Here is a 229,394-nt window from a genome sequence, read left to right as displayed (position 1 = left end):
TCTTGTTTTCCAGCGTTACGTCGGCAACGGGAATGCCGATGAAGACGACATGGCCGCCGGGACCGGCGAGCTTCGCGGCGAGATTGATCGAGGAGGGGTGGCCGGCAGCCTCGACGATGAGGTCGCAGGTGAGGCCCGCCGGAACCTCGTCCGTCACGAGCATCGTGTAGGTCGCTCCCGCCTCGCGGGCCTGGTCGAGCTTCTGCTGCGATACGTCGACGGCCACCACCTCGGTGCAGCCCATCAGCTTCATCCACTGGATGGCGAACAGGCCGATCGGCCCGCAGCCGATCACGCCGCCGCGCTGGCCCATGGTCGGCGGCGCCTTCCAGACGGCGTGCAACGCGATGGAGGCCGGATCCGTCATCGCGATGGCGCGTGGGTCGGCGCCCTGGGGCGCCTTGAGCAGATTGCCGACGGGCACCGCGACGAACTCGGTGTAGGCACCGTCGCGGCGGCTGCCGAAATAGTCATAGTTGCGGCAGCGCGAGAAGTTGCCGGTCGCGCACTGGTCGCACACGCGGCAGGGAATGAGGGGAGCGACGCCGACGAGTTCGCCCTCCTGATAGCCCGTCACACCTTCGCCGATCTCGGCGATATGCCCGGAGAACTCATGCCCGCAGATGATCGGCATGCGGTGCGCACCCTTGGTGAGCATGCGGGGCAGATCCGAACCGCAGACGCCGACGGCGGCCACGCGCAGCAGCACCTCTCCGCTCGACGCGGTGGGCTTGGGAACATCCTCGAGCCGGATGTCCCCGGGCGAATACATGACGGCAGCGCGCATGATCAAAGTCCTTGAAATGAAGGGGAATGAGATGTGGTTGACAGCCGGCGCACCGAGCCTCCCCTGGTTTCGGGGAAAGCGGGTCGATGCAGCCGGCTCGGAAGGGGCAGAGCGGCCGGGAGGAGGAAGGCGTGAGCAGCATCGCGCAACTCGCACCCTTCCGAGGTCGTGTGCTCCCCTCCCCGCAACCGGGGAAGGATCAGGCGGCGCCTCCCACGATCTGATGCCATGGCCGATGCCTCAGTGCGCCCTGAACAGCGCGCTCGTGAACGCATCCAGCGCTATGATGGCATCGCGGACGATCTCCACCGACAGCGGCACCGCCACGCGCCAGGTGATCGAGCCTTCCTTGAGCGCGGCTTTGGCGACGCGCTCGATATCGTCCGCGCTCACCTTCGTGAGCTTGAGATCGGATAGGGTGCAGGGCAGGCCCAGCGACTTGCAGAAGCGGGCGGTTTCCTCGATCTCGGCGAGCGGACGGCCCTCCAGCATCAGGAGGCAGAGCACGCCGAAGGCGACCTTTTCCCCATGGAAGAAGCCATGTGTCTCCGGCAGCGCCGTCAGGCCGTCATGGATGCCATGGGCGGCGGAGACGGCGCAGTTCTCGAAGCCGAGGCCGCTCAGCAGCGTATTGGCCTCTATGATGTTCTCCACGGCCGGCGTCAGGGCGCCCTTCTCGACGGCGATCTTGGCGGCGAGGGCGTCGCGCATCAGGGTCTCGTGGCAGGCCTTGGCAATGGCGACGCCGGCGATGGGGGCGGGATAACCGCCCGCGATGAAGTTGTTTGAGCGCGACTCGAGATTGGAGCGGGCCTCGAACCAGGTGGAGAGCGCGTCTCCGATGCCGGCAACGAGGAAGCGCGCGGGGGCTTTGGCGATGAGGGCGCTGTCGACCACCACCACGTCGGGGTTGCGCGGCAGCATGAAGCTCTCATTGAACACGCCCTGGGGCGTGTAGGTCACCGCGATCGCGCTCGTGGGCGCATCGGTCGAGGCGATTGTCGGCACGATGGCGATGCGGGCCTCGTTGGCGATGGCCGCAAGCTTGGCGGTATCGGCCGTCTTGCCGCCGCCGATGCCGACCACGACGTCCGCCTTCGCGTCGCCCACCAGGGCGGTGACGCGGTCGATCTCCTCGCGGCAGCACTCGCCGTTGAACTTCTCCATGACGAGCGACAGGCCGCTGCCTTCCAGGGAGGCCAGGATGGACTTGCCGAGCTTCTCGAACACGAAGCCGTCGACCAGCAGGAAAGCCTTCTTGCCGAGGGGCTTGAGATGATCACCCAGGCGATCGATCTCGCCGGCGCGCTGGATATACTTCAGCGGGCTGCCGAAAGCGCGGCCCTGCGCGGCATGCCATCCTTGCGTTGCAGTCATCTTGGAGGTCTCCCCATTTGCCGCGCCAGCCCGGCTGCGGCCGATCTCTAATTCACATTTGTGAACTAAGATCATTTATGTGAAAATCTAGGCAAAAGAAGACGCGCTGTCAAAGTCTTTCGACAGCGCGTCCGCGAATATCAGCGCTTGAGCGTTCCGGTGGCGTATTGCAACAGCATCGCGACGACGATGATGAGGCCGGTATAGAGCTGCTGGCTGTAGCCGGGCACGCCGGCGAGGTTCATGATGTTGGCGATGATGCCCATAACCAGGGTGCCGAGCAGCGTGTTGATGACATCGCCGCGGCCGCCCATCAGGCTGGCGCCGCCGATCACCACGGCGGCGATGACGTTGAGTTCCATGCCGACGCCGACCTGCGCCGAGCCGATGGTCGTGCGGCTGGCTGAAATCACGCCGGCCAGACCGGCAAGCGCCCCGGAGATCACATAGACGGCCAACACGTAACGGGGCACCGCGATGCCGGAAAGGCGCACGGCCTCCTCATTCGATCCGATGGCCGTGATGATGCGGCCGAAGCGGGTGAAGGAGAGGACGATGCCGCCGACGATGAAGACCGCGAACATCAGGATAACCGGTTGGGGAACGCCCAACCAGTAGCCTGAGCCGAAGTCCGCGAGGGCCTGGCCGCCGTCGCCGATCGAGATCGGGCGCCCCTCCGAGATCATGAAGGAGAGCGAGCGCGCGATCGCCATCATGGCCAGCGACATCACGAAGGAGGGCAGGCGCATATAGGCGACGAAGAAGCCCACGGCGAGACCGCATGCGGCCCCGCAGAGGATGACGAGGAGGATCGACAGGCCGACGCCGTAGCCGAGATTGGCGATGAAATAGGCCGTGAGCACGCAGCCCAGCGCCAGCACGGAACCTACCGACAGGTCGATGCCGCGCGTCAGGATCACGAACAGCATGCCGACAGACATGATGCCGGCGCCGGAAGCCACCTGGCGCAGCACGTTGAGAATGTTGGTCTTTGTTAGGAAGCTGTCGGTCCAGAGGGTCGCGACGATGACCAGCACCAGAAAGATGCCGAGCGTGGCAAAACGCTGAACGATCGTCCCGAGGTCGTAGCCGCGCTTGCCGTCCCCACGGTTTTCGCTGAGAGCCGTCATGTCATTGCACCGCTTGAGTTGCGTGAGAGGAGGGGTTGCCGCCTTCGCTCATCGCCAGGGAAAGGAGGTTTTCTTCCGAATAGGCGTCGGGCTTGAGTTCGCCGCGAATTTCGCCCTCGCGCATCACCAGCACGCGGTCGCACAAACCGAAGAGTTCCTGGTGCTCGGAGGAGATCACGAGCACGGCCTTGCCGGACTCCGCGAGCTTGTTGACGAGCGCGTAGATCTCGGTCTTCGCCCCGACGTCGACGCCGCGCGTCGGTTCGTCCAGGATGATGATGTCGCCGTCGGCATGGAACCACTTGGCCAGCACCACTTTCTGCTGGTTGCCGCCCGACAGGCTCGACACCGGCGCATCCACGCTGGCCGCCTTGAGGCGCAGGCTCTTGCCGAGATCGGTGACCGTACGTTTTTCCAGGCCTTGGCGAAGGAAGCCCAGCATGGTGGTGACCGACGACATGCGGGCCATGGTGGCGTTCACCCGGATCTGCTTGTCCAGGATCACGCCCTGATGCTTGCGATCCTCGGGCACCAGCCCGATGCCTGCCGCCACCGCGTCGCGGGGCGAGCGGAACTTCACGGGCCGGCCCCTGAGTTTGATCGAGCCTGAATCGGGCTTGTCGGCCCCGAATATGAGACGCGCCACCTCGGTACGTCCCGAACCGACGAGGCCGCCGAGCCCGACGATTTCGCCGGCGCGCACCGACAGGCTTACATTGCGTACCTTGCGGCCCGCGTGGAGGGCGCTGACCGAAACCACTTCCTCGCCGATCCTGCGTTCGCCCCGTTCGGGGAACAGCGCCGCCAGCGGCCTGCCCACCATCATGCGGATGATATCCTCGATGGTGACGTCGCCGGCCGCAACCGTTCCGACGAGCTGGCCATCCTTCATGACGGTCATGCGGTCGGAAATGCGCATCACCTCCTCGAGGCGGTGGGAAATGTAGACGACGCCGACATTGTTGGCGCGCAGATCCGCGATCACCCGGTGCAGCCGTTCCGCATCCTGGGCGGAGAGCACGGCGGTCGGCTCGTCGAAGATGATGATCTTGACCTCGCGGGACAGCGCCTTGGCGATTTCGACCACCTGCTGGTGAGCGACCGCGAGATTGCCGACCCGTTCGCCCGGGTCGATGTCGAAGCCGAGGCGACGGATCAGCTCCCCGGCCTTCTTCTTGAGGCCAGGGCCGGCGAATATGCCCGGAAGTTCTCCCAGGAAAATATTCTCGGCCACCGAGAGGTCCGGAGCCAGCGCGAGCTCCTGGTGAATGACGGCGATGCCCAGCGCCCGGGCGCGGCGAGGATCCCGAAAGTCGACATGCTGGCCACCGATCTTCACTTCGCCGGTGGAGGGGTGCATCTCGCCGCCGAGCACGCGCATCAGGGTTGATTTGCCGGCGCCGTTTTCGCCGAGAAGGGCATGGACCTCACCGCTCTGCAGGTCGAAATCGACGCCCTTCAGGGCGTGGACGCCGCCGAAGGATTTGGTGATGGCCGTAAGCCGTGCGAGTTCAGGCATGGTGCGCTCGCTGGAATGAAAGGTCGTCCCGTGCGCATCGCGGCATGCGATGCCGCGGTGCAGACACGGGACTGGAAGAAGACAGGAACGTTGGTCGGCAGACGCCCGGGGAACGGCGCTGCACCGTTGCGCGATGCAGCGCCCACCCACCACCATCCGCGTTTGGCGAATGGCGGCCGGGGAGGACGTTCCTCAGAACACGGCGTCCTTCTTGTAGTACTTGTCGACATTGTCCTGCGTGATCACGGCAGGGGTCGTCAGGTTCAGCTTGGGGAAGTCCGCGGGCAGTTCGCCCTTCAGCGCCTTGAGGCCGACATCGACGGCCGTGCGGGCGACGAGGTCCGGATCGTTGAGGCCGGTCGCGCCGTACTTGCCTTCCTTGATGAGGGCGAGCGCTTCCTTCTGGCCGTCGGCGGCGGCGAGCACGAGCACGTCGGTCTTGCCGGCAGCCTGCAGGGCCTTCATGCCGCCCAGTGCCATGGAGTCGTTCTCGGCGAGCAGGACGTTGACGTCGGGATGAGCCTGCAGCAGGTCCTCGGCGGCCTTCAGGCCGTCTTCCGTGGCCCAGTTGCCCCAGCCCTGGCCGAGCACTTCGAAGCCGGCCTTGCCGTCGTTGACGAGCTGGCCTTCGACCAGGCCGCGGAAGACGCCGAGGCGGCGGTCACGCCCGACCTCGTTGCCCTGCGAACCCGAGAGCAGGATGATCTTGATCGGCTTGCCCTGCATCTTCTTGGCGAGCCACTGGCCCACGAGGAAGCCGTTCTGGTCGTTGGAGGAGCGCACCTGCGTGACGACGTCGGCCTTGGTGTTGATGGAGGAATCCATCACCACGACCTTGACGCCGGCCTTGGAGGCTGCGTTGGCGGCGCCGACCAGGCCCTCGGGGTCACGAGGGTTGAGGATGAGGAGGTTCACGCCCTTGGCGACCATGTCCTCGACGTCGGAGATCTGCTTGCCCATGTCGTTCTGGCCGTCCGAGGTGGTTACCTCGCAGCCGGCCTTCTTGCCTTCGTCGATGGCGGCTGCCTGCTGGGCGGCGAAATAGGGGGCGCTGAGCGTGTACATGGCCACGCCGATCTTGCAGTCGGCCGCCTGGGCCAGGCCGGCAGTGCCTGCGAGCAGGGCCGCAACAAGCGCGCCGCCCAAAAGGGATTTCTTCATCGTCTGTCTCCTCCGAAGCCAAGTTCGCTGGGCGCTTTTTCTGGCCCATTTTGTAGCTTAAGTACATTTCCAAACGCTGGTCAAGCGAGTGAAAACATTAAAATTTGATTTGAAATCACATTGGTGAATTGTTGCAGTGCAATATTGCGCCATTTTCTCTCTGGCGGAGCAAAATCTTGCCTTTGGCCTTGTCTGGCAATAATCGAAAATGTAGCATCGCTACACAATTTCGTGTCCGGGGCCCTGCCCCATTTCGTTGAAAGGTTGTGCGGAAATGCCGATACGTGAACCGGGTATCTGTGTCGTCGATGTCGAGAAGGGCGAGCTGCGCGGCGCCAGCAACCGCTACACCAAGACGATGGCCGATCTCGCCGGCCTGTACGAGGACGAGGCTTCCTATAAAGCCGCCCTTGCGAAGCTCGGCGACAAGGTGGTCTACGAGGTCACGGACTTCAAGCCGTCGGCAGATGCCGGTGACATGATCATCGGCGTGACGCGCATGATCCCCGGCAAGGTGGGCAACGAGTATTTCCTCACGCGCGGCCATATTCACGCCAACGCCAACCGGCCGGAGATGTATTACGGCGAGGCGGGGCACGGCATCATGCTGCTGGAATCGCCCGCCGGAGAGATCCGCACGGTCGAGATCGGACCCCGTAGCATGTGCTACGTACCGCCGTACTGGATTCACCGTTCGGTGAATGTCGGAACCACGGAGCTGGTGATGACCTTCGCCTATCCGGCGGATTCCGGCCAGGACTACGACATCATTGCCAAGGCGGGCGGCATGCGCAGCCGTATCGTCGATGACGGAAAGGGCGGTTGGAAGGCCGTCGACAATGCAGGCTACCGGTTCCGCTCCAGGGAACTGGTGGAAAGCATCATGGCGAAGTGACGCCTGGAATCGCCAATCTTCGGTGGGCTCTCAAGACGTGGAGCTGAAGGAAAAGGGGCAGCGTTCATTCCAGGGAACGAACCTGGGGCGAACGCCGCCCTTAACTCAATGCCCGGTCGTTTCAAGGCGGGCATCGGCAGCCCGGCAGGCTCATGCTTCGTCGGTGTCGCCCTCGTCGTCGTCATCGGGGTCCATTTCGCCGCCGAGCGCGTGCTTGAAGCCCTTCTCGACGCGCTTGAGCAATTTGCGCAGGCGCTTGCGGTCCTTTCCGTCGAGATGGCTGGTGGCCTCTGCCTCGATGTCGAGCGCCAGAGCCGCGATCGCAGCCGCCTTGTCCTTGCCGGAGGGGCTCAAGGCCACGCGGACCACGCGTCCGTCGCCGTCCGTCGTCTTTCGCTCGATCAGGCCGGCCGCCGATAGGCGTGCGATGGTCTTGGACGCCGTCGGTGGTCGCACCCGCAGGATTTCCGCCAGTTCGCTCATCGACAGGGCCTCGCGGCCCGCGAGGGCCTCAAGCACCTGTTCCTGCCCGGGAAACAAGCCAAGCCCTTCGAGGAGCTTGGCCGTTCGGGCCCGGTGCAGCCGGGCCACATGGATCAACTGATAACCAAGGGTCTTCGAGGCCGGATGTCGCATGGCATAATCCGCCGGCTGATAATTTGATGTAGCCGGCTTCAAATACATTTTCTGCAAGAAAATGTCGAGGATTAGCTGAGAAAACGATGAAAATGGTTATTGTTTGACCATGTGGCCGGCGTAGGGTAGCCGGCCGGCCCCGATGTTCGCATGCTTTGGCATCCAGTTTCGCCAATTCCGGATCTATGCGTAGTCCTGGCGTGCCTCGGCGGCCGGCCGAATCATCCAGATGTCTGGACTGCTTTTTGCTCTTTAAGCAAGCGCGACCGAAGGTAGACATTGCGTCCCGCAAGCACCTCGCGCCAAAGGGTTCAGGGCCTTGGTTTGACATGCCATGGTTCGAATGAAGCCCCTCGATTCAGTCTGAAGGTGAAACCTGCCAGGGGATTTCTGTTTTCAGACGAAATCGCGGTGAAACGAAAAATGCTCATGATTCTTGCGCCTTAGGCCCGATGAGCGCTTCGGCTTGAACGCATTTTTCTCTAGAGCGTTTTGTGTTTTGACGGAATCGGCAAAACGCAAAGACGCGTCGAAAAACAAAGAGTTAGAGAAAAGCGGCGTTTCTACCTAGACGCGCTTTGCTCTAGAGGCGCGCCAGCGTGCGTTCCACCTTCGCCAGGAAGATCCTGCGGGATTCGTCCGTCGAGAGATTCATCGAGTAGTGCGCGAGATAGCGGAAGCGAGCGAAGGGTTTCACCACGCCGCGGAGCATGCGCGTGACCAAGCGTCGGGGTGGATCCCCCATCAGGACGGCCTTAAGGCGGGAGCCGCCATAGGACGTCACCGCCACCACGCGGGTGATGTTGTGAAGCGCGCCCTGGACCTTGCCGTCGACGAGATGGAAGGAGACGCCCGGCAGGAAGACCCGGTCAAAGAACCCCTTCAGGATGGCGGGGAAACCATAATTCCATACCGGCGAGACGATCACCAGCGCTTCGGCTTGCTGCAGGCGCTTCACATAGGCGGCCACGTCCTGCCGGTTGCGAGTGGTATCATGATAGGCGCGCCGTTCGGCAGCCGTCAGCACGGGCTGGAAGCCTTCCGCATAGAGGTCGCAGTCATCGACGACATGGCCACCCCTGCGCAAGGCCTCGATCGTCCTGGCATGAAGCGCCGCGGCGAAGGATTCCTCGCAAGGGTGGGCGAACAGGACCAGGACCTTCATCAGCCCTTCATCTCGATCTCGACGAACGCCATGGGGCCGGGACCGGCATTGAAGACGTTGTGCTCGATGCCGGCTGGCCGCGAATAGCTGGCTCCGGCGGAGAGCGGCACCAGCTTCTCCCCCGCGGCATCCACGATCCGCAGCGTTCCGTCGATCAGGGGAACCACGGCGTAGGGATATTCGTGGCGATGCCAGCCCGTCTCGGCGCCCGGCGTGAAGTCATAGCGGGTTATGCGCACGCGGTCGTCGTCGACCTGCAGGGTGCCGGTCGCAAGATTGTCGCCGCTCTGGTTGCCGCACATGGTCTATCTCCCCTCGTGGGTATGGTGCAGGGCTGGTGCTGGTTGGTCGGGCGAAGGGCGCGTCGTCACGACGTCTCCTCCATCTGCATGCCACGGAACAGATAGGTGCGGCTTGAGGTATAGTCGTAATTCGGATCGTCCCAGGCGATCATCTTGCCGGGATTGAGCAGGCCTTTGGGATCCGCCTCGCGCTTGAAGGCCAGTTGCAGCGCATCCGTCTGCTTCATCCCGCCTTCCTCAAGCGTGTAGCGATGCGGATTGAAGATCGGCGCGCCCATCTCCTCGTGGATGCGGATGATTTCGTCCAGCCTCTCCTCGGTCGTAAATTTGACGAGCGGCAGGCCGAAGCAGGTGACCTTGCCGTCGAAGCGAACGAATTCCAGGTGAGCCGGCAACTCATCGCCGAAACGGGCATGGATCCTCTCCACCAGGTCGAGCTGGTTCGGGAAGGGATAAAGCACCTGCAGATAGGTGATGGCGGGATCGATCTTGAGGGCCCGCAACGTGGTGTGGTTCCAGCCAAGCTCGTAGATGTCCGGGATGCCCTTGCGCTCCGCCTCGCTCATGCCGGCCGTGGAGAACAGGAGTTCGGCGCCCTTGCGGCGCCGGGTGACAGTAAGGAAGGCGTCGTAGTTCTGCGGAGCGATCATGGCGCAGACGACATGCTTGTCGCGCGGAATCCAGCGCCTGTGCCTGTTGAAGTAGTCGTGAGCGGCAGGGGCCGCGACAACGGCGAGCTGCTTTTTGAGGATGCCGTCGGCCTCGCCGATCTCGTTGGCGAAAGCGGCTGCCTCGCGGAGCGTGTCGAAGCCGATGATGACGTCCACCCAACTGAAAGCGGTGGTCAGCGGCATCTCCACCTCGGTGATGATGCCGTTGGTGCCATAGGCATGGCTGACCTTGTGCAGATCCTCGCCCGTGAGGTCGAGAACCCGCGGGTTTGCCTCCATCGTGACGACCTTCAGGCGGGTGACGTTGCCCCAGTCGCGCAGGCCGCCCCAGGTGATGGAGCCGACGCCGCCCGATCCGCCGGCGACGAAGCCGCCGATCGTCGCGGTTTTGGCCGTGGAGGGATGAAGGCGCAACTCCTGCCCGGAATGAGCCTGAGTCTGCTTGTCGATGTCGGCCATCACGGCGCCGGCCTCGGCTACCAGCGCGCCGGGCTCGATCCGGAGCACCTTGTCCATGAAGGACAGATCGAGCACCACGCCGCGCGAAAGCGGCATGGCCTGGCCGTAATTGCCGGTCCCCGTGCCGCGGGGGGTCACGGGAATGTCGAGATCGTAGCAGGCCGCGAGCGTGGCGATGACATCGGCCGTCGACTTCGCGAAGACGATGCAGTCGCCGGTGACGTGGTCGAGCTGGCGCTTGAGCACCGGGGAATACCAGAAGAAGTCACGGCTCTTCTGGCGCACGAGGGTGGGGTGGTCCTCAATGCGGATATCGGGCAGGCGGGCCTTGAGTGCAGGGATGTCGGTCATGGCAGGATCTCGGCGATGGTGGAGGCGGGCGGCCCGTTCCCGGGTCCGCAGGCGTCTGGCCCGGTGCGTATCTTCGGCAGGCAGATCCTATACGAGGGCAGGCGAGACGCCTGCGATCGCGGGAATATCTCCAGATCCGGCGCCACGATAGCCCTCATTCCGCCAGCACTCCGTCCAGTTCCTCGTAATCGGGCAGGGTGGTGTCGATGACACGCCCCTTGCGCACCACGACACGATCGCTCTGGGGGCGCGAGAGAAGTTCCGTCCAGCTTCGCGCCTTGAAGAGGACGAAATCGGCCGACCCGCCCACGCGCAGTCTGCCTGCGTCGACCCCCATCACCGAGGCCGGCGTCGCCGTGATCGCCGCCGGCCAATCGCCGAAGGGATGGTCGAAATGCGCGATGCGGCTTGCTTCGCGAAACACCTCCAGTGCGTCGAGGTCACCGTAGGCGTAGAACGGATCGCGCGTGTTGTCGGAAGAGACAGACACCTTGACGCCCGCGGCCTTCAGCTCATGGAGGAGCGTGACGCCGCGCGAGCGTGGGGTGCGGCCGGAGCTGCGGTCCTGGAGATACATGTTGCACATAGGCAGGGAGACCACGGCGATGCCGGCCTCGGCCACCTTCCCGATAGTCTGCCGGATTTCCTCCCCGTCCTGGCGGGCGAGCGAGCAGCAATGACCAACGGTCACCTGCCCGGCAAACCGGTGGCGCAGCGCAGCCTCTGCGATATGGCGCAGCGAACGCGAGGCGGGATCCTGCGTTTCGTCGACATGCAGATCGAGGTCCAGGCCGTTGTCGGCGGCGAGACGGAAAAGCGTGTCGAGGTTCTGGTCGAGTTCCGGGACCATGTAGGTCACCCCGCCCATGATGCCGTCGTGATCGCGTACTGCGGCCGTGACTTCGGACATATGGGCACGATCCGAGACATGCTCGATCGAGAACAGGGCGACGGCCTGCAATTCGATCCGGTCGGCCCACTTTTCCCGAATCTCCGTGAAGACGGGCCAGGAAATGCCGATCTGCTTGCCGATCGAATCGAGATGCGTGCGGATCGCCGAAGTGCCGTGGGCGTAGGCGCAACGCAGAGCGAAATCCATGCGCGCCGTCACGTCGCTCGCCGACCAGTTGGCCTCGCGATCCAGCGTCACATTGTCGAGCGCCCCGAAGAAGGTACCGTCGGGATTTCGCCGGCGGGGCCAGATGTGACCTTTGTCGAGATGGGTGTGCAGTTCCACGAAGGTCGGGAAGGCCATGCCCGCCGTGAGCGCCCCCGGCACCTCGCCCGCCGGGCCAATGGCGGCAATCCGGCCGTTCTCGATGCTGAGGCCGATGCGGGCGAGGCCGTCCTGGTCGGAGCCGAGGCCGTGAAGACCGACGAGACAGGCCGGCACGGTGGCTTCGACGGACCAGGGGCCCGAGGTGGGAATTTCAGGCAGGGAGGGCACGATCAGTTTTCCCGCTTAAGGGCGCTCTCGTGCCATTTATGCAGAAGCAGATGTGAGGCGAAAGAGAGCAGGAGGAAGATGACGATGCCGGTCAGCGAGAGCAGCACCAGGGCGGCGTAGGCACGGGGATAGGCGAAGTAGCGCGGGGCGAGATAGATGACGTAGCCGAGGCCTCCGCGAGCCCCGCCCGCGCCGGTGGCGAGCTCGGCCACCACCGCGCCGATCAGGGAGAGACCGCCGGCAATGCGGACGCCCCCGAGGAAATAGGGCAGGGCGCTGGGCAGGCGCAGCGCCCGCAGCTTCTGCCAGGGGGAGGCACGGTAGAGTTCGAAGAGGTTCAGGAGGTTGTGGTCGGTCGAGCGCAGGCCGATCAACGTGTTGGCCAGCACCGGGAAGAAAGCCACCAGCCACACGCAGATCAGCAGCACCGTGCCCTGCGACAGGATGACCAGGAGGAGGGGGGCTATCGCCAGAACCGGCGTGACCTGGAGGATGATGGCATAGGGATACAGGGTATATTCCACCAGTCGCGACATCGAGAAGAGCACGGCCAGCACGACGCCGCCGATCACCGCAAGGAGGAAACCCTCGACCGTCACCTCTACGGTGAACAACCACGCCGGACCGAGCGTGTTCCATTCGCGGAAGAAGGCAGCCCAGATCTCGCTGGGAGCGGGCACCACGCGTTGCGGCGTCAAGCCGGCATCGACGCAGAATTCCCAGACTGCGACCACCAGGACCAGAAAGGCCAGCGGCAGCAGCCACTTGAGCAGGAGGCCGGACGAGTCGCGGCTTTGGAGCGGGGCATCCGACGGCTCGCCGGGGGAGGTAAGTGTGCTCATGCCGGGCCTGCGCTCAATGTCCATCGATTGTTTCGGCTGCCCTGCCGATGGCGGCGGTCAGCGTGGCGGAAGCCTGCCGGCAATGGTCGACATAGGCGGCCGATGTCCGGAATTCGGGACCTCGTGGCCGGGTCGCGTCCACGCGAAGCTCGGCGAAGGCGCGGCCCGGCCTGGCGGCCATCACCACGATGCGGTCGGAAATATAAACGCTCTCGAACACCGAGTGCGTGACGAACACCACCGTCCATCCAAGCTCGTGCTGGATACGCATGAGATCGTCGTTGAGCTTCTGGCGCGTAATCTCGTCGAGCGCGGCGAAGGGCTCGTCCATCAGGAGAAGCTTGGGCCGCGTTACCATGGCTCGTGCGATGGAAACGCGCATGCGCATGCCGCCGGAAAGCTCGCGGGGATAGGCTTCGGCGAAGGCATGCAGGCCTACGCTGTCGAGCGCCTGCATGACGCTGTCCCTGGCCGCAGCCCGCGAGATCCCCCTGAGGCGAGAGGGCAGCCAGACATTGTCGAACACGCTGGCCCACGGCATCAGGGTCGGCTCCTGGAAGACAAAGCCGACATCGCCGGAGTGATCCTCGCCGCCGCTCGGCCAGACGATCCTGCCGCTCGAGGCGTCACCCAGCCCGGCGATGATGCGGAGTGCCGTCGATTTGCCGCAGCCCGAGGGGCCGAGAAGAGACAGGATCTCGCCCTGATAGATGTCGAGATCCAGATGCTGCAGCGCCAGCGTGCCCGAGGAGAACACCTTGCCGACGTCGCGAAGGGAGACAACGGTCTTTCGGGCTGCCTGGGCAGGATTGGGAGCGGCCTGGTTCAAGTTCGGTTCCAATAACGCGAGGGGTACGGCGCTTGCCTCACTTCTTGATCAGGTCCGAGCCGACATTCTTGTTCACGAATTGGAGCGTGTAACCCTTCTTGTAGTCGAGATCGGCGGTGTAGACGCCGGCTTGAACCATCTTGTCGAAGAAGGATTTCATGTGTTCGTCGGTCATGGCGCCGATACCGCCCTTCTCCGCGTCGCCCGAGACGACGAGGCCATGCGCCTTGAGCTGGGAAACGCCGTAGGCGATCTGCTCGTCGGTCATGTCCGGATTGTCCTTCTGGATACCGGCATTGCCAGGCTTGTCGTCGCCATAGAGGTAATGGGCCCAGCCGATCGCAGAAGCGTCGACGAATTTCTGGACGACGTCAGGATGCTTGTCGATGAAGTCCTGTCGGGTGACGATCAAGGTCGAATAGGTGTTCCAGCCCTGGTCGGCGATCAGGAACACATTGGGCTTGAAGCCGCCACTCTTTTCCACCTGCAGCGGTTCGGAGGTCACGTAGCCCTGCTGCGCCGAATCCTTGTCGGCGATGAAGGGCGCGGGGTTGAAGTCGTAAGGCTTCACCACATCATCGGTGAATCCGAAAGCCGCCTTCATCCAGGCATAGCCGGTCGCCTGGAAGTCAGGGCCGATGAAGATGCTCTTGGCTTTCTTGAGATCCGCCCAGGTGTCCAGGCCGACCCCGGGATGGGTCATCAGGATCTGCGGGTCCTTCTGGAAGGTCGCGGCTACCGCTACGAGCGGTACGCCCTCCTTCACGGCCGAGAAGACCTCGACCATGTTGCCACCCATGTAGAAATCGTTCTTGCCGGCGACAAGCGCCGTGGCATTGTTGGCCTGCGGGCCGCCTTGCACGATCTCGACGTCGAGGCCGTATTTCTTGTAGGTGCCGTCGGCGACGGCCTGGTAGAATCCGCCATGCTCCGGCTCCGCCAGCCAGTTGGTGCCGAATCGCACCTTGACCAGGTCATCCGCGTGGGCGGCGCCCAGGCTGGCAAAGAGCACGGCCGCCGCGATGAAGCCGGTCTTCTTGAGCATATCGTTCATTTGTCGTCGCCTTTGTTCCATTCCGGCCTCAAACGCCGATCTGGCCAGGGGCTCGTTTCTGCCGCACCCTGCCATGCGGGAGGGATTGTTAGCGGCAAATCGGGCTTGCACAAGAGACAAGCACGACTAATTTTGCGCCAGCCATTCATGTCGAGGAAAACACGATGCTGCGCGCCATCACACCTTCTTCTCTGCGGCCTCCCTTTGCCCGCTACAGCCATGCCATCGAGGTGAAGGCAGGCGCCCGGATGGTGTTCTGCTCGGGGCAATTGGGGATCGGGGCGGATGAGGCGATTCCGCCCGGGGCCGAGGCGCAGGCAGCGCTGATCTTCAAATCCATTGCCGCCATCCTGGCAGAGGCCGGCATGAGCCTGGCGGATATCGTGCGCATCAACGCCTATGTCACCGGCCGCGAGCACATGGCAGGCTATATGAAGGCGCGCGATGCTGCAGTCTCCGATCCCCCGCCGGCTTCGACGCTGATGATCGTGACGGGCTTTACGCGGGAGGAATTCGTGGTCGAGATCGAAGTGGTCGCCGCGCGGTAGCGCTCTCGCGGATTATTTCAACGCTTCCGCAACCGCTGTCTCCGTCACCTCAATGAGGGGGGCCAGCACCTTGTAGGCCTCTGTCTTCGCACCTGGCCGCATGATCAGGATCACCGTCTCCGTGCCAGGGCAGGAGGCGTCGCCGCACTGGATTTCGCTTACCGAGATGGTGGTCTCTTCGCCCAGGCCGCGCAGATGCCGCACCTGCTCCTTGATGGCGGCTGCCTTTTCACGTTCGGCCTGGCTGGGCTTGCGGAACAGGCCGAACACGGCTCAGGCCGCCGCGGGCAGGGTGAGGATGCCGGCCTGTCCGTCCTCGGTGCCGATCGCCAGTTGAGCGCCCGTCTTGTCCCAGGCGAGCGCCGTGACGTTCGAGCCGTTGACGGCCCGGCGCACCAGGATCTCGGATGCGTCGGTGAGGCGACAGAGCAGCACGCAGCCATCCTCGTAGCCGAGGGCCAGCACCAGCGCCCTGGGATGGAAGGCGACGCGCGTCACCTTGGCATGGCGAATGCCGCATTCGCGTGGCGCCTTGCCCATCGGACCGTCCTTCGACTGGAAGGGCCAGACGATGCCAGCGTCGGCGCCGGAGGTCGCAAGCCAGTTGCCGTCATGCGACCAGGAGAAGGAACGGGTCTTGGAGGGATAGCCCGACATGCGCATGTGTTTCTTCTCGGCAACCGTCCAGCCATGCAGCATGTTTTCCTGCATCGAGGTGACGATGAAGCGGTTGTCGGGCGAGACCGTGATGTCGAGATGGCTGCCCTTCCATTCGTAGAATTCCGGGGTCGCCGTCGAATTGGGAAACCAGAGCGACACGCCGTTGTAGTGGGCGATCGCAAGACGGTAGCCCTTGGCCATGAAGGCGACTCCGCGCACGCCCGAGGGCGCCGTCCATTGCTTCACGGTCCCCTTCTCGTCGCGGACCTGGACGAGCTTGCCGGCCGACCAGGCCGTCGCACCGCTGGGCGAGATGGCAACGGCGTCGATCCACTTGTTCTTCACTTCGCCGAGTTGCTCGACCTTGCCCGCGCCATCCAGCCTTACGACCCGGCCGTCATCGCTGCCGGCGACCAGCACGGTGCCGTTGGAGGCGACCGACAGCAGCCCGGCATCCTCGAACAGCGGATCGCGCTTTTCCTCCCCGATTCCAGCCTGCAGCGCGGATCCGTCCGAAAGGGCGAAGACCGGCGTGCGGCCGAGCCAGCTTGCGCCGAGCACGTGGCTGCCGGCTTCTATCCAGGTGGTGCTTTCGGAGAGAGAGGGGAAGGTAGCGGTGTTCACGATATGGAGCCTGGGAGCGCGGACATCCTGTCCGATCTTGGAAACGGCTGCGGCGATGGCAGGGGCGCTTCCCATGATGGGGCGCCCCAGTGGTGCCATAGCTGCAGCGATGGAACTAGTGTTTCCCGAAACGTGGCCGTTTCAAGAGCGGACAAGGATCACCGTGTGGCCGGCGCTATGCCGCGCAGGCCTGGAAACCCTTCTCCAACGCCTCGCGATTGATGTCATGTCCGATGAATACCAGGCGTGACTCGCGCTTCTCTCCGGGCTTCCATTCACGCTGCAGATCGCCTTCGATGATCATGTGCACGCCCTGGAGCACGAACCGGCGGGGCTCGTCCTTGAGGGAGAGAATGCCCTTCCAGCGGAGCAGGTTCGGGCCTTCGCTCTGCGCGATCCTCTCGATCCAGGGCATCACCTTGGCCGGGTCCACGTCGCCGTCGATCTTGAGGGAAAGCGACTGCATGGTCTCGTCGTGATAGTGCTTCAGGCCGTGATCGTGGTCATGGTGGTGATGGTGATCGTGGCCGTGATGATGGTCGTGATCATGGTCATGCTCGTCGGCCTCGAGGAAAGCCGGCTCGAGGTCGAGGATGCGGTCGAGATCAAAGGCGTTGCGACCGAGCACCTCGTTGATCGCCACGTTGGAGCGCGTCGCCTTGTGCAGCTTGGCATAGGGGTTGAGGGCGCGGATGCGCATCTCCACCTCGCGAAGCTCGGCCGGCGTGACGAGATCTGTCTTGTTGAGCACGATCACGTCGGCGAAGGCGATCTGGTTCTTGGCTTCCGGCGCGTCCTTGAGGCGGTCCTTGAGCCACTTGGCGTCGGCCACCGTCACCACTGCGTCGAGCCGGGTCTTGTCGGCGACGTCCTGGTCCACGAAGAAGGTCTGGGCCACAGGCGCGGGATCAGCGAGGCCGGTGGTCTCCACCAGGATCGCGTCGAACTTACCCTTGCGCTTGAGCAGACCGTCGATGATGCGGATGAGATCGCCGCGTACGGTGCAGCACACGCACCCATTGTTCATTTCGAAGACTTCTTCGTCGGCATCGACGATGAGGTCGTTGTCGATGCCGATCTCGCCGAATTCGTTGACGATGACGGCGAAGCGCTGGCCGTGGGGTTCGGTGAGGATGCGGTTGAGCAGGGTGGTCTTGCCGGCGCCGAGATAGCCAGTGAGCACCGTCACCGGGATCTTGTCGGACGTCTTGTTTTCGGAAGCAATCGTATCGGCCATGGCAATCTCCGGAGCGCTGGGCGCGCTCTTCAAAAACGGATAGGCGCGCGGGCAGGGCGCATTACCGCCTTGACCGCGTTCGCTCAGCCTTATATTGGATTGCCAGCGTGCAATGTAAGCCCCGGCAACGCAAACGTGAGCAATTATGCGTGGACTGCTCGCCGTCATCCAGGCCGGAGTTCAAGCCCGCTCGTAGGGAATGACGGCAGCGCCCTGAACGGCCGGCGAAGAGCTCAGCTGGCGCCGAGCTGCGAAAGGCCGTTCTTGGCCGCCGCGTTGCCGGAATCGATGCCGAGCGCGTGCTGGAAGCTTTCGCGCGCCTTCTGCGTATCGTTGAGGCCTGCTTCCGCATAGCCACGACCGGCCCAGGAGGCGGCATTGCGGTTGTTGATCTGCAGGGCCTGATTGAAGTCGGCAAGGGCTTCCTTGTACTTCTTCAACTGCAGATAGGAAGTGCCGCGGGAATAATAGGGCGCTTCAGCGAGCGGATCGTTGGAGATCGCGGAGGTAAAGTCGTCGATCGCCACCTCGTGGTTGGCGTTGGCCTGGCGGATTAGGCCGCGATTGTAATAGGCTTCGGCCGTTTCGGGCTTGATCTGGATGGCCTTGTCGTAGTCGGCCATGGCCTGCTGGGTCTGGCCCTGCAGCCGATAGATGTTGCCGCGGCCGACATAGGCCGGCGCATAGTTCGGATCGACGGAGATGACACGGTTGTAGTCGGCCAGGGCCTGGTCGGTCTGGCCGGTCTGCCGGTAGACGAGAGCGCGGTTGGCGAGGGCCTGCGCGAAGTTCGGATCAAGCTGCAGGGCGCGGTTGAAATCGGAGATCGCCGGGCCGAACTGCTTCGAGCGGGCGTAGGCGGAGCCGCGCATGTTCCAGGCTTCCGGATCGCTCGGGTTCTTTTCGATGACCTGGCTGAGGGAGGAGATGTCAGTGGAGGCAACCTGGCGGCTCTCGCCGTCGTCCGCGTTGCCGACGCGCCCCACGGTCTCGCAGCTCATCAGGCCAATGCCGGCCGCACCCAGCAGGAAGGCTGCCACCAGCAGCGAGCGCGGGCTCCGCTTGGGGGTAGGGGCGGCTGCACTCATGGGGTCTGTCATTATTCTGATCCGGACAGTTCGAGACAAGTCACAACGGCCAACAGGCCTTTGGCCGGGCAATTTGCCGCATTAACCTTGCTGGAAGGTAAAGCCTTCCGTTGAACTCTTCGCACAAGGCGTGTTTGCGAGGTTCCTGACCTAACGTCAAGTGCAGCAAGCCAGAAAGAGCTCCCCTCGGATGCGCTTTCATGACCCGGCTCTTCGCAAAGCGCGGTAGCGGCAAAATTGGGCAGTGCCGTGTCGGGCAGCAAAAAACACAAACGCCCGGCCAAATGCCCGGGCGCCTGTCGGAGACGGTAGCTTCGATCGGAAGCGAAACTTACTTCTTCACAACGCGGGGCGTTGCGGGGATCAGGCCTTCGCGCTGCAGCTTCTTGCGAGCGAGCTTGCGGGCACGACGCACGGCCTCGGCGGCCTCGCGGGCGCGCTTCTCGGACGGCTTCTCGTAATGGCCGCGCAGCTTCATCTCACGGAAGATGCCTTCACGCTGCATCTTCTTCTTAAGCGCCTTCAGCGCCTGATCAACATTGTTATCGCGAACGAGAACCTGCACGCGTGCTGTCCTATACCTTGATGTGAATTGCCGCGGCGGCTCGGTACGGAAAATTCAGTGCCAAGGCACCGCCGAATTTGGAAGCGGCGTCATATCAGACGGGGCTCTACCTGTCCACCCAGTTTAGCATGGATCAGCGACTCTTTGGGAAAATCCTGGTGACGTGACCCATTTTCCTGCCCGGGCGGGCCTCATGCTTGCCATAGAGATGGACGGAGGCATTGGGTTCGGCCGCGAGCGAGCGCCAGGAATTGACGCTGTCGCCGATGAGGTTGGTCATCACGGCGTCGCTGTGTCGTTCGGTGGAGCCCAGCGGCCAGCCGCATACGGCGCGGACATGATTCTCGAACTGGCTGACGAGGCAGGCGTTCTGGGTCCAATGGCCGGAATTGTGGACCCTCGGCGCGATCTCGTTCACCAGCACGTTATGGTCGGCCGTGACGAACATCTCCACCGCCAGAACGCCGACATAGTCGAGCGCGGCGATGATTTTGGCGGCGATGGCGCGGGCCTGGTCCTCGACCATCGCTGACATGCGGGAAGGCACGACGGACTGATCGAGGATGTGGTCGTGATGCTCGTTCTCGACCAGATCGTAGGTGCGCGCCGCGCCGTCATCGCCGCGGACGGCAACAACGGAAACCTCCGCCACGAAGGGCACGAAGGCTTCGAGAATGGCGGGCTGGCCTCCCATGCGGGCGAGAGCCTCGGAAAGATCGCCGCCGGGACGGATCATGGTCTGCCCCTTGCCGTCATAGCCGAAGCGGCGTGTCTTCAGGACGCTGGGGCGTCCGAGCGCGGCGACGGCGGAGGCAAGGTCGGCATGGTTGTCGACGGGCCGGAACTCCGCCGTGCCGATGCCGAGCGAACGGACGAATGTCTTCTCCGTCAGGCGGTCGGCCGTGGTCTCCAGCGCCCGGACGGCGGGCAGCACCGGGCGTGCTGCCGAGAGGATGGCCGCAGTGGAGGCCGGTATGTTCTCGAATTCATAGGTGATGGCATCGACGGCTTCGGCGAAGGCGGAGAGGGCTGCAGGATCCTCATAGGCGGCGCAGGTGTAGCGGTCCGCGATCTGGAAGGCGGGGCTCGCCTTGTCGGGGCAGTAGATATGACTCTGGATGCCGAGCTCCGCGGCCGAGAGGGCCAGCATGCGGCCAAGCTGGCCGCCGCCGAGAATGCCGAGCGTCCCGCCCGGCGGGACACGCACGCTGCTCATGCCTTGGGTGCCTCGTCGTTGCTGGGGTGTTCGGCGACCGCCGCCGTCTGTGCGGCCCTGTAACGGTCGAGCCGGTTGGCGAGCCCGTCGTCATGCAGGGCAAGCACCGCGGCGGCCAGCAGGGCCGCATTGATTGCGCCGGGCCGTCCGATGGCGAGCGTGCCGACGGGAATGCCGGCCGGCATCTGCACGATCGAATGGAGACTGTCGACGCCGGAGAGGGCCTTGGATTCGACCGGCACGCCGAAGACGGGCAGGGGGGTGAGCGCTGCCGCCATGCCCGGCAGATGCGCGGCCCCGCCCGCGCCGGCGATCACGAGCTGGAAGCCCCGGGATTTTGCCGTCCTGGCGAACTCATAGAGGCGGTCGGGCGTGCGGTGGGCGGAGACGATCAGCGCCTCATAACCCACGCCGAGCGTCTCGAGGGTCTGGGCCGCGTGACGCATCGTGGCCCAATCGGACTGGCTGCCCATGATGATGGCGACAGGCTTGGCCTGCGCCGCCACGGTGGTTGTTGGCATCGAGACTTCCTTCGGCAAAAGGGGTGTCTAGAGCATGACGGGGCATTTGGGAAGAACCCGGGGGCCGTACTTCCTGTCCGCTCCCGGACCGAATGCGAGAATGGAACAGGCAAGTCGCCCGTGGTCCCGGAAGCGCCCGTCGTCTGCGATTTTCGCTGCGGCATCGGCGCTCGAAGGGCGGACATCGCGACATGCGGGCATGTCGTGGCGAGGTCCGCGCTCCCAGGGAGTGCTTCCCGCGTCAGAACGGGTGATACTGATAAAGCCAGGTCTCGCTCAGCACCTTGTCGCCGAGCTTCAGGTAGCAGCGCATCTCCACCGGATCGGGACCCGTGACCTGCAGGTCGAACTGGGCGCGCCAGTGGCCGTTGATACCGTCGGGCACCGCCTCGGTGAAGATATAGGAGAGTTCGCCGCGCGAGGCCGTGATGACCGGTTCGGGCTTCACGCCGTAGGGCAGGTCCTTGAGGGAGTCGCCCAGGAACTCGATCATGAACTTCCGCAGGCCCGGCGGGCGCGGCTGGCCGGGATGGCCCCCATTGCCCAGGCGCGTCGCCACGCAGCGTGCCAGATTGGTGGGGAAGGGCTCGTCGGCCGCCCAGTGCAGGCGGTACTTCAGATTGAATTCCTGGCCCGCCTTGACGGTATCCTTCGGTACCCACATCGCCACGACGTTGTCGTGGATCTCGTCATCCGTGGGGATCTCGATGAGCTGCACCTGGCCGTCGCCGAAGGGCGCCAGCGGCTCGACCCAGAGCGAGGGGCGGCGGTCATACATCACGCCGTCGAGATAATGGTCGAAGATGCGGTCGCGCTGCAGGAGGCCGAAGCCCCGCGGGTTGGAATCGGTGAAGGCCGAGGTGGTGGTGGCAGGCACATTGTTGAGCGGGCGCCAGATATGTTCGCCCCCGCCGGTCCACATCGCAAGGCCGTCGGAATCGTGAACCTCGGGCCGCCAGTCGATGGCTGTCTGCTTCACCGTTTCCGAGAACCAGTACATGGAGGTCAGCGGCGTCAGGCCGAAGCGGCTGATGTCGTTGCGCGTGAAGACATGCGCGTCGATGTCCATCAGAACGGCCTTGTCGCGCGTCATCAGGAAGGAGAAGGCGCCGGCGACGGAGGGACCGTCGAGCAGGGCGTAGACCTTGACCTGGTTGTTGGAGCCGGCCACCGGCTCCAGCCAGAATTCCTTGAAATCCGGGAATTCCTCCTGGTGGGGTGGGTTGGGATCAGCGGCGTTCACGGCCAGGCCGCGTGCCGAAAGGCCGTATTGGTAGAGTTCCCCGATGGCGCGGAAATAGGAAGCGCCGAGAAAGGCGACCCAGTCGTTCTTCTTCCAGTCGACGCTGCCTGTGCGCGGCTCCTGGAAACGGAAGCCGGCGAAGCCGATGCCTTCGGGCAGGGCCTGGGCCGGGCTGTCGGCCGGCATATCGAAGGAAGACTTGCGATAGATGATCTCGCTGGCGTTCTTGCCGTCGACCACGTTGATCGTCACCTTCTTCTGGAAGAAGGTGCCGAGGTGGAAGAAGGTCACCGGGAAAGGCGCCGGGCCGTTCGCCCACAGCGCATCCTCGGTCTTGAACTTGATCTTGCCCAGCTCTTCGTAGGTCAGCTTGGAGGTGATGTCTGCAGCCGGCTTCTCGGCGGGGACATAGGCTTCGGTCGCCAGCTTGCGCGCTCTCTCGACGAGGTCGTCGAAGGAAAAGGGCTCGGCGGGGCCGAAGGTCAGCGCCCCTTCATCGGCGAAGGCGGCAGCAGGAAGGCCCAAAGCGACGAGTGTCGATAGGCTCACCGCTCCCTGGAGAAATTGCCGCCGGTCGAAAGCATCGTTCATCAACGAGATCCTAACTCAAACTGCGCCGCAAGCTAAACAGGGATTATCTTGTGTCAATGCCAAGGTGTCGTAAACGTGGCGTATTTCATGACAATGGATTAATCCGCCCCTCCGATGACCTTCCTCTCCTCTTCCTTCTATGCGCGCGATGTCCTCGATGTGGCACGGGACCTGATAGGCGTTACGCTTCTGGTCGACGGGGTCGGCGGCGTGATCGTCGAAACCGAGGCTTATGACAGGGACGACCCGGCCTCGCACAGCTTCCGCGGCCAGACAGCGCGCAATGCCGTCATGTTCGGACCTCCCGGCCATATCTACATCTATCTTTCCTACGGAATGCACTGGTGCGCCAATGTCGTCTGCGGCGAATACGGGCGGGCGAGTGCCGTGTTGCTGCGGGCCATCGAGCCCATCGCCGGTATCGAACGCATGGAAGAGCGCCGGGGCGTGACGAAGCGGGCGCTGCTCTGCTCCGGGCCCGGACGGCTCTGCCAGGCGCTGGGCCTCACGGGAGTGCAGAACGGCCTTGCCCTGGCGCACCCCCCCTTCGAGCTCTGGCGGCGGGCAGCCGATCCGCTTATCGCGACTGGGCCGCGCATAGGCATCACGAAGGCCGTGGAGAGGCCGTGGCGCTTCGGCTGGGACGGATCGAAGTTCCTCAGCAGGAAATTCTGAAATGAAAAAGGGGCCTTGCCGGCCCCTTCTCGATGTTCTCGCGCCGAACTGTCTCTATTTGCCGAAGACGTCGCAGATCTTCGAGTTCGCGGAGCCGGTGCAGTGTTCGGTCGGCGTATCCTTGGCCGGCACGATCCGGATCACCCGGTCTTCGCCGATGAGCGCGGTCTCGCCAGGGTTCACGATCTTGCAATAGCGGATCGGGCGATGCGGAGGACAGATGAACGTCTTGCCCTCATACAGGGTGACCGCGCTGGTAGGCGTGCGCGAATCCACCTGGAACTTGGTGCCACGCACGCCGATCGAAGCCTGGGGCGCACGGATCTTGTAGGCGCTCTTGGCCGAGTCTCCGGTCGCGAAGCGGAAGGCACCGCGGGCGAACTGCAGCACCACAGAATTGGCCTTGCCGTTGCCGGCATAGATGAAGCTGTCCAGGGTTACCGAAGAGCGTGATCCCAGCATCAGATGGGTATTGTCCAGGAACCGCAGTTCGACCACGCCGCTCGGCCCGGTCACGATCTTCTCGCCCTGATGAATCTTGGAGCCGATCGCGAGCAGACCCGATACGCTACCGCGCACGGCCGGCGTGAGTCCGACGACATCGCCGATCACCGTCGGGTCCTGGGTGGCCGGCGCCTTTTGTGCGCGCGCTGACTCTAGGGAAGTGGCTGCAAGCAGAATCAGCAGCACCGGGGCAAGGCGCAGGAGACGGGCGATCATGGCGGGCTTCGAACCATTCAAGGGATGTTGCGTTTGCGCGACGGTAGGTTGACGCATATTAGCGCTCCAGCAAGGGAAAAGTGAAGCGTTATTGATCGCGTCCAGCGTTGAGAATGCGAAATCAATGCGCATGTTGCTTTTTTGCATCTTCTGGATTTTTGGGTAATATCACGAAGAAATATTCGAAAGCCGACGAATTATTATCCATTTATGTCTGAATGGATTTAAAAAATGAGCTCTCTCTGAAGGAAAATCATTCATTTTTTCTGATATTACATTGCGTAATGTACCACTTTTGATGGGCGCGGGTGGGATTTCCTCGCATTTAGATGATAGGATTTGTTATGTTGTTTACGCAGTTGCGGGTTACCGTCAGCGGGCTCCGCACCAAATAGAACCCCCGTGCGCGGCGCGGCCTCGCCGGTTCAGGCGGCGTGGTGTCTCGTCGGTCCTTGAACCTTGTCGATTACATCCCATGTGGGGATGTGTCGGATCGCACGGACCGAATCGAAAGGATGGGGCACGTGCCGCTTGTCACCCTTAAAGCGCATGGCAGGTCAGCTTATGCTGCGATGCAACATTTCTCGAATCCTGCTATGGTGGGTCGATCAATGAGAAGGCGTTCAGTACCGTGAGCCAGACCTGGAAGACAAAATATGGCAGCCGGCGTGTCAAGCAGGCGCTTCCGACCATCGAGGAAGCCCTTGTTGCCGCGGAGTGCCTCAGCGACGATTTCGAGCAGCAGATCGAGATCGCAGCTTCGCTTCTCGGCGTCGATGCCGAGGAAGTACGCACCGTTGCCAAGCGCCCGGCGCCGCCCAAGCCCACCGAGCGGCGTCTGAGCCTGCCGATCGCGCAGCCTCGTTCGCCCACGGCGGCTCCGCGGGCCGTCGTGGTGGAGTATCGCGCTCCAAAGCGTCTGGTGGGCGTGCGCTAAGCCCATCAGGGCGGGAGCGGCTCGTGTCGTTCCGCCTCTAACGGGGTTCCGCGCGGCTCCTCTTTCTTTTTCTCACCGGCCTCGCGAGGGGCGGCCGAAACGGTGAATGATCTGCGAAATCAAAAAAGCGCAGATTGGTCCTTGCTCACGACGAGCTTTCCCGCTATAGGCCCACTCCTCGCTGCTGCTCCCATCGTCTAGCGGTCTAGGACGTCGCCCTCTCACGGCGAAAACAGGGGTTCGATTCCCCTTGGGAGCGCCATTCCGCCTCAGGCGTGTATGAACAATCCTGCATATCCCGTCTCCTCTACTTTCGACGTCACCGAAGCTGGCGAACGCATCGATCGTTTCCTTGCGCGCCAATTCCAGCGAGAGGGCGCCCAGACCTTGTCGCGCACCCGCATCAAGGCGCTCATCGAGGCCGGCCATGCACTGCTGGACGGAACGGCCGTCCACGATGCTGGCCATATCCTCAAGGCCGGGCAGCGGGTGGTGCTGGGCGTGCCCGAGCCGGAGCCGGCCGAACCCCAGGGGGAGGATATTCCTCTCGTCATCGTCTACGAGGACGATGATCTTCTCGTCATCGACAAACCCGTGGGTCTGGTGGTGCATCCGGCAGCCGGGCATGAGAGCGGCACGCTGGTGAACGCTTTGATCGCCCATTGCGGCGCCTCGCTGTCGGGCGTCGGCGGCGTGAGGCGGCCGGGTATCGTGCACCGCCTCGACAAGGACACTTCCGGCCTGCTGGTGGTGGCCAAGAACGACCGGGCTCATCAGGGGCTCGCGGCTCAGTTCGCCGATCACGGCCGCACCGGGCCATTGGAGCGCGCCTATCTCGCCTTCGTCTGGGGTGCTACCCGCGCCCACGGCACGGTGGAAACCGGCATCGACCGCTCCACCCGCAATCGCGAGAAGATGGCGGTGGTTCCGCTCGGGCGCGGACGCGAGGCGATCACGCATTATTCCCTGGTGGAATCGTTCGGCCGGCATGAGGGGCTGCCGCTGGTCAGTCTGGTCGAGTGCCAGTTGGAAACCGGTCGCACGCATCAGATTCGCGTACACATGGCCCATCTCGGGCACCCCCTCCTGGGCGATGCCGTCTATGGCTCCGGCTTCAAGACGAAGGCGTCACTTCTGCCTGAGCAGGCAAGGACAACCCTCGCGGCCATGGATCGCCAGGCCCTGCATGCTCGCCTGCTGGGTTTCGAGCATCCGGTGAACGGCAGGCACCTCGTGTTCGAAAGCCCGCTGCCGGCCGATCTCGAAGCGCTGGCGCAGGCCCTGCGGACCTAGCCCCTTCGACGATCTATCTCTTGCGGCCGAACCAGAAACCGCCAGCCAGGGCGGCGATGACGAGCGCCTGCACGGTGGATTTCCTGTCCGGCAGGGCCTCCGCCGCCACGCCCGCTGCGGCTAGCATCGTCGTGGCGAGAGCCTGCCGGCGTCTGGCGCGCTTTTCCAGCTCCATTGCGACGGCGAGGGCTATCAGGGCGACGATCGCGAAGAGACCAGCCAGGACCGCGTCGGCCCAGTACGGGCCATAGAGATCGCCGACCAGACGGTGCAGGCTGATCAAGCCGATGATCGCCATGGCAAGGACGCATACGCCGGCAATGCCACGCCACAGGAAGACGACCCCGCGCTGGCGCAGGGCCGTACTCAGTTCTTCCTTGGCAAGGCTGCCCAGTGCCAGAAGGCGCATCACGAGCGGCCCTTGCTCCAAAGGCCGAGCAGCAGGCCGATACCGGCGGCGATGGCCACCGATTGCAGGGGTTTCTTGCCGATATAGTCGAGCGCGGCCTTCTGCAGGTCGGAAGCCTGCTCCCTGGCCGCCTCGCCGATCTCGCCGGCCTTGCTGCCGACATCGCTGAGCTTGCTGTCGAGAACCTGCCTTGCCGCCTTGGCTTCCTTGGAAAGAAGCTTCGACAAGGTGGACTTCTCCTCGTCGATGAAGGTGCTGAGCTGCTCCGTCAGGCGAGCAACCTCGGCGCGCAATGCATCAATGTCCGTGGTAAGCACATCGGAAATGCGTGATTTCGCCTGTTCCACTCGCTTGTCTCCGTCCATTCTCATGTCTCCGCTGTTGGCCAACGATGAAATACGGTCGTCATTTCGATGTGCGGGGAACTTCCCGTAGCCGGATTTGTTCCTCTCCACAGATAAAGGGCCTTGCAAACCGCGCAAGGTAAACGAAGCGTTACGGTAAACGGTAGCGGCTTTCGCGCCTTGATCTGGCGCAAGGCAGGGGCAGAGCCCTTCGGAGGAGACCCGGCAAGCCCTCAGCGCAGCGCATGGCGGACCTCCCAAAATTGCAACGTGAAATCGCCGCAATCGGGCGCATGATAGCGCGTGATAGGAGATTGGTCCGTGTCCGCAAGGGCACATGCGGGGCCGCCAGGCGGTGCAAGAGAAGATCCTGCGAGGGTCTTCACAAATGCATGTGCCGTCCCCATATCACGTAGGCGTCGTCTGCCCACGAAGGGGGACGGCGATTGAACCGCCCAGAAAGGGGGTTCAGAGGAGAGGAACATATGGCTTCTGCCGCGCTTCCCGTCTTGGCCGCCGAAAGTGGCCTATCCCGTTATCTCGATGAAATCCGCCGCTTCCCGATGCTCCAGCCGGAGCAGGAGTACATGCTTGCGAAACGCTGGCGCGAGCATGGCGACCGTGAAGCAGCCCATCAGCTTGTAACCTCGCATCTGCGTCTGGTTGCCAAGATCGCCATGGGTTACCGTGGCTATGGCCTGCCGCTCGGCGAGGTGGTGTCCGAAGGCAATATCGGCCTGATGCAGGCCGTCAAGCGTTTCGAGCCGGAAAAGGGCTTCCGCCTTGCCACCTATGCCATGTGGTGGATCCGTGCGTCGATCCAGGAATATATCCTGCGTTCGTGGTCGCTCGTGAAGATGGGCACCACGGCCAACCAGAAGAAGCTCTTCTTCAACCTGCGCAAGGCCAAGAGCCAGATCTCGGCGCTGGACGAAGGGGATCTTCGGCCGGACCAGGTGCAGTCGATCGCCAAGTCGCTCGGCGTGCAGGCGCAGGAAGTCGTGGAAATGAATCGCCGCCTCGGCGGTGACGCGTCGCTCAACGCTCCCGTTCGCGAGGACGGGGATGGCGAGTGGCAGGACTGGCTGGTCGATGAATCGAGCAACCAGGAGGCCCGTCTCGCGGAGAGCGAGGAGAACGACAACCGCACTACGGCGCTCCGTCAGGCGCTCAACGTCCTGAACGATCGTGAGCGGCGCATCTTCGAGGCTCGCCGCCTGGCCGATGATCCGATCACGCTGGAGGAACTCTCGGACGAGTTCGGCGTCTCGCGCGAGCGTGTTCGTCAGATCGAAGTCCGCGCCTTCGAGAAGGTGCAGGCTGCGGTTCGTTCCGGCGTTGCCCGCCTCGAGGCGGCGCACGCACCGGCCTGATGCATCGTCACTGAATCGAAAAGCCGCCCATTCGGGCGGCTTTTTTTATTTGAAGCGTCTCGGCTTACTGGATGGCGGCTGTGCCGTTGCTCCAGGACGCCATGGCGTCGTTGAAGACCTTTTCGCCGGCCGGTCCCTTCTCGAAGGTCAGCACAGCACGCCGACCATTGTCGAAGGCGAAGAGGACGTCGAACCAGCCGTTCTCCTGCAGCATCTTGGCATTGCGCCCCTTCTCGTTGAAGGGGTCGGCAATGCCCATCAGGAACACGCCCGTGGTGACCTTCATCAGCACGCCGTCGAGCGGAGTACCGGTGACCTGCGGACTGTGCTTCACGTTCACGCCGCTGAGCGAGGCGATGCTGCCGTTTGGATAGTCGGGCGGTACCGTCATCTGGATCTGCAGGAGAAAGGCGGCCGGGAAAGCCGGGTCCGAGTTGCGGCGCAAGGTCAGCAGCGCCTTCATCTTGCGGTCCGGAAAGTTGAGCTCGCCGATGACCACAGTCTCCAGCGGCCCGTTGGTGCCGCTCGCCTGTGACTCAGTGCGCCAGTTCACCGTACCTTCGAAGATGCGCCCCTTCATCGGGGCGGTCGGATCCTCCTCGAGCATCCGCGCGCGCTGGCCCTCGGGGGCCTGCGACTCCGCCGATGGCAGGAGAGGAGCCGGTGCGGGGGCGGCAGGCTCGGCCGGTGCCTGCTCGGGCGAGGGAGTGCTGGAGGGCGGCGGTGGCGCGGCCGGCGTCGCCGCTGCAACCTGGTTTGCGGGCGCCGGTCCGGGAGCGGCGCCGAGGCGGTCGTTGAGCTTGGCCGGATCGGTATCGGCGGGCTTCGCGGCAGCCTGCGGAGCGGGCGTGGATTGGGCGGGCACGAGGACCGTCTTGTCGTCATGACTGCGCAGGAAGAGGGCAGTGGCTGCACCGCCTCCGACGATGAGCAGGCCGATCAGACCCATGACGGCGTAGCGCCGCAGGCCGCCCTTCGGGGTGTTGCGGCGCGGTGCCTGCGGGCGCCGTTTCTCGGCCCGGCGCTCTGCAAAGGCGGGGAGACCTTCGGGATGGGGCACGCGAGGGCCGGATGCGTCATCCTGGACGGCTTCTTCCTCGGCTTCCACCGGATCGTTGGCGATCGGGCCCGGCTTCGGCGCCGCCGGGCGCTCGGAAGCCATCGGCTCGGGCATCAGCTCGGCTTCGTCGTAGTGATGCTCGACCCGCCGGATCGCTTCTTCGAGCAGGCTGCGTTCCCGCGAGATCTGCCCGGGAGTGAGGGCGGGATCGGCGGCATTGAGCTGTCGGAGGAGTGCCGTGCGCGCCTTTTCGTAAAGGGCGTTGCGGGTTTCCTGGGTATTGGGCAGCAGCCCCTGCACCGCTCGCTGGATGGGAGGGAAATAATCCGTCGACACTCGTCCTGGCTCGATCTCTTCAAGGGCAGATGGACTGCCGGGCAGCGATGCATGGCCTCGTCATGATGATCGGACGCGGTCGGCCAGATCAACAACTGCCAGACACCCGGGGAAGATAAGCGAATCTATTAAAGAATCCGCTTAACTCACCCGCGGCACTCACGCACTAACGCCCGAATCTGACGGGAATAGGTCTGCTCTTAGACTTGAAAGGGATTTTGCACAAGGATCGTGTCGTCCCGGTCGGGGCTGGTGGAGAGCACCGCCACGGGGGCACCGATCAGTTCCTCGATGCGGCGGACATATTTGATCGCCTGCGCGGGCAGGTCGGCCCATGAGCGTGCCTTGGCCGTGGTTTCCTTCCACCCCTCGATTTCCTCGTAGATCGGCTTCACGCGGGCCTGCGCAGCCTGGCTGGCGGGCAGGTAGTCGATCTCCCGGCCATCGAGTTCGTAGCGCACGCACACCTTGATGGTCTCGAAACCGTCGAGGATGTCCAGTTTGGTGAGGGCGATGCCGGTGATGCCGGAGGTGCGGATGGTCTGGCGCACCAAGGCGGCGTCGAACCAGCCGCAGCGACGCGCACGGCCGGTCACGGTACCGAATTCGCGCCCGCGCTCGCCGATCAGGCGTCCGGTTTCGTCGTGCAATTCGGTGGGGAAGGGACCTTCGCCCACGCGCGTCGTATAGGCCTTGGTGATGCCGAGAACATAGTCGATGGCGCTCGGACCAAGGCCGCAGCCGATCGCCGCTTGTCCCGCCACCGTATTGGAGGAGGTGACATAGGGATAAGTGCCGTGATCGACGTCCAGCAGGGCACCCTGGGCCCCTTCGAACAGAATGCGGCTGCCGGCCTTGCGTTCCTTGTCCAGCAGGGCGCCGACATCGTCCATGAAGGGAAGGACCAGCGGAGCGACATCGGCAAGCTCGCTGTAGAGCGCCTCGGGGTCGATCTCCGGCTGGCCGTTGCCGCGTCGCAGGGCGTTGTGATGGTTGAGGAGGCGGCCGATCTTGGGGCGCAGGGCCGACAGATCCGCGAGGTCCATCAGGCGGATGGCGCGCCGTCCGACCTTGTCCTCGTAGGCCGGGCCGATGCCGCGGCCGGTGGTGCCGATCTTGGTGCCGTCGGTCGCCGATTCGCGCAGCCGGTCCAGTTCCTGGTGGAGCGACAGGATGAGGGGCGTGTTCTCGGCGATGCGCAGCATGTCGGGCGTGATCCGGACGCCCTGTTCGCCTAGCTTCTTCACTTCCGCCACGAAGGCCCTTGGGTCGAGCACGACGCCATTGCCGATGACCGAGAGCTTGCCGCGAACGATGCCGGAGGGCAGAAGCGAGAGCTTGTAGACGTTCTCGCCGATCACAAGGGTATGGCCCGCATTGTGTCCGCCCTGGAAGCGGACGACGACGTCGGCCTGTTCCGACAGCCAGTCGACGATCTTGCCCTTGCCCTCGTCACCCCATTGCGATCCGACCACGACGACATTCGCCACCGGCGCTCTCCCTTCATTCTCTCTGGCCCGAGGGTCAACTTTCCATGCGACGGCCCGGACGCGCAAAAGCCCGGCACATCCGATGGCCGGGCTTTTTCACTTCCTAACGGATTGGGAACGGCACGTAAACCCGTAAAATTTGGTCTCAAACCGCTAAAATACTGATTGTCATATATGACAATCGGGATTGACACAAAAGTGTCAACCGTCATTGATACGAGCGCCGCTGTAAAAACCCGTACGGGAAAAATGGGCCAGCGCGGCACCATCAAGGAGTTGAACAATGAGCAGGAAAACGTGGCTTGGTATCGCATCGGTATCGGCCCTGGCCTTGACGGCCTCGATGGGCAGCGCGTTTGCCCAGAGCCAGGACCTGATTGACGCTGCCAAGAAGGAAGGTCAGCTCACCGTGATCGCCCTCCCGCATGACTGGTGCGGTTATGGCGACATCATCGCCGGCTTCAAGGCCAAGTACGGTCTCCAGGTCAACGAGCTGAATCCCGATGCCGGTTCGGGCGACGAAGTCGAAGCCATCAAGGCCAACAAGGGCAACAACGGCCCGCAGGCTCCCGACGTGATCGATGTCGGTCTCTCCTTCGGTCCCAAGAGCAAGGCTGACGGCCTGATCCAGCCCTACAAGGTGTCGACCTGGGCTACCATTCCCGACACCGCCAAGGATGCCGATGGCTCCTGGTACGGCGACTACTACGGCGTTCTCACCTTCGAGGTGAACAAGGACATCATCAAGACTTCTCCCAAGGACTGGGCCGATCTGCTCGGCTCCGATTATGCCAATGCCGTTGCGCTCGCCGGTGACCCGCGCGTGTCCAACCAGGCCACCATGGCTGTCTATGCCGCCGGCCTCGCGGCCGCCAAGGGCGATGCCAGCAAGGCTGGTGACGAAGGCCTGAAGTTCTTCGCCGACCTGAACAAGAAGGGCAATTTCGTTCCCACCATCGGCAAGTCCGCTTCGCTCGCGCAGGGCACCACCCCCGTGATCATCCGCTGGGACTACAACGCGCTCGCGGATCGTGATACCCTCAAGGGCAATCCGGACGTCGACGTCGTGGTTCCGAACACCGGCGTGATCGCGGGCGTCTATGTACAGGCCATCAGCGCCTATGCACCTCATCCGAATGCCGCCAAGCTGTGGATGGAATACCTCTATTCGGACGAGGGCCAGATCGGCTATCTGAAGGGCTATTGCCACCCGATCCGCTTCAACGACTTGGTCGCCAACAAGAAGGTTCCCGCGGACCTGCTCGCCAAGCTGCCGCCGGCTGAAGCCTATGCCAAGGCCGTGTTCCCGACCCTCGACGAACAGAACGCTGCCACCGCCGTGATCGCCAAGGGCTGGGACAGCCAGGTCGGCGCGGCCGTCAAGTAAGTCGTTCCCTGTGCGGTTTATCCTGCCCGGATCTTCCGGGCAGGGTTCAGTTATGGCGACAAAGCGATGAGCGCTACCATCGAAGTTGCTTCTCCTGCGCCGAGGCGGCGGGCGGAAGCGCGGACGAAGACGTGGGCGGCTGTGGGCATGCTGCCCTTCGTGCTGTTTGCCGCGATTTTCCTGATCATTCCGACAGCCTTGCTGATGGTTGGCGCTTTCCTGGATCGTGAAGGTCATTTCACCTTCGTCAATCTGGTGGAGCTCTTCACCAATCCCACCATCGTCTCCTCGTTCTTGCTGAGTATCAAGATCAGTCTGGCCTCGGCGATTGGCGGAGCGTTCGTGGGCTTCTTCGTCGCTTACGCGGTCATTCTCGGCGGCCTGCCAGGTTGGATGCGCGGCGCGGTCATGACCTTTTCCGGCGTGGCCTCGAACTTTGCCGGCGTGCCTCTGGCCTTCGCCTTCCTCGCCACGCTCGGCCGTGTCGGCCTCGTCACCGTCCTGCTGCGCGATTGGCTCGGTTTCAACCTCTACGGCACCGGCTTCAACATCCTCAGCTTCTTCGGCCTGACGCTGGTTTATCTCTACTTCCAGATTCCGCTGATGGTGCTGGTGATCGCTCCCGCCATGGACGGCCTGAAGAAGGAATGGCGCGAAGCCAATGCGGTGCTCGGCGGCACCAACTTCGACTACTGGCGGCGCATCGCCTTGCCAATTCTCTTTCCCAGCATCCTCGGCGCCACGCTGCTGCTCTTCGCCAACGCCTTTGGGGCGGTTGCCACGGCCTACGCGCTGACGGGCTCCAGCCTGCCGATCATTCCGATCCAGCTCTTCGCGCAGATCCGCGGCGACGTCATGAACAATCCCAATCTCGGCTATGCGATCGCCTTCGGCATGGTGGTGATCACCAGCCTGTCGAGCGGCGCCTACATCTGGCTGCGTAGCTACAGCGAACGGTGGGTGCGATGAAAAAGGTCAACATCCTCTCCTGGATCATCATCATCCTGGCGATCAGCTACTTCATTATCCCGCTGCTCGCGACCTTCGAGTTTTCGCTGCGCCTCATCCGCGGCCATTACAGCTTCGAAGCCTATCGTGTCGTCTTCGTGCAGCCGGATTTCCAGGATGCGTTCCGCAATTCGATCCTCCTGGCGCTTGCTACTATCATATTGAGCATCATTCTGGTCGTCCCGGCGGCCTACATCGTCCGCCTGCGCCTGCCGTCCTGGCGGTCGCCGGTCGAGTTCGTCACGCTGCTGCCGCTGGTCATTCCGGCGATCATTATCGTTTTCGGCTACCTGCGCATGTTCAATTCCTCGTCGTGGCTGCCGTTAACCGACAGCAAGGCGAGCACTTACTTTCTGCTTGCTCTCGGATATGTCGTCCTGGCGCTTCCTTACATGTATCGCTCGGTCGATGCCGGACTGCGGGCCATCGACGTCAAGACATTGACTGAAGCGGGACAGAGCCTGGGGGCCAGCGGCTTCACCATCCTGACCCGAATCATCCTGCCGAACATCCGCTCTGGCGTGCTCAGCGGCTCTTTTATCGCCTTCGCCATCGTGATCGGCGAGTTCACCTTCGCGAGCCTGCTCAACCTCCAGGTTTTCGGTACCTATCTACAGCTGATCGGCGCCAACCGTGCCTATGAGCCCTCGGCTCTGGCCATTGTCGCCTTCCTTATCACCTGGGCCTGCATGGGCCTCCTCCAACTCGTCGGCCGCTCGCGCGCCGCCAAGCAGGCGCGCTGAGTCCCTGAGAGGTAGCTATGTCGTTTCTCCAGATTTCCTCCCTGCAAAAGAGCTACGGCCCCAACCAGGTCGTGAAGCACTTCGATCTGTCGGTGGAGAAGGGCGAGTTCATCACCCTGCTCGGCCCCTCGGGTTGCGGCAAGACCACCGTGCTGCGCATGGTGGCCGGCTTCGAGACGCCGACCTCCGGCTCGATCCGCATGGACGGCAAGGACGTGACCGGGCTGGCGCCGAACCAGCGCAATGTCGGCATGGTGTTCCAGGCCTACGCCCTGTTTCCCAACATGACGATCGCCCAGAATATCGGCTTCGGCATGAAGATCGCCAAGAAGTCGCCTTCCGAGATCGAGCAGCGTGTGAAGCAGATGCTGGACATGATCAAGCTGCCGCATATCGCGGACCGCTATCCCTTCCAGCTATCGGGCGGCCAGCAGCAGCGCGTGGCGCTTGCCCGCGCCATTGCGGTGCAGCCCAAGATCCTCCTGCTCGACGAGCCGCTTTCGGCGCTGGATGCCAAGATTCGCGTGTCGCTGCGCGATGAGATCCGGGTCCTTCAGCAGCAGCTCGGCATCACCACCCTGTTCGTCACGCACGACCAGGAAGAAGCCCTCTCGATGTCCGACCGCATCGTTGTCATGAGCGCGGGACAGATGGAACAGGTCGGCACGCCCTTCGAGATCTATAATTTCCCCAAGACCAGCTTCGTCTCCTCCTTCGTCGGCCATCTCAACTATCTGACCGGCACGGTTACGGATGCAGCCGCCGGGCGTTTCTCGATCGATGGCCAGGAAGTGGTGGTGGGGCGCGGCCTGCAGGGTGCGCGCAATGGTGAAACCCGCCGCGTGGCGTTGCGCCCGGAAACGGTCGAACTGGGCGAAGGCGGAAACACCCGCAATACGGTTCACGGCAAGATCGATCTCGTGAGCTTCCTCGGCTCGATCGTGCGCATCCACGTGAATCTCGGCTCGAACCGCCTTTCGCTCGATACCTTCAACAGCTCGAGCTCGGTGCCGCCCACTGTCGGCGAGACGGTGGCCCTGAATTTCGGCCGTGACGACCTGCTCTTGCTGGAAGACAGCGCCCAGGCGGCATGACCCCGCGGGCAAGGGTGTCGATCTCGAACTGGGAGGTCGACGGCCCTGGAAACGATGGCTTTATGGGAGCGGAAGAGGGCGGTCGGTGATCGCCCCTTCACGTTTGGCGCGGTTCCTGCCGCAAGGCCGGCGCCCATAGACAGGTTCCTTGCGGCCTACCGGAGAGCCTACCCCAGCGGTCCCTTCCGCAGACGCGTGAGGTCGAAATCCCTTATGTCCCGCAGGAGGTCGACCAGCGCCTCCGCGCCGAACGCCGCCGATTCGTGTCCATGCTCGCGCGTAGCCCTCGAGGCGTCGCCTGCCGCGCCTTCCGGGTGAATGTCCTGAGCCATCCAGCCGAAACCGCCCGGACGCCCGGTGCGGAGGTGTTTGAAGGTCTGCTCCATCTCATAGGTAACGGGCTTGAAGTTCTTGGCGCGGTCCATGTGCACGAGGTCGGGCCTGAATTCGAGCATCAATGCTGTCTCGATCTCGCCGGCATGGATGCCGAGGCGCACTTCGTCATCCGGGAAAATACCCTGGGGATAGCCGAACATGTGCCAGGAGGTGAACGATACCAGCATGCCGTGGCGAACGCGCAGTTCGCGCGCCACCATGTCCATGGCCGTCATGTTGCCGCCATGCGAGTTGACGATCAGCAGCTTCTTCACGCCGGCGCGGTGGATGCTCTCTCCGATCTCGACCCAGGCGCGCAGCACCGTCTCGGCCGACAGGGTAATGGTCCCGGGGAATTCCAGGTGCTCGTTCGACTTGCCGATCGTCTGGATGGGCAGGAAGGTAGCGGGGATGTCGCCGGGGATGAGGGGGACCGCCCGGTCGAGATAACCCTGCATGATCATGCTGTCGACGCCGACGGGCAGGTGGGGACCATGTTGTTCGATCGCGGCGATCGGCAGCACGGCGATCCAGGAAGAAGTGTCGGAGGTGCGGAACTCCTCCGTCGTCATCTCGAACCAATGGCGACGGGGCAGGGATATGGAAGAGGGCATGGCAAAGTCCAGGCGGGGAGGGAAGCCCAGACGATAGAGCCAGGACGCGCCGAGTTCCAGTCCCGCGGGCATCCCCTATGCGCCCGGGCCTACCGGATCACCGGCTCGCCATAGGGGGCGGGGAGGACGCGCGGCCGACGCGGATAGTAGGGTCTGTCCGGATAGGCCTCAGGGCTCGCCACGGGGCGTGGATAGGGCCGGGGGCGGACATAGGGCGGCACATGCAGGATGGGGCCGGGACCCCAGTCCGGGGGCGGTCGTCGACGCAAGGGCGGATCGACATAGGCGGGCGGCGACTCATATGCCGGGCCCTGCTCCACAAGCACAGGCTGGCGGTTGGGGTGTGGAGGTTGATAGTCCTTCTTCGAAGCCCGTCTCTTCGGAGTCTTCTGCGGCGCCGGCGGGGGCGGCGGCGTCGAGACATAGGGAGCGACCGCCGGCGCAGCCGGCGTACACAGTGCCGCGCTGGCAGGCCCGATGTCGAGTTTCACGGAAGATGCGGCCGCGTTCAGCCAGAGCAGCCATTCACCGAGGAATTCAGGCTTCCAGGGCGCCACGGGCCCGGTATCGTAGTCCATCACATTCACCGGTTGCGGCAACACATACACGGCGATGCCGCGCACCACCCTGATGGAGGTGACCGGAGTGCTGGCGGGGAACGCCGCGGGTATCGCAGCAGGCTCCGCGTCGCAGCGATTGGCGAGCCTGGCCGTCTCGATGAAAGTCCACTGCTTGTCCGCGTTGAAGCTGGCGAGGGTGATTTCCTGCTGGTCGCTGGCTGGCGGCGTGGGCGCCCATCCCGTCCAGTCTCCCCCGCTGCGCCAGATCACCCATGCCGGCGCCCATTCGGTACCGGGAACCCAGATCCAGCCGGCCTGATCGTCATGGGCCCAGCGCCCGTAATGATGCACGATCTTGCCCCAGGTGGTGGGATCGTCGTAGGTCCAGCCGTAGGTGCGGTCGTAGATCCAGTGGCACGCGGGGTAGGGATGCCAGCCCGCGGGCAGGGAGGTCGGCTGCCATACATTGCCGTAGCGCTCCGAATAGATGAACTGCCCGAACCGGGACAACGTTGTCTTGAATTCGTCGAGGGTGGGCGGCTGAGGCTGGATCGGGGCTGCCGCCGCGGCGATCGCCGGAGCACTCATCCCAACCAGTGGCGCGAGCACCAACAAACCAAGCATAGCCGAAGTGAACAGGACAGTTCCGAACTTTCCCCTCGTGCAGGCCATCGCACGCCCCCCAATACCGGATTAGCCTCAAGCTCCCGTCATGGTGCGCCGCCCGGCGTGACCTGTCCGTATCAATTGGCACAACATGCCGGCGTTGGAACTGCAGCGGCTCTGGATAGGGGGTGAAAATGAAACCGCCGGCTCCGGATCAACTCCGGGCCGGCGGCGGGGAACGTTCCAGCGTCTGCTGGGTCAGTGTACCGTCCCAGCGGCTTTCAACTTGGCGATTTCGTCTTTCAAAAGGAGTTTCTTACGCTTCAGCTCTGCAATCTTGAGATCGTCCGAGGAGGGATGAGACAAGGCGATGGTGAGTTCTGCTTCCAGAGCGTGATGTTTACGCTCCAACTCGACCAGATGCGGCTGCACAGGCATTAACGGCTCCTTGTTGTCACAGTTCCGACATCTAACGTTGTCACGAAATCAGGGGCTTGTCGAAGGAAAATTCGAGTTCTTCCAGCGGGCGCGGTTTGTGCGAAGCAGCAATTAGATTAGTCGGAACAATGTCTTACCCTACGGTACAAGAAGCAGGCGACGGTTCCAAAAGAGCTGCCGAAACAAGGGGCTAGAGCCACCTCCTCATTGCCTGCTGCACAATGTCCACCAAAGGCGTGTAAATAAGTGGCGATATCTTGCAGCAGCGCTTGCGGGAGCTGAATCGCACCGGCATAGTTTGGGCTATAATCTTTTCCCTGGAGGCTGTCCGGGCAAGGCGACAAGAACCGCGGCATGGTGCGTTCCATGGCTGCGCGCGTTTGGAACGGAAGGGTACAGGCTTGTCAAATCCGCTTAGTCAGGAGGAGGAAGCCGCGTTGGTTGCGGAACTGGGACAATTGCGCCAGGAACACCGCGACCTCGATGCAGCGATCGCAGCCCTCGAACAGTTGGGCTCGCCGGATCGCCTGCAACTGCAGCGCCTGAAGAAGCGCAAGCTCAATCTCAAGGATCGCATCTCCTATATCGAGGATATGCTAACCCCGGATATCATCGCCTAAGGCAAAATGCGCGAGGCCGGCGTTGCGGACGAGGGCGTTCGCGCGTCCCGCCTATCCCGGCGTCGTGCCGCTCTGGATTTCACCCAGCACCCATTCGCGGAAGGCCTTGATCATCGGTTTGTCGGCCTTGGTCTTGGGCGCCACCAGGTAGTAGGCGAATTCCGGCGCGATCCTGAGCGAGAGATCGAAGGGGCGCACCAGCCGTCCCGCCGCAAGATCGTCTCCGACGAGGCTGGTGTTGCCCAGCGCGACGCCCTGGCCGTCGATGGCCGCCTGCAGCGTCATGATCGACTGGCTGAAATGCAGCCCCCGGTTCGGATCGGGCTTGTCCGCCTTGGCGGCCAGCAGCCACATGCGCCAATCCGGCCAGGCATCATCCTGTCCATACCAATCGAGATGGATGAGGGTGAAGTGCTGCAGATCGTTCGGCTCGCGCAGCGGGATCGCTCCCTGGAGAAGCCGAGGGCTGCAGATGGGGAAGACGGCCTCGTCGAAAAGGCGGTCCGAACGCAGGCCCGGATAGACGCCGCGCCCGAAGCGAATGCCCACGTCGATCTCGTCGCGGTTGAAATCGGTCAACGTGTCCGAGATGTCGATGCGCATCTCGATGTCGGGGAATTTCTGCCGGAAATGCGGCAGCCGCGGCACCAGCCACTTGGCGGCGAAGGAAGGCCCCGACGAGACGGTCAGCATTTCGCGATGCGTGGTGTTGGCGGCCCTGCGCAGGGCTTCGTCGATTGTCCGCAGCGCCGTGGTCGTGGAGGCAAGCAGTTCCTCTCCCGCATGCGTAAGACGCATGCTCCGGCTGGTACGGAAGAAAAGACGCGTGCCAAGGCGCTCCTCGAACGCGCGGATCTGGCTGCTCACCGCTGCCGGCGTTACGTCGAGCTCGCCCGCCGCCTTGGCGAAGCTGAGATGGCGGGCTGCGACGGCGAAGGTCCACAGAGCGCCCAACCCAGCACCCGATTTGTTCATCACACGCCTGCGATCATAAAGTTATTCTTGATGATGAAGATAGGTCATCTGTCTTGATGGACTCTTATAAAACATTGAAAATGCACTACATACAAGGATAGAGACCTAACTTTTTGTTAAGGATGTGTGTTATGTCGAGCGTTGAATTCCATGAGGATGAATGGGGCCGTCACTGGAGCTATTCCCCGGCCCTCCATGGAACGCAGGTGCGGGTAAGCTACCCGCTCTTTGCGACGCTGCTGCACGGCATTCAGTCGCTGATCGAACAGGCTTCGCAGCGCTATGCCATGCATCAGGCGGAGATCTTTGCGCTGTCGCGTCCCGACCGGCAGCGTGATGCCTATGGAGACGACGAAATTCTGCCCGTGCTCTATACGCCGCATGAGGGCGTACGCGACGAATTCGGCCGCCAGGTCGACTGAAACGCCCGCAGGACGCGGATGACATGAAGAAGGCGCGACCGGCTTTTGCCGGCCGCGCCTTTCGATTCTCTCGCATGGTCACGGATGGCGTGAAGGCCGGGGAAAGGCACCCGCGCAAATGAAAAATGCGACCATGCTCCGGCGTGATCGCATTCCTTGCAGACGGGCAGAGCAGGCGGCGAGGCGCGAGCGCCTCAGTCCTCCTTCTGCTTGATACCCTTGAGCTTGGCGAAGACGTTGGCGACGTCCAGCTCATCTTCATCCTCGGTGTGGCGCGGCTTGCTGCCCAGCGACGCAAAGGGATCCTCGACCTTCTGCGTGCGTTCGGCGGGGCCGGTGGTGATCTCGGCCGGCAGCAGGGTTGCGCTCTCCACTTCCGGCGGACGATCCTTGGAGGCGCGGGCCACCTCGAAATCGAGATCGATCTGCGTGCACAGGCCCAGCATCACGGGATCGGCGGGCGCGAGCTGCTGGGTGTTCCAGTGCGTGCGATCGCGAATGGCGGCGATGGTGGTCTTGGTCGTCCCCACCAGGCGCATGATCTGCGCATCCTTGAGCTCGGGATGGTTCTTCACCAGCCACAGAATGGCGTTGGGGCGGTCCTGGCGGCGCGAGACCGGCGTATAGCGCGGACCCTTCTTCACCTTCGCGATGGCGATCTTCACCTTCGGCTCGGCGAGCTTGAGGCGGTAGTTGGGATCGCGCTCGGCACGGGCGATCTCCTCGCGCGTGAGCTGGTTGGCGATCACCGGGTCCTGGCCCTTGATGCCGGCGGCGACTTCGCCATCGGCGATCCCCTTGACCTCGAGCGGGTGCAATTTGCAGAAATCGGCGATCTGGTCGAAGGTGAGGGCGGTGTTCTCAACCAGCCAGACAGCGGTGGCCTTCGGCATCAGCGGGGCGGTCGACATAAGCATCTCCTCGGAAAGCATGAACTCGCTTCCGCCTCGCCCCGGCCTCCCGGGGCGAAGCCCGACGCGAGCTGATTGTCGGGATTCACCCTCCATATAGTCGTCGCCGGGCTGAAAGGAAAGCCCGTTAGGCATTTTCGCCAGATATGGGCGTCGATAATGTACTCCGCATGGATATACCAACGACATTGGGCGAAAATCTCGTCGTGGGCACCCCCGCCGCGATTTCGTGGTCGCGCGGGGGCAGGACTTCTCCGCTCTCGTCCGCATTGCAAGGAACGTTCGCAAGGGCTCCGAGAATGAGGCCATCGCGGATGGGGTGGGGCTTGCCACGGCAGGGGAGATGGCGGCACAACGGGCGCACTGAGGCGGGATGCCGATTGCAGGAGGGACAGCATGGCCATCTTCGACGACGAACCCCGCAAGAAGCCGGCAGGCCACCAGATAGGCCAGGACCTGTCCTCATTGTCGCTGCATGAGCTGGATGAACGCATCGCGGCGCTGAAGGAGGAGATCAAGCGGCTCGATGAGGCAAGGGAGCGCAAGGCGGCCTCGATGTCCGCCGCGAGTGCCTTCTTCAAGAGCTAGAGCGTCTTGTGTTTTGACGAAATCGGCAAAACGCAAAGACGCGTCGAAAAACAAAGACCTGGAGAAAAGCGGCGTTTCTACCTAAATGCGCTTTGCTCTAGGCCCCGGGACTCTCGGATAGACACTCCAATCGAGGCGCTCCGGGGACGCAATGCGTACGTTTCCGGCGTTAACCGAACAGTAAGTTTTCTCAGGTAGCCTTGGTGCCATTCCAGCTCTCTCTGGATGTTCGAGTGGCTCCTGTTCACTCTGTTTGACGCCTCCCTGTTTCTGACTTGGATAAAGCCGCGATCTTCTCGCGGCTTCTTTTTGTGCGCCTTCAAACAGCAAAAAGCGGGCTCGAGGGCCCGCTTTCAACGTCAGGTCGATGAGGTCCACGATCAGCGCTTGAAGCTGATGCCGGCAAAGCGCTGGTTGAACTTCGAGACGCGGCCTGCGCGATCCAGAAGCTGCTGCGTGCCGCCCGTCCAGGCCGGATGCGACTTGGGGTCGATGTCGAGCTGCAGCGTGTCGCCTTCCTTGCCATAGGTGGAGTGCGTGTAGAACTCGCTGCCGTCGGTCAGAACGACCTTGATCTTGTGATAGTCGGGATGAATGTCAGCCTTCATGGGGTCAAATCCTGCTCTGTGCCGGAGCGCTACCCCGGTCGGATAAGTCAAATTCGAATGAGTGGCGGGTCGATAGCGCAAAACCCGCCAAGATACAAGCGTCTGTCTGCATGCGCCTATCCACAATGGCGCCAGGGCGAGGTGGTTTCGGACCGGGTCGCGGCGCCGGCGTTTCCGGATGGCCGAAGGCCACTCCGGCCGGCCCGACGCCCGATGATTGCACCGGATTCATGCCGCTCTACAGCAACGTGCCCCTGAGGATGAGGAGCGCGACCGTGAAGTAGATCACGAGGCCCGTCACGTCGACCAGCGTCGCCACCAGCGGCGCCGAAGCGCTGGCGGGGTCGAAGCCGACCTTCTTGAGAATGAAGGGCAGCATCGAGCCGGCGAGCGACCCGAAGGTGACGATTGCGGTCAAGGCTGCGCCGATGGTGAGGGCCAGAAGCTTCCAGTGCTCGCCGTAGTCGTAGAAGCCGGCTTCCTGCCATACGGTGATGCGGATGATGCCGATGACGCCGAGGATGGCTCCGAGCACGATGCCGGTGGGAAACTCCCGCAGCGCAACGCGCCACCAGTCCCTCAGCTTGACCTCGCCCAGCGCGATCGCCCGGATCAGGAGGGAGGTTGCCTGCGAGCCGGAGTTGCCGCCGGAGGACATGATGAGCGGGATGAACAGCGTCAGCACCACGGCCTTTTCGAGTTCGCCCTCGAAGAACTGCATGGCGCTGGCCGTGAGCATTTCACCGAGCAGGAGCACGCAGAGCCAACCCGCGCGCTTGCGGATCATGCCCCAGAAGCTGATCTGGTCATAGGGCTCGTCGAGAGCTTCCATGCCGCCGAACTTCTGTGCGTCCTCGGTGCCTTCGGCCACGATCGCGTCGATGATGTCGTCCACGGTGACGATGCCGATCACATGCCAGCTTTCGTCCACCACCGGCACGGCCAGGAGGTCGTATTTCGAGATCAGCTTGGCCACTTCCTCGCGATCGGCCGTGGGCGAGACCGTGATCGGCTTGTCGAAACGGGCGGCTGTGAGCACGGAGGCCTTGGGGTCGGCCGTGATCAGGCGTCGCAGCGCCACGGCTTTGAGAAGCTGACGGGTCTTGGGATCGAGCACATAGACCGAATAGATCGTCTCGCGTGTACGTTCGACCCGGCGGATGTGGTCGAGCGTCTGCTCCACCGTCCAGGACGAGGGGACCGAAACGAATTCGGTGGTCATCAGCGAGCCCGCCGTGTCCTCGGGATAGGACAGGACCTTTTCCAGCGAGGAGCGGGTCTCCGCGTCCAGGCGGCGCAGCAGTTCCGAGCGCGGCGGATCGTTCATGTAGCGGAACACGTCCGCCACACGGTCTGACGACATGCCAGCCATCAGCTTGAGGGCGCGCTCGATCGGGAGCGCCTCGATCAGCGCCGCGGGATCGTCGAGGCCGGGCTGGTCGAGCACTTCGACGGCGCGCTCGTCGGGCAGATGCACGAGGACGCGTGCCTGCTCCTCGATGTCCTGCTCGTTGAGCAACTCGACGATGTCGGCAACATGCTCGAGGCCGAGGCATACATCGAGGATGTCGCGATCGGCGATATCGACGGTCTTTTCAGCCAGGTCTTCCATGGCTCTTCCTTCCTATCGGCCGTTGCCGGCCGGAAGGACGAGCCCGCAGGAGCGGTCAGTCCATCTCAGCCGTCAACGGCGCGAACATTCGACTGGTACTGTCGCTTGGCATGGATCTTGGGGTCTCGTGGGGTCCGGAGGACGAATAAATTCGTGAGCCGGAACAATCGCGACTTGCGCTTCCGCGCCGTCGCAGTCAAGCGCTTTTTTGCACGGCACGAGGGGGCAGGTGCCGCGGCAAACTGTAGCGGTTCGAAACGGCGCGATTGCAGCCGCGCGCGCGTCGCGGCATTGTCCCGCGCGCTTGTGAGGAAGATTGTTACGTGGCATCAGAAATAGTATCCGAAACCCGGGAAATCGCGGCCGAACCGGCCAAGAAAAGCCGTTCCCTGCGTCCACTTATGGCGCTGGCGCCCTATGCCATGGCTTATCGCGGGCGCATTCTCCTTGCCTTTCTCGCCCTGCTCGTTGCGTCCGCTGCCACCTTGGTGGTGCCGTTGGCCGTGCGCCGCATGATCGACTACGGCTTTCTTTCCGCCCATGCCGAGACGATCAATTCCTATTTCGTGGCCATGGTCGGCGTCGTGCTCGTGCTCGCCCTGGCGAGCGCGTCGCGCTACTACTTGGTGATGACGCTGGGCGAGCGCGTCGTTGCCGATGTGCGCACGGCTGTTTTCGCCCATCTCACGGAACTCTCGCCCGTCTTTTTCGACACTGCCAAGACAGGCGAGGTGGTTTCGCGTCTTTCTGCCGATACCACGCAGATCAAGGCGGCCTTCGGTTCGTCCGCCTCGGTCGCGCTGCGCAACCTCTTCCTTTTCGCCGGCGCCGCCGTAATGATGGTGTGGACCAGCCCCAAGCTGTCGGCGCTGGTGCTCATCGCCATTCCCGTGATCGTGCTCCCGCTCGTAGCCTTCGGCCGCTCGGTCCGGACACGCTCCCGCAAGGCTCAGGATACACTCGCCGAGGCCTCGGCCTATGCGGCGGAGATCATAGGCGCCATGCGCGTCGTCCAGTCCTTTACCGCCGAGCGCCTGGCCATCGGGCGGTTCTCGGGAGAAGTGGAAAAGGCGTACCAGGCCGCCGCGATCTCCACCCGGTCCCGAGCCGTGCTTACCGCCATCGCACTCTTCCTGGTATTCGCGTCGGTGGTGACCGTGCTCTGGCTCGGTGCCCATGACGTCGTCGCCGGTACGATGTCGCCGGGTACGTTGTCGCAGTTCGTGCTGTACGCCGTATTCGGCGCCGGTGCCCTCTCCGAACTCGGGCAGGTCTGGTCGGAGATCGTGCAGGCAGCCGGCGCGGCCGAGCGCCTCGGCGAGCTCCTCAACGAGCGGCCGGCGATCGCTCCGCCCGCCAGGCCGGTGGCGCTCCCCGAACCCGCCCGCGGCGCCATCGCCTTCGAGGGCGTGAGCTTCGCCTATCCCGGACAGCCGGACCGTCCGGTGCTGCACCATATCGACCTCGATGTGAAGGCGGGCGAGACGATCGCCATCGTCGGCCCGTCGGGTGCCGGCAAGAGCACGTTGTTCCAGCTCCTGCTGCGCTACTACGACCCGCTCGAGGGCCGGGTGACACTCGACGGAGTCGTCCTGCCGGCAGCCGATCCCAGGCGTCTTCGCCAGCGTATCGCAGTCGTGGCGCAGGATCCGGTGGTGTTCGCCGCCAGTGCGCGGGACAACATCCGCTTCGGACGCCCTGATGCCGACGATGCGGAAGTGGAACAGGCTGCCCGCCTGGCGGCTGCCGATGGCTTCATCCGCGCCATGCCGCAGGGCTACGACACGCCCATCGGCGAACGTGGCGTGACCCTCTCCGGCGGCCAGCGCCAGCGTATCGCCATAGCGCGCGCCATCCTCAAGGACGCTCCGGTGCTGCTGCTGGACGAAGCGACGTCCGCCCTCGATTCGGAGAGCGAGAAGGCGGTGCAGCATGCGCTCGAAGGGTTGATGACGCAGCGTACCACTCTGGTGATCGCACACCGCCTCGCCACCGTGCAGGCTGCCGACAGGATCGTTGTCCTGGACGAAGGCCGGATCGTGGAGGAGGGCACGCACGACTCCCTCGTCGCCAAGGGCGGCCTCTATGCAAGGCTCGCGCAATTGCAGTTCCGGGATGCGGCTTGACGTGCTGCTGCAGGAACCCGTCCGCGGGCTCCTACGGGAGGTCGGCCCGTCACGCTTGCGGCGAGCCGTTGCGCGGGCATGGCGCCCGTGGTTCAGGGATCCTATCGGTGAATGGCGATCGCCCGGGCCGGGAAGCCCGATCCGCCCTTGGCCTTCGGCCAGGTCGCCATGATCAGTGCTCCCGCTTCGGGCAATCCTTCGAGATTTGCGAGGAGTTCGATCTGCCAGCGATCGCGCGCCAGCACATAGTGCTCCAGGCTGAAATCCCCCTTCGATGTGGCGAGACCGGGATCGGTATCGATCTGCTCATGGCCGACTGCCGTGACAGTCCGCCGCTCGAAGAGTTCTTCCAGAACCTCTCGTGACCAGCCGGGGCAATGGGATATGCCGTCGGCCGAGCGGTTGTAGAACCGGGCGGCATCGGGCCAGCGGCTGGACCAGCCCGTCCGCAAGGCCACGAAGCAGCCCTGTGGAATCGGCCCGTTGCGCGCTTCCCAGGCACTGATGTCGGTGAGCACCGGGGTTGCATCGGGATCGCCGGCGACACGCTCGCTGATATCGAGGATGACGAGCGGCAGAAGCATCTCCTGGACGGGGATGTCGTCCACCGCGCGCCCTCCCTCGATGAAATGCACGGGCGGGTCCATATGGGTGCCCCACTGGCCGACGAAGGAATAGCGGTGCACCTGGAACGCATCGCCCTTGGGATAGTCGAAGACGAAGCTGCGTTCCTCATCCGGGAAGGCCGCGAAGTGCGGCTGGCCCGGATGAAAGGCGTGGGTCAGGTCCGTGAAGGTCGCGCCGGCGAACACGGCGCGATAGGTGTCCCACAAGGATGGGCTCTCCGCCATCTCAGGGTTCCGCGACATAGGAGGGAGCCGCCTCGCTGGCCAGCATGAGCTTGCCGTCCTTGACGCCGATCACCGAAACAGACTTGTCCGGCACCGAGATATTGGGGCGGTAGGTGATCGTGCCGGTGACGCCGTCGAGGCCCGACGTGGCGGCGAGAGCATCGCGGATCTTGGCCGGGTCTGCCGCGCCTGCCCGCTTGACCGCATCCGCCATCAGCTTCACGGCATCGTAGCCCAAGGCGGCAAAGGCGTTCTCGGGCGCGGTGTTATAAGCCTTCTGGTAGGCGTCCATGAACGCCTTCACCTTGGCATTGGCTCCGTCGCCGATGAAGGCATGGGTCGTGAAATAGGCGTTGTTGGCCGCTTCGCCGCCCACCTGCAGCAGCAGGGGGGTGTCATAGCCGTCGCCGCCGACGACGGGCAGGTTGACGCCGGCCTGGCGCAACTGCTTGAGGATCAGCCCGATCTCCTCCGCATTGGCCGCCGCATAGATGAAGGCGGGTTGCTCCGGCAGCGCCTTGATCTTGGCGATCTGGGCCGTGAAGGTCTTGTCGCCGATCTTGTAGGTATCCCTGCCGACGATCTTGCCGCCGCCATGCTCATAGGCGTTGACGAAATAATCGGAGAGCAGCGTGGTGTATTCCGTGCCCATGTCGGTGAGCAGATAGCAGGTCTTCGCATTCAGCTTGTTGAGCGCGAATTCGGCGCCGACAGCCGCCTGGACATTGTCGCCGAAAGCGGCGAGGAAGACTTCATTGCCGAGCTGGGCCGGCAGTTTGGGCGAGGTGGCGCCCGGTGTCACGAAGGGGATCGCCGCCTTCTGGACTTGGGGCCCGATGGCAAGCACCGAATCCGAATCCGCAAATCCGATGATTCCAACCACCTTGTCGCTGTCGATCAGCTGGCTTGCGACGGTCGAGATCACCGTGGCATCGCTCTTCGAATCGTAGACCACCAACTCGATCGGCGAGCCGAGCACGCCTCCGGCGGCATTGATCTCGCTGGCGGCGAGCTTGGCGCCGTTCAGCATCGGACCGTCAAGGGAGGCCTGGACGCCGGTTATATTGGCGGCGTAGCCGATCTTGATCGGATCCGCCGCCAGGGCCGTTCGGGGAACCGCGAACATGGTCATGGCCGAAAGGCCGAGGGCTAAAGCTCTGCGTCTACTCAACGTCGACATTCTAGTCACCTCTCGTTTGATGGATCGCTCGCCGATGTTCTGGCCGCCCCGAAAGTGAATTCGCGGTCGCCCATGATCCCCTTCGGCCGGAAGATCATGATCAGGATGAACAGGATGCCGAGCACGATCTGGCTCGCGCCGAAAAGCGGCGGCACGGTCACGCTCCCAAGGGTGAAGCCGCGCTCGGCGGAGCGCAGGAGCTCGGACAGGATGGAAACGCAGACCACGCCTACGAGCGCGCCCGAAAGCGAGCCCATGCCTCCCAGCACGAGCATGGCGATGAGGTTCATGGTCATCGCGAAATAGAAGGTGATCGGCGAGAAAGAGCCGAGATAATGGGCGTAGAGCGAGCCTCCCACACCGGAGAAGAAGGCACCGACGACGAAGGCGGTCAGCCGGGTGCGCAGCACATCGATGCCCACGGCGCTCGCAGCGATGGTGTCGTCTCGCGCTGCCATCATGGAGCGGCCGAACGGCGAATAGACCAGCCGCGCCAGCAGCAGCAGGGCGACCACCAGCCACGCCATCACCCAAGGCAGCGTCGTCTCCAGCGGGACGCCGGTGAAGGTGCGCGAGCCACGCGTGAAGTCCGAAGCATTGATCAGCACGACATTGACGATGATCAGGAAGCCCATCGTCGCCACGGAAACGAAATAGCCCGACAAGCGCATCAAAGGGTAGCCGATGATCAGGGCGAGGACGGCCGCAAACACGCCGGCGGCAACGGTGGCGGGAAGGAAGGACAGGCTGAGGCCGCCGAGAAGGCCCGGCAGATGCGGCAGCAGGGCCGCCTTCTGCTGCACGGTCAGCGAGAGGATGCCGGACGCATACGCCCCGGCGCCGATGAAGCCGACATGGCCGAGGGAGAACACGCCGGTGAAGCCGTTGCTGAGCGAGAGCGACAATACCAGGATGGAATTCAGGGTGATCAGGATGAGGATGCGCGAGGAGTAGTCGCTCAGAATCATCGGCGCGCCCACGGCGACAATGCCCGCTGCGACGATCCCCGCGGCCACGAGAAGAGGTGTTCGCAAGCCGGAACTCATAGCTTGATCTCGCGATTGGGCTGGAGCAGGCCGCCCGGCCGGAACAGCAGGAAGGCGATGAGCAGGGCGAAGACGATGGCGTCGCGATAGGGGGTCACGGAATCCGGCAGGAAGGCGACGATGAAGATCTCGAGGGCGCCCAGCATGTAGCCTCCGACCAATGCCCCGGATATCGAGCCGAAGCCACCGATGATCGCCGCCACGAAGGCCTTGAGGAGAGGGGTGAAACCCATCTGGGGCTGCACCACGCCGGCCTGCGCCGCCCACAGCACGCCGGCCAGGCCGGCATAGGCCGAGGCCACCACGAAGGCAACGATGATCACGCGATTGACATTGAGGCCGACCAGATGGGCCGCGGCCATGTCCTCCGCCGCCGCCCGCATGCCGAGGCCAATCGTCGTGCGCGTGATGAACCAGCCGAGCACGAGCAGGGAGACGATGGAAAGCCCGATGGTGAGCAGGTTGATGTTCGTGAAGGTGATCGCTCCGCCCATCATCTGCCAGGCGCTGTTCATAAAGTCCGGCAAGGGGAAATTGCGCGGCGACGAGGTGAACGCGAGGATGCCGAGATTCTCCAGGATGTAGGTCACGGCCAGGCTGGTCAGCAGCCGCGTGACGTCGGGGGCGTTGCGGATCGGCCGGTAGGCAATGCGTTCGATGACGAAACCCGCAAGGGCGGCAGCGAGGATGCCGCACACGAGTGCGGGTGCGAAGGGCAGTCCGGCCACCGAAAGGAGCACGGTCGTGAAGGCACCCACCATCATCACGTCGCCATGCGCGAAGTTGGTGAGGCGCAGCACGCCGAACACGATGGAAAGTCCGACGGCGACCAGCGCGTAGAGGCTGCCGAGGCTGACGGCGTTGATGACCTGCTGCAGCACATATTCGAAGCTGTTCATTCGCCGGCCCCCAGATAGGCCTGTGCCACCCGGTCGTCGCGCGTGAGTTCGGCGGAGCTTCCCGAGAGCACGACCTTGCCGGTTCGCATGACATAGGCGCGGTCGGCGAGTTCGAGCGCCAGGGCGATGTTCTGTTCCACAAGCAGCATCGTCATGCCCTGCTTCTTCAATTCTCCGAGCGCGTCGAAGATATGCCGCACCAGCAGGGGCGCGACGCCCAGGGACGGCTCATCGAGCAGCAACAGGCGCGGCGCGGCCATCATGGCCCGTGCAAGGGCGAGCTGTTGCTGCTCGCCGCCCGAGAGCGTGCCGGCCAGCTGCCCGAGCCTTTCCTTGAGGATGGGGAACAGCGCGAACATGCGCTCGCTGTCCCGAGCGACGCCCTTATGGTCTTTGCGCGTGCAGGCTCCCAAGCGCAGATTGTCCGCGACGGTCAGTCCTCCGAACAAGCGGCGCCCTTCGGGGCTGTGGGAAATGCCGAGCCGCACGATGCGGGCCGGCGCCTGGCCGCCGATGGCGTTGCCAGCGAAATGGATGCGTCCGGCGCGGGGGCGGCTCAGGCCGGAGATGGTGCGCAGCGTGGTGCTCTTGCCGGCTCCGTTGGCGCCGACCAGCGCGACAACCTCGCCTTCGTCCACACGCAGCGAAACGCCTTTCAGGGCCCGGACCGCACCGAAGCTGACTTCCAGGTCCCGGATGTCGAGGAGAGCGGGCGTAATATCAGGCATGGCCGAGATAAGCCTCCCTGACGCGCGTATTGCTACGGACCTCCTGCGGCGTGCCGGTGCAGATGACTTCGCCGGTCGCGAGAACCTGGATGCGCTCGCACAGGTTCATGATCAGGTCCATGTCGTGCTCGACAACCACGACCGCTATGCCGTAGCGGTCGCGGATCGTGCGGATGAGTCCCGCGAGCACGCGTGTTTCGTTCGAGTCGAGGCCGGCGGCGGGCTCGTCCAGCAGAAGCAATTGCGGCTTGGTGGCGAGCGCCCGGGCGATCTCGAGACGCCGCTGGTCGCCATAGGGCAGGGCCGCCGCCGGCTGCTGCGCCAGGTTCTCCAGGCCCATGAGGGAGAGCAGTTCGTCGGCCTCGTCATTCGCCGCCGCCATGTGGCGCCTGAACTTCGGCCCACGGGCGACCGCTGCCAGCGGCCCGATCGGATGCCGCAGCTGTGCCGCCGCGCGCACATTGTCGCGGACGCTCAGTGAGGTGAACAGGCGCGACCCCTGGAAGGTTCTGGCGATGCCCCGCGCGACGATTTTCGCCGTCGACAGCCCAGCGATCGATTCCCCCTGAAACTCGATCACACCGTCGTTGGGGCGCGAAAAGCCGGTGACCAGATTGAAGAAGGTGCTCTTGCCCGAACCGTTTGGTCCGATGACGCCGACGATTTCGCCCGCCTCGATCGTGATCGCCTGGTTTCTCAACGCCACGAGGCCGCGAAAGGCCTTGGTGAGGTTGGCCGTGCGCAGGAGGGGCGGGGAGGGCGAGGTTGTGTCAGCCATGGGCGCCTTTCCCCGCTGACGAATGACGGCCCAGTTCCGCGACGAGCTCCTCCGTGCCCGCCTGCCGGCAATAGCCTTTGAAGGCGGCCAGTGCCCTTTCATGCCGCTCGGGCGTGTCGGTGGTGCAGGCATCGACGGGACAGACCATGCGAAACCCCCGATCCGCTCCGTCGCGGACGGTATGGTCGATGCACTGGTCGGTGAGGAAGCCGGTGACGACGATGGTATCGAGGCCGATATTGCGGACGAGGTATTCGAAATTGGTGGAGTTGAAGAGGCTGGACGAGGTCTTGGGCAGCACTATTTCGTCTTCGCCGGGCGCGAGTTCGCGTATGACCCTGGTCTGCGGGCTGCCCGGCGGAAACTGGAAGCCGGTCTGCTTGTAGTCGAGGCTGCGGTCCCGCCCGTCGCGGGTGAGGCTGGCAATGACGGTGTAGACGATTTCGGCGCCGGCGGCGCGGCCGGCGGCGACGAGCCTTGCCATGTTGGGGATTGCGACATCCCGCGCCGAGCGATGGAAATGGGGACGCGTCGTCTCCGCCTGGGCGTTGAAGATGCCCTGCTGCGTGTCGATCAGCAATATGCAGGTACGGGCAGGCTCGAGCGGCGCGCTGCGGTCGATGATCATTGCGAGACCTCCCTGCGGAAGCGTTCGTGGGCGGCCTCGAGCACCTGAGCAAGGCGATTGGCCCAACTCGACTGGCCTTCCGGCTCGCTGATCAGGTCCTGCCGGATCTCGATCTCGACATAGGGCAGGCCTCGCTCCTCCCCATGGACTGGCACGGAGTAGTCCTCGACCATGTTCACCCCGTAGGGTTCGTTGCGCCCGACGATGAGGCTGCGATCGGCATCGAGTTCGGCCAGGACGAAATCGGAGAAAACCCGGTTCCGGTGAAAGCACAAGCCGACATGCCAGGGCCGCGGCGCGGGTGCGGCAAGCAAGGCGGGGGTGAAGCTGTGCATCGCAACAAGCACAGTGGCTTCCTCCGCCGCCAGCCTGCGATCGATGCGGCCGGCGATCTCGCCATGGTAGGGCTCGACGATTTCCTCGATGCGCGCCTTGCGGTCGGACTGCGAGGGGGACTGGTTGGCGGGGACGGTGGTGCCGTCGGAGACGGGCGCCATGAAGCTGGAGGAAGTCTGCCGACGGTTGCATTCTGCCACGAGCCGGGAATAGCGCTGATAGACCAGGGGGGCACCAAGCAGATCCGAGAGGGTCTCGCTCACGCCCAGAATGCCGATATCGATGGCGATGTGCCGTTCCAGCTCGCTTCTGGGCAGGCCGAGGCCCTGCAAGGACGTCGGCACGGCATTGCCCGCATGGTCGCAGATCATCAGGAAGGGCGATGCCGCCGAGCCGTTGCGGATTCCGACCGGTTCGGGATCCCCCGGGCCGAGGAGCGACGCATGGCTGGCATCGGGTGACCGCAGCATCAATAGGCCTCCGCATAGAGGCTGCAGAGGTCCGCCAGCGTCTCCTTCGACGCCATCTCGATCTCGCCGCGCTTGTGCATGACATAAGCTTGCGTCAGCACCGATCCGAGACAGCCGCCGATCACGCCGTCGCCTTCTAGGGCGTCGAGGGCCTCGCCGAGGCTTCGCGGCAGATCGGTGATGCCGCGTTCGGCGCGTTCGGCATCACTCCATCGCCCGGGGTCGCCGGTCGATATGAAGGGGGATGGTAGTGCCTCGCGAACGCCCTCCAGGCCGGCGAAGACAAGGGCGGCAAGCTGCAGATGGGGACTGGCCGCGGCGTCCGCTCCCCGATACTCGATGTTGAAGCGCCCGCTGACGTCCAGTCCCTCCACCTCGGGATAGGGACAGATCCTCAGGAGCGCCTCGCGGTCCCGGTCCGCGAGATTGGCATAGTAGGCCGACCATGAATGCGGCTTCAGCCGTTCGTACGAAATCACGCTGGGCGCGGTGAGGGCGCACAAGGCCCGGGCGTGCCTTAGGATTCCGGCGCAGAAGGACGCGCAGACCTCGCTCATCTTGCCGGGCCGGGTGTCGTCGAAGCCGACTGGCAAGCCGGCCAGATCGGTCAGGCTGAAGTGGATGTGAACGCCATTGCCGACGATGCCGTGGGTGACGACCGGAGAGAAACTCGCCCGGCTGCCGTGTCGGCGTGCGACCGAGCGGCAGATCTCCCGCAGCTTCACCGCCTGATCGGCAGCGACCAGGCCCTCGGCGGGATCGATCGTGATTTCATATTGGCGAGGGCCATATTCGGGCAGGAACGTGTCGGGTACGATATCGTTCACCCGCAATGCCGCCAGGAATTCGCTGATGAAGCCTTCCATGCCGCGCAGGCTGCTCGCGGCATAGGAATCACCCTGCCTCTCCTCGCCGCGCTCATACCAAAACTCGTGCTCGAAGCTTGCCACGAGCCTCAGTCCGGCCTCCTCCTCGAGAGCTCGGAGAGCCCTCGCCAGCAGGCTGCGCAGACAGCATTCCCAAGGCTCGCCCGCCGTGGTCAGGATGTCGCCCAGGATGATGTGTTCGAGCGGCAATCCCGGCCCGGATTCCAGTCGGATGTCGCCGCCGGAGGCGGGGACCAGCATGAGATCGCCCTCGGCGCCGAAGGGCGTGGCGGGGATGCGTCCGAAACAGTTGATCATCACATTTGTGGGCGTCCAGCCCACACCGAAGCGGCGACGCTTCTCGAGGTTGGAGGCGGGAAATCCCTTGCCTCGCACCTGGCCGGCGATGTCACTGCAGCAAACGGTGACGATGCCTTCATACCCGTCGGCCATGGACGTCTGATCTCCCCCGAATGGATCGACGGGAGGCTAGCATGCAGGAAATATTTTTTACAAGATTATCAAAACAGCGGCGATGCCGTAATTTTTTGCAAACAAATATCTTACGTAACGATACCCTTGCGAACCTCCTCTATGGTCTCAAAGCGCTTGCGTGCGATGGGCCATTGCCGGGAGTCAAGGGCGAGCGCGACCGCCTCTACCACGGCGACGAGACCGATCAGGCTGTCCCACGGCGACGGCACGTCGACCCTGGCACGAAGAACGATGTCCGCCACCTGCGCCACATCCGACATCCATTGGTCGGTGAAGAGGGCGACCACCGCCTCGCGCGCCTTGGCGACCTCGGCCGTGCGAACGGTGTCGGCCTGGTAGCGGCGAATGTCGAAGAGGATGACGACATCGCGGCGGCGGATCTCGGCGAGCTCGTCGGCACGCCGCATCAGCCCCATCGAGAGCAGCCGCACGCGGCCGCGCATCTTGCGCAGATGGAACTCGAGATGTCGCGCGGCAGGTTCGGTGAAGTCACCACCGAGCAGGAAGACCTGCCGTCTTTCATCGGCAAGAACATCCACAAGGCGCTTGACCTCGGCTTCGCCGACCATGGCAAGGGAGCCCCTTACCGTCTCTACCAGCGCCTCGGAAAAATTCGCCGTGGCGGGCGAGGTTCCTTCGACATGCGGGCGGGTCAGCGGAAACTCGGCCTGTGCTTCCATTTCTTCCCGCAGCGCCCGGCGGAAATCCGCATAGCCCGCAAATCCGAGCTTTGCGACGAAGCGCAGGATGGTCGGCGCGCTGACCTTGGCCCGTTCCGCGAAGAGCGCCACGGTCTCCATGCCGGTGGTGGGGTAGCGCGCGAGCAGGGCGCGCGCGGCGCGCTTCTCGGCATCGCTCAGCGAGGGCAGCGTGGCGGCGACCCTGTCGGCGAGGGTCGCGCCTGCGGCATGCTCGGTTTTCGGACGCTCCATGGCAATCTCGGGCTCCGCCCCGGATTTCGGCATTGTCTTTCAGGTGCTCACGATACAGGATATGTCAATTCCGGCTTATATCGTAATTCTGATTACAAGCGGCAATGCAGCTGACGAGGAGTCCATGGTCGCCATACCTGTCATCGATGCGCCGGGCGGGGCCTATCGCGAGCGCGAAATCGTTCCGGCACGCACCGCCCTGCTCAACATCGACATGCAGAACGGCGAGTTCAACCCGGACATCCTGGCGCGCGCCCGTCAGCCCGGCACGCCGGAATCGGAAAAGCGGGCATTCTACGAGCGTATCGATGGGATCGTGATCCCCAACCAGGCACGCCTGCAGGCTGCGGCGCGAGCGGCAGGTATCGAGGTGATCTTCACCGTGCTGGAAAGCCTCACGCAGGATGGCAGGGACCGCAGTCTCGACCATAAGATTTCCGGCCTGAACTTCCCGAAGGGATGCTGGGAGGCAAAGGTCATTGATGCGGTTGGCCCCGAGGGCGACGAGATCATCATCCCGAAGACGGCTTCCGGCATCTTCAACGCCACCAACATCGAATATGTGCTGCGCAATCTCGGCATCGAATTCCTGGTGATCTATGGCGTGGTCACGGATCAATGCGTCGAGTCGGCGATCCGTGATGCCGCCGATCGCGGTTTCCTGGTCACCCAGATCGAGGATTGCTGCGCGGCTGAGACGCCCGAGAACCATGCCGCTTCGATCGAAGGCATGCGCGGCCATTATTGCCGCACGCGCAGCACGGAAGAGATGATCGAGGAGATCCGCCGCATCTCGACTGTCCGCGAGAAGCGGCTCGCCTGATCAAGCAGGCTCAGAGGGCCGGCCGCCAGATCTCCGGGATAAACCGATAGGCACTGCCGCTTTCCACGACATGGCCGAGTGCGGGAAAGTCGTGATGCACGCCGGCCACCCGGATCTTCTCGCCGGCGACGAAGGCGAGCACCTTGCGCCGTGCCGCGGCGGCGGCCGCGCTGTCATGATCGAAGGCGACGCTCGCGTCGGGGATGGCGAACTGGATTCCCGGGAAGTGGATGATGTCGCCCCAGATCAGCAGGGCATCGCCGCCCGAGTCCACCAGCCAGGCGGTGTGACCGGGCGTGTGGCCCGGTGTGGGAAAGGCTCGGATGCCGGGCAGCACGTCCCCGCTTGCGACCGTGCGCACGCGCCCGCCATAGGCGGCGAAGGCGGTACGCGCCATACCGAATTCGATCATCCGTGTGCCTGCGGCCCGCGCCTGCGCTTCGTCATCCTGCCAGAAAGCATGTTCATCCTGGTGCAGAACGAGTTCGGCATTGGGGAAGACAGCCTTGCCGACAGGGTCGACCAGCCCGGCATCGTGGTCCTGGTGCATGTGTGTCATCAGCACGGCATCGACGTCCCCAGGGGCGATGCCGATGGACTGAAGGTTGCCGATGAGCTTGCCCACGGCCGTCGTACGGTTGCCGAAACCGGTGTCGACCAGCGACAGCTTGCCGCCACTGCGGATGACGAAGCAACTGATGGTGAGAGACGGAGGCACCAGGCAGAAGGCATCCCGATGGGCCTTTTCACAGGCGGCGGCGTCGGTGGTGACGAGATCCTCGAACCCGACGGGATGGATGCCGTCATTCACGACGCTGACCACCGCTTCGCCGACGGCGAAATGCTGCACACCGCTCGGCTGCCTGTCGGGCTTCACGCGGGCATTCATCGTTCACCTCCCATTTCTTTCTTCGTGCGGCGGCTTTGCCGCTCTATTTGAGGATCAGTCCGCGATCCTGAAGGAACTGTTTCAGGACGTGGCGGCCCGTCAGCGCGGCCTCGTCCTTCACCCGGCGCGCCATCTGCTCGGTCCAATCGATCATGCGCATTTCCTGCTCGACGCGGAAATCGGCCATGCGCTCGTCATAGACTGCGATGTCGGCCTTCTGCGGTGGGCTATAGCGCTCGTGGTGGAGCACCACGCCTTGCGGCAGGCGTGGCTTGACCGCCGTTGCAATGGCGGGATCGGGGTAGCCGATGGTCATGCCGAAGACCGCCATGCTTTCATCCGGCAGTGCAAGTTCGTCCGCCACCGCCTGCGGCTGATTGCGCATGGCTCCGATGAAGCAGCAGCCGAGGCCCAGCGATTCGGCGGCCACGACGGTGTTCTGGGCCGCGAATGAGGCGTCCGCCACACCGAAGATGAAGGCCTCGATGTAGGACAGCCCGGCACCCGGATAACCGCGCTCTTCGCTGATCCTGTGGAGGCGCGCCAGATCCGCCACGAAGAGAAGCAGGAGCGGAGCATCGTGGATGTGCTTCTGGTTGGCGGCATATCCGGCGAGCCGGGCCTTGCGCGCCTTGTCCTGCACGGCGATTACGCTCCAGGCCTGCAGGTTGGACGTGGTGGGCGCCGATTGCGCGGCTGCAACGATGAGTTCCAGCAGGCCGGGCGCCAGCGGCTGGTCGAGATAGCTGCGCACCGAGCGATGGCAAAGCATGGTGTCGAGCGCGCCATTCCACGGCATCGAAGACAGGCGATCTGCCAAGGCTTCGTCGCGATAGCGGTCCCAAAGCCTTTCGCGGGCCGGCGAGGACTGGGCAGGCGGAGCAACGCGGTCGTTCATGATGTACCTTTCTGAAATAATTTGGTGCTCAAGTGATCCCCTCCGCTTCGAGGGAACGGATCTGGATGGTGGTATAACTGAACGGGTCGCCCGGGCGTATTCGTAATCCCCGCAATAGCGATCTTCGATCACGACGACAATTTGGAAGGAAGCTGCGGTATGGGCGATAGCAATGGCGCCTGAAATGTCCTAGGGAAGCAGAATTCCCCAGATTTCAGAGATTCTCGGTCAATTCATGAAGTCGCCAATCAAGCCATTTGTTATCGAAGTGAAGCGCTCGCGTTTGAGCGTGCCCAGCGCTCCGGTTGAAGCACCGGAAACAGTCCTTCCGGTCGAGACAGTCACGCCGCGAGCCGGCGACGATTTCTCGCCGGCTCGCCAGGCCGCGGAGCAATTGTTCAAGGCGCTGGTTTCCCGGCCTTCCGCGCCGGAAAAAATGGAAGTGCCGCAGGAAATCCTGACGGCGACTGTCCCCGAAAGTGCCGAGGCCGCCACCGGACCGGTGCACGTCGTGCCGGCTGCGCCTGAACCCCGGCCTCGCAAGCGGCCAGTGCGCAAGACGCCTGTCGCGGCGGTGAGCAAGGTTGAGGTGAAGGAGGAAGCCCCGGTTGCAAGCATGCCCCCGGTAAAGGCGAAGAAAGCGAAAATACCGGCCAGGGAGATTTCATCACGCCCGGATGTCGAAGATCCCGGTGCGACGGTGGACATGACGGACGGCCCGGACGCGAACAGACTTCGTGACCGCCCCCGTCCTGGCGAGCGCTGGAAGCGGCGCCTTCGTCATCTTCGCCAGAGTTAGCAGCTCCAAGGTACGATCGATCCGGCCGTATCCCGGGGATGCCCGTGGCGCCGCAGACGTAGCCTCTGCAGACAAGAGGCGGGTGCTCGGGCCTGCGGCCTGGACTGGCTGCGGGATGTGCCCGATAGTTGCTGTTTCGATCCCTCCTACGGACTCTCTGCACGCGAGAGCAGCCGTCCGCGAGCAATCATGGCCGATCTACGCAATCTGCCCCTGCCGACGCTAAGAACGTTCGAAGCCGCCGCGCGGCACCAGAGCCTCGCCAAGGCTGCGGCGGAGCTTAATCTGACTGACAGCGCCGTCAGCCACCAACTGCGCCGGCTGGAGGAAGCGCTGGGCTACGATCTCTTCGGCAGGGCCGGCCGCGGCGTAATTCTGACGGAGGCGGGGCGGATCTTCGCGAAAACCGTCGCGACCGCCTTGCAGGACATTCAAGCCGCCGCGATCAGGCTGTCCGAGGCCGACCAGGTCGCCGGGCGGCTCGAAATTGCCTGCCCTCCGATGTTCGCCAGTGCCTGGCTGGCCAAGCATCTCAAGCACTTCTGCAAGGATCACCCCACCGTCGAGTGCCACATTCGCCTCGTCGAGAACCAGCGGGTGGCCGAACTCGGCGATGCCGATGTCGGTATCGCTTTCGGCTCAGGTGGGTGGGCGGACCGGTGGTCGACGCTGCTCGCCCATGTGGACATCACGCCCGTTTGCAGTCCAATTCTCTTTCAGAGCGTCGGCAGGGCAATGAGCAGTCCTTCCGATCTCGCCAACAGCCTTCTTCTGCATTGGGATGACGGCTCGGAATGGCGTCGCTGGTTGTCGGAGGCAGGTGCTGGCGAGATCGGCCAAACGGCCCGGCATCTCTATTGCAGCGATCTGGGCATGGCGATCGATCTCGCCATCAACGGCGTCGGTGTGGCGCTGGTCAGCGACACCCTGTCGTCCACTGATGTCGAGAAGGGCGTTCTCGTGAGGCCTTTCGCCTTCTCCATCGACGCCTTCGGCGGCTGGCATGTCGTATGCAGCCATACTGGCCTGCGACGCGCCAGCGTGCGGCGGTTCCTCCTCTGGCTTCTCGCGTCCTTCGGCAGGGACGCTGCCTGGGACGCTCTCCCGGAACCGCTCCACGAGGCAGGGTGACGCCTTCTCATGGCGAACGTCCCCTTCGGCTGAATAGATGAAGCCGCATCATATATCGGATGAGGATTCATCATTTGAGCAAAATTCGGTCATGCCTATACAAAGCAAATTAATTAGGCATTTTGCCGGAGGTCGATGGTTCGCCGCGGGATAGCGGGCGGAACAAGCCTCGGCTTGGAACAAGGGCAGGGCATGTTGAAGCTCGCCGTCAGCGACATTCACAAATCCTACGGCGATCATGAGGTCCTGAAAGGCGTCTCGCTCGCCGCCAACGCAGGGGATGTGATCAGCATCATTGGCGCCAGCGGATCCGGCAAGAGCACCCTGCTTCGTTGCATCAACTTCCTCGAACGCCCGAATGCGGGAAGGGTGGTTCTCGATGGCCAGGAACTCGTAACGACGCGGGATCGCGACGGCATGCTGAGAGCGACCGACAGGGCGCAGCTCCAGCGCATGCGCAGCAAGCTGGCCATGGTGTTCCAGAATTTCTGCCTCTGGTCGCACATGTCGGTGCTCTCCAATGTCATCGAGGCACCGATCAGTGTCCTCGATGTGCCCAAGCCCGAAGCGATCGAGCGGGCCAAGGCAAATCTCGCGAAGGTCGGCCTGGGCCGGGATGTCCTCGGCAAGTATCCCGGCCATCTCTCGGGCGGGCAGCAGCAGCGTGTCGCGATCGCGCGTGCGCTGAGCATGAACCCCGATGTCATGCTCTTCGACGAACCCACGTCCGCGCTCGATCCCGAACTTGTGAGCGAGGTCCTGAAGGTGATGCAGGCCCTCGCCGAGGAGGGACGGACGATGGTCGTCGTCACCCATGAAATGGGCTTCGCACGCCATGCCTCGAGCCGAGTGGTCTTCCTCCATCAAGGACTGATCGAGGAAGAGGGCACGCCGGAAGCGGTCTTCACGGACGCCCGCAGCCCCAGGCTGCGGCAATTCCTCGCCGGGCGGCTCAAGCACTGAAACGCCTAAGACCCCACGACAACCAAGAAACAAGCCCAACCAGAAAGGAACTAATATGAGAACGCCACGGATCCTGTTCGCCGCCGCGTTGGCCATAGCGGCCGTCGGGGGCACGGCCCATGCCGCGGAAAAGGTGCAGATCGCCACAGATGCAACCTTTCCGCCCTTCGAATCCATCGATTCAAACGGCAAGCTGGTCGGCTACGACATCGAACTCATGCAGGCAGTGTGCGAAGCGGCCAAGCTCGACTGCAACATCTTCGCCGCGGCGTGGGACGGCATGATCCCCGGCCTGATTTCGGGCAAGTACGATGCCCTGATCTCCCAGCTCACCGTGACGGAGAAGCGGCGCAAGGTCATCGCCTTCAGCGACATCTATGAGCATCCGGTCTTCCGCTTCGTCGCGAAGAAGGGCGCCTCCTTCGACTTCTCGCCCGGCGGCCTGAAAGGCAAGACGATCGCCGTCCAGACCGGTACGCCGATGGATGCCTATGTCACGGCCCATTACCCCGAAGCCACGATCAAGCGCTATGATTCCGGCAGCGCACCCTACCTCGAACTGACCGCCGGTCGCGCCGATCTCCACATCAGCTACCAAGCTCAGGTCATCAACGGCTTCCTCAAGGGCGATACGGGCAAGGATTTCGCGCTTGTCGGCCCCGAACTCACGGGCAAGGATGCCAAGGAGTTCGGCGAAGGCGTGGCGATCGCCATCAGCAAGAAGAACACCGAGCTTCTCGATGCGATCAACAAGGGCCTTGCCGCCGTGCGTGAGAGCGGAAAGCTCGATGCTCTCAACGCAAAATATCTCGGCCAATAAGCTGCGATGACAGCGGAGTATGCAGCGACGATACTTGCAGCGGGGGTCACGACCCTGCTGCTCGCCTTGTCTTCGCTTCTCGTGGCGGTCGCGCTGGGCCTTGCGGCGGCCCTCGCCAAGCTTTCGCGCAGCCGGGTGCTGCGCGGGGTTGCCGGCTGCTACACCTTCGTCATCCGCGGCATTCCCGACCTGGTCGTCATGCTGCTGGTCTTCTACAGCCTGCCTGCGCTCCTGAACCAATGCGCCGGTGCACTGGGCTTCGAGATCCAGATCGAATTTTCACCCGTCGCGGCCGGCATTGCGACGCTGGGCGTGATCTTCGGCGCCTATATGACGGAGACCTTCAAGGCCGCGCTCCAGAATATTCCGAAGGGCCAGATCGAAGCGGCCATGGCGTTCGGGTTGAGCCGGCGCCGCATGTTCCTGCGTATCATCCTGCCGCAGCTCATCCGGCTCGCGCTGCCTGGCTTCACCAACAACTGGCTCGTGCTGGCCAAGGCGACAGCGCTCGTTTCCCTGATCGGCCTTCAGGATGTGATGTTCCGCGCCAAGGGGGCCGCCGAGGCGACAGGCATGCCCTTCACCTTCTATCTCGTGGCTGCCGGCTTCTACCTGGCTGTGACACTGGCCTCGATGGTCCTTCTGCTCCATGTGGCGAAGCGTTTCGAATTGGGCACGAAAGAGCTCGCGCCATGAACTGGGACATCATCGCAGACAATCTCGGCGCGTATGCCCAAGGGGCTCGGCTCACGATGCTGCTGACCGCCGCCTCACTGTTCATCTCCTTCTTCCTGGCGGTGCCGCTGGCGTTTGCGCGCAACAGCCGAAGGCCTGCTCTGCGCTATGCCGTCCTCGCCTACACGCTGATCTTTCGCGGTACGCCGCTGCTGGTCCAGCTCTTTCTCATCTACTTCGGCCTGGCCCAGTTCGAGGCTGTCCGGGCAAGCGTGCTCTGGCCCTGGCTGTCGAGTCCCATGGTCTGCGTGCTCGCCGCCTTCGTGCTCAACACCACCGCCTACAGCACGGAGATCTTTGCCGGCGGCCTGCGTCACGTCCCCTCCGGGGAGATCGAGGCGATGCAGGCCTATGGCATGTCAGCCTGGACCCAGGCGACGCGGATCCTGATTCCTTCCATGCTGACGCGCTCCTTGCCGCTCTACGGCAACGAAATGATCATGATGCTGCATGCCACTTCTCTCGCAAGCACGGTGACGCTGCTCGAGATCACCGGCGTGGCCCGCCAGATCACTTTGGACGACTACATTCAGTTCGAGCCCTATGTAACCGCTGCCGCGATCTATCTCGCGATGACTTTCGTTCTGGTGAGCGCCTTCCAATTGGCACAGCGGCGCTGGGCCGGCTACCTCCAGGACCGGATCGGCTGATGATGCTTCGGCAATCCCGCTTCCTCCTGCCCCCTTATCATCCCTCCCGTCAGCCGCCCGCTCATCGATGCGGGCAAAGGAAAAGCCATGAACAATAAAGCCGATCTCGGCGCGCTCTTCGGCGCGGCCGCTGAAACACGTACCTTTCTGGGCCTGCCGGATTGCCCGGACCTGTCGGCGCTCACTGCTCCGATCGCGCTGATCGGCGCACCCTGCGCGACACCTTATGCCTCGGTCGGCGCCTACTGCCGTCATGCACCGGACGCATTGCGGCGGGCGACGGCCTCGCTGACCGCCAACATCGACCGCCATGACTTCGACAGCGGCGGGGCCGTCTTTCCAGCCGCGCACCTGAAGGCCGTCGACTGCGGCGACCTGCCCTTCGACGAAGCCGACCCGGCCGGCAACCGCGCCATCATCCGCGACGCCGTAAGCAGAATCCTCGAACGCAATGCGGTACCGGTGGTTCTCGGGGGCGATGATTCGATCCCCATTCCGATGATCGAGGCGCTTGGCCGCTCAGGGAACGGCGCGAGGTACACGATCCTGCAGATCGATGCGCATATCGATTGGCGCGAGACCCATATGGGCGAAAGGCTGGGTCTTTCCTCGACCATGCGGCGGGCGTCCGAGATGCCTCACATCGAGCGCATCATCCAGGTCGGGGCAAGAGGCATCGGGTCGGCCGCGACGACAGACTATGAGGATGCCCTGGCGTGGGGCGTCAAATTCGTGCCGGCATACGATCTCCACACGAAGGGAGTCGCCGCCGCCCTCGACCTCATTCCCGAGGGAAGCCAGGTCGTCCTGTGCATCGATGCCGACGCCCTCGATCCAGCCCTGGTGCCGGGTGTGATCGGGCGGGCGCCAGGTGGGCTGAGCTACTATCAGGCGGTCGATCTCATCAGGGGCGCGGCGAACCGGGGCCGCATCGCCGCTGCCGACTTTGTCGAATTCATGCCCGAGCGCGACGTCGACGATATCGGTGCTTTCACCTTCGCCCGCCTTATCACCACCACGCTCGGCGTCCTTGCCCGCCAGGCGGATTGAGTAGGGGCGCGCGCAATCGGACATGTGCAACGCCGGGCGCGCGGCATTGTGGTGGTTCGCCAATGAAAAGGGCCGGTCTTTCGACCGGCCCTTTTGCATGTTCTGGGTAAATGGTTCCGTTCAGGCGGAAGGCGCCGGTTCCATGCCGGGGTCCGCCTGTGGCGGACGGCGGCGGGGCTTGCCCGGCGAGATGGCTGAGCCGCGGGAAGTGACGGGCTCTTCCAGGGGGTCGCGGGACGGGGGCTTCCCGGCCAGGAGGTCGTTGATTTCCTCGCCCGTCAGCGTCTCGTACTCGAGCAGGGCCTGAGCCAGCTTTTCGAAGTCGTCCTTCTTCTCGATCAGGATGCGGCGGGCCTCGTCGAGACCCTCGCCAACCAGACGGCGCACCTCGGCGTCGATCTTCTGGGCGGTGGCCTCCGAGACGCTCTGGGTGCGGCCCATCGACATGCCGAGGAAGACCTCGTCCTGGTTGTCGCCATAGGCGACGGTGCCAAGCAGGTCCGAATAACCCCAGCGCGTCACCATGGCGCGCGCGAGCTTGGTCGCCTGCTCGATGTCGCTGGCGGCACCGGAGGTGATGTTGTCCTTGCCGAACTTGATCTCCTCCGCGATGCGGCCACCCATCATGATCGCGAGGCGCGAGGTCATCCAGGTGTACTTTGCCGAATAGCGATCGCCTTCGGGAAGCTGCATCACCATGCCGAGAGCGCGGCCACGCGGGATGATGGTCGCCTTGTGGACCGGATCGGCCAGCGGCACGTTGAGTGCCACGATGGCGTGACCGGCCTCGTGATAGGCGGTGAGCTCCTTCTCCTCTTGCGTCATGGCGGCGGAGCGGCGCTCGGCGCCCATCAGGATCTTGTCCTTGGCGTCCTCGAACTCGACATGGGTGACCATGCGCTTGTTGCGGCGCGCGGCGAGCAGGGCGGCCTCGTTGACCAGGTTCATCAGGTCGGCGCCGGAGAAGCCCGGCGTGCCGCGGGCGATGACCTTGAGGTCGACGTCGGGAGCGAGCGGCACCTTGCGCACATGCACGCGCAGGATCTTCTCGCGGCCCGAAAGGTCGGGATTGGAGACAACTATCTGGCGGTCGAAGCGGCCGGGACGCAGCAGGGCCGGATCGAGCACGTCGGGACGGTTGGTCGCGGCGATGATGATGATGCCTTCGTTGGTCTCGAAGCCATCCATCTCGACCAGCAACTGGTTGAGCGTCTGTTCGCGCTCGTCGTTGCCGCCGCCGAGCCCGGCGCCGCGATGGCGACCCACGGCATCGATTTCGTCGATGAAGATGATGCAGGGCGCGTTCTTCTTGGCCTGTTCGAACATGTCGCGTACGCGGCTGGCGCCGACGCCGACGAACATTTCGACGAAGTCCGAACCCGAAATCGTGAAGAAGGGCACATTGGCCTCGCCGGCCACGGCGCGGGCCGTCAGCGTCTTGCCGGTGCCGGGCGGGCCGACGAGCAGCACGCCGCGCGGAATGCGACCGCCCAGGCGCTGGAACTTCTGGGGATCGCGCAGGAACTCGACGATCTCCTGGAGATCCTCCTTGGCTTCGTCGATGCCCGCGACGTCATCAAAGGTGACGCGGCCATGCGCTTCGGTCAGCAGCTTGGCCTTGGACTTGCCGAATCCCATCGCCTTGCCGCCTGCGCCCTGCATCTGGCGCGAGAGGAAGATCCACACGCCGATCAGCGCGAGGATGGGCAGGGCCTGCAGGAGGAGTTGGAGCAGCCACGGCGTCTCGCCCGGCGGGGCGGCGCTGACCTGCACATTGTAGTCGTTCAGCGTCTTGGCCAAGTTCGGGTCGTTCGGCAGCTGGGCGGTAAACTGCTCGCCCGTCGTATAGGTGCCCGTCAGTTCGTTGCCGGTGATGGTGACAGCCTTCACCTTGCCGTCCTTGGCGGACTTCACCAGTTCCGAATAGGAGATGGCACTATTGGCGGAAGCACTTTGGCCGCCCGTCTGCCGGAACAGGGTGAAGAGTGCCAGCAACAGCAGCACCACTATCACCCAAAGCGCAAAATTTCGGAAGTTCGCGTTCATCTCTTGCCTTTCGTGGCAACCGCTCCGCGGCGTCGCGGCGGGTGCCACAGGATATCCTGGCTAAAATAGGCATATGGAACTCAAATGCCAAGGCAAGCCCTCGGGATAGATTGCCGAACGCTCCCTTACAGGGCCGCGGCCCGCTTGTCACGGGCAAGACCTGCAAGAAGCTCAATTCGTAAGACGTTGAACAGGCAGCCCATTTCGACGCATCGCACCGCTCCTTGAATGTATAATGCCTGTAAATGACATTTTCTACATCTTGTCTTTCGCGCGACCGCGCCGGCGGGGGGCTTCCGGGGAGATATGGATGTCGCCGGCGTCCGTCAGGCGCATGAGTACCCCGCCGAGGCTTCCTCGCCATCGCCTGCCGGCGGCCGCGGCAAGATCGAGGGCCTTCCCCAGGGCCTCCAGCCTCTCGAGCCGCAGGCCGTAGGGCCGGGAGTCTTCGCTCTCACGGACGCGTTCGATGGCTCGCTCGATCATTCTCAGCCTGATGTCGGCCGGCGCCGCACGGTAGACGGAGCCGCCCAGAACGCCCTCGCCGCCCTCCTGGCGATAGGCGCGGGCGAAGTGGGTTGCCGTGATCGTCTCCAGGGCATCGGCGCTACGCGCTGCGCGCTCGGCCAGCAAGGAGAGGCGGCGCGGATCGAGGCCGAGCGGGGCGAGTTCCTCCAGGAGACGGCGCAGCCGCACCCGTTCGAAACGCCCGTTGCGGTTGGAGGGATCCTCGATCCAGGGCACGTCCGCCGCGGAAAGCGTGGCGACCAGCCTTGCCTTCGGGGTGCCGAGAAGGGGCCGCAGATGCGCGACCTCGCCGCGCCGGCTCACGGGCCGCATGGCGGCAAGCCCATCGACGGAAGAGCCGTGAAGCAGGCGCATCAGCACCGTTTCAGCCTGGTCGTCGAGTGTGTGGGCCGTCGCGATCGCATCGGCGCCGATCTCCGCTGCGGCCTCCGCCAGCAGGGCATAGCGGGCGGTCCTCGCGCTTTCCTGAAGGCGCGAGGCAGGCTTGTCGCCGCTCCAGCACCGGATGAGGCAGGGTATGCCGAAGGCTTCGGCCCGGCCAGCGACCTGTATGCATTCGCCGGCGCTTTCGGGGCGCAGGGCATGATCGACGGTAACGACAGTTAGAAGCGTGGCCGGGTGAGCCTCGCGCCAGCGCGCCGCAAGCAGCATCAACGCCATGGAATCGGCGCCGCCGGAGACTGCGAGGACAATGTGCTCCAAGCCGTCGAAATCGGAGAAGAGGGAGGGAAGTTCGTCCTGGGTGATGGGATCCTGGGTGATGGGATTTGGCAAGGACGTCATTCCTGGGACCGCCGGCATCCTGCCGGCCGTTCTATACGTGCCGGAGGTAGAAGAAACGAAACGCCGGGAAGCGCTTTCCGGCCATCTCCCCGTCGATCCGGTTCAAGGGGCCGGCAGGATGCCGGCGGTCCTGGGAAAACTCAGCCCGTCGTGCAGGCGTTTCGCTTGATCTCGCGGTCGGCACCGCTCAGGATCGTCGGGCCAGCCTTCGGATATTTGGTCGCCACGGCCTGGAGGGCGGCGCAGGCGGCATCCTTCTCGCCCATCGCGGCAAGGGTTATCCCAAGCTTTAGCATGCTGGACGGCGCCCGGCGCGAACTCGCATAGGTCTTGGTTACCTTCAGGAACTGCTCGGCTGCGTCGGTATACTGCTTGCGCTGATAGAGGCTCTCGCCGATCCAGTGGATCGCATCCGGCACGCGCTTGTCCTTGGGATGATTGGCCACGAAGCTGCGGAAGGCAGACTCCGCCTGCTCATATTGGCGGCTCTCGAACAAGCGATAATCGGCGGTATATTCGGCCTCCGGCGTGGAGGGTGCCGGTGCCGCGCCACCGCCCATGCCAGCGTCCGGCGCATTGCTCGCGAGCGGCCGGCTGGTGTCGACGGCAATGCCCGCGAGGCCGGTTGCGCTCGTGGGCGAGTTCATGCGCTGCTGGCGCGGCGGCGGAGCTGCAGGCTGATCGTCGCCGGTCTGGTCCTGCAACGCGACGTCGTTGCCCTGGTCGTCGGAAGGAATGCTGCCGAGATTCTGCGGTGGGGCACCGAGGCCATTCTGGCCGCTGCGCTGCTTCTGCGGCGCCGGCTTGGGTACGGGCGCGGGGGCCTTGGCTCCGCCGCCGCCTCCCGCACCGCCCTCAAGGGCCTGCAGGCGATATTCGGTATCCGATTGCTGGCGCTTCAAATCGTCCTGCAGCTTGCGAATCTGCGACTGAAGATCCTCGACCGTGCCGTTCAGGCGCCGATTGTCGCCCTCCAGGCGTTGCACGCGCACCAGCAGGTCGCCCATAGTCGAATCCTGGGCCACGACGTAGCTGCCCTGCGATTGCGAGGCAGACGGCGCCTGCCCATAGTCCTGCTGCACCGGAGGCTGGCTGTAATCGGTCTGGCCCTGGTCATAGGGTGCCTGTCCGTCATCGCTCGGCGAGCGCTGGGACGGATAGGATTGCGGGGCCTGGGAGGCCTGGTCGTCGTAAGTCTGATCCTGTCCGACCGATCCCGGCGGCAGAAGCCCGTCATTGTATTGGGCTGCATGAGCCAGGCCCGGGGACACGGCCAGGGTCACGGCCAAGGACACGGTCGCCAGAAGTGCGGCGGAGACGGGGCGGAGCATGGGGCGGCTCATGGGGTTGCAAATCGATCCAAGGTTCGACATGTCGATACCACACAGGCCAAGTCAGGCGAAACTTTGAAGAACCGGCTTTCCCCATGAGAGAAATGGCAGAAAAGACGCATATTCCCGGCGGCGTGCTTAACGGTGACTGTCATCGCCTGCCGCTCAGGGTCTATTATGAGGACACGGATTTCTCCGGCATCGTCTACCACGCCAACTATCTGCGTTTCTTCGAGCGGGGCAGGACCGAGTTCATCCGCGCGCTCGGCGTTGACCAGATGGCGCTGCATCGCGACGAAGGCATCGCCTTCGCCGTCCGTTCGATCAGCGTGGACTTTCTGCGCCCGGCCCTGATGGACGACATCGTCGAAGTCGAGACCAGGGCAGGGGAGGTGCGCGGGCCTTCGCTCAACCTGATCCAGACCATAAGGCGGGGAGAAGAGGTGCTGACCACGGCAAAAGTACTTGTGGTGTGCATCAAGGGCGGTCGGCCGCAGAGGCTGCCCGAAATATTGCGCGAGGTGCTGGCCGGGAGGGACCAGGCGCACGGTTAGCCTGCCCACGGGCGCCAATTTGCCGCTAATTTCATAAGAAAGGCGCGCGCCGGAACACGGATGGGCGATCACCGATCGCCCTCTGCCTCTCCCGTACAGCGCAGCATTTTCGACACTCCCTGTCTGCGGCCGGAAAGAACGTACAGGACGCCCGCGCACCCGGATTGCTTTCATTGCTGCATCGCATAGTAAACGAGAAATGCCGAAATCTTCCCGCCCGTAACCCGACATTAACGATGCGGATGATCAATAGGCCTGAAATCTGCCGCGCTTGGCGGCAAGGGAACGGTGCCGTACTGCGGTCACATTCAAAAGCGAAAAGGGCTCCGGCCGTTGGTGTTGTTGCCGTGCACAACGAAGCGGACGGATTTCCTGAGTATCGTTTGGTGTGAGGTAGGCTCGCCGGCTTCAGGACGAGGATTTGGACGTATGGACTCGACAACCGATATTGCTCAGACGGCGTTGGCTCCCGTCAGCGATGTGAGCCTGATTGGCCTGATTCTCCACGCCGGTCTGGTCGTCCAGATCGTCATGATCGGCCTGATGGCCGCTTCGGTCTGGTGCTGGGCCATCATCATCGACAAGACGATCCTGTTCTCTCGTTCCCGCGCTGCCATGAACCGCTTCGAGCAGGTGTTCTGGTCCGGCCAGAGCCTCGAGGAACTCTACCGTTCGCTGTCCCAGCGCCAGAACAATTTCGGCATGGCCGGCCTGTTCGTCTCCGCCATGCGTGAGTGGAAGCGCTCGCTGGAGGCCCCCAATCGTTCCTTCCTCGGCCTGCAGGCCCGCATCGAGAAGGTGATGGACGTCACCATCCAGCGCGAGGTCGAGCGCCTCGAGTCCAAGCTTCTCGTGCTTGCCACCGTCGGCTCCTCCGGCCCGTTCGTGGGCCTGTTCGGTACGGTGGTCGGCATCATGACGGCCTTCCAGTCCATCGCCGCAACCAAGAACACTTCGCTCGCGGCAGTGGCGCCGGGCATCTCGGAAGCCCTCTTCGCCACGGCCATGGGCCTCGTCGCCGCCATCCCCGCCGTGATCGCCTACAACAAGTTCAACGCGGAAGTCGCCAAGCAGCAGGCGCGCCTGGAAGGCTTCGCCGACGAGTTCTCCGCGATCCTGTCGCGCCAGATCGACGAACGCATGGCTGCCTGAGCCTCCAGCGTCTTCCAATCTCAACTCTCTAGGAACCTCAACATGGCTGGAAGTCTCGCGACAGGATCGGGCGGTTCGAGTGGTGGTGCGCGCCGCCGTCGCCGCCACAAGGCTCCCATCGCCGACATCAACATGACGCCGTTCATCGATGTCATGCTGTGCCTCCTCATCATCTTCATGGTGGCTGCGCCGCTGCTCACCTCGGGCGTGACGCTCGACCTGCCGAAGACGGCGGCAGGCGCGGTTTCCGTCGACAAGAAGCCGCTTACCATCTCGGTCAAGGCTGACGGAAAGGCCTACCTCAACGACAGCGAGACGCCCGAACCGGATCTCATGGCGAAGCTGAAATCGATGGCGGACAACGGCGCCGGCCTTGAGGACCGCATCTTCGTGCGCGGCGACAAGAACGCCAACTACGGAATGGTGATGGCCATCATGGGGCAGATGTCGGGTGCCGGCTACAAGAAGGTGGCCCTGATCACGGATCAGGACAAGTAACGACGACCGCGAGAGGCCGACAGGCGCCAATCGAAAGACCGGCTAGAGTATTATGCGTGATTATGGACTTCCCGTTTCGGCGATTGTGCATGCGACGTTGATCGCAGCGCTCCTGTTCGCGCTGCCGTCCGCCCCGCCGCTCGATTCGCCGCCGGAGACGGTGGTCGACACGATCTCGCAGGAACAATACGACCAGATCATGAAGGGCGACCCGTCTGCCCAGCCCGCGCAGCAGCCGAGCGACCAGGCCAATGCCTCGGGCAGCGGTCCGCAGGAGCCTTCGCCGCCGCTCCCGCCGTCGCGCGAGGTGCCGGACCAACAGGTCGCCGACAATTCCGAACCGCCGCCTGCGCCGCCGCCGTCTCCATCGGCACAGGATGATGCCGTCCCCGCCCCTCCGAAGCCGGATCGGGCCGCAGCCGATGCTGCCGCCAGGGAGCAGCAGGCCAAGCAGGCTGCGGAAGCTGCCAAGCAGGCCGCGGACGCTGCCAAGGCTGAGGCTGCGAAGCAGGCCGCTGCGCAGAAGGCCGAGGCAGCCAAGCAGGCAGCCGCTCAGAAGGCGGCCGACCAGAAGGCGCTGGCCGACAAGATCGCTGCGGATGCCGCAGAACAGGCCGCAGCCGAGAAGGCAAAGCAGGCCGCCGATGCCAAGGCGAAGGCCGATGCCGAGAAGGCCAAACAGATCGCGGATGCCAAGGCGAAGGCCGACGCCGAGAAGGCCAAACAGATCGCGGATGCCAAGGCGAAGGCCGACGCCGAGAAGGCCCAGCAGATCGCGGATGCCAAGGCGAAGGCCGATGCCGAGAAGGCCAAGCAGATCGCGGATGCCAAGGCGAAGGCCGATGCGGAGAAGGCCCAGCAGATCGCCGACGCCAAGGCAAAGGCCGATGCCCAGAAGGCTAAGCAGACCGCTGCATTGAACGGCATCGAGGGGCTCCTCGCCAAGCGTCAGGCAAAGGAAGGCACCAAGGTGGCGAGCGCCAGTCCCGCGACCGTGCCGAGCAAGGCGTCCGGCCGGGCCAGCAATACCCGCGACAATGTCAGCCAGACGGCGGCGACAGGTGCGCCAGAGGCGACAGGCCGTAAGGCAAGTGTCTCCGAACAGATGGCCATGCAGGGCATGATCAATAACCAGATCCGGGGCTGCCTCAACCTGCAGCTCGGCGTGAACGGCGACCAGGAAAGTGCGACCATCCAATTGCATATGAATCCGGATGGCACTGTGGCGCAGACGGAGATCAAGGCCTCCACGAGCCCCACTGTCGCCGGGGCGGTCACTCGCGCGATCAAGCGCTGCATCACCGCCGACAATCCACTCAAGTTCAAGCCTGAGCTCTATGCATCCTCCTGGAAGGTCTTCAACTACGTCGTCAAACCCGGCGGCCTTTGAAGAAGCATGGTCGGGTTTGAAGAAAGCCGCGAGAAAAGAATGTCGATTACTTCCTTCATCAAAGCCAAGGTTCGCCTTCTAGCGACGGCCCTGGCCCTTGCTGTCGTCGGCGCATCCGGCCCCGTCGCCGCGCAAAGCAACATCATGACGCTGACCTTCGATGGATCGGCTACGATCACGCCCGTTTCCGTCGCCGTCATGGGTATCAGTGGTGGTGGCAAGGATCTTTCCGGCATCATCAGCAACGATCTCAGCCGTTCCGGCCTGTTCCAACCGATCGATCCCAAGGCCTTCGTCGAGCAAGTCGGCCCGAATGCGCAGCCGAACTTCGGCAGTTGGCAGACGCTGAACGCGCAGGTCGTTGTGGCCGGCCAGGTAGTGCCCGCGGCGGGTGGTCTCAGCATCCAGGTACGTGTCTGGGACGTTGCACAGGGCAAGCAGATCGCCGGGCAGCAGTTCACCACCGCTGCCGGTAACTGGCGCCAACTCGCCCATGTCGCCGCCAACGCCGTGTTCAAGGCCGTCACGGGCGAGCCGGGTGCCTTCGACACCCGCATTGCCTACATCGCGGAGTCCGGTCCCAAGGACAAGCGCGTGAAGCGTTTGGCGGTGATGGACCAGGATGGCGCGAATACCGTCTATCTCAGCCGCGGCAACGATCTCGTGCTGACGCCGCGCTTCTCGCCGACCAACCAGGAACTGACCTATCTGTCCTTCGGAGACGCAGATCCGCGCGTGTTCCTCGCCAATATCCAGACCGGCCAGCGCGAGACGGTGGGCAACTTCCCGGGCATGACCTTCTCGCCGCGCTTTTCGCCGGATGGCCGCAAGGTGATCATGAGCCTGGAAAACAATGGCGCCTCCACCATCCAGGTGATGAACCTGCAGTCGCACCAGAGCCAGCAACTGACCGACGGCAGCGCCATCGACACCTCACCATCCTATTCGCCCGATGGCGGCCGCATCGTCTTCGAATCCGACCGCGGCGGCACGCAGCAGATCTATATCATGAACGCAGATGGCTCCGGCCAGCAGCGCATCACCTCCGGTGATGGCGGTGCCCGCTATTCGACGCCCGTCTGGTCGCCGCGATCGGACCTGATCGCCTTCACCCGCCAGGCAGGTGGCAAGTTCGGCATCGGCATCATGAAGCCCGACGGTTCGGGCATGCGCATGATCACCGAGGGCTTTCACAATGAGGGCCCGACCTGGTCGCCCAACGGCCTCTACCTGATGTGGTTCCGCGACCTTGGCCAGGGGCCGCAGCTCTGGCAGGCCTCGATCTTCGGCACCCCGGAGCAGCGCGTGCCGACCCAGGGCTATGCCTCGGATCCGGCCTGGTCCACCAACATGACCCGCCAGAACTGAAGTCGGTTCGTCGGCCTGATCGAAATCGCCCTCCCGATGGCTCGTCGGGAGGGCTTTTCTTTGCCTCGGCGTGGCGGCGGAGCGGGGAACATTGGCCGGTCGCGGCCGTTTCTTCCTGGAGGCTCATCAAATCGGCGCCTTTGCGTGCGACATTGCAGCGGTTGGGGGAATGTCTTCCCGAGCCAGGCGGATGGGCCGTCTATCTCTTTCCTCGGTGCAGTGCGCCGTCAGGCCGCCAGGACTCGCAAAATGCCTTGATGCCAGTGAGTTGCGCTGGAGACCGCGTCAACCTGGCAGGTCGCTTCAGGAGGTTCCCATGACGGATCTGGATCTGCTGGAAATCGATGCCGAAGACGTCACCGTTGTCGATATCAAGAAGCGTCTTCTCGACACCGATCATGAAGGCAACACCTGGCTGCTGGCCAAGGACGACAAAGGTGAGCTCTTTGTCGAACATCATTGCAGCGCCAGGGAAAATGACGACGAGATACGCGTCATGCCCCTCGTCGATTTCCTGAACGGCGAAGCCGGGACACCCGCAGCGAGAGAACTCCTCCGCCTGGTCGGGCTTATCGTCGACGACGCCGAGGCGACCTCGGAGACGTCGTGATATCCTGCCCGGCTACGGCTTCGCCGGTGCGCCGGAAGTACCTTGGTTCGCCCCCGACACCTCAGGTCTGAGGCGCTTGGCATAACGCTGTGCGAGCACGGCGCAGGTCATGAGCTGGATCTGGTGGAAGAGCATCAGGGGAAGCACGATGGCGCCGATATTCTGGCCGGCGAAGATCACGGTGGCCATGGGCACGCCGCTCGCCAGGCTCTTCTTCGAGCCGCAAAACACGATCGTGATCTCGTCTTCCTTCGAGAAGCCGAGCCAGCGGCTGGCATAGGTGGTGGTGATCAGCACCAGCGCCAGCAGGGCCGCATTGACGAGAACCATGGTTAGCAGCGCCGTGGCGGAAAATTCCTTCCACAGGCCCGTCGCCACCGCGTCGGAGAACGCCAGATAGACCACCATCAGAATCGAGCCGCGGTCGACGAAGCTGAGACCCGCCTTGTGGCGGCGGATGAAGTCGCCGATCCACGGTTGCAGCACCTGCCCCAGCACGAAGGGCAGCAGCAGCTGGGTGACGATCGTCAGCAAGACATCGGTGGAGAAGCCGACGCCGCGCGCGCTGAAAAGGAGCCCCGCGAGGATCGGCGTGATGAAGATGCCGATGATGTTGGAACCGGAGGCCGCGCACACCGCCGCCGGCACATTGCCTCCCGCCATCGACGTGAAGGCGATGGACGACTGCACGGTCGATGGCAGGATGCTGAGATAGAGAATGCCGCTGGCGAGCGCCGGCGTGAGCGCGGCCGCCAGGCCGTAGTCGAGAATGAGTGCCAGCACCGGGAAGAGCACGAAGGTCGATAGCACGATGGTGAGATGCAGACGCCAATGTGACAGCCCGGCGATCACCGTCTGGCGGGACAGGCGAGCGCCGTGCAGGAAGAACAGCAGGGCGATCGCGAAATTGGTGGCGTAGCCGAAATAGACGGCAGGCTCGCCTGAAATGGGCAGGAAACTCGCCAGGATGACGGTGGCGACAAGAAGCAGGGTGAAATTGTCGGGGCGAAATCGGGAAAGCAAGGGGGCAGCCGCAATTGATGTGATTTGCCCGCAGCATAGACAGGTTGTCGCCGGGCCGCACGCAAAATGGGGTGATGCTCCGGGGATCGCAGGCATCCCCGCCTGCCGTTCCCGTCATCGGGACATTTCGTTTCCAGGAACCGGCGGGGAGGCCTGACTCCCCAGCGAGATCAAGCCCGCTGGAAAGCGCTCGGCCTTACGACGACCGGATCGACATTGGCGCCGCGAAAATAGCGGACCTCGCCGTTGGAGGCGAAGACGGTGGCGTTGAGGATCTTCAGGCCGACCGGCTTGTTGGTTTCGCCGGCACGCAGGTTAGGCAGGTCCGCCTCCACGATGGTGCGCTGGGCGCCGAGCGCCACTTCGAGACGGCGCGTCGCGCCGACGCGGCGTTGGGCGACGACGACGCCGTTGAGCGCGCTGGGCGCCGGCTCGCCGGGAACGACGTCGTGCGGTCGCACGAACAGCGTGGCCGGGCCGTCGGGCAGGCCTTCGGCATTGAAGGGAAGCGTGGTGTTCTCGAACTGGATTCGTCCGCCTGCCAGCGTCACGGGCACCCGGCTCGATTCGCCGATGAAGCCGAAGATGAAGGGCGTGGCAGGGTGATCGTAGATTTCATCGGGCACGCCGAGCTGGTCGATGCGGCCCTTGTCGAGCACGGCGATACGGTCCGACAGTTCCAGCGCCTCGTCCTGGTCGTGCGTGACGAAGATGGTCGTGTGCCCGGTCTTGTCGTGGATGGTGCGCAGCCAGGAACGAAGATCCTTGCGTACCTTGGCGTCGAGCGCGCCGAAGGGCTCGTCGAGCAGCAGAACCTTGGGTTCCACCGCGAGGGCCCTGGCGAGAGCGACACGCTGGCGCTGGCCCCCCGAGAGCTGCGTGGGGTAGCGTTGGCCATAGGAGCCGAGCTGGACCAGTTCGAGCAACTCGGTCACGCGCCGGACGATCTCCGCCTCCGGTGGGCGCTTGGCCCGCGGCCGAACACGCAGGCCATAGGCGACGTTGTCCGCAACCGACATGTGGCGGAACAGCGCGTAGTGCTGGAAGACGAAGCCGACCCGGCGTTCCTGCACCGAGAGGCGCGACGTATCGTCGTCACCGAAGAAAACGGTGCCCGTGGTGGGCTGCTCCAGGCCGGCGATGATACGCAGGAGGGTCGTCTTGCCCGAGCCGGAGGGACCGAGCAGGCCGAGCAGTTCGCCCGATTTGATGTCGAGGTCGATGCCGTGCAGCGCCGGCGAGACGCCGTAGCTCTTGGTCAGACCGGTGACGCGGATCTCCATGGCAGGCTCCGTTAGTGCTTGGCGCCGTGCGCCAGTTCGTCCCCATAGCGCCATTCCAGGATGGTTTTGGCGACCAGGGTGACGAGGGCGAGCATGGCGAGAAGGGAAGCGACGGCGAAAGCGGCGGTAGCCCCCGCGCCTCCGCCTTCATAGAGGATCTGGATGTGCAGGGGCATCGTATTGGTGCCACCGATGACGTGGCCGGAGACCACGGAAACGGCGCCGAACTCGCCCATGGCGCGCGCGTTGCAGAGCAGCACGCCGTAGAGAAGGCCCCAGCGGATATTGGGGACGGTGACCGTCCAGAACATCCGGAGCGGGGAGGCTCCCAGTGTCAGCGCGGCCTCCTCGTCCGACTTGCCCTGCGCCTGCATGAGCGGAATCAACTCGCGCGCCACGAAGGGAAAAGTGACGAAGATGGTCGCCAGCACGATGCCCGGCAGCGCGAAGATGATCTGGATGCGATGCGCGGTGAGCCAGGGGCCGAACACGCCCTGGGCGCCGAACAACAGCACGAAGACCAGGCCTGACACCACGGGCGAGACCGAAAACGGCAGGTCGATCAGGGTGATCAGCAGGCTCTTGCCCTTGAAGTCGAACTTGGAAATGGCCCAGGCGGCCACGACGCCGAATACGACGTTGAGTGGCACCGTGATGGCGGCCACGCCGAGCGTCATCCAGATCGCGGTTTGTGTATCCGGATCTCCGAAGGTCTCGAAATAGGCCGCCGCGCCGGCGTGGAAGGCCTGGTAGAAAACTTCCACCAGTGGCACGACCAGGAAGGCGGCGAGGAAGACCAGGGCGATGGCGATCAAGGTCCGCCGCACCCAGCGCTTCTCGGTGGTGACGTTGTGTTCTCGCGAGACCGGCGGCTCGCGATAGAGTTCGATTGCGAGCTCAGACATTGCCTGTCCTCTTGCGGCTCCAGGCCTGGATGAGATTGATGATCAGCAGCACCGCGAAGGAGATCGCCAGCATGATGATGGCGATGGCGGCTGCGTCGGCATATTTGTTCTGCTCGAGCTTCTGGAAGATCAGGCTCGGCACGATCTCCGAGACATAGGGGATGTTGCCGGCGATGAAGATCACCGATCCATATTCGCCCACGGCGCGCGCGAAGGACAGCGCAAAGCCCGTCAGCACGGCAGGCAGCAGCGGCGGGAGCAGCACGCGCGTCACCGTCTGGAAGCGGGTGGCGCCGAGCGTGGCGGAGGCTTCCTCGATCTCCTTGTCGATCTCCGAAAGCACGGGCTGCAGGGTGCGCACTACGAAGGGCAGGCCGATGAACACGAGAGCGACGAAGATGCCCTTGGGCGTGAAGGCGACCTTGATGCCCGCCATCGCGAAGAACTGGCCGATCCAGCCATTGGAGGCATAGAGGCTCGAAAGGGCCAGGCCCGCCACCGCGGTCGGCAGGGCGAAGGGCAGGTCCACCGCGGCGTCGACCAGGCGCTTGCCGGGAAACTCGTAGCGGGTCAGTACCCAGGCCACGATGACGCCGAACACGACATTGACGATCGCGGCCAGGAAGGAAATGCCGAAGGTAACGCGCAGGGCCGCGAAGACCTGGGGCTCCAGCGCAATGGCCAGGATGCCCGAGGGACCGAGCACGGCGGACTTGTGCAGAAGGGCGGCCAACGGGATCAGCACGATCAGGCTGAGGTAGAGGATCGTATAGCCGAACGTCAGGCCGAAGCCGGGCAAGGCGCTCGGCGCGACGAAGGCAGCCCTGGGGCGGGCTACGACCTGATGAAGAGTTGTATCGGCCATGGGTGTGTCCGGATTTTCATCCCCTGGGCGACACAGCATTTCGATGATGCGTCGCTGGCAGGGGATCGTCGCGTTTGGGATCTCGTGTCCCGATGTCAGTCTTTAGGCTTGTAGATCTGGTCGAAGATACCACCATCCGCAAAGTGCTTGGGCTGGACGTTCTTCCAGCCGCCGAACTGCGGATCGCTGATGGTGAACAGCTTCAGCTTGGGGAAGCGGGCAAGGTCGGCAGGGTCTGCGGCCGACTCGTCGATCGCCCGATAGCCGTTATGGGCAATGATCTTCTGCGCACCCGGGGTGTAGAGAAAGTTGAGATAGGCCTCGGCCTGCTTGCGGGTACCCTTGGCGTCGACATTGCCGTCGACGATGGCGACAGGCGGTTCCGCCAGGATCGACTCGGAGGGCGTGACGATCTCGAACTTGTCGGCGCCGAACTCCTGAAGGGTGAGGTAGGCCTCGTTCTCCCAGGCGATCATGACGTCGCCGACCTCGCGTTGGGCGAAGGTGATGGTAGCGCCGCGGGCGGCGGAGTCGAGGACCGGTACGTTTCTGTAGAGCGCAGCGACGAAATCGCGGGTCTTGGCCTCATCGCCGCCGGTCTTGTCCCAGGCGTAGCCCCAGGCGGCCAGATAGTTCCAGCGCGTGCCGCCGCCCGTCTTTGGATTGCCGGTGATGACGGCAACGTCTGGACGGATCAGATCATCCCAGTCCTTGATGTTCTTGGGATTGCCCTTGCGCACGACGAAGATGATGGTCGAGGCATAGGGGGTCGAGTTGTGAGGCAGGCGTGACTGCCAGTCTGCCGGGATCTTGTTCGTGGCCTTGGCGATGGCGTCGATATCGTTGGACAGCGCCAACGTCACCACATCCGCGTCGAGGCCGTCGATCACGGCACGGGATTGCTTGCCCGAGCCGGCATGGGATTGCTTGATGGTGATGTCCTCGCCGGTCTTCGCCTTCCAGTCGGCGGCAAAGGCCTTGTTGATCTCCTTGTAGAGCTCGCGGGTGGCGTCATAGGAGACATTGAGGAGTTCGTCCGCGTGGGCACGGGAGGGGCTGCCGAAGGTCATCCACAGCACGAAGCCCAGCGCGAGCAGGACGGCGATCATGTCCCGGAGTTGCGCGAAGCGGAAGGTTTTGCTCATTTCACAGTCCCAGCCCGGTATTGGATAATTTCACGTAGCGCGTGCTTTATCCACTAAATCAATGGACATTGTCAATGTGTTAAATGTGATAAATTCCACAATGTTAATGTGTTATATGAATTTGAGGATGAATGAACACGACAGGTTTCGCGCCCTACGCCTGTTTCATGGCCGTGGGGTCTCTGCGAGTATGATGGGCTCAAAACGAAAAGCGGGCCGCTAAGCCCGCTTCCGTGTCAATGAGGTATGTGCCGATCATTGCGGCTTGTAGATCTGGTCGAAGACGCCGCCGTCGTCGAAATGCTTGGCCTGCACATTCTTCCAGCCGCCGAACTTGGGATCGTCGATGCTGACGAACTTGATCTTGGCGAAGCGGGCGAGATCGGCGGGATCGGCCGCGGAAGCATCCGTTGGGCGATAGTAGTCATGGGCAATGATCTTCTGCGCGGCGGGCGTATAGAGGAAGTTGAGATAGGCTTCCGCCTGCTTGCGTGTACCCTTCGCATCGACATTGCCATCGACGATGGAAACAGGCGGCTCGGCCAGGATCGAGGTCGGCGGGTTGACGATCTCGAACTTGTCTGCGCCGAATTCCTGCAGGGCAAGGAAAGCGTCGTTCTCCCAGGCCAGCAGGACGTCGCCGGTTTCGCGCTGGGCGAAAGTGATGGTGGAGCCGCGAGCGCCGGAATCGAGCACGGGCACATTCTTGTAGAGGGCGCCGATGAAATCCTTCGCCTTGCCTTCATCACCGCCGGATTTGTCGAGGGCGAAGCTCCAGGCGGCCAGATAGTTCCAGCGCGCGCCGCCGCTGGTCTTGGGGTTGGGCGTGATCACCGACACGCCTGGCTTCACCAGATCGTCCCAGTCCTTGATGGCCTTCGGGTTGCCCTTGCGGACGACGAAGACGATGGTGGAGGTGTAGGGCGAGGAGTTGTGGGGCAGACGGGACTGCCAATTGTCCGGGATCTTCCTGGTGGCGGAGGCGATCGCGTCGATGTCGGCCGAAAGTGCCAGCGTCACCACGTCCGCCTGCAATCCGTCGATGACCGAGCGGGCCTGCTTGCCCGAGCCGCCATGCGACTGCTTGATGGTGAGGTCCTCGCCCGTCTTGGCCTTCCAGTCCGCGATGAAGGCTACGTTGAGATCCTTGTAGAGCTCGCGCGTGGGGTCGTAGGAGACGTTGAGAAGCTCGGCCGAGTGGGCGCCCGGGGTGGTGGCGAACGTCATCCACAGCACGAAGGCGAGGGCGAGGAGCACGGCCAGCGTATCTCTGAGGCGTGCGAGGCGAAGCGAGGTGTTCATGGGTTCGTTTCCAACCGGGAATGTCAGCTCATGCCTAATCTCCACTAAATCAATCGAGAATGTCAATCTATTATACGCAGATAATCATGGGAATTTTTATAATTCACATAAAATAAATGTGTGACAATTCTGCATCGCCGTTCCCGAAAGAGGACGTGCCATGCGAGTGCCTGTTCGGGGCCACCTTTGCGCCGAATTCAAGCAGCACTTCCTTAACCATAGCGGTAGTTTAACCGGGGCGTCGGGGTGTTACCGGGCTGCAACGGCCAAGAAAACTCCGCGGACAAGGTTTCCAGAACACTCGATTAACCAGCTTTCGCTATGCCTCATTCACCAATTCTGACGACCGGAGGAGTAACCGGAATGATGACGTCCCTGCGTGCGGTCCATGGACTGCGCTTCGCCGCCGCGCTGACCTGCGTGCTCGCGCTTGCGGCTTGTAAGAGTAGTTCGAGCACCGGCGCCGGCGGCCTGGGTGGTGCGGGCGGCCTCGGTGGCGGCGGCTACGGCGCCGGCGGCGCCGCTTCGCCCGGCAGCCCGCAGGACTTCGTCGTCAATGTCGGCGATCGCGTGCTCTTCGAGGAAGACCAGTCCGATATCACCAGCATCGGCCAGGAAACGCTGAACAAGCAGGCCCAGTGGCTGAAGGCCTATCCCCGCTACACCGTCACCGTCGAAGGCCATGCCGACGAACGCGGTACCCGCGACTACAACTTCGCCCTCGGCCAGCGCCGCGCCCAGGCCGTACGCGACTACCTGATGGCGCAGGGCATCTCCGGCGGCCGCATGAAGACGATTTCCTACGGCAAGGAACGCCCGGTCGCGACCTGCAACGACAATTCCTGCTGGTCCCAGAACCGGCGCGCCGTCACCGTGCTGAACGGGGCGGGCAATTCCTGATCCCGGGAGCGCGGACATCCTGTCCGCCTCTCGACCCCCGACGCTGTAGAAAAGGCGGAGCGCTCGTGAAAGGCGCTCCGCCTTTTCTTTTGCTTGTACCAGTTCAAGAGGCGGACAGGATGTCCGCGCTCCCGGTCACTCTTCATCCGTGAACAATGTCATCTGGGGCGGCGTCGAACTCGGTGCAGCCAGGCCCAGATGCTTGAAGGCATGGGCCGTCAGCATGCGTCCGCGCGGGGTGCGGTTGAGAAAGCCCTGCGTCAGCAGATAGGGTTCGATGATGTCCTCGATGGCATCGCGCGGTTCCGACAGCGCGGCGGCGATGGTCTCGATACCAACCGGGCCGCCGCCGAAATTCATCGCCAGCAGGCTGAGATAGCGATTATCCATGGCATCGAGGCCGGCCTGGTCGACCTCCAGGGCGCGCAGGGCCTTGTCGGCGATGGCGCGGGTAATTGTCTCGGCGCCGAGCACGGAGGCGAAGTCGCGCACGCGGCGCACCAGGCGGCCGGCGATGCGCGGCGTGCCGCGGGCGCGGCGGGCGATCTCGTTGGCGCCGTCGTCGGCGATGGGGGCGCCCATCACTCGCCCGGAACGCTTGACGATCAGTTCCAGTTCTTCGACCGTGTAGAACTGGAGACGAAGGGGAATGCCGAAGCGGTCCCGCAGCGGCGTCGTGAGCAGGCCTGCCCGCGTGGTGGCGCCCACCAGCGTGAACTTGGCGAGATCGATGCGCACCGAACGCGCGGCCGGCCCCTCGCCGATGATGAGGTCGAGCTGGAAATCTTCCATCGCCGGATAGAGGATCTCCTCCACCGCGGGGTTCAGGCGATGGATCTCGTCGATGAAGAGCACGTCGCGCTCTTCGAGGTTGGTGAGCAGGGCGGCGAGATCGCCGGCCTTGGCGATCACCGGGCCGGAGGTCGCGCGGAAATTGACGCCGAGTTCGCGCGAGACGATCTGCGCCAGCGTGGTCTTGCCGAGGCCGGGCGGCCCGACGAAGAGCACATGATCGAGCGCCTCCCCGCGCTGACGGGCGGCTTCGATGAAGACGGCGAGGTTTTCGCGCAGCTTGGCCTGGCCGACGAATTCGGAGAGATCCTGCGGGCGGAGCTTGGAATCGACCGCGTCCTCGTCGCGCTGGTCGCCGCTCAGGAGGCGGCCCGGCCTGGGCGGCTCGGCGACAGGTCCCTTGCGAGGCGGCTTCATCGCGCCAGCTCCTTGAGGCCCAGGCGGATGAGCTTGGCCGTCTCGGCGCCCTCACCGGCCTCGCGCAGCGCGGCGGCCACGGCGGCGGAAGCTTGCGTCTGCGCATAGCCCAGATTGACGAGCGCGGACACGGCATCGCTGACCGGCCCGGAAGCGCGCTTGTCGCCCAGTTCCGCCTGCAGGCCGATCACGTCGGCGGGTACATGGCCGAAGCTTGGAACCTTGTCCTTCAACTCGGTGACGATGCGTTGGGCGACCTTGGGACCCACGCCCGGCGAGCGCGCCACCGCGCCCTTGTCGCCGAGCGCGATGGCGGAAGCGAGGTCTGACGGCTTCAGGGTCGACAGGATGGCGAGCGCCACCTTCGTGCCGATGCCCTGAACTGTCTGCAGGAGGCGGAACCAGTCGCGTTCATTGTCGCTGGAAAAGCCGAACAGGCGGATCTGGTCTTCGCGCACATAGGTCTCGATCGCCAGCATGGCCGCTTCGCCCGGCGAGGGCAGGGTGGAGAGCGTGCGGCTCGAACAATAGACGATGTATCCGACCCCCTGCACGTCGAGGATCACCCAATCCTCGCCGTAGCTGTCGATGATGCCGCGCAGTTTGCCGATCATGAAAGTCCTCTCATGGCGCTTTTAGCGCTTTGCCATGATTCGCGGCATCCGAGTCCTTCCCGGGAGCGCAGGCGTGCACTCGGCCTCGTCGTTTCCTGTTGACGTACCGGTTCCGGGAACGGGCAAGACGCCCGCGATCCGGAGACGGGCTCATCGGTTCGATCAATGCGGTTCATTTCCCGAAGATCGCGGCCAGCTCCGCATAGGGCATCGCTTCCTTGGCGAAGGTGAAGCGTCCCTCGTCGCGCAGTTCCAGCGCCGCGCGCTTCAGCGCACCGAAAGCGGCGCGGGCAAAGGAGCCTCCGACGCTCACCCGGCGCACGCCGAGTTCGGCGAGATCGGCGATGGCGAAATCCTGGCCGGCCATGGTGGCGAGCACGTTCACCGGCCGGTCCACGGAACCCAGAACGCTCCTGATCTGCTCGAGTCGGAGCAGACCCGGCGCATAGAGCACTTCCGCGCCCGCTTCCTGGAAGGCCTGGAGGCGGCGGATGGTGTCCGCGAGATCGGGAATGCCGTGGAGAAAGTTCTCGGCGCGGGCGGTCAGCACGAAACCGCGCGTCCTGGCGGTCTCGGCAGCCGCGCGCACGCGGTCGGCCGCATGGGCGAGTTCGTAGATCGGCTGGTCGGCGCGTCCGGTGGCGTCCTCGATCGAGCCGCCGGCGAGCCCTGCGTCGACGGCCGCGCGGATGGTTTCCGAGCAGTCCTGCGGGCCGTCGCCGAAGCCATTTTCGAGATCGGCGTTGACCGGCAGGTCGGTGGCTGCCGCGATGGACGCCGCATTGGCGAGAGTTTCCTCGCGCGACATCTGTCCGTCCTTGCGGCCATATGTAAAGGCAAGGCCGGCGCTTGTCGTGGCGAGGGCAGAAAAGCCGAGCGAGGCCAGAAGCTTGGCCGAGCCGGCGTCCCAGGCGTTCGGCAGGAGGAAGAGCTCGGGACGGCGATGCAGGTCGGCGTAGATGGCTGCCTTCTGGGCCTGTGACATGGTTCCTCCGCAGATTCTTAATTCACGATTTGTTCTATAGGGTTGCCGCCCCCGGCGCAACCTGCGCTACCGCAATATCGCCGCGAGATTGTGGCTCGTTCTGTGATGCGCGTGGGTGATCGCGACGGCCAGCGCGTCGGCTGCGTCGTCCGACTTCGGATCGGCCTTCGGCAGCAGTACCTTGATCATCAGGTGGATCTGCTTCTTGTCGGCGTGGCCTGAGCCGACCACCGTCTTCTTCACCAGGTTTGGGGCATATTCGGCGACGAACAGCCCCGCCTGTGCCGGTACGAGCATGGCGATGCCGCGAGCCTGGCCCAGCTTGAGCGTGGCGGTGGCATCCTTGTTGACGAAAGTCTGCTCGACCGCCGCCTCGTCCGGCCCATAGCCGGCTACCACCTCCGTCAGGCCCTTGTGCAGGGCGAGCAAGCGGTGGGCGAGTTGCTCGCTGTCGTCGGAGAGCACTGTGCCGCAGGCCACGAAGGTGAGGCGGTTGGCCAGCACCTCGATCACGCCCCAGCCGGTGCGGCGAAGGCCCGGATCGACGCCAAGAATGCGGGTTGGAGTCATGGCCTTCCCAAGGGCTATTCCGCCAGCTTTGCCATCATGGCGTCGGACAGCTCGAAATTGGCGTAGACATGCTGCACGTCGTCGTGATCGTCCAGCGTATCGACGAGACGCATCAGCTTCTCGCCGGTTTCGTCGTCCACGGCGATGGTGTTCTGGGGACGCCAGACCAGGCTGGACTTGCGGGCTTCGCCGAGTTGGGCTTCCAGCGCCTTGGTGACCTCGGCAAGATTCTCGGCGGCGCAGATGAACTCATGGCCGTCCTCGGAAGAGACGCAGTCGTCGGCGCCGGCTTCCAGCGCAGCTTCCAGCATCGCGTCCGGCGTGCCCTTGTCGGCATCGTATTCGACGACTCCGACGCGGTCGAACATGAAGGAGACGGCACCCGTTTCGGCGAGGTTGCCGCCGGCCTTCGTGAAGTAGGAGCGCACGTCCGAGGCGGTACGGTTGCGATTGTCGGTCAACGCTTCGACGATGAGGGCAACGCCGCCGGGGCCATAGCCCTCATAGCGGATCTCGTCGTAGTTCTCGCCATCGGCACCGGCTGCCTTCTTGATGGCACGGTCTATATTGTCCTTGGGCATGTTCTCGGCACGGGCGGCGAGAATGGCGGCGCGCAGGCGGGCGTTCATGTTCGGGTCGGGCAGGCCCAGCTTGGCTGCCACGGTGATTTCGCGGGCGAGCTTCGAGAAGAGCTTGGAGCGCTTCGCATCCTGCTTGCCCTTGCGGTGCATGATGTTGGCGAATTGGGAATGACCGGCCATCTGTCCTGCCTTGGTTCGTTTCTGCGGCAGCGCCGTATTGCACCTGCCATGTGAATTGTGGCGCGGCTTATAGAATTGGCGGCGGCAAAAATCCATCCCGCGCGCGTCATTTCCTCTGTTGGCGTGCCGATTCGACGCCCGTCCCTATTCCATCTCCTCCAGTTCCCGCCCCTTGGTTTCGGTGACATAGCGCCAGACGAAGAACAGCGAGAGGAGAGCCATGGTGGCGTAGAAGCCATACGCTAGGCCGAGGCCCGCCGCCGCCAGCGGGGGGAAGGTCTGCGAGACCACGAAATTGGCGACCCACTGGGCTGCGGCCGCCAGCGCCAGCGCATAGGCGCGGATACGGTTGTTGAACATTTCTCCGAGCAGCACCCACACAACCGGTCCCCAGCTCATACCGAAGAACACGACATAGAGATTGGCGGCGGCGACCGCGACCAGGCCCGCCGCATCGCCGAGTATGGGCTGCGCCGCACCGTTGACGATCGTGGTCGGAGCCGTGCCGAAGATGAAGGCCATGGTGCCGAGCGTCAGCGTCATGCCGAGTGATCCGAGCAGCAACAGGGGCTTGCGGCCGATCCTGTCGACCAGGGCGATGGCGATTAGCGTGGTGGCGATGTTGGTTACCGAGGTGATCACGGTGATCTTCAGCGAATCCGCCTCCGTGAAGCCCACGGCCTGCCAGAGCACCGAGGAGTAGTAGAAGATCACGTTGATGCCGACGAACTGCTGGAAGACCGAGAGCAGGATGCCGACCCAGACCACCGGCAGGAGGCCCGCCGCCGGGCCCTTCAGGTCGGCGATCGTCTGCTTCTCTTCCACGCCGAGTGTCTTGCGTATGTTGGCGACGCGGGTTTCGGCCGGCGGCACGTTGCCGAGGAAGCGGCGGATGACGAGCAGGGCATCCTCCATGTCGCCCTTGCTGACGAGATAGCGCGGGGATTCTGGAATGAGGCTCGCCATCAGGCCGTAGACCAGCGCGGGAACGGCCTCGATGATGAACATCCAGCGCCAGGCCTCGAGGCCGAGCCACAGTTTCTGCTCCGCGCCTCCGGCGGCGTAGGCGAGAATGTAATTGCAGAGCAGCGCGACGAAGATGCCGATGACGATGGCCATCTGCTGGAGAGAGCCCAGGCGCCCGCGCAGGGAGGCCGGCGCAACCTCGGCGATGTAGGCCGGCGCGATCACGCTGGCGACGCCGACCGCGACACCACCGATCAGGCGGAAGATGGTGAAGGACCAGATATCCCAGGGCAGGCCAGCCCCGATGGCGCTTATCAGGAAGGCGATCGCGGCGAAGCGCATCATGGCGAGGCGCCCGTAGCGGTTGGCGAGCGGGCCCGCGAACCAGGCGCCGACGGCAGAGCCGAGCAGCACGCTTGCCACCGAAAAGCCGAGCAGGGCATTGCCGACGCCGGACCATCGCTGGATGGCGCCGACGGCGCCGTTCACCACCGCTGTGTCGTAGCCGAAGAGAAAGCCGCCCATCGCCGCGGCAGCGGAGACCAGGATGACGCGCCCCGTCGGGACGGTATCGGAGGGACCGGGAGCGGCGTTGGACGTCGAGGCGAGGGGCGCGCCAGCCATGGCACTCTCCTGAAATCACTATGGCCTTGTCGGCTAATCAATCTGGAATGGGGGGCGGTGCGGCCGTCCCGCGGGGAGAGCTTGTACATCGAAAGAGATATAGGGATATTCGTCCCGGCGTAAGTGCCCTTGCGCGCCTGGTCGCGTACACGGCCGCCGGAGCAAGCAGGTCTGATATTCAAACCCAGCCCGTCTCAAGCGGTCCAGAACTCCGGTACGGCCTGCGAGAGTTTTCCGCCGATGCGAACCGGCGCGATCCTGACTGCGAGTCCCGTCCTGTCGTCGGTCTCAACGGCGATGCCGGAGAGCGTCGCTTCGCCGGTCGCCGGTTCGAAGCGGTTGCCCGGGGTCTTCTGGATGAAGCGGCGGATGGGTTCTTCCTTGTCCATGCCGAGCACGCTGTCGTAGTCTCCGCACATGCCGGCATCCGACAGATAGGCCGTGCCGTGGCCGAGGATCTGGTGGTCAGCGGTCGGCACATGCGTGTGGGTCCCGACGACAAGGCTCGCGCGGCCATCCGAGAAGTGGCCCAGCGCCTGCTTCTCGCTGGTCGCCTCCGCATGGACGTCGACGATGACGGCATCGGCGCCGAGGCCGAGCGGACAGGCCGCCAGCTCGCGCTCCAGCGCGGCAAAGGGATCGTCCAGCGCGTCCATGTAGATGCGTCCCATCACCTGTATGACGAGGAGACGCGCGCCGGCCTTCGTCTCGACAAGGGTGGCGCCGCGGCCGGGCGTGCCCTTGGGGTAGTTGGCGGGGCGCACCAGGCGGGGTGCCCGCTCGATGAAGACGAGAGCCTCCCGCTGATCGAAGGAATGATTGCCGAGCGTGACCACGTCGGCGCCGGCATTCACCACGTCGTCGAAGATCGCCTCGGTGAGGCCAAAGCCGCCGGCTGCGTTTTCGCCATTGATGACCACGGCGTCGAGCTTCCAGGCCTCGCGCAGGCCGGGCAGGCGTTCGATTACGGCGTTGCGGCCGGTTCGACCAACGATGTCGCCGAGGAACAGGAGCCGCATGTCACCTTCCAGATATGGTTATGATTTCATTCTCGGTGGCGATGGCATCCAGCGGTACGTCATGGTGCTCGGCCGGCAGATGGTCGACTTCCTGGCAAGCGAAGGCATAGCCGAGCGTGAAGACGGGATGCATCGCCCGCAACTGGGGAATGGTGCGGTCGTAGAATCCCGCTCCATAGCCGATGCGATAGCCACGCCTGTCGAAGGCGACGGGTGGAACGAGCAGGACCTGCGGATGCACTTCCTCGGCCTCGGGAGAGGGCTCCGGAATCTTCATCCGCCCCAGCACCAGCGGATCGCCCGGCGCCCAGGCTCGGAAGATCAGGGGTTGGCCGATTTTCGGCGTGGAGGGCAGGGCCAGCTTCCGCCCGCTCTGAGCGAGGCGCTCGGCGATCTCACCGGGATGAATCTCGTCGCGAAAGGCTTCGTAGAGACCAACGACGCCGCTGGTGTATTTCAGGCGGTTGAAGGCGTGGTGCGCGGCCCGCGCCGTTGCCACCTGACGCTGATGGCCGCGGATCTCGGCACGCGCGGCCATGGCCTTCTGGCGCAGCAGGGTCTTGTTATCGGTGGAAGCCATTACACGCTTGGAAACAGAAGGAGCGGGCCACCTCGGCCGTTGGACGGTTCGATCCCGGGCGCCTACTAATGTAGGTGGGCGCCGTAATGTCCAAGCCCACGGGCAAGAACAGTGACAGCTCCCTTGGGAGTCGTATGGCCCCGGGGATACAGTTGTCCTGACGAACCAGGCAGCACCGCGACCAAGATAATAGGGGCGAGGAGGAGCTTGCGCTAGAGGGAGGGAGAAGAAATCCCCTGGAGCGCGGACATCCCGCCCGCTCCTGGTCGGCCCGGGCTGGAGGACGGGTGGTACGTGATTTTCGCTGTTGACCGATGCCGTTCCGTCCATCCCGGAGCGGATGCGGTTCGAGAGCGGACAGGATGTCCGCGCTCCGGGCCTTAAACCCCCGTCTTCGAGAGGGAGTCGATCAACTTCTCCACGCGTTGGGCCGCATCGTTGAGGGCCTGCGTCACCCGCATCTGGGTCTGCTGTTCGCGCTGAAGGGCGCCGTCGCGCGTCTGGCGCAGTTCCTCGAGATCCTGCTGGAGGGCGGCGGCGCGGCGCTGCATCTCCGACAGTTCGTCGGCGACCATGATGCCTGCCATCACGGCAAGCCGCATGTCGCCGATTTCTCCGAAGGAGGAGCGCAGGGCATCGATCTTGGCATCGAGCTGGCGGCCGAGGTTGAGCAGATGCTCTTCCTGCCCTTCGTCGCATGCCATGCGATAGGCGCGTCCCGCGATGGTGACGGATACATGGGCCATAGCTCAGCGGTCCTGCGGCTCAAGCACGTGACGAATGGAATCCATCGCCTGGTCTAGCCGACGCGACACATCGCGGTTCGCCGTTTCCAGGTTGGAGAAGCGAGCATAGCTCGCATCAAGTTCCACGGCGAGACGGCTGCGATCTTCCGAGAGGGCCTGCACTTCTATACGGTGCCCGGCGATGGTACGATCAAGTTCTGCACGACGCTCGGCCACTTCTTCAAGCTGGGCTAAAGCAGTATTGAGGCGGTGCAAGGCAGTATCCACGGACAAGGTGCGTACTCACTCTTTTTCGCTATAGCGACCGTCGTTCGAATCATCAAAAGGCGGGCTTCGGCTCCATTGTAATTAAGGGTAGCGCGGATCGCTCTCTGGGCCAAGGCCACCGCCGTTCCTCGATTCCCACCGTACCACCATTCCGTTCGGTTGAAGCCACGGCTTTGGAGGAAATTCGTAAAAAACCCAGCAATCATTGACAGTCGGGGATGAGGTGCTAAGAACCCGACGCCCTTTTCGCCAATTTCCGGCGGATTTCATCAGGAAACATTCCATGGCACTCAGCGAAATGCAGAACCGCTTGGCGAACGCCATCCGTGGCTTGGCGATCGACGGCGTCGAAGCCGCCAAATCCGGTCATCCCGGCATGCCGCTCGGTATGGCCGATGTCGCCACTGTCCTGTTCACGCGTTTCATGAAGTTCGATGCCGCTGAGCCCCATTGGGCGGACCGCGATCGTTTCATCCTGTCGGCTGGGCACGGCTCCATGCTGTTGTATTCGCTGCTTTATTTGACGGGCGTTCCCGGCATGACCGTCGAGGAGCTGAAGCATTTCCGTCAGCTCGGCTACAAGACCCCGGGCCATCCGGAGAACTTCCACACCGTCGGCATCGAGACGACCACCGGTCCGCTCGGCCAGGGCATTTCCACCGCCGTCGGCTTCGCCTTTGCCGAGAAGATGCTGGCCGCCCAGTTCGGCAAGAAGGTAGTAGACCACTACACCTACGTCATCGCGTCCGACGGTGACCTGATGGAGGGCGTGAGCCAGGAAGCCATTGCGCTCGCCGGCCACTACAAGCTTAACAAGATGATTGTGATGTGGGATCACAACGGCATCTCCATCGACGGCCCGCTGACGCTTTCTGACTCGGTCGACCAGATCAAGCGCTTCCAGTCCGCCGGCTGGCGCGCCGTTTCCGTCGACGGCCATGACCAGGACGCGATCGCCGCCGCCATCGAGGCCGCGCAGAAGTCCAGCAAGCCGACCCTGATCGCCTGCAAGACCACCATCGGCTTCGGTTCGCCGCATCGCGCCGGCACTTCCAAGGCCCATGGCGAGCCGCTCGGGCCGGAAGAGGCCAAGCTGACCAAGGAAAACCTCGGCATCACCGGTGCTCCCTTCGAAGTGCCCGCTGATATCCTCAAGGCCTGGCGCGAAGCCGGCTCCCGCGGCGTGGCCGCTCGCAAGGAATGGGAAGAGCGTTTCGCCACGCTGTCCGAGCGCAAGCAGGCCGAGTTCAAGCGCCGCATGGGCCATGAGCGCCCCGCCAAGCTCGGCAAGGCCATCCTCGCTCACAAGAAGGCGCTCGCCGCCGCGCCGACGGCCATGGCCACCCGCAAGTCCTCGGAAGCCGCTCTCAACGCCGTCGTCGAGGTGATGCCCGAACTCGTGCTTGGTTCGGCCGACCTGACGCCCTCCAACAACACCAAGGCCAAGGGCCTGGTTGAGATCACGCCGAAGGACTTCAAGGGCCGCTATATCCACTGGGGTATCCGCGAGCACGGCATGGCCGCTGCCATGAACGGCATCTACCTGCATGGCGGCTTCGTGCCGGCCGGTGGCACCTTCTTCGTCTTCACGGATTATGCGCGCCCCGCCATGCGCCTCGCCGCGCTGATGGGCACCGCCCCGGTCTACGTCATGACGCATGACTCGATCGGCCTCGGCGAGGACGGCCCGACCCACCAGCCGGTGGAACATCTCGCCGCCTGCCGCGCCATGCCGAACATGCGTGTGTTCCGTCCGTGCGACGCCATCGAGACGGCCGAATGCTGGCAGCTCGCCCTGGAGCGCACCAATGGCCCGACCATCCTGGCGCTCACCCGCCAGAACCTGCCCCTGCTGCGTGACGCCACCACGGCGAACCTGTGTGCCCAGGGCGCCTATGAACTGGCCGGTACCGGTGGCGGCAAGGCCGTGGTGACGCTGTTCGCCTCGGGCTCCGAGGTCGAGATCGCCATGAATGCCCGCGCCATTCTCAACCAGCGCGGCGTGCCGACTCGCGTGGTCTCCGTGCCTTCGCTCGAACTGTTCCTGGCGCAGCCGGACGACGTGAAGGCCAAGGTCATCGGCGACGCGCCGGTCAAGGTTGCGGTGGAAGCGGCCGTGCGTTTCGGCTGGGATGCCGTGATCGGCTCGGATGGCGGCTTCGTCGGAATGACCGGGTTCGGCGCCTCCGGCCCGATCAAGGATCTGTATAACCATTTCGGCATCACCGCCGAAGCGGTGGCCGAGACTGCCTTGCGCCGGCACAACGGCTGACACGGGCCTAGGGCACTTTCCGGTCCTGCCGATCTGGAAAGTGCTTCTCTTTTTGCTTGATGCATTTCCCGCGCGGGAACCGGTATTCAGGCTGCCGGGAAATGCCGTTACGCCAATTCGAAGGTAGAGAAAGAAGGAAGAAACGGATGACAGTTCGTGTCGCCATCAATGGTTTCGGCCGCATCGGCCGCAACATCCTGCGCGCCGTCGTCGAGGGCAAGCGCAAGGATATCGAGATCGTAGCCATCAACGACCTCGGCCCGGTGGAAACCAATGCCCACCTGCTGCGCTATGACTCGATCCACGGCAAGTTCCCGGCCGAGGTGAAGGTCGAGGGCGATTCCATCATCGTTCAGGGCCAGAAGATCAAGGTCACCGCCATCAAGGATCCGTCTCAGCTGCCGCATGGCTCGATGGGCGTCGACATTGCGATGGAATGCACCGGCATCTTCACCGCCCGCGACAAGGCTGCCGCGCACCTCACGGCCGGTGCCAAGCGCGTCATCGTATCGGCTCCGTCCGACGGCGCCGACCTCACCGTCGTCTACGGCGTGAACCACGACCAGCTGACGAAGGACCACCTGGTCATCTCGAACGCCTCCTGCACCACCAACTGCCTGGCGCCGGTCGCCAAGGTGCTGCATGAATCCTTCGGCATCGAGCGTGGCTTCATGACCACGATCCACTCCTACACCAACGACCAGCCCTCGCTGGACCAGATGCATAAGGATCTCTACCGCGCCCGTGCGGCGGCCCTGTCGATGATCCCGACCTCGACCGGCGCCGCCAAGGCCGTCGGCCTGGTGCTGCCCGATCTCAAGGGCAAGCTCGACGGTACCTCGATCCGCGTGCCGACCCCGAACGTCTCGGTTGTCGATCTCAAGATCAACACCCGCAAGCGCACCAGCGTCGAGAAGGTCAACGAAGCCATCATCAAGGCCACCAAGCGTGGTTCGCTGAAGGGCGTTCTGGCCTATACGGATGAGCCGCTGGTCAGCCGCGACTTCAACCACAACCCCTACTCCTCGATCTTCGCCCTCGACCAGACCAAGGTCATCGACGAGAAGTTCGTGCGCGTGCTCAGCTGGTACGACAACGAGTGGGGCTTCTCGAACCGCATGGCCGATACGGCCGTGCATTTCGCCAGCCTGATCTGAGCCTTCCGTTCGGCTTGAATTGAGAGCAGCGCCCCGGGCAACCGGGGCGCTGTCTTGCGTTTCGGCTTTGTATGAAGGCGCCGTTGCCCGGCCTCAGAACTTCGGCATCGGCGGCAGCGGCGACAGGGGCGAGCCGAACCATTTCTGGTTGATCTGGCTGAGCTGGCCGTCTGCCACGATCTCGGCAATGAACGTATTGCACCATTCCTGGAGAGCGGTGTCCGCCTTGCGGAAGGCCATGCCGTTGGCCTGCTCCTTCATCTTGAACTTGGCCTCGATGTTGAGGCTGGCATAGTCCTTGGTCAGTTGGGCCAGCACGGTGTTCGAGGCGCCGATGGTCTGGACCTGTCCGGATATGATGGCCTGGGTGGTGGTTGCGTCGTCGTCGAAACGCATGATCTGGGCGCCGGGCGGCGCGATCTGCGAGACGGTGATGTCCTGCGTGCTGGCGCGGGCCACGCCGATGGTGACGCCGACGAGATCCTCCGGCTTGGCGATCTTCAGATCCCTGGGACCCATGATGTAGGTGGTGAGCGTGCTGTAGGGATTGGAGAACAGCACCTGCTTCATGCGCTCGGGCGTAATGCCGAATGTCGCGATCAGGAGATCGACCTTGTTGGTCAGGAGGTAGGGGATACGGTTGGGGCCGGTTACCGGCACGAATTCCAGCGTGACGCCGAGCTTCTTGGCCAACAAGGCCGCGACGTCCGCATCATAGCCCGCCGGCTTCTGTTCGGCGTCGGTGCCGCCGAAGGGCGGATAGTCGGTGAGCACGCCCACCATGATCTTTCCCCGTGCCTTGATTTCGTCGGGCGTGGCAGCCGCGGCGGGCAAGGTGCCGAAAGGCAGCGCGAGCGCTGCGAGACCTGCCGCGAGACCGCAGCCAAACCGGCGGCGTGAGATCGAATCTGTCAGGGCCATATCGTTTCCTCCTTCTTGAAGATGCGCGGCTTTACCGCCTTGGCGCCGTGAGCCTTCGCTCCATCGCCCGGCTCCAGAGCGAAAGGGGCCAGCAGACCAGGAAATAGGCGAGTGCCACCATGCCGAAGATGGTGAAGGGCCGGAAGGCGGCGTTGTTGATGATCTGCGCGGCTCTCGTGATTTCGACGAAGCCTATGATCGAGGCGAGCGACGTTCCTTTGATGAGTTGCACCAGAAAGCCGATCGTCGGCGGGATGGCGATGCGGATCGCCTGGGGGATGACGACCTTGAACATGCGCGGCACGTATTTCAGCCCGAGAGCGCGGGCCGCCTCGGTCTGTCCAGGCGGCACCACCTCGATGGCGCCGCGCCAGATCTCGCCGAGGAATGCGCTCGCATTGAGCGACAGGCCCAGGGCGGCCGCGGCCCAGGGGTTGATGTCGATACCGAAGATGCCGGGCACGAAGAAGGCGAGGAAGAGCTGCATCAGCAGTGGCGTGCCCTGGAAAAGCTTGATGTAGCCCATGGCGAACCAGCGCAGCGGCCGGATATCGGCCGTTCGGGCAAGTGCCACTGCGAGACCTCCGATGCCGCCGCCCACGAAAGCAGCGGCGGACAGGAGAAGCGTCCAGCGCAGGGCCAGAAGGATGTAGAGGATGTCGCTCTCGCTTAAAGGCCGCATGCGTCCTCCTACCGCCGGCTCGGCTGGCGCAGGAAGGCGCGCTCGATGCCCGCGAACAGGCACCAGAACACGATGGACAGGGCCAGGTAGATGCTGGTCGCCACGAAATAGACCTCGAAGCTCCGGAAGGTGCGGGACTGGATGTCGCCGGCTGCAGCCGTCAGTTCCGTCGCCGCGATGGCCGAGCAGACGCTCGAATTGAGCATCAGCAGGATGAATTGGCTGGTGAGCGAGGGATAGATCGCCTGGATTGCAGGCTTAAGCACGATGAGGCGGAAGATCTGGAGCGGCCTGAGGCCGAGCGACCGGCCGGCCTCGATCTGGCCCTTGTCAATGCTCTCTATGCCGGCGCGAATGATCTCGATGCCATAGGCGCCGACATTCACCACCAGGGCCAGCAGCGCAGCGCTGTTCGACTGCAGGCGCAGGCCTATCGAGGGCAGGCCGAAGAAGATCACGAAGACCTGGATCAGGAAGGGCGTATTGCGGATCAGCTCGATATAGGCGTCGACGACGAGGCGCAGCCATCTAGGACCGGAAGTCTTCGCGAGGGCGCCGAGGACCGCCACCACCATGCCGATAGCCATGGCGAGGCCGGAGAGAACCAGGGTATGCAGCGCACCCGTCGCCAGCTCGGGCCAGTTCGCGAAGACGTCGGCAAACTCGAACTCGTAATTCAAGCGCGCCGTTCCCGGCGTAACCCGATGTCGGAAAAGATCGCTCCACCGCCCAACTGCGCCTCCCAAATACCCATTAGCCGGAGCGTGGGTTTATGTCTGAAGATTTGCATGAAAATTCACGATTGAGAAGCCGGCCGGAGGCAGCGGAATATCTTCAGAGGGACTGTGCTAAACTTTGCCGCACTGGCATCAGTGCGGGCGTGGACGGTGGAAACCTTGTGGGGACTTTTCTGCCTTGTCGTGGTTGTCGGCGTGATCGCTCTTTGTTTTCGCCGATCCCTGCCGTTGAATCGGCGGAGCCACGAAGTAAGCGAGATGAACCGGCATAGCTCCTATGAGGAAATAGAGAATGGCCGGAACTGGTCCAGCATCGAATCCTCCGGCCACCATGGAGCGTGAGGCGGGGCGCGATGGCAAGCAGGACTTCCTGCCGGCTTCGCGTCTTTTCGATTGCTCTTTCCTAAAAATCGGCGAGCCAAAATCGCCTTCCGCGCTGGCACCATGCGCTCGCTTGGTCTATTGCTCCCCCGTTTGATTGATGAAGCGGCGCCGCGCCGGGCGGCGCGCCGGCAATGGATGGACAAGGACAGGCATGAGCGCTTTTCGCACCCTTGATGGTCTCGATGTCGAGAACAAGCGCGTTCTGGTGCGCGTCGATCTCAACGTTCCCATGGAGAACGGCGTCGTCACCGATGCCACCCGTATCGAACGTGTGATCCCCACCATCCTCGAGCTTTCGCGCGCCAGGGCGAAGGTGATCCTGCTGGCTCATTTCGGCCGCCCCAAGGGCGTCGATCCCAAGGAGAGCCTGAGGCCGGTAGCCGCCAAGCTCGCCGAGATCGCCAAGCGCCCTGTCGCCTTTGCCGAGGACTGCATCGGCGAGGTCGCCGAAAAGGCCGTGGCGGCGATGCAGCCCGGCGACATCCTGTGCCTGGAGAACACGCGCTTCCACAAGGGCGAGGAGAAGAACGACCCGGATTTCGTCAAGGCGTTGGCGGCCAATGGCGACATCTGGGTCAACGATGCCTTTTCCGCCGCCCATCGCGCCCATGCTTCCACCGAGGGCCTCGGCCATCTGCTGCCGGCCTATGCGGGCCGCACCATGCAGGCGGAGATCGAGGCGCTCTCCCATGCGCTGGAGCAACCCAAACGGCCCGTCGTGGCGGTGGTCGGGGGTGCCAAGGTTTCCACCAAGCTCGAGCTGCTCGGCAATCTCGTCAGCAAGGTCGATGCGCTGATCATCGGCGGCGGCATGGCCAACACCTTTCTCCATGCGCAGGGCGTCGGCGTGGGCAAGTCGCTGGCCGAGCGCGATCTCGCCGATACGGCACGCTCCATCCTGGACAAGGCGGAGAAGGCCAACTGCGCCATCATCCTGCCGGTGGATGCGGTGGTTGCCTATCATTTCGAGGCCGATGCGCCGAACCACGCCTACGGCCTGGAATCGATCCCCCATGACGGGATGATCCTCGATGCCGGACCGCAGTCGATCGAGCGCATCAAGGGCGCCATCGACGAGGCGGAGACGCTGGTCTGGAATGGCCCGCTCGGCGCCTTCGAACTGCATCCCTTCGATCACGGCACCGTGGAAGCGGCAAAGCACGTCGCCAAGCGGACCAAGGCAGGCAAGCTCCTGTCCGTCGCAGGCGGCGGAGACACGGTGGCGGCGCTCAACCACGCGAAGGTCGCCGAGCAGTTCTCCTATGTCTCGACGGCCGGCGGCGCCTTCCTCGAATGGATGGAAGGCAAGCCCCTGCCGGGCGTCGAAATCCTCAGGGCCTGAGGGCTGCCCGCCGCAACCTCGCCGGAATTGCCGGTGAATTTGCGTCGTGACCGCAGGCAGGCTCGCCTGGCAGGCCTGCGGGCCATTCATTGTTAAGGAAATGCCGGCAGGATGCCGGCGATTCCGAGCCTGGATTCGCGGCGGCTTTTCGAGCCGAGAGGTTCCGGCCGGAGTTCGAGATGACGCAGCGTTCTCCGAGCATGCCCGCCGAGTGCGCCTGGAGAAGCCGCTGAGGAAACAGCATGGCCGATATTTCCCCCCGCCCGCCCGTGCAGATCTATCTGGTGACACCTGCCATCGCGGATGTGGCGGGTTTCCTCCCCGTGCTCAAGGCGGCACTCGGCGCGGGAGACATCGCCTGCGTCCTGTTCACCCCCATAGCGGGAGACGACCAGAGCGCGAAGAAGCTGATCAAGGAGATCGCACCCGTGGTGCAGGGCGCCGGAGCGGCGCTTCTCGTCAGTGGCTGGAGCGGGGTTGTGGCCCGCGCCGGCGCCGACGGCGTGCATCTCAGCGATGGTCGCAAGGGGCTCGCCGATGCTCTCGAGAGTTTCAAGCCCGAACGCATCGTCGGGGCAGGGGGCATCCGCTCCAAGGACGATGCCATGACGATCGCCGAATCCGGCGTCGACTACGTCATGTTCGGCGAGCCCAATCGTGACGGCCGGCTACCACCGCTCGAGGGCGTGGTCGAGCGTACAGGCTGGTGGGCCGAACTATTCGAGGTGCCGTGCGTGGCTTTCGCGCCCGACCTTGCCGCGGTGCCGGTGCTTGCGGATGCCGGCGCCGACTTCATCGCCCTCGGCAATGCCGTCTGGGATCACGGCAAGGGCCCGGCTGAAGCCGTTGCCCTGGCGGACCGCGTGCTGAAGCAAAGGAATCACGCATGAACAGGCGTGTTTCCGCCTTCGTCCTCGTTCTGGCACTTCAGGCATCCGTGGCACATGTGTTCGGGGCGGCGATGGCGCAGCAAGCGCCGGCACCGGCTGCCGAGCCTGCGAAGCCCGCCGACAGTGCCGAGCCCTCCACGACGAAGGATGCGCCCGCCGTCACGCCGAGCGGCGACGGCACGGCCAAGCCGGAAGATGCCGCCAAGCCGGCCGCTGGCGTGAGCCCTCCCGTCGGCGCTGCGCCGCCCGCGGATGCGGTCGTGCCTGCCGACGAGCTTCCGAGGGCAGGAATGTCGCTTCCCGCCGATGCCGGCACTCGCCCCGCCGATACGCCCAAATCCGATAGATTGCTCTCTCCCCTGGACATCCAGCCCGGCGCCGCCGACGGCAAGCCGCCCGAGGCCACGCCATCGGGACCGCCGCCCGATCTCGCCTATGGTGCTTTCCAGCGCGGCTTCTATCTCCAGGCCCTGGACGAGGCTACGAAGCGCGTGGTTGCCGCGCAGGATCCCGCCGCCATGACGCTGATCGGCCAGCTCTACGCGGGAGGCCTCGGCGTGCCGCTGGACAAGCGCAAGGCCGCGCAATGGTATTCGGAAGCCGCCGAGCGCGGCGACCGGCATGCCATCTTCGCCTATGGCATGATCAAGCTCCTGGGCGACGGCGTGCCGAAGGACGAGGCCGGCGGCATGCTGCTGCTCAATCGCGCCGCCGAGATGATGGTGCCCGAGGCTTCCTACAATCTCGGCATCATCGCCCTGAAGCCCAGCAACGGGCCTCCCGACTATGCGACCGCCTACAAGCGCTTCAGCGAGGCAGCGATCGCCAACAACGGCGATGCCCTGTATTCGCTCGGCATCCTCACAAAGGACGGAAAGGGTGTGCAGGCCGACCCCAAGAAGGCCGCCGACTACTTCCTTGCCGCCGCCAATGCCGGCAATCTCGATGGCATGGTGGAATATGGCCTCGCCCTTTTCAACGGCAACGGCGTGCAGCAGGATCAGGAACTGGCCGGAGACTGGTTCGAGCGCGCTGCTCAGCGTGGCTCACCGATCGCCCGCAACCGGCTCGCGCGCATGTATGCGGCGGGTGTCGGCATCGCGCCCAATCCCATTCTGGCCTGCATGTGGAACATCCTCGCCAAGGCCGCCGGGCTCGATGACAAGCAGCTCGACGATTTCATGGCCAGGCAGACGCCAGAGGTGCAGGCCGCGGCGATGGAAGGCGCGCGCTACCACGGCTTGTGAAGACCGGTTCTATGCGGCGGAAGTGCGGTCTCGGGCAGCAAAGGTCCTTTGCGGCTGCGGACAAGGCGTGAAGGAGCCGGGCGCGAGCCTGCCCGCTGCTCGACGCGCCTTTTTTGCCGCCGCCTTCACTTTCCCGTTCAATCCCGTGCCGTTTTCAATTAGACAGGCGTCCTCCAATTCATGCCCTTACGCGTGCCTGCCGGCGCGCGCTGTTATTTGAAAGTTTCGTGATGCTGCGTTCACCCCTGATGAATGTGATGGTTGCTGCCGTGCTCAAGGCCGGCAAAGGTCTCAAGCGCGATTTCGGCGAGCTCGAGAATCTCCAGGTTTCCGCGAAGGGACCGGGCGACTTCGTTTCCATCGCCGACCAGAAGGCCGAGCGTACCCTGCATCAGGAGCTGGAGAAGGCTCGTCCGGGCTATGGTTTCGTGATGGAGGAATCCGGCGTGATCGAGGGCGCCGACAAGACCCATCGCTGGCATATCGATCCGCTCGACGGCACAACGAATTTCCTGCACGGCGTTCCCTTCTTCGCAACTTCCGTGGCCCTGGAGCGTGAGGGCGTGCTGGTTGCCGGCGTGGTCTACAACCCGGCCACCGAGGATCTCTTCGTGGCCGAGCGCGGCAAGGGCGCCTTCCACAACGAACGCCGCATGCGTGTGTCCGGCCGCCGCCTGATGGAGGATTCCCTCGTCGGCATGGGATTGATGCATCTCGGACATGGCCATCAGGGCGCCAATCTCGCCGATCTCGGCGCGGTGCTCGGCCATGTCGCGGGAGCGCGAAACCTCGGCTCGATCGCCATGGAGCTTGCCTATGTCGCTTCCGGCCGCCTTGACGGCCTCGCCTCGCGCTGGCTGAAGTCCTGGGATCTCGCCGCGGGCATCGTGCTGGTGCGCGAAGCGGGCGGTTTCGTCTCCGACTTCCGTGGTGGCGACACCATGCTGGATACGGGCGATATCGTCGCCGGCAATGAAGCCATCCAGAAAGGCCTGCTTGGCTTGATCGCCAAGGCCTGACGAACGAAAGCCTGTCGACAAGGCGCGGAGAGACGAAAGATTTCTCTTCCGCCGCTTGACAGTTCCGGCGCGGCGTTTCATAACCCGCGCCGTTCCGGTTCACCCGGACCCTGTGGCGGGGTAGCTCAGCTGGTTAGAGCAGCGGAATCATAATCCGCGTGTCGGTGGTTCGAGTCCACTCCTCGCTACCAACGCTTTAGCCGACACTTCTCCGAGAAGTGCGGCAAGGCGACCTTTCACTTCGAAGACATACGGTTCGCCCACTTTTCGGGGCTCAATCGTCACTTCCGAGATAAATTCCCGGAATATTTGTGCCGGCTCGTCCAGCTTATTCGACGCGCCTTCGGCCCTCATCACGCTCGCCAGGTCATCGAGATTTCTCCGAAACGCGGCGATGGCGTCCGGATGCAGCTCCACCAAATTTGATTCGTCCTCGGCAAGGGCCAGCGTGGCGGCCCAGCGGTCGCGCGTGGCGCGCAGCGATTCCATCTGAGTCCGATGTCGCTTTCCTCGATCAGGCCTTTTGAGAAGGCGCTGACGAGACGATCGATCGACACCTTCGCCTCGGCCAGGCCGTGTTCGGCCTTGGTCCGGTTATCCCTGACGCTGGCCTTGAGCTGGGCCCGCTCCTCGCGATAGGTGGCGAGGTAAACGATCCGCAAGTGGGGAACCTCGACGACTTGCCATTCGTGCTCCGGATTGACCCGCGAGACGCGCTTGCCGGTGTCGGGGGCTCGCACCATCTGGATCGGTTCCAGATGATCCTCCCGGCATAGAGGGCGTTCTGAAGGGTTCCGTTCGGCTCGGTAAGGATCCCGAGATTTTTTAAAGTGGCGGCGCTCTCAGAGGCAGTTCCCTTCGTGCACCAGCAATAACGGACGCGGCCGTGGGAACGTTCAGCGCCCGAAATGGTTTGCCGTCTATGACAGAAATCCGAGACAACGAGCCCGTGGTCTTGCTGGTGGAAGATGAGCCGCTACTAAGAACGGTGGTGTGTGATTTCTTGATGGACCAGGGAGTTTATGTGCTTGAGGCGTCCAATGCTGACGAAGCGCTGGAAATCATGGCCCGCCGCTCCGACGTGAAGGTATTGTTCACCGACATTAACATGCCGGGTCTCCTAGATGGTGTAGAGCTTGCTGCAGACGTTGCCTGGCGCTTTCCGGGACTGCAGCTTCTGCTCACGACCGGCAAGGGGATGCCGCCTCTAAGCCGGATTCCGGTTGGTTGTGATTTTGTGCCGAAGCCGTACGATTTGGACAAGTTGGCGGCACGGATCAGCAGTCTCCTTCGTAGATGAATGCGTTCGTCGAGGGGCAACGCATTCGGCTCGGTCAGGACGAAAAGGAGCGCTGCAGGCACAAGCAATAGGTCAGATCGAGGTGGTTGTCGCTTTGTCTCAGATGGAAGACCCGCCGTCGGTTAGGAGCACAGCCGTCTTAGGTCTGCCGTCGGCCCCGGATCCTGCGAGCTTCACGATGGATTGACGCCCCGTCAATTAAGGTCCAGTGTTTGTTAGGGGCCTCGGCGCTAACCGCGCATCTCCTACGCCAAGCCACTCCTCTTAAGAGCGGAAGTTTTTCCCTTATATGGGCTCGCCTGTCGCAGCGTTGCGGCAGCGAATGCCTGTTCTCCATGAAAGGCTCAATATGAGCATCGGCACTGTCAAATGGTACAACTCCACCAAGGGCTACGGCTTTATTCAGCCGGAGGACGGAAGCTCGGATGTTTTCGTCCATATTAGTGCAGTTGAAAAGGCTGGTCTCCGGGAGTTACGCGAGGGCCAGAAGGTCAGCTATGAATTGGTGCGAGACCGTAAGACGGGCAAATCCTCGGCCAACGACCTTCGGGTGGATTGATCCTCTATAAATGCTGGCCGACGATCGTTGGCTATGCCGTAGTCTTCATAAGGGCCGACAAAACAGTCAGGCCCTTTCTTTTTCTCCTGGAGGAATTTTGCGCATTCTCGTTCGTGATAACAACGTCGACCAGGCCTTGAGAGTTCTCAAGAAAAAGCTGACGCGTGAAGGCGTCTTGCGGGAGCTGAAGCGACATCGGGCCTACGAGAAGCCCTCCGAACGCAAAACGCGCGAAAAGGCCGAAGCGGTGCGACGAGCCCGTAAGCTCGCTCGCAAAAAGGCTCAGCGGGAGGGCCTCCTTCCCATGCCGAAGCCCAAGGCGTCTGCATCCTCCCGGGTCCCATTTCCGCGGGGGCAGGGGGGCAGTCCTACCTCATGACGACGGCGCCTGATCATGCCCAACAGTTGCCGCGCTTAATAAAATTGAAGGAAGAAACATGGGCATTCACACTTTTAGAATTGGTGAGCTCGTTACCTTAAGGCTTGCTCCCTCCCGCAAGCAGGAAAAGGCTTACGAAATTACGCGGCTTTTACCTGGCGATGGCTCGGAGCCCAGCTACAGAATCAAAACGGTCGGCGAACCGTTTGAGCGGACGGCGCGCGAATTTGAACTATGTGCCATGAAGTCGGCGCACCACCTCAGCGTCCTGCCTTAAGAGCGCATGGGCCCGATCAATCGGGAGTTGGCCGATCGAAGGCCTTTTTGCCCAAGAACTGCTGCAACGGAGAACATGGATGGGTGAACGTCGGGAACTCTATCGAAGCCCCAACGGTGACGTCTGGTACCTTGGCCGGGACCCTTCAGACGGGATGGCGGTTGTCGTTCACCAAGCCAATGGACCTTCTGGCGCCGCCATATCCTTTATTACTCTCCGTGATTTTCTCGCTCCGGGTGCAAATGGTCCGGAGCATCAGGCGCTGCTTCGCCTCATAGCGACACTGGTACAGACGCCTCCCTTTGCTGATCGAGGTGAAGCAGGGCATTAAGGGCTTCTTTGTTCACCGGACCGGAAAGGAAAAGTCGATGCCCAGATCATCTACGGTCCCGGTCGAGCGCATTTGTCGCCTGATGCGTCGAATGGAAGGGCATGAAGAAGTAGTAGGGTTTGAGGGAGCACCCATGTGGGAGTCGTTTCGCGATGACGCGCTTGAGATTCTCGGGGGGCGGCATGAGGGCGCTATGCTCCCGAACGGGCTGTTCGGTATAAAGCTCGACAGTTAAATGTCCTGCATGTGAGGAAAGTATTGTCGCATTTGAAATGCCAATCGAGCTTGAAGTTCTAGCGGCCCAGTGATTTTTTATCGACCTAAATCGCGCCTTGTCATGAACACATTTAAAGTTTATAATATCTGAATCGATGTTGTTGCCGATCTTTTTCCGCGCCTTCTTTTGGCGCCGATGATTTTCTTCCTCAGAATCGATCTGAAATTTTTGTCGAATTTTCTTTTCGACAACTGACTTCTCACGACCGATTGAAAGGAAATCGTCATGAATACTGGAACTGTAAAATTCTTCAATGATGCCAAGGGCTTTGGTTTCATCCAGGTCGATGCAGGCGGTCCGGATGTGTTCGTTCACATTTCGGCTGTCGAGCGTTCGGGTATGCGCTCCCTCTACGAAGGCCAAAAGCTTACCTTCGATGTTGCGAGAGACCCTCGCAATGGAAAGAACGTGGCCGAGAATCTTCAGGCTGCATAAGAACATGGCGCTTCTAGCCTTTGACCACGGATGTACTGGCACTGGCTATTGAGGTGCGTGTGAAAAGGTCGGGCAAGCCCGGCCTTTTTTCATGATAGCCGTCGAGCGGAGAAGTGACGACATGGACGCTCCCGATTTTACCGTACCGGCGGCGGTATATGTGCAGGTGCTCGGCGCGGGTCGATCAACGCGGGGCAGGGCTCCCCAGAAGTACCATCGATTTGGAACTCTTGCGCTCGCGGTGCAGTTCGCCATCGAGAAATCGCACGCCGAATTGGTTGCAGTCAAAATCGAGACTGATAATGGCGATTACACAGGCTCGACGCTCCGCTCTCTATATGACGATGACCGCTATCCCTTGCCCAGAAATCCCGCGGCCGAGGTGGGCGAACAAGCTGGTCAATCTGCCAAGAGGACGCCAGAATGACTGCCCCCGTATTTAAAATCGGCACTATCGTGTCCTATTTGGGTATTCCCGGACATCGTGACGAAGGCGCATTCGAAATTATCCGTCTCCTCCCGGCAGATGGACCAGAGCCTCAATACCGGCTTCGGAATGTTGCTGACCTCAGGGAGAGAGTGGCGCAACAGCATGAGCTTCAACTGCTCCGGGGAGACCCCGCGCAAGCCGCCGCGATACATCGGCCAGGTAGGAAACTGCCACCGCGCCATGAAAGGCGGCGTTCATGAGCGGTGGTCGAGGCAGACCGAGTGATTGGGCAGCAAGACATGCTGCCAGTGATGCCGCCGCCAGAGCTATAATTGATGAGGAGTCGGCCGCGAGGGATGCCAAGACGGCTAAGCTGAAGGCTTTGCGTGAAGGTCGCTCTGAGTTGGGGAAGGCGGACCTTGCTGGAACGCGGGAACGTGCAAAGTCGATCCGTCCGACTTCGTAGACGACATGTGATGAGCGAAGAAAAACCGCTCGGCCGGCACTATGCAACGGTGCATGCGGCCGGTCGTAGGACCCCAGCGAGGAACCGGTATGTGCATCCAGTCCTTCAGCCAGAAGCGCCGTGCCTTGGCTGGGGCTCCGGAAACAGCACCGGGCCTCTCCTTATCGTGTTAGGCTGCAATTAGCCGGTTGAGGAGCCACGCCTCCCGGTTGGAACCCGGCCAGGGGTGACACGATCCATGCTGCCTCTGGCCGGACCTCGTCCTCCAATCTATGTCGTTCGCCCCGGCAGATGGTGAGCCATGGTCTACCGTAAGGGTGAATTCCAGCTGTCGACGCTCGATCGCTTCTATCCCTTCCATGTGGCGATCCACACGCTCTACGGCCGTATCCACGACTACCACGAAGTGATGGATTTCTACCGGACGCTCAGCGACGCACCGCGTCAGCGCAGTATCGGCGAACATGCCGTCAACCACACGATATTCGGTTTCAACAGCGAGGCAGCGGCCAGGGCGTTCCAGGGCGTCGAGAGACAAGGCACAAAAAAGCCCGGCAAACGCCGGGCTTTCTTACATCTGAGAAGGTTAGAATTTGTAGCTGACGCCGACTCGGACGTCGTTGGTTTTCAAATCGGTCGTGTGGATCGACCGAGGTTGTACCGCGGCTGTGTCGGTTTTGTCGCCATAGTCGGTGTAGCGGTACTCGATACGAGCCGTGATATTATCAGTAATGGCATATTCAATACCTGCACCAACCGTCCAGCCAGTTTGAGTATTGCTGTAAGAGCCATTGAAGGTCGAATTCGTCCCGGCAAAAAGCGTGTTCTTATAATCACCGATTGCCACGCCGCCAGTAACATAGGGAAGGAAGCGATCCCAAGCATATCCGACACGGGCTCTAGCGGATCCAAACCACGTCAACTTGCCTTTACCGTTATCTCCTACAAGCACCCCGCCACCAACGACGTGATAGATATCACTTCCGGAGATTGACCCATAATTTACATCGCCTTCGACGCCGACGACGAAGCCATTGGTGAATTGGTAGTTGTAACCAGCATGGATGCCGCCAAAACCGCCATCAGGATCGAGATCGAGAAATCCAGCCGGCCCTGCGATCGGATAGGAGGCTTTTGAATCTCCCCACGCGTAACCGCCTTGGGCACCGACATAGAAACCCGTCCACGAATAGGGAACATAAACCGGTGCAACCGGCTCGGTCGGCTGAGGCGCCAGATCGGCAGCCAGCGCTGTGCTTGCAAAGATAGATGCCGCAATGGCGAGTAGAGCTCGCTTCATGGAAGATTCCCAAACTTGATAGCTGACCAATACTACGCCGTGTGGAGAAAATCTGTTGTTTTGCAGCAACATTCCAAATTTATCGAATGCGATACCGGTCTGTTCAGAATTCCAGCAATCGCGTGGATGCCAAGGGTGCCGTGAAATCCGACGTCTCTAGCTCTGTAGGGGCTTTGCTTCTCTTTTGGCCCTCAGACCACGCCGCGCCGGCCGCCAACCTGTATCGAGTCCGGCGTCAGCACCACGTCCTCTTGTCGGCTATCGAGGACGAAATGCTTCCTCGCTACCAATTTTCTCTTTAAGTCAATTACATCGCGATTTTTTTACAGCCTTGCAGAAGATCCGGGCGAGCGTCCGGAATTGGTCTGCCGTCGCTCGATGAGGCAGCCTTTGCAGGAACTGGGTGCATTCCGGGATTTCAAGGTGCACGGCCATCGCCATTTTTGCCTTCTTGTCCCATCGAGCTTCGACATTCGGCCTCGCGCAGCCAGAGTTCGATCTTCGAGAAGAATTCCTCGATCAGGTTCAGGCCGGGGGAATATGGGGCGGGAAGATTAGCTTTGCTCCCGCCTCGCGAATGGCTTGACGCACCGCCTTGCCCTTGTGGGAGCCGCTCCAGGACCTTGCTCCGGCCCGGGAGTTGGCCGTCGCCGAGATCGGGAAGAGACCGCCGAGTCCGTTTTCAAGTGCGTGCGGTACGTCCCGGCTGGAGCCATTCGATGATGAAGAACAGGACTGCCACGATAGCCAGCACCACGACAGATGCTGCGGCGAGCGTCGGCGTGACCTGCAGGAGGATATTATTCCACATTTGCAGCGGCAGCGTCGTCTTCAGTCCTCCGCCGAGGAACATCGCTACCGTAAGCTCCTGAAAGGATTGCAGGAAGCCGGTCACCATGCCAACGACGAGGCCACTCCTCACAAGTGGAATGGTCACCCGGCGCAGCGTTTGCAGATGGGTCGCGCCGAGTGTGGAGGCGACCTGGTCCAAGCGCCAGTCATGCCCCTTGAAGGTCGCCAGAAGGATCACGAAAACCATGGGCATGGCAATGACCGTGTGTCCGATCACGATCGACATATCCGTGGCGACCAGGTGCAACTGGGCGCAGAGATAGAAGAGCGCGATGGCCACGACGATCGGCGGGACCACCATGGGCGCCATGAAGAGCAGGAAGACGAGGCCGGCGAAGCGAGACTTCGACCTCGCTATGGCGAAAGCCGCGAGGCCCGCGACCACCAGCGTGAGCCCTGCCGTCAAGAGGCCTATGGCGAAGGAGCGCAGGGTCGCGGAGACCCAGAGGTCGGACGCGGCATAGTCGGCGAACCATCTGGTGCTCCAGCCCTGCGGCGGAAAGCTCAGGAACGAACCTTCGGTGAAGGCCATCGGAATGAACGCGACGATGGGAAACAGCAGGACCGCGATGACAGCCCAGCAATAGAGCGACAGCAGGTGCGCGCCGGTCAGCCCTTTGAAGGCTCGATTGTAGAACCTGGCAATTCCCGTGAAGAATCTGGCCAGGATGCGGTTGATGGCGATGCCGGCGAGACGCAGCCTGCTGTCCGCGGCCCCCGCGGCGGTCTCGCCGGACATGGCAGACAAGCCGAAGATGCGGTCGTAGAGGAGGATTGCCAACAGGGCCCCGACGACGAGAACGACAGCCAGCGCACTGCCGAGCTGCCAGTTCTGCAGGCGGTTGATCAACTGGATGATCAACTGTCCGATCATGGTATCCTGCCGTCCACCGACCAGCGCCGGCGTTATGAAGAAGCCCAGGGCGGAAATGAAGACCAGCAGGCCCGCAGTCGCAACGCCGCGCATGCTGAGGGGGAAGTAGACCTGCCAGAAAGCCTGCTGTGCGCTGGCGCCCAGCGTCATTGCCGCCATGCTCAGCCGCTTGTCGATCATGTTCATGGTAGGCAGGATGGTCACCACGGTAAGCGGCACCATGGTGTGAACCATGGCGAAGATGACAGTGAGGCGGTTGAACAGAAAATCGCCGTCCGTCATGCCCAGCTTCGATATCACCAGCGCCACGATGCCATTCCGTCCCAAAAGTACGAGCCACGAGAAATTCAGCACGAGCGGGCTCGTCCAGAAGGGAATGAGAATGAACATCAGCGCGATGCGCTGGCGGCGTGCCGTCTGTCTGGCCAGCCAGTATGACAGAGGATAGCCGACCAGCAGGCACAGGACGGTGACCTGCAGCGCGATGCCGAACGTCGTCAGGAGCACGCGGGAATAGACGGGAGAGGTGAAAAGCTTGATGAAGGCCGAGGCATCGAGAGCGCCCGACTTCTCATAGAGGCTTATCGACAGCACCTGCAGGGTCGGAAGGAGAAAGAACGCCAGAAGAAAGCCGAGACCAGGGATGGCCAGCCACAGACGATTGAACCGTCGCATGGCGATACGGTGCATCTTGGGGGAACCGGATAACTCGATATCTGTCATTCTTACTCCGTGCGCCCGCGGGCCCTGTCCGAAACGTGCGGCCTGTCCGATCAGGCTGGGACAGCACCGGCGTATCGATTGACGGGCCGCTTCAGACCCAGATGCTCGCGCAGGGTGCGGCCGGTATAATCCGTCCTGAACAGGCCACGGCGCTGTAGTTCAGGAACCACGCCGCTGACGACGTCCTCGAGGTCGCCGGGCATGGCGTTGAGGGTGAGCATGAAGCCGTCGGTGGCGCCGGACCTGTACATTTCCTCCATCTGGTCGGCCACGTCGGATGCCGTGCCGCACAAGGTCGGCGTTCCCCGGTCATAGCTCCGATAGAGTTCCCTCAGCGTCATCCTCGTCTCCCGGATGATCTTCACCAGCCGATCGAAGAATGCCTTGTGCAGATTTCCCGTCTTCGGAAGGATGTCGAGCGGGATCGGTTCATCGAGGGGCAGGTCGCTGAGGTCCACTTCGAGATGAAAGCTCAGGATTGCCTTTCCGACATCTGGATGAACCAGCTCCTGCAGCATCCTGAACTTCTCGTCGGCCTGCTGCCGAGAGGCCCCCACACACACGGACATGCCGGTCAGGATCTTGAGTTCATCCGGGGTGCGCCCGAAGCGGGCCATACGCCCCTTGAGATCGACGTAGAAAGCCCTGGCTGCTTCGATCGTATGGCCGGTGCCAAAGACGATCTCGGCCGTCTCGGCGGCGAAATCCTTGCCGGCCTCGGATGCACCGGCCTGGATGATCACGGGCTTTCCCTGCGGCGGGCGAGCAACGTTCAGGCCGCCATGGATCTTGAAATAGTCGCCGTTGAACTCGGTATGGTGAAACTTCCCCGGATCGAAATAGACGGCATTCTCCTTGTCGAAGACGAAGGCATCGTCTTCCCAGGTATCCCAGAGCGAGTTCACGATCTCCATGCTTTCCCTTGCCTTCGCGTAGCGGTCTGCGTGCGGCGGCAATCTGTCGAGGCCGAAGTTCCTCGCTGCGAAGTCGTTGGCCGACGTCACCACGTTCCACGCAGCGCGGCCGCCGGAAATGTGGTCCAGGGAGGCGAACTGGCGTGCGATATTGTAGGGCTCGAAGAAGCTGGTGGAGCAGGTCGCGCCAAGGCCGATATGGGTCGTCGCCCCGGCAATCGCCGAGAGGAGGGTGATCGGCTCCAGCTGGTTCATGAACATCGGGAACTTGCTCCAGACCTTCAGGTTGCTGGTGCGCGCCGCCGGTGTGTCCGCGATGAAGAACATGTCGAACTTGCCGCGCTCGGCGAGCTGGGCGAGATCGCGGTAGAAAGCGATGTCGGTAGCGTTGCCGCGTCGCGTCCGGGGATGCATCCACGCGGCAGGGTGGGTACCGAACCCTTCGATCAGGGTGGCCAGGGCGAGCATGTCGATCATCCTCGTGGAGGGAGAGGAGGGAAGGTGGCCGGAGGCAGCCGCTGTCTTCAGCTGCCTCCGGGAGATGCTATTGGAGCAGGAATTCCTGCATCCGTTCGGAGACGGCGTCGTAGTTCTTGCCCCACCAGACGCTGTTCATCGCGAACAGGCCCTTGAAGTTTTCCGGAGCCGTGGGCAGCATCGCGATGCGTTCCTTCGGCAGGAAATCAAAGGCTTTCTTGTTGGACGGCCCGTTGGCGACGAGGCTCGAATAGGCCGCCTGATGTTCGGGCTGCGCGCAGAACTTCACGAATTTCTGGGCGAGGGCCAGGCGAGGACTGTCGACGGGGATCGACCAGCCGTCGACGCTGTAGCAGCCCTGGAAGAGCACCTTGAGAGGCGCTCCACCGGCAACTGCGGCGAACGCGCGTGCCGACCAGGTATCGGACAGGTCGACTTCGCCGTTCTGCAGTATCTGGGTGTTCTGGGCGCCGCTCGACCACCAGACATCGACATGCGAACGAATCTTGTCGAGCGACTTGAAGGCCCGGTCCACGTCGATCGGGTACATATCGGCGGGCTTCACGCCATCGGCGAGGAGCGCCATTTCCAGGAGACCCCAGCCGTCCTTGTAGAGACCGCGTCGTCCCGGGAACTTCTCGACGTCCCAGAAATCGGCCCAGCTGGTCAGTTCCTTGCCTCCGAACTTGTCGGTGCGGTAGGCCATGGTGATCGCGAAGACGGAAAAGCCGAGCCAATTGGGCGTCAGCATGCCGGGCAGGATATCGGTGCCTTCCGCCTCGGGTATCCCCAATGGGGCCAGGTAATTCTTGTCCTGCGTGAGGCGTGCGACGGCGTCGGGGGTAACCATCGATACGTCCCAGATGTAGGACTTGGTATCGACGAGGAGCTTGAACTGGGTGACAGGATCGGGATCCTGTGCAACGCCGACGACCTTGATCCCCGTCTCCTTCTCGAAGGGTTCGTAGAAGGCCTTCTTGATCGCCTCGCCTGGCGCGCCGCCGACGTCGGCAACGCTGATCTGCTCCGCGGCAAAGGCGCCGCGCGTGAAGATGGCAGGCGCCATGAGCGCCCCTACCGCCAGACCGGCGGTCTTGAGAACCGTTCGACGCGTTGTCTTGCTGGATTTCGGCATGGCTGTCGTTCCCCTTGTCTTGAACACCGACATTGTCTCTGGCTGCTTTTGGAGTATTGCGCGCCTTGGCCTGGAAGATCGGTGGCGCGGCTAGTTCTTGTGAAATTGCGCGGCCTCGGGCGCCCAGGCCAGGCCGACCTCGCTGCCGAGCGGAAGCAGGCCCAGCCCGGCAGGACGGCGCACGCAGACCGTGGTTCCGCTGGCGAGCGTGATCAGCACGCGCGTCTCGGAGCCCGCGTAGATGGATTCGGTTACCCGGCCCGCCAGAAGGCCGCCGCCGGCATTCGCGATAGTCAGCTTTTCAGGGCGGATGACGAGCGCCCCCGCTTCGCCGTTCGCCAGTGGGCAGGTCGGAGGCAGCGGCAATGCGGCATCGGGGGTGACGAAGGCTGCGCCCTCCACCTTGCCGCGGAGCAGATTGCTGATGCCGATGAACTCTGCGGCGAAGATGCTGGCGGGTCGCTCGTAAAGATCCTCGGGCGTGCCGATCTGTTCGATCCGACCGCCATTCATCAGGCAGATGCGGTCCGACATGGCGAGCGCTTCATCCTGATCGTGCGTGACGAACACGATGGTGGTGCCGGTCTTGCGATGGATACGCTTGATCTCGATCTGCATGCTCTCGCGCAGCTGGCGGTCGAGTGCGGAGAGCGATTCGTCCATGAGAATGATGGAGGGCGCATAGACGAGGCAGCGCGCGAGGGCGACGCGCTGCTGCTGGCCGCCCGACAGCTCGATGGGAAAGCGCTTTTCGAATGTCGACAGGCCGACCATGGCGAGCGCGTCGGCCACCTTCGCCTGGATTTCAGCCTTGCCGAGCCTGCGCATCTCTAGCGGAAAGGCAACGTTCTCGCGAACGGTGAGATGCGGAAAAAGCGCGTAGTTCTGGAACACCACGCCTATGTCGCGATGATTGGCTGCCGTGTCGGTATGGTCCTTGCCGTCGATGATCAGTCGGCCGTTCGTCGGCAGCACCAGTCCGCAGATCAGTTGCAGCAATGTCGTCTTGCCGGAGCCGGACGGTCCCAGCAGGGTCAGAAGCTCGCCGGAACGGATCTTCAACTCGATCGGGTGAAGCGCCACCGCGCTGCCATAGGTCTTGCACAAGCCCTGCGCATGCAGCTTTATTTCCTCGGGGCGTGCTTCGGGAAGGATGGACGCGACGGCAAGCTTGCCTGGCATATAGGTCATCTCATCCTTCTCCGGGCTGCCGGCGGCAGCTGGGCTTCCTGATCATCTGGCGGATCGGAGGCGATCGCGAATTCAGTAAGCCCCGTGTTCCGGCCTCAGTAAATTATGAAATTCGAGCCTTCTGATTAGTCGGTGCCTAATCAGGTGGCGGTGCTCAAATGATGAGCAGATGGGCGGGTCCCATCTCGGAACCTGCCCGAAATTGCTTCAGTCCGCAGGGTTCTGTGAAAGAACGATTCGTTCGGAAACGCCGGTCGAACGAGCAATTATTCGTCGCCGGGAACGCCGTAGCTCGGAGCGGCATTCGGATCCACCGCACGGCGGACATAGTCGTCGAGCTGGGGCTTGTAGCGTCGCCAGAGGTCTGACAATTCGGAAATGGGGTTCTGCTCGCTCCAGTCTACGCGCAAGTCGGCAACCGGCCACGACATTTCTCGCACGAGATAGAGGCCGGCCGAATGCACCGGACCTGCCTCGCCGCCCGCCGAAAGGCCCGCCACCAACGCCCCGACGAGCCGGTCGCCCAATGCGCCGCGCGATTGCTGGAAAGCATCCATCATCGCGGCGGGAACATCTCCATTGGCGAGAAGATTGCCTGCCGCCACGGCGCCGTTGCCCTCGATCATGGCATGGATGCCCAGCGTCCTGGGTCCCGAAAAGAGGGCGGTTCCACCGTTTGTGTCCACCAGCGCCAATTGTCGCCAGTCGGCCGAGGAATATCCGGCGAGCAGGCCATTCAACGCTTCCTGCGCCGACAGGCCGCCTGCCATGAACGCCAACCCCTTCTGGCCGAGCGAAGGATCCGTCACATTCTGGCTGGCGACAGCTCCGACGCCCGCCCGTGCATGCACGCAGCGAGCCGCTACCGCCGGCGAAGACGAAGAAATGACGATGCCGAACATCCCCGTGTCGGGACAGCGCGCCGATAGGGAGAACGTCATGCCGGAGTCCCGTCGGGAATGACCGCGATCGCATCGACTTCCACGAGCCATTCAGGCCGGGCGAGAGCCGAGACCACGATGCCGGTGGATACGGGAAAGACGCCCTTCAGCCATTTGCCGATGACGCGGTACACCGCTTCGCGATAGCGTGGATCGACGATGTAGATGGTGATCTTGGTGATATGCTCCAGAGTCGAGCCTGCCTCCTCCAGGAGCATCCTGATATTGGCCATCGCCTGTTCCGTCTGGCCGGCGACGTCACCGATGGCGACGCTCTGGCTGGTATCGAGGTCCTGGCCGATCTGGCCCCGGACGAAGACCATGGTGCCGCGAGCAACGACGGTCTGGCACAGATCGTTGTCGAGCTTCTGTTCCGGATAGGTATCCTTGGTATTGAAGCAGCGAATACGCTTGTGAACGGGCATGCGCGATTATTCCTTCTCCAGAGCAAAGCGCGTTTAGGTAGAAACGCCGCTTTTCTCTAACTCGTTGTTTCTCGACGCGTCTTTGTGTTTTGCCGTTTCCGTCAAAACACAAAACGTTCTAGCATGCGGCCCTGCTGGCCACTTCCGGCAGGCGGCCGGGCGTACCATAGGCGCGGTTGGAATAGATGAGCGGGGAGCCGCCTTCTCCCAGGTTCACCGCTAGAACCTCGCCGATGAAGACGAAATGGGTGCCGACCTGCTGGTTCGAGCGCAGGCGGCAGTCGAACCTGACCAGCGCGCCCTCGATATGGGGTTGTCCATGCGTGCTGCTGGACCAGGCCGTGCAGGAAAACTTGTCGCCGCCGGGAAGTGGAATGCGGCCAGCGAAACTGTCCGAGATGCTGGCCTGGCCATCGCGAAGCACGTTCACGCAGAAATGGCCGTTGGCGATGATGGCGGGAGCCGCCGACACCTTCTCGTGCATGCACACCAGCAGCGTCGGGCGCTCGCCGTCGGCGGAAACGGACGACATGGCTGACACGGTGGCACCGAAGCGGCCTGCCTTGCCATCGGTCGTGATCACGTTGACGGTGCACGCCGTCAGCGTCATGCCGTCCAGGAAGGCGGCGCGAATATCCGGGTCGGTTGGGGGAACAGGCGACATCGGGTCAACTCCTGGGTGCTGCGTCACAAGCCGCGGTCATTCGGCAGCGGTTCGCGTCGTGTCCTGGCGATTGAACCACTGTGCGACTGCTCGATCGCCTCGGCCGTATTCGGGCCTGCCGAGGACGCGATCGGAAAGGCCGGCGGCCTTCTTGACGAAGTCGAGCGGACCCGCCCAGTCGAAGTTGCGATAGACGGCGGCGAGATGGGCGAAGGGAGGAGATTGCGCGAAAAGCTGGAACGTCAGGCGATGGCCGGCATAGTCCGAATTCAGCATGTCGCGCGCGAGGGCAAGGAGCTTGCGCCGGTCATCCGCGACCCAGTCCTCGTTGACCGTGTAGAACTTGTCCAGCCAGGGCTTGGTCTCCGGCGCATCGAAGGAGGCCTTGTCGGGCGTGACGCAGATCTGGCCGCCGCATAGTTCGCGAGCGATGTGCACCATCTCATGCAATTGCGAGCAGGCCAGCACGCGGCCCGTATAGAGCAGAGACTGATTGGGCATCATCAAGCCGCCCGGACTGCGTTCCGGCAAGGCGATGGCTGCAGTCAGGTGGGCGTTGATGCCTTCGCGATAGACTGCGAGCGTCGACAGTTTCTCCTGCACGGCCTGTTGCTTGTCCAGGCCTGTCTGGCGGGCGTTGAACAAGGCCGCGCCGATCATCATGTCGGCCAGCTTCAGATTGCGCTGGACGAAAGCGAAGGCGGAGTAGCGGTGCAATGTTGCCCGGATGAAGGCGGCCGCCTTGGTGTGACGATAGAAGAGCACATTTTCCCAGGGAATCAGGACATCGTCGAAAATGACCAGGGTGTCGACTTCATCGAACTTGTTGGCGAGCGGGTAGTCCTCGGCGGGAGCCCTGCCGGCGAAGCCTGTGCGGCAGATGAATTTCAGGTTCGGGGATGACAAATCACAAATGAAGCCGACGGCATAGTCGGAATAGGCGGCATTGCCCCAATTTGCGATGGTCGGCTTGGTGAAGGCCTGGTTGGCATAGGCCGCGGCCGTCTCATACTTGGCGCCGCGCACGATGATGCCGGCCGACGTCTCCCTGACCACATGCAGGAGCATGTCGGGGTCCTGGTCCTGCGGCGGCTTCGAGCGGTCGCCTTTCGGATCGGTGTTGGCCGATACGTGAAAGGGGTCCGTCCTGAGAACCTTGGAGATGTGGTTGCGGATATTGGCCGAGAACTGCGGATCCACTTCATTGAGCAGATCCTGGCCGTCGAAAAGCGACCACATCTCGCCGACCGTCTCGTCGCCGACCCGCGTCACGATTCCACCGACATCTTCCAGAACGGTGTCCGTGGCACGGCGTTTGTCCCACCAGTCGCCCTGCGTCAGGGGAAGTTTGTTGGCGATGGCGTTCCATTCGCCTTCTTCCTCATAGGCCATGATGTGGCGGGTCTCGTCGGCATGCTGCAGGTCGTAGATGCGGGCGCGGATGTCGACGAGCGGCTTGAACATCGGGTGTGCCGTGACATCCTTGACGCGCTCGCCGTTCACGTAGATTTCGCGACCGTCCTGGATGGACGTCCTATACTCGTCGCCGGTTCTAATCATAATCTGTCCTTGTTCACGCCAGTGCCTTGCGAGAAGCTTTGGCACGACTATCGCGGGTGGACCGGCCCGGGGAAAATATTAGTTTCCGGGCCTTTGCTTAGTTGATTCCGATTCAAAGACCGAATGTCAGGCGATGGGATACCGAGGCCGAAGGCGTCGCAAGGCAGGGACCGGCGACGCGATGCTGGCCAGGCATCGGGATTCTCAATCGCGGTAGGAGGGGTCTTCTCTGTCGAGGATGGCCTTCATCTCCTCGAAATGGGCGAGGGAGAAGTCGACGATGCCCTCCCAGTCCCGGGCGGTCCGCTCGGCGACATCGTCCGACAGGACATTGAGGGGCTGGCCGGTCGAGTAGGCCTGGACCAGGATCTGGCAGGCCCGCTCCATCGTATACATGTCGTCGAAGGCCTCACCGACGGTGTTGGCGACGACCATCACCCCGTGATTGCCCATCATCAGGCGCGAACGATTGCCTATCAGGCGTGCAAGCCGCTCTCCTTCGGCTTCCGTATCGGCCATGCCGCCATAGAGGGTGTCGGTCGCGACGCGGTTGAAATAGCGCGCGGTGTTCTGTTCGATCGGCAGGATCGCGGGATCCCTCAATGAAGCGATGGTCGTTGCAAAGGGTGGGTGCAGGTGCATGGCAACGCGCGCACGCGGCATCAGCCGGTGGATCTGCCCATGAATCGCCCAGGCGGTGGGATCGATGTCGGAGCGCTTCCTGACATCGGTGTCGTCGGCATCGAGGAGCAGCAGGTCGCTCGCTTTGATGCGGGAGAAATGCTTCCACTTGGGATTGAGCAGGAACTGCTTGCCATCCGCCGATACGGCGGCACTGAAGTGATTGGCGACGGCCTCGTGAAGACCGAGCCTTGCCGTGACTCTGAACAGCGCTGCAAGATCGGTGCGAAGCTGCTGTTCGCTTCTCGTCGTGACTATCTGGTCCATGCTGTCCTGCGCCCGCCGTCGGTTACGCGAGCAGTAGATCGGCCACCGAGTGGCTTGTAAAATATGAAAAAAATGGCTGCTGCTTAGCTCGAACCTAAGGGCGGCGGGGCGCTCCCCCTCAGGAGCGGGAGAGATCGGCGAGGAGGCGGTCGAGCATCGCGTCGCACCTTTCGAGCTGTTCGACGGCTATGTATTCGTCGGTGGTGTGCCCCTGGGCCATGGAACCTGGCCCAAGCACGATGGTCGGCATCCCGAGTTTTTCGGCGAAGAGCCCCGCCTCGGTCCCGAACGACACCTTGCCGATCCCGGGCTCGTCGGTCAGCCCCGCCGCATAAGCCAGGATCGGATCGTCGGTAGGCAGGTGAAGTCCCGGATAGGCATTGCGTATCTCGATCTCGATGCCGGCTCGGGCAAATCGTGGGCGATGGTTCTCGGCGATCGCCGCGGCTTGCTCCTCCAGCCGACCGAGGATCGCTCGCGGGTCGTCCGTGGGGAGGCTCCGGATCTCGAAATCCACATAGGCGCTGTCGGCAACGACATTCAGCGCTTCACCACCGCTGATGCGTCCGGCATGGAGGGTCGTATAGGGTACGTCGTAGCCGGGCGTGTGGGGACCCGAGATCTCGATCTCCTGCTGGCATGCGCGCAGCCGCTGTACGAAGTCCACGGCGAGATGGATGGCGTTGAGATAGTGTGGAGCCATGGAGGAATGTCCCGCAAGGCCATGGCAATGGGCGCGAGCGCTGATCTTGCCCTTGTGAGCGGCAACGATCTGCATCGAGGTGGGTTCGCCGACGATGCAGAGGCTCGCCTTCAGGCCGTCGGCAGCGAGCCTGTCGAGCAAGGGACGAACTCCCACGCATCCGATTTCTTCATCGTAGGAGAAGGCGAGATGCAGTGGCCGCGCCAGGCCTTGTGGTTCTAGGCGGGCGGCAGCCGACAACATGCAGGCCAGAAAGCCTTTCATATCGGTGGTGCCGCGTCCGAACAGCCTCGCCCCTTCGCACGTCAGCCGGAAAGGCGGACGATGCCATGCCTGGCCGGCGGTCGGTACCACATCGGTATGACCGGACAGAACAATTCCGTTGTCGTCTTTCGGGCCGATACTTGCAAAAAGGCTGGACTTCGCGCTGGTTTCATCGCCGACGACCCGGCATTCGAAGCCATGCCGGCGGAGGTAGTCTCCAACGAAGTCGATCAGGGCCAGGTTGCTGTCGCTGCTGATCGTGGGGAAAGCTATGAGCCGATCAAGGAGTTCGAGGGTCTGCACGGCTTTCCTCGCTGTGTCCGGGACTCCCATTCATTTCATTGCGCCGCACGCCGCGAAATTAGGAAATACCGAGCCGTTCCTTCGGGAAAAACTCGGCAAGGTCCTATTTGGAAATCTTGCGACGGTCCATGACCGGCGCCACCATGCCCGGGATGTAGGCGTCCGATACGAAGGACTTGCAATGTTTCTCGAACATGTCGAGGAGGCGGGACTTGCGGACCTGCTTGAGCGAGGCCACCCCGATTACCATCGGCTTGTGATCGCCCGCGAGCGGGACACGCACCACCCTGCGTCCGTCCATCGCGAGGTCTGACCGCGGGCGGACATTGACGATCGTATACCCATAGCCGTTCGCGACCACGGTTCGGATCACGTCCTGGTGCTGCGAGCGTGTGGCGATCGTCGGCTTCAGACCCTGCCGCGAGAACAGTTCGAGGAAATACTCACGACTGATCGGCAGGTCCAGCAGCACCATCGGCTCAGTGCTGAGCTCCTGCAGACTGATGGACGAATATCGCGCCAGCGGGCTGGCCTCACCAACCAGCACATGAGGAGGCAGGCTCGCCAGGGGTACGAACTCGATATTGTCCGGGACGAGCAGATCGTAGGTGATGACGACGTCGAGTTCCGCCCGCTCCAGCTTTTCCAGAAGTTCCTCGTGGTTGCTGACGGTGTGAACGATCTTGGTGGCCGGGAATGCCGAGGTGAACGAATGAGACAGTTCCGGCATGATCATGGAGGCCAGGGTTACGAGGCATCCGAGCGACAGCTGGCCGCGGATGTTGCCGTTGACCTCGGAGGCCAGCGTGTACATGTACTCGGCCTGCTGAACCAGGAGCTTCGCCTCGACCAGTAGCACCCTGCCGGCGGGTGTCAGGGACAGGCCCTTGGCGTGATGCCGGACGAAAAGCTGCGTCCCCAGCTCTTCCTCGAGATGGGTGATCGCGGTTGAAATCGAAGGCTGCGAAATATTGAGACGCTCGGAGGCGAGCGTGATGCTGCCGGTTTCGGCGGTTGCAATGAAATATTCGATCTGTCTGATGGTATAGCGCATGTGGCGATGTCAGCACCGGGCATCCCGTCGGATCCGAAAGGTCGACTGCCAAACACGCCGGAAGGTCTCGGTTCGGGTTCAAGTCGCGCCAACGCGGTGCGAAGGCATCGCGTCTTCACCCTAGCCCAAGAGGAACGAAGTTGTAAGGGCCGTCCTCGCTGCTCGGCGCATCGGCAGTCATGGATGACTCAGCCCTGCGCGCGGTGACGCTCCGGCTGTCCTTCCGCGGCATGGCGGTTCACGGGACGTCTCAACCCGAGGTTTTCGCGCAGTGTCCGGCCTTGATATTCGGTGCGGAAGAGACCGCGGCGCTGGAGCTCGGGGATGACCTTGCCGGTAAAGTCGGAAAGGCTCTCCGGCAGCACAGGAAAGGCGGCCATGAAACCGTCGCTGGCGCCCGACGCGACCCAGTGCTCCATCTGATCCGCAACCTGACGGCCATTGCCGTAGAAGATGGCCTTGCTGCGATTGTAGCGCTTGCAGACCTGCCGAAGAGTCAGGCCCTCCTTGATCAATCCGACAATCTCCTGGAAGTAGACCTGGTGGAAGTTCGAGGACTTCGGAATGCGATGCTCGGGCACCTGCTCGTCCAGGGGCAGGTCGGAGAGATCGGTCTCCAGATCGGTCTTCATATACATGAGATTGACCTCGATCGGCACCAGCTCCTGCCATTCGGCCCATTTCTCGCGGGCCTGCGCCTCGGTGTCCCCGATAACGATGGACACGCCCGACAATACCTTGAGCTCGTCCGGATGACGGCCGTATCTGGTCATCCGGCCCTTGAGGTCGCGATAGAAACGAATGGCTTCGTCGATGTTGGAGCCGGTGCCAAACACCACTTCGGCGGTTTCGGCTGCGAATTCCTTTCCTGTCTCGGATGCGCCTGCCTGGAAGATGACGGGTCTGCCTTGAGGGGTACGTGCCATGTTGAGGGCGCCGTACACCTTGAAGAACTCGCCCTGGTGATCGAGCACGTGCATCTTTGCCGGGTCGAACATGCGGGCATTCTTCTTGTCGAAGATGAAGGCATCGTCTTCCCAGGTATCCCAGAGCGCCTGGACGACTTGGAAGAACTCACGCGCCTTCTCGTAGCGGCGGGAATGCGGCGGCAACCTGTCCAGTCCGAAATTTCGCGCGGCATAGTCGTTGGCGCTGGTCACCACGTTCCAGGCTGCGCGGCCGTGGCTGATGTGGTCGAGCGAAGCAAAGAGCCTGGCGATGTTGTAGGGCTCGTAGAAGCTCGTGGAAGCGGTGGCACCCAGGCCGATATGCGATGTCGATCCCGCCAGCGCAGACAGGAGCGTTATCGGCTCAAGCATGTTCATGTAGAGCGGCGAGCGGCTCCAGAAGTCGAGATCGTCGGTGCGGGCCGCCGGTGTGTCGGCGAGGAAGAAGAAGTCCATCTTGCCGCGTTCGGCGGTCTGGACGATCTTGCGAAAATAGTCGATGTCGGTGGCGGCATTGTCCTGCGCCCCGTCGGTCAGCCAGGCCGCCGAGTGATATCCATTGGCTTCGAAGAGTCCCCCGAGGACCATTTGTTTCTTTTCTGCCATTTCTTATTCCATTTTCGGCTTGGCTGGGCATGGTCGCGCCGGACCGATGCTGATGGGACGATAGGCTGGGACGAAAACCACTGTAAATTATGTTTTTTAGGGATCTCGATTAGATCCAGGCTAAGCAGGTCAGTAGGGAACTCGTAGTTGAGCCGGCTCTATAGATGGGCAGCAAAAGCTCGCCCTTGGGGGCATTGGATCGTCAGACGGACATCCGCTGGAACAGGGTGGCAATATCTTTCTGATCGCGGACAGGCGATTCATCGCCGCCGCAAGGATCGGGCCAGGGCGTCCGAGCGCGACATCCGAGATTGGGGGTGGATACCCGGTCTCAGCAGAGAGGCGCCGGAGCGGGCATGCTCGGTATATTCCTCGACGACTCGCAAGCCCTCTTTCTCGGCGTGCAGGCGGGACGGACCAGACCGGTCGGTGATGGCGGCATCTCAATGATTGCCTACAGCCTCACAAGACCCGCTCAAGTCATCGATGGCTACCCTCCGCATTGCAACTGAATTACCTGCCTGGAAGCGATATCTAGGCCGTAGAACTTCGCAGCCAGACCAGCATTTGCCCCGGCTCCCTGTTGTCCCACGCAAAATAGGGTATGGCCTTGAAGCTGGTCTTTGTCCTCGTGGGCGGGGCTGAGCGATAGAGTTCGCCGTTCCAGCCAGCCGCAGTTTCGACTTCGCCTTCCGCACAAAGGGAGACGACACCACCCAAAAGCGTGGGTTCGTCCGCGGCTGTCACCGCTCCATCGGCGGGGAGAGTGAGCTGCTGGAGGTCGGCAGCATTGTCGGTCGCTTCAGCGCAATAGAGAACAGGCCCCCGAGCCAGCGCCACGCGGCCGAGGTTCTGGCGGACGTTCGGATTTGCGTAGACGCGACGGATCTCCATTTCCAGGTCGAGCCTGATCGTGTCGCCGCGCTTCCACACCCGTTCGATCGTCGCATAGCCGTTCTCGCTCACCCCGGACAGCTCGATGGTTTCGTCGTTCACGCTCAGGGCTGCCTTCCGACACCACCGGGGAATGCGAAGATGCAATTTGAAGGACAGCGGGGCATCGGTCTCGACAGTGATTGCAACCACTCCGTCCCAGGGGTAGCGGGTCTCCTGCGTCAACGTCACCTTGCCGCCCGCAATCTCGAAGCGTCCGGTATTGTCGCCGTAGAGATGCACCGCGATCGCATCTTCCGACTGGCCATAGAAATAGCTGCCGATCGAAGCCACCATGCGCCCGATATTGGGAGGGCAGCACGGGCAACGGTGCCAGATCCAGCGATGGTGCTTGCCGCGGCTCTCCAGCGGATTTTCATAGAAGAAGCGCGAGCCGTCCATGGACAGGCCGGAGATCGAGCCGTTGTAGAGCGCCTGTTCCATCACATCGGCATAGCGGGCATTGGGTCCCATGCCGAGCATGCGGCTTGCCCAGAACACCAGGGCGACGGCGGCGCAGGTCTCCGCATAGGCGGTATCGTTGGGAAGATCATAATCGGCGGTGAAGCCCTCATTGGCGGCGGAAGGGCCGAGGCCGCCGGTGAGATAGAGGTTCTTGCCGGTCAGATCGTCCCAGAGGCGGTCGAGCGCCACCCGGAGCGTATCGTCGCCGAACTCCGTCGCGACGTCGGCCATGCCCGAATAGAGGTACATCGCCCGCACGGCGTGTCCGACCACCTTGTCCTGCTCGCGCACAGGCTTGTGCGATTGGTTGTATTCATATGTCTTGAAATGAAAGTTCTTCGGATCGGCGCCGCGGGCACGGGCTTCCTCGTCGAAATAATGCGGCTGTTGGCCGCGCTGGTCGATGAAATATCTGGCGAGGTCGAGATATTTCTGCCGGCCGGTGGCGCGGCCGAGCTTGACGAGCGCGAGCTCGATCTCCTCATGGCCGCAATACCCCTTCTTCTTTCCGGGTTCGGGGCCGAACGTCTCGCCAATATGGTCGGCATAGCGGCACAGAACGTCGAGGAGCTTGCGCTTGCCCGTCGCCTGATAATAGGCGACCGCGCCCTCGATCAGGTGTCCGGCGCAATAGAGCTCGTGACAGTCGCGCAGGTTCGTCCAGCGCAGGCCCGGCTGGATGCGCTGGTACCAGCTCGACAAGTAGCCATCCGGCTGCTGCAGCTTTTCATAGATGTCGATGACGGCGTCGATCTTCTTCTCGAGCTCGGGGTTGCGGCGCCGGTAGAGCGAATAGGCGGCCGTCTCGATGGTCTTGCCCCAGTCGGAATCCCAGAACATCTGGGTCGTCACGGTCGCGCCCGTGAACTCATCGCCCGTCGGCGACATGGAATGAAACGGGATGACGACGCCGGGAGGCGGTCGGTCGGGATCGATCTGTTCCAGCATTCGCGCCTCGACGCAGCGATCATAGAGGATATCCGCAGTCCTGGCGGCGACGGCGTCGACCCGTCCACCCCAGAAACCGCGCACATCGATCTGCGGTACGGCCGGCGGCCGAAAGCGGGCCCGGCTTGCGATCTGGCTCGGCTTGGTGCTGGCCTTCGTCATGGCAATCTCCTGAAGAAAAGGTGGATCACTTCACCGCGCCGGCCGTCAGACCGCGGATGTAGTAGCGTTGCAAGAGCAGGAAGAGGATGAGGCAGGGGATCATCATGACCGTCACGCCTGCCTGCACGGCGCCCCAGTCGACCGCCCCGAAACGGCCGGATTGGAGGGCCGTCATCATGATCGGCAGGGTGAACTTGGATTGATCCGTCATCAGCACCAGTGCCGCCAGGAACTCGTTCCAGGCGCCCAGGAAGGCGAACAGCGCGATCGTCACCACCCCCGGCCAGACGAGGGGCAGCATGACCGTCAGCAGGAGCCTCGTATTGTTGGCGCCGTCCATGCGCGCCGCTTCCTCGATCTCCCGAGGCACCGCATCGAAGGCGTTGCGCATCATGAAGACGGAGAACGGCAACTGCAGCGTGACATAGACGCATACGAGGCCCGTCAGCGTGTTGGCCAGCCCGAGCTTGGTGAGGATCAGGAAGATCGGAGTCAGGATCGATTGGAACGGGATCATGATGGTCGACAAGATCATCATGAACAGCATGTCCTTGAACGGGAAGCGGAAGCGCGAGAAGCCATAGCCGGCCAGCACGCTGATGATGACCGAAATCACCACCGTCATGCTGGTGACGTAGAGGCTGTTCTGGGCCGGTCCCAGCAGCCCGGCGCCGAAATTGTTGAGGGCTGCGTAATTCTCGGCGGAGAAGCCGCTCACCGGCCAGGGCGGGAGGGGCGGCTGGCGCGCCTCGCCCGATTTCTTGAAGCTGGACAGGACCGTCCAGAAGATCGGAGCGAGGAACAGGATGGCGACACCGATGCCTGCGGCATGGGTAGCGAAGAAGCCCGCCTGCCTTCGCCGCGATGCCGCAGCCGAGGTGCTCATTCCACACCCTCCGGATTGCGCAGCACGCGCAGCTGGACCAGGCTGAGTACGACCAGGATGACCAGCAGCACCATGGAGAGCGCCGCACCATAGCCGAGCTTGAAGGAGACGAAGGACTGGTTGAAGATCCAGTAGACTGCGGTGAGCGTCTGGTTGCTCGGCCCGCCGCGCAGGATGATGTAGAACTGGTCGAAGGCGAGGATCGATCCGGAAACGGACAGGATCAGCGCCAGGGCGAGCGAGCGCCGCATCAAGGGCAGAGTGATGTGGCAGAAGCGGGCAATGGGGTTGGCGCCGTCGATCTTGGCCGCCTCATGCAGCTCGCCTGGGATCGATTGCAGGCCGGACATCAGGATGATCATGGTGAAGCCGGCGACCTTCCATACCACCATGGCGATGATCGACCAGAAGGCCGGCTGGAAGGTGGCGAGCAGGTTGACCTTCTTCTCGGTTAGGCCCAGGGCGTAGGCAGCGGGGCTGAACAGCCCGGCATCGACATTCAGGAGCCATGACCACAGCAGGCTCGCGGAGGCGAAGCCGACGACCACGGGCATGAAGAAGGCGGTGCGATATAAGCCCACGCCCGCGCGGGGGCGTTCGATGAACAGGGCCAGCGGGAAGGCGACGGCAAAGATCGCGATGGTGACGATCACCGTGTAGTAGAAGGTGAAGCCGAGGGCGCCCCAGAAACGACTGTCATTCTCGATGGCAAAGTAGTTCGCGAGCCCTATGAAGCGCGGCACCCCCATCAGCGGCCAGTTGTGCAGCGACATCCAGGCCGTCATGCCGAGGGGGACGATGAAGAAGACCAGCACGAGTGCGACCGCCGGCGCGACATAGAGGAGACCGGCCAGCTGGCCAAGCTTCCGATAGGAGGCGCGCCGTCGCGGCAGCGCCGGATTGATCGCGGTCATGCTCATGGTCCTCGGCATTCGAGGGTGCGGGAAGGGCGGCCGCTGCCGGGAGGGGCAGCGGTGCCTATCGACGAGCAGCCGTCAGGGCGCCGTGTCGATGGTTGACTGCATGGTCTTCTCGGCGGTGGCGATGGCGCCGTCGACATCGTTGCCGTAGAGGGCGTCGCCGATCATCTGGTTCCACGGACCATTGGCGGAATTGATGATGTCGTTGAATACCGTCGAATAGGGCGTGCGGCCCTTCGCCATCGCCTCGGCGGCGATCTGGTAGCGCGGGTCCAGATCCTTCAGCGCGTCCCTGGCGATGTCGCCGCGCACCGGCAGGCTGCCATATTTGGCCAGGATGGTCTGTCCCTCGAGCGAATAGGCGAAGTCGAGGAATTCCTTCAGCACGGCGAGCTTGCTGGTGCCCTTGGTGATGACGAAATTGTCGCCGCCGGCAAAGGAGGACCAGCCTCCGTCCTTCCCGGGCAGGAAGGTGATGCCGTAGTCGATATCGGGATATTGCGTGTTCAGCGCGCCGATCGCAAAGGCGCCGGACGGGTTGATGCCGATCTTGCCGCTGGCGAAGGCGGCGAAGAAGTTGGAGCCGTTGTCACTCTGCGCGCCTTCCGGTACCAGGCCCTTCTTGATCATCGAGCGGTAGAAGTCGATCGCGGCGCGCAACTGCGCGCTATCGAGGGTGGCCTTCCTGCCATCCGCGGAAAGGACGTCGCCACCCGAGGCCCATATCAGCGGGGTGAAGGTGAATATGTTGCAGCCGGGGCAATTGCCGGAGAAATAATAGCCCTTGATGTCGCCGCCAAGCGCGTTGACCTTCTCGGCATCCGCCTCGATCTCAGCCCAGGTCGTGGGACCCTTCTCGGGATCGAGGCCGGCCTGCTTGAAGAGCTTCTTGTTCCAGATCAGCACCGAGGCATCGGCCGAGAACGGCAGCCCGTAGATGCGGTCCTGGTAGGTGCCGGTCTTCACATGCGCCGGGGAGAGGCTGGCGAAATAGGGCAGTGACTTGGCCCAGTCCGTGATGTCCTCCAGTTGTCCGGAGGCCGCGAAGGACGGCGTATAGATCAGGTCGAGCGACAGGCCGTCTGGCGGGGTACCGCCCGCAACCGCCGCGCCGTATTTCTGGATGATCTCGGCATTGGGGATGATATCGAGCTTGATCTGATCCTGATGGCTCTTGTTGAAGGCGTCGACCACCTTCGGCATGAAATTGGATGCGTCCGCGCGCACCCAGATACTGGCTGTCTCCGCTGACCACACCGGTTGAGACAGTCCGATGCCGGCGCACAGCGCCAGTCCGGCGATCCATTTCTTCATGTTGCTCCTCCCTGTTTTTATCATCCCGGCCTAGCCGGCTGTAGAACTCGCCTCGATTGCCCTCGCCTCGGATTGACCGCAGGACTGCCGCACCACCAGGCGGCACGGCAGCTTGCGAATGCCGATTTCCGCTTTCTGGCCATCCACCAGCGTCAGCAGGGCCTGCCCCGCCTCGCGGCCCAGGGCCGTCAGATTCATGTCGACGGAGGTGAGAGGCGGCCTGCTCTGCGTGGCCATGATCTCCCAGTTGTCGAAACCGATGACGCCCACCTGGGCAGGCACGTCGACACCCCGTTCGCGCAACGCGTCGATCATGCCGCGGGCAATCTGATCGTTGCCGCAGAAGACGGCGTCCGGCCATTCCGCTTCTCGATCGAACAACCGGCCGACCGCCTCATGCCCCCAGGCCTCCGACCAGGAACCGAGCAGGGGCTCGAAGGCAGGCAGCCCCAGCCGTTCGAGCGTCTCGCGATAGGCCTGGGCGCGCAGATGCACCACGGCGAAGCTCGCCGGGCCGGTCACATGGGCGATACGGCGACGCCCCAGCCCGGCGAAGTGTTCGATGGCGAGCCTGACCCCTCCCGCCTCATCGGCGACGAACGCCACGGATGCCGGATCGGGTTCCGTGAATGCATAGACGACCGGCATCCTCAGACCCGAAAGGTCGATCGGCAGACGGCGGTCGATGCGCTTGCCCGTGGCGATGATGCCATCCACGCGCTTGTCGAGCATGGCATTGACGTGCAGTTGGGCGAGCCTTGGATCGTCCTCGACATTGCACAGAAATACGGACACGCCCTTGTCGACCAGGGCTTCCGAAATCCCGGCCATCAAAGGCAGAGAAAAGCGCCCATAGGTATCGTTGGTGAGCAGACCGACTGTGAAACTGCGATTGCGAAGCAGGCTCTGTGCCAGAGCGTTGGGACGAAAGCCCATACGCTCGGCCGTTTCTCGGATCAGCGTACGGGTTTCGGGCGTCATGCGCCCCTGGCCATTGAGGGCCTTGGAAGCGGTGGCAACGCTAACCCCTGCCGCGGCCGCGACTTCACGCAACGTGGTCGGCTTCATGGTTCCTGGTCTGGGTGTCCTGGTCATTCCAACCCTGATTTGAGAAAAGGTTTTCTCAAGGAGTCCCGCATTTTTTTGAGCAGGAAGGTCGATGAGAAAACCTTTTTTCACGCGTATCATTCATGCTCGTTCATTTCAAGGGAATTTCCTTCCGAGGGATTGCGCTTTGTGGCGGGGCCGGTCGGCTGGCCGGCACTCCATGATACGATCTGGACTGCCATTGGCTCTGCCGCGTGCCCTCACGGACATATCTCGTCTGAAGAAAGGTCGAGATGAAGGTGCCGGGAGTCACAGATCCTTGTCGGAGACACCGTCGATGCCTCGTGGCCGCAAGGCTGGCAAACTGCTTCTGCAGAGCGAGCGATACCGTTACTCCCCCGACCTATAGCGGAAGCCTTGCCACCACGCGGGTCAAGCGCTCACATTCGGGCAGGGCTTTGAGGGGAATGCCCGCACACAGAACTCTCTGTATCTCGTGCAGGCTGCCATTGATCCGGCCATGTTCCTCTCGTCCAGCTTCGGTGAGGGCGAGTAGAGACCGGCGCGCATCATCGGGATCACGCCTGTCCTTGACCAGTCGCGTGCGTGCGGATTTCATGACGATGCGGACCGCCGTCGTTTCCTCCACGCAAGCTTCCAGAGCCGCCGAGCGTATGTCGATGGGCTGGATGCGGCTGATCGCATCCATGATTCCGAACTGCGACGAAGATATCTCGTCACCGACGACGTCCCGCCAGATGCGGCGAAAGCTGCGGCGTGCGATGCGGAGATAAAACCAGGGGTAGTTGTTCGGAGGGGGGATGGCGGTGCCCTCCACCAAATCGGAAGGCCGAGTGGAAGCGAGGTCCTGCGTGGCTCGTGCCATTGTCGCCCAGGCTTGCACGACGACGGCCTGTTCCGCCGGAGAAAGCGGCGCCATCAAAGCCTCGGTCATCTGCTCGGCGGCCGGGAGGGCGTTAAGGAGAGCGGCCTTGCCCGGCTCGGCGAGCCGCAGCACGGAGCGCCTTCCGTCGTCGGGATCCACGCGCCGCTCGATCCACTGCTGTTCAGCGAGCTTGCGAATGATCGGCCCGATCGTGACCTTGTCGATCCCCACGCGCTCGGCCAGCTCCAAATGGCTGACGCCGTCACTGTGATACAATTCACTCAAGGCGAGAAACTGGGGCTGCGTGAGGGCCTGGGCTGCGGCCATGTGATCCCTCCAGAGGGCCGAACTCACCTGCTCGGCCACCCCCAAAGCGAATCCAGGCGTCGCCGTCACGTTCACATCAAACACGCATATGTCCTCGCCTCGCCGGACAACTGTTACGGACCTGAACCCCAACAATCAATAGCCAAACAAGACAGTGCACCATGCAAGAAACGTGAAGGATTTTTCGCTTTTCACTCGGATATTTGATAAAACGCTATGCAGACGCCGGGTGAATATGTGGGCATTCGCTCATCCTGCACTCATTGCGGGTAATATCCGCATATTTTGGCATGCCTTGCTGCCATCGTGATTGACACCCATGAGCAATTATTAGAAATTCCATGGTACACGTTCTATTTTATCAATGCAGCGGAAGGGCGGAAAGACCCACCGAGGCAAGGACGTGCTCCAGACGAGGGATGGTGTCATGAAGGAAAAGATATTCACGGCCGCTCGCGGCCTCGCCATGGCCGCCATGGCGCTCACGGCCAGCATGAGTCTTGCTTCGGTCGCACAGGCAGCCGATTGCAAGAAACAATATACGATCGGCTTCAGCCACCCGGTCGGAGAATCCGAATTTGCCGCCGCCTTGCGCAAGAAAGTCGTCAAGTATGCGGGCGAGAACGGATGCGTCACCGCGCTGATCGACAACACGCAGCAAAGCAATCTGGAATCCCAGCGTGCCACGCTGGAAAGCTGGGTCATCCGGAAGGTAGACGCCATCGTGGTGCTTCCCGTCGACGCGCCGGCGCTCAAGGGACTGATGAAGAAGGCGCAGGCACAGGGCACGAAATGGCTGACCTACGCAATTGACGTCGAGGGGGCCGACGGCTCCGTCGGCTTCGACAATGTCCGAAGCGGTGATCTCGTCGCCAAGGATGCGCTGGTCTGGCTGAAGAAGCGCTACCCCAGTGGCGGTGTGACGGCCGCCGTCACGACGCTGACGCCCCTCGTGGGTTTCGCAGGCCGCTGGGATGAGCCGCTCAAGCAGTTCAAGGAAGCCGGCTTGCCGGTGGTCTCCGAGCAGGATTGCGCGGATCAGTCCTGCGGACTGCAGATCGCGGAAGATGCATTGCGCCAGCATCCCGATCTCCGTGTTTTCATAGGAATCAATGATGACGCCGCCATCGGGGCGCTTCGCGCCTTCACCAACGCGAAGATCAATCCAGACGAGGTCTACATCGCCGGCCAGGATGGTACCCGCGAGGGCCTGGAAGCCGTCAAGGCGGGCGGTGCGTACCGCGCCTCCGTGGCGATTCTCCTCGACGACCTGGCGAAGTCGATCATCAACAATTCGTTGGCCGCCATCACCGGCAAGGGTGAAAAGTCCCAGGCCGACGTGGAGCTTGGTGTCGCCTCGAAGCCGGAACGGCTGAATGCCCTGATCGCTCAGTACGACGAGTGACGGCCATGGCGCTATCCACCGGTCTCGAAATACGCAATGTCCGGAAATCCTTTGGGGGCCAGGAGGTCCTCAAAGGCGTGAACCTGGCGCTGCAACCGGGCAGGGTCCATGCCCTGCTCGGGCCGAACGGCGCCGGAAAGTCCACGCTTCTCAGCTGTCTCAGCGGCGCGATCATGCCGGATGACGGCGAGATCGTCATCGCCGGCAACTCCTATCGCGGCTTCACTCCCGCATCGGCATTCGACGCCGGCACGGCCATCATCTACCAGCATTTCCAGCTCATCGATCAGCTCTCGATTGCCGACAACATCTTTCTCGGTCGGGAACTGCGATATCCCTGGGGCGCGATACGCTTCAAGGAGCAGAACGCCCGCGCGCGGGAGATGCTGGAATCGTTTGGCGTTGCTCTCGATCCGCACCGCCTCATCGAGGACCTGAGTGTCGGCGAACAGCAGATCGTCGAGATCGCGAGGGCGATCATAAAGGAGCCGTCGGTCCTGATCCTGGACGAACCGACGGCCGCCCTCAGCGAGTCCGAGGTGACACTGCTGCTCGATCTCATTCGTCGCCTGGCCGAGGATCACGGCCTGACGATCATCTACGTGACGCATCTGCTTCGCGAGGTTCTCGAAGTGGCGGATGCAGTGACGGTCATCCGCGACGGCCATGTCTTGTGGACGCGCGATATCGATGAACTCAGCCTATCCGATCTGGTGCAGGCGATTGCGCCGGATCGGACCGCGCGCGAAAAGGCCGAACGTCGCGAGCCGGCGCGCGACATCATCGTGTTCGAGGATTTCAGGTCCAGCTTCACCGGTCCCGTCAACCTCGCCGTTCGCGACGGAGAGATTCTCGGAATCTTCGGCCTGCTGGGTTCCGGACGCACGGACCTGCTCGAAGGGCTGGCGGGCGTGCGGCGCAATTCTGGACGAGTCAATCTGGATGGCCGGCTCATGCGGCTCAACTCACCGGCCGCCGCCCAGAAGAGCGGTATCGCCTTTGTCGCCTCCGACCGTAAGGAACAGTCCTTGTTCAACGAACTGGCCGCGCAGGAAAATCTGCTGGTGCCCCACTATCCGGCTCTCTCCAGCCCGCTTCGCTCGAAGAGCCGGGAAGCAGCCATCTTCGAACGCACGGCCAACATCATAGGGTTGCTGCCTCCGGACCCCGACAAGGATGCGGGCACCCTGTCGGGCGGCAATGCACAGAAGCTCGTCGTCGGACGCTGGCTTACGGGGCTCGACGATACCTGCATTCTCGTACTGGACGAGCCGACGCAGGGCGTGGACGTCGGAGCGCGCCACGATCTCTATGCGCTCTTCCGGAAATATGCATCTGCCAGTCGGCATGCGGTGATCTTTTCCTCCAGCGATCCCGAAGAGGTGATCACCCTCGCGGACCGGATCGTGGTGCTGGTCGCAGGCGAAGTCGCTGGAGTCGTTGATGCCGATATCGGTGAGGAAGCCCTCCTCACCCTGGCGCACAGCTAACCGAAAGGGGACGGAAATGAGCAAATCCGCGCGTGCTGTGCAGGGCTCGCCGACATACCGCAGAGAGGATTCCGGCCTGGGCCTGAAGGGGGTGTCGATCCTGGTAATCCGCTGGCTTCTGCCCGCCGCTACAATCCTCCTGATGATCTATTTCGCCATGCAGAGCGACGTATTCCTCACACGGGAGAACCTGCTTTCGATCGCAACCCAGAATGCACCGACCTTTGTCGTCTCGGCCGTTTTCGGAATGCTGCTGATGTCGGGTTATGTCGACCTTTCCGTCGGCTCGGTATTTGCCCTCGTCGGCGTGGCTTCCGGCATCGCCATGAACGCATGGGGAATGGCGGCGGGCTTATGCATCGGCCTGGGCATCGGCGTATGCGCCGGAGCGATGAATGGTGCCCTGATCGGTCTCCTGGGTTTTTCGCCCATCGTCGTCACGCTGGGAGGCCTCGCGGCAGCGAGAGGTCTCGCGCAATTCATGGGGCAAGGCTCGATTTTCGGCTTTCCGGAGCCATTCGTTGATTTCGGGTCCGGCGAGACCTTCGGCGTGCCCAACCTGGTGATCGTTGCCGTTATAGTCTGCGCGATTTGCATCATCACCATGAGCAGCCTGCCGATCGGCAAATGGATCATCTCGATCGGCGTCAATCCGCGTGCCGCCTTTCTCGTCGGAATTCCGGTGAAGGGCACGGTCGCGACCCTCTATGTGCTCACGGGAGTCGCGGTCAGCATTGCCGCCCTGCTGCAGATCGCCCGTCTCGACAGCGCCCCCTCAGGCACCCTGGGCTCAGGCTTTGAAGTTACGATCCTGACGGCGGTGCTGCTCGGCGGCATTCCGTTCAACGGCGGCAGGGGCAGCCTCTGGCGGGTGCTGGTCGGTGTCTGGCTGATCGGCGTTCTCAAGAACGGCCTGACGCTCCTCAACGTCGGCACGGAACTGAGCGGCATCATCACGGGCGCCGTCCTGATTCTCGCCGCCGCTCTGGAAGGCGCGCGCTTCTATATCCGCAAGTTCGCCTGAGGTGCATTCCATGTTGACGGGCTACCTTTCCAAGCTGAGTTGCAGGGCCGGCGAAACGGTCGACGTGATGGTCAGCAGCTCAAGCCCCGATGTGACGATCGACGTCATCCGGCTGATCCACGGCGACACCAACCCGCTGGGCCCTGGCTTCGTCTTCGACGAGATAGCCGAGATCGCACCGCAAACGGTATCCGCGCGGGAAATGGCGACGCCCATCGGCTCCTTCGCGGTCAGCGCTGCTCCATTGGCCATGGAGTCCGGTAAAGGGCTCGACATCCGCATGGCCATCTGGCCGACCGTCCCAGCACTCGGCAGGCGGCAGACGCTGCTTGGGCTGCCGGGGATGGGGCTGTCGCTCTGCCTGGATCAGGCGGGATGTCTCACGCTTCTGCGCGCCGGCGATGTCGTCTGCCGGATCGAACGACCTTTCTCCAGGCGAACCTGGTACGCGCTGAGCGTGTCGATTTCCTCCGCCTCGACGGCGATTTCGGTCGATATCCTACGCAAAGCGGGTGCAGTCCGCAGCGCTTTTGCCAGCCAGACGGGAGGAGGATGGCCGCTCGGGGGCTCGAGCGACATCTTTCTTGCTGCCAGCCATTGCCGCGAGGAAGGCGCACAGCGATTTCCGATCGATGTCTACAATGGGAAGATCGCCTGTCCGTCCTTGTCGTCCGGCAGCCTTGCAATAGCCAAATGGGCTTTCGAGCAGGACATGGATCTGCAAGTCTGCCGCGACATCATCGGCGGAAACGACCTCCGTCTCGTCAATGTGCCGACGCGCGCAATGACCGGCCCAGCTTGGAACGGGCTTGTCCACGCATGGACACTGGACCCGAGCCAGTATGATGCGATCCATTTCCATGACGACGATCTTTCCGATGCGGGCTGGCCGGTCTCGGCACAGGTGAGCATTCCCGAAAGCCTGAGGAGCGGAGTCTATGCCGTCAGGCTGAGGACAGCGGATGCGGAAGATCATATTCCACTGGCGGTGCGGCCCGGCCCCAACGCCGCGCCGAGCCCTATCGCCTTCGTTCTCGGGACCTATACCTATGTCGCTTATGCGAACGAACACCTGACGGAAGGTGAGTTCGAGCAGGGAAGTGAACTGGAGGTCAAGACCGGGGAGGCCGAGACATTGGCCGCTGCCCATCAGGAATGGGGCAAGAGCGTCTACGACTATCACAGCGATGGGTCGGGGGTTGCGCATTCGACCCATCTTCGGCCGATTCCCAACATGCGGCCGACCTATCGATTCTGGGGCTTTGACGCACCCCGCCGCTTCTCCTGCGACCTCTACATCGTCAATTTTCTTCACCAGCGGTGCCTGCCATTCGACATCATCACCGAGCATGATCTCGATGCCGAATGGGAGACGATCCTCGTTCCCTACCAGACCGTGATCGCCAGCTCGCACCCGGAATATTACAGTGGCCAGATGCTCGACGCCTATGAAAGACATGCCGAGACCGGCGGCGGGCTCCTCTATCTGGGAGGAGACGGCTTCTATTGGGTGACCACGGCCGTCAGGGACTTGCCGCATGTCATCGAGGTTCGAAAATTCGAAGGACTGCGACACTGGGAGGCGGGGCCAGGCGAACGCTACCATTCAAGCACGGGTGAACTCGGTGGCATCTGGCGCAGCCGTGGCCGCAGTGCCCATGCGATATTCGGCGTCGGCATGGCCGGCTACGGCTGGGACCGCAAGGCGCCTGGATACCGGAGAACCACGGCTTCCTACGAGCCGGAGGCTTCGTGGGTCTTCGACGGCATAGAGGACGAAGTCATCGGTGATTTCGGACTGATCATGAACGGAACCAGCGGGGACGAGATCGATCGCATCGACTACCACTATGGCACGCCGCCGGAAACGATCGTACTCGCCTCATCCGAGCCGCACAGCGAATGGTACGTTCCGGTACCGGAAGACATTCTGTCGACATCCAACAAGATGAATGCGGTCTACAATCCGAACGTCCGCTCCGACATGGTCTTGATCGAGAAGGATGGCGGAGGAGCGGTCTTCTCAGTCGGTTCCATCATTTTTGCCGGTGCCCTGCCGGTCAACGGCGGCAAGAATAACGTAGCCACGCTTCTCGAAAATGTCGTTCGGAACTTTACGGAGCGGAAGAGAACCGTTTAGGCATCAGCGATTGCGATGCGAGAGACGGCGCAGATGTTCGACCTCCGCGTCTGCAACCTCCAACTGCTCGCCCCCGGTAGACCAGGCCAGCGGCGAGGCCGGTGGTTCGACATCGAAGAAGGGCTGGCCGATCAGGGCATTGGCGATCACCGCGCTGCGCCACGCCATCAGGCTGAGTTGCGGCTCGGCGATGCCATGGCTGATCAGCCCGGCGTTCAGCGCGAAGATGCGACTATCGGCGGGGCCGTCCCACTTCACCGAAAAATCTGCATCCAGTCGCAGCCGGCCCGTTCCGTCGATCGCGATGCGGTCCTGGATCTGCGAGAGGCAATCGGGCAGGCGATAGCTATAGCCCGTGGCCAGTACGATCACATCGGCCTGACTGAATTCGATGCCGCCGTCGAAGCCGTTGCGCATCACCAGCCGGAAGCCGCCTGCACTCTGCTCGACGTCCAGCACTTCGCGATGCGGCATCAAGCGGGCCTGGGGGCCGCCACGCTCGATATGCCGCAGCGTATAAAGGCGCTGGTAGATCCCCGACAGCGTGGAGGCCGAAACACCATCGCCCGCCAGCTTTTCGCGCTCTACGGTGGACAGGCGCCGACCCTCGGCAAGGCCGTGGAAGTTGCGCACGTAGTGCGGGGTGAACAATTCGTTGGTGAAGGGCGTGGCGTCGAGCGGCTGGAAGTTCGGGCGCAGGCTGATCCAGTCGATCGAAGCCGCCGCGGCTTCGCCCGCTCCCAGGAGGTGAAGCAGGATCTCCGCTCCGCTCTGGCCTCCTCCGATCACCGCGACGCGCTTGCCTGCGGCACGAGTGAGTTCGAAGGCGGCACGCGAGGAGTGGAAGTGGTTCTGCCCGGTCAGCTTGCGTACGAACTCGGGCTGGTAGGGCTGCAGGCCGATGCCGAGGGCGACGTTGCGGGCTTCGACCGAGCCGTTGCCCGTCTGCAGGATGAAGTGGCGGCCGTCGAACTCCAGGGCCTGCACGTCTTCGCCAAAGCGCAAGCTGTCCAGGCCCTTGGCGACCCAGGCGAGGTAATTGGCGAACTCCTGGCGCGGGACGTCGGCAAATTCGGCATTGATGAAGTCATAGAAGCGCCGATGCGCGACGAGATAGGCGATGAAGCTCCAAGGGCTGGTGGGGTTGGTTGCCGTCACGAGGTCCTTCAGGAAGGAGGTCTGCAGCGTCACGCCGGGCAGCATCATGCCCGGATGCCAGTTGAAGCGTTCGCGCTTTTCGAAGAAGACGGTCTCGACACCGTCGATGGCGTCGAGCTGCGCGGCGAGACTGAGGTTGAACGGGCCTATGCCGATCCCGGCGAGGTCGAACGGATTGCGCTGTGTCATGCCTGAACTCCTGCGGATTTGTCGGCGAAACCCTGGTCTCGAGAGGGATGGGATTCGCATTCGGCGAGGTAAAGGGGGTTATCGAGGTCGCTGCCCAGGCTCGGTATCGGGCGGCGATTGGCGTCGCCGTAGCCGATGGCGAGCCGGACGCGGTTGATGCAGATGCGCGGCACCTTCGGCGTGAAGAGATTGAACAGTTCGAAGCGGGCCGACAGGTCGGGGTGGCGCGCCTGATAGAGGCGCAGGCGCCTGGCCAGCACGCCGTAGAACTCGATTTCCGGGAAATGATCGTGGCTTGCGAGCGTATCGGACAGGAAGCGCAGCACGCTGGCGAAATGCCCGGTCTGCAGGTGTTGCAGGAGATGCGCTGCCGGCCGCTTCAGCAGGGTGTCCCGGATGGCCGGAGTGAGATCGGCGGCTTCCGCGAATGCCTCGTCGACGAGGTCGACGTCACCTTGCAGGTCCTTCAGAGCGACACCGCAGGGAACGCTGCCCTCCAGCAGCAAAGTGATGTTCTGGCCATGGGCGATGAAGCCCACGCCGTAGCGGCAGAGGAAGTGATAGAGGGGGAGGACGACGGCATCGAACAGACGCGCCAGCCACGCCCCATGCGACAGGCCCGATGCTGCGATCAGGGCGCTTGCGAGCGGTACGCCGGCAAAGTCGCTCTTGAGCAGGGCGCCGAGCATCAGCGGGCGCTGTCCTGCGGCGAGGCCCGCCTCCGGGCTCTCGCGCCAGATCACGCCCAGCATCTCGCGAAACTGGTAGGGAGCATCGGTGATCCGCTCGTAGAGGGGGTGGGGATAGAAGGCACCCGCGCATTCGCGCAGCACCAGCGTGTTCGCAAGCGCGGGTTCCTGCCTGGTCTTGTCGGCGAGCCAGTTCGAGAAGGCCGGGCCGATCGCCATGTATTTGCCGGGCACGCCGCGCCAGGCGGAAGTGTTCAGAATGGTGAGCGAGAGCTTGAGGTGGAGCTTGGCTGGCGAGGCCGCATTGGCAAGGGTACGCAGGGACTGGAGCGGACGGTAGGCATCGCCGAAAAGCCCGAGCGGCACGATGCGTCCGGCTGCGATCTCGCCGGCGAACTGTGCCACGATCATGTTGTCCCACTGCCAGGGATGCACCGGCAGGAGCACGAAGCGCCCCGGATCGAGGCCCGCCGCCTTGCAGGCGGCCTGCAGCCTCTCGTGCTCGTCTCCGCCTAGGGAGGCTGCGAGCAGCGCCTGTTCGTCGATGTCTCCGGCAAGGCTGAAGCGGCAGCGGCAGCGGTCCGCGGCCAGCCAGAAGAGCTGGAAGGTCGGTTGGAACTCGGGCGCGTATCGGGCGTAGTCGTCCAGGCCCCAGCCGATCCGGCCCTTGCTGGCAGGCGCCTTGGGATGGCCGTCGAGATAGGCCTGGATCTGGTCGTCCGGCAGGGCCAGCAGATGTTCGCTTTCGCCGGAGCCGGCCATGGTTGCGATCCGGGCATCTGCCAGCAGGGTGCTGAAGAGCTCCTTGGCATAGATGCACAGCGTGTCCGGCTCGATGTTCAAGGTTTCACGGGCATCGAGCATGAAGCCGGCGGCATCGTCGGCCGGGCGCAGCGCCGCACCGTCCTGGCGCATCAGGCTCGCCGTGTCGATCGACAGATTGCCCCAGATGCGGCGCACTGCCTTGAAGCGATAGGCGACCCCGCCTCCCAGGCGCAGAAGCCACTGGGTGCCTTCGGCGTTGGTGGCCTCGGGCTTCAGGCCCTCCTCGAAGGCGAACTCGCTGATCGCCTTGGCGATGACGGCCCGGTTCAGTGCCACCCAGAGCCCGGCATCGATGAGCTTGCCATCCGGCAGAGGCCCAAGGATCGCGGCGCCAGGGGTCACCGCGCCGGTCATAGCGTCACCTCTCGGAAGAAGCGCTCGCGATGACAGCAAACCAGGGCGGCGCGCTTGTGCGGGAAGTCGAATTCCTTCACCTTGTCGTAGGCGGTCTCGGCGCAATAGCTCAACATCTTCTGGTGCGAGGCGCGCGGCTCGCCGACCACCCGTTGCGTGCGCGGCTCGTCGAGAAACAGGCAATGTGTCACCGAGCGGAACCAGGTGCCGGTCTTGGTGCGGCCGAGGTGGCGGGGATTGCCGATCAGGCCGTGCCATCCGCGATCGTAATCCTCTGCGTCGTAGAAGGGGCCGAGCCGGTCTTCCTTGGCCCAGTAGAATTCGAAATAGCTGGACGGCTCGTCGCCCAGGCTGCCGATCACGCCGAAGATGTGCGGATCGGCCTCCTGCCCGGCGAGATAGCGATCGAGTTCGGCCTCGCTTTGGGCGAGCTCCCAGAAGAAGGCGACGCGCGGCTGGTTCATCCAGCCATGGAAAAGCCGGAGATCGCGGCGCCGATCGATGGCCTGCATCGACAGCGTGGTTCCCAGTTCCGGGATCCAGCGCCGGTAGAAGGTGCCGGTCGGCTGCGGCGGCCGCAAGAGCGGCAGGCGATCCCGCGGGCCGATGGCGGAGCGGATCCCGGGAAAGGCGCGCGACCCCTCCGGCCGGTGCCAGAGCAGGGGGAACTGGTAGAAATGCTCGCGGGCGATGCGCACGGCGCTCGCTCCGGTCTCCTCGTCCGTCACCGTCTGGACGGCAAGGGCCGACAATCCCGGCTTGCTGGCGACATCGGGCAGATGCAGGGCGGTCATGCCGGGGAAGAGCTGGAAGGCCGCTTCCACCAGGATGGCAATGACGTGGACATCGCCGGGATGGGCCGCATCGGGTTCGTGGATGGCAAGGATTCCCGGACTGTCCCCTTCGGGCGCGCGCAGCCCGGCCCGTCCGATTGTCGTGGGGCCGGCATGGGCGGCCAGCTCCAGGGTACCATCCGCCTGCAAGCGGCTCTCGATGGCCGCTTCGCCGTCGAGGCCAAGGGGCCAGTGCCGGGTCGGTGCCGGGGAAGTGGTGATGTCGGCGGGGTCGATCTTCTTTTGCAGGGTCATGCCGCGACCTCCGCAAGGGGGTTGCGCAGGGGCACATAGCCGGCGAGAGGATCGGTCACCTCGGTGTTCTCATTGATGTTGCGGAAGCAGATCATGAAGTTTCCTTTGCTGCCGAGCGTTGGCGCGGTGAGGAGATAGGTGAGGCAGGTCTTGTCGGTCAGCGGCAGGGCGGCGAGCTCCTCCAGGAAGGCTCGCAGGTCGCCGATCAGGATGTCCTCGGCCAGGAGACGGGAGACGCCGAGCGCGCCGATCACCGCGAAGACCGAATTGACGAGGAGATAGTAGCCCACGAGCCGGGCGGCATCGTTCGTGTTGAAGACATGGCCCGCCTGCATCGGGCTGCCGGGCGCCTTCGCAGCGAGGTCGGGCAGGAATTCGCGAATGTAGCCGGTGCCCTGGCAGTCACGGAAATGCACGGCCGTGGGCCAGCCTTCGGCAAGTTCCACCACGATGTTCTGCTGATGCGCGCCGAAGAGCAGGCCGATATCGGCCTGGATCAGCAGGAAGGGCGCGACGACCTTGTCGAGGAACATGCGGAACCAGCGGCGGGCCACGGCATTGGGATCGGCCGCCTCCCGCCCTGCGATGCGCCGGATCATGATGGCGAGGGCGCTGTCACGCCCGTCGGGATAGATCTCGCAAAGTGAGGCCAGCACGGCGGCCGGCGGCTGGCTTGCCCCCCTGAACGGGTTTTCGCGCAGGATCACCGTGGTCTGCGGCAGAGCCTTGCCGTCGGCGTCCCGCAGCAGCAGATAAGCGGGCTCCCCCATGACCTTGAAGCTCGGGAAACGCCGGGCAATGGTCTGGCCGACTTCACTCGCCAGGAGGCGGTCGATCTCGATGCCTCGCTCGCATTCGCGGGTCTCGATGACCCGGCGCGAATTGGTGAGGCGCAGGCTGAGTGAGAATTTCAGCATCCAGTCGGCATGAGGGGCATGGATGCTGCGCAGCGATGACGTCGCCTGCCAGGACGAGCCGGCATGGCCGAGATCCTGCAGAAGGCCGCGGCGGAACAGCCCGTCGACGGCTGGGTCGAGCGCCAATCGGGTCGCCTGCCAGGGATGCATCGGCAGCAGGACGCGGTTCCTCGCGGCCTGCACGATCCCGGGATCCATCATGGGGTCGTCGGTGGCCAGGGTCTGGCAGAGCTCGGCCGCGGTCCGGGTGCGTGAACTGTCCTGGAGCACCAGACCGGGATCGGCGGCCCACCAGCGCAGGGCGAATCCGCGCCGATATTCGGGGGCGAAGCGCCGCGAATCCTCCAGGGTGAACTGGTCCCGGCTGCGCGGCGTGGGATGGACGGCATGGCCGAACCGCAGGGAACCCTCGGCCTCGGCGAAGCTGGGGTCGCGCTGTGAGAAAAAGGCATCGGGGGAGGGAACACGCGCTGCCACGTCCTCGATGTTCCTGATGCTGTCGAGCACCCGTGACAGGAAGGTCAGGCTCCTGTCCCTGTCGGCGCGGCCGACGATGTCCGGTTCGCTGGCGATCAGGAAGACGAACTCCTGGAAGCTGATGGGGCGCGGCGGCGCCGTGCCCGAAAACTCCAGGAATGGGGGGCGGAAGCCGTGATAAGCCGCCCGCGATCGATGCGTCACCTCGATCGCGACATGGCCGCCCCGGTGTGGCAGGGGAAAGCGGGCGAGAAGCCGGCCGTTTCCAGCGCTGCCATCTTCGTGTTCCATCGTCCACCCCTGCCATTCGCGCATCAGACTGTTAAGGAATGCACGCATGGAGACGTCGTGGGCAACGTCGATCGATCTTCTGACCAAGTCGATGGCGTTCATGGTATTCCTCTCTAGCATAAATCCAAATCGTGCGAGTAAGTATATAAATTTATACTTGTACAATTTATAGGATATCTAGATAGTATTTTAATTTACTATTGAATTTTCTAAGGTTTGTTTCTATTTGGATCAAGAAAATTGTTTGGAGAAAAGCATGGCTGGACACGATGCCTCCTCTGTTTCGCGTGCGGACAGCCTGCGCCTTGCGCTGATCGCCGCCTCGTCGGGCTTCGGCCAGTCGGCCCTGCTGGCGCTGGTGCCGATCGTCACGGAGAGAACGGCGCTGGCGGCGCCACAGATCGGTGCAGTCGCTTTCCTGGGCGCGGTGATCTTCCTGGTTGCGGCTCCGTTGTGGGGGCATCATGGCGCGACATGGCGGATCAGGCCGCTCTTCGCCGGGCTTGCCTGCCTGATGGTGGCCGGCCAGGGCTTGTTCGCGGGTGCGCTCTATGTCGGTGTGCCGACGGCCGCGCTCGGGCTTCTGCTGGTCTCGCGCCTTCTCTATAGTGTCGGTGCTGCCGGGGTGCTGCCGCACGCCCAGGCCGCCATCGTGCAGCGAAGCACAGCCGAGCGTCGGCCGGCTGCGCTCGCCAATCTCAGCGCCGGCCTGAACGTCGGCCGCATCGCAGGCTCCCTGGTGACGCTGGGCGCGGGGGCCGGCGTCATCGTGCCCGTCATCATGATGGTGGTCAGCCCGCTGCTGCTGTTGTGCGCGCCGGACCTGCCGGCGTCTCCCGCAAGCAGGAAGGAGGATGAAGCCTCGAACAGGCGCACCAATATTCGCCGCATCCTGCCGCTGCTCGCCGTCGGCTTTGCGCTGACCTTCGGCTTCGGCCAGATCCAGCTCGTCCTCGGCCTCTTCCTGCAGCGCCGCTTCGGTCTCGATGCGATTGTTGCGGCCGGGCTGGGAGGCGCCACCTATGCCGCCGTCGCGATCGCCATGATCGCGACGCAGATCCTGCTCGTGCCGCGTCTCGGCTTCCAACTGGCGCGCAACATGCGTGGGGGCATTGCGGGCTTCGCACTCGGATGCCTGGCCATCGTCCTTGCGCCAGTCCCCTGGCTGGTGCCTGTGGGCGCGGTGTGGGCCGGCATCGGGGTGGCCGTGGCGACACCCTCCTACACCGCCTGCCTCGCCCAGCGCGTCGCGGCGCGTCGCCAGGCGGTGGCTGCCGGCTGGCTTGCCAGTACGCATGCCCTTGGGCAGGGACTGGGGGCGCTCTGCGGCGGCACCCTCTTCGCCTTGTCGCCCAACCTGCCCTTCGTCGTGGCCGTCGGCGTTGCTGCCGCGACCTGCCTCGCACTCCTGCGCCTGGATGATCGCATCCAGGATGATGTTTCCCAGGTTCATGGCGTGGCTCCCTGAGGGCGGGCGACATTCGCCAGCAGCCGCACGGTGGCAAGGACGGCCAGGGCGGAGAGGGCAGTGGCGAGACCGAAGAGCGCGCCATAGCCCATGAGGTCGGCGAGCTTGCCCGAAATCAGCGACCCGGCGAGATAGACCACCATCTGGGCGCAAGCCAGAATGGTGAAATCGGTGCCGGGCTGGTCCGACGAAGTCACCGTCATGAAAAGGCTGTAGAGCGCCACGATTTCCATGTAGCGGATGAAGGTCTGGAAGCCGGCGGCGCCGAACAGGGGCCAGGAGCCGGTGACGGCACCGAGGGCGTGTGCGGCGAAGAGGGCAAAGCACAAAGTGCGCAATCCGCCGAGCAGGCCGAGCGTGGCGGCGGTGCCGCAGCGCCTGACAAGGAGGGCGGCGATCGCCGCTCCCGCGAGGCCGGCCGTTGCCGCCGACGCGCCGGAGAGATAGCCGATGCGGTCGAGCGGCACGCCGGCATCGACGAGATAAGGCCCCTCCATCGCCTTCACGAGGCCTTCGCTCATCCGATAGATCAGCGCGATCCAAAGCACGGTGCGGGTTTCCGGGCGGCGCAGGAAGGCCATGATGGAGGGCCGCGCCAGCTTGTCGGATGGCGGGGAGGGCGCCTCCCACATGCCGAAGGCGGCGATCAGCGGCAGGGCCGAAAAGGCTGCGATGACCAGGAGCATGCCGGTCCAGCCGACATGGTGGTAGAGCACCAGGCCGAGCGTGCCGCCGATCACAACGCCGAAGGCCACCGATCCCCCCTGAATGGCGTTGCCGATGGCGCGGTCCTCGGGGGCGAGATATTTGGCGGCATAGCCGTCGGTGGCGATATCCTGGGTGGAAACCAGCAGCGCAGTGACGAGACCGATCCCCAGAATGCCGCCGACATGCGTCGGACCGAGCGGCAGCAGCGCCAGGATGGAGGCAATCACGCCGAGCTGGGTGAGAATAACCCAGCCCGCCCGATGCGTCCGGGCAAAGGGCCGCACGCGGTCGACCAGCGGCGCCCATAGGAACTTCAGCACCAGTGGCAGGAAGAGCAAGCTGAGATAGCCGATCGCCGCGCGCGAGACGCCCGCCTCGCGCATGATGGGGGGCAGGGCGGCGGCGATCAGATAGGAGGGGATGGCCTGGGCGAGGTAAAGGCCGCCCAGCACCGCGAACAGTCGCAGCCGGCCGGGCCTGGAGGCGGGGACGTCCTGGGCGAGCGCCGTCATGCCGCCTCCATATGCCGTGTGAGGAAATGCCTGGCGGCCTGTTCGTCGGAGGTCGCCGTCAGCGGCATCGACCACAGGCGCCGGAAGGTCTCGAGCATGCGGGGGTTTGCATCCGGGCGGACAATGGCGAGCGCACGGCATTGCCGCTGGAAGTGTTCGCGCGTTGCTTTGAACCAGAGGGCCTGCTCACGCTCCCCTGCCCGGGAGAGCCCGCCGCCGCCGGCGAAGATCACCAGCAGGGCGAAGGCGCATTCATGGCGTCCTATCTCGATCAGTGCGTCGAGATAGGCCCGCTCGTCCAGATCCCTGTAGGGAGGCAGGTAGCGCAGGGTCAGCAGCCGGCCGTGCCTGTCGAGTTCCACCATGATCAGAACGTCTTGCGATAGCCGAGAGTGACGGTGCGGCCCCAGGAATACACCGGGAGGTTGCGTACGGAGGTGCTCGTGGGGTTCTGCAAGCGGGTGTCGAACAGATTGTCGACGGACAGATAGGCCTCGCCGCCCTTCACCGGTGCCGACAGGGCGACGTTCATGGTGGCGCCCGGCTTGATCTTGTAGCGGGTACCCTTGAGGTCGATCGCCTTGTCGCGGCCGGAGAACGCCTCCCCCTCCACGCGCACCGACACACCATTGTCGAAGGCGTAGCTGGCATAGAGCGTACCCCGGAAGGGGGTGGCGATGCGATTGTTCGGCAGCCAGCTATCGAGCTTGCCGTCCTTGTTCGAATCGTAGCGCCCCTCGCGATAGCCGAGCACGGTTCCGAATGTCAGCTGGTCCGTCGCGGCATATTCGCCGGTGAACTCGCCGCCATAGATGAATTCCTTCTGCTGCGAGATTGTGTTGGTGATGGGATCGAAGGTCACGCCCTTGCCGGAAGTGGAGATGAAGCCCGCCAGGCTGCCCTTGAAGCGGTCGTGGCTGCCGCGGATGCCGAGTTCGTAGTTGTTGACGATCTGCGCCTCCGGGCCGATCGAGGCATAGGAAACGCTCGTGCCGGCGGGAAGGCAGTTCGGCCGGGAAACTGGGCAGGCATAGGCGAGCGACAGGCCGGCGCGGCGGGTATAAGCGCCGACATCGGGTAAGGCGAAGCCCTGCGAGAAGCCACCGAAGATCTCGCTGGTGTCGGTCAGCTTGAACGTGCCGCCGAGATTGAAGGTGGGCGCCGAATAGCTGAACTTCCCGCCGGTGACGCGCAGCGCCGGAAGCACGAAGTCCTGATAGCCGCGCGGATTGGTGGCAGAGGCGACGGCGGCGTAGGCAGCCGGGCGGGTGAAGTCGTCGACGTCGAGCGCGAAATGCTCGAAACGCACGCCGCCGCGTATGGTGAGGCGATCCGTTAGGGGGACCTGCAACTGACCGAAGGCCGCGGTGGTCACCTGCTGCAGCGGCGTGAAGACGTCCTGGCCGTTGGTCAGCGTCTGATGGGTCTTTTCAAGGATGAGATCGCTGCCCCAGGTGAATTTGGCGCCTTCCCAGATGGTGTCGAGCGGCGTGTCGATGGTCAGGTTAACGCCGCCTCGATCCGAATACAGCGTGGTCTGGTTGGCGCGACTGGTTGGATTGGCGGGGTCGAAGGAGTAATAGACCTGCGAATTATACGGAAACGAGAAGGTTGAATAGTTGAAGCGCTTCTTGATGCTGTTGTAGAATCCAACGATGTTAAGGTTGCCGAGGACGAAATCATTGTCGGTATAGCGCAGTGAAAGGGACTTGGTATCCTCGAGAACACTTTGCCCGGTATAGGGCTCGAGATAGTCTGGCCGCGCATAGGCACCGGAATAGTCGGTCATGTAGCGCGGCGTCTGGTTGAAATAGTACCAGCCCGCCGAGAATTCGAGCCGCTTGGCGGTGTCGAAGTCGTAGCCAAACTTGCCGAGTAGATTGACCCGACCGAAGCGGTCGCCGCCGCCCTGGCCCAACATGGAGTCTGACGGCAATTCCTGCCCAGAACCGTCATAGGTACGACGCCCCAGATAACCGCTGCCGCTCAGGACATAATCGAAGTTATTCTCCGTCTTGCCGGATATGGTGGCTGAGAGTTCCGGGGCCACCGAATCCGCGGCGTTCGCCGTGAAGGCGCGCAGCGCCGTATTCACCGTGATGCGCGGCTTGCCGGGCTCTGCCTTCCTGGTGATGAAGTTGACGGTGCCGCCGGTGGCGCCCGCGCCATAGAGGCTGGAAGCACCGGCCACCATTTCGATGCGTTCGATCGAGTTGAGGTCGATCAGGGAAAGGATGCGCGAAACGTCCCGCAGGGGGGTGCCGAGGGGAACTCCATCGACCAGCACGAGGAGATCCCGGCCGCGATAGTTCTCGGATGCGCCGGAAACCGTCTGGTTGGAAACGGAAAAGCCAGGCACCAGCTTGGCCAGGGCTGCCGAGGCGCTCGAGCTTTGCTGGAGCTGCTTGTCGATCTCCTGCCTGTCGATCACCTGGACCGATTGCGGAATATCCGAGACCGATCTCTCGGCGCGAGAGCCGGTAACAATGATTGGGTCGAGCTCAATCTGTTCCTGCTGCGACTGCTGTGCCAGTGCAGGCGAAACAACCGATAGAAACATGGCCGCCGATACGGATATCCTGCTCATGTTGAATTTATTACCCCCAGCTACTCTCGATCCAAGTCTAAGTTATATTTAACGATATCGGGCAAGTTTCCGCTGTATACTCTTAGTATGTTCCCAATTTATAATGATTATAATCTGGGAATGGAAATCATATACTTCTGGATATCTGGCCTTTCGTGTCCTATATTGGGGTACGGTCTTACTTGTCGTGTTATTTTAATTCTTGGACTTGGGCGCATTGAGAAATGGACTGAAGCGAACTGTCGGGCCGGACCATGCCGCTCCGCTTCCTCGTGAAACCTTTGCGGGAAGGCTGAGGCCTGTCTGGCTGCTCGGGCATGGGTTGACGGGCGAGGAACTGGCGTTGGTCGAGTTGCGGGCGAGCGGACGCATGGCCGCGCATCGCAGGCTCGGTCCGTCGGATCCAGTCCTGCTGGGCGCCAGGGCGCTGTTGCGCCTGGAGCCCGATATCGGCCCCATCTCCTGCTTTTCACCCCTTCAGGACAGAGAAGTCGTGGTCGACGCCGCCGCGCTCGGCGCAGGGGGCGTGCTACTGCGCCCCTCGAACGGCCGGATGGAAGTGGTGCGCGACGGGCGGCGCGCCTTCGTTTCCGCCCGTGAGGCCATCCTCCTGACGGGCGACGGGCCCGTCAGCCTCTGGCTGAGGCATGTCGATCGCGTCGATTGCCTGGTCCTAGTGCGCGAGCGCATCACCGAGAGCATGCTCGAATGCTCGGCGAGCCTGCGGGTCTTTCCGCAGAACAACGACACGCTGGTTCTGCTCGGCAATTATGGTGCGGCGCTGATGAGGGGCCTGCTCCCGATGAGCGGTGCGATGCTGCTGGAGCATGCCTGCGGCTATATGAGCGATCTCGTCGACATTCTATGCAGCGAGGCCGAGGTGCAGGTGTGCCATACGGTGCAGGATCGCGCGGCGGCCCGCCTGAATGCCATCAAATCCGACATCGAGGCTTATCTCGAGGATCAGGCGCTCAATGCGAGCCAGATCGCCCTGCGGCACGGCATCAGCATCCGCTATCTGCAGAAGCTGTTCGAGGGAGAAGGCGAGACCTTCTCTGAATTCGTGCTGCAGCGTCGGCTGGACAGGGCAATGCGCCGCTTGCAGTCGCCCGACGAGCAGGGACGCTCGATCAGCGAAATCGCTTTTGATGTCGGCTTTGGCGACCTGTCCTATTTCAACCGGACGTTCCGCCGTCGCTTTGATACTTCCCCGCGCTTGGTTCGAGCCAGGCACCGTTCCCCGCATGCCGCGCCGGCGCGGCCGAATGCAGGAGGCGCCTGACGTGGCGCGGGATCGACCTCCGCCTTTCCGAGCGCCATTCGGCGTGCGGTCGTCGAGGGGCGTCAACGGGCAGGAAACAAGAACCTGGGGCCTGGCCCCGGTTGCCGCCGATATCATCGAACGCGTCACTGCGTATGGGCGCTATGGCTATCGGGGAAGCACGGTTGCCAAGTCCTTTCCCATGAAATTAGATGTCGGCGGTTCAATCTCTGTCTCGGCACGACTTTCGCGTGTGGCGCGGTCATGCGGCGTGTCCTTATATATTTCAAAAGGTTACGGGATGTGTGCGGGGGTTCAAGCGCTGCCGCTCGCGCGTGTGTAGAAATTGACACACTCACGTCCTTGCGTTTGTCGCCTATCAAACTTATCGGGAATTTTGGCATGCTGGACAGTCCTGCCGATCCGGACGACTGCTCTGTCGCGGCCGTATGTTTCGGGACACCACGCACCGGAGTTATTGTTCTGCCGAAACTCCAAGGCAAAATGTGTGGAGGTTGAGACGATCTTCAATCGCATGAGCCCGACCGGGCGACCAGAAAGGCCTGACGACCGTTGACCCAAAGCCAAATCCTCATCGTGGAGGACGACCCGGACATCGCTTCGTCGCTCGCCAGTTTCCTGCAGGACAAGGGTTACGCGACCTTCATCGCTGCAAGCGCCGAAGCAGCGGGAAAGGTTCTCGGGCAAAACAATATCGACCTCGTGCTGCTCGATGTCATGCTGCCGGGGGAAGATGGCCTCTCCCTTTGCCGGCGCCTGCGATCTTCGGGCGGACCGCGCATCATCATGATCACGGCCCTCACGGAGCCCACCGACAAGGTCATCGGTCTCGAACTCGGCGCCGACGACTATGTGTCCAAGCCGTTCGATCTGCGAGAGCTGCTGGCCCGTGTCCGTGCCGTGCTGAGGCGCGCGCCGCTCGATGCAGACACCCCGCAGCAGCCAGCGGCGGAGATGGTGCTGCGCTTTTCCGGCTTCGCCTTCTATCCCTATCGGCGATTCTTGCGCTCGCCGGCCGGCCTGCGCATTCCGCTGACGGGAGCCGAGACCGATCTGCTGCTCATATTCTGCCAGCGCTCGCGACAGGTTCTGTCCCGCGAGGAGTTGATCAGCCATACGCGCGGGGAGGGGTTCGTGATCTCGACAAGGTCGGTCGATCTCCTCGTCAGCCGGCTGCGCCGCAAGCTCACAGGCGATGATCCGCTCGCCAATCCCATCCGTACCATGCGGGCGGATGGATATGCCTTCCAGCCCGAGGTGACGGTCGAGGGATGATGCGGCGGTTCTTCTCCACGACGCTCGGCCAGATTCTCGCGATCATCGCCACCTCCTCGGCGCTCACCTTCCTGCTCTTCATCGGGCTCCTGGCGATGCTCGACCCAGGCGGCCCGCCCCCGCCTTTCTGGCCCTGGCAACCCGTCTATCGCATCACGAACCTGGTCGATGGCCTGAAGGCGGTGCCCAGGGGTGAGTGGAACGCGGTCATGGCCGCCTTCCAGCGGCCCGACATGCCGTCGATCAGGCTGACGCAGGCGCCCGTCCTCTGTGCCGCACGCACCGGTGATACCCACAGCCTGGAAGCGGCGCTGAAATCCGAGTTCGCCAAGACCAAGAAGGACGTGGAGATCCGGTCCTGCCAGCCCGACGACACCGACAACTCGGTCCAGGTCGTCCTGCGGTTCGATGATCAAACCCTCGACATCCGCATCGATAAGGGCAACTCCAGGCCTCCCAGGATCTCCTTCCCGGTCATGGCGTCGGTGCTTTTCCTATGCGTGGCTGTCGCGGGCATGTCCGCCTGGGCGGTCTGGCTTGTGATCCGCCCCTTGCGCCGCCTGTCAGCGAAGGCGGACTCCTTCGGTCGCGATATTTCGATCTCGCCCATCGCGGAGGAAGGGCCCCTGGAGATCCGCAGTGCCGCCCGCGCGTTCAATCTCATGCAGCAGCGCGTCACCCGCTCGATGCAGGACCGGACGCGCACGCTGGCCGCGATCAGCCACGACCTGCGCACGCCTCTCACGCGCATGCGCCTGCAACTCGATGCCGGCTCGCCGGAAATCGACCGCGGCAAGCTCCTGCGGGATATCGGGCTGATGCAATCGATGGTCAGTTCCGCACTCGCTTTTCTGAGCGGCGGTTTTGACCGTGAAGAAAAAGAATGGTTCGACCTGGGTGCGCTGCTGTCGACGTTGAGCGACGAATACGAGGAGGCGGGTGTATCCGTCAGCTACGACGGTCCGGCGCAGATTCGATGCTTCTGCCGGCCCACGGCGATCACCAGGGCTCTGACCAATCTCGTGGAAAACGCGGCCCATTTCGGCTCCACCGTCGTCATCAGCGCCGCGACGGACGCCGACATCGTCGCCATTGAGGTCGCAGATGACGGTCCCGGCATTCCAAGGGACAGGTTCCAGGATGTGATCGAACCCTTTGTGCGCCTCGATCCGGCACGATCCAGCCGCCCGGGCAGCGTCGGCCTGGGGCTGTCCATCGTGAAGGAGATCATCGAGGGGCATGGGGGAACGCTCGAACTGGCTGAGAGGCAACCGAGCGGACTCGTCGCCCGACTCAGGTTCCCCATGACAGCGAAGGCTCCCGAGGCACTAGTGGATCCAAGAAACCGGCGCCTCCTCGATCGTTGAGGAGACACCATCCCCGAGCTGTCGCCAGGTGAATCGCCGTGGTCGGCCCATGATCCCTGCGTGAACGCTTTGGATCGAAGGTGGCTCGAAGCGTGTGGCACGCACCCTCGATTCGTAATTGTATAAATACTGATACAATTTTTATTTGTCGTTACATTCAAGGAATGGAGCGATATATGACTTTACTTGCTCACTATTGCATTATAGATGATCTTCCGACGTCTGGTATCGCAGGCGACGTCAGTGGGTGTTTGTCGTACAAAATCTATCGGCACTGAGTTAAATGGTGGACGATCATCCATGATCATGGGCAATTTATTGCCGCCATGGAGGATATTCTGTCAGTTTAATGATATAAGTCGCAATATATATTTTAAACTTAATATTTATATTACTTATTTTGTTTATTTGTCGAAATTTATGTAATTTTATATCAATAAATTATCTTAAAATAACATAAAAACCAGAAATAATCTAAATACATTTGTTCGATATACGAGAATAGATGTAGTAAAATTACCAACAACGCTAGGATTCGAAAGAGTGGAAGATCGCATCGCTGCTACCATCACGAAGGTCGTGACCGCATATGTCTCGAACAATTCGATCACTCCGGCGAATTTGCCCAAACTAATTGACGCTGTCCGTTCCACGCTGAATCAATTGTCGCTCGGTGAGGCCAAACCGGTCGTTGCTGGTATAAAGCTGCTTCCCGCAGTGCCCATCAGAAAATCGGTGACGCCTGACTACATTGTCTGCCTCGAGGACGGGAAGCAGTTCAAATCGCTCAAGCGACATCTCATGGTTGCCTATGGCATGACGCCCTACGAATACCGCATACGGTGGGGCCTGCCGGACGATTATCCGATCGTAGCTCCCAATTACTCCGCCAAGCGAACGGCCCTTGCCAAACAACTGGGACTTGGCCGGCGGCAGAGAAACGATGAAGATTGATCGCGATATCCTGTAGATCGATGGCATAGTTCCTTGCGCCAGATCGATCATGCCGATCGGCGGGGCAGGATCCCCTGCGTGAACATGTCGATGCAGTTGCGCAGATAGCGAATACGCTGCTGCCTGTCGGGCCATTCGGGATTGCCGGGAGGCTTCATGACCAGCGCCCCGAACATCAGGTCCATCAGGGCCTTGGCCGCGTGGTCACTGTCGGGAATGGCAATGCGGCCCTTTGCCTTCTCGGCTTCCAGCCACCCGGCCAGTTCCTGGCGTGAGCGATCCGCGCCTCGTTCGTGCAGGAGATCGCGCAGTTCCGGGAACTCGCGAGCTTCGACGACGACGAAGCGGATCAAGGCCATGCGTTCGTGATTGGCCTCGTCGTCGATCTCGATGCGGAAGATGCGCGCCAGCGCCTCGTCGACCGGCAGGTCGTCGTAGTTGCCGGCGAGGGCCAGCATCTCCTGGCGGTGATCGTCGATGACCGCCCCGAAGAGCTCCGTCTTGTTTGGGAACAGGCGATAGAGAGTGCTCTTGGAGATACGGCAGCGGGCGACGACGTCCTCCATGGTCGTGCGCGCGTACCCTTTTTCCAGGAAAAGATCGCGGGCCCTGCGGGCGATGGATGAGGCCTGTTCGGCGTCGGACATGAGCTTGGGGCGACCGCGGCCGCGTGGTTGCGCAGCCTTCGCGACGTCGTCCCCGCGCTGCTCCACGCCTTCGCTCCGCTGGTTCTGGATTGACACCGTCATGGTCTCCTTAATATATGTACGGTACCGTTTTTTAAATATAAGGCCAAAGCAATTTTGTTGTCCCCATCGACCTTCGGCGTCTGTTCCCGTCGCCAGTGCCCCCCAGGTTCATCGCACCCGCGGGCCGTCGGAACAGCGCTTGCGGCAGGTTTGTTCCTGGCCGGCATCCTGTCCGCGTGCAACGGGCAGGATAGTCCGGGGTCGGCAACAGCTCCGACGGCGAAGCCGCAGGCGAGCGTCCTAACATTGCATCCCCAGTCCGTCACCATCACCGCGGAGCTGCCGGGCCGGACCACGGCCTCGCTCTCGGCTGAAGTACGTCCGCAGGTCGGCGGCATCATCCAGAAGCGCCTGTTCCAGGAAGGCGGTGAGGTCAGGGAAGGCGAGGCGCTCTACCGGATCGATCCGGCAAGCTACCAGGCTGCCTATGACAGTGCGATCGCCACCCAGCAGAAAGCCGAGGCGGCCGTACCCAGCGCCGAGGCGAAGGTCGAGCGCTACCAGAGCCTGAGCAAGCAGAACGCGGTCAGCAAGCAGGATCTCGACGACGCCGTCGCCTCGCTCGCTCAGGCGAAGGCCGATGTGGCATCGGCGAAGGCTTCGGTCGAAAGCGCGAGGATCAATCTCGACTACACGACGATCACGGCGCCCATTTCCGGACGGGTCGACAAGTCCACGTTGACGCCCGGAGCGCTGGTGACGGCGAGCCAGGATACGGCGCTGACCACGATCCGCACGCTCGATCCGATCAATGTCGACGTCACGCAGTCGAGCACGAACCTCCTCAACCTTCGGCAGGCGATCGAGGCCGGGCGCATCAGGATCTCCGGCGACAATGTCAGCGTGAAGCTCAAGCTCGAAAACGGGACGATCTACCCGCGTGGCGGCAAGCTGGAATTCGCGGAATCCGCCGTCAGCGAGACGACGGGTACCTTCTCTGTCAGAGCCGAATTTCCCAATCCGGACAGGCTGCTCTTGCCGGGCATGTATGTGCGCGCTTTGGTGGAGGAGGGCGTCGCACCCAACAGCTTCCTCGTTCCCCAGCGTGCCGTGACCCGCAACACAAAGGGCGAACCCACCGCGTTGTTCGTCGACGGGCAGGGCAAGGTCGAGGAACGGGGCCTGACCGTCGGGCAGAGCATCGGCAACAACTGGCTCGTGACGGCCGGTGTTTCGGACGGGGACCGCGTCATCGTCGAGGGCTCTCAGTTCGTCCGCATCGGCCAGGACGTCGATGCGGTCGAGGTCGTCATCGACGACACCACCGGCGAGGTGCGCGAGCGCAGGCAGGCGGCCCTCGCCGACCAGCAGGACAGCAAGGCCATCGCTGGTAATGGCGGGCGCGACAGCTCGGTGAAGGACTGACGCCGCCATGTCGAATTTCTTCATCGACCGGCCGAATTTCGCCTGGGTCATCGCTATCGTCATCATGCTCGGAGGGCTGCTGGCCCTCAATTCGCTGTCGATCTCGCAGTATCCGCAGATCGCCCCGACAACGGTAGGCATCAGCGCGACCTATGCCGGCGCAGACGCCGAGACGGTCGAGAACTCGGTGACCAAGATCATCGAGCAGGGTATGATCGGCATCGACAATCTCGACTACATGACCGCCACATCGACCTCGACGGGGGCTGCCTCGCTGACGCTGACCTTCACCAGCGCCGCCGACCCGGACGTGGCCCAGATGCAGGTACAGAACAAGCTGCAACTCGTCACCTCGCAGCTTCCCGATATCGTCCAGAGCACGGGCATCACCGTCACCAAGTCCTCGGACAGCTTCCTGATGGTCATTGCCTTCGTGTCGAGCGACGGAAAGCTCAGCTCCAACGATCTGGCCGATTATGTCGACAGCACTCTCAACGACACGCTCAAGCGCGTCGAAGGTGTGGGCGACACACAGATCTTCGGCTCGAGCTACGCCATGCGCATCTGGCTCGATCCCGACAAGCTGGCCAAATACGCGCTGATGCCGAGCGACGTGGCCACGGCCATCCAGGCGCAGAATACGCAGGTCTCGGCGGGTCAGCTTGGCGCGCTGCCGGCGCGAAAGGGGCAGCAGCTCAACGCCACGGTCACCGCCAGGAGCCGCCTGCAGACGCCCGAGCAGTTCCGCAACATCATCCTGAAGAGCACCACGGACGGCTCGCTGGTGCGCCTCAACGACGTTGCCCGGGTCGAACTCGGCGCCGAGAGCTATACCAACACGTCCAGCTATAATGGCATGCCCGCCGCAGGGCTCGCCATCAAGCTCGCCACAGGCGCCAACGCGATCAGCACCGCCGAAGCCGTGCAGGCGACGATCGCGCGACTGGAAGGGACATTCCCGCAAGGGGTGAAGGTCGTCTATCCCTACGACACCACGCCCTTCGTCAAACTGTCGATCGAGGAAGTGGTGAAGACCCTGGTCGAGGCGATCGTCCTCGTCTTCGTCGTCATGCTGGTCTTCCTCCAGAGCATCCGCGCGACGCTGATACCGACATTGGCTGTCCCGGTGGTTCTCCTCGGCACGTTCGGCGTGCTTGCCGTCTTCGGCTATTCCATCAACACGCTCACCATGTTCGCGATGGTGCTCGCCATCGGGCTCCTCGTCGACGATGCCATCGTCGTCGTCGAGAACGTCGAGCGCGTGATGGAGGAGGAGGGTTTGCCGCCGCGCGAGGCGACGCGCAAGTCCATGCAGCAGATAACGGGCGCGCTTGTGGGTATCGCCACGGTGCTCTCGGCCGTCTTCGTGCCGATGGCTTTCTTCGGCGGTTCCGTCGGCATCATCTACCGCCAGTTCTCGGTCACCATCGTCTCGGCAATGATCCTGTCGGTCGTGGTGGCGCTGATCCTGACGCCGGCGCTTTGCGCCACCATCCTCAAGCAATCGAGTACACACCGAAAGGACCGCGGGTTCGCAGGCGACTTCAACCGCGCCTTCGATCGCAGTAATCATGTCTATGCGAACGGCGTGCTCGGCATCATACAGCGCCGCAAGCGCTTCCTTTTCGTCTTCCTCGGCATCGTGGTCGCCATGGGGTGGATGTTCGTAAGGCTGCCGAGTTCCTTCCTGCCGCAAGAGGACCAGGGCATCCTCATCACCAGCGTCCAATTGCCTGTCGGCGCCACGCAGGACCGTACCGAGCGTGTGCTGAAGCAGGTGACGGATCACTACCTCAACGAGGAGAAGGATGCGGTCGAGGGCGTCATGGCCGTCTCGGGCTTCGGCTTCAGCGGCCAGGGCCAGAATGTCGGCATGGCCTTTGTCAGGCTCAAGGACTTTGACGCCCGCAAATCGGCCAGCCTGTCCGCGAGTGCCGTGGCCGGCCGCGCCATGGCTGCCTTCTCCAGGATCCGCGACGGCCAGGTCTTCGCGCTGGCTCCTCCCGCCATCCAGGGCATGGGCACGTCGAACGGTTTCGATTTCTACCTGCAGGACGTCAACGGCGCCGGCCATGCCAAGCTGATCGAGACGCGCAACCGACTCCTCTCCGCGGCGGCCGGCAGCAAGCTCCTCGCCAACACCCGGCCGAACGGACAGGAAGATACGCCTCAATTCTCGATCGACATCGATCAGGAGAAGGCAAGTGCGCTCGGCGTCAGCCTCTCCGACATCAACGACACGCTGTCGACCGCCTGGGGCAGCGACTACGTCAACGACTTCATCGATCGTGGTCGCGTCAAGAAGGTCTACCTTCAGTCCGATAGCGATTTCCGCATGCAGCCGGAGGATCTCGGCAAGTGGCAGGTGCGCAATTCGGCGGGCACGATGGTGCCTTTCTCATCCTTCGCATCCAGCCATTGGACCTATGGGTCGCCGCGCCTGGAGCGCTACAACGGCTCCTCCGCCGTCGAGATCCAGGGCGAGGCGGCCTCCGGCGTCAGCTCGGGCGCCGCCATGGACGAGATCGACCGGCTCGTGGCCGAACTGCCCACGGGCTATGGGCATGAATGGACCGGCCTTTCCTATCAGGAAAGGCTGTCGGGGAACCAGGCGACCGCACTCTATGCAATCTCGGTCCTCGTCGTGTTCCTGTGCCTCGTCGCGCTCTATGAAAGCTGGTCGGTACCCTTTGCGGTCATGCTGTCGGTGCCGATCGGCATCTTCGGTGCGCTCGCGGCCGCTCTCGTCTTCGGCCAGACCAACGACGTCTACTTCAAGGTCGGGCTGCTGACGACGATCGGCCTCGCAGCGAAGAATGCGATCCTGATCGTGGAGTTCGCGATCGAGCGCCAGGAGGCCGGCCTCGGTCTCGTCGAGGCGACTCTGGAGGCGGTGCGCCAAAGGCTGCGCCCGATTCTGATGACGTCCTTTGCCTTCATTCTCGGCGTGACGCCCCTGGCGATCGCCAGCGGCGCGGGTTCCGGCGCGCAGAACGCGATCGGCATCGGGGTCATGGGCGGCATGATCGCCGCGACGGCCCTCGGCATTTTCTTCGTGCCGCTGCTCTTCGTCGCGGTGCGCCGGCTGTTCCGGGGAAAGCCGAGAGGAGACGAGAGTTCACCACGGCTGCCGGATACGGCCTTGCCCCGCGCGGCGGAACCCAGCCAATGACCTTGCCGAAGAACAGCATCATGATCACAGCAATACCAGGGAAGGCGCCGGCCTCCCGTTGCCCCGCCTCCCTGCTGGCCGTGAGCGTCCTGCTCCTGACCGCCGGTCTCGCCGGTTGCGTCGTCGGCCCGGACTATCGCAAACCCACGCTCACCCTCCCTTCGAGGTGGGGAAGCACCGCGCAGACGAAGCCGTCCAGGCCGCCGGAACTGGCAGGCTGGTGGCGGCGGCTCAACGATCCTCTCCTCGACAGCCTGATGCAGGAGGCGGTGACCGGCAACCTAGATGTCGCCACCGCGAAAGCGAAGATCCGGGAGGCCCGGGCCAGCTATCGTCAGGCCGTCGGGGCGTTGTTTCCGTCCGTCGACGGTTCCGGCTCGGCAACCCGCGCCAAGAGCGCGGCCTCAGGGGCAGATACGGGCAGCACCTACAGCCAGTATCAGGCCGGCTTCGATGCCAGTTGGGAGCTCGACCTCTTCGGCGCCAACCGCCGCGCCGTCGAGGCGGCGCGCTACGGCATGGACGCCGCCGACGAGGACCTGCGCTCGACGCTTCTCACCCTGATAGGCGACGTCGCCTCCAACTATGTCGAGGCGCGCGGCTACCAGGCCCGGATCGCGCTTGCCCGGCGTACCGCCGCCTCGCAGCGGGAGACGGCGGCCCTCACGCGCACCAAGTTCGAAGCCGGCGCTTCGTCGGCCGTCGATGTCGCCAATGCCGCCGGGCAGGCGGCCAGTACCGAAGCGAATATCCCCGACCTCCAATCCTCCTATGCCCAGGCCGTGCACAGGCTGGCGGTCCTGACCGGTCGTCCGCCTGCGGCGTTGAACGACCGGCTACGGAAAGCCGCGCCCATTCCGCAGCCGAAACTGCCCGTTCCGACCGGAATCCCCGCAAATCTCCTGCTGGCTCGCCCGGATGTCCGCCTGGCTGAACGCCAATATGCACAATACACCGCAAAGGTCGGCCAGGCCGAGGCGGCCCGCTATCCGAGCGTGAGCCTGACCGGCGACATCGCAACCACCACCGCCAAAGTCGGAGACCTCGGGAAAAGCTCTTCGATCAGTTGGTCCTTCGGGCCGACGTTGACGGTCCCCATCTTCAATGGCGGGCAGCTCAAGGCTGCCGTCGAAGTGGCGCAGGCCCAGCGCGACCAGTATTTCATCGCCTATCGCTCATCCGTGCTGTCCGCGCTCGAAGACGTCGAGAACGCCATCGTCGCGCTGGCCCAGGAGCGCATCAAGAGCGGCAAGCTGGCCACCTCGGCGAGCCACTATCGCGATGCCGCAACGCTCGGCCGCTCCCTCTATCAGTCCGGCACGCAGAGCTTCCTCGACCTGCTCGAAGCGGAGCGTTCGCTCTATTCGGCGGAGGATTCGCTCATCGCAAGCCGGGTGGCCATCACGACCGACTATATCGCGCTCAACAAGGCGCTCGGCGGCGGATGGAGCGGCACCGTCGACGCCTCCAGGCCGGAGGTCGTCGACACCAATACCGGACCGCATTTCGAGCAGGATGCGACCCCGCCGGGCGCCCGTGCGGCAAAGGACTGAGCCCGTGGCGAAGTCCGATGAGAGCGCGGCGACGAGGAGCACACAGCGTTGAGGCCGTTCGTCGCCATCGCAGCGGTCGTTATCCTCGCGGGGGGCATGGCCGGCGGTTACCTGCTTTGGCAGAAGCTGGGTACGGGCCAGGCTTCCACGTTGATGACGGCCGTGGTGACGCGCGGGGACGTGGAGGAGACAGTCCTCGCGACGGGAACCTTGAAGCCCGTCAGGCTGGTCGCGGTCGGGGCGCAGGTATCCGGGCGGATCATCAGCGTGAAGGTGAGGCTCGGGCAGGAGGTTAAGGCGGGGGACCTGATCGCCGAGATCGATTCCGTAACCCAGCAGAACAGTCTCCAGACGGCGCAAGCGTCGCTTGCCAACGTCAAGGCGCAGCTTGCGGAAAAGCAGGCGACATTGATCCTCAATCGGCAGACACTCACGCGGCAGAAAAGCATGGTGGCCCAGAGGGCCGTCTCGCAAGCCGACTTCGAAAGCGCCGATGCTGCGGTGAACGTGACATTGGCGCAGATCGAGGCGCTCCAGGCTGATATCACCGAGGCGCAGGTCGCCGTGGAGACCGCCAGGGTCAACCTGGACTATACGAAGATCAAGGCTCCCATCGACGGCACGGTTCTTTCGGTCGTCAGCCAGGAGGGCCAGACGGTGAACGCCGTCCAGTCGGCGCCGACGATCGTCATTCTCGGGCAACTCGACACGATGACGGTGCGCACGGAGATTTCCGAGGCCGACGTCATCAAGGTCACGCCCGGCCTGCCAGTCTATTTCACGGTGCTTGGGGCACCCGACATCCGCTATTCCGCCCAGCTGGAATCGATCGAGCCGGCACCTGAATCGATCAGGAGCGACAGCAGCTTTTCCTCCTCCACGTCCTCGACGTCCTCGACATCCAGCAGCACTTCGTCCTCCTCCGACGCGATCTACTACAATGGCATCTTCGACGTGCCCAACAGGGACGGCCGCCTGAGAACCTACATGACGGCCGAGGTACACATCGTCCTCGGGCGATCGAGCAACGTCCTGGTCGTCCCTTCGGCAGCGCTCGGCGCGGTGAAGGAGGGCAACCGCTACATGGTTCGCATCCAGGGGAAGGATGGCACGGTCCTCGACCGTGAGGTCAAGATCGGTCTCAACAACAAAGTTACGGCGGAAGTGCTGTCCGGCCTCGCTGAGGGCGAAAGGGTCGTCACTGGCGAGGTCACGCAACAGGCTGCATCGACCAGTTCCAGCGGTCCGGGCGGTCCCCCGCCTATGGGGCTGTGACATGGCGACGGAGCCGCTCATCCGCATGGCCGACGTCAGGAAGGAATATCCGTCCGGTGAGGGGACTATTGCCGTTCTCCGAGACATCGACCTGACCATCGAGGCAGGCGAGAAGGTCGCGATCGTCGGCGCGTCGGGTTCGGGCAAGTCGACACTGATGAACATTCTCGGCTGCCTCGACCGGTCGACGTCGGGCAGCTACCGCATCTCGGGGCGGGAAATCTCGTCTCTCGCCGCCGATGAACTCGCGGCATTGAGGCGCGAACATTTCGGATTCATCTTCCAGCGCTATCACCTGCTCGGGGAGCTGAGTGCCCAGGGCAATGTGGAGATTCCCGCGATCTATGCCGGCCGGCCCAGGACCGAGCGGACAAGGCGTGCCGCCGCGCTGCTGGATCGTCTCGGCATGGCCGACCGCAAGCTTCATCGGCCCGGCCAGCTTTCAGGAGGCCAGCAGCAGCGCGTCTCCATCGCCCGGGCCCTGATGAACAATGCCAATGTCGTCCTGGCCGACGAACCTACCGGCGCTCTCGACAGGCAAAGCGGCGAGGAGGTGTTGCGTATCCTCGACGAACTGCATACCGAGGGGCGGACCATCATCATCGTCACCCACGACATGACCGTCGCGAGGCGGGCGGAGCGGGTCATCGAAATCAGCGACGGGAGGATCGTCTCCGACACGCGGAGCGAAGCCGGTACGAAGGCGGGGATCGGATCCCCAGTCGTCGAGACGGTGCCATCGCGGCGGTTCTCCCTCGGCGCCTGGTTCGATCGGCTCAAGGAAGCCTTCCAGATGGCCTTGCTGGCGATGAGAGCCCATAAGCTGCGCACCTTCCTCACCATGCTCGGGATCATAATCGGCATTGCCTCGGTCGTCAGCGTCGTCGCCCTAGGCCGGGGCTCGCAGGAGCGGGTCCTGGCAAATATCTCCAATCTCGGCACCAACACGCTTGAAGTCTTCGCCGGCAAGGACTTCGGCGACACCCGATCCGGCAAGATCACGACCCTCGTCGTCGCGGATGCGACCGAACTGGCCAAGCAGGCCTATGTGGCGGCCGTCACGCCGACGGTCTCGACATCCAGCACCATCCGCTTCCAGGCCAGGGAGGCGAGCGCCCTCGTCAACGGTGTCGGCGATCGATATTTCGCAGCGACGGGCATGAAGCTGTCCGAGGGCCGTCTCTTCGACGCATCGAGCGTAAGCGAGGTTGCGCAGGAAGCCGTGATCGATGCGAATGCGAAGACGGCGATGTTCCCCGACGAAGGGATGAGCCCCGTCGGGCAGGTCCTTCTGGTGGGTAAGGTGCCGATCCGCATCGTCGGCGTGGTCCAGGCCCGGCAGGGCGGCTTTGGATCCAGCCAGAACCCGTCGCTCTACATTCCCTACACCACCGCGCAGGCACGCTTTCTCGGCTCGACCTCGCTGCGCAGCATTACCGTGCGCGTGGACGACAACGTCGCCACCAGCCTGGCGGAACAGGCGGTGACGCAATTTCTGATGCAAAGGCACGGCACGAAGGACTTCTTCATCCTCAATACCGACGACATTCGGCAGACCATCACCAGCACCAACCAGACCATGACGCTGCTGATCGCGGCGATCGCGGTGATATCGCTCATCGTCGGCGGCATCGGCGTCATGAATATCATGCTGGTTTCGGTTTCCGAGCGTGTGTCGGAGATCGGCGTGCGGCTGGCAGTCGGTGCGCGACAGGGCGACGTCCTCCAGCAATTCCTGATCGAGGCCGTACTCGTCTGCCTGATCGGGGGGATCCTCGGTGTTGCCGCAGCGCTCGGTCTCGGTGCGGCTTTCAGTGCGTTCAGCACCAGCTTCAGCTTCGTCTACTCGACGGGGTCCATCCTGGCTGCTTTCCTCTGTTCAAGCCTGATCGGCATCGTCTTCGGTTACCTTCCCGCTCACAATGCCTCGCGGCTGGATCCGGTGGCGGCGCTGGCGAGGGAGTAGCTTCGCGGGGCTTCTGGCGGTCCTTGAGCCAGGGCCGATTGCCATGCGATGCCGCCAGGCCGGCCCGAGCACGCCGCGAACGGCAGGATGTCAACTTTGACAATGAAGGAGGGGTGCACTGGGTGGCCGGTGGCGAAGGGCTGTGCCGCCACACCTCTAAATCGTGCTGGCCGATGCCAATGCTCCACGCTCCCCGGGGCAAACCGGATAGCGTGGAGCAGGGCCTGGCAATGGGTCTCGCGAACTTCTTGCGGGCACGATGTCCAATGTCTTGGAGGATATTGAACGAGTTCGTTGTCGTTCCGGATGGTGGCCAAAATAGGGCGATCTTCTCATTGAAACTAAGTATAAGAATTTATATATTTCATAAAATACAATATATTGTGAAGTATATTAAGTTTTAGCACGACGTCCTTTGTGCGAAAGGCTCTGGATCTGCGCTGCTCTCGGTGCCACATCTCCTTCATTGGCGAAATAGAGTGGGACGCGAATGGGGAGCGTTCATGGCCGGAGAAGACGCCGAGCGCCCTTCCGGCCCCTCATGATCGCTTGAGGCACTTGACCAGGCCTTCATTGGCACCCTTCCTGGCTCAATCCTTTTGATGTATAGTTTGTATCATGCTTTCAATATTAAAGTATGTATTTATTGTTATACAATTTATATATTCAGATACTTTGTATAAAAATACCTATAAACGTGTTATTTTTGCCACAACTATCAAAGAATAGCCAATAAATCGTCCGGTTTTGGTGGGAATCGGTTGTCTTGTACTCCTGTATTTGGTCAGGGTGGAGCATGGAGCGCCGGAAGATCTGAAGTTTTGTGGATCTACGCGTCCCCATGTTTCGCGCAACTCGCTTGCAAAGCCGCCGGTCTCTTGGACCCCGCGCTTTGCGAACTTCCTCAGGAGATAGACATGACGCTCAAGCAGATATTCCTTGGCGCCGTCGCCGGACTTGCAACCGCGGCTTCGGCCCAGGCTGCCGATCTGCCCATGACCAAGGGCGAAGCCGTCGAATATGTGAAGGTCTGTTCGACCTTCGGTCCGGGCTTCTTCTACATTCCCGGCAGCGATACCTGCCTCAAGATCGGCGGCGAGATCCGTGCCGACTACCGTGCGTTCGGCCATAGCGGCGATATTTCGAGCTTCACGCGCAACGACAATCGCACTGCATTCGCGACGCAGGCGCGCATCTGGTTCGATGCGAGAACGCAGACCGACTACGGCCTGCTGCGTTCCTATTTCCAGATCAATGCGGACAGCCGCACCGCGACCACCTCCGGGACGGGCACGACCAACAACTTCAGCATCGACAAGGCCTTCATCCAGTTTGGCGGACTGACTGCCGGCTACGCCCATTCGTTCTTCGGCTTCTACGACAACGAATATGGCGATACGATCTGGGCCGCCTACTATGCTGAATCGAGCACCGTGAACCTGCTGGCCTATACGGCGCAGTTCGGCGGTGGTTTCAGCGCCACGCTGTCGATCGAAGACGGTCGCGACCATCGCGAGACCTCCTTCTCTTCCATCCAGGGCGGCCAGCAGGTTCCCGACGTCGTGGGCCAGCTTCGCTGGGATCAGGACTGGGGTTCGCTGGCCGTTCAGGCGGCTGCCCATCATTTCCGCACGGCCGATGATTTGACGGACGCCGACGGCAATGCGCTGTCGAACGGCAACAAGTGGGGCTATGCCGTTGGCGCGACCGGCCTGGTCAAGCTTCCCTTCATCGACGGCGGGCATTTCATCGTCGAGGGACAGTATGCCAACGGCGCCACCCACTATCTCGGGGCAGGCAACACGCAGTACGGCGCGCAGGACTACTATTACAATGCCAATGACCGTTTCAACGCAGGTAAGGGATGGTCGATCGTGGCTGAATTCGGGGGCAATATCACCCCTGTCCTGAATGCCAACCTCGTCGGCAGCTACATCAACACCACCTATGACAATTACGTCGAGAATGGCATCAATTTCGGCGTCGAAGAGTTCAGCATCGCTGGAAACCTTGCCTATACGATCGTCAAGGGTCTGACGATCAGCGGTGAAGTCAGCTATACGAGGGAGAAGCTCAAGAACCTTGCCGATACGAGCGCGGAGACCACGACTTTCTCCGATCAGAAGGAGAATATCTGGCAGGCCGGCATTCGTATCAAGCGCGTGTTCTGAGACAGGACATAATCTGGGTGGGGGCGCGAGTTCATCGCCGTCCCCGCCGCGGATGGCTCGGGAATCCCGGCTTTCGGCGTATGCGGTTCCACTGCCTGCGCCATAATAATCGATGAATGCCCGACTGGGGGGCAAGTCGTAGGGATACGTTCCCTGGTGGCCCCCCTAGTATTTGGTCAGCGCGACCTGTCTCATGTCATTCCTCGGCGTGTCCGGTGCGACCTGTGGCGGGCCGGCGGAGCGAGCCCTGCCCACGGGCGGTGTCAGATAAACCCCTCCCGCGCGGACCGCCAGGAAAGCGGCGATAAGTTCATCCAGACTCCCATCTTCGCTGACATATCCCTTTGCTCCCCTGGCGACGACGCCGGTAGGCACGTTTGGGTCGGCAATATCGGAAATGACGATCACTTTTGCCGTCGGCGCAATCTCCAGCACTCTTGCGAGTTCTTCATAGTGAGAAATCTCTGTTGTCGTGGCTTCGGAGAAGCGCAGCACAACGATGTAGGAGAGATCCTCGTTTGCGTTCTCCCAATCGCCAATGCTGACATAGCCTTCGGCTATTAGGGATGGTCTGACGAATGTAAGGCAACGTAGAAGGCAATCTCGTAAGATTGCTGATTTATCGATTATGGCCAGCGCTTCTCTTCTAAAGTACTTCTTCGAGCTTCTTTTAGACATACGCAAACCATAAGAGAGTTAAGGACTCGAAATTGGTGTTTCCGCGGGCAAAACGATCGGCTCGCACAGTCGCGATGCGGAAGCATGCGGCATAAGAGATCCCCACGGCGCCTGTGGTCGCCAACCCGCCAGGGTTAGGCAGCGTCGGGCAGCTTACAGATTATGTGGGAAAATATCCCACATAACGATTACGTTGCGGAGGCTCGGCTGTCAACGGGCGGGCATGCGGCAATACATTGCCAAGGGCGCGAGGGAGGGGCGAGGGAGCCGTGCTCCACGGTGGCCCGCGGAACTGGCCGCCACCTGGGCAAAGGTGCCGCCGCTCGAGAGGGACGGCGCCCGATGTGTCATGCAGGGCCGGCCTGCATCTTCCGCGTCATCGCCCGTCGATCGCTATTGGTGCCTTGCTTTGTCGACGGCGCGAGAAGGCGAGCCCGCCTCGCGAAGGGGGCGCGATGGAAGGAGGGATGGTCACGTCCCTTCGTTCCGAGCCTCTGGGAGCGTATCCTGCTCCTTGTCCTTTGTCTGCTCGGCATAGACATAGACGCCGAAAGTCCAGCGCCAATCGCCGCTGTCTTCGTCTCCCGTCGCAGTATAGGCATCCCGATTGGCATTTCTCAGGGCTGACTTCGCGAGGGCCCGGGAGCGCTTTTCAAGATGGCGGGCAATGGACTCTGAGATGCCGTCATAGTGAACGGCCCGCTCGAAGAAAACGGGAACCGGGGTGGAAACGTTAGTCGCTGCAGCAGCAATATGATCGTGCAGGTTCCGCCCGAAGTAATAGAGCTGCTGGTCCTCGCCACCCTGTGGAATGAACGCTGTCTCCACGAGCGAGATACGTTCCTCGGCATCCATGGAGACGATCTTGCGGTCGAGCCATTCGTCAAGGACGGCGCGCGGCCGTACGTCCTTTGTCACGGACATCACCAATCCATCAAACGATGGCTTGTTATCATCGGCGGTCCGGGGCAGGGTAATCGGGTTTCCATGCTCGTCGGTATATTCCGGCGCGCCCATCCAGCGAGCCAGGATGCGGCTGGTTCGAGAAATAGTCGCCGGTACGCTGTTGACCGGCGCGCCGGCGCCCCGGAGGCGGCGCACTTCCTTCCGGTGGATTCCCGTTAGCAAGCTCACGCGGCTGTCCGTCTGCTCCTTGGCGGGCAGGGGAAAATCATATTCTGCGACATTGATGTAGAGTTCGCGCAAAACCTCGCAGACGACAGGAAAGGTCATGCCGCTTCGTATAAAAAGGCGCACGAGCGGCCGGAGTAGCTTTGCTATGGGTCCTTGCAACCTCGCTGGATCAGGAACAGCGAAATTTCTTTCCTGTTTCATATCCCACCACAGCCTAAATGACAAAAAATGACGTAAATATCGAAAAATTTCTCATTATGTTCTTTATTTTTAGAAGTATGTTCGGTCTTTTTCGACATCTTAGGGCGCAAATTATTGGTCTGGACCTGCTCCAGCTTAAAAAATAGACCGTATTCCTGTAGAAATTTGCTGGACATGGTCGTCGTGGTGACAATGAGTTTTTGAGGGGTGGAAATGACGTATAGCAATACTGAATTGCCACTAACCATTACGAAACGTCAAGGCGCAGAGATTCTTGCCTAGGATATGCACGATGTTTTTTAAGGCACGTAGAATTCTCCTCTAGATCGAAACAAGAACGCATGTTTATTTGAGTAGGCGGCCGTTTATCTTCAATATAATCGAATTAAACGCCCATATGCCGTACCGTAACTTGGAGAATAGATCAAAGAAATTGTCGCAGTGTCCTATTCAAGAGTTCTCCATGATCCTTCTACAAATTTTACCGACTGCCAATTGCTCCTTTTGGATAAGGGGGCCGGTTCCTTTGTGCCCCAGACTTGTTGCCGCTGAGCATTGGCTGGATCATTTTGAGCAAATAGAGATCAGTTTGAGCAAAATTGAGTTGTCTGTAAGCTCGGCAACTGCTCTCCATTCGGGTGAACTCGGATTTTGACAAGCGGCGCATGTCAAAATGGCTCATTGCTCCGCTCTGCAACTAGTGATCGCGCGCTCAGGACCGATGCCCTCCAGCATCAGGCTCTGACGCATCACGAACGATATCCAGAATAGGACTCATGGATAATTAGGAGGGAATTAGCTGGGGCGGTTGTTTGTCCCTAGCCCATCACCATCGGCGGAAGGCGGCGGCGGGTTGCCGCGCCGGGACTCTGGCGCGCGGAGACCGGCGTGAAGACGCCGCCGCGAAGTGCGCGCTGGATTGTCGGTTGTCGCGTCGCGATCGGGGGCCTGTGTGTGCGGCAAGGCCGCGCGAGCCATAGTGACCAGGACAGTCCCAACAACCCGGGAAACCTCTCCGCCGGGCTCCCTTTCCCGGTCGAGAGTCTACCCGCCGTCCCGCGGAAACCGGGACGGATATCTGTTGGAACGATCGTATGGCCGGTGGCGTCTGGAAATCCCTGGCGGCCGATCGGATGTACTTTTCAATGGAGGCCTGCTCCGCCTTGCTCGCGCGGTTTGTGTTTTGACGGAATCGACAGAACGCAAATATGCGCCGAAAAACAAGGAGTTAGAGCAAAGCGGCGTCTCTGCCTAGACGCGCTTTGTTCCAAGTGGAGCAACGAAATCGGAGAGGGCTCATGATCAATTTGAAACCGCCCCGCCGCGAGCAAGAGATACGTTGGACATGAATGCCTTGAGCAGCGTCAGGAACTTGGAGACCTGGACAGATTGCGCGTTGGCCACGTAGATCAAATCGCCGTCGCGCACCATGAACTTCTGGGAGAGGAAGTAATCTTCCGGCGACGTCAGGCTCAGGCGGTAGATCACGGGAATGTCGCCACCCGGGACGCTCAGGAATCGCGATGTTGGCCGCAGGATTCGGACGACGTCGCGTTTTTCGAAGCGAAACAGGAAGATGGCGCCGGGATCGGCCTGTATGTCGACGAGGCCGCCCGCGCGGGCGACCGCCTGCGATAGGGGGAGGCGGCTTTGGTCGATTGGAAAGTCCTTTTGCTGAGTGACGGCTCCGAGCACCGTGAACTTGGGCGTATCCTGATAGACATAGATCGTATCGCCCGGCCGGACGAAAACGTTCTCCTGGGGACTCGTCAAGATCGTCTGCAGGGATACGGACTGGGAAATCTTGCCGCGCGTCAGGCGTACGAAGGTCTCGTTCGGCTTCGACTTCACGCCCCCGGCCTGTGAGATCACGTCGAGCAGGCGATCTCCCTTGAGACTCAGCGGCACTCGCGCCGCACCGGTCGCGTCCCCGGTGACGCTCACGGCGGCCCCCGTCTGGACGAGGCTCACGATGACCTGGGGTTCCGAGGCCTTGTCCTTGATCCGGTCCACGATGGTCTGGCCAACCTGAGCCGGCGTACGCCCTGCCGCTCTCACGCGACCGGCGTAAGGGACCGTGATGGCACCGTCCTGGTCGACGGACTGGACAGGAAGGGTTGTCGCCTTGTTTGCCGTTCCGGCGGCATTGACGGGGCCGGAGAACAGGCCTCCGGCGCTGGCTTCATAGATATTAACGACCACTTGGTCGCCGACGCTGAACATCTGTCCAGGCGCCGGGGCTCGAGAATGGAACCTCTGAAACAGGCTGGCCGGCTGATAGAAACTGAGCGCGCCGATGGCCTGGGGCGTAATGTCCATGATTTCGTAATTGCCCAGCCCCTTCCGCTCCTCCGGCCTGTCGATGGTCGAGGCGCTGGGACCGGCAGCCGGTAGGGAGGCGCATCCGGAAAGAGCTGCCGTGCACAAGAGCAGCGGCAGAACAGCTAGCGCTTTCAAAATACGACTCCTACCAACGTTATGCGTCAACAAAAATTATAATAAAACTCCTCATATTCAGTAAAGACCTGAAGTATTTATCTTAAAATATGTGTCAAATATGTCACTATTAAACGAAAATATACAGTATATTTTCGGAAACGGATATTACCCATTCTTCCTTCTGGAAGAATGGGTGCGAAATTGTGGATTTACAACTCGCCATTACCAGGAAGAAAACGATGATACCCTCTGTCTTCCGGCAATGAATTCGGTCACGAGATCCACTCGGATCCGGCAGGTCGCGAGTGGATCTCGTGCGGGCGAGCCTGTTGGGGCAACGCCAGCTTTCGGGCTCGGTTCAAAGGCGCCAGAGCGTGACACCCTCCGGCTTCGCGGCGCGGTCAAGCATTCCCCTGACATCGATCACCACGCCGGATCGGTTCTTCAGGCACGACGTGATCATCGGCCAGCCTTGAGAAGCGAAATCCCTGTGAGGGACCGCAACGATGACCGCGTCGGCCGGTTCGACCTCGTTGAGATCGGAAAGCTGGACGTCGTATTCGTGGAGCGCCTCGTCGGAGGACGCCCAGGGATCGACGACAGCCGTCGAAATGCCGAACTTGTTCAGTTCCCTGAGAATGCTGGCCGCCTTGGAGTTCCGCAGATCCGGCACGTTCTCCTTGAACGTCAGGCCAAGCTGGAGAACGCGCTCCACCTTCTGTCCCTTCTGCAGCATCAGCCGGATGCATTCGCGCGCGATCCGTTCGCCGACGGAATCATTGATGCGCCGACCGGAAAGGATGACCTGCGGATGGTAACCCGCCTTTTCTGATCTGTAGGTAAGGTAGTAGGGATCGACGCCGATGCAGTGTCCCCCCACAAGTCCAGGATTGAATGGCAGGAAATTCCACTTCGTCGCGGCGGCGGCCAAAACGTCCGCTGTATCGATGCCGAGCAACTGGAAGATGTGCGAGAGCTCATTCATGAAAGCGATGTTGATGTCTCGCTGGGCGTTCTCGATGACCTTTGCCGCTTCCGCGACCTTGATCGTCGGCGCGACGTGCACACCCGCGGTGACGACGGAGGAATAGACCTCCGCGACGATGTCACGCGTCTGCTCGTCCTGCCCGGAGACGACCTTGCGTATCTTCGTGAAGGTATGTTCCTTGTCGCCGGGATTGATGCGCTCAGGGGAGTAGCCGACGGTGAAATCGCGGCCGCACACCAGGCCCGAACTCTCCTCCAGAACCGGAACGCATTCCTCTTCCGTTGCGCCGGGATACACGGTCGATTCATAAACGACGATGTCACCCTTCTTCAGCGCCCCGCCGACGGTGCGCGACGCCGAGCGAAGAGCCCGCAGATCCGGCTGGTTGGCTTCGTCCACTGGCGTGGGCACCGTGACGATGAAGAAATCCGCCTTCTTGAGATCCTCCGCCCTGCGGCTGAAGATGGCCTCGATGGATGAGAGGTCCTCATTCGAAACCTCGAATGTGCGATCGAAGCCGCCCTGCAGTTGGGTTATGCGGCTTTCGTCGACATCAAATCCAACGGTCTCAAACCCCTTTTTGGCGAATGCCACGGCGACAGGCAGGCCTACATAACCAAGGCCGATAACTGCTATTTTACGCTGTGAATTCAAGTCAAGGCCTCTTTGCTTGTCCCCGATACCCACGGCGCAGAAACCAATAAATTGTGTTCTAAATGTGGCTCGTAAGTATCAATAATATGACAAAGATATCTGAGTCAAAATCACAGAATTTTTTTATATATATAACTATGTATATATATAAGTTTATTAAAATAATTTTTTATTTCTCCATGTGAAATATATTACCTAATAATTAAATATCTGATAGTTTTAGGCTATATTTTGGTATGTTATATTTATGTATATTAATTTTATACGATGAGATATCGAAGAAAATCATCAATATAATCATAAATTGATAAAATTTACGAACCAATTGGGCGACGATTGGAGTTTAGTATTTTATCGCTGAATGGGAAAAAATCCCACGATATTGCCCTGTCGCCAGGGATTCTAATGGTGTCCAATTATAAGTAAAAAATTAAAGTATATGTAAATATAATGATATATTATATTACTGTGTAGCTATTAAAATAAATATTAATTTTAAAAATGTCGTTTTGTACCAAGGTTATAATGTTTATCCTAATAGAGAATTGGCCTTTCGATCGGAGGCGAACGGCGAACATGCGGGTACCTGCCCGGCGCGCGGAAGCGATTGCTTGGACAGGATGCCCTCGTGAGTGTCTTGTGTTTTGACGGAATCGGCAGAACGCAAAGGCGCGTCGAAAAACAAAGAGTTAGAGCAAAGCGGTGTTTCTCCCTAAACGCGCTTTGCTCTAGCGAATGCCGCGCCAAATGCCGCCGCTGAGCCGCAGATTCTCCGGGCCGCGGAGCATTTGCTGTTCGATCTCGGCAAAGAAAGCATCCTGGTATCGCCGGGCGAAGGATGCGAACTGCTCTCCGGCGTCGGAGCGCGGCATTGCGCGAACGTGAAACCTGATCCGCTCTCCCGACCAATACGGGATCGTGCAGAAGCTTGGAATGCCGAGCCGGAATCCCAGGCCTGCGGCAAATTGGGAGTAGGTGACCTGGTGCCCTTCCCATTCCACGCGCGGTGCCGAGGGGCTCATGACGCCGTCGATCGCGATGACGACGGCATACCCCTCGCGCAACGCGTTGATCACCTCGCGCGCGACTTCCACCTCAGAATGTTCGCTCGTCGAGATCAGGGAGTCCGCATAGCTGGAGGAGGCGACCTTGGGGGCCGAGGCGAGCCATTTGGTCGGCAGGCCGGCGATCCGCAGAGCCAGAGGCCCCGAATACATCGGACCCATATGGGGACTGATCAGCAACGAGCCCCTGCCTTCCGCCAATGCACTGCGAATGCCTGCAACGGCTTCATCGACGCCGACGAGAAGATCGGCTACCTCCCCGATCTTCTCGGGAACACTTTCGAGCCAGTCCAGCAGCAGGAAGTCGGCAAGGCAACCCCAACGCGCACTGCGATCCCATGCTTCGCGATCGCCCGGATCCTTGCCCTTGGCCAAGCGTGTCGCCAGGTTCCACGCGAAATCGAGCCTGCCCTGGGGAATGGGTGCCTTGGACAGGTCGTCGTAGAGGCCGGCACTGACCTCGCTGAAGCTTCCTCTCAGGCGCGCACGGCTTTCCTGGACAAGGGCCCTGTAGGTGTTCTGGGCCTCCTTCTTCCGCCCCGCCCGCAACAAGGCGCCGATCGTTCTTCGCTGCAGCGCGGGGGATGCAGGCGTGTTGCGCGTCAGGGCCTGGAGGACCGTTGCGGCCTCGTCGTAGCGTCGAGCGAGCTTGAGGGCTCTTGCCAGGAGCATTTGAAGATTGGCTAGTTCCGGACTCAGGGCAGCGGCCCGGGCCAGGACGTCGGCGGCCTCCTCATATTGTTTAAGGCGTAGAAGGGTTTCGCCAAGCGTGCGCAGCAACAGGACGTCATTTGGCCCGGATCTGCGTGCGGTTCGCAGATGTTCCGCAATTTCCGCGTCGTTACCGCCCAGCGCCGACATCGCGTTGGCGACGACAAGATGAAGGCGTGCCGCCGTGGCGCCACGAGCGATCGCATCGGCGGCAACCCGGCGCGCCTCCTCGTGGCGATGGGCCAGGGACAACACCTGGGCGATCTCGAGCGCGAGATCGGCAGGGGGTTCGCCCCGGCTCTGCAGCCTTTCGACGATCTTCAAGGCATCTTCCACGGCATTCTTGCGCCCCAGCGCCATCAGGCACAGCTGTGCGAGCCGCGGATTCTCGTCACAACGGTCGGCATAGCGGCGCACAAGGGCCAGGGTGGCGGCATCGACGCCCGTGCGGATGGCTTCCTGCAGGCGAACCGCCGCGATTGCAAGATTGGCCGGGTCGAGCTCTCCTGCCCGTTCCATGCACTGATGGCCGGCCTTGCGCTGCCCGGCTCGCATCAGGACGCTTCCGAGAGTGAACAGGTCCTCGGCGGAAGCCGGATTGGCCTCGACCAACCGTTCGAGGAAAGCGGTTGCCTTGTCCAACTCGCCTCCGCGCATGGCCGGCGCGACGATGAGGCGGCGAACAAGATTCCTGTTCCTCGGGGCGTTTGCAAGAGCCGGTGTCAACATGACCAGCGCTTCCGACACGCGTCCCTGCTCCGCCAGGGCGATGACCTTGTCGATCGTATGCTGCGAATGGCCAACCGGGCTGGCGCCTGGTTCTGCAGTCACCGTCACTTGACCCACTCCCTGCCTCGCTCCCTGACTCATGGAACGCCGCACTCCCGCCTACCGTCGAGATAGGCATCGACTGTCAATTCGAGCATCCGTTGCATCGAGAAGCACCCGCGCGACCAGTGTGACGTCGTTCGGGCGAGTGCCCGCCGTCCGTCCGCATCGCGGCGCCAGCCCAGGACTTCGCCGGCGACGGCCTGCGGATCCAGGCCGTCTATGGCCGGAAGGACCGTGCCGGTCACACCCGGCTGAAGAGTTTCGGCTGCTCCGCCCGCCGGCGTCGTCACCACCGGGACACCGGCGAACTGTGCCTCGATCAACACATTTGGCAAGCCCTCGTGCCGCGACAGCAACAGGAAGGCATCCATGCGGGAAAGCCAGTAGCCGACACGGGCCGATCGTCCGGTGAACAGGACTCGGTCCGCGATCCCCAGTTCCCTGGCGTGCGCCATCGCCCTGTGCAGGAGGGGGCCGTCGCCGACCAGGATAAGGCGGGCCTCTTCCGTCCGCGACACGATTCTTGCTGCGACGTCGAGCCAGAGGAGGGGGCGCTTGTTGTCATCGAAACGCATGACGGAGCCGACGATGAATCGGGGCGTCGATGCCGACCGGTCGAAGTCGCGGGCCATCTGCTCCGCCTGGAGGTCGGGCGTGGCGTCCAGGGGGTCCAGGCCGTTGGGAATGACCTGAACCGAGCCGGGCGACAGTTTCAGCCAGGCCTCGTAACGCTCCCCCGCGGCGTAGGAATTGGCAACGATGGAGACGCCCTGCGCCGACAGCAAGGCTCGATAGACGGCCTCGTACTCAGGCTTGTTGCGCTCGAAGCGATCCTCCGGCGGCAGGGTCCGCACGCCCAGGAGAATGCGCGGCACGCCTGCGAGCAGCGCGGCAAGGCCGGTCGCGAGCACGGAGCCGTCTTGCCAGATATGAACGACGTCGGGATCAACATATCTGAGATAGTCCGTCAGGCGGGCCACGCCCTCCCGCATCTGTGCCGGGAGATGATCGAGGAGGCCGATCATGTCCCGTGCCCGCGAGAACTTCGGCCGCCCGCCGAACTCCGGGAACTGGGAGTATTCATGCACAGGCAGGCCGGCCCCAGCGAATTGCGGCGCGAAGAAATCCGCTCCGGCCCGCGAGTGCAGGGAACGGCATATGATATGGACGGGGCCGACAATGTCGGCGTCGCCGATCTTGAGGCCAAGCCTGGTGGCCTGGTCCAGGCCCAGGGCCGTATTGGTGAACTGTCGCTCGGCTCCGCCCGAGCCCAGGCTGCCATTGATCAGCACCGTCGTGCCGACGAAACGGCGGGGCTCGAACGACACCTCCGCCGCCCGCTCCCGGATCGCCATGGCGAATGCATGCTCGATGACGAGATTGGGAAGGTGCTCGTTGCTCTCGGCATGCGCGGGCACGATTTCGTCGAGACTGCGCAGGTCCTCCTCGACACGCTCGCGGGTCTGCGTGATGTGCCGCGTCTCCCCGAATTTTTCGCGGGCGAATGCGATGATCTCGCGAGCCCGCATCGGTTGGCGCAGGGACATGTACAACCGACCGAGAGCCACGAGCACGGCTTCGGGCGTACCCTCCATCTCGACGAGCTGGCCGAATGCCGCCTCGGCGCCATCGAAGTCCTTCAGCTCGATCAGGCCCCGGCCATAGATCAGCAATTGAAAGGGGTCTTCGGGTTCTTCCTCGAACCGGTTCCTGTGGAGAGTGCGGCCGGCCTCGAGGCCATGGATGCGAATGGTCCATCGCAAAACCCGGAAGAAGGCCTCTCTCGAGGTGGGAAAGCGCTCGTCTATTCCCCGCCAGACCTTGAGGCCGCGTTGGTCCTGCACGCGATCCAGGACACGGGCCACGAGTGCCTGGAACCGCTCCTCGCGCGGATGAAGGGCCACGAAGGGGAGGAGGCGCTCCAGCGCCTCAGGCAGCTCGGGAAGCCGGCGCATCGAGTTTGCGATATCCCGGGCTCGATTCACCTCGGCGGTCGTCACGCGCTTCGAGCCGCCGCCTTCGTGCAGGCCCTTCTCGACAGCCTCCGACACAATGTCCAACGACGACTCGTTCCCCCCGTTCCGCTGCTGTGCAGGGGCATCCCTGCGTGGCGCCCGTGGTCGCCTGTCTAACAGTTTCTTCAACGCGATCATGGTTGCAGGTCACTTCGCGTCGTTCGAATCTTGTCCATGATTCTCTCGACCGAGGATGACTTGAGGAACTGCCGAGCCCTCGTCGCAGCGGCTTCGCTCAGGGTCGCACGCCGGACCGGGTCGCCGATCAATCGCGCCAGGGCTTCAGTCATCTCCTCGCTGCCGCCTTCGACGATTTCGGCGCACTGGTCCAGGATCTCGCGCGCCACCGGTTCGCCCGAGGCGACGACGGCTTTGCCGTGAGCCAAGGCTTCGATGAGTTCGAAGCGCGATCGGGCAGGCAGATTCCCATGGGGCCGCGTCGGCGTGACGATGATGTCGATCGCGTTGTACGCCGCGGCGAGCGATCCTGTCCGTGGCCTTCCGGGAAACAGGATGCGCGAGCCGTGGCCGAGCTGAACCAGCCGCTCGCGAAGTTTCTGGAAGCGCGACCCGACACCGAACACTGCCAGCGCGGGGTCGAGACCCTGGTTCACCAGCCGGTCGAAGATGTCGCCGATCGCTTCGAGATCGATGTCCTCGGAGGGATCTCCGACATAGCCGATCACGACGCGACCGAGGACCGCGGGGTCGGTTTGCCAGTCGGGTGATTTCGCGTCGACTGGGAAAGTGGGCGGTGTATCGCCGAGCACGGTGATCTTCGAGGAGGGGATGGCGCTTTCCTGGAGGATATCCGAGGCGCCGGGCCAGCGCGCCAGGACGAGGCCGGCTTCGTTCATGAGCGCGAACTCCAGCTTCTGGAGGAGATCCTTCCTTTCACCGCTGTCCGGTTGCGCCCATGCGTCGGGCAGTTTCTGGCAGTCCACGATCAATGCGGCGCCGCTGATCCTGGCGGCGATTGCGGCGGGATAGGCCGACACCAGATCCGACGCTGCGACGATGGCGGTCGCGTCCAGCGCCCTGGCCGTCCGCGCGAGCGCCAGGCCAACTTCGCCTGCATACTCGTCCACGATACCGGCGGATGCCTGGTTGGCACGCATGCGATGGTAGCGAATGCCTTCGACGATATCGGGGCCGTCCTTGCGCCGGGGATCGTCTGCACTCCTGGCGGGGTAGCCCGGTGGCGTGACGACGTCCACTGTACAGCCCGCTTCGCGGAGAGTCTGGGCAAGGGCATGCGCGCGCATGCTGACCGACGACCAGTGGAAGGGCAGGGACTGGGGCACATAAATCAGGATCCGGATCCCGTCCGCGTGCACTCTTTTCCTGAGGTTGGGTAGACGGATGCCCTGGACCTGCAGGCGCTGCCAGGCCAGCAATTCCCGGTATCGGCGCTCCTCCGTCTCGTTCAGGGAAGCGCCAGCGGAAATCGCCGCCTGCAATATTCTGCAGCTCTCCCGAATGGATCCGGTGTCCATCAGCATGAACGCAAGATGCTTGGCCCGGGCCTCGTTGGGATCCGCCTCCACCGCGGACCGGGCGAGTGCGGCGGCATCGCCGCTGCCTGTCCGGCGTGCCTCCTTGGCAAGATCGAGGAGTACCTTGGCAAGAATGGGAGCGCGCAGATGCTGATCTTGGACCCATCGCGCGGCTGCCTCGGGACCGTCCTTCTGGGCTCGGGCGGCCGCCGCCTGCGAGGCATGGAGATATTCGGGGGCGGCACCGGCGGGAACCAGTTCCGGCTGTCGGTCCCCGGCCCGACGATAGGCGCCATACCATTTCAGGAGCTGGTAGGGCAGACGCACCCTTCCGCTCCAGCTGGAAAGGCCGGCCATGATGAGGTTGCCGAGGCCATAGGCCGGGCTGGTGCGCGTTTTCTCGAGACGGGCCTCCGCTTCCTTCCAGACGCTACGGATGTCAAGCACGTTCAACTCGGCACTCCGCTTGGCAGTCTTGTAGACTTCCAGTTCTCGCTCGGCCTGCTGGAGGCGCGTGCTGAGAAGGACCGTATCGTCTGCCCGGGCCTGCTCGGCGAGGGCAGCTTCCAGATCCCGGATTCTCTTCGCCGAACGAGCTTCACGCTCAAGGGCAACCTCCAGTTCCGCCTGTGCCTGTGTTGCACGAGACTGGAAGAGCGCGATTTCCCGTTGCAGCATCGCCTGCGGCAGCTTCGGCGAATGACCGTTCCGCGACGCCCGCTCCAACGGGACCGACGCCATCTCGGGTTGACTGCGGGCGCGGACCTTCGTCGCCGGCATTGCGTGCTCAATCTGGGCGGCGCCGATACGCCGCCTCTGATCGCCTGACTCGTTGCTCACCGCGCCCTCTTTTGTTCGTCGACATCCGTGCCCGGCCCCTCTCCGGGCACGGCCTCTCCCGCATTAGCCGGGCAGCTTCGACTTCAGCAGCCGATCCAGATTTTCGCTGGCGCTGTTGTCGGGAGCGAGCGAACGGCTTTGCGCCACGGCATTGGAGGCCCCTCGCAGGTCACCGGCCCGATGACGGGCACGGGCCAGGTGAAGCCAGTTGACGGCGGAATCCGGCGTGGCATCCGTGAGCCGCTGGTAATAGTTGGCGGCCTCGGCAAAATCGCGCGATTGGTAGAGATAACGGGCAACGGCCGTGAGGGCGGGAATGTTGTGCGGATCCAACTGGAGCAATCGAGCTGCGACGGCGGCGGCGCTCCCTGGCTGCTCGGCCTTGCGAAAGGCGCTCAGCTCCTTGTTCAGGAGTGAAAGCACCTTGCGCCTCAGTACTTCCAATTCCTCGTCGCCCTGCTCAACCTGAAGCAGCAGAACCAGGTGATGTGCTGCCGTCAGGCCGTCGCCTCCCCGGACGGCAAGCTTGCATGCGCTCCGCACTTTGTGCGTGAGGCGTGCGATATGCTCGCTTCCAGGGGCCGCGAGCCCTGCGTCGTAAAGCGTCACAAGCCCTTCATGTTCCCGACCCGAGCGGCTCGCGGCGCGAGCCAGTCGCTGTGCTGCGACAGTGTTCGTGAGATCAACATCGAGAAGGCGAGCCCAGAATTCCATCGCCCGGCCGGCATCGTCACTCTTTTCGGCGGCGGTAGCGAGCCGTTTGATCGCGGTCACATGCTTCGGATCGACCTTCAGCACTCGTTCCCATGCAGCAACGAATTCCTGAGGATCCTTCTCGAAGTCGACGCGCTTGGCTTGTTCCACCGTTTCGGCGCGAAGCGTATCGGCCCTCTTGCGCAGGGCCGCGTTCTCCGGCGTGACCGCTACGCCCAGTCCCAGCAACTGCCGGTACCCTTCACCGTCACCGGCACTTCTGGCCTGGCCAGCCAGCTTGACCAGATTTGCGGCAGCCTTTGCGGTGATGTCGTCCCAACCGTCCAGGGCCGTACCCGATCCCGTCTGCCGAAGGGCGATCAGGACGTGGGCGGCCGCCTCCGGCTGCCGGCCGCTGATGAGCTTCTTCGCCGCGATGAAGGCGGGCAGCGGGTGTTCTTCCGCCGCGGCGATAGCCGCTTCCGCCGCAATATCCAGGCGTCCGGCATTGATCGCCGCCTTCAGCCGCATCTTCAGCGCGTCCGTATGGCCCGGCCACATCTTGAGCAAGGCATCCGCCTGAATGATCACTTCGTTCCAGTCGGCGCGGCGCCACGCATCCCGCATCGCTGCCAGGCAGGTGCGCGTTTCAGACGTGGATGTAGGCAATGGCCTGAGCCCCTCGCCCTGTGATGCCCATTGGAGAATGCCGCCTCGGTCGGACGGCGTGCCAAGGTTTAGATCGCGTGCCATTTCCATCTTCTGTCCCACTCACTGTGCAGCTGCTCGGCAGCTCGCGAATTCAAGATCTGGTTTGTTGGCTTGCGGGCGATACATCTCACGCGTCGCAGCGCCATGATGAATAGTTCTATCGACATATATGCCGTTCTAGACAGCTTCCAGAATACCGGAGTCTGGTATTTCTGCTTCTGTTCCCCCCGTCAAAACTCTTACTGTTTTTTCTACCATCGACTGGGTTGAAAATTTTTCAGAAGCTATTTGTCTTATACTGCTCTGGATATATCTGTTGCTTAGGCTCCAGACCACAATCTGCATGACTTTTCTGCAGAGTGACTCAATGTCGACATTCTCGACTGTGTCTGCGGCGAGGCCCGTCACGCCATGCACGAATGCCTCGCATGCGCCGCCGGCCGGTGTCGATACAACCGGGATGCCAGCCATCTGCGCTTCGATCAGGACGTTCGGCAGGCCTTCGAAGCGGGACAGCAGGACGAGCGCATCCATTTTTGTGAGCCAATAGCCGACCGTCGACGAACGCCCCACGAAAAGGATCCGGTCGGCAATGCCCAGGTCGCTGGCCTGCTGGCGGACCCGTGCAAACAGGGGCCCACTTCCCACGAGCACGAAGCGAGCCCTGGGATGCCGCCGATAGTACTGGCAGGCGAATTCGATCCAGAGCTCCGGCCTCTTGTCGATGTCGATCCGGAATACCCCTCCGATCGTCTCGGTGGCGTCCGCCGTGCGCTTTTCGAACGCGCTCCAACGCTCCTCGTCCGGATGGGCGGGATCGGGCGGCAGGCGCTCCACGCCGTTGTAGACGACGGCAAATCGAGTAGCGGGAAGGTCCAGCCAATCGCAATAGGCCCGCGCCACCGCGACGCTGTTGCTCATGAACTCAACGCCCGGGATTCCTGCCAGGGCCTTGTACATGGCGCCGTATTCGGCTCGATAGAGATGCGGCCGGAGGATCGGCGGCAGGCCGCGGACGTTGAGTACGATACGGGGCACTCCCGCGATCAGCGCCGCGAGGGCGGCGAACAGGACGGCCCCATCCTGCCAGATATAGGCAACCTCCGTTCGGTTGGCGCGGAAATGCTGAACCAGGCGCTGCACCCCGTAATTGGCATGTGCGGGAATGAAGGGCAGAAGGCATCGCAGATCCTCGTCTGCAATCGTCAGGTCGCCGTGGGGGACGGGCTTCATGTTGTCGATCTGGTAGGATTCGACCCGCTCGCTTGCGATCATGGGCAAGAAGAAATCGTGGTTGCCATCGTGTGCGAGCGACTTCACTACGACCTGGACCGGTCCTCTGATTTGCCGGCTGGCTATATCGCTGCCGATCCTGCGTGCTCGCTCGAGCCTGGCGGCCGTTCTGGCAAGCTGCCGCTCGGCACCCCCGGTTCCAAGACTTCCCGTGATGAGGGTAACCGAGCCCAGCCGGCTATGGTCGATGGCACTCACGAACCGATCGGCGAACCGCCCGATGGCGCATTGGAGCACCGTCACGTAGGAGGGGAGTTCCGCCGACCGCCAATCCGATGCAAGCCGGTCGAGCGTGGCCAGTCCGCGCTGCAATTCCTCCGACATGGCGATTGCGGCCTTGGGAGCATGCGGCTGGGATACGACCGGCGCAAGGACCTCCACGGCGCGATCGAGCTCGCCCCAATCCCGCAGGCGCTTGGCGTATTGGACCGGGCCGCGCACCGCGTCCGGAAAGTCGCTCAGGATTGAGTCGAACACTTGCCGGGCACCGGCAATTTCCCGAAGTTCCGTCAGCAGTTCTGCCTTGTTGAGCCTGGCGTCGACGTCAAGTGGCAATGATGGATAGTGCTTTTCGAGGATATCGAGGCCTTCACTGACCCGCCGTAGACGCGACAGCCAGCGCAAACGGTATTGGAAGGCCTTGAAATTGCCGGGAAACCGCTCGTGAACCTCGGTCCAGAGTTCGAGCATGCCCTCTCTCACGCGCGTCATTTCCGTGACGAGCGCGTGGGCGAGATTGGTATCCAGTTCATCGGGAAATCGGGAGAGCAGATGCTTGAGCCGCGGCAGCACCTGCTGGGCCGTCTCGGCGTTGTCTGCGCGCCGGATCAGTTCGGCGCATTCGTCGCGAATCGGCGGTGAGAAGGCTTCCCGACTTGCGGTCTCGTCATCCCGCTTGGCCCGCGCCAGGGGCAAGGGCACGATCTTGGGCTCTGCGGATTGCAGGGCCTCGGCTTTCGACATGCGTCCTTGCCACATTGGCTACCTCTTATGCGCATCCACGCGTGGAGTTCGGGCTGCCTGTTATTCGTCCGAGAGCCGATGGCCGCACGCCTGCACATCGTCCTTCCGGTATCGACGCCGAGCGCTCGGCACATCCTTGAGGCCAACCGGCGGTGTCCGGCCGACCTGGAGCGGGCACGTCTTCACCCGAGCGCCCATTCCGATTTGCCCGCAATCCGGTGGTCGGCGGTCCCGGCAGGGCTGCGAATCAATGCGTCACTCATCATTAAGCCGGCTAATTTACGAAATATCGTGCACGAGAAATGGCCTGGGGCATTGGGCTTCCAGAAGGGCGACATCGATGGAATAGGCCTGATTTCATGGTGACTTAGGCGGCGTACGATGCTGTTGCATATGTGAAGCATCCCAAAAAAATATTGACGAAGTGGGAAAAAGTCACACAAAATTTTCTAGTTTAGCCACTATGCGCTGTCAACCGACAACCTCGGCGTTGGTGCTGTCAGGTGCTGCTTCGGTTGGATAGGCAATGGAATTCGGCGTGGTGGCCAGGGACCTGCGACCCTCGCGATCATCGCTGTTCGAAGGGTAGAAGGTACGGGTATATGTGCGGCATTGTCGGTATTCTCGGGAAAGAGGCGATTGCACTCCCACTGGTGGATGCGTTGCGGCGGCTCGAATATCGCGGCTATGATTCCGCCGGCATCGCCACGCTCGAAGGCGGGGCCATCGCCCGCCGCCGCGCCGAGGGCAAGCTGCGCAACCTGGAGAACGTGCTCGATCGAAATCGGCTTGCGGGCTCGATCGGCATCGGGCACACGCGCTGGGCCACCCATGGCAGGCCGACGGAGGGCAACGCCCATCCGCACGCCACCGACAAGGTGGCGGTGGTGCACAACGGCATCATCGAGAACTTCCGCGAGCTGCGCGAGGAACTGATCGCCGAGGGCGCGCGCTTCCAGAGCGAGACGGATACCGAAGTGGTCGCCCATCTCGTCACCCGTGAGTTCAATCGCGACAAGAAGCCGATCGAGGCGGTGCACGCCTGCCTGCGGCGCCTGCGCGGTGCCTTTTCGCTCGGCTTCCTGTTCTCGGGCGAGGAGGACCTGCTCGTCGGCGCCCGGCTGGGCTCGCCCCTGGCCATCGGCTATGGCGAGGGAGAGATGTTCCTGGGCTCGGACGCCATCGCGCTCGCCCCCTTCACCAGCACGATCGCCTATCTCGAGGATGGCGACAGCGTCGCCCTGACCCGCGGTTCGGCCACCATCTACGACGCCGACTTCAGGCGCGTGCACCGCACGATCCAGAAGTCGCAGGCCTCCGCCACCCTGGTCGACAAAGGCAACCACCGCCACTTCATGGCCAAGGAGATCCATGAGCAGCCGGAGGTCGTCTCGCACACGCTGACCTCCTTCATCGACATGGTGGGGGAAACCGTCCGCCTGCCGGAGAACCTGCCCTTCGACTGGCAGGACCTCGACCGCCTCACCATTTCGGCCTGCGGCACGGCCTCCTTCGCCGGCATGATTGCCAAATACTGGTTCGAGCGCTATGCCCGCCTTCCGGTCGAGGTCGACATCGCCTCCGAGTTCCGCTACCGCGAGGCGCCGCTGGACAAGGGGGGACTGTCGATCTTCGTCTCGCAGTCGGGCGAGACCGCCGACACGCTGGCGGCGTTGCGCTACTGCAAGGAGCAGGGCCAGCACACGCTGGCGGTGGTCAACGTGCCGACCTCGACCATCGCCCGCGAGGCCGGCATGGTGGTGCGCACGCTGGCGGGCCCGGAGATCGGCGTGGCCTCGACCAAGGCCTTCACCTGCCAGCTCGCGGCGCTGGCGGGGCTTGCCGTCAGCGCGGGCAAGGCGCGCGGCACGCTGTCGGCGGCCCAGGAGAGCGAACTGGTGCACGCCCTCATCGAGGCGCCGCGCCTGATGGCCGAGGCGCTGCGGCTGGAGCACGAGATCGAGAGCTTCTCGCGCGATCTCGCCAAGGTCCGGGACGTGCTCTATCTCGGCCGCGGCACCAGCTATCCGCTGGCCCTCGAAGGGGCACTCAAGCTCAAGGAGATCAGCTACATCCATGCGGAGGGCTACGCGGCGGGCGAGCTCAAGCACGGACCCATCGCGCTGATCGACGAGACCATGCCGGTGGTGGTGATCGCCCCCTTCGACGCCCTCTTCGAGAAGACGGTGTCGAACATGCAGGAAGTAGCCGCGCGGGGCGGGCGCATCATCCTGATCACCGACCAGAAGGGCGCCGAGGCGGCCGCCATGGCCACGCTCAAGACCATCGTCATGCCCGAAATGCCGGCCGTGCTGACCCCGATCGTCTACTCGATCCCCATCCAGCTCCTGGCCTACCACACCGCCGTCATCATCGGCACCGACGTCGACCAGCCCCGCAACCTCGCAAAGAGCGTCACCGTGGAATAGGGCAGTACCTCCCGCGCAACATTCATGTCACCGCTGGTTCATCGAAGAGGCTCGCTTCGAAAAATGAATCCGATCACAAGATCAAGAATGGACGTCTCCGGGCCGCCTCCAGGCGGACACTGCCGGCAGGCGCAGTGCGACCTGGAAGAGCCTCCTCCGGCGCCGCCTTGCTGCGCGCGCCGGCCGATATCGGCCGCCATCGCCGTGAAAGGCTTCGATCGATGACATCGTCGTCTGCTCATTGGGAACAGGCCTGGGACAGTTATTTCATCATCCTGCGCCGCGCATTGCAGGAACTGGCGGTCAGCAACGTCAAGACGCGCCGGCAACTCTACGAGCGCGCCGAGAAAGCCCAAAGGGAGCTGTTCGACGAAGGCGATCAGGCACCCGATCCCGACGAAATCGACTATCACCATCGTCTGTTCCGAACCACCGTCAGGCTTCTGGAAAACGATATCAGGGCCGACGTCGATATCTTCGACGAGTCATATGTCCCCGAGGGGCTCAGGGAAACCGCCCGCAAGCTGGCGCAGGCTCGCGCCATCCGCCTTTCCAGGAAGGAAGCGGCCCTTGCCCGGGAGGCTCAAGGGCTTGCCGGGCAAGGGCGTGATCTCCTGGCCCGCGCCTCGCCTGCGGAACTGGAGCTGATCGCGCATCTGCACAACGGCCTGCGGCTTGCCGACCCGACGCGGGAAACCGGTCGGAAGGGAGCGAGCGCTCCTTCCGCCATCGGCGTCGTGCGAGCGCTTCTCATCGTGCAATTCCAGCTGATCGCCTCCGAGAGCCGGTTTGCAGTCATATGGCTGCTGATCCAGCCGGCCGTCCTGCTGACGCTGATCTCTCTCATCTATTTCATTCTTCAGACACAGTTCATCATGAACATGGATGTGCCCACGTTTGCGCTCCTGGGAAGCACGACGTGGATCATGTGTCGGCAGGTTATCTTTCGTATAAGTACGGCGCTCGTCTACAACAGGATATTCATCAATATCCCCTCGGTGCGACCGATACATGTCGTCCTTACGCAGGCAATTCTTTACCTGCTGATATTTTCGGTCGTATTCGTCGTGCTTCTCACGTGCGGCAGGGCCGTGAATATGACGAGCCTGCCGAGCAACCTATTCGGCGTAGCCGTTTATATTCTCGCCATGTGGCTCTATGCGCTGGGATTGGGATTGGTTTTCGGCGGAATCGCCGTCTACTGGCCGTTTTTCCTGCGGCTGGCTTCCGTTATCGAGCGGGCGCTTCAGCTATTTTCGTCTGTTTTTTTCGTTACGGAGCAGCTTCCGGAAGAATACAAGCCGTGGATTCTCTGGTGTCCGACTGCCCATGGAATGCAGTTGCTTCGGTCCGCTTACTTTCCTGGCTACACTTCTTCGGACGCCAGCGTTCCATACTTCTGGCTCTGCCTCATCGTGGTTCTAGGAGCAGGATTCCTGGCAGAGCGAAACGCCCGACCTCAAATTCAACCCTTGTAAGCCGCATGATCGCTCTCGAGAATGTGTTCGATACACCCCTGATAGGGGGCATGCAGTATCCACTCGCACTGGATGTGAACCTGGCCATTCCGCCTGGGCGCTATGCCCTTGTTTCTCGCGACCCGCTGGCGCGCAAGCCGGCGATCGACCTGCTGGCCGGCCTGCGTCCTCCTGCTGCCGGCCGCGTCTGGAGACTCGGTGCCTGTTCGTGGCCGGTAGGGCGCGCAGGCTTCATAAGGGGAAAACTGACTGGGCGACAGATTGTGGCGCTGATCGCCAGAATATATTCTCTAGACTACAAATTCTGTCTGTACATCGTTGAAGAAATGATGACTCTTCCCGAATTTATGGATGAGTTCATAGAACATTGGATTGTAACTGCGAGACAGGAATTTGGATACATTATTACCCTTCTCCCGCAGTTCGATATATACGTGATAGATGGAACGCTACCGTATCGGAAGGACCGTTTTAACCTGTTATGGCGTGCCCTGTTTGAAGAGCGCATATCGGGCCGAACCCTTATTCTTTCGACCGTGAGAGTCTCCGAGGCGAACGAGTTCTGCGATGCCGCGCTCGTTCTCAATCGGGGCAAGATCGAAATAGAGAGCCAACTTGACGAAATCCTCAGAGAATTCCCTCTCCGTCCCGCCTTCGACGACTCCGGACGAGGTTCAGTCGACAGCCCTGTCGACGACCAGCTCTCCGAGCCGTGAGATTGCCCCGGACGACAGTGCCGCCTTCCTGCGCTACCAGTATCAGGCCAGGCGCAGGCGCAAGCGCCTTTCCGCGCTTGTGCTCACGCTGGCCTTTCTGCCCTTCGTCGTGACGGCCATCTTCGTCTTCTTCCTTGCCACGCCTCTCTATGTGTCGGAGTCGCGCTTCGCCATCCGTGGTGGCGACACCCAGCCTACGACGGCGATCGGCAGCCTGATCTCGCCTGGCTCATCCGGCCTGGCCGCCACGGGTTTTGTCGACGGCTATGCGGTCCGGGACTTCCTGCAGTCTCGCGAAGCGATGGAGAAGCTTGAGCAGAAGATCGACCTTTCCGGCATGCTTTCCCGGCATGGGGGGGATTTCCTGGTTCGCGTTCCGCCCAATCCCAGCAGGGATCGCCTGTACCAGGCCTATCAGTCGCTCATCACGGTTCGCTACAACATGATCGAGCAGATCGTGGTGGTGGACGTGCAGGCCTTTACGCCGGACGATGCCGTTCAGATCTCCAAGGCGCTGATCGAGCTGTCGGATGAATTCGCCAACGGCATGAATCGCCGGGCGCTTGCCGACGCGCTGAAGGTCGCCCAGGAAGAGGTGACGCGTGGTGAACAGCGTGCAAGCGAGGCGCGGTTGGCGATAGCAAACTGGCGCAACCAGAATGCCAACGTGGATCCGACCGGCGATGTAACGATGCTGACGGGGCTGGTCGGGCAACTGGAGGCCCAATTGGCCTCGGCACAGACCGATCTGGCCCAGATCAATGCGATGCGCGACCCCAACAATCCGCGGCGCAAGGGAGCAGAGCAACTGGTGACGAGCCTGCGCAAGGAGATCGAGGATACGCGCAAGCGCTTGGGCGGAGGCGCGGACGCCGTGGCCAGACAACTTACCAGCTATGAGAGCCTGAAGATTGAGCAGGACTTTGCCGATTCGAACCTTGCATCCGCCCGCCAGTCCCTCAACCAGGCGCGAGTCGCGATCATGAGCCAGCAGCGATATGTCTCGCTGATCGCGCAGCCGCTGGTGGACAGTGTGCCGGCCTATCCCAGCAAGCTGGCTTCGCTCGGCGGCGCGCTGCTGATTGGCCTTGCGCTGGCGTTTCTCGGCTCGGTGATAGGAGGCCTGGCGAGAAATGCCTTCTTCCGATAGCGCCTGCGAACGCCGATCCGCCCGTATTCCGAACGTCTTCGTGTCCAGATCCGAAAGGGGTTGAGAGTGATGAACATACTCGTCTTGGGCTCCTGCCGTGTCCACCGGCCAATGGAAGAGATCGCTGCGACGGGGCGATGCGGTTACCAGGATGGCGGTTCGCGGGCCTATCTGCATTCCGTCAGCGAGGCCGTGCAACGCCTGCTCTGGATCCGCGGTGAATGCCACGTACCCGATGAGATGGCCCAGTATGTCTTTTCGACGGTGACCACGCCGCGGCTCGCTGCAAATGCCGCGAAGGAGCTGTGCAAGTGTGACTTTCTCCTGGTCGAGGTTGCCTCGGAGAAGGAACTCGTATGCCAGGGCCTATATCTCCAGTTGAACTACCTGCACCGCCATCTTCTCAGCCCTCTCGGCGATGGCGGCAGGACCTGGTGGAGAGAACTCGTCACCAAGGGGAGCGCATCACCGGCAACCGTCGACGGCCTTGTGACGTCCGAGCAATTCGCGGAGGCCGGCTTCGGCAAGGCGGATGCTGCGATTTTGCGCGACACGCGGTGCCAGACGGCCGATAAGGCGGCGCTGCACGAGGATCTTGCCCAGCTGAAGCGGCTTTGGGGCAAGCCCATGGCGATCGTGACGCATGTCGGCCTGCCGCTTCAGGACGGCAGGATCCTGAAAAGCCGCGAAGCCTTCATCCTCCGCGTCAAGGAGACGGCGCAGGAACTCGACATTCCCGCCTTCGAACCGAGCGGGCTGATCCAACAGGTCGGGCGCACGCGGGCGCTCGAACGACGGGGCGCGGACCTGGACCACTACGATCCCGGCTTTGAGCAGATCTACGGCTGGTACCTGCTCAATCGCATCATCAAACCCAATGCAGCCTCGCCCGCGGGCATGGCGGCCTGACAGACCGCCCATGACGCTGCATTGAACAAGGAAGGACAAGAGTCATATGCGTTTCATTATTACCGGCACGGCTGGCTTCATCGGCTTTCATCTGGCTCGACGCCTCATAGCCGACGGGCATTTCGTTGCCGGCGTGGACGGCATGACGTCCTACTATGACGTCACGCTGAAGCGTGCCAGGCACGCTCTGCTCGGCAGGACGAACGCCTTCCGCGAACACATTTTCATGTTGGAGGACTTCGAGTCCCTTCAGCGGGTCGCCGCGGAGGAAGAGCCGGATGTAATCATCCATCTGGCCGCCCAGGCCGGCGTCCGCTACAGCCTGGAGAACCCCCGGGCCTATGTCGACGCCAACCTGGTGGGGACTTTCAATGTCATGGAAGTCGCCAGGACCCTGGAAGTTGGTCATTTCCTCCTTGCCTCGACCAGTTCCGTCTATGGCGCCAACGTGCATATGCCGTTTCGGGAAGTCGAACGCACCGACCACCCTCTCACGCTCTATGCCGCAACCAAGAAGGCCACGGAGGATATGGCGCATTCCTATGCGCATCTCTGGAAGATCCCCACGACGGCGTTTCGTTTCTTCACGGTCTATGGCCCGTGGGGCCGGCCGGACATGGCGCTCTTCAAATTCGTGAAGGCCACGCTCGCGGGCGAGCCGATCGATGTCTATGGGCAGGGCAAGATGCAGCGGGATTTCACCTATGTCGACGACCTGGTGGAGTCCATCGTCCGGCTGGTGAAATGCGCGCCGGTGGAGGGGCAGCCGGTGAGCGAGATAGACTCGCTCTCTCCCGCTGCTCCCTATCGTGTCGTCAATATCGGCGGCGGCCAGCCGGTCGGTCTGCTCGACTATGTCGACGCGGTCGAGAAGTGCCTCGGCATGCCGGTCAAGAAACGCTTCCTCGACATGCAGAAGGGTGATGTCCCGGCCACTTTCGCTTGCGCGGACCTTCTCGAGCAACTGGTCGCCTACAAGCCCACGACGCCGATCGATGTCGGAGTGAGGAACTTCGTCGACTGGTACCGTTCCTACTATCAGGTCTAGCGATCCGAAGGTTTCTCCAAGGCCGCCGTCCCACGACGGGAGTGCAGATCTCCTTTGGGATCCGGGCCTGACACATCGAGATCCGATGCCTGCTTTCCCGTCATGTCGGGGAGGCAGGGGGTGGGTCGGAATTCAATATGAAGAGGCGGGCTGTCATGACTGTAACAACTCCGGCCGAGGCGCACACACGAGCCAGCGTGGCGCTCTACAAGCTCGAGCGCTTTGCCGAGGCGGCCGAGGAGGCGCGCGCGGCCTTGAAGCTTGAGCCAATGGACAGCGTGGCTTTGCGCTACCTCGCACGAAGCACTCTCGGTACCGGTGATATCGAGGCAACAGTCTCGGCACTGACGGAGTTGCTTTCTTCATCGGCGCCGGATGCCGCGACGGGAATACGGGCGCTCCTGCGCAGCGGCGAAGTCCTCGCCGCCGCCCGCGTGCTGCTCGTCGATCCAGCGCGGATTGCCGATTGCGACCCTGAACTTCTCCAACGGATCGGGGTGCTGCTTCGCCATATGGCGTCCCGCAAGCAGCTGGACGGCGAGCAGAGGATTGCGGCCTTCGACGCGGCTCTTGCGCTCGATCCAGACAACACGGTTCTGAGGATTGATCTCTGCCGCCTGTTGCTCGCCAGCGACGACGTGCCCTCGCTCGCAGCGCATCTGTCGCATCTCGCCGAGCCGCCGAGCCGCCAGGCGGCCGCCGGCGCGCTGCTGCGAGACATCGTCATTCGAGGCAAGAAGTGTTTTCGCGAGGAGCAACTGGAGCAAGCCCACGACTGGGTTCGCCTTGCACTTCTCCTCGATGCATCGGAGTCCATGCAGGACCTGTCTGACCGGATCCGGACACGCCGGCTTTCCCATGTGCGCAGGTCGCTGGTCAACAGAAGCGCCGACGGGCTCGAACAGACGACGGGTCTCTTCGCTGACTACCCGGACGACGCGGGGGCCCGAAGCCTTCATGCGCGCGCCTTGATCGCGGGCAGATTCTATGCCGCCGCCGTAGCCCTGCTCAGGTCCGCGGCCCAGAAGGGCAATGCGACGGCCGACGATTATGTTCAGCTCGCCCGCGCATGTCGGGCGAGCCACGATCTGGAAGGAGCAATCGGCGCATGCTTCGACGCGCTGGCACTGCACCATGAGGAAACGACGGCACTGGCTCTGCTGAGCCAGCTCTTGCCGAACCGTCAATAGCTTCGCGGGGGAGGGGACCGCCCGCGCTCCTGCAGTCGAGCGCAGATCCACGAAAGGACGACTCATGACACGGAACCGAATTGGCTTAAGGGTCGCATGCGCGGCCCTGCTGTTCCATGCATCCGGCGCCTTCGGTCGGGATGCGCCACGGACGTCGGAAGTTGCCGACGGGATCGTGCGTGCCCAGATATTCAACGGGCGAATGGCGAACCCGGCGGCCTTACCCAATGTCGGCTTCGTATGGGGGGCGGTCGCCCCGCTGAAGTCGCGCACGATCATCGACAGTTTCTACTATCCCAATCAACGGGACCTCGATCGGACCCACACGGCTGAATGGTTCCAGAAGAACCATCCTAGCTGGATGACCTATGAGTGTGATCGGAAGACACCCTCCTACGGCTATATCTATTCCTGGGGCGCCTACGCGCCGCTGGATACGAGCAACTCCGAGGTCCGTCAGTATCTGCTGAAGACCTATATCGAGCCCGCGCTGGCTCGTGGCTATCGAGCCATCGCCTTCGACAATGTGGCCGTGGTGAACACCGACAAGCGCTGCGGGGTGTGGCGCGACGGTCAATGGGTCCAGCAGTTCTCCGGCAAAGCCCGGGATGCGGCCTATGCTCAACAGAAGCTCGACTATATTCGATGGCTGGCAAATGAAATTCATAGCCGCGGCGGCCTTATCGCTCTGAACGCGAAGATAGATCCTCTCCAGCGCGACGAGACGCGGGCACTCATCGAAATCGCGGATATCTGGGTCGACGAAGGCGGTTTCAGCGATAGTTGTCGGCGCAAGGTTGTGGACGATGCTTGGAAATTCAAACGGAACCTGATCGAAGAAAGGGGCGACAAGGCCTATGTCTCGATCAACTACACTTGTGCATCCTTCTCCTCCTTTCCCGACAACGACGAATTGTCGTGGATCATAGCCAGCTTTCTGGTGAACCGGACCGATCAGAGCTACCTGGCCGTCTTACCCCAGAAGGAAACCGGAAAGTGGGTCGAAAATCCGCGCCTCGATCCCCCGGTCGGGAAACCGGTAGAGGCTGCACAGGCGGCCGGCACACTCCTGTCGCGTTCGTTCGAGCGTGGGTACGCGGCCGTCAATATCTCGTCGCGGGAGCCCGTAACGGTTGATGCGCCCCCGGGAACCTGGCGCGATCTCTCCGGGCAGCCTGTAAGCGGCCAGCTTACGCTCAAGCCCCGCTCCGGGCTGGTACTGCTGAAGAGCGGCAGTCGATAGCCCTGCCGCCGACGGCGTCGGGCACAGGAAAATCACAGGTAGGGACAATGAATAACCTTGACCGAAATGCCTTCGGCATCGCTAAGGACGGTAACCACACCGGTTCCACCGATTCCGCGGTCGGGCTTTCTCTTGTCCGTGAGAGACTTGGGCGGTGTCTCGGTCTGCGGCGGTCTGTCCGTTTCCTCGCCGGATGCCTTCGCTGCGCTGAAGGCGAGGAGGCATGTCAGCAGAGAAGCCAGGCGACGACACGCAATGGAGCGGCTCCTGGTCATCAAGCCCACGACCGTCGAACGATATGGATCTCAATAGTCGCCGCCGGCTTTCCCGCTCGGGCAACAACAAGGCCGTCCTGGCTGGGAGCAGTTTCAACGGCAATGTCGCGTACCATCCGATCTTCCATTTTGTTGATTTGAGCGGCCGCACCGCGGAGGCACGGCCTCCAGTAGTTGCAATGATGGCAATGTGTTTGAAATCGGAATTTTACAGAAACATTTCCCGGGTGGAGAAGCATTTGTGCAATCATAGTGTTCAATATATTCAAGCTCAAGGGAAACAAGACGATTCTCTGGATTTTTTCAACACAATATATCCAATTCGATCTTGGACCGATTCCAATATATGAAGAATTTTCTTACGTTTCGACTTACGAATGGGAATGACTCGTGCCGTATTTCGATTTTAAGAAATCCCCGTCGCATGTATAAATTATGTGTCACAATATTGTGACTGTTTATTGTTCATCTTTATGTCATTTAAGACATAGATAAACAATATTTTTAATAAGTTAATAAATATGAATTTACGGATTAGGATATTTTACTTTATCAGTAATATTAAGATGTTTATTATGGCGATATATTTGTTTTTAATTGTTGCGTTAAATGAAAATATTACTTCATTTTTTAAAATGTTAAATCGCAGGTTTCGATGAGTTATATCCAGTATTCCAGAAATTAAAGCGAGAGAGCATTCTCGCCTCGTTCAGCTTGACGTTCAAATCGACCCGCATCCTTTCGTTCGTGGCAGCCGCGGCCAGTACCTCGATCGTCATGGCGTTCGAGCCGGGACTACTGATGTCGCAGGGTGCCGCCCGCTCGCGCGCTCTCTTGCATGCTGGCCTTGGCTGCCGCTTTGCGCCCCACTGTTTGCATTCACCGGATCCACCATGGCTCGAATGCGTGACGATCGATTGCCCCATGCCTTGACGACGTCCCGCAAGGCATCGCTGCGGCCCAGGGAGCGGCTCGCCACCGCGAAGCCATAGGCGGAGGCCTCCTCTTCCGGGGCCCAGTCGAGTGCCGTGGCGAACCAGCGCAATGCCGTAACGTCCTGCTTGAGCGCATGCGCGTACCAGCCGAATTGCTGCGCGGACGAGACATCGCGCCCCGTGGCCACGGCGGTTGCCATACGGGTCAGCACGTCGGGTGCCAAGACGGGAGGCGGCCTGACGCCGAGGAGCTCCGACACTGCCGCCAGATAGGCCTTGCGCGTCTGCTCGTCGGTGTTCTGCCAGGGAGCCAGCACGGCCTCTGCGTCCGCCGGGCGCTCAAGTGCAAGGAGTGCCGATGCTAGACCTCCTGCAGACAGGACTGAGGCCTGCCGGTCATAGGAGAGGCGATACCAGTGTTCCGCCTGCCGGGCATCATCGCGGTCGAGGAAATATTGCCCCAGCAGCAAGGGATCGGAAACCGAGGTGGCGGCGTCCGCCATCTGCTGCAGCAGTCGGATGTCATTGGGGGCAACAGCAATTTCCCGATTGGCGGATGCGGCAGCCACGCTGTTGCGGGCAAGTCCCTCTCGGATGGCTCGAAACTCGTCGCCATCGGTTCCCCCGTTTCCGAGCACCAGAAGAGAATCCAATTCGGAGCGCGTGAGTGATTCCACGGCTTTCTGCATGGTGGCAAGTCGAATGCCGGGATCGGTGCATTTCGTGAGGATGTAGCGATAGACGTCCTGGGTTCTGTCGCGGCGTTGCGTCTGTCGGAAAGCCTCCGCCAGCCGCCAGAGGATCTCCGCGTCGCCGCAGGTCAGCAGGCCCGGTGCCGCCGCCGCGAGGGTTACCACCGTTTCGTATTGTCCGCCGTTCGAGGCTTCGATGATCCGTTTGCGTACATAGGCACTTGTCGTCCCCGCGTCTGCGACGGGCGGCGGGACGGGAGTTGGTGCAGCGCTCGATGGTACGGCGGGTAGCGGAAGTACTGCTGAATCGGAGGGGGGCGCCGGCTGGCCGCCTGGCATGATGGGATCGGCCAGTTGCGGGCGACTGGAGCCGGGCGTGGCTGGCTGCATGGACGTCGGGGCCAGCGGAAGGATCGCCGAATCCGGAGGGAAGGCTGATCCGCCGGTGGCCGCCGCCGGCTGGATCGATGATGGCCCGGGCGTATCCGAGATCGGCCCCGATGCCGGCGCCAGTGGAAGCACCGTCGAATCCGCCCGGGGAGCCGGTATGGCGAGTCCGTTCGAGGGCTTATCCGCCAAGTTGGGGATGGCCGCCGGCGCCGGACTGGGAGCCAGCGGAAGGACCGCCGAGTCCGAGGGCAGCGGCGTCGCCGCCGCTCCAATCCGTAACGCGTCGGGGGAGGCTGGGAGGGGCGTGACAGGGACGATTGAAGAATCCTGCGAAGGCGGGGAGGGCTTGTCGGCTGCGTGGCTGGGCGACATCGAGAGGAGCAGAACCGCGGCGATGCTGAAGGGGATGCGCGGTGTCTTCATGATCATCTCCCCGCTGGCCATCCGCCAGTTCAATGGTTTCGATTTCAATTGATGTCACCAAGTGTGGCGAAGGCCGGCCAACCCGCGAACGGCATAGTTGTTGCCCGTCGCATGCCGCTGTAGCGCGAAGGCAAGGTCGGCCTCGCCATAAACGCTCCATGAGGCATTCCAGCCATAGTAGCCGCCGATGCCGATCTCGCCCCACAGCTTCTGGTTCTGCTGTGCAAGGGGCGTCGTACCCACATCAACTCTTGTGCCGCTCAAGAAGGCATAGTCGAGGCTGGCGGTGCCGTAGACGAGCAGGCTTCGCGTTCGGCCGCCGCTGTCCTGCCAACCGCCGAGCCTTTCCAGTCGCAGTCCCGCTTCACCGTAGAGGTTATCCCCGCGATCCAGCCGGATTGACGAGCCATAGATGTCCATGAAGCGGTCGAAATGCACATCGGTGTAGACAAGTCGGGCCCGCGGCACGAGGACCCAGCCACCTGCCAGGGTGAAGCGCTTGCCTATCTCGAGGCTTGCTGCCGCGGACCACCCTTCATTGTTGCCGTGGCGCTTGTTGCTGAGATCGCTGTCGAACCAAGTGAACTGACCGACTAGATCGGCATAGACGCCATTATTGCCGAGCCAGGTCGCATCCGCGCCAATGCCGTAACCGGTTGTAACGAGCCTGCCGCTGCGGGCACTTCCCGTTACCGGATCGCGCGTCAGATCGACAATGGCCTTCGAGGTGCCGATGGTCGCGTAGACGCCAAGCCTGGCAAGCCCGTCGCCGTTCTCAAAGGCGGTTCCTTCATAGCCAGCCTGCATGAAGCCCAGCCATTGCCGATACGGACTGCCCTGTTTGGGATCGTAGGCGGCATATTGACCGCCCATGCGGCCCCAGGCGCCGGCACCCTGCAGGATCGGTTCACCCGATGGCGACAGGCCTTGCTCGCGTCCTGTTCCGCACTCGATCGGCCAGCTTTCTTCTCCTTGTCGGCGGATCGCCGCAGAGAGGCATTCCGGTGAGACACGGTTGCTGTTGCGTTGCTGAAACGCAGGCATGATGGCGCGGGCGAAGTTGCCGAGCGTATCCGGATAGGCCACTGCCGTCTGGGCCGAGGCGTTCAGGCCAACCGAGCGTAGATACCAATCCTGGCTGCCGGCATCTTCGCCGACGCCACCATGAAAAAGGTTGTACTCATAGGCACCTGCGGCAACGACAGACGCCAGCGAAAAGGCGTCCGAAGCAGTCGTAGCGCCATTGATGGTGTCGATGACAAGAATGCCGTTGCCAGTGGTGATCGCACCCGGACCGCCGACATTCCTGATTGCCAAGCCGGAATGGCCGGTAGCCGTTCCTCCATCGATAACCAGCAGGTCCGAGGCGGAGCCATCCGCGCCCAGATAGGTATTGAGCACCACGATGCTGGAACTGCCACCGACATAGGAGCCGACACTGAGCGTATTGCCGACGCCGGTACCAGCCACCAGCGCGATATTGTTGTTCACGAGCGTGCCGTTGACGATGAACGACCCCTTGGCATCGCCACCGAACGCGCTGATGGCGTCTGCGACGGCGATGGTCCCGTCGTTGTTCACCGTCCCGGTGACGCTGCCGTAGCCGCCGAGAGTCGCCCCCCGCGCAACGTCTATGTCACCGCCGCCGCTCAAGGCTGCGTCCGCATGAGCGGCATCACCGACAGCCAGCGTACCCGATGCCACAATGGTGCCGCCGCTATAGGTATTATCGGCGGTCGTGATCAGAACGCCCCTGCCTTCGCTGACCAGACCGCCGCTGCCGCTGAGGGGACTCGAGGCCGTAATCCGGAAGCCCGCATTGTCGATGGTCAGGGTCCCTGCCTGGATATCGAGCTGCGTCCCGGTGAAACCAGATATGAATGCGGCATTGTCTGCAAGGGCCGTCAGCGTGCCCATGTCGAAATTGGCCTGGGCGTTTCCGCTTCCCCCCGTCAGGGCCAGGGTCTGCAACTCTCCCAGGCTCGTCAAGTTGAGCGTGCCGGAACTGCCCGATTGTGCCGCGAGGATCGTGCCGCCGCTCGCGATCACCACGCCCGCGTTGGTGATGTTGAGCGAGCCGGTGCCTTGATTGCCGACGATGATGGCGCCGCCGGCCGTCCACGTCGAGCCCGCGCCCGAGACCTGCACTGAACCGACGCCGCTCGCCCCATCTCCGAGTGTGCTGCCTGCACTCCTGAGGGTGGCGCCCTGGACTATGTCCACCGTACCGCTTCCGGCACCACCGATCACCATTGTCCCCGTGTCAGTCCAGATCGAACCGGTTCCGCTGATCGTGACCGAACCGCTCCCGCCGGCAACGCTTCCGATCACGCCGCCCGCGCTGTCCACCGTTCCCGCACCGGCGATGGCAAGGTTGCCTGAGCCGGCCTGTCCCACCACGATCGAGCCATCGGAGGTGAGGGACGAGCCTTCGCCGGTCACCGTCACCGAGCCATCGCCACCAGCGCCGACACCCAGGGTGACACCTTCGGTCGCGACTGCCTTGCCGCCGCTTTCGATCGTCAGGGTCCCGGTGGCATCGCCGCCGATATTCAGGTTTGCCGTGGTGAGCGTCGAGCCCGCCTCGCTCACGACGGCGGAGCCGCCGCCATGATCGGCGATGGTGATTTCGCTGTCTGCGCCGACGGTGCCGCCATTGGTGACGAGGAGGCTGCCGGTCCCCTCACTCCCGATCACCAGGGCTCCGCCGCTATGAAATTGCGAGCCGTTGCCGTCCACTGTCAGGACGCCATTTCCAAGGGCGCCGCCCACGGTGACGCCCTCCGCCACGTCCACCTGCCCCCCCGTTTCCACGGTAAGAGAACCGGTTCCCGCTACGCCGACTGCCATCTGGCCCTGCACGGAAAGCGTCGAGCCGCTGCCCCTGACCGTTACGCTTCCGGAGGAATCGGCGGCCGTGGCGATATTCAGCGCGCCGTCGATCGTCGCCGTTCCCCCGGCGCTGACACCAACCTGTCCCGAGGCACCGCTATCGTTGCCGACCGTGAGGTCGCCGCCTATTGTCCATGTGGACCCTTCGCCGGCGACGCTGACCACACCGATGGCGCCGGCGCCATTGGCGACGACGCCATCGGCGCCGATGATGACCGTGCCGCCGTTATCGATGGTCAGAGAGCCGGCGCCAAGGTCTCCGACTAGAATGGACGTCGTGATCGAGAGGGAGGAGCCGGCGCCGTCGACGGTGACATTGCCGGTGGAAGTCGCCTGTGCCCCGGCGGTCAGAACACCACCGACCTCGACCGTAGCCCCGCTCTTTACGACCAATGCGCCCGTGCCGCCGCTGCCGACGGAGAGACCGGCCTGAGCATCAAGGTCTGAATCGGCACCGGCAACGGTCACCGTTCCGTTCGAACCCGCTCCATTTCCGATCGTGCCGATCTGCGACAGAGAGAGCGTGCTTCCATTCTGGATCGTGAGCGTACCAGTCCCGTTGTCGCCGACCAGGAGGGATGACAAGTCAATGGGAAGAGCCGCCCCCGTTACGCCAAGGACGGTGCCATTTGGCTGGATGGTGTCGATGGAGACGGTTGCACCGGCCGTCGGCACGGTCCCGGTTGTCCAATTGGACGAAGTGGCCCAATCGGTGTCGGTGGCGCCTGTCCACGACTGAGCCTGCGCAGGTACAGAGACGAGAGTGCCGAGTAAAGCAATCGCAACCAAGGCTGCTAGCGGAGAATGATCCAAACGTCGCACACGTCCCCCGTAGCACCTCGTAGCTCGATTCCGCGCCAATCGGCTGCCAGCCTGATCTTAATACGAAAGTGGTACCAGAATTTCCAGCGGGATTGCACCGTTGCCGACACCTGATTCTCCCTTTCTACACTTCGCTTACGGGCCGTGCCCCTGGGAAGAGGGCGGTATCTGTGCCGCCAGGCTGGGAGTTGCCGCGCATTTCGAGGGAAGCTCTCGTCTCGATGAATCAGCGCGACGATCCGGAACGTCCAAGGCGCTCGGTGGTTAGAAATATCTACTACCTTGAGGAGGTCACAATGGACCATGACAACCACATCAGGCTTATGAGCGACGAACTTGCGCCCGGCATCCTTGACGGGGCGACCGTCTATGGGCCCGGCGACGAGAACATCGGCACGGTATCCCATGTCCACGGGGAGGGAGCTGATTCGATGGTCATCATTGATGTCGGGGGCTTTCTCGGCCTTGGAGCAAAGCCTGTGGCGTTGAGGGCTGCCGATCTCGACTTCATGCGCGATGAAGACGGTGAGGTTCATGCCGTCACCAATTGGCGGAAGGATCAGCTGAAGGCGATGCCCGAGCACCGCGACTAGAGCAAAGCGCGTTTAGGTAGAACGTCGATTTTCTCTAACTCTTTGTTTTTAGACGCGTCTTTGCGTTCTGCCGATTCCGTCAAAACACAAGACACTCCCGGTCGCGGAAGGACTATGTGTACCAGCAGACGAGTTCCGGGCCGCCTTTCCTTGCCAGCCTGGCAGGGGTAAGCGGTCCGGTCCGATGCAGGGCGCGTCCGCGATTTTCGTCTTGTTCATCCGCGGAGCTTCAGCGCCATTCCGATCCAGCCCAATCCGGCCAGGAGGAGGTCGATCCCGAGAAACAGCCCAAGCACATACAGGCTGGAGACCGGCCACTGGCTCAGGATGATCGCACCAAGGAGTACCGTGATCGCCCCCGACAGGCATACCCAGAAGCGCGGAGCCGTGTCCGGCAGCCGAAAGGCCAGGAAAATGCGCAGGGCACCCGAAGCAATCAGGGCAATGCCGATGAGAAGGGTGAAAATGCCCGCCGCGAGGAGTGGATCGACCCACACGAACACGCCGGCTAGCGCATAGAGCGCACCCAGGACGATCCATAGGAAGAAACTGCTCCATGTCTTCATCTGGAAGGCACTGAAAATCTCGAAGATCCCCGACACGAACATCACGGCTCCGATCAGGGCCACGGAGACCACGGTGCTCAGGAGTTCATTGCCGAGAGCGATGAGGCCGGCGGCGACGTATACGATGCCGAGCGCGAGAACCCATCCCCACTTCGCCCGAAGGGAATGTAGTGCGCTGCCAAGACTATGTTTTGATCCGTCGGTGGTGCTCATTGATCTATCTCCCGGTCCGGGCTCCCATAGTATCGTCTATTGGAACCGAAACAACATGAAAGACTGATGTTGCCGGATCGGTGGTGGATACTTTGTCGTCCATCCCTGTCGGCTCCCCGCCCGATGATCGTCGACCCATCGGGGGGCGCGATCTTGCCGAGCACGTCTCAGCAGGCGCCCGGTCCGCCGGGGTTCGACAGCAATAGGAGGTCACACTCCGCACCCGCTCCACCGACCGGCTTGTTGGAAATTTGCAACCTGTAATTGTAGTCGCCCGTATTCGGATGCAGGGGCGGTGGCGCCGGTATCTGGCGAAGGTGGGGGCAGTTTCTACCTTGGAAGCCGGGGCTCCAACATCGCGTACCGCGACGCCAGCGTTCCGAATGGAGACTTCTTACAAACAACCTTTCCGTGAATAAGCGTTCCATGTGGAGAGTTGGCGTTCCTTGAACTCCCGTGGGTTCAGACGGCTTGGTGAGCGGTACGAGACGCAAGTCGACGGCTGTGACCCCGAGGCGAATGATCGCGGTCGTTACTGGCAGCACTCAACCTCCTAGGATTTCGGTTGGCTCAGGCAACGCGGTCAACACAACGAAAATTCAGGGAGCGATTGAATATGACTTCATACATTTTCGAGAACGCACGCATTCTCGACGGCACCCACGAAGACGGGGTGCAGGATCGGTTCGTCAGGGTATCCGGCACCACGATCGACGAGGTTTCGGACAAACCGATCAAGGATACGAATGCCAGGGTCATCGATCTGCGGGGCAGGACGCTGATGCCGGGCCTGATCGACTGTCATGTTCATATCAATGCTGCCGCTCATCACGAGCCCTCGGACAACGCCGCGCTGCCCAACGAGACCATCCTCTATCATTCCGTCCGCGTCATGAAGGAGATGCTCAATCGGGGTTTCACGACCGTGCGCGACCTCGGAGGAGCGACCTTCGCCCAGGTCCAGGCCGTCGAGCAGGGGCTCGTCCAAGGACCGCGCCTCGTCATCTGCGGCAAGGCGATGGTCCAGAACGGCGGACATTCAGACTATCGCTCCCGTCACGATCTCGGCGGCGGAGAGCATCAACTCTATCAGTTGGGCTCCGTCGCCCGCGTCGTGGACGGTGTCGACGATTGCCGTAAGGCCGCGCGGGACGAAGTGCGCAAGGGAGCCCGGTTCATCAAGGTCATGGCGAATGGCGGCGCCGCGTCGAACCATTTTCCGCGTCCTTATCTGGGCTATTCCACGGAGGAACTGCGCGTCTTCCAGGATGAGGCCGAGAAGGCGAAGATGTATGTCTCGGTGCATACCCATACCGACGAGGCCGTCGCCCGGGCGCTCGAACTCGGCATCTTTTCCATCGAGCATGCGACGCTGATCACGTCCGGCACGGCCGAGATGGCAGCGCGGCAGGGTGCGATCGTCACGCCGACGATTTCCGCCTACGAGGCGCAGATCCGCGAGGCAGATCGGCTCAATCTCGATCCGGCTTTCGTGGAGCGCCTGAAATGGGTGCGTGCCCGGGGGCCCGAGTCCCTGGAGATCATGCACGCCGCGGGCGTCAAGCTCGCCTATGGCACGGACGTACTGGGTTCCATGTTCAGCTACCAGTCGCAGGAGTTCATGATCCGCAACGAGGTGCTTCCGGCGATCGAGGTGATCCGCTCCGCCACGCTCAATGCGGCCGAACTCTGCCGCATGCCGGGCAAGATCGGCACCGTTGCGCCGGGTGCCTATGCCGATCTGCTCGTCATCGAGAAGGATCCGCTTCGCGACATCTCGGTGCTCGCCGGCCAAGGCCGGTACATGTCGATGGTCATGAAGAACGGTGAACTTATCAAGGACGAGCTGGCTGCCGCGGCCTGAACGAGGGCGCGAACGCGGTCCGGCATGGACCGTCGCGATGAGTGGGAATGGCGGGGAAGCCGCCAATGGAAATCGGTCGGACTTTGCTCTGACCGACAACGGTCGCGCACGTCCAGGAAGAAGGGTCGAACAGGCCCGGTGCGTGAGGAGAAATGGTTGCGGCGTCGATCGGACGCTCGCCGTCCGTGCAATAGGGAGGATTGCAATGCTGAGGAAACAACTGGCTACCGTCTGTCTGACGGCGGCGTTCGCCCTGACCGGCGCCGCGTCTGCAGATGCCCAGATGAAGAAGGACAAGTTCAATATTCTGATGTTGACCGATCTCTCGTCGGTCTATTCGGAAACTTCGGGGCCGGGCGACGTCGAATTCGCGAAGATGGCGGTGGCCGATTTCGGCGGCAAGGTCAACGGGGTGCCGATCAACGTCATCGTCGTCGACAACAAGCTGGATCCGGCCCTATCCGTCAACAAGGCACGGGAAATCATCGACTCGCAGGGGGTGAGCCTCATCACCGACGTTTCCAGCTCGGCAGCAGCTATCGCGATCGCCAAGCTTGCGAATGAACGCCATATCCTGACCACCTTCGTCAGCCCGGGCACGATGGCGCTCACCAACGAGGCCTGCGGCAAATACACTTGGCATTATGGCTACGACACTTCGGCCATGTCCGTCCCCGTCAAGCAGCTCACGCAGAGCGGGACGAAGAAGTGGTACTTCATCGCCGCCGACTTCGCCTTCGGAAAATCGCTGCTCGATTCATTCTCCAAGGCGGTCAAGGCCTCTGGCGGCGAAGTGGTCGGCATCGACATGGTGCCGTTTCCGAACGACGATTTTTCAAGCTATCTCCTGAAGGCGCAGGCAGCCGGTGCGCAGGCCGTCGGCATATTGGAATCCGGCCAGGACCTGCGCAACGCGGTGAAGCAGGCCCGCGAATTCGGCCTGATGGATGCGGGCATCAAGATCGTTCCCGGACAGCTCAACCTTTCGGACGTCAAGGCACTGGGGCCGGATACCTGGGCAGGCGTCAACGCGGCGCTGATCTGGTACTGGAACATGGACGACGACACGCGGAAATTCGCGGAGCGCTTCCACAAGGACCTCAACTTCTACCCGGGCGACATCCACGCCGGCAATTATTCTGCCGTCTACCAGGTGCTGAAGACAGTCCAGGAACTCGGGACGGACGATCCCGACAAGGTGACCCAGGCCCTCGAGGGCCGGCGGTTCAGCGACATGTTCGCCAAGGATGCCCTCATGCGCAAGAGCGACCACCTCGTCGTCAAGCGCACCTTCGTCGGTGAGGTCAAGCCGGCATCCGACGTCAAGCAGGAAGGCGACTACTTCAACATCATCGGTTCCGTGCCGGGCGAAGAGGCCTACTACCCGGAGACCGAGAGCACCTGCAAGCACGACTGGTAGTTCCGAAGCGCCTGACGTTTTGGCACCGGGTTGTCTGGAGATCCGCCTTAATGACCTTCTACGCGACTCTACTCTTCAACGGGCTCGTGACCGGCGGCATCCTGGCGTTGATGAGCCTCGGGATGAGCATCATCTTCGGCATGATGCGCGTGGTCAATTTCATGCACGGCTCCATGTTCATGCTCGGCGCCGTCATTGCATTGATCCTGGGATCCCATCTCGGCCTCTCGCTGTGGCTGGGATTCCTCGTCGCCGCCATTCTGGTCGGCCTGCTGGGCGTCGTGCTGGAGCGATTGCTGATCAGGCGCCTCTATGGTCTCGACCTCGCCTATATCCTCATCCTGACCTTTGGTCTTTCACTGATCATCGAGGACATCGTGCGGATGTTCTACGGCGTGACGTCCGCACCCTATCTGGTGCCGGATGCGCTGAAGGGGGCGGTGAATCTCGGCTTCGCCTTCTATCCGAAATACCGCCTCTTCGTCGTCGTCGTCTCGGTCGCGGCGTGCCTTGCGATCTGGTTCGCGCTCGAGCGGACGCGGCTCGGCGCCTTGATCCGGGCAGCATCCGAGCGGCCCAATCTTCTCAAGTGCTTCGGCGGCAACGTCCCCCTCCTGGTCTCCGGCACGTTCTTCTTCGCCTCCGCCCTGGCGGGACTGGCCGGCGCCCTCTCCGCGCCGCTCCGCAACGTGTCGCCTTACATGGGCGAGGAAATGATCAACTTCGTCTTTGCCGTGGTGGTCGCGGGGGGCATGGGATCGATCGCCGGGTCCGTGGTCATGGGTTTCGCCTCCGGCCTCGCATCGGCCATCGTCGCCGTCTTCTACGCCCCGGCGGCGAGCGCGGTCATCTATGTCCTCATGCTCGTGGTGCTTATCGCAAGGCCCGGCGGCATCTTCCGCGGCATCGACATCTCGCATTTCTCGCTGCACTACACGCCGATGACCGACCGGGCGCGACGGCTCTTCATGAGCCGCCCGACGGCGCTGATCGCGCTTTCGGCCGGTCTGGTGCTGCCGTGGCTGGTCTATCCGGTCCTGGCCACCGATATCATTCTGTGGGGGCTGTTCGCGGTCGGTTTCGACCTGCTGTTCGCATTCGGAGGCCTCCTGTCGTTCGGCCAGGCCGCCTATTGGGGAGCCTCGGCCTATGTGACCGGCATTCTCATGGTGAAGTTTGGCGTGCCGATGCCGCTGGCCGTGCTTGTGGGCATCGGCGCCAGCACGGCAATCGGCCTGCTTTTCGGCCTGATCGTCGCCCGGAAGAAGGGGATCTATTTTTCGATGATCACCTTTGCCTTCGCCTCGATCGTCTACTTCATCGTCAATCAGTTTGCCGACTACACGGGGGGCGAGGACGGGCTGCACGGCCTGGTCCGAACGTCTCTCTTCGGCCTCGACCTGCACGACGATCGCGTCTTCTACTATGTGTGCCTCGCCGTGGCGGCGCTGTCGATCGCCGGTGTGCTGCGGCTTCTGAAGTCACCCTATGGTCTTGCGCTTCTTGGCGCGCGGGAGAACGAACGGCGCATGACGAGCATCGGCTACAACGTCTACGGGCTTCGCGTAAAAGCCTATGCCCTGTCCGCCCTGATCTGCTCGACCGCCGGGGCCTTCTATGCGCTCAATCATCAGTTCGTGACGCTGGAGATGGTCGCTTGGCGAGCGTCCGGGGAGCCCATCATGATGACGCTCCTGGGCGGCGCCGGCACCATATTCGGGCCGTTCCTCGGCAGCGGCATCGTGCTCCTGATGCGCAATACGCTGTCGTCCGTCACCGACAACAGCAATCTCTTCCTTGGTCTTCTGTTCGTCGCCGTCGTCCTGATGTTCCGGAAGGGCATTCTCGGGGAGACGGTGCAGATGTTCCTGGATCGCACGCCGCGTGTCGATCCGGCAAATGACAAAGCCCCCCTGGGGGAGGTGAAAGATGCCTGAGCCTCTTCGCGATATCGGCGGGTCGCAGACAGCGCCGCTGCTGGAACTGCGGTCGGTGACGATGAGCTTCGGCGGCTTCGTCGCCATCAACGACGTCACCCTGGCCCTGGAGAAGAAGCCCGTCTATGGCATCATCGGTCCGAACGGTGCCGGCAAGACGACCCTGTTCAACATCCTGAGCGGCTTCTATCGCCCCAAGCGCGGCCAACTGCTGTTCAAGGGCGAGAACATGACGCATATGCGCGCCGAGCAATTTGCGCGCCGGGGCATCGTGCGCAGCTTCCAGATCACGAGCATCTTCCCGAACCTCTCGGTCATGGACAACGTCGTCCTCTCCGTTCAGTGCCGCAAGGACGGGGGTACGAATGCCCTTGCCAGGTCGGATTGGTACGGGGATCACCGGCAGGAGGCGGACGCGCTCCTCGACCAGGTCGGAATTCCGCCATCCTCGCGCGAGCAGCCAGCGAGCGACCTGTCATACGGGCGCAAGCGTGCGCTGGAACTCGCGATCTCGCTGGCGGCAGGTCCCGAAATTCTTCTTCTCGACGAGCCTACCGCCGGAATGACCGCGGCTGACGTGTCGCGCATAACGGACCTCGTCGCCCGGCTGTCGGCGGAGAGGACGATCATAATCGTCGAGCACAATCTCGGCGTCATCGCCGACGTCGCCGACGAGATCATCGTCCTGCAACAGGGTGCCCTCCTGACCAGGGGGCGCTACGAGGAGGTTCGAAAAGACCCGCGCGTCATCGAGGCTTATCTGGGGAAGCGCCAATGAGCATGCTGGAGATCAGGAACCTCGACGCCTACTACGGCGAAAGCCATATCCTGCAGGGCGTCAACCTGATGGTCGAGCCGGGCGAAGTGGTGACGCTCATAGGGCGCAACGGCGCCGGGAAGAGCACCCTGCTGAAATCGATCATGGGCGACATTCCGCGCCGGACGGGCAGCATCGCCTTCAACGGCACCGAGATCATCTCCCTGCCGCCGGAGCGGATCTGCAAGATGCGCATCGGGTTCGTGCCGGAGGATCGCGGCATATTCTCCACGCTGAGCGTGCACGAGAACCTGACGATCGGCCGCCCGAATGGCGGCACGGCATGGCCGCTCGAGCGGATCTACGAGCATTTTCCGGTCCTGCGGAACCGCCGGACGCAGAAGGCCTCGTCCCTGTCCGGCGGCGAGCAGCAGATGCTGGCGATCGCCCGACCACTCTACATGGGAGCCTCATTCCTGCTGCTCGACGAGCCGACGGAGGGGCTGGCTCCGGTGATCGTCGAGGCGATCGGAGCGATCATAAAGGATATCAAGGCGGAAGGACTGACCATTCTCCTCGTCGAGCAGAACCTCCAGTTCGCGATGGATCTCGCCGATCGGTACTACATGATCGAGAACGGCAAGGTCATTCGCGAGATGAGCAACAGGCAGGTGTCGGAAGATGAGCAAACACTTCTCGAGCATCTCGGAGCCTAGCCATCTTCCTTCCAGGCCGGCCGCTCCCGCTTCCGGAAGCGGCTCGTCCCGCCGGTTTCCGAAGGCGAGCTTCGGGGGAAACGCCCGGAGGTAGGCGCCGGGTCAAACCTGGCCTTCTTCCGGCATGCCGGCTTCTACCCAGGCGGTGACGTCTTCGAGAGTGCGCGCGAACCGAGCCACGACTTCGTCGATCTGGGCTTCGGTGATGATCAGCGGCGGGCAGAACGCGATGGAATCCTGGATCGCCCGGATGATCAGCCCGTGCTCATGGGCCTTCGCGAAGAAATACTGGCCGACCTTTCCTACCGGGTCGAACCTGGCCTTGCTGGCCTTGTCCGCGACGAGTTCGATGGCGGCGATGAGGCCCACGCCACGCACCTCGCCCACCAGCGGATGGTCGACGAACTCCCGTAGCCTGGCCTGAAGATGTTCGCCGACCTTGGCCGCGTTCTCGACGAGATTGCGTTCCTCGATGATCGCCAGGTTCTCGAGCCCCACCGCCGTCGCGACGGGATGGCCGCTGCCCGTGAAGCCGTGGCCGAAGGTGCCAAGTCGCTCACTCTGGTCGGCCACCCCCTGGTAGATGGCGTCGCTGACGAGAACGGCCGCGAGCGGCTGATAGGAGGAGGTGATCTGTTTGGAGACCACCAGGATATCCGGGCTGATGCCGAAATAGTCGCTGGCAAACAATGTGCCGACGCGGCCGAAGCCATTGATCACCTCGTCGGCCACCACCAGCACGTCGTAGCGGCGGCAGACGGCCTGCATCTTCTCCCAATAGGTGCGAGGCGGCACGAGCACGCCGCCGGCACCGATGACGGGTTCGCCGATGAACGCGGCGACCGTATCCGGTCCCTCGGCGAGAATGGTGGTTTCCAGTTCCGCGGCGAGGCGGTCCGCGAAGGCCTCTTCGCTCTCTCCGGCCTCTGCGAAGCGATAGTGATGCGGGCAGGTGACATGCCTGACGAAGGGCAGCGGCAGGTCGAAGCCGCGCTGGTTGACCTGCAGGCCGGTAAGACTGCCGGAAGCGACGGTGATGCCGTGGTAGCCGCCGTTGCGCGCAATGAACTTCTTCTTCCGCTCCCGCCCGAGGGCATTGTTGTAATACCACACGAACTTGACGACGGTGTCGTTGGCCTCCGAGCCTGAATTGGTGAAGAAGACGTGGTCCAGACCCGCGGGTGACAAGTTCACGAGCTTTTCGGCGAGTTCGATCGAGGGTTCATGCGACTTGTGGGAAAAGGTATGATAGTAAGGTAACTTGGCCATCTGCCTTGCAGCGGCCTCGACGAGCCTGCTTTCGCCAAAGCCCACGGCCACGCTCCACAGGCCGGCCAATGCCTCGATATATTCGTGTCCCTGATCGTCATAGACATGGATGCCGGAACCGCGCTCGATCACGATCGGCCCGATTCGCTCATGCCTGCGGGCGTTGGTGTAGGGATGGATCTGATAGGCGATGTCGCGCGCGTGCAGGGAATTGGGCAGGATGTTCATCGTGCTGCTTTCTGAGCAGGAAGCCTTGCTTCCGGAAAAAAGGGGAGGGGCCGCCGCCGTATCGTGACCGCGGCCTCCATTCGGAAGAAACTGGTTATCGGAGGCCGTAAACGGTTTGAGCCTGCTCCGGCGTTATGAAGCCGTCGAGCAGATCCTCCTTCACCAGGACGGGGTCGCGCTGCTCCGGTGGTCCCCAGCCGCCGCCGGCGGGCGATGAAATCTTGATCCGGTCGCCTGGCTTGATCGGCACGTTGGCGAACTTGCTGGGCGAGACCTTGTTGAAGGCCTGGGTGATCGTCAGCCATTCGCCGCTGCCGTCACGCTTGATGAAGAGTTCGGCGCGGCCGCCCTCATGGCCGCCATGGATGCCCCAGGGGCTGACTTTCTGGCGGTCGCTCATATAGCTGAATGTCATTTCGGTGTCGGTGCAGCGCACGGTCTTGGAGAGCGACAAGCCGCCCCGATAGGTGCCGGGACCGCCGGAACCGTCGACCAGCTTGAATTCCTCGACATGCCAGGGGAAGCGATATTCGAAGACCTCGACCGGAATGTGCGGGCAGTTGCCGTTGATGCCGCCGACCGCATCATTGCCGTCGGCGAAGCTCCTGCCGCCCCAGCCCACGGGCGTGAGATCGTAGCAGCAGAAGAACTCGCCTGTCCGGTTGTCGGTGCCGCCGAAAAGGAAATTGCTGTGGCTGGCGCCGTCCGTGGCGGCCGAGCGTTCCTTCAAGCCTGGTGCCAGCGCTCCCATCACGACATTGGCGATGCGGCAGTGCGTTTCCGTGTTGCCGCCGACGGATGGCCCGGGGAAGTTGACGTTCACCACCGTGCCCGGTTCGGCCAGAACGCGGATCGGACGGAAGCAGCCCGAATTCTTTGGAATGGTGGAATCCGTGAGCTGCAGGACGGCGTTGTAGGCAGCGCCGTGCGCCACGCCGAGCGTGCCGTTGATCGGCCCCTTGGCCTGTGGAGAAGAGCCGTGGTAGTCGACGATGAGGTCGCTGCCATTGACGGTCACTTCGGCGCGGATTGTGTAGACCTTGTCCTCGATGCCGTCATCCTCCATGCAGTCCTCGAAGAGGTAGCGGCCATCCGGAATCTTCTCGATCTCCGCCCGCATGCGGCGTTCGGAGTAATCCATCAGGGCCGTCACATTCTCGCGGAACGCATCGACCCCATGTTTGCGGGCCAGTTCGGCCATGCGCCGCTCGCCCAGGTCGATCGCGGCTATGAGGGCGCGGAAGTCTCCATAGTTGTAGCGGGGCGTGCGAACATTCGCGAGCAGCAGCCGCCAGATGTCGTCGACGTCCTTGCCGGCGCGCTTGATCTTCACCGGCGGCACGCGCAGCCCTTCGTGGAAGACCTCCGTGGCCTCGCCCGCAAAACCAGCGGGCGCCATGCCGCCGACTTCGCAGACATGGCCGATGGCGACCGCGAAGCCGATCAGGGTGCCGTCGACGAAGACCGGCTTGAAGAAGGTGTGTTCCGGCGTGTGAAGGCCGCCACGATAGGGATCGTTGTGAAGGATGACGTCGCCCTCCTCCAGATCCTCCAGGGCAATTTCCTGCACGCAGGAACGCAGCAGCAGCGGCATGCCTCCGATCATAGACGGGCAGAAGTCGCCCGTCGCCACGAGCTCGCCGGTCGGCAGGGCGAGGCCGCAGGTGAAATCGAGCGATTCCGAAAAGATGGTCGAATAGGAGGTACGCATCAGCGTGACGCCCATGTCCCGGCAGATCGAGACCAGGATGCCGCCGACGATATTGAGGGAAACCATATCCATCTTGAGACTCCTTGCGGCTTTGTCAGGCCGAGATCAGCAGATTGCCGTAGCGGTCCACGGTCAGCGTCTTGTCGGGGGCCAGGACCGTTACCGAGGCGTTTTCCTCGATGAGCGCCGGTCCTGAGATCGTGTGTCCGGCAAGCAACTCGTCGCGGGCATAGACAGCCGTGTCGATCCAACCCTGCTGGAACCAGACGGGACGGCGCGTGACCGGCTCGACGCGACCGGTTGCATCCGCGATGACCGGGAACTCGAGCTGGCCGGTCCGGGCGATGCCGGTGACGAGGAAGTTGACGATCTCCATGTGATCGGCGAGGCGGAAGCCAAATCGGGCCTCGTGCTGGCTATGGAAGGTCTCGATCACGGCGGCGATTTCCTCATCGGTGAAGGCATCGGCCTCGACGGGGATCTCCAGCTCGTAGTTCTGGCCGAGGTAGCGCATCTCCACGCTCCGGGAGATGATCACGTCGTGGTGCCCCTGTGCGGCAAGCTCCGCCCGGCACTCCTCGACCAGCGCGCGCATGGCCGAAGCGGCCCTGTCGCGATCGAAGAAGCGTGAATTGAGCTGGACCGTGCGATAACGGTCGACACGGGCATCGGCCATGGTGAAGCCGAAGGCGGAGAACTGGCCCGGGAAGTTGGGCACAAGTCCCCGCGGTATCGAGGCTTCGGTCATTAGGTCGCTGATGTGGGGCGGGCCGGCGCCCCCGAATGCCACGAGCACGAAATCGCGCGGGTCCAGGCCCTGCTCGGTCAGGACGGTGTGCAGGGCACCCACCATGTTGTTGTTGGCGATGCGCACGATGGCGAGCGCCGCCTGCTCCGTGCTGTATCCCAGCGCCTCGGCCAGCGGCTCGATCGCCTTGCGGGCTGCGGCCGCATCGAGCCCCATCGAGCCCCCGAGGAAGTTCTCCGCGCTGATCCGGCCTAGCACGACGTTGGCGTCGGTGACGGTGGGCAGCGTCCCGCCGCGCCCATAGCAGGCCGGCCCCGGATTGGCGCCCGCGCTTTCCGGGCCGACGACGAGCATCCCCCCGGCGTCAATCCGCGCGATCGAGCCGCCGCCCGCCCCGATGGTGCGAATGTCGATCATCGGTATCTGGATCGGACGCCCCCACTCGATCTCGAAGTCGGTGGTGAACTTTTCCTTCCCATCGACGACCGTGGACACGTCCGTCGATGTTCCGCCCATGTCGAGCGTGACGAGATTGGGCAGGCCGAGCAGTTCGGCCGTGCGCTTGGCGGCTATAACACCACCCGTCGGGCCGGAGACCGCGATCTGGATCGGCGACTCCACGGCCGCGTCGAGGCTCATTTCGCCCCCGTTGGAGCGCATGACCACCACCTGTGCCTTGACGCCCTGTTCATCGAGTTCCCGTCGCATCGAGCCAAGCTGACTCGTCACCACCGGCTTGATGAAGGCATCGCAGATGGTGGTGGAGGAGCGGAAGTGCTCCTTCCACTTCGGCAGCACCTCGTAGGAGATCGAAACCGGCACGCCCGGGAGCTTCTCCTTGAAGATTTCCTTGATCCTCTGCTCGTGCGCCGGAGTGAGGTAGGAGTGCAGCAGCACGACCGCGATCGCCTCGATCTCTCCCTCGGTGGCGAACTTTTCGGCAAGGGCCTCGACCTCGCCTTCGTTCAGCGCCTTGATGACGCTGCCCGACGGGCCGATCCTCTCGTCGATCTCGAAGGCATCGCGGCGTTTCACGAATGGCTTGGGCTTGACCCAGGCCAGATCGTAGTGATGCCTGCGATTGCCGCGGCCGATGAAGGGCACGTCGCGAAATCCTTGCGTGGTGACATAGGCGATACGGGCACCCTTGCCCTCGAGAAGGCTGTTGGTGGCCACCGTCGTGCCAAGCCGGATGCCGCCGATGGCGTCGATCTCGCCGAAGGATCGCAGGCCCGTCATGATGCCCTGGATCGGATCATGCGGTGTCGAGAGATTCTTCCAAGCCTTCAGAGCCCGATTGGATTCGTCATAGGCGACGAAGTCCGTGAACGTCCCTCCAATGTCGATGCCCAGCCTGTAGCCCATGACCGGCTTCCTTCCTTGTGCGTGGTTTTGGGGGCTCTCCCCGGATTCAGGATGCCGCCGGCAAGTCGGCGGCGGCGTAATTGACCGGCGTGGCGTGCCAACCTTCGGCGCGGCGCACCCAAAAGGCGTCCTGCACCTGTCGCGAAATCGGGCCGGGCCGGTCGTTGCTCATGATGCGTCCGTCTATCCGCGCGGCGGGCATGATGCCGCCCGCCGTGGTGGACATGAAGATCTCGTCGGCGTCGCGCAGTTCGGCTACGAGCACGGGTCGTACCTCGATCGGCAGGCCGAGCTCCCCGCACAGTTCGATGACGGAGCGGCGGGTGATGCCCTCGAGAACGCCGCTCGACGGCGTCACGATGCTGCCTTTCGAGACGACGAAGATATTGAAGCCGGGCCCCTCGGTGACGGTGCCGTCATTCGCCAGGAGCACGCAGAAGTCCGCGCCGCGATCGTGCGCCTCGAACTGTCCGCGGGTCAGGTCCGCCCAGTGGAAGTTCTTGGCCGTCGGATCGACCGATGTGGCGGCAATGCGCACGGTTTCGGCGACCACGAGATGGGCGCCGCGCGCCATCACCTCCTGGTTCAGCAACGAGACCCAGGGAACGGCGAAGGCCGTGACGTAGTTGCGCGCATAGGCGGGATGGTAGGGAACGCCGGCCGGCGGCCGCCCGCGGAGGCAATCCATTGCCACATAGGCATCCCGCAGGCCGCTGAGGGCCACGCAGCGATGCAGGATCGCCTTGATGTCCTCATCGGTTTCCCGCGGCCGGAAGCGGAAGGCGTTCATCGAAGCGCGAAAGCGGGCGATGTGATCGTCGAGGCGGAAGAAGTTGCCCTGCCAGACGCCGACGACGTCATAGGTGACGTCGGAACGGCGATATCCCCAGTCCGTGATCGGTATGGCGGCCTTGGAGATGGGCATGTAGCGCCCGTCCATGTAGGCCGTGCCGGCGGCATAGGGGGAGAGATCCTCAGTCATGGCCGTCACCTCGTCGCGTTTCCGGGGGTGCCCGGCAGGGGCAGCGCGTCAGGGGAGGGTATCGCCTCGGCCTGCCTGGCCGGCACGATCGCCAGTTCGCGCCCGCGGCTCAGGCCGGTGGGGCGGAAGATCAAGATCAGGGCCATGACGAGGCCGAGGCCGATTTCCTGGCTGCCCTGCGGAAGGGCCAGCTCCGTTCCCCCGATCGTGACGCCTCGCTCGAGGAGACGCAGCAGTTCGACGACCGCCGTCACTGCAACCACTCCCGATACGGCCCCCGTGAGGCTGAACATGCCCCCGACCACCAGCATGGCGATGGTGATGAAGGAGAGATCGAGATAGAAGGGATCGACCGTCAGAATGCCGAGGAACTGGGCGTAGAGCCCGCCCCCGACGCCGACGAGGGCGGCGCTGAGCACGAAGGCCGCAAGGCGCATGCGAAGGATCTTGACAGCCGAAGCGCGCGCCGCAACCTCGTCATCCCGCGAAGCGCGCAGCATCAGCCCGAAGCGCGAAATCTGGAACAGATAGGCCACGAGGATCGCGAGAGCTGCGAAGACATAGGCTGTCCACGGCCCGACCACCGTCGGGATGCCGATGATCGAGCTGACGCCCGCCGTCACGGAATCCCAGTTCGAGTAGACGCTGTTCACGATGATGAGGAATGCGAAAGTCGCGATCGACGCGGCTGTCCCGTTCAGACGCATGATGGCGATGCCCAGGCAGAGCGCGACCACGGCAGGCAGCACGAGCGCGCCGGCGGTGGCGAGCAGGAACGGGTACTGGTTGTCCTGCAGGAATGTCGGCAGGCCGGACAGCATGATCTGCTTGAAGGACGGGTCCGCCGTCGCCCACGCGGCTGCGTATGCGCCGATGCACATGAAGCCGATCTGTCCGAAGGAGATGATGCCCGAATTGCCGATGAAGACATAAAGGCCCACCACGACGATCACCCGGATGAACATCTCCGTCAACGTGACTTTGAGGCTGTCGTCCGTGGTGATGAACGTCGTCGCCGCGATCAGGCCGAGAAGCACCATCAGCAGGAACGGAGCCTGGTGCCGAACGATGAAGTTGCGCATTGTTTCCGGCTCCCTCGCTTCAGACGCGTTCGAAGGAGCTGCGTGCCGGGACGAGGCCGGCGGGTCTTATCAGCAGCACGAGGATGACGAAGGCGAAGGCGAAGGCGTCGCGGAAGGCACGCAGGTCCGGAGGCAGATAGGCCTGCAGCATCGTGACGATAAAGCCGATGGTAAATCCGCCGACGACCGCGCCAACCAGGCTCCCCATGCCGCCGACCACCACCGCGACGAAGGCGAAGAGGGCGAGTGGTACCCCCATCGTGTAGCTGAGCGAGCCCGACTGGGTAGTGTAGAGCAGCGAGACGACACCGGCGAGGATACCGCTGATCGCAAAGGCGATGCCGATCACCACATTGCCGCGAACGCCGAGATACTGGGCCATGCGGAAATCTTCCGCCGCCGCACGCATCTGAACGCCGTAGGCCGTCTTCTTCAGGAAAAGGGAGATCGCGACCATCAGCACCAGCGTGACCACAAGCGTGATGAGCTGGAGCATGGGAACGCGCAGATCGCCGATCATAACCTGCGTGTTCGCGCCGCTCCACAGGTCCACCGCCTTCGGGCGTGAGCCATAGGCCATGAGCACCCCGTTCTGGATGATGTAGCTGACCGCGAAGGATGCGATCATCAGCGTGGGAGAGGAGGTCCGCCGCAGGGGCCGGAACACGAGAACGTCGGTGAGGAGCGCCACGATCACCACGATGAGGCAGATGGTGGGGATCATGACCGGCCATGCCCATGCCCCGATCAGCAGGCGCGCTGTGACGTCGGCTGAGGGCACGATCAGGGCGTAGCAACCGATGGTGATGAAATCGCCATGCGCGAAATTGATCAGCCGCAGGATGCCGAAAAGCAGGCCGATGCCCAGCGCCACCAGCGCATAGATGCTGCCCAGGCTGACGGCGTCGATGAGGTTCTGCAGGAACTGGATCATGCCCGGACTTCCTTTCGAGCGTGGGTCTCCGTGTCGGCCGCATGGCCCTCGCCGAAGCCGAAATAGGCGTGCCGGATGGCCTCGCCGTCCTGCAGGTCCGCGGTGCGCCCTTCGAGCTGGATGCGGCCGCCGCGCAGCACGTAGATGCGGTCGGCGTGCTTGAGGATACGGTTGGAGCTCTGTTCGTTGATCAGCAGCGTGAGCTTCACACGTTGGCGCAGTTCCAGAAGGATCTCGTAGATCTGGTCGATGATCTTCGGAGCCAGTCCCAGCGACGGCTCGTCGACCAGCAGGAGACGCGGGCGGGTCATCACCGCCCGGGCCACCGCCAGCATCTGCTGTTCTCCGCCGGAAAGGCGTCCAGCCGGGTAGTTGAGCCTCTCCGCGAGGCGGGGGAATATCTCCAGCAGGCGCTCGAGGTCGGCCTTGGCGGCGGCACGGTCGCGCTGGATATATCCGCCTAAGCGCAGGTTTTCGTCGACCGTCAGGGTGCCGAAGATGTGGCGGCCCTCGGGAACGAGCGACAGCCCGAGCCGCGCGATCTGCTCCGGCCGTTGTCCCACGATGTTCTGGCCGCCGATGCGGATCGCCCCGGCATTGGGCGCCACGCCGCCCGCAATGGCCGCGAGCGTGGTCGACTTGCCGGCCCCGTTCGGGCCGATGATGCAGACCACCTCGCCTTCCCCGACATCGAGGGACACGCCACGCAGGGCGACGAGATCGCCGTAGCGGACGTGGATATCGTCGACTTCGACAAGCCTTTCCATCATGCCTCCATGCCGAGATAGGCCGCGAGCACGGCGTCATGCTTCTGGATTTCCCAGGGAGTGCCCTCGGCAATCGTGCGGCCGCCGTCGAGCACATGGATGCGCTGGCTGATACCCATGACGACGCGCATGTTGTGCTCGATCAGGAGAACCCCGCAGGTGAAGGTCTGGGGAATCGAGGCGACCAGCACCATCAGATCCTCGCATTCGGCGTCGGACATGCCGGCCGCTGGTTCGTCGAGCAGGATGAAGGCGGGCGAGAGGACCAGGGCTCGCGCGATGCCGAGCCGCCGCTGGTCCGTGTACGCGAGTGCTCCGGCATGCCAGTGCGCCTTGTCCGTGAGGCCGATCCAGGCCAGCATCGAGCGGGCATGTTCGCGGGCACGCCGCAGTCCCAGGCCCAGCCCGGTCGCTGTGACCTCCACATTCTCGGCGACCGTCATGTCCTTGAACAGCCGTCCTGCCTGGAACGTCCGCGCGACGCCGCGTTCGCGAAAGCGTGGTGCCGGCCAACCGGTGGTATCGGTATCGCCGAGCGTGATGCGGCCCTCGGTCGGCCGCTGAAAGCCGGTGAGGCAATTGACGAGCGTGGTCTTGCCTGCGCCGTTGGGCCCGATGAGCCCGAATACTTCGTGGCGTTGCACGGCGAGACTTACATCCGAGATCGCGGCGAGGCCCTGGAAGCGCACGGAAAGCCCGGATGCGGCGAGGACCGAGGCATTCGTGACGCCGCGATCGACACCCGGGGATGGCGGTTCGGCATAAGGCTGGGTCATCGCGCCGTTCCTTTGGTCGGGGAAGCTGGCCGGTTGACCGGCCAGCGACGATCTCACTTCTTGAGCCGGTAGAGCACCGCGTCCGGGATCGTGTCCTTGATGGTCCATTCCTCTACCGGCGCTTCCTTGTCGTCGGCATAGGAGACCACGATCATCGGCATGCTGGTTTGGATATGCAGCTTGGGCGTGAAGGTGCGCGGGCCGAGGATCGTGGGGACCTTGTCGCTCTGGTTGAGCAAGGCCACGACCTTCGCGGCGTCGGTGGTGCCAGCCTGCGTCACCGCCTTCGACCAGAGGTCCAGGAAGGCATAGATCGGATAGGCGTACTGGGTCGTGGGCGGCTTCCCGAATTTCTTGGCGTAGGCGGCTGTGAGTTCGTTCACGGCCGGGCGGGTGTCGTTCACCGTCAACGCCTGGACCGGCAGGTAGAAATCCTTCAATCCCGGGGTCGAATTGAGCCAGTAGGTGCCGTCCATCGCCGTGGCGCTCATGATGGGCAGCGTGATGCCTGCAGCGCGCAGCTGGCGCACGGAACTGGCCGCGCCGGGATTGGTGGAGCACAGCATGATGTTGTCCACGCCGTCGCTGCGGATCGCATCGCTCAGGCGGGTGATCTGCGAGCTGATGGTCGGATCGAGGCCCTTGAAGGTGTCCTTGCCGACGATCGTTCCGCCCTTGTTGGGAAAGGCCCACTCATAGCCCGCGCAGACCGACTTGTTGTATTCGATGGTCTCGTCGACCAGCATGTAGCCCTTGCGAAAGCCCTTCTTCTCATAGCCCCAGTCTCCCATCACCGCGCCTTCGAGCTGGCCGGCATTGTTCGCCGTGAAGGAGAAGGGCCCGACGCCGAGGACACCCGCCTTCGGATCGGAGGCACCGAGGAAGGTCGAGATCACGCCGGCCTTCTGCGCCTGCAGCGCGGCCGGAGCGCCATAGTCGTAATCCGCCGACACCAGCAGCAGGTTCGCGCCCTGGTCGATGAGAGCCTTGCCCACTTTCGCACCCTCGACGCGGTCGGTCTTGGTGTCGCCGGAGATCACCTTGATCTGCTTGCCCAGAAGCCCGCCCTTGGCGTTGGTCTGCTCCACCCAGAGCTGGGCCATCTTGGTGGCTTCTCCGTCATAGGCTTCCATCCAGCCGGAGAAGGCCACCGCCATCCCGATGGTGATGCCGTCGTCGGCTGCCGATGCACGGTGAGCCGCCCCCAGGGCTATGGCTCCGCTCAGCAGCGCCCCAATTAGAAGTCTCGCTTTCAAGGTACCCTCCTGCCGAAAGCTGCAGGTGCATGATTGCAGCCTGCGAGATGGACAAGTTCCAAGCCCCGGTCTCAAAGACCGGGCACGACTTCAGCGTTCGCGGACATGCTGGTGCACGCCGCGTCATTGTCGGTTCGCAGTTCGTCAAACGGAGCCAATCAGACCTGCTGGACCCGCATCAGGCGGAGGAAGGAGCCTGCCGTCTCCTGGTACGTTCTTCTTCCCATTCCACACACCAGGCGGAGCAATAGATTCGCCCTGCCGCTGTTACGGTACCGGCGTCGGAATTGGCTGGCTTCTCGTAGATGAGGATGCCGCAGTTCGGACACTTGTTATAGCTTTCGATATACATTCTGTTCTTCGCGAACTTCATATGCATATTCCCGGCGATGGCGTTGAAGCTTCAAGGTGTCGGCACGAATGACAAGGTATACGGGCTAGGTGGACGGGGCTCTGAGATTTCCGGTTTTCCGGAGACCAGCCTGCTCATAGACTTCGAGGACGTGTTTCCATGTCGCCCTCAGATGATTTTCCATGGCCTCGACGGAGCGGCCGATGTCGCCCGTCGCCATGGCTTCCACGATGGGTAGATGGGCCAACGCCGTTTCCATCGGCGTCTCATGGTCCAGGTCGACAAAGGCGATCAGCATCTGCACCTCGGTGTCGATGCCTTCGTGGGCACGCAACGTTTGACGGTTGCGCGAGAGCTGGCAGATGCGCCGGTGGAGGGAGATATCCTCCTGGCGCAGGTCGGAAAGCCGCCGGGCCTGAGCCGCCACGATCATCCGGTCCACAATGCCCCGCAGGTCCTTGTGGTCGTTCTGCGTCATCAGCGGCACTCCCTGCCTGATGGCGAAGGATTCCACGCAGATGCGGAACGAGAACACGTCGTCCACATCCTGCTGCGTGAAATGCCGCAGGAAATGGCCTCGGCGTGGAGCCGAGACGAGGAACCCTCTCTGCGCCAGGCCGGAGACCGCCTCCCGGATGGGGTTGCGGCTGATGCCGAGCACACGAGCCAGTTCGGCCTCGTTTATGCGGTCGCCCGGCCGCAGCAGGCCTGAGGTCAAAGCCTCGAGAAGAATGTTGCGCACCTGATCCGAGAGGCTGGGCGTTTCGATCAGGCGCGGTGCGGCAGGTCTGCCTGTCGACAAGGCCATGGACCATACCTTTCTGGCAGCTTCCGATATGACGTGGAAGCTTGGCCAGCCAGGCGTCCCCGTCGAGAAAATTCATTCTGCAGACTGTGGACAGATTAGAAAAAGAGCATAATAAGTCAATCGGTTGGCTGCAGAAAGTTTGTGCATTCCGCTGCTCAAGTGCAGGGCATGGAGGATAAAATGTAGCAGCAGCCCAAAGAGACGGCGGGACTCGGCGGCTACGGGTGAGCCACCGGCCGCCAGTTCGTGGCGACGCCGGCAGGAAAGTCCTCGCGGCGGCGCCGACGTGGGCTTGAACGCCGCCCGTCATGATGCCAGCGATCGCAGGGCGGGCTCTGCTTCCTCGCCGCCGTCGGACCATCCGGCTGCGGAACGCTTGTGGAACATCTCCCGGAATTGCTTGGTCGAGTTCGGCAGCAGCGTGCCGTCGTCCCAATCCAGCACGACCGCATAGCGGCGGACCGCATCGAGTTTGTCGATCGTCCCGGCGCGGTAGGCCGCCGCGACCTCTTCGGGGTCGGTCGCAAGCCAGCCGGCACGTTCGCGCGCGATCATCCTGCGTTCGGCATCGGTGGCGGCCTCGTCGATTTCGTAAGCGCAGATCTCGGGGTCCACGGCCCGTATGATCACGCCATAGTCCTTTGCCGCTCGCTCGACGGAAACGTAGTCATCGACCACGTCCTGCAGAACATGCGCGGGACTTCGCTCGAGGGGGTCTCCGAAGCCGCCGCCGCCTGCGGTCGGGCGGCTGAAAATGTCGCCCTGACCGAGCGGTACGTCCGAGAAGGTCGCCCCGAGCCATTCCGGCCTGTCGCTGCCCGCGCGTTGCAGGCTGAGACCGTGCGGTATGGATGGCAGCCCGCCTTCGATGCCCCAGACCACGGCCCGCTCGCGATCGCAGATATAGGAGATGACGGTCTTTTCCGCCTCCAACATCAGCGACGTCTTTCGCACGCCCGCGCCGCCGCGCCATTTGCCGGGTCCGGCGGAGTCGGTCAGGATCTCGAATTCCGTGGTCAGGATGGGATTGGCCCGCTCCTGACCTTCGACCGGCTGCGCCATCAGGCCGGTGCCGAAACAGGCAGTCGTGACATTGCAGCCATCCTTGCCGTTTCGCCCGCCCCAGCCGCCGGGGAGCCAGTCGTAGAACATGAAGATCGGCTTTTCCGGGCGCCGGGCGTCCAGCCCGCCCGTCAGCAGATATTCGAGGTTGAAGGCACAGGCGATGGCCCGCTGGGGCAGGATCTTCGACCAGATCTCGTAGATCGCGTTCATGATCTTCTCGAAGGGCATCAGGAAGCCGGTGACGCCCACCGGCCATTTGGCATCGACGATGCTGCCTTCCGGCGCGATGATCTCGAAGACGCGGTAGAAACCGCTGTTGAGTGGCAGGTCCGGGAAAAAGGTCTTCATTCCCGCGGCTACGGCAGAGAAGGTGGCCCCGAATGCGGAATTGTAGATCGAGCCGATGGTGGGATGGCTACCGGTGAAATCATAGATCGCCTTGTCACCCTTGATCGTGAGCTTGACCTTGATCGGAATGAGACCTTCCTTGCCGGCCGGGTCGCGATCGATGAAGTCCTGCGTTTCCCATTCCCCGTCCGGCAAGGCGGCGATGCGCTGGCGCATTGCCCGCTCGACATAGTCCTGAACTTCTGAAAGTCCGGTCTGGACGGTCTCCCGGCCATACTTGGCGACAAGGCGCAGGATTTCGCGTTCGCAGACCTGCGTGGCCTGGGCCTGGGCATGGATGTCCCCGATGATGGAGGCCGGGTCGCGAGTATTGGAAGCGATCAGGTGCGCGACATCCCGGCAGAAGCGTCCCTTGTCGAACAGGCGGACCGGCGTGATGCGCAGGCCTTCCTTGAACATGTCTCTTGCCGAAACGTCGAACGATCCCGGCACGCTGCCGCCCACGTCGGACCAGTGGCCGTTGGACTGGCTGAAGGCGATGATCCTGCCGTCGGAGAAGATCGGGCGAATGAGACGTACATCGGAGAAATGCGTGCCACCGGCATAAGGATCGTTGATCGCATAGACGTCCCCGGGATGCATGTCGCCTTCGAAGGCGCGCATCACGTCCTTGCAGGTGAAATGCAGGGTGCCGACATGCACCGCGATGTCCTGGTTGCCCTGGGCCGCCGAGTTGCCCTCGGCATCGTGGAGGGCACTGGAGAAGTCACGGTTGTAGATGACGAAGGAGTAGCAGGTCCGAAGGATCTGCTCGCCCATCTGATCGACGCTGGTGATGAAGGAGTTCTTCAGCACCTCGAAGGTGACGGGATCGAGGGAGGGTTTGGAGACCATCTGTATCAATCCTTCACGCGGATGACGATGTTGAGGTATTTGTCGACTTCGGCCCGCGTGCCCGGCGGGATCAGAACGGTCGAATCGACCTGCTCGATGACGGCGGGTCCGCTCAGGCTGAAGCCGGCGGGAAGGTCGGAGCGTTCGTAGACCGGGGTGTCGGCGGCGGCCTCGCCGTCGAACCAGACAGGGCGCCGGCTCGTCGGGGCAGGGGTGACGCCGGTCGGCTCATGGGCCGCAAGCTCGGCCTTCGGCACGACGCCGATCGCCTTGAGGTTGAGGCGGAACAACCCTACCGGCGCCTCGTCGCGGCGGAAGTTGTATTCTCTCTCGTGCTGTCGATGAAAGGCCTCGATCAGATCGGCCATGGAAACGATCGGCGCGGGAGCAGCGACCGCGAGGGAGCGCCATTGTCCCTGGTACATCATGTCGATCGTGCGCTGCAGCACGATGTCGGCGGGGGCGACCCCTTCATGCGCGAGGCGTTCCAGGGCTTCCCTCTCCAGGCGTGCGAATTCGGTTTCGATCGATGCCGGATCCGCCTCGCCGGCGTTGGCGAGGTAGCTCTCCGAGAAATCATGCTGGACGTCGACCAGCAGGCATCCCAGGGCGGAGGTGACGCCGGGATTGGGCGGCACGATTACCGCGGGAATGGCAAGATCCCGGGCGATTGCGACGCCGTGCAAGGCGCCGGCGCCCCCAAAGGCGACGAGCGCGAAGTCTCTCGGATCGTAGCCGCGGCTGATCGAGATCAGGCGTACCGCATCCGACATGTTCGCATTGGCGACCCGGATGATCGCGTCCGCCGCAGCCTCGCGAGTGAGGCCGAAGGGGCGGGCCACGCTCTCGTCGACCGCTTCCGCCGCGAGAGCCGGATCGAGCAGGATCTTGCCGCCGGCAAGGCTGGTGCCGAGCCTTCCGAGGACGACGTTGGCATCCGTATTGGTGGCCTGCCTGTTGCCGTTGCCATAGCAGGCCGGCCCGGGATTGGCACCGGCCGATTGAGGCCCGTTGCGCAGCGAGCCGGCCTCGTCCGTCCAGGCCAGCGACCCGCCGCCCGCTCCTATGGTCAGCACTTCGATCGAGGAAAAGCGGATCGGATAGCCGAATTCGATATGCCAGTCCTTCGTGACTCTCGATTGGCCCTCATAGGCGAGGGAGACATCGGTGGAGGTCCCGCCCATGTCGAGGCCGATGGAGTTCTGGAAGCCGCACAGCATGGCGATGTGGCGGCTGGCGATGGCGCCTGCCGCGATGCCGGACCCAGCGAGGCGCGCGGCGAAATCCTTGACGCTGTTGGGCGTCATCACCCCGCCGCCGGTGTGCAGCAGGAGGAGATCGCGCGTGTATCCTTCCTCCTTGAGCCTTTCGCCGAGACGGGTCGTGTAGTCGACCACGACCGGGCTCAACGCGGCATTGACGACCGTGGTCGAGAAACGCTCATGCTCGAAGATCTCGGGCAGCACGCCGGAGGAAATCGAGATCGGCACGTCGGGCATCTCCTCCTCGAGGATCTGCTTCATGCGCCGCTCGTTGGCGCCGTTCATGTAGGCATTCATGAAGCACACGGCCACGGCCGCCACGTCGCGCCGCTTGAGAATGCGGGCGAGCTCGCGGGCCCCCGTCTCGTCGAGAGGGGTGACGACGACGCCCTGGGCGTCCACGCGCTCCTCGACGACCAGGCGGTCACACCGCGGGATGTAGGGACGCACGACGTCCTTGTAGGTGTCCCACAGATCTTCCTTGTTGGCGCGGCGGATCTCGATGACGTCGCGAAAGCCCTTGGTGCAGACCATTGCGGTCCGCGGCAGGCGCCGCGTGATCAGGGCATTCGTCGCGACGGTGGTGCCGTGCGAGAACAGGGCCACCTTGCCGAGATCAATCGCAGCCTTGGTCACGCCGGACATGATGCCGTCGATCGGATCCTGGGAGGACGCCGTCTTCTCGATGCGGATCAGGCCGGTCGTCTCGTCCATGATGCAGATGTCGGTGAAGGTACCGCCGACATCCACGGCCACACGCAAGTTTTGCAAAGGGAAACTCTCCTGTCCTGCCTCGTCCTCGGGCAAAGCTCCGCCTTGCCCGTAAAACGGGTTTTTGACTGTTCATTCTGCAGAATGCGCCGGCGGGCTAGCCTGCCGGCGTGATTATCGTCGTTGCGAAGGCGGCCCGGCGGGCCGCCTCACGCGTATCGCTCGGCGTGCGGCCGAAATGGGCCTTGTAGTGCCGGCTGAACTGGGCGTGGTCGCCGAAACCCCACTGGTAGGCGATTTCGGCTATGGATCTCCGGCCATCGAGATCATGCAAGGCTTCATCGCACATCAGGAGGCGCTGGCTGCGGATCCAGCCGCAGACCGTCGTTCCCTGGGTTGCGAACAATTGATGCAGGTAGCGGATCGAGATGCCGCAGCCATCGGCGACCGTCAGCGGCGACAGATCGCTGGTGGCCAGGTTGGTCCGTATGAAACGTTCCACGCGATGCAGATGCGCGCTCTGAATGGAAGAGGCAGGCCCGGACAGCACACGCTCGTCTCCCTCAACCGCGAGAGCCAGCAGGTCGACCAGATGCTTGCCCGAGACGTCGCGCGCGGCTCCGCCCATCTCGTCCAGCCGCTGAGCCGTGTGGCGGATCATGTCAACGAAGAGCGCGCCGACGCCGCGCGTGGAATCGAAGCTCAGCGAGGCGAGGCGCTCGGGCTGCCCGACCCGGGCGCGGAGAGTGGCGCTGGGTACCTTCAGGACCCATAGCGCATTGGGGTCGGCATAGCTGAATTCATAGGGTAGGTGGCTTCGCTCGACCAGGAAGGCACCGGGGCGGCAGCGCACCTCCTTGCCATCCTGCGCGAAGCTGATCTCGGACAGCTCGGGTACGGTGATGAGATAGCTCTCCTCGCGTTCATGCAGGAGATGCCGCTGGTGCCGGCGATAGACGAGGCCGTCGGACACGTTGCGGGAAATCGAGAGGTTGCCGAGCGACCAGACCTCGAGGTCGCCGGAAAATCTCGGCGTGTTACGAAAGCCGAGCTCCAGAGGAAAATAGGTCTGCGAGACGGCCTGGTCCCAATAGCGCTTGCGTGCCGCTGGAGCGGCTTGCGCGGTCGAATATCTGACTCGCATTCCGATGCTCCCGTTTCCTGGCTCGGGGAGATGCTGCGCCATGAAGGGTTCCCGTCCTTCCCGGCGCTCTCTCCGGCCATGCCTCTGGTCCCGCCAGGTGGGTGGCTGTCGCACCCTTGCCCGCCGCTTCGTCTTCTTGACGACCTTGTCCGGCCACGAAGACGTGGCCGCATTTCTTCCTCAGTTGAGCGGCATCGCAACCGGACGCATCGGCGCGCCCGTCGCTCCCCGCAGCTTGATACATGCGCCGAAGAAGGCGAATTCATGCACGCCTTCGGCGGCAAGCTCCTCCAGATAGGCCATCTCCAGGATCGGAATGCCGGCTTCCGCGAGAAGATAGGTGTGTACCGGGAAGAAGTTCAGCGGCTCCGCCGAAGGTGTCTGCTCGAGGGTGAGGTTGTCGGCGCCGATCATGATGGCGCCGTTCTTCGCCAGGAATTCCGCCCCCTCGCGATTGAGTCCGGGCGTATTGCGCACGAATGCCATGTCCGGCCAGATCGTCATCTGGCCCGTGCGCAACAGGACAACGTCGCCGGGCTTGAGCGAGAGCCCCTGCCGCTTCAGGCATGCCTTGAGATCGGCTTCACCGATGGCATGGCTCGGCGGCAGTACCTCGACGCCATGCATGGCGGCGACATCCAGCAGCACACCCCGTGCGAAGACAGGCGGATGCTTCTCAGGTCCGCAACGGTCCCACGCACGGCTGCCCAGATGTTCCTTGTCGTTGAATTCGTTGAAGATCTTGCCGCGATACCCGAAGTGGTTGAACGTGTCGATATGGGTGCCGCAATGGGTGTACATGGAGATGCTGTCGCCGGAATAGCCGACGAGCATGTTGGCTTCCAGGCTCACTCCCATGGTGTTAGCGACCACCTCTCCTGCCGGCGTATGCGTCATCCAGATCTGGTAGGGCTGGTCTCCAGCACCGAACCAGCCCGGCATGCCGACGAAATGATCGACGGAGAGGTCGAACACCTTCGATGCGTCGGCACGGCTGAGGATGGCCGACCGCGACTGCGCGTCGATGAGATTGAGCATGCCGATCTCGTCGTCGCGGCCGTATGGGCTGCGGGTGACTTCATGAAACTCGGCATTGTAGGCGATGATCTTCTGCTTCATCGCCTCATCGACGTAGCACGCGACGCACATGGTGCCTCCGGAGCTCGATGCCTTCCGGCATCTTGACGTTTGCCAGTCCTGTCAGCCTTGCCGGCAGCCATACGGCCGACGACAAGTCTACCTCAGTAAACGTCCTCCCCGCGGCCGGCTCTTGTCGCTCAGTGCACGGATTCTTGTGCCTGCGTGCACTTCGTGCCCCGGCCTGCCTTGTTTGGCGTCATGCGAGCGCTGCCGCCAGTTTTTTGAGCTGAAGCCCGTTGTGCTGGCGCGCCTCCAGGGCCTGCGGCATGTCGACTGCCTGGAAGCGGGCCGGCTGGTGCGGCTGCAACTGGCCGATGAGGTCCATATCGGCGGAAATGACCGTTCCGATCATGAAATAACCGCCGCCCGACACGGCGTCCCGGTGGAGCACGATGGGCTCCGTGCCTCCGGGGATCTGCACCGAACCGTAGGGATAGCAACTGTCCACGATGTTCGACGGGTCGGAGCCGGCGCCGAAGGGTTGTTTCCGCGGTTCGAATTCCAGCGGCTGTCCGCCCCGGAAGCGATAGCCGATGCGATCCGCCTCGGGAGCCACTTTCCAGGTGTCTTCGAAAAAGCGCTCGCCGGCGGCCTTGGTGATGCGATCACAGTAGAGGCCTGGAAGGACACGCAGAATGCCGGGCGCCGCGGGTTTGCGCCGCAATTCGTCGGGAACGCCGCGGCCGGGGCTCGCGGACCGCCTGGCCGGTCCGGTGCCGAGCCTGTCTCCGGCCTTGAGCGCCCGGCCTTCGTGGCCGCCCAGCGCGCCGAGCGTATAGGTCGACCGGGAACCGAGCACGACGGGTACGTCGATGCCGCCCGCCACCGCAATGTAGGCCCGCGCGCCGCTCCTGAGAAAGCCGAAGGACAAGACCTGGCCGGCCTTGACCGGAAAGGAGGTCCAAATCGGCTGTTCCACGCCATCGAGCCTCGGCGGCATTTCACCGCCGGTCACCGCGACGAGCGTATCCGCCTCGAAGCGGATCTCCGGCCCCATGAACACCGCCTCCAGCGCGGCATCGCCCTCGTCATTGCCCACGAGGAGATTGGCCGCCACCAGCGCATAGCGGTCCATGGCTCCCGAGAGGGGGATGCCCAGGTGATAGTAGCCGGGTCTGCCGAGGTCCTGGACCGTGGTGGAGAGGCCCGGCTTGATGATATCGAGCATGGTGGCATTCCCCTCAGCCATGGAGCACCCCCAGAAGATCGGCATTGGTGGCGCCCGGGTTCGACTGGAAGGCCTCGAGCGAGAAATCCACCTCCCGGATGAGGGGAGCGAAACGCCCGGTATCGACGGCCTCGACATCGGCGTCGTATTCCTCGCGACCGACGGGCTTGAACTTCACGATGTCGCCCGGCTTGAAGAAGATCATGAAATCCCTGAGATAGCTGATTTCCTGGCGGGGGTCGTAGATCGGCATCGGCGTGATGCCGAACATCTGGTAGCCGCCGGCCCCGCGCACCGAGTAGATGCAGCCGAAGCACCCGCCATGGCCGACGGTCAATCGGGGCGTGTCGGTGCGCGGCCGCAGATATTTGGGCACTTCGATCTGCTTTGCCCGTTCCACCATCTGGTACATGAAGGGCAGGCCGGCGACGAAGCCGACCATCGAGACGAACCAGGGCGAGCCCGAATGGGCATCGATGAAGGCCTGCACGCCTTCATAGCCGTTCACACGGGCCGCGTAGTCGAGGTCGGTGCCGTTGGGATCCTGATGGCGTTCGCGAAAACGCATCAGGGTCTCATGTGTCCAGGGATCCCCGTAGAAGACGGGGATCTCCACGATGCGCGTCTTGAGCCGGCCGTCGCCGGCATCGGCTGCTCCCTCGAGGCTCTGGATCTCCCGCATCAGGTCGTCCGGCGCGATCATGTCCGGGTCGAACTTGATCTGGAAGGAAGCGTTGGCAGGACAGATCTCCGTGACGCCGCGAATGCGGCTGTCGCGCACGGCGTTGGTCATCGACAGGCTTTTGAAGAAGGCCTCCAGCGACATTTCCACGTCGACCTCGACGAAGATATGCTCATCACCACCGAACGAGTATCGCATCGATTGATCTTTCCTTCAGGCAGTAAGCGGCAAGGGTCGGGCGTCGGCCGGGGCTAGCGGATGAGCCTGGAGCCAGTCCTCCAGCCAGCGTGTATGAACGGAGCCCGCCGCGACCTGTGGATCGTTCGCAAGCGCCAGATGCAGCGCGGCCGTGGTCGGGACCCCTTCGACCTTGAGCTCTGACAGCGCCCGGGCGAGCCGCAGGAGAGCCATCCGCCGATCGGTATCCCAGACGACGAGCTTGCCGAGCAGCGAGTCGTAGAAGGGGGGGATGCTGTATCCCTGGTAGAGCATGGTATCGAAACGTACGCCCATGCCGCCGGGCACGGAAAGCGAGGTGATCGCGCCCGGTGCCGGCATGAAGCCCCTGGCCGGATCCTCGGCGTTGATCCGCACCTCGATCGCGTGGCCGCTCACCTTCACCTGCTCCTGTGACAGCGAGAGCTTCTCGCCTGCTGCCACGCGGATCATCTCGCGCACGAGGTCCACACCCGTGATCATCTCCGAAACCGGGTGCTCGACCTGGATGCGGGTGTTCATTTCGATGAAGAAAAAGTCGCCGCGATCATCGTCGTAGAGGTATTCGAGGGTGCCGGCGCCACGATAGGAGACCGATTTGGCGAGCCTTACCGCGGATTCGCACAGGGCTTCGCGGACAGCCGGCGACAGGCAGGCCGCCGGAGCCTCCTCCCATACCTTCTGGCGATGACGCTGCAACGAGCACTCGCGTTCATAGGCATGGATGACATTCTCGCCGTCGCCCAGGATCTGGACCTCGACATGGCGGGCGCGGGGGACGAAACGTTCGAGGTAGAGGCCGCCATCGCCAAAGGCGGCCAACGCCTCCGCACTCGCCTGCGGAATGAGCTTGTCAAGATCGGCGGCCGTGCCAGCGACACGGATCCCGCGACCGCCGCCGCCGGCGGAAGCCTTGATCATCACCGGATAGCCAATGGTTTCGGCAACCCGTCTCGCTTCGTCGATGCCCTCGATCCGGCCCTCGCTGCCGGGCACTGTCGGGACGCCTGCCTGGGCCGCCATGAGACGGGCCGTCGCCTTGTCGCCCATGGCACGGATGGTCTCGGCTTTCGGACCGATGAAGACCAGGCCTGCCTTCTCGACCATCTCGGCAAATTCGGCGTTTTCCGAAAGGAAGCCATAGCCGGGATGCACGGCGTCGCAGCCATGATCCAGCGCTGCCTTCAGCATGGCCTCCTTGTTGAGATACGACTTCGTGGCGTGGGCCGGTCCCACCGGCACGGCCACGTCTGCAAGGCGGGCGGCGAGCATGTCGCGGTCAGCCGCACTGAAAGCCTGCACGGTGGCGATGCCCAGCTCCCGCGCGGCCCGGATGATGCGAACGGCGATCTCACCGCGATTGGCGACGAAAATCCTGCGGATCGCCATGTCTCAGCCTTCGAGATCGTAGAGAGGCTGGCCGGCCATGACCGCATCCTCGTTTTCCACATGGAAGGCAACCACCTTGCCTGCTTCCTCGGCGGCTACGGGGACGAAGGTCTTCATGACCTCGATGAGGCCGATCGTGTCTCCGACCGACACCGTATCGCCTTCCACCTTGAAGGGCGGCTGGTCCGGCGCAGGGGAACGGTAGAACGTTCCGGGGAGGGGAGCCTGGATGGTTTTAAGGGCCATTTTCTGCCTTCTTCAAATTGGAATTGCCCGGTGCCTCAATGGACCGGCAGGGAGGAAACGCCCTCCGCCACGAGGGTCTCGCACAGGACCCTCGCGACCTCGTCGGCGCCGGGAGTATCGGAATGGACGCAGATCGTATCCGCCCTGACGCGGATATCCACGCCGCCGACAGAGCTGACCAGCCCCTCGCGGATCGCCCGCAGGCAGCGTTGTGCCGCCAGGCGCGGATCGACGGGCGGATGCTCACGCGTGATGATCAGCGTGCCGTCGTCGGCGTAGTCGAGATCGGCGTAGAATTCTGGAATGAAGGCGTGGCCGCGCTGCGGATAGACGGTTGCATGGAGCGTTTCCACCATGCCGAGCAGCGGAACCTTGAACACGTCGGCCGCATCACAGATCGCATGGGCGATATCGGGCTGGCGGGCCGCCATGCCATAGAGCGAACCATGCGGCTTGATGTGGTTCAGCACCATGCCCTCAGCGTCCAGAAAGCCCTTCAGGGCTCCGATCTGGTAGATCAGGCAGTTGGCCAGCTCCTCGCGGCCGATCTTCATTTCGCGGCGGCCAAAACCCTGGAGATCGGGCAGCGAGGGATGTGCACCCACGCGCACGCCATGGCTCTTGGCGAGGCGAACCGTCGAGCGCATGTGATTGAAGTCGGAGCCGTGGAAACCGCATGCCACGTTGGCGATATGGATGGAGGGCATGATGCCGGCGTCATCCCCCATGCGCCAGATGCCGAAACTCTCGCCCATGTCGCAATTGATGAGCACCATCGCGCGGCTTTCTCCCTGCTCGAACGCCCGTAGGGAGAACTTTGCAAGCCATCACGATATTGTAAAATTGGAAATTAGACTGCATGATATCATAAATTCAGATACCAATACGCGCCGTGGGAGTCTCTTCTCGAAGGCGCAGTTGCGAGCAGGCTCGATCAGCGGGGCGCTTCTTTTGTCGGTTTCCCTGAAACAGATCCGTTATTTCATCGCAGCCGCGGAATCGGGCCAGATTTCGCAGGCGGCGGTCGAGCTGAATGTTTCGCAATCGGCCGTCACGGCGGCCGTGCAGCAATTGGAGGCGACGCTGGGCGTCCGTCTCTTCGACCGAAATCCGGGCGGCGTTTCGCTGACGCGGGAGGGAAACCGCTTCCTGCTGCATGGGCGCAACGTCATGGCCGCCGTCGCCGAAGCGGTGCGCGAGCCCTGGGCCGCCAGCACGTCGCTGACCGGGACCGTTCGCGTCGGCATCACCTATACCGTGGCGGGCTATTTCCTGCCGCGGCACCATGCCCGGTTCGCCAGCAACTTTCCCAATGTACGGATCGATCTCTACGAGGCTTCCCGCGATGTGATCGAGCGCGCCCTGCTGGACGGGGCGCTGGATATCGCCGTCATTCTCGTCTCCAACCTTGCCGCGCGCGAGAGCCTCCAGTCGGAGACGCTCATCCGTTCGAGGCGGCGCTTGTGGCTGCCGGCGGAGCATCCGCTGATGAAGCAGGACAAGGTGCACCTCAGCGACGTGGCGCGACAGCCCTATGTGATGCTGACAGTGGACGAGGCAGGACACACTGCCAGCCGCTACTGGTCGCTCACTCCCTTCAGGCCCAACGTCATCTTCAGGACCTCCTCTGTCGAGGCGGTTCGCAGCATGGTTGCTGCCGGGATGGGCATCACCGTGCTTTCCGACATGGTCTATCGTCCCTGGTCGCTCGAGGGACAACGGCTGGAGACACGCGTCCTCGAGGACGAGATACCCACCATGGATGTCGGCCTCGCCTGGCGGCCGGATGCCGATCAAAGCCAGGCGACCAAGGCCTTTCACGAATTCCTGAGCCTCGCCTGCGCGGGCGGCGCGCAAGGCTGACATGGTTTCGCATTTCACTTCACGACAAACCCGGGGAAGCTGTCATGACAGACGCGACGAT

At 62.8% G+C, this 229,394-nt stretch carries 201 protein-coding genes, 2 tRNA genes and 1 other RNA gene (2 of these 204 only partly in view); 77 read left to right on the top strand and 127 right to left on the bottom strand.

The features are described 5' to 3' along the window. The 5 genes from AC6H34_RS04795 to AC6H34_RS04775 all read right to left on the bottom strand — a co-directional run. Window positions 1-787 carry the 5' portion of a galactitol-1-phosphate 5-dehydrogenase gene (locus tag AC6H34_RS04795; RefSeq protein ID WP_448151100.1) on the bottom strand. It extends 230 nt beyond the left edge of the window, so only the first 787 of its 1,017 coding nucleotides appear in the window; it begins with the start codon at window positions 785-787; its stop codon lies beyond the left edge, outside the window. A gap of 240 nt (window positions 788-1,027) precedes the next feature. Further along, the gene (locus AC6H34_RS04790) at window positions 1,028-2,164 is read right to left on the bottom strand and encodes a glycerol dehydrogenase (RefSeq protein WP_497538070.1); all 1,137 of its coding nucleotides are present in this window, start codon (window positions 2,162-2,164) and stop codon (window positions 1,028-1,030) included. Between the two features lie 140 nt (window positions 2,165-2,304). Beyond that, entirely contained in the window at window positions 2,305-3,294 is a 990-nt protein-coding gene (locus tag AC6H34_RS04785; protein ID WP_448151102.1) for an ABC transporter permease, read from the bottom strand. A gap of 1 nt (window position 3,295) precedes the next feature. Further along, window positions 3,296-4,813, bottom strand: a complete 1,518-nt coding sequence (locus AC6H34_RS04780; protein WP_497538069.1) for a sugar ABC transporter ATP-binding protein — start codon at window positions 4,811-4,813, stop codon at window positions 3,296-3,298. A 192-nt stretch (window positions 4,814-5,005) separates the two neighbouring features. Beyond that, window positions 5,006-5,974, bottom strand: a complete 969-nt coding sequence (locus tag AC6H34_RS04775) for a sugar ABC transporter substrate-binding protein (RefSeq protein ID WP_448151104.1) — start codon at window positions 5,972-5,974, stop codon at window positions 5,006-5,008. Window positions 5,975-6,248: 274 nt separating this feature from the next. Between AC6H34_RS04775 and AC6H34_RS04770 the strand changes: the two genes are divergently transcribed. Next, window positions 6,249-6,869 (top strand): glucose-6-phosphate isomerase, encoded by a 621-nt coding sequence (locus tag AC6H34_RS04770; RefSeq protein ID WP_497538068.1) that lies wholly within the window; start codon window positions 6,249-6,251, stop codon window positions 6,867-6,869. A 150-nt stretch (window positions 6,870-7,019) separates the two neighbouring features. Here the strand turns inward: AC6H34_RS04770 and AC6H34_RS04765 are convergent, their stop codons facing one another. From AC6H34_RS04765 to AC6H34_RS04730, 8 genes are all read right to left on the bottom strand, one after another. Further along, window positions 7,020-7,505 carry a MarR family winged helix-turn-helix transcriptional regulator gene (locus tag AC6H34_RS04765; RefSeq protein WP_497538067.1) on the bottom strand — a complete coding sequence of 162 codons (486 nt, stop codon included), beginning with the start codon at window positions 7,503-7,505 and terminating at the stop codon, window positions 7,020-7,022. 583 nt (window positions 7,506-8,088) lie between these two features. Next, entirely contained in the window at window positions 8,089-8,670 is a 582-nt protein-coding gene (locus tag AC6H34_RS04760; protein ID WP_448151107.1) for an NAD(P)H-dependent oxidoreductase, read from the bottom strand. Further along, a complete protein-coding gene (locus tag AC6H34_RS04755; RefSeq protein WP_497538066.1) occupies window positions 8,670-8,972 on the bottom strand; it encodes a cupin domain-containing protein in 303 nt (100 codons plus the stop codon). The genes AC6H34_RS04760 and AC6H34_RS04755 overlap by 1 nt, the downstream gene beginning before the upstream one ends. A gap of 65 nt (window positions 8,973-9,037) precedes the next feature. Then, window positions 9,038-10,453: an FAD-binding oxidoreductase gene (locus AC6H34_RS04750; RefSeq protein ID WP_497538065.1), complete on the bottom strand. Its 1,416-nt coding sequence runs from the start codon at window positions 10,451-10,453 to the stop codon at window positions 9,038-9,040. Between the two features lie 154 nt (window positions 10,454-10,607). Next, the gene (locus AC6H34_RS04745; RefSeq protein WP_448151420.1) at window positions 10,608-11,903 is read right to left on the bottom strand and encodes a cytosine deaminase; all 1,296 of its coding nucleotides are present in this window, start codon (window positions 11,901-11,903) and stop codon (window positions 10,608-10,610) included. After that, entirely contained in the window at window positions 11,903-12,742 is an 840-nt protein-coding gene (locus tag AC6H34_RS04740) for an ABC transporter permease (protein ID WP_448151110.1), read from the bottom strand. The genes AC6H34_RS04745 and AC6H34_RS04740 overlap by 1 nt, the downstream gene beginning before the upstream one ends. A gap of 13 nt (window positions 12,743-12,755) precedes the next feature. After that, entirely contained in the window at window positions 12,756-13,571 is an 816-nt protein-coding gene (locus AC6H34_RS04735; RefSeq protein ID WP_497538064.1) for an ABC transporter ATP-binding protein, read from the bottom strand. Between the two features lie 37 nt (window positions 13,572-13,608). Continuing rightward, window positions 13,609-14,625: an ABC transporter substrate-binding protein gene (locus AC6H34_RS04730; protein WP_497538063.1), complete on the bottom strand. Its 1,017-nt coding sequence runs from the start codon at window positions 14,623-14,625 to the stop codon at window positions 13,609-13,611. Window positions 14,626-14,789: 164 nt separating this feature from the next. Here AC6H34_RS04730 and AC6H34_RS04725 point away from each other — a divergent pair, with 164 nt between their 5' ends. Continuing rightward, the gene (locus tag AC6H34_RS04725) at window positions 14,790-15,173 is read left to right on the top strand and encodes a RidA family protein (RefSeq protein ID WP_497538062.1); all 384 of its coding nucleotides are present in this window, start codon (window positions 14,790-14,792) and stop codon (window positions 15,171-15,173) included. A gap of 12 nt (window positions 15,174-15,185) precedes the next feature. On the opposite strand, the gene AC6H34_RS04720 is transcribed toward AC6H34_RS04725, so the two are convergent. The 8 genes from AC6H34_RS04720 to AC6H34_RS04685 form a co-directional block, all read right to left on the bottom strand. Next, a complete protein-coding gene (locus tag AC6H34_RS04720; RefSeq protein ID WP_448151114.1) occupies window positions 15,186-15,443 on the bottom strand; it encodes a hypothetical protein in 258 nt (85 codons plus the stop codon). Between the two features lie 3 nt (window positions 15,444-15,446). Continuing rightward, window positions 15,447-16,532 carry a WD40 repeat domain-containing protein gene (locus AC6H34_RS04715; RefSeq protein ID WP_497538061.1) on the bottom strand — a complete coding sequence of 362 codons (1,086 nt, stop codon included), beginning with the start codon at window positions 16,530-16,532 and terminating at the stop codon, window positions 15,447-15,449. Between the two features lie 100 nt (window positions 16,533-16,632). Next, the gene (locus AC6H34_RS04710) at window positions 16,633-17,694 is read right to left on the bottom strand and encodes a CobW family GTP-binding protein (RefSeq protein WP_497538060.1); all 1,062 of its coding nucleotides are present in this window, start codon (window positions 17,692-17,694) and stop codon (window positions 16,633-16,635) included. A 233-nt stretch (window positions 17,695-17,927) separates the two neighbouring features. After that, on the bottom strand, window positions 17,928-18,782 hold the full coding sequence (locus AC6H34_RS04705) for a tetratricopeptide repeat protein (protein WP_448151117.1): 855 nt from the start codon (window positions 18,780-18,782) through the stop codon (window positions 17,928-17,930). Window positions 18,783-19,113: 331 nt separating this feature from the next. Next, window positions 19,114-19,347 (bottom strand): 30S ribosomal protein S21, encoded by a 234-nt coding sequence (gene rpsU, locus AC6H34_RS04700; RefSeq protein WP_068285423.1) that lies wholly within the window; start codon window positions 19,345-19,347, stop codon window positions 19,114-19,116. Window positions 19,348-19,480: 133 nt separating this feature from the next. After that, the gene (locus AC6H34_RS04695) at window positions 19,481-20,563 is read right to left on the bottom strand and encodes a 5-(carboxyamino)imidazole ribonucleotide synthase (RefSeq protein WP_497538059.1); all 1,083 of its coding nucleotides are present in this window, start codon (window positions 20,561-20,563) and stop codon (window positions 19,481-19,483) included. Continuing rightward, window positions 20,560-21,084, bottom strand: coding sequence for a 5-(carboxyamino)imidazole ribonucleotide mutase (gene purE, locus AC6H34_RS04690; RefSeq protein ID WP_448151119.1), 525 nt, complete (start codon window positions 21,082-21,084; stop codon window positions 20,560-20,562). Before purE ends, AC6H34_RS04695 begins: the two co-directional genes overlap by 4 nt. Before the next feature lie 241 nt (window positions 21,085-21,325). Beyond that, the gene (locus AC6H34_RS04685; RefSeq protein WP_448151120.1) at window positions 21,326-22,918 is read right to left on the bottom strand and encodes an OpgD/OpgG family glucan biosynthesis protein; all 1,593 of its coding nucleotides are present in this window, start codon (window positions 22,916-22,918) and stop codon (window positions 21,326-21,328) included. A gap of 114 nt (window positions 22,919-23,032) precedes the next feature. On the opposite strand from AC6H34_RS04685, the gene AC6H34_RS04680 reads away from it, so the two are divergent. Continuing rightward, window positions 23,033-23,593 carry a DNA-3-methyladenine glycosylase gene (locus AC6H34_RS04680; protein WP_497538058.1) on the top strand — a complete coding sequence of 187 codons (561 nt, stop codon included), beginning with the start codon at window positions 23,033-23,035 and terminating at the stop codon, window positions 23,591-23,593. A gap of 54 nt (window positions 23,594-23,647) precedes the next feature. Here AC6H34_RS04680 and AC6H34_RS04675 read toward each other — a convergent pair whose 3' ends face one another. Next, complete coding sequence (locus tag AC6H34_RS04675) at window positions 23,648-24,445, bottom strand: FecR family protein (protein WP_497538057.1); 798 nt, start codon at window positions 24,443-24,445, stop codon at window positions 23,648-23,650. A gap of 499 nt (window positions 24,446-24,944) precedes the next feature. On the opposite strand from AC6H34_RS04675, the gene AC6H34_RS04670 reads away from it, so the two are divergent. From AC6H34_RS04670 to AC6H34_RS04660, 3 genes are all read left to right on the top strand, one after another. Continuing rightward, window positions 24,945-25,250, top strand: a complete 306-nt coding sequence (locus AC6H34_RS04670; RefSeq protein WP_448151123.1) for a hypothetical protein — start codon at window positions 24,945-24,947, stop codon at window positions 25,248-25,250. Window positions 25,251-25,436: 186 nt separating this feature from the next. Then, a tRNA-Glu gene (locus AC6H34_RS04665) sits at window positions 25,437-25,512 on the top strand. Between the two features lie 17 nt (window positions 25,513-25,529). After that, window positions 25,530-26,543, top strand: coding sequence for an RluA family pseudouridine synthase (locus AC6H34_RS04660; RefSeq protein ID WP_497538056.1), 1,014 nt, complete (start codon window positions 25,530-25,532; stop codon window positions 26,541-26,543). A gap of 13 nt (window positions 26,544-26,556) precedes the next feature. Here AC6H34_RS04660 and AC6H34_RS04655 read toward each other — a convergent pair whose 3' ends face one another. Both AC6H34_RS04655 and AC6H34_RS04650 read right to left on the bottom strand, forming a co-directional pair. Further along, the gene (locus tag AC6H34_RS04655; protein WP_448151125.1) at window positions 26,557-26,955 is read right to left on the bottom strand and encodes a hypothetical protein; all 399 of its coding nucleotides are present in this window, start codon (window positions 26,953-26,955) and stop codon (window positions 26,557-26,559) included. After that, window positions 26,952-27,317, bottom strand: a complete 366-nt coding sequence (locus tag AC6H34_RS04650) for an ElaB/YgaM/YqjD family protein (protein ID WP_497538055.1) — start codon at window positions 27,315-27,317, stop codon at window positions 26,952-26,954. The genes AC6H34_RS04655 and AC6H34_RS04650 overlap by 4 nt, the downstream gene beginning before the upstream one ends. Window positions 27,318-27,781: 464 nt before the next feature. Between AC6H34_RS04650 and rpoH the strand changes: the two genes are divergently transcribed. After that, window positions 27,782-28,669 (top strand): RNA polymerase sigma factor RpoH, encoded by an 888-nt coding sequence (gene rpoH / locus AC6H34_RS04645; protein WP_497538054.1) that lies wholly within the window; start codon window positions 27,782-27,784, stop codon window positions 28,667-28,669. A gap of 64 nt (window positions 28,670-28,733) precedes the next feature. Here rpoH and AC6H34_RS04640 read toward each other — a convergent pair whose 3' ends face one another. Continuing rightward, entirely contained in the window at window positions 28,734-30,065 is a 1,332-nt protein-coding gene (locus AC6H34_RS04640) for a hypothetical protein (RefSeq protein ID WP_448151128.1), read from the bottom strand. A 200-nt stretch (window positions 30,066-30,265) separates the two neighbouring features. Further along, complete coding sequence (locus tag AC6H34_RS04635; protein ID WP_497538053.1) at window positions 30,266-31,555, bottom strand: adenylosuccinate synthase; 1,290 nt, start codon at window positions 31,553-31,555, stop codon at window positions 30,266-30,268. 343 nt (window positions 31,556-31,898) lie between these two features. Here AC6H34_RS04635 and AC6H34_RS04630 point away from each other — a divergent pair, with 343 nt between their 5' ends. From AC6H34_RS04630 to AC6H34_RS04615, 4 genes are all read left to right on the top strand, one after another. Beyond that, window positions 31,899-32,942 (top strand): ABC transporter substrate-binding protein, encoded by a 1,044-nt coding sequence (locus AC6H34_RS04630; protein WP_448151421.1) that lies wholly within the window; start codon window positions 31,899-31,901, stop codon window positions 32,940-32,942. Between the two features lie 66 nt (window positions 32,943-33,008). Then, entirely contained in the window at window positions 33,009-33,911 is a 903-nt protein-coding gene (locus AC6H34_RS04625) for an ABC transporter permease (RefSeq protein WP_448151130.1), read from the top strand. Next, a complete protein-coding gene (locus AC6H34_RS04620; RefSeq protein WP_448151131.1) occupies window positions 33,908-34,693 on the top strand; it encodes an ABC transporter permease in 786 nt (261 codons plus the stop codon). The genes AC6H34_RS04625 and AC6H34_RS04620 overlap by 4 nt, the downstream gene beginning before the upstream one ends. Window positions 34,694-34,710: 17 nt before the next feature. Continuing rightward, a complete protein-coding gene (locus AC6H34_RS04615; protein WP_448151132.1) occupies window positions 34,711-35,787 on the top strand; it encodes an ABC transporter ATP-binding protein in 1,077 nt (358 codons plus the stop codon). Window positions 35,788-35,954: 167 nt separating this feature from the next. Here AC6H34_RS04615 and AC6H34_RS04610 read toward each other — a convergent pair whose 3' ends face one another. The 3 genes from AC6H34_RS04610 to AC6H34_RS04600 all read right to left on the bottom strand — a co-directional run bounded on the left by AC6H34_RS04610 (window position 35,955) and on the right by AC6H34_RS04600 (window position 38,380). Continuing rightward, the gene (locus AC6H34_RS04610) at window positions 35,955-36,848 is read right to left on the bottom strand and encodes a creatininase family protein (protein WP_497538052.1); all 894 of its coding nucleotides are present in this window, start codon (window positions 36,846-36,848) and stop codon (window positions 35,955-35,957) included. A gap of 17 nt (window positions 36,849-36,865) precedes the next feature. Beyond that, window positions 36,866-37,924 (bottom strand): DUF6600 domain-containing protein, encoded by a 1,059-nt coding sequence (locus AC6H34_RS04605; RefSeq protein WP_497538051.1) that lies wholly within the window; start codon window positions 37,922-37,924, stop codon window positions 36,866-36,868. A 276-nt stretch (window positions 37,925-38,200) separates the two neighbouring features. Then, a complete protein-coding gene (locus AC6H34_RS04600; RefSeq protein WP_448151134.1) occupies window positions 38,201-38,380 on the bottom strand; it encodes a YdcH family protein in 180 nt (59 codons plus the stop codon). Between the two features lie 401 nt (window positions 38,381-38,781). Between AC6H34_RS04600 and AC6H34_RS04595 the strand changes: the two genes are divergently transcribed. Continuing rightward, window positions 38,782-39,000, top strand: coding sequence for a YdcH family protein (locus AC6H34_RS04595; protein WP_448151135.1), 219 nt, complete (start codon window positions 38,782-38,784; stop codon window positions 38,998-39,000). Window positions 39,001-39,051: 51 nt separating this feature from the next. Here the strand turns inward: AC6H34_RS04595 and gcvA are convergent, their stop codons facing one another. Then, window positions 39,052-39,975, bottom strand: coding sequence for a transcriptional regulator GcvA (gene gcvA, locus AC6H34_RS04590; protein WP_448151136.1), 924 nt, complete (start codon window positions 39,973-39,975; stop codon window positions 39,052-39,054). A 131-nt stretch (window positions 39,976-40,106) separates the two neighbouring features. Here gcvA and AC6H34_RS04585 point away from each other — a divergent pair, with 131 nt between their 5' ends. After that, a complete protein-coding gene (locus AC6H34_RS04585; RefSeq protein ID WP_448151137.1) occupies window positions 40,107-40,397 on the top strand; it encodes a hypothetical protein in 291 nt (96 codons plus the stop codon). 194 nt (window positions 40,398-40,591) lie between these two features. Here the strand turns inward: AC6H34_RS04585 and AC6H34_RS04580 are convergent, their stop codons facing one another. Further along, complete coding sequence (locus tag AC6H34_RS04580; protein WP_497538050.1) at window positions 40,592-41,308, bottom strand: DUF1013 domain-containing protein; 717 nt, start codon at window positions 41,306-41,308, stop codon at window positions 40,592-40,594. A gap of 396 nt (window positions 41,309-41,704) precedes the next feature. Between AC6H34_RS04580 and AC6H34_RS04575 the strand changes: the two genes are divergently transcribed. Next, window positions 41,705-41,896 carry a DUF1192 domain-containing protein gene (locus AC6H34_RS04575; RefSeq protein WP_448151139.1) on the top strand — a complete coding sequence of 64 codons (192 nt, stop codon included), beginning with the start codon at window positions 41,705-41,707 and terminating at the stop codon, window positions 41,894-41,896. A gap of 380 nt (window positions 41,897-42,276) precedes the next feature. On the opposite strand, the gene rpmE is transcribed toward AC6H34_RS04575, so the two are convergent. Both rpmE and mgtE read right to left on the bottom strand, forming a co-directional pair. Beyond that, complete coding sequence (gene rpmE, locus AC6H34_RS04570; protein WP_284314735.1) at window positions 42,277-42,504, bottom strand: 50S ribosomal protein L31; 228 nt, start codon at window positions 42,502-42,504, stop codon at window positions 42,277-42,279. 238 nt (window positions 42,505-42,742) lie between these two features. After that, window positions 42,743-44,116 carry a magnesium transporter gene (gene mgtE, locus AC6H34_RS04565; protein ID WP_448151140.1) on the bottom strand — a complete coding sequence of 458 codons (1,374 nt, stop codon included), beginning with the start codon at window positions 44,114-44,116 and terminating at the stop codon, window positions 42,743-42,745. A gap of 323 nt (window positions 44,117-44,439) precedes the next feature. On the opposite strand from mgtE, the gene AC6H34_RS04560 reads away from it, so the two are divergent. Beyond that, complete coding sequence (locus tag AC6H34_RS04560; protein ID WP_497538049.1) at window positions 44,440-46,242, top strand: ABC transporter transmembrane domain-containing protein; 1,803 nt, start codon at window positions 44,440-44,442, stop codon at window positions 46,240-46,242. Between the two features lie 101 nt (window positions 46,243-46,343). On the opposite strand, the gene AC6H34_RS04555 is transcribed toward AC6H34_RS04560, so the two are convergent. The 10 genes from AC6H34_RS04555 to AC6H34_RS04510 form a co-directional block, all read right to left on the bottom strand. Next, complete coding sequence (locus AC6H34_RS04555; RefSeq protein WP_497538048.1) at window positions 46,344-47,093, bottom strand: cyclase family protein; 750 nt, start codon at window positions 47,091-47,093, stop codon at window positions 46,344-46,346. A 1-nt stretch (window position 47,094) separates the two neighbouring features. Continuing rightward, entirely contained in the window at window positions 47,095-48,273 is a 1,179-nt protein-coding gene (locus AC6H34_RS04550) for an ABC transporter substrate-binding protein (protein WP_497538047.1), read from the bottom strand. A 5-nt stretch (window positions 48,274-48,278) separates the two neighbouring features. Beyond that, on the bottom strand, window positions 48,279-49,307 hold the full coding sequence (locus tag AC6H34_RS04545) for a branched-chain amino acid ABC transporter permease (protein WP_497538046.1): 1,029 nt from the start codon (window positions 49,305-49,307) through the stop codon (window positions 48,279-48,281). A gap of 8 nt (window positions 49,308-49,315) precedes the next feature. Continuing rightward, window positions 49,316-50,218: a branched-chain amino acid ABC transporter permease gene (locus tag AC6H34_RS04540; protein WP_448151145.1), complete on the bottom strand. Its 903-nt coding sequence runs from the start codon at window positions 50,216-50,218 to the stop codon at window positions 49,316-49,318. After that, a complete protein-coding gene (locus AC6H34_RS04535) occupies window positions 50,215-50,946 on the bottom strand; it encodes an ABC transporter ATP-binding protein (RefSeq protein WP_497538045.1) in 732 nt (243 codons plus the stop codon). The genes AC6H34_RS04540 and AC6H34_RS04535 overlap by 4 nt, the downstream gene beginning before the upstream one ends. After that, entirely contained in the window at window positions 50,939-51,724 is a 786-nt protein-coding gene (locus AC6H34_RS04530; RefSeq protein ID WP_497538044.1) for an ABC transporter ATP-binding protein, read from the bottom strand. Before AC6H34_RS04530 ends, AC6H34_RS04535 begins: the two co-directional genes overlap by 8 nt. Further along, on the bottom strand, window positions 51,717-52,352 hold the full coding sequence (locus AC6H34_RS04525) for a cysteine hydrolase family protein (RefSeq protein ID WP_497538043.1): 636 nt from the start codon (window positions 52,350-52,352) through the stop codon (window positions 51,717-51,719). Before AC6H34_RS04525 ends, AC6H34_RS04530 begins: the two co-directional genes overlap by 8 nt. Then, window positions 52,349-53,158, bottom strand: coding sequence for an N-formylglutamate amidohydrolase (locus tag AC6H34_RS04520; RefSeq protein ID WP_497538042.1), 810 nt, complete (start codon window positions 53,156-53,158; stop codon window positions 52,349-52,351). Before AC6H34_RS04520 ends, AC6H34_RS04525 begins: the two co-directional genes overlap by 4 nt. Beyond that, the gene (locus AC6H34_RS04515; protein WP_497538041.1) at window positions 53,158-54,477 is read right to left on the bottom strand and encodes a type I glutamate--ammonia ligase; all 1,320 of its coding nucleotides are present in this window, start codon (window positions 54,475-54,477) and stop codon (window positions 53,158-53,160) included. The genes AC6H34_RS04520 and AC6H34_RS04515 overlap by 1 nt, the downstream gene beginning before the upstream one ends. A 110-nt stretch (window positions 54,478-54,587) precedes the next feature. Further along, entirely contained in the window at window positions 54,588-55,451 is an 864-nt protein-coding gene (locus AC6H34_RS04510; protein WP_448151151.1) for a MurR/RpiR family transcriptional regulator, read from the bottom strand. A gap of 124 nt (window positions 55,452-55,575) precedes the next feature. On the opposite strand from AC6H34_RS04510, the gene AC6H34_RS04505 reads away from it, so the two are divergent. Beyond that, window positions 55,576-56,274 carry a cysteine hydrolase family protein gene (locus AC6H34_RS04505; RefSeq protein WP_497538040.1) on the top strand — a complete coding sequence of 233 codons (699 nt, stop codon included), beginning with the start codon at window positions 55,576-55,578 and terminating at the stop codon, window positions 56,272-56,274. A gap of 10 nt (window positions 56,275-56,284) precedes the next feature. Here AC6H34_RS04505 and AC6H34_RS04500 read toward each other — a convergent pair whose 3' ends face one another. Further along, window positions 56,285-57,163: an MBL fold metallo-hydrolase gene (locus AC6H34_RS04500; protein WP_497538039.1), complete on the bottom strand. Its 879-nt coding sequence runs from the start codon at window positions 57,161-57,163 to the stop codon at window positions 56,285-56,287. Between the two features lie 43 nt (window positions 57,164-57,206). Further along, on the bottom strand, window positions 57,207-58,061 hold the full coding sequence (locus AC6H34_RS04495; protein WP_497538038.1) for an NADPH-dependent oxidoreductase: 855 nt from the start codon (window positions 58,059-58,061) through the stop codon (window positions 57,207-57,209). Between the two features lie 283 nt (window positions 58,062-58,344). Between AC6H34_RS04495 and AC6H34_RS04490 the strand changes: the two genes are divergently transcribed. The 7 genes from AC6H34_RS04490 to AC6H34_RS04460 all read left to right on the top strand — a co-directional run bounded on the left by AC6H34_RS04490 (window position 58,345) and on the right by AC6H34_RS04460 (window position 64,209). Next, entirely contained in the window at window positions 58,345-58,860 is a 516-nt protein-coding gene (locus AC6H34_RS04490) for a hypothetical protein (RefSeq protein WP_497538037.1), read from the top strand. A gap of 189 nt (window positions 58,861-59,049) precedes the next feature. After that, window positions 59,050-59,991: a LysR substrate-binding domain-containing protein gene (locus AC6H34_RS04485; protein WP_497538036.1), complete on the top strand. Its 942-nt coding sequence runs from the start codon at window positions 59,050-59,052 to the stop codon at window positions 59,989-59,991. Window positions 59,992-60,183: 192 nt separating this feature from the next. Continuing rightward, a complete protein-coding gene (locus AC6H34_RS04480; RefSeq protein WP_497538035.1) occupies window positions 60,184-60,954 on the top strand; it encodes an ABC transporter ATP-binding protein in 771 nt (256 codons plus the stop codon). 55 nt (window positions 60,955-61,009) lie between these two features. Continuing rightward, the gene (locus tag AC6H34_RS04475) at window positions 61,010-61,774 is read left to right on the top strand and encodes a transporter substrate-binding domain-containing protein (protein WP_497538034.1); all 765 of its coding nucleotides are present in this window, start codon (window positions 61,010-61,012) and stop codon (window positions 61,772-61,774) included. Between the two features lie 6 nt (window positions 61,775-61,780). Next, complete coding sequence (locus tag AC6H34_RS04470) at window positions 61,781-62,470, top strand: ABC transporter permease (RefSeq protein WP_448151159.1); 690 nt, start codon at window positions 61,781-61,783, stop codon at window positions 62,468-62,470. Continuing rightward, complete coding sequence (locus AC6H34_RS04465; RefSeq protein ID WP_497538033.1) at window positions 62,467-63,159, top strand: ABC transporter permease; 693 nt, start codon at window positions 62,467-62,469, stop codon at window positions 63,157-63,159. The genes AC6H34_RS04470 and AC6H34_RS04465 overlap by 4 nt, the downstream gene beginning before the upstream one ends. Window positions 63,160-63,246: 87 nt before the next feature. Next, window positions 63,247-64,209 carry an arginase family protein gene (locus AC6H34_RS04460; RefSeq protein ID WP_497538032.1) on the top strand — a complete coding sequence of 321 codons (963 nt, stop codon included), beginning with the start codon at window positions 63,247-63,249 and terminating at the stop codon, window positions 64,207-64,209. 120 nt (window positions 64,210-64,329) lie between these two features. Here the strand turns inward: AC6H34_RS04460 and ftsH are convergent, their stop codons facing one another. The 3 genes from ftsH to ybgF all read right to left on the bottom strand — a co-directional run bounded on the left by ftsH (window position 64,330) and on the right by ybgF (window position 68,897). Continuing rightward, complete coding sequence (gene ftsH, locus AC6H34_RS04455; RefSeq protein ID WP_448151162.1) at window positions 64,330-66,255, bottom strand: ATP-dependent zinc metalloprotease FtsH; 1,926 nt, start codon at window positions 66,253-66,255, stop codon at window positions 64,330-64,332. Window positions 66,256-66,510: 255 nt separating this feature from the next. Further along, a complete protein-coding gene (tilS, locus tag AC6H34_RS04450) occupies window positions 66,511-67,557 on the bottom strand; it encodes a tRNA lysidine(34) synthetase TilS (RefSeq protein WP_497538031.1) in 1,047 nt (348 codons plus the stop codon). Window positions 67,558-67,706: 149 nt separating this feature from the next. Then, complete coding sequence (gene ybgF, locus AC6H34_RS04445; protein WP_497538030.1) at window positions 67,707-68,897, bottom strand: tol-pal system protein YbgF; 1,191 nt, start codon at window positions 68,895-68,897, stop codon at window positions 67,707-67,709. A 104-nt stretch (window positions 68,898-69,001) separates the two neighbouring features. On the opposite strand from ybgF, the gene ybgC reads away from it, so the two are divergent. The 6 genes from ybgC (at window position 69,002) to AC6H34_RS04415 (ending at window position 74,469) form a co-directional block, all read left to right on the top strand. Next, window positions 69,002-69,451 carry a tol-pal system-associated acyl-CoA thioesterase gene (gene ybgC, locus AC6H34_RS04440; RefSeq protein ID WP_448151165.1) on the top strand — a complete coding sequence of 150 codons (450 nt, stop codon included), beginning with the start codon at window positions 69,002-69,004 and terminating at the stop codon, window positions 69,449-69,451. Window positions 69,452-69,880: 429 nt separating this feature from the next. Continuing rightward, window positions 69,881-70,603, top strand: a complete 723-nt coding sequence (tolQ, locus tag AC6H34_RS04435; protein WP_448151166.1) for a protein TolQ — start codon at window positions 69,881-69,883, stop codon at window positions 70,601-70,603. 42 nt (window positions 70,604-70,645) lie between these two features. Then, window positions 70,646-71,101 (top strand): ExbD/TolR family protein, encoded by a 456-nt coding sequence (locus tag AC6H34_RS04430; RefSeq protein WP_497538029.1) that lies wholly within the window; start codon window positions 70,646-70,648, stop codon window positions 71,099-71,101. 52 nt (window positions 71,102-71,153) lie between these two features. After that, window positions 71,154-72,491: a cell envelope integrity protein TolA gene (gene tolA / locus AC6H34_RS04425; protein WP_497538028.1), complete on the top strand. Its 1,338-nt coding sequence runs from the start codon at window positions 71,154-71,156 to the stop codon at window positions 72,489-72,491. 39 nt (window positions 72,492-72,530) lie between these two features. After that, window positions 72,531-73,859 (top strand): Tol-Pal system beta propeller repeat protein TolB, encoded by a 1,329-nt coding sequence (gene tolB, locus AC6H34_RS04420; protein ID WP_497538027.1) that lies wholly within the window; start codon window positions 72,531-72,533, stop codon window positions 73,857-73,859. A 316-nt stretch (window positions 73,860-74,175) separates the two neighbouring features. Further along, entirely contained in the window at window positions 74,176-74,469 is a 294-nt protein-coding gene (locus tag AC6H34_RS04415) for a hypothetical protein (RefSeq protein ID WP_448151170.1), read from the top strand. 12 nt (window positions 74,470-74,481) lie between these two features. Here AC6H34_RS04415 and AC6H34_RS04410 read toward each other — a convergent pair whose 3' ends face one another. The 6 genes from AC6H34_RS04410 to AC6H34_RS04385 all read right to left on the bottom strand — a co-directional run bounded on the left by AC6H34_RS04410 (window position 74,482) and on the right by AC6H34_RS04385 (window position 80,992). Next, window positions 74,482-75,492 (bottom strand): bile acid:sodium symporter family protein, encoded by a 1,011-nt coding sequence (locus AC6H34_RS04410; RefSeq protein WP_448151171.1) that lies wholly within the window; start codon window positions 75,490-75,492, stop codon window positions 74,482-74,484. Window positions 75,493-75,662: 170 nt separating this feature from the next. Continuing rightward, window positions 75,663-76,775, bottom strand: coding sequence for a sulfate/molybdate ABC transporter ATP-binding protein (locus AC6H34_RS04405; protein ID WP_497538026.1), 1,113 nt, complete (start codon window positions 76,773-76,775; stop codon window positions 75,663-75,665). Between the two features lie 11 nt (window positions 76,776-76,786). Beyond that, complete coding sequence (gene cysW / locus AC6H34_RS04400) at window positions 76,787-77,680, bottom strand: sulfate ABC transporter permease subunit CysW (RefSeq protein ID WP_448151173.1); 894 nt, start codon at window positions 77,678-77,680, stop codon at window positions 76,787-76,789. Continuing rightward, window positions 77,673-78,545, bottom strand: a complete 873-nt coding sequence (gene cysT / locus AC6H34_RS04395) for a sulfate ABC transporter permease subunit CysT (protein WP_448151174.1) — start codon at window positions 78,543-78,545, stop codon at window positions 77,673-77,675. The genes cysW and cysT overlap by 8 nt, the downstream gene beginning before the upstream one ends. Window positions 78,546-78,640: 95 nt before the next feature. Then, window positions 78,641-79,690 carry a sulfate ABC transporter substrate-binding protein gene (locus AC6H34_RS04390; protein WP_497538025.1) on the bottom strand — a complete coding sequence of 350 codons (1,050 nt, stop codon included), beginning with the start codon at window positions 79,688-79,690 and terminating at the stop codon, window positions 78,641-78,643. A 255-nt stretch (window positions 79,691-79,945) separates the two neighbouring features. Then, window positions 79,946-80,992: a sulfate ABC transporter substrate-binding protein gene (locus AC6H34_RS04385; protein WP_497538024.1), complete on the bottom strand. Its 1,047-nt coding sequence runs from the start codon at window positions 80,990-80,992 to the stop codon at window positions 79,946-79,948. Between the two features lie 363 nt (window positions 80,993-81,355). On the opposite strand from AC6H34_RS04385, the gene pal reads away from it, so the two are divergent. Next, a complete protein-coding gene (pal, locus tag AC6H34_RS04380; protein WP_448151177.1) occupies window positions 81,356-81,892 on the top strand; it encodes a peptidoglycan-associated lipoprotein Pal in 537 nt (178 codons plus the stop codon). Window positions 81,893-82,027: 135 nt separating this feature from the next. Here pal and ruvB read toward each other — a convergent pair whose 3' ends face one another. The 11 genes from ruvB to AC6H34_RS04325 form a co-directional block, all read right to left on the bottom strand. Beyond that, a complete protein-coding gene (gene ruvB / locus AC6H34_RS04375) occupies window positions 82,028-83,101 on the bottom strand; it encodes a Holliday junction branch migration DNA helicase RuvB (RefSeq protein ID WP_497538023.1) in 1,074 nt (357 codons plus the stop codon). Then, window positions 83,098-83,715, bottom strand: coding sequence for a Holliday junction branch migration protein RuvA (gene ruvA / locus AC6H34_RS04370; RefSeq protein WP_448151179.1), 618 nt, complete (start codon window positions 83,713-83,715; stop codon window positions 83,098-83,100). The genes ruvB and ruvA overlap by 4 nt, the downstream gene beginning before the upstream one ends. A gap of 172 nt (window positions 83,716-83,887) precedes the next feature. Then, on the bottom strand, window positions 83,888-84,700 hold the full coding sequence (locus tag AC6H34_RS04365) for an isocitrate lyase/PEP mutase family protein (protein ID WP_448151180.1): 813 nt from the start codon (window positions 84,698-84,700) through the stop codon (window positions 83,888-83,890). Between the two features lie 66 nt (window positions 84,701-84,766). After that, the gene (gene ruvC, locus AC6H34_RS04360; RefSeq protein WP_448151181.1) at window positions 84,767-85,270 is read right to left on the bottom strand and encodes a crossover junction endodeoxyribonuclease RuvC; all 504 of its coding nucleotides are present in this window, start codon (window positions 85,268-85,270) and stop codon (window positions 84,767-84,769) included. Between the two features lie 14 nt (window positions 85,271-85,284). Continuing rightward, window positions 85,285-86,031 carry a YebC/PmpR family DNA-binding transcriptional regulator gene (locus AC6H34_RS04355; RefSeq protein WP_448151182.1) on the bottom strand — a complete coding sequence of 249 codons (747 nt, stop codon included), beginning with the start codon at window positions 86,029-86,031 and terminating at the stop codon, window positions 85,285-85,287. A 144-nt stretch (window positions 86,032-86,175) separates the two neighbouring features. After that, window positions 86,176-87,621 carry a sugar porter family MFS transporter gene (locus tag AC6H34_RS04350; protein ID WP_497538022.1) on the bottom strand — a complete coding sequence of 482 codons (1,446 nt, stop codon included), beginning with the start codon at window positions 87,619-87,621 and terminating at the stop codon, window positions 86,176-86,178. 194 nt (window positions 87,622-87,815) lie between these two features. Beyond that, complete coding sequence (locus AC6H34_RS04345) at window positions 87,816-88,640, bottom strand: TIGR00282 family metallophosphoesterase (RefSeq protein ID WP_448151184.1); 825 nt, start codon at window positions 88,638-88,640, stop codon at window positions 87,816-87,818. 1 nt (window position 88,641) lies between these two features. Then, window positions 88,642-89,220 carry a 5-formyltetrahydrofolate cyclo-ligase gene (locus AC6H34_RS04340; RefSeq protein WP_448151185.1) on the bottom strand — a complete coding sequence of 193 codons (579 nt, stop codon included), beginning with the start codon at window positions 89,218-89,220 and terminating at the stop codon, window positions 88,642-88,644. Between the two features lie 21 nt (window positions 89,221-89,241). Then, window positions 89,242-89,399: non-coding RNA, 6S RNA (gene ssrS, locus AC6H34_RS04335), on the bottom strand. Between the two features lie 201 nt (window positions 89,400-89,600). Next, window positions 89,601-89,966 carry a cell division protein ZapA gene (locus AC6H34_RS04330; protein ID WP_448151186.1) on the bottom strand — a complete coding sequence of 122 codons (366 nt, stop codon included), beginning with the start codon at window positions 89,964-89,966 and terminating at the stop codon, window positions 89,601-89,603. A gap of 3 nt (window positions 89,967-89,969) precedes the next feature. After that, a complete protein-coding gene (locus AC6H34_RS04325) occupies window positions 89,970-90,221 on the bottom strand; it encodes a DUF4164 family protein (protein ID WP_497538021.1) in 252 nt (83 codons plus the stop codon). A gap of 295 nt (window positions 90,222-90,516) precedes the next feature. On the opposite strand from AC6H34_RS04325, the gene tkt reads away from it, so the two are divergent. Both tkt and gap read left to right on the top strand, forming a co-directional pair. Continuing rightward, window positions 90,517-92,505, top strand: a complete 1,989-nt coding sequence (tkt, locus tag AC6H34_RS04320; protein WP_497538020.1) for a transketolase — start codon at window positions 90,517-90,519, stop codon at window positions 92,503-92,505. 146 nt (window positions 92,506-92,651) lie between these two features. Next, window positions 92,652-93,662, top strand: coding sequence for a type I glyceraldehyde-3-phosphate dehydrogenase (gene gap, locus AC6H34_RS04315; RefSeq protein WP_448151189.1), 1,011 nt, complete (start codon window positions 92,652-92,654; stop codon window positions 93,660-93,662). 93 nt (window positions 93,663-93,755) lie between these two features. Here the strand turns inward: gap and AC6H34_RS04310 are convergent, their stop codons facing one another. Genes AC6H34_RS04310 through AC6H34_RS04300 form a run of 3 tightly spaced genes read right to left on the bottom strand, consistent with a single transcriptional unit; the run spans window position 93,756 to window position 95,945 of the window. Further along, window positions 93,756-94,583 (bottom strand): transporter substrate-binding domain-containing protein, encoded by an 828-nt coding sequence (locus AC6H34_RS04310; protein WP_497538019.1) that lies wholly within the window; start codon window positions 94,581-94,583, stop codon window positions 93,756-93,758. A 31-nt stretch (window positions 94,584-94,614) separates the two neighbouring features. Continuing rightward, window positions 94,615-95,265 (bottom strand): amino acid ABC transporter permease, encoded by a 651-nt coding sequence (locus AC6H34_RS04305; RefSeq protein ID WP_497538018.1) that lies wholly within the window; start codon window positions 95,263-95,265, stop codon window positions 94,615-94,617. 8 nt (window positions 95,266-95,273) lie between these two features. Beyond that, window positions 95,274-95,945 carry an amino acid ABC transporter permease gene (locus AC6H34_RS04300; protein ID WP_497538017.1) on the bottom strand — a complete coding sequence of 224 codons (672 nt, stop codon included), beginning with the start codon at window positions 95,943-95,945 and terminating at the stop codon, window positions 95,274-95,276. Window positions 95,946-96,537: 592 nt separating this feature from the next. Between AC6H34_RS04300 and AC6H34_RS04295 the strand changes: the two genes are divergently transcribed. The 5 genes from AC6H34_RS04295 to AC6H34_RS04275 all read left to right on the top strand — a co-directional run bounded on the left by AC6H34_RS04295 (window position 96,538) and on the right by AC6H34_RS04275 (window position 101,075). Continuing rightward, window positions 96,538-97,728: a phosphoglycerate kinase gene (locus AC6H34_RS04295; protein WP_448151193.1), complete on the top strand. Its 1,191-nt coding sequence runs from the start codon at window positions 96,538-96,540 to the stop codon at window positions 97,726-97,728. A gap of 242 nt (window positions 97,729-97,970) precedes the next feature. After that, a complete protein-coding gene (locus tag AC6H34_RS04290; RefSeq protein ID WP_448151194.1) occupies window positions 97,971-98,618 on the top strand; it encodes a thiamine phosphate synthase in 648 nt (215 codons plus the stop codon). Next, window positions 98,615-99,865 (top strand): tetratricopeptide repeat protein, encoded by a 1,251-nt coding sequence (locus AC6H34_RS04285; RefSeq protein ID WP_497538016.1) that lies wholly within the window; start codon window positions 98,615-98,617, stop codon window positions 99,863-99,865. The genes AC6H34_RS04290 and AC6H34_RS04285 overlap by 4 nt, the downstream gene beginning before the upstream one ends. 230 nt (window positions 99,866-100,095) lie before the next feature. Beyond that, the gene (locus tag AC6H34_RS04280) at window positions 100,096-100,884 is read left to right on the top strand and encodes an inositol monophosphatase family protein (RefSeq protein WP_448151196.1); all 789 of its coding nucleotides are present in this window, start codon (window positions 100,096-100,098) and stop codon (window positions 100,882-100,884) included. Window positions 100,885-100,998: 114 nt separating this feature from the next. After that, window positions 100,999-101,075 (top strand) — tRNA-Met (locus tag AC6H34_RS04275). Window positions 101,076-101,237: 162 nt separating this feature from the next. Here AC6H34_RS04275 and AC6H34_RS04270 read toward each other — a convergent pair. Continuing rightward, entirely contained in the window at window positions 101,238-101,627 is a 390-nt protein-coding gene (locus AC6H34_RS04270) for a hypothetical protein (RefSeq protein WP_497538015.1), read from the bottom strand. A gap of 143 nt (window positions 101,628-101,770) precedes the next feature. Here AC6H34_RS04270 and AC6H34_RS04265 point away from each other — a divergent pair, with 143 nt between their 5' ends. From AC6H34_RS04265 to AC6H34_RS04245, 5 genes are all read left to right on the top strand, one after another. Continuing rightward, on the top strand, window positions 101,771-102,184 hold the full coding sequence (locus tag AC6H34_RS04265) for a response regulator (RefSeq protein ID WP_497538014.1): 414 nt from the start codon (window positions 101,771-101,773) through the stop codon (window positions 102,182-102,184). Between the two features lie 349 nt (window positions 102,185-102,533). Then, window positions 102,534-102,743, top strand: coding sequence for a cold-shock protein (locus tag AC6H34_RS04260; protein ID WP_448145981.1), 210 nt, complete (start codon window positions 102,534-102,536; stop codon window positions 102,741-102,743). A gap of 97 nt (window positions 102,744-102,840) precedes the next feature. Continuing rightward, a complete protein-coding gene (gene rpsU, locus AC6H34_RS04255; RefSeq protein ID WP_497539849.1) occupies window positions 102,841-103,122 on the top strand; it encodes a 30S ribosomal protein S21 in 282 nt (93 codons plus the stop codon). Between the two features lie 1,110 nt (window positions 103,123-104,232). Beyond that, window positions 104,233-104,442 carry a cold-shock protein gene (locus tag AC6H34_RS04250; protein WP_448145982.1) on the top strand — a complete coding sequence of 70 codons (210 nt, stop codon included), beginning with the start codon at window positions 104,233-104,235 and terminating at the stop codon, window positions 104,440-104,442. Window positions 104,443-104,563: 121 nt separating this feature from the next. Then, the gene (locus tag AC6H34_RS04245; protein ID WP_448145983.1) at window positions 104,564-104,869 is read left to right on the top strand and encodes a hypothetical protein; all 306 of its coding nucleotides are present in this window, start codon (window positions 104,564-104,566) and stop codon (window positions 104,867-104,869) included. 1,055 nt (window positions 104,870-105,924) lie between these two features. Here the strand turns inward: AC6H34_RS04245 and AC6H34_RS04240 are convergent. The 13 genes from AC6H34_RS04240 to AC6H34_RS04180 form a co-directional block, all read right to left on the bottom strand. Then, entirely contained in the window at window positions 105,925-106,710 is a 786-nt protein-coding gene (locus tag AC6H34_RS04240) for an outer membrane protein (protein WP_448145984.1), read from the bottom strand. A 610-nt stretch (window positions 106,711-107,320) separates the two neighbouring features. Next, window positions 107,321-109,087, bottom strand: a complete 1,767-nt coding sequence (locus AC6H34_RS04235; RefSeq protein WP_497538013.1) for an ABC transporter permease subunit — start codon at window positions 109,085-109,087, stop codon at window positions 107,321-107,323. A gap of 50 nt (window positions 109,088-109,137) precedes the next feature. Continuing rightward, a complete protein-coding gene (locus AC6H34_RS04230) occupies window positions 109,138-110,469 on the bottom strand; it encodes an LLM class flavin-dependent oxidoreductase (protein ID WP_448145986.1) in 1,332 nt (443 codons plus the stop codon). A gap of 76 nt (window positions 110,470-110,545) precedes the next feature. Next, complete coding sequence (locus AC6H34_RS04225; protein ID WP_497538012.1) at window positions 110,546-111,613, bottom strand: ABC transporter substrate-binding protein; 1,068 nt, start codon at window positions 111,611-111,613, stop codon at window positions 110,546-110,548. Window positions 111,614-111,703: 90 nt separating this feature from the next. After that, complete coding sequence (locus AC6H34_RS04220) at window positions 111,704-112,804, bottom strand: ABC transporter ATP-binding protein (RefSeq protein WP_497538011.1); 1,101 nt, start codon at window positions 112,802-112,804, stop codon at window positions 111,704-111,706. A 266-nt stretch (window positions 112,805-113,070) separates the two neighbouring features. Further along, window positions 113,071-113,745 (bottom strand): DUF1028 domain-containing protein, encoded by a 675-nt coding sequence (locus AC6H34_RS04215; protein ID WP_497538010.1) that lies wholly within the window; start codon window positions 113,743-113,745, stop codon window positions 113,071-113,073. Continuing rightward, window positions 113,742-114,170, bottom strand: a complete 429-nt coding sequence (locus AC6H34_RS04210; protein WP_497538009.1) for a RidA family protein — start codon at window positions 114,168-114,170, stop codon at window positions 113,742-113,744. The genes AC6H34_RS04215 and AC6H34_RS04210 overlap by 4 nt, the downstream gene beginning before the upstream one ends. Window positions 114,171-114,288: 118 nt before the next feature. Then, the gene (locus tag AC6H34_RS04205; RefSeq protein ID WP_497538008.1) at window positions 114,289-114,834 is read right to left on the bottom strand and encodes a flavin reductase family protein; all 546 of its coding nucleotides are present in this window, start codon (window positions 114,832-114,834) and stop codon (window positions 114,289-114,291) included. Window positions 114,835-114,870: 36 nt separating this feature from the next. Further along, complete coding sequence (locus AC6H34_RS04200) at window positions 114,871-116,394, bottom strand: 4-hydroxyphenylacetate 3-hydroxylase family protein (RefSeq protein WP_448145992.1); 1,524 nt, start codon at window positions 116,392-116,394, stop codon at window positions 114,871-114,873. Window positions 116,395-116,598: 204 nt separating this feature from the next. Further along, window positions 116,599-117,342: a class II aldolase and adducin N-terminal domain-containing protein gene (locus AC6H34_RS04195; protein ID WP_497538007.1), complete on the bottom strand. Its 744-nt coding sequence runs from the start codon at window positions 117,340-117,342 to the stop codon at window positions 116,599-116,601. Window positions 117,343-117,460: 118 nt separating this feature from the next. Then, window positions 117,461-118,612 carry an acetylornithine deacetylase gene (gene argE / locus AC6H34_RS04190; RefSeq protein WP_497538006.1) on the bottom strand — a complete coding sequence of 384 codons (1,152 nt, stop codon included), beginning with the start codon at window positions 118,610-118,612 and terminating at the stop codon, window positions 117,461-117,463. 103 nt (window positions 118,613-118,715) lie between these two features. Beyond that, window positions 118,716-119,666 carry a LysR family transcriptional regulator gene (locus tag AC6H34_RS04185; protein WP_497538005.1) on the bottom strand — a complete coding sequence of 317 codons (951 nt, stop codon included), beginning with the start codon at window positions 119,664-119,666 and terminating at the stop codon, window positions 118,716-118,718. Between the two features lie 188 nt (window positions 119,667-119,854). Then, a complete protein-coding gene (locus AC6H34_RS04180) occupies window positions 119,855-121,219 on the bottom strand; it encodes an LLM class flavin-dependent oxidoreductase (RefSeq protein WP_497538004.1) in 1,365 nt (454 codons plus the stop codon). Between the two features lie 356 nt (window positions 121,220-121,575). Between AC6H34_RS04180 and AC6H34_RS04175 the strand changes: the two genes are divergently transcribed. After that, entirely contained in the window at window positions 121,576-121,731 is a 156-nt protein-coding gene (locus AC6H34_RS04175; protein WP_497538003.1) for a hypothetical protein, read from the top strand. Between the two features lie 22 nt (window positions 121,732-121,753). Here the strand turns inward: AC6H34_RS04175 and AC6H34_RS04170 are convergent, their stop codons facing one another. The 6 genes from AC6H34_RS04170 to AC6H34_RS04145 all read right to left on the bottom strand — a co-directional run bounded on the left by AC6H34_RS04170 (window position 121,754) and on the right by AC6H34_RS04145 (window position 129,191). After that, window positions 121,754-123,727, bottom strand: a complete 1,974-nt coding sequence (locus AC6H34_RS04170; protein ID WP_497538002.1) for a glycoside hydrolase family 127 protein — start codon at window positions 123,725-123,727, stop codon at window positions 121,754-121,756. A gap of 25 nt (window positions 123,728-123,752) precedes the next feature. Beyond that, a complete protein-coding gene (locus AC6H34_RS04165; RefSeq protein WP_448145998.1) occupies window positions 123,753-124,613 on the bottom strand; it encodes a carbohydrate ABC transporter permease in 861 nt (286 codons plus the stop codon). Then, a complete protein-coding gene (locus tag AC6H34_RS04160) occupies window positions 124,610-125,527 on the bottom strand; it encodes a carbohydrate ABC transporter permease (RefSeq protein WP_497538001.1) in 918 nt (305 codons plus the stop codon). Before AC6H34_RS04160 ends, AC6H34_RS04165 begins: the two co-directional genes overlap by 4 nt. An 81-nt stretch (window positions 125,528-125,608) precedes the next feature. Beyond that, window positions 125,609-126,847, bottom strand: coding sequence for an ABC transporter substrate-binding protein (locus AC6H34_RS04155; protein WP_497538000.1), 1,239 nt, complete (start codon window positions 126,845-126,847; stop codon window positions 125,609-125,611). A 30-nt stretch (window positions 126,848-126,877) separates the two neighbouring features. Continuing rightward, window positions 126,878-127,915 (bottom strand): LacI family DNA-binding transcriptional regulator, encoded by a 1,038-nt coding sequence (locus AC6H34_RS04150; protein ID WP_497537999.1) that lies wholly within the window; start codon window positions 127,913-127,915, stop codon window positions 126,878-126,880. Window positions 127,916-128,297: 382 nt separating this feature from the next. After that, entirely contained in the window at window positions 128,298-129,191 is an 894-nt protein-coding gene (locus AC6H34_RS04145; RefSeq protein ID WP_497537998.1) for a MarR family winged helix-turn-helix transcriptional regulator, read from the bottom strand. Between the two features lie 343 nt (window positions 129,192-129,534). Between AC6H34_RS04145 and AC6H34_RS04140 the strand changes: the two genes are divergently transcribed. Genes AC6H34_RS04140 through AC6H34_RS04125 form a run of 4 tightly spaced genes read left to right on the top strand, consistent with a single transcriptional unit; the run spans window position 129,535 to window position 135,166 of the window. Then, window positions 129,535-130,512 carry a sugar ABC transporter substrate-binding protein gene (locus AC6H34_RS04140; protein ID WP_497537997.1) on the top strand — a complete coding sequence of 326 codons (978 nt, stop codon included), beginning with the start codon at window positions 129,535-129,537 and terminating at the stop codon, window positions 130,510-130,512. Window positions 130,513-130,517: 5 nt separating this feature from the next. Continuing rightward, window positions 130,518-132,002 (top strand): sugar ABC transporter ATP-binding protein, encoded by a 1,485-nt coding sequence (locus AC6H34_RS04135; protein WP_497537996.1) that lies wholly within the window; start codon window positions 130,518-130,520, stop codon window positions 132,000-132,002. Between the two features lie 16 nt (window positions 132,003-132,018). Further along, complete coding sequence (locus AC6H34_RS04130) at window positions 132,019-133,026, top strand: ABC transporter permease (protein WP_497537995.1); 1,008 nt, start codon at window positions 132,019-132,021, stop codon at window positions 133,024-133,026. Between the two features lie 10 nt (window positions 133,027-133,036). Continuing rightward, on the top strand, window positions 133,037-135,166 hold the full coding sequence (locus AC6H34_RS04125) for a N,N-dimethylformamidase beta subunit family domain-containing protein (protein WP_497537994.1): 2,130 nt from the start codon (window positions 133,037-133,039) through the stop codon (window positions 135,164-135,166). Between the two features lie 3 nt (window positions 135,167-135,169). On the opposite strand, the gene AC6H34_RS04120 is transcribed toward AC6H34_RS04125, so the two are convergent. The 4 genes from AC6H34_RS04120 to AC6H34_RS04105 are packed head-to-tail and all read right to left on the bottom strand — an operon-like array spanning window position 135,170 to window position 141,256. Then, window positions 135,170-136,513, bottom strand: coding sequence for a lysine N(6)-hydroxylase/L-ornithine N(5)-oxygenase family protein (locus tag AC6H34_RS04120; RefSeq protein ID WP_497537993.1), 1,344 nt, complete (start codon window positions 136,511-136,513; stop codon window positions 135,170-135,172). Continuing rightward, the gene (locus AC6H34_RS04115) at window positions 136,510-138,381 is read right to left on the bottom strand and encodes an IucA/IucC family protein (protein WP_497537992.1); all 1,872 of its coding nucleotides are present in this window, start codon (window positions 138,379-138,381) and stop codon (window positions 136,510-136,512) included. Before AC6H34_RS04115 ends, AC6H34_RS04120 begins: the two co-directional genes overlap by 4 nt. Continuing rightward, on the bottom strand, window positions 138,378-139,469 hold the full coding sequence (locus AC6H34_RS04110) for a GNAT family N-acetyltransferase (RefSeq protein ID WP_497537991.1): 1,092 nt from the start codon (window positions 139,467-139,469) through the stop codon (window positions 138,378-138,380). The genes AC6H34_RS04115 and AC6H34_RS04110 overlap by 4 nt, the downstream gene beginning before the upstream one ends. Beyond that, window positions 139,466-141,256 carry an IucA/IucC family protein gene (locus AC6H34_RS04105; protein ID WP_497537990.1) on the bottom strand — a complete coding sequence of 597 codons (1,791 nt, stop codon included), beginning with the start codon at window positions 141,254-141,256 and terminating at the stop codon, window positions 139,466-139,468. Before AC6H34_RS04105 ends, AC6H34_RS04110 begins: the two co-directional genes overlap by 4 nt. Window positions 141,257-141,410: 154 nt before the next feature. On the opposite strand from AC6H34_RS04105, the gene AC6H34_RS04100 reads away from it, so the two are divergent. Further along, the gene (locus AC6H34_RS04100) at window positions 141,411-142,622 is read left to right on the top strand and encodes an MFS transporter (RefSeq protein ID WP_448146011.1); all 1,212 of its coding nucleotides are present in this window, start codon (window positions 141,411-141,413) and stop codon (window positions 142,620-142,622) included. On the opposite strand, the gene AC6H34_RS04095 is transcribed toward AC6H34_RS04100, so the two are convergent. Genes AC6H34_RS04095 through AC6H34_RS04085 form a run of 3 tightly spaced genes read right to left on the bottom strand, consistent with a single transcriptional unit; the run spans window position 142,604 to window position 146,429 of the window. Further along, on the bottom strand, window positions 142,604-143,842 hold the full coding sequence (locus AC6H34_RS04095) for a RhtX/FptX family siderophore transporter (protein WP_497537989.1): 1,239 nt from the start codon (window positions 143,840-143,842) through the stop codon (window positions 142,604-142,606). The two genes, AC6H34_RS04100 and AC6H34_RS04095, sit on opposite strands and share 19 nt — an antisense overlap. Next, the gene (locus tag AC6H34_RS04090; RefSeq protein WP_497537988.1) at window positions 143,839-144,207 is read right to left on the bottom strand and encodes a hypothetical protein; all 369 of its coding nucleotides are present in this window, start codon (window positions 144,205-144,207) and stop codon (window positions 143,839-143,841) included. Before AC6H34_RS04090 ends, AC6H34_RS04095 begins: the two co-directional genes overlap by 4 nt. A gap of 2 nt (window positions 144,208-144,209) precedes the next feature. Beyond that, window positions 144,210-146,429: a TonB-dependent receptor gene (locus AC6H34_RS04085; protein ID WP_497537987.1), complete on the bottom strand. Its 2,220-nt coding sequence runs from the start codon at window positions 146,427-146,429 to the stop codon at window positions 144,210-144,212. Between the two features lie 217 nt (window positions 146,430-146,646). On the opposite strand from AC6H34_RS04085, the gene AC6H34_RS04080 reads away from it, so the two are divergent. The 4 genes from AC6H34_RS04080 (at window position 146,647) to AC6H34_RS04065 (ending at window position 151,307) form a co-directional block, all read left to right on the top strand. Next, window positions 146,647-147,711 carry a helix-turn-helix transcriptional regulator gene (locus AC6H34_RS04080; protein ID WP_497537986.1) on the top strand — a complete coding sequence of 355 codons (1,065 nt, stop codon included), beginning with the start codon at window positions 146,647-146,649 and terminating at the stop codon, window positions 147,709-147,711. Window positions 147,712-148,263: 552 nt separating this feature from the next. After that, window positions 148,264-148,986 carry a response regulator transcription factor gene (locus AC6H34_RS04075; protein WP_497537985.1) on the top strand — a complete coding sequence of 241 codons (723 nt, stop codon included), beginning with the start codon at window positions 148,264-148,266 and terminating at the stop codon, window positions 148,984-148,986. Beyond that, window positions 148,983-150,353 (top strand): ATP-binding protein, encoded by a 1,371-nt coding sequence (locus AC6H34_RS04070; protein ID WP_497537984.1) that lies wholly within the window; start codon window positions 148,983-148,985, stop codon window positions 150,351-150,353. Before AC6H34_RS04075 ends, AC6H34_RS04070 begins: the two co-directional genes overlap by 4 nt. A gap of 543 nt (window positions 150,354-150,896) precedes the next feature. Continuing rightward, window positions 150,897-151,307 carry a Ros/MucR family transcriptional regulator gene (locus tag AC6H34_RS04065; protein ID WP_448146018.1) on the top strand — a complete coding sequence of 137 codons (411 nt, stop codon included), beginning with the start codon at window positions 150,897-150,899 and terminating at the stop codon, window positions 151,305-151,307. A 47-nt stretch (window positions 151,308-151,354) separates the two neighbouring features. Here AC6H34_RS04065 and AC6H34_RS04060 read toward each other — a convergent pair whose 3' ends face one another. Next, a complete protein-coding gene (locus tag AC6H34_RS04060; protein WP_497537983.1) occupies window positions 151,355-152,056 on the bottom strand; it encodes a TetR/AcrR family transcriptional regulator in 702 nt (233 codons plus the stop codon). 150 nt (window positions 152,057-152,206) lie between these two features. Here AC6H34_RS04060 and AC6H34_RS04055 point away from each other — a divergent pair, with 150 nt between their 5' ends. From AC6H34_RS04055 to AC6H34_RS04030, 6 genes are all read left to right on the top strand, one after another. Then, window positions 152,207-153,421: an efflux RND transporter periplasmic adaptor subunit gene (locus tag AC6H34_RS04055; RefSeq protein ID WP_497537982.1), complete on the top strand. Its 1,215-nt coding sequence runs from the start codon at window positions 152,207-152,209 to the stop codon at window positions 153,419-153,421. A gap of 7 nt (window positions 153,422-153,428) precedes the next feature. Beyond that, window positions 153,429-156,593: an efflux RND transporter permease subunit gene (locus AC6H34_RS04050; RefSeq protein ID WP_497537981.1), complete on the top strand. Its 3,165-nt coding sequence runs from the start codon at window positions 153,429-153,431 to the stop codon at window positions 156,591-156,593. Further along, complete coding sequence (locus AC6H34_RS04045) at window positions 156,590-158,146, top strand: efflux transporter outer membrane subunit (RefSeq protein WP_497537980.1); 1,557 nt, start codon at window positions 156,590-156,592, stop codon at window positions 158,144-158,146. Before AC6H34_RS04050 ends, AC6H34_RS04045 begins: the two co-directional genes overlap by 4 nt. 96 nt (window positions 158,147-158,242) lie before the next feature. Next, a complete protein-coding gene (locus tag AC6H34_RS04040) occupies window positions 158,243-159,421 on the top strand; it encodes an efflux RND transporter periplasmic adaptor subunit (RefSeq protein WP_448151223.1) in 1,179 nt (392 codons plus the stop codon). Between the two features lies 1 nt (window position 159,422). After that, entirely contained in the window at window positions 159,423-161,387 is a 1,965-nt protein-coding gene (locus AC6H34_RS04035; protein WP_448146022.1) for a MacB family efflux pump subunit, read from the top strand. A gap of 917 nt (window positions 161,388-162,304) precedes the next feature. Further along, window positions 162,305-163,558 carry a porin gene (locus AC6H34_RS04030; RefSeq protein ID WP_497537979.1) on the top strand — a complete coding sequence of 418 codons (1,254 nt, stop codon included), beginning with the start codon at window positions 162,305-162,307 and terminating at the stop codon, window positions 163,556-163,558. Between the two features lie 165 nt (window positions 163,559-163,723). Here the strand turns inward: AC6H34_RS04030 and AC6H34_RS04025 are convergent, their stop codons facing one another. From AC6H34_RS04025 to AC6H34_RS03985, 9 genes are all read right to left on the bottom strand, one after another. Then, complete coding sequence (locus AC6H34_RS04025) at window positions 163,724-164,236, bottom strand: response regulator (RefSeq protein ID WP_497537978.1); 513 nt, start codon at window positions 164,234-164,236, stop codon at window positions 163,724-163,726. Window positions 164,237-164,707: 471 nt separating this feature from the next. Further along, the gene (locus AC6H34_RS04020; protein WP_448146025.1) at window positions 164,708-165,571 is read right to left on the bottom strand and encodes a DUF6502 family protein; all 864 of its coding nucleotides are present in this window, start codon (window positions 165,569-165,571) and stop codon (window positions 164,708-164,710) included. 1,302 nt (window positions 165,572-166,873) lie between these two features. After that, the gene (locus tag AC6H34_RS04015) at window positions 166,874-168,028 is read right to left on the bottom strand and encodes a polysaccharide biosynthesis/export family protein (RefSeq protein WP_497537977.1); all 1,155 of its coding nucleotides are present in this window, start codon (window positions 168,026-168,028) and stop codon (window positions 166,874-166,876) included. A gap of 340 nt (window positions 168,029-168,368) precedes the next feature. Beyond that, window positions 168,369-169,652, bottom strand: a complete 1,284-nt coding sequence (locus tag AC6H34_RS04010) for a nucleotide sugar dehydrogenase (RefSeq protein WP_497537976.1) — start codon at window positions 169,650-169,652, stop codon at window positions 168,369-168,371. Between the two features lie 728 nt (window positions 169,653-170,380). Continuing rightward, window positions 170,381-172,264 (bottom strand): tetratricopeptide repeat protein, encoded by a 1,884-nt coding sequence (locus tag AC6H34_RS04005; protein ID WP_497537975.1) that lies wholly within the window; start codon window positions 172,262-172,264, stop codon window positions 170,381-170,383. 29 nt (window positions 172,265-172,293) lie between these two features. After that, window positions 172,294-174,309 (bottom strand): glycosyltransferase, encoded by a 2,016-nt coding sequence (locus AC6H34_RS04000; RefSeq protein ID WP_497539848.1) that lies wholly within the window; start codon window positions 174,307-174,309, stop codon window positions 172,294-172,296. A 98-nt stretch (window positions 174,310-174,407) separates the two neighbouring features. Next, window positions 174,408-176,609: a glycosyltransferase gene (locus tag AC6H34_RS03995; RefSeq protein WP_497537974.1), complete on the bottom strand. Its 2,202-nt coding sequence runs from the start codon at window positions 176,607-176,609 to the stop codon at window positions 174,408-174,410. A 63-nt stretch (window positions 176,610-176,672) separates the two neighbouring features. After that, window positions 176,673-178,055 (bottom strand): tetratricopeptide repeat protein, encoded by a 1,383-nt coding sequence (locus tag AC6H34_RS03990; RefSeq protein ID WP_497537973.1) that lies wholly within the window; start codon window positions 178,053-178,055, stop codon window positions 176,673-176,675. Window positions 178,056-178,190: 135 nt separating this feature from the next. Then, window positions 178,191-180,269 carry a glycosyltransferase gene (locus AC6H34_RS03985; protein WP_497537972.1) on the bottom strand — a complete coding sequence of 693 codons (2,079 nt, stop codon included), beginning with the start codon at window positions 180,267-180,269 and terminating at the stop codon, window positions 178,191-178,193. A 78-nt stretch (window positions 180,270-180,347) separates the two neighbouring features. On the opposite strand from AC6H34_RS03985, the gene AC6H34_RS03980 reads away from it, so the two are divergent. The 10 genes from AC6H34_RS03980 to AC6H34_RS03935 all read left to right on the top strand — a co-directional run bounded on the left by AC6H34_RS03980 (window position 180,348) and on the right by AC6H34_RS03935 (window position 191,057). Beyond that, window positions 180,348-180,635 carry a hypothetical protein gene (locus tag AC6H34_RS03980; RefSeq protein ID WP_448146032.1) on the top strand — a complete coding sequence of 96 codons (288 nt, stop codon included), beginning with the start codon at window positions 180,348-180,350 and terminating at the stop codon, window positions 180,633-180,635. A 236-nt stretch (window positions 180,636-180,871) separates the two neighbouring features. Next, window positions 180,872-182,698, top strand: a complete 1,827-nt coding sequence (gene glmS / locus AC6H34_RS03975) for a glutamine--fructose-6-phosphate transaminase (isomerizing) (protein ID WP_497537971.1) — start codon at window positions 180,872-180,874, stop codon at window positions 182,696-182,698. A 167-nt stretch (window positions 182,699-182,865) separates the two neighbouring features. Then, window positions 182,866-184,176: an ABC transporter permease gene (locus tag AC6H34_RS03970; RefSeq protein ID WP_497537970.1), complete on the top strand. Its 1,311-nt coding sequence runs from the start codon at window positions 182,866-182,868 to the stop codon at window positions 184,174-184,176. A gap of 5 nt (window positions 184,177-184,181) precedes the next feature. After that, a complete protein-coding gene (locus tag AC6H34_RS03965; RefSeq protein ID WP_497537969.1) occupies window positions 184,182-184,892 on the top strand; it encodes a P-loop NTPase family protein in 711 nt (236 codons plus the stop codon). Continuing rightward, window positions 184,792-186,042: a KpsE/RkpR family capsule polysaccharide export protein gene (locus tag AC6H34_RS03960; RefSeq protein ID WP_497537968.1), complete on the top strand. Its 1,251-nt coding sequence runs from the start codon at window positions 184,792-184,794 to the stop codon at window positions 186,040-186,042. The genes AC6H34_RS03965 and AC6H34_RS03960 overlap by 101 nt, the downstream gene beginning before the upstream one ends. Window positions 186,043-186,111: 69 nt before the next feature. Continuing rightward, window positions 186,112-186,951, top strand: a complete 840-nt coding sequence (locus AC6H34_RS03955) for a hypothetical protein (protein ID WP_497537967.1) — start codon at window positions 186,112-186,114, stop codon at window positions 186,949-186,951. Between the two features lie 46 nt (window positions 186,952-186,997). After that, window positions 186,998-187,999, top strand: coding sequence for an NAD-dependent epimerase/dehydratase family protein (locus AC6H34_RS03950; RefSeq protein ID WP_497537966.1), 1,002 nt, complete (start codon window positions 186,998-187,000; stop codon window positions 187,997-187,999). A gap of 155 nt (window positions 188,000-188,154) precedes the next feature. Further along, window positions 188,155-189,189 carry a tetratricopeptide repeat protein gene (locus tag AC6H34_RS03945; protein ID WP_497537965.1) on the top strand — a complete coding sequence of 345 codons (1,035 nt, stop codon included), beginning with the start codon at window positions 188,155-188,157 and terminating at the stop codon, window positions 189,187-189,189. Between the two features lie 175 nt (window positions 189,190-189,364). Continuing rightward, on the top strand, window positions 189,365-190,432 hold the full coding sequence (locus AC6H34_RS03940; protein ID WP_497537964.1) for an endo alpha-1,4 polygalactosaminidase: 1,068 nt from the start codon (window positions 189,365-189,367) through the stop codon (window positions 190,430-190,432). Between the two features lie 223 nt (window positions 190,433-190,655). After that, on the top strand, window positions 190,656-191,057 hold the full coding sequence (locus AC6H34_RS03935; RefSeq protein ID WP_497537963.1) for a hypothetical protein: 402 nt from the start codon (window positions 190,656-190,658) through the stop codon (window positions 191,055-191,057). 425 nt (window positions 191,058-191,482) lie between these two features. Here AC6H34_RS03935 and AC6H34_RS03930 read toward each other — a convergent pair whose 3' ends face one another. Continuing rightward, window positions 191,483-192,724 carry a hypothetical protein gene (locus AC6H34_RS03930; RefSeq protein ID WP_497537962.1) on the bottom strand — a complete coding sequence of 414 codons (1,242 nt, stop codon included), beginning with the start codon at window positions 192,722-192,724 and terminating at the stop codon, window positions 191,483-191,485. Between AC6H34_RS03930 and AC6H34_RS03925 the strand changes: the two genes are divergently transcribed. Then, window positions 192,723-193,199 carry a hypothetical protein gene (locus AC6H34_RS03925; RefSeq protein ID WP_497537961.1) on the top strand — a complete coding sequence of 159 codons (477 nt, stop codon included), beginning with the start codon at window positions 192,723-192,725 and terminating at the stop codon, window positions 193,197-193,199. The genes AC6H34_RS03930 and AC6H34_RS03925 overlap by 2 nt on opposite strands. 2 nt (window positions 193,200-193,201) lie before the next feature. Here AC6H34_RS03925 and AC6H34_RS03920 read toward each other — a convergent pair whose 3' ends face one another. Beyond that, window positions 193,202-196,714 carry an autotransporter outer membrane beta-barrel domain-containing protein gene (locus AC6H34_RS03920; RefSeq protein ID WP_497537960.1) on the bottom strand — a complete coding sequence of 1,171 codons (3,513 nt, stop codon included), beginning with the start codon at window positions 196,712-196,714 and terminating at the stop codon, window positions 193,202-193,204. 443 nt (window positions 196,715-197,157) lie between these two features. Between AC6H34_RS03920 and AC6H34_RS03915 the strand changes: the two genes are divergently transcribed. Next, complete coding sequence (locus tag AC6H34_RS03915; protein ID WP_497537959.1) at window positions 197,158-197,454, top strand: PRC-barrel domain containing protein; 297 nt, start codon at window positions 197,158-197,160, stop codon at window positions 197,452-197,454. A 215-nt stretch (window positions 197,455-197,669) separates the two neighbouring features. Here the strand turns inward: AC6H34_RS03915 and AC6H34_RS03910 are convergent, their stop codons facing one another. After that, a complete protein-coding gene (locus AC6H34_RS03910; protein WP_448146046.1) occupies window positions 197,670-198,233 on the bottom strand; it encodes an HdeD family acid-resistance protein in 564 nt (187 codons plus the stop codon). A gap of 616 nt (window positions 198,234-198,849) precedes the next feature. Between AC6H34_RS03910 and AC6H34_RS03905 the strand changes: the two genes are divergently transcribed. The 5 genes from AC6H34_RS03905 (at window position 198,850) to AC6H34_RS03885 (ending at window position 204,927) form a co-directional block, all read left to right on the top strand. Further along, window positions 198,850-200,097, top strand: coding sequence for a metal-dependent hydrolase family protein (locus AC6H34_RS03905; RefSeq protein WP_497537958.1), 1,248 nt, complete (start codon window positions 198,850-198,852; stop codon window positions 200,095-200,097). A 205-nt stretch (window positions 200,098-200,302) separates the two neighbouring features. Continuing rightward, window positions 200,303-201,517 (top strand): ABC transporter substrate-binding protein, encoded by a 1,215-nt coding sequence (locus AC6H34_RS03900; protein ID WP_497537957.1) that lies wholly within the window; start codon window positions 200,303-200,305, stop codon window positions 201,515-201,517. Between the two features lie 50 nt (window positions 201,518-201,567). Continuing rightward, window positions 201,568-203,454 (top strand): ABC transporter permease, encoded by a 1,887-nt coding sequence (locus AC6H34_RS03895; protein WP_497537956.1) that lies wholly within the window; start codon window positions 201,568-201,570, stop codon window positions 203,452-203,454. Then, window positions 203,447-204,232: an ABC transporter ATP-binding protein gene (locus tag AC6H34_RS03890; RefSeq protein ID WP_448146050.1), complete on the top strand. Its 786-nt coding sequence runs from the start codon at window positions 203,447-203,449 to the stop codon at window positions 204,230-204,232. Before AC6H34_RS03895 ends, AC6H34_RS03890 begins: the two co-directional genes overlap by 8 nt. Continuing rightward, the gene (locus tag AC6H34_RS03885) at window positions 204,229-204,927 is read left to right on the top strand and encodes an ABC transporter ATP-binding protein (protein ID WP_448146051.1); all 699 of its coding nucleotides are present in this window, start codon (window positions 204,229-204,231) and stop codon (window positions 204,925-204,927) included. The genes AC6H34_RS03890 and AC6H34_RS03885 overlap by 4 nt, the downstream gene beginning before the upstream one ends. Window positions 204,928-205,029: 102 nt before the next feature. Here AC6H34_RS03885 and AC6H34_RS03880 read toward each other — a convergent pair whose 3' ends face one another. The 19 genes from AC6H34_RS03880 to AC6H34_RS03790 form a co-directional block, all read right to left on the bottom strand. Beyond that, window positions 205,030-206,424, bottom strand: coding sequence for an aspartate aminotransferase family protein (locus AC6H34_RS03880; protein ID WP_448146052.1), 1,395 nt, complete (start codon window positions 206,422-206,424; stop codon window positions 205,030-205,032). 94 nt (window positions 206,425-206,518) lie between these two features. After that, window positions 206,519-208,207, bottom strand: a complete 1,689-nt coding sequence (locus tag AC6H34_RS03875; RefSeq protein ID WP_448146053.1) for a hydantoinase B/oxoprolinase family protein — start codon at window positions 208,205-208,207, stop codon at window positions 206,519-206,521. A gap of 22 nt (window positions 208,208-208,229) precedes the next feature. Next, a complete protein-coding gene (locus tag AC6H34_RS03870; RefSeq protein WP_497537955.1) occupies window positions 208,230-210,248 on the bottom strand; it encodes a hydantoinase/oxoprolinase family protein in 2,019 nt (672 codons plus the stop codon). A 46-nt stretch (window positions 210,249-210,294) separates the two neighbouring features. Next, window positions 210,295-211,230: an aminotransferase class IV gene (locus AC6H34_RS03865; RefSeq protein ID WP_497537954.1), complete on the bottom strand. Its 936-nt coding sequence runs from the start codon at window positions 211,228-211,230 to the stop codon at window positions 210,295-210,297. Between the two features lie 5 nt (window positions 211,231-211,235). Next, window positions 211,236-212,312, bottom strand: coding sequence for a branched-chain amino acid ABC transporter permease (locus AC6H34_RS03860; protein ID WP_497537953.1), 1,077 nt, complete (start codon window positions 212,310-212,312; stop codon window positions 211,236-211,238). A gap of 19 nt (window positions 212,313-212,331) precedes the next feature. Continuing rightward, window positions 212,332-213,246: a branched-chain amino acid ABC transporter permease gene (locus AC6H34_RS03855; protein WP_448146057.1), complete on the bottom strand. Its 915-nt coding sequence runs from the start codon at window positions 213,244-213,246 to the stop codon at window positions 212,332-212,334. Beyond that, the gene (locus AC6H34_RS03850) at window positions 213,243-214,016 is read right to left on the bottom strand and encodes an ABC transporter ATP-binding protein (protein WP_497537952.1); all 774 of its coding nucleotides are present in this window, start codon (window positions 214,014-214,016) and stop codon (window positions 213,243-213,245) included. The genes AC6H34_RS03855 and AC6H34_RS03850 overlap by 4 nt, the downstream gene beginning before the upstream one ends. Beyond that, complete coding sequence (locus tag AC6H34_RS03845; protein ID WP_497537951.1) at window positions 214,013-214,789, bottom strand: ABC transporter ATP-binding protein; 777 nt, start codon at window positions 214,787-214,789, stop codon at window positions 214,013-214,015. The genes AC6H34_RS03850 and AC6H34_RS03845 overlap by 4 nt, the downstream gene beginning before the upstream one ends. Before the next feature lie 53 nt (window positions 214,790-214,842). After that, the gene (locus AC6H34_RS03840; RefSeq protein ID WP_448146060.1) at window positions 214,843-216,045 is read right to left on the bottom strand and encodes an ABC transporter substrate-binding protein; all 1,203 of its coding nucleotides are present in this window, start codon (window positions 216,043-216,045) and stop codon (window positions 214,843-214,845) included. 437 nt (window positions 216,046-216,482) lie between these two features. Beyond that, on the bottom strand, window positions 216,483-217,205 hold the full coding sequence (locus AC6H34_RS03835) for a GntR family transcriptional regulator (RefSeq protein WP_448146061.1): 723 nt from the start codon (window positions 217,203-217,205) through the stop codon (window positions 216,483-216,485). 306 nt (window positions 217,206-217,511) lie between these two features. Further along, window positions 217,512-219,512, bottom strand: coding sequence for a hydantoinase B/oxoprolinase family protein (locus AC6H34_RS03830; RefSeq protein WP_497537950.1), 2,001 nt, complete (start codon window positions 219,510-219,512; stop codon window positions 217,512-217,514). A gap of 5 nt (window positions 219,513-219,517) precedes the next feature. After that, window positions 219,518-221,545, bottom strand: coding sequence for a hydantoinase/oxoprolinase family protein (locus AC6H34_RS03825; RefSeq protein WP_497537949.1), 2,028 nt, complete (start codon window positions 221,543-221,545; stop codon window positions 219,518-219,520). A 97-nt stretch (window positions 221,546-221,642) separates the two neighbouring features. Continuing rightward, window positions 221,643-222,629 (bottom strand): AraC-like ligand-binding domain-containing protein, encoded by a 987-nt coding sequence (locus AC6H34_RS03820; RefSeq protein WP_448146064.1) that lies wholly within the window; start codon window positions 222,627-222,629, stop codon window positions 221,643-221,645. Between the two features lie 180 nt (window positions 222,630-222,809). Further along, the gene (locus AC6H34_RS03815) at window positions 222,810-223,778 is read right to left on the bottom strand and encodes a cyclase family protein (protein WP_497537948.1); all 969 of its coding nucleotides are present in this window, start codon (window positions 223,776-223,778) and stop codon (window positions 222,810-222,812) included. Between the two features lie 187 nt (window positions 223,779-223,965). After that, entirely contained in the window at window positions 223,966-224,958 is a 993-nt protein-coding gene (locus tag AC6H34_RS03810) for a 5-oxoprolinase subunit C family protein (protein ID WP_497537947.1), read from the bottom strand. Continuing rightward, window positions 224,951-225,817 carry a 5-oxoprolinase subunit B family protein gene (locus tag AC6H34_RS03805; protein WP_497537946.1) on the bottom strand — a complete coding sequence of 289 codons (867 nt, stop codon included), beginning with the start codon at window positions 225,815-225,817 and terminating at the stop codon, window positions 224,951-224,953. The genes AC6H34_RS03810 and AC6H34_RS03805 overlap by 8 nt, the downstream gene beginning before the upstream one ends. Before the next feature lie 15 nt (window positions 225,818-225,832). Then, window positions 225,833-227,224, bottom strand: a complete 1,392-nt coding sequence (locus AC6H34_RS03800; RefSeq protein WP_497537945.1) for an acetyl-CoA carboxylase biotin carboxylase subunit — start codon at window positions 227,222-227,224, stop codon at window positions 225,833-225,835. A 3-nt stretch (window positions 227,225-227,227) separates the two neighbouring features. Further along, a complete protein-coding gene (locus AC6H34_RS03795) occupies window positions 227,228-227,470 on the bottom strand; it encodes an acetyl-CoA carboxylase (RefSeq protein ID WP_497537944.1) in 243 nt (80 codons plus the stop codon). 35 nt (window positions 227,471-227,505) lie between these two features. After that, complete coding sequence (locus AC6H34_RS03790; protein ID WP_448146070.1) at window positions 227,506-228,246, bottom strand: LamB/YcsF family protein; 741 nt, start codon at window positions 228,244-228,246, stop codon at window positions 227,506-227,508. Window positions 228,247-228,421: 175 nt separating this feature from the next. Between AC6H34_RS03790 and AC6H34_RS03785 the strand changes: the two genes are divergently transcribed. Then, on the top strand, window positions 228,422-229,333 hold the full coding sequence (locus AC6H34_RS03785; RefSeq protein ID WP_497537943.1) for a LysR family transcriptional regulator: 912 nt from the start codon (window positions 228,422-228,424) through the stop codon (window positions 229,331-229,333). Window positions 229,334-229,377: 44 nt separating this feature from the next. Next, window positions 229,378-229,394, top strand: partial view of a nuclear transport factor 2 family protein gene (locus tag AC6H34_RS03780; RefSeq protein WP_497537942.1) — the start only. Its footprint extends 361 nt past the window's final position; only the first 17 of its 378 coding nucleotides appear in the window; its start codon is at window positions 229,378-229,380; its stop codon lies beyond the right edge, outside the window.

The organism is Labrys sp. ALF-8, from assembly GCF_059699065.1.
Note: the sequence above shows the minus strand (reverse complement) of the source record. Positions and strands in the feature narration are given on the sequence as shown.

What these genes read in the sequence shown, in the direction of transcription:
- AC6H34_RS04790 (WP_497538070.1), bottom strand. Translation starts at nt 2,164, where the DNA reads ATGACTGCAACGCAAGGATGGCATGCCGCGCAGGGCCGCGCTTTCGGC.
- AC6H34_RS04785 (WP_448151102.1), bottom strand. Translation starts at nt 3,294, where the DNA reads ATGACGGCTCTCAGCGAAAACCGTGGGGACGGCAAGCGCGGCTACGAC.
- AC6H34_RS04780 (WP_497538069.1), bottom strand. Translation starts at nt 4,813, where the DNA reads ATGCCTGAACTCGCACGGCTTACGGCCATCACCAAATCCTTCGGCGGC.
- AC6H34_RS04775 (WP_448151104.1), bottom strand. Translation starts at nt 5,974, where the DNA reads ATGAAGAAATCCCTTTTGGGCGGCGCGCTTGTTGCGGCCCTGCTCGCA.
- AC6H34_RS04770 (WP_497538068.1), top strand. Translation starts at nt 6,249, where the DNA reads ATGCCGATACGTGAACCGGGTATCTGTGTCGTCGATGTCGAGAAGGGC.
- AC6H34_RS04765 (WP_497538067.1), bottom strand. Translation starts at nt 7,505, where the DNA reads ATGCGACATCCGGCCTCGAAGACCCTTGGTTATCAGTTGATCCATGTG.
- AC6H34_RS04760 (WP_448151107.1), bottom strand. Translation starts at nt 8,670, where the DNA reads ATGAAGGTCCTGGTCCTGTTCGCCCACCCTTGCGAGGAATCCTTCGCC.
- AC6H34_RS04755 (WP_497538066.1), bottom strand. Translation starts at nt 8,972, where the DNA reads ATGTGCGGCAACCAGAGCGGCGACAATCTTGCGACCGGCACCCTGCAG.
- AC6H34_RS04750 (WP_497538065.1), bottom strand. Translation starts at nt 10,453, where the DNA reads ATGACCGACATCCCTGCACTCAAGGCCCGCCTGCCCGATATCCGCATT.
- AC6H34_RS04740 (WP_448151110.1), bottom strand. Translation starts at nt 12,742, where the DNA reads ATGAGCACACTTACCTCCCCCGGCGAGCCGTCGGATGCCCCGCTCCAA.
- AC6H34_RS04730 (WP_497538063.1), bottom strand. Translation starts at nt 14,625, where the DNA reads ATGAACGATATGCTCAAGAAGACCGGCTTCATCGCGGCGGCCGTGCTC.
- AC6H34_RS04725 (WP_497538062.1), top strand. Translation starts at nt 14,790, where the DNA reads ATGCTGCGCGCCATCACACCTTCTTCTCTGCGGCCTCCCTTTGCCCGC.
- AC6H34_RS04715 (WP_497538061.1), bottom strand. Translation starts at nt 16,532, where the DNA reads ATGGGAAGCGCCCCTGCCATCGCCGCAGCCGTTTCCAAGATCGGACAG.
- AC6H34_RS04710 (WP_497538060.1), bottom strand. Translation starts at nt 17,694, where the DNA reads ATGGCCGATACGATTGCTTCCGAAAACAAGACGTCCGACAAGATCCCG.
- AC6H34_RS04705 (WP_448151117.1), bottom strand. Translation starts at nt 18,782, where the DNA reads ATGAGTGCAGCCGCCCCTACCCCCAAGCGGAGCCCGCGCTCGCTGCTG.
- AC6H34_RS04695 (WP_497538059.1), bottom strand. Translation starts at nt 20,563, where the DNA reads ATGAGCAGCGTGCGTGTCCCGCCGGGCGGGACGCTCGGCATTCTCGGC.
- purE (WP_448151119.1), bottom strand. Translation starts at nt 21,084, where the DNA reads ATGCCAACAACCACCGTGGCGGCGCAGGCCAAGCCTGTCGCCATCATC.
- AC6H34_RS04685 (WP_448151120.1), bottom strand. Translation starts at nt 22,918, where the DNA reads ATGAACGATGCTTTCGACCGGCGGCAATTTCTCCAGGGAGCGGTGAGC.
- AC6H34_RS04680 (WP_497538058.1), top strand. Translation starts at nt 23,033, where the DNA reads ATGACCTTCCTCTCCTCTTCCTTCTATGCGCGCGATGTCCTCGATGTG.
- AC6H34_RS04675 (WP_497538057.1), bottom strand. Translation starts at nt 24,445, where the DNA reads ATGCGCATTGATTTCGCATTCTCAACGCTGGACGCGATCAATAACGCT.
- AC6H34_RS04660 (WP_497538056.1), top strand. Translation starts at nt 25,530, where the DNA reads ATGAACAATCCTGCATATCCCGTCTCCTCTACTTTCGACGTCACCGAA.
- AC6H34_RS04650 (WP_497538055.1), bottom strand. Translation starts at nt 27,317, where the DNA reads ATGGACGGAGACAAGCGAGTGGAACAGGCGAAATCACGCATTTCCGAT.
- rpoH (WP_497538054.1), top strand. Translation starts at nt 27,782, where the DNA reads ATGGCTTCTGCCGCGCTTCCCGTCTTGGCCGCCGAAAGTGGCCTATCC.
- AC6H34_RS04630 (WP_448151421.1), top strand. Translation starts at nt 31,899, where the DNA reads ATGGGCAGCGCGTTTGCCCAGAGCCAGGACCTGATTGACGCTGCCAAG.
- AC6H34_RS04625 (WP_448151130.1), top strand. Translation starts at nt 33,009, where the DNA reads ATGAGCGCTACCATCGAAGTTGCTTCTCCTGCGCCGAGGCGGCGGGCG.
- AC6H34_RS04620 (WP_448151131.1), top strand. Translation starts at nt 33,908, where the DNA reads ATGAAAAAGGTCAACATCCTCTCCTGGATCATCATCATCCTGGCGATC.
- AC6H34_RS04615 (WP_448151132.1), top strand. Translation starts at nt 34,711, where the DNA reads ATGTCGTTTCTCCAGATTTCCTCCCTGCAAAAGAGCTACGGCCCCAAC.
- AC6H34_RS04610 (WP_497538052.1), bottom strand. Translation starts at nt 36,848, where the DNA reads ATGCCCGCGGGACTGGAACTCGGCGCGTCCTGGCTCTATCGTCTGGGC.
- AC6H34_RS04605 (WP_497538051.1), bottom strand. Translation starts at nt 37,924, where the DNA reads ATGAGTGCTCCGGCGATCGCCGCGGCGGCAGCCCCGATCCAGCCTCAG.
- AC6H34_RS04600 (WP_448151134.1), bottom strand. Translation starts at nt 38,380, where the DNA reads ATGCCTGTGCAGCCGCATCTGGTCGAGTTGGAGCGTAAACATCACGCT.
- gcvA (WP_448151136.1), bottom strand. Translation starts at nt 39,975, where the DNA reads ATGAACAAATCGGGTGCTGGGTTGGGCGCTCTGTGGACCTTCGCCGTC.
- AC6H34_RS04585 (WP_448151137.1), top strand. Translation starts at nt 40,107, where the DNA reads ATGTCGAGCGTTGAATTCCATGAGGATGAATGGGGCCGTCACTGGAGC.
- AC6H34_RS04580 (WP_497538050.1), bottom strand. Translation starts at nt 41,308, where the DNA reads ATGTCGACCGCCCCGCTGATGCCGAAGGCCACCGCTGTCTGGCTGGTT.
- AC6H34_RS04575 (WP_448151139.1), top strand. Translation starts at nt 41,705, where the DNA reads ATGGCCATCTTCGACGACGAACCCCGCAAGAAGCCGGCAGGCCACCAG.
- rpmE (WP_284314735.1), bottom strand. Translation starts at nt 42,504, where the DNA reads ATGAAGGCTGACATTCATCCCGACTATCACAAGATCAAGGTCGTTCTG.
- mgtE (WP_448151140.1), bottom strand. Translation starts at nt 44,116, where the DNA reads ATGGAAGACCTGGCTGAAAAGACCGTCGATATCGCCGATCGCGACATC.
- AC6H34_RS04555 (WP_497538048.1), bottom strand. Translation starts at nt 47,093, where the DNA reads ATGGCGGAGAGCCCATCCTTGTGGGACACCTATCGCGCCGTGTTCGCC.
- AC6H34_RS04550 (WP_497538047.1), bottom strand. Translation starts at nt 48,273, where the DNA reads ATGTCGACGTTGAGTAGACGCAGAGCTTTAGCCCTCGGCCTTTCGGCC.
- AC6H34_RS04540 (WP_448151145.1), bottom strand. Translation starts at nt 50,218, where the DNA reads ATGAACAGCTTCGAATATGTGCTGCAGCAGGTCATCAACGCCGTCAGC.
- AC6H34_RS04535 (WP_497538045.1), bottom strand. Translation starts at nt 50,946, where the DNA reads ATGCCTGATATTACGCCCGCTCTCCTCGACATCCGGGACCTGGAAGTC.
- AC6H34_RS04530 (WP_497538044.1), bottom strand. Translation starts at nt 51,724, where the DNA reads ATGGCTGACACAACCTCGCCCTCCCCGCCCCTCCTGCGCACGGCCAAC.
- AC6H34_RS04525 (WP_497538043.1), bottom strand. Translation starts at nt 52,352, where the DNA reads ATGATCATCGACCGCAGCGCGCCGCTCGAGCCTGCCCGTACCTGCATA.
- AC6H34_RS04520 (WP_497538042.1), bottom strand. Translation starts at nt 53,158, where the DNA reads ATGCTGCGGTCACCCGATGCCAGCCATGCGTCGCTCCTCGGCCCGGGG.
- AC6H34_RS04515 (WP_497538041.1), bottom strand. Translation starts at nt 54,477, where the DNA reads ATGGCCGACGGGTATGAAGGCATCGTCACCGTTTGCTGCAGTGACATC.
- AC6H34_RS04510 (WP_448151151.1), bottom strand. Translation starts at nt 55,451, where the DNA reads ATGGAGCGTCCGAAAACCGAGCATGCCGCAGGCGCGACCCTCGCCGAC.
- AC6H34_RS04505 (WP_497538040.1), top strand. Translation starts at nt 55,576, where the DNA reads ATGGTCGCCATACCTGTCATCGATGCGCCGGGCGGGGCCTATCGCGAG.
- AC6H34_RS04500 (WP_497538039.1), bottom strand. Translation starts at nt 57,163, where the DNA reads ATGAATGCCCGCGTGAAGCCCGACAGGCAGCCGAGCGGTGTGCAGCAT.
- AC6H34_RS04495 (WP_497538038.1), bottom strand. Translation starts at nt 58,061, where the DNA reads ATGAACGACCGCGTTGCTCCGCCTGCCCAGTCCTCGCCGGCCCGCGAA.
- AC6H34_RS04485 (WP_497538036.1), top strand. Translation starts at nt 59,050, where the DNA reads ATGGCCGATCTACGCAATCTGCCCCTGCCGACGCTAAGAACGTTCGAA.
- AC6H34_RS04480 (WP_497538035.1), top strand. Translation starts at nt 60,184, where the DNA reads ATGTTGAAGCTCGCCGTCAGCGACATTCACAAATCCTACGGCGATCAT.
- AC6H34_RS04475 (WP_497538034.1), top strand. Translation starts at nt 61,010, where the DNA reads ATGAGAACGCCACGGATCCTGTTCGCCGCCGCGTTGGCCATAGCGGCC.
- AC6H34_RS04470 (WP_448151159.1), top strand. Translation starts at nt 61,781, where the DNA reads ATGACAGCGGAGTATGCAGCGACGATACTTGCAGCGGGGGTCACGACC.
- AC6H34_RS04465 (WP_497538033.1), top strand. Translation starts at nt 62,467, where the DNA reads ATGAACTGGGACATCATCGCAGACAATCTCGGCGCGTATGCCCAAGGG.
- AC6H34_RS04460 (WP_497538032.1), top strand. Translation starts at nt 63,247, where the DNA reads ATGAACAATAAAGCCGATCTCGGCGCGCTCTTCGGCGCGGCCGCTGAA.
- ftsH (WP_448151162.1), bottom strand. Translation starts at nt 66,255, where the DNA reads ATGAACGCGAACTTCCGAAATTTTGCGCTTTGGGTGATAGTGGTGCTG.
- ybgF (WP_497538030.1), bottom strand. Translation starts at nt 68,897, where the DNA reads ATGCTCCGCCCCGTCTCCGCCGCACTTCTGGCGACCGTGTCCTTGGCC.
- ybgC (WP_448151165.1), top strand. Translation starts at nt 69,002, where the DNA reads ATGGCAGAAAAGACGCATATTCCCGGCGGCGTGCTTAACGGTGACTGT.
- tolQ (WP_448151166.1), top strand. Translation starts at nt 69,881, where the DNA reads ATGGACTCGACAACCGATATTGCTCAGACGGCGTTGGCTCCCGTCAGC.
- AC6H34_RS04430 (WP_497538029.1), top strand. Translation starts at nt 70,646, where the DNA reads ATGGCTGGAAGTCTCGCGACAGGATCGGGCGGTTCGAGTGGTGGTGCG.
- tolA (WP_497538028.1), top strand. Translation starts at nt 71,154, where the DNA reads ATGCGTGATTATGGACTTCCCGTTTCGGCGATTGTGCATGCGACGTTG.
- tolB (WP_497538027.1), top strand. Translation starts at nt 72,531, where the DNA reads ATGTCGATTACTTCCTTCATCAAAGCCAAGGTTCGCCTTCTAGCGACG.
- AC6H34_RS04415 (WP_448151170.1), top strand. Translation starts at nt 74,176, where the DNA reads ATGACGGATCTGGATCTGCTGGAAATCGATGCCGAAGACGTCACCGTT.
- AC6H34_RS04405 (WP_497538026.1), bottom strand. Translation starts at nt 76,775, where the DNA reads ATGGAGATCCGCGTCACCGGTCTGACCAAGAGCTACGGCGTCTCGCCG.
- cysW (WP_448151173.1), bottom strand. Translation starts at nt 77,680, where the DNA reads ATGTCTGAGCTCGCAATCGAACTCTATCGCGAGCCGCCGGTCTCGCGA.
- cysT (WP_448151174.1), bottom strand. Translation starts at nt 78,545, where the DNA reads ATGGCCGATACAACTCTTCATCAGGTCGTAGCCCGCCCCAGGGCTGCC.
- AC6H34_RS04390 (WP_497538025.1), bottom strand. Translation starts at nt 79,690, where the DNA reads ATGAGCAAAACCTTCCGCTTCGCGCAACTCCGGGACATGATCGCCGTC.
- AC6H34_RS04385 (WP_497538024.1), bottom strand. Translation starts at nt 80,992, where the DNA reads ATGAACACCTCGCTTCGCCTCGCACGCCTCAGAGATACGCTGGCCGTG.
- pal (WP_448151177.1), top strand. Translation starts at nt 81,356, where the DNA reads ATGATGACGTCCCTGCGTGCGGTCCATGGACTGCGCTTCGCCGCCGCG.
- ruvB (WP_497538023.1), bottom strand. Translation starts at nt 83,101, where the DNA reads ATGAAGCCGCCTCGCAAGGGACCTGTCGCCGAGCCGCCCAGGCCGGGC.
- ruvA (WP_448151179.1), bottom strand. Translation starts at nt 83,715, where the DNA reads ATGATCGGCAAACTGCGCGGCATCATCGACAGCTACGGCGAGGATTGG.
- AC6H34_RS04365 (WP_448151180.1), bottom strand. Translation starts at nt 84,700, where the DNA reads ATGTCACAGGCCCAGAAGGCAGCCATCTACGCCGACCTGCATCGCCGT.
- ruvC (WP_448151181.1), bottom strand. Translation starts at nt 85,270, where the DNA reads ATGACTCCAACCCGCATTCTTGGCGTCGATCCGGGCCTTCGCCGCACC.
- AC6H34_RS04355 (WP_448151182.1), bottom strand. Translation starts at nt 86,031, where the DNA reads ATGGCCGGTCATTCCCAATTCGCCAACATCATGCACCGCAAGGGCAAG.
- AC6H34_RS04350 (WP_497538022.1), bottom strand. Translation starts at nt 87,621, where the DNA reads ATGGCTGGCGCGCCCCTCGCCTCGACGTCCAACGCCGCTCCCGGTCCC.
- AC6H34_RS04345 (WP_448151184.1), bottom strand. Translation starts at nt 88,640, where the DNA reads ATGCGGCTCCTGTTCCTCGGCGACATCGTTGGTCGAACCGGCCGCAAC.
- AC6H34_RS04340 (WP_448151185.1), bottom strand. Translation starts at nt 89,220, where the DNA reads ATGGCTTCCACCGATAACAAGACCCTGCTGCGCCAGAAGGCCATGGCC.
- AC6H34_RS04330 (WP_448151186.1), bottom strand. Translation starts at nt 89,966, where the DNA reads ATGGCCCATGTATCCGTCACCATCGCGGGACGCGCCTATCGCATGGCA.
- tkt (WP_497538020.1), top strand. Translation starts at nt 90,517, where the DNA reads ATGGCACTCAGCGAAATGCAGAACCGCTTGGCGAACGCCATCCGTGGC.
- gap (WP_448151189.1), top strand. Translation starts at nt 92,652, where the DNA reads ATGACAGTTCGTGTCGCCATCAATGGTTTCGGCCGCATCGGCCGCAAC.
- AC6H34_RS04310 (WP_497538019.1), bottom strand. Translation starts at nt 94,583, where the DNA reads ATGGCCCTGACAGATTCGATCTCACGCCGCCGGTTTGGCTGCGGTCTC.
- AC6H34_RS04305 (WP_497538018.1), bottom strand. Translation starts at nt 95,265, where the DNA reads ATGCGGCCTTTAAGCGAGAGCGACATCCTCTACATCCTTCTGGCCCTG.
- AC6H34_RS04295 (WP_448151193.1), top strand. Translation starts at nt 96,538, where the DNA reads ATGAGCGCTTTTCGCACCCTTGATGGTCTCGATGTCGAGAACAAGCGC.
- AC6H34_RS04290 (WP_448151194.1), top strand. Translation starts at nt 97,971, where the DNA reads ATGGCCGATATTTCCCCCCGCCCGCCCGTGCAGATCTATCTGGTGACA.
- AC6H34_RS04285 (WP_497538016.1), top strand. Translation starts at nt 98,615, where the DNA reads ATGAACAGGCGTGTTTCCGCCTTCGTCCTCGTTCTGGCACTTCAGGCA.
- AC6H34_RS04280 (WP_448151196.1), top strand. Translation starts at nt 100,096, where the DNA reads ATGCTGCGTTCACCCCTGATGAATGTGATGGTTGCTGCCGTGCTCAAG.
- AC6H34_RS04270 (WP_497538015.1), bottom strand. Translation starts at nt 101,627, where the DNA reads ATGGTGCGAGCCCCCGACACCGGCAAGCGCGTCTCGCGGGTCAATCCG.
- AC6H34_RS04260 (WP_448145981.1), top strand. Translation starts at nt 102,534, where the DNA reads ATGAGCATCGGCACTGTCAAATGGTACAACTCCACCAAGGGCTACGGC.
- AC6H34_RS04250 (WP_448145982.1), top strand. Translation starts at nt 104,233, where the DNA reads ATGAATACTGGAACTGTAAAATTCTTCAATGATGCCAAGGGCTTTGGT.
- AC6H34_RS04245 (WP_448145983.1), top strand. Translation starts at nt 104,564, where the DNA reads ATGGACGCTCCCGATTTTACCGTACCGGCGGCGGTATATGTGCAGGTG.
- AC6H34_RS04240 (WP_448145984.1), bottom strand. Translation starts at nt 106,710, where the DNA reads ATGTTGCTGCAAAACAACAGATTTTCTCCACACGGCGTAGTATTGGTC.
- AC6H34_RS04235 (WP_497538013.1), bottom strand. Translation starts at nt 109,087, where the DNA reads ATGACAGATATCGAGTTATCCGGTTCCCCCAAGATGCACCGTATCGCC.
- AC6H34_RS04230 (WP_448145986.1), bottom strand. Translation starts at nt 110,469, where the DNA reads ATGCTCGCCCTGGCCACCCTGATCGAAGGGTTCGGTACCCACCCTGCC.
- AC6H34_RS04225 (WP_497538012.1), bottom strand. Translation starts at nt 111,613, where the DNA reads ATGCCGAAATCCAGCAAGACAACGCGTCGAACGGTTCTCAAGACCGCC.
- AC6H34_RS04220 (WP_497538011.1), bottom strand. Translation starts at nt 112,804, where the DNA reads ATGACCTATATGCCAGGCAAGCTTGCCGTCGCGTCCATCCTTCCCGAA.
- AC6H34_RS04215 (WP_497538010.1), bottom strand. Translation starts at nt 113,745, where the DNA reads ATGACGTTCTCCCTATCGGCGCGCTGTCCCGACACGGGGATGTTCGGC.
- AC6H34_RS04210 (WP_497538009.1), bottom strand. Translation starts at nt 114,170, where the DNA reads ATGCCCGTTCACAAGCGTATTCGCTGCTTCAATACCAAGGATACCTAT.
- AC6H34_RS04205 (WP_497538008.1), bottom strand. Translation starts at nt 114,834, where the DNA reads ATGTCGCCTGTTCCCCCAACCGACCCGGATATTCGCGCCGCCTTCCTG.
- AC6H34_RS04200 (WP_448145992.1), bottom strand. Translation starts at nt 116,394, where the DNA reads ATGATTAGAACCGGCGACGAGTATAGGACGTCCATCCAGGACGGTCGC.
- AC6H34_RS04195 (WP_497538007.1), bottom strand. Translation starts at nt 117,342, where the DNA reads ATGGACCAGATAGTCACGACGAGAAGCGAACAGCAGCTTCGCACCGAT.
- AC6H34_RS04185 (WP_497538005.1), bottom strand. Translation starts at nt 119,666, where the DNA reads ATGCGCTATACCATCAGACAGATCGAATATTTCATTGCAACCGCCGAA.
- AC6H34_RS04180 (WP_497538004.1), bottom strand. Translation starts at nt 121,219, where the DNA reads ATGGCAGAAAAGAAACAAATGGTCCTCGGGGGACTCTTCGAAGCCAAT.
- AC6H34_RS04175 (WP_497538003.1), top strand. Translation starts at nt 121,576, where the DNA reads ATGCTCGGTATATTCCTCGACGACTCGCAAGCCCTCTTTCTCGGCGTG.
- AC6H34_RS04170 (WP_497538002.1), bottom strand. Translation starts at nt 123,727, where the DNA reads ATGACGAAGGCCAGCACCAAGCCGAGCCAGATCGCAAGCCGGGCCCGC.
- AC6H34_RS04165 (WP_448145998.1), bottom strand. Translation starts at nt 124,613, where the DNA reads ATGAGCACCTCGGCTGCGGCATCGCGGCGAAGGCAGGCGGGCTTCTTC.
- AC6H34_RS04160 (WP_497538001.1), bottom strand. Translation starts at nt 125,527, where the DNA reads ATGACCGCGATCAATCCGGCGCTGCCGCGACGGCGCGCCTCCTATCGG.
- AC6H34_RS04155 (WP_497538000.1), bottom strand. Translation starts at nt 126,847, where the DNA reads ATGAAGAAATGGATCGCCGGACTGGCGCTGTGCGCCGGCATCGGACTG.
- AC6H34_RS04150 (WP_497537999.1), bottom strand. Translation starts at nt 127,915, where the DNA reads ATGAAGCCGACCACGTTGCGTGAAGTCGCGGCCGCGGCAGGGGTTAGC.
- AC6H34_RS04140 (WP_497537997.1), top strand. Translation starts at nt 129,535, where the DNA reads ATGAAGGAAAAGATATTCACGGCCGCTCGCGGCCTCGCCATGGCCGCC.
- AC6H34_RS04135 (WP_497537996.1), top strand. Translation starts at nt 130,518, where the DNA reads ATGGCGCTATCCACCGGTCTCGAAATACGCAATGTCCGGAAATCCTTT.
- AC6H34_RS04130 (WP_497537995.1), top strand. Translation starts at nt 132,019, where the DNA reads ATGAGCAAATCCGCGCGTGCTGTGCAGGGCTCGCCGACATACCGCAGA.
- AC6H34_RS04125 (WP_497537994.1), top strand. Translation starts at nt 133,037, where the DNA reads ATGTTGACGGGCTACCTTTCCAAGCTGAGTTGCAGGGCCGGCGAAACG.
- AC6H34_RS04120 (WP_497537993.1), bottom strand. Translation starts at nt 136,513, where the DNA reads ATGACACAGCGCAATCCGTTCGACCTCGCCGGGATCGGCATAGGCCCG.
- AC6H34_RS04115 (WP_497537992.1), bottom strand. Translation starts at nt 138,381, where the DNA reads ATGACCGGCGCGGTGACCCCTGGCGCCGCGATCCTTGGGCCTCTGCCG.
- AC6H34_RS04110 (WP_497537991.1), bottom strand. Translation starts at nt 139,469, where the DNA reads ATGACCCTGCAAAAGAAGATCGACCCCGCCGACATCACCACTTCCCCG.
- AC6H34_RS04105 (WP_497537990.1), bottom strand. Translation starts at nt 141,256, where the DNA reads ATGAACGCCATCGACTTGGTCAGAAGATCGATCGACGTTGCCCACGAC.
- AC6H34_RS04100 (WP_448146011.1), top strand. Translation starts at nt 141,411, where the DNA reads ATGGCTGGACACGATGCCTCCTCTGTTTCGCGTGCGGACAGCCTGCGC.
- AC6H34_RS04095 (WP_497537989.1), bottom strand. Translation starts at nt 143,842, where the DNA reads ATGACGGCGCTCGCCCAGGACGTCCCCGCCTCCAGGCCCGGCCGGCTG.
- AC6H34_RS04090 (WP_497537988.1), bottom strand. Translation starts at nt 144,207, where the DNA reads ATGGTGGAACTCGACAGGCACGGCCGGCTGCTGACCCTGCGCTACCTG.
- AC6H34_RS04085 (WP_497537987.1), bottom strand. Translation starts at nt 146,429, where the DNA reads ATGAGCAGGATATCCGTATCGGCGGCCATGTTTCTATCGGTTGTTTCG.
- AC6H34_RS04070 (WP_497537984.1), top strand. Translation starts at nt 148,983, where the DNA reads ATGATGCGGCGGTTCTTCTCCACGACGCTCGGCCAGATTCTCGCGATC.
- AC6H34_RS04060 (WP_497537983.1), bottom strand. Translation starts at nt 152,056, where the DNA reads ATGACGGTGTCAATCCAGAACCAGCGGAGCGAAGGCGTGGAGCAGCGC.
- AC6H34_RS04050 (WP_497537981.1), top strand. Translation starts at nt 153,429, where the DNA reads ATGTCGAATTTCTTCATCGACCGGCCGAATTTCGCCTGGGTCATCGCT.
- AC6H34_RS04045 (WP_497537980.1), top strand. Translation starts at nt 156,590, where the DNA reads ATGACCTTGCCGAAGAACAGCATCATGATCACAGCAATACCAGGGAAG.
- AC6H34_RS04040 (WP_448151223.1), top strand. Translation starts at nt 158,243, where the DNA reads ATGGCCGGCGGTTACCTGCTTTGGCAGAAGCTGGGTACGGGCCAGGCT.
- AC6H34_RS04035 (WP_448146022.1), top strand. Translation starts at nt 159,423, where the DNA reads ATGGCGACGGAGCCGCTCATCCGCATGGCCGACGTCAGGAAGGAATAT.
- AC6H34_RS04030 (WP_497537979.1), top strand. Translation starts at nt 162,305, where the DNA reads ATGACGCTCAAGCAGATATTCCTTGGCGCCGTCGCCGGACTTGCAACC.
- AC6H34_RS04025 (WP_497537978.1), bottom strand. Translation starts at nt 164,236, where the DNA reads ATGTCTAAAAGAAGCTCGAAGAAGTACTTTAGAAGAGAAGCGCTGGCC.
- AC6H34_RS04020 (WP_448146025.1), bottom strand. Translation starts at nt 165,571, where the DNA reads ATGAAACAGGAAAGAAATTTCGCTGTTCCTGATCCAGCGAGGTTGCAA.
- AC6H34_RS03990 (WP_497537973.1), bottom strand. Translation starts at nt 178,055, where the DNA reads ATGGCACGCGATCTAAACCTTGGCACGCCGTCCGACCGAGGCGGCATT.
- AC6H34_RS03985 (WP_497537972.1), bottom strand. Translation starts at nt 180,269, where the DNA reads ATGTCGAAAGCCGAGGCCCTGCAATCCGCAGAGCCCAAGATCGTGCCC.
- AC6H34_RS03980 (WP_448146032.1), top strand. Translation starts at nt 180,348, where the DNA reads ATGGCCGCACGCCTGCACATCGTCCTTCCGGTATCGACGCCGAGCGCT.
- glmS (WP_497537971.1), top strand. Translation starts at nt 180,872, where the DNA reads ATGTGCGGCATTGTCGGTATTCTCGGGAAAGAGGCGATTGCACTCCCA.
- AC6H34_RS03965 (WP_497537969.1), top strand. Translation starts at nt 184,182, where the DNA reads ATGATCGCTCTCGAGAATGTGTTCGATACACCCCTGATAGGGGGCATG.
- AC6H34_RS03955 (WP_497537967.1), top strand. Translation starts at nt 186,112, where the DNA reads ATGAACATACTCGTCTTGGGCTCCTGCCGTGTCCACCGGCCAATGGAA.
- AC6H34_RS03950 (WP_497537966.1), top strand. Translation starts at nt 186,998, where the DNA reads ATGCGTTTCATTATTACCGGCACGGCTGGCTTCATCGGCTTTCATCTG.
- AC6H34_RS03945 (WP_497537965.1), top strand. Translation starts at nt 188,155, where the DNA reads ATGACTGTAACAACTCCGGCCGAGGCGCACACACGAGCCAGCGTGGCG.
- AC6H34_RS03935 (WP_497537963.1), top strand. Translation starts at nt 190,656, where the DNA reads ATGTCAGCAGAGAAGCCAGGCGACGACACGCAATGGAGCGGCTCCTGG.
- AC6H34_RS03925 (WP_497537961.1), top strand. Translation starts at nt 192,723, where the DNA reads ATGGACGTCGGGGCCAGCGGAAGGATCGCCGAATCCGGAGGGAAGGCT.
- AC6H34_RS03930 (WP_497537962.1), bottom strand. Translation starts at nt 192,724, where the DNA reads ATGCAGCCAGCCACGCCCGGCTCCAGTCGCCCGCAACTGGCCGATCCC.
- AC6H34_RS03915 (WP_497537959.1), top strand. Translation starts at nt 197,158, where the DNA reads ATGGACCATGACAACCACATCAGGCTTATGAGCGACGAACTTGCGCCC.
- AC6H34_RS03910 (WP_448146046.1), bottom strand. Translation starts at nt 198,233, where the DNA reads ATGAGCACCACCGACGGATCAAAACATAGTCTTGGCAGCGCACTACAT.
- AC6H34_RS03905 (WP_497537958.1), top strand. Translation starts at nt 198,850, where the DNA reads ATGACTTCATACATTTTCGAGAACGCACGCATTCTCGACGGCACCCAC.
- AC6H34_RS03900 (WP_497537957.1), top strand. Translation starts at nt 200,303, where the DNA reads ATGCTGAGGAAACAACTGGCTACCGTCTGTCTGACGGCGGCGTTCGCC.
- AC6H34_RS03895 (WP_497537956.1), top strand. Translation starts at nt 201,568, where the DNA reads ATGACCTTCTACGCGACTCTACTCTTCAACGGGCTCGTGACCGGCGGC.
- AC6H34_RS03890 (WP_448146050.1), top strand. Translation starts at nt 203,447, where the DNA reads ATGCCTGAGCCTCTTCGCGATATCGGCGGGTCGCAGACAGCGCCGCTG.
- AC6H34_RS03885 (WP_448146051.1), top strand. Translation starts at nt 204,229, where the DNA reads ATGAGCATGCTGGAGATCAGGAACCTCGACGCCTACTACGGCGAAAGC.
- AC6H34_RS03880 (WP_448146052.1), bottom strand. Translation starts at nt 206,424, where the DNA reads ATGAACATCCTGCCCAATTCCCTGCACGCGCGCGACATCGCCTATCAG.
- AC6H34_RS03875 (WP_448146053.1), bottom strand. Translation starts at nt 208,207, where the DNA reads ATGGATATGGTTTCCCTCAATATCGTCGGCGGCATCCTGGTCTCGATC.
- AC6H34_RS03870 (WP_497537955.1), bottom strand. Translation starts at nt 210,248, where the DNA reads ATGGGCTACAGGCTGGGCATCGACATTGGAGGGACGTTCACGGACTTC.
- AC6H34_RS03865 (WP_497537954.1), bottom strand. Translation starts at nt 211,230, where the DNA reads ATGACTGAGGATCTCTCCCCCTATGCCGCCGGCACGGCCTACATGGAC.
- AC6H34_RS03860 (WP_497537953.1), bottom strand. Translation starts at nt 212,312, where the DNA reads ATGCGCAACTTCATCGTTCGGCACCAGGCTCCGTTCCTGCTGATGGTG.
- AC6H34_RS03855 (WP_448146057.1), bottom strand. Translation starts at nt 213,246, where the DNA reads ATGATCCAGTTCCTGCAGAACCTCATCGACGCCGTCAGCCTGGGCAGC.
- AC6H34_RS03850 (WP_497537952.1), bottom strand. Translation starts at nt 214,016, where the DNA reads ATGATGGAAAGGCTTGTCGAAGTCGACGATATCCACGTCCGCTACGGC.
- AC6H34_RS03845 (WP_497537951.1), bottom strand. Translation starts at nt 214,789, where the DNA reads ATGACCCAGCCTTATGCCGAACCGCCATCCCCGGGTGTCGATCGCGGC.
- AC6H34_RS03835 (WP_448146061.1), bottom strand. Translation starts at nt 217,205, where the DNA reads ATGGCCTTGTCGACAGGCAGACCTGCCGCACCGCGCCTGATCGAAACG.
- AC6H34_RS03830 (WP_497537950.1), bottom strand. Translation starts at nt 219,512, where the DNA reads ATGGTCTCCAAACCCTCCCTCGATCCCGTCACCTTCGAGGTGCTGAAG.
- AC6H34_RS03820 (WP_448146064.1), bottom strand. Translation starts at nt 222,629, where the DNA reads ATGCGAGTCAGATATTCGACCGCGCAAGCCGCTCCAGCGGCACGCAAG.
- AC6H34_RS03815 (WP_497537948.1), bottom strand. Translation starts at nt 223,778, where the DNA reads ATGTGCGTCGCGTGCTACGTCGATGAGGCGATGAAGCAGAAGATCATC.
- AC6H34_RS03810 (WP_497537947.1), bottom strand. Translation starts at nt 224,958, where the DNA reads ATGGCTGAGGGGAATGCCACCATGCTCGATATCATCAAGCCGGGCCTC.
- AC6H34_RS03805 (WP_497537946.1), bottom strand. Translation starts at nt 225,817, where the DNA reads ATGCGATACTCGTTCGGTGGTGATGAGCATATCTTCGTCGAGGTCGAC.
- AC6H34_RS03800 (WP_497537945.1), bottom strand. Translation starts at nt 227,224, where the DNA reads ATGGCGATCCGCAGGATTTTCGTCGCCAATCGCGGTGAGATCGCCGTT.
- AC6H34_RS03795 (WP_497537944.1), bottom strand. Translation starts at nt 227,470, where the DNA reads ATGGCCCTTAAAACCATCCAGGCTCCCCTCCCCGGAACGTTCTACCGT.
- AC6H34_RS03790 (WP_448146070.1), bottom strand. Translation starts at nt 228,246, where the DNA reads ATGGTGCTCATCAATTGCGACATGGGCGAGAGTTTCGGCATCTGGCGC.